This window comes from Pseudomonas sp. R9.37, from assembly GCF_963878885.1.
Taxonomy (GTDB): Bacteria; Pseudomonadota; Gammaproteobacteria; order Pseudomonadales; family Pseudomonadaceae; genus Aquipseudomonas.
Window position 1 is genome coordinate 112,844 of the sequence record NZ_CAWNZA010000048.1, and the last position, 188,756, is coordinate 301,599.

The 188,756-nt window shown below is 60.4% G+C and carries 172 protein-coding genes, 5 tRNA genes and 2 riboswitches (1 of these 179 cut by a window edge); of the genes, 98 read left to right on the forward strand and 79 right to left on the reverse strand.

The window, feature by feature from the left end:
- On the reverse strand, nt 1-758 hold the 5' portion of the coding sequence (locus AACU78_RS26565) for an outer membrane protein assembly factor BamD (RefSeq protein ID WP_106578596.1). It extends 268 nt beyond the left edge of the window; the window shows 758 of its 1,026 coding nt (coding positions 1-758); its start codon is at nt 756-758; its stop codon lies beyond the left edge, outside the window.
- 149 nt (nt 759-907) lie between these two features.
- Between AACU78_RS26565 and rluD the strand changes: the two genes are divergently transcribed.
- From rluD to AACU78_RS26610, 9 genes are all read left to right on the forward strand, one after another.
- Nucleotides 908-1,870 carry a 23S rRNA pseudouridine(1911/1915/1917) synthase RluD gene (rluD, locus tag AACU78_RS26570; protein WP_005784662.1) on the forward strand — a complete coding sequence of 321 codons (963 nt, stop codon included), beginning with the start codon at nt 908-910 and terminating at the stop codon, nt 1,868-1,870.
- Nucleotides 1,867-2,592 (forward strand): peptidoglycan editing factor PgeF, encoded by a 726-nt coding sequence (pgeF, locus tag AACU78_RS26575; protein ID WP_106578597.1) that lies wholly within the window; start codon nt 1,867-1,869, stop codon nt 2,590-2,592. The genes rluD and pgeF overlap by 4 nt, the downstream gene beginning before the upstream one ends.
- Nucleotides 2,593-2,762: 170 nt before the next feature.
- The gene (gene clpB, locus AACU78_RS26580) at nt 2,763-5,327 is read left to right on the forward strand and encodes an ATP-dependent chaperone ClpB (RefSeq protein WP_106578598.1); all 2,565 of its coding nucleotides are present in this window, start codon (nt 2,763-2,765) and stop codon (nt 5,325-5,327) included.
- A 302-nt stretch (nt 5,328-5,629) separates the two neighbouring features.
- A tRNA-Asn gene (locus AACU78_RS26585) sits at nt 5,630-5,705 on the forward strand.
- A gap of 10 nt (nt 5,706-5,715) precedes the next feature.
- Nucleotides 5,716-5,792 (forward strand) — tRNA-Pro (locus tag AACU78_RS26590).
- 5 nt (nt 5,793-5,797) lie between these two features.
- Nucleotides 5,798-5,873, forward strand: a tRNA-Lys gene (locus AACU78_RS26595).
- 94 nt (nt 5,874-5,967) lie between these two features.
- A tRNA-Pro gene (locus tag AACU78_RS26600) sits at nt 5,968-6,044 on the forward strand.
- 166 nt (nt 6,045-6,210) lie between these two features.
- Nucleotides 6,211-6,945: a cysteine hydrolase family protein gene (locus tag AACU78_RS26605; RefSeq protein ID WP_106578739.1), complete on the forward strand. Its 735-nt coding sequence runs from the start codon at nt 6,211-6,213 to the stop codon at nt 6,943-6,945.
- Nucleotides 6,946-6,976: 31 nt separating this feature from the next.
- A complete protein-coding gene (locus AACU78_RS26610) occupies nt 6,977-7,864 on the forward strand; it encodes a LysR family transcriptional regulator (protein ID WP_177410107.1) in 888 nt (295 codons plus the stop codon).
- Between the two features lie 58 nt (nt 7,865-7,922).
- On the opposite strand, the gene AACU78_RS26615 is transcribed toward AACU78_RS26610, so the two are convergent.
- The 3 genes from AACU78_RS26615 to AACU78_RS26625 all read right to left on the reverse strand — a co-directional run bounded on the left by AACU78_RS26615 (nt 7,923) and on the right by AACU78_RS26625 (nt 10,174).
- Nucleotides 7,923-9,221, reverse strand: a complete 1,299-nt coding sequence (locus tag AACU78_RS26615) for an NAD(P)/FAD-dependent oxidoreductase (RefSeq protein WP_106578600.1) — start codon at nt 9,219-9,221, stop codon at nt 7,923-7,925.
- A gap of 60 nt (nt 9,222-9,281) precedes the next feature.
- Nucleotides 9,282-9,455, reverse strand: a complete 174-nt coding sequence (locus AACU78_RS26620; protein WP_064450648.1) for a DUF3094 family protein — start codon at nt 9,453-9,455, stop codon at nt 9,282-9,284.
- 89 nt (nt 9,456-9,544) lie between these two features.
- The gene (locus tag AACU78_RS26625) at nt 9,545-10,174 is read right to left on the reverse strand and encodes a DUF1780 domain-containing protein (protein WP_106578601.1); all 630 of its coding nucleotides are present in this window, start codon (nt 10,172-10,174) and stop codon (nt 9,545-9,547) included.
- Between the two features lie 100 nt (nt 10,175-10,274).
- On the opposite strand from AACU78_RS26625, the gene AACU78_RS26630 reads away from it, so the two are divergent.
- The 3 genes from AACU78_RS26630 (at nt 10,275) to AACU78_RS26640 (ending at nt 11,710) form a co-directional block, all read left to right on the forward strand.
- On the forward strand, nt 10,275-10,742 hold the full coding sequence (locus tag AACU78_RS26630) for an FAD/FMN-containing dehydrogenase (protein ID WP_106578602.1): 468 nt from the start codon (nt 10,275-10,277) through the stop codon (nt 10,740-10,742).
- Nucleotides 10,739-11,428: an energy-coupling factor ABC transporter permease gene (locus AACU78_RS26635; protein WP_106578603.1), complete on the forward strand. Its 690-nt coding sequence runs from the start codon at nt 10,739-10,741 to the stop codon at nt 11,426-11,428. The genes AACU78_RS26630 and AACU78_RS26635 overlap by 4 nt, the downstream gene beginning before the upstream one ends.
- 66 nt (nt 11,429-11,494) lie before the next feature.
- The gene (locus AACU78_RS26640; protein ID WP_003171680.1) at nt 11,495-11,710 is read left to right on the forward strand and encodes a hypothetical protein; all 216 of its coding nucleotides are present in this window, start codon (nt 11,495-11,497) and stop codon (nt 11,708-11,710) included.
- On the opposite strand, the gene yacG is transcribed toward AACU78_RS26640, so the two are convergent.
- Genes yacG through AACU78_RS26660 form a run of 4 tightly spaced genes read right to left on the reverse strand, consistent with a single transcriptional unit; the run spans nt 11,707 to nt 14,595 of the window.
- Nucleotides 11,707-11,907 (reverse strand): DNA gyrase inhibitor YacG, encoded by a 201-nt coding sequence (gene yacG, locus AACU78_RS26645; RefSeq protein WP_106578604.1) that lies wholly within the window; start codon nt 11,905-11,907, stop codon nt 11,707-11,709. The genes AACU78_RS26640 and yacG overlap by 4 nt on opposite strands.
- Nucleotides 11,904-12,527 (reverse strand): dephospho-CoA kinase, encoded by a 624-nt coding sequence (coaE, locus tag AACU78_RS26650; RefSeq protein ID WP_106578605.1) that lies wholly within the window; start codon nt 12,525-12,527, stop codon nt 11,904-11,906. The genes yacG and coaE overlap by 4 nt, the downstream gene beginning before the upstream one ends.
- Nucleotides 12,524-13,390: a prepilin peptidase gene (locus tag AACU78_RS26655; protein ID WP_106578606.1), complete on the reverse strand. Its 867-nt coding sequence runs from the start codon at nt 13,388-13,390 to the stop codon at nt 12,524-12,526. Before AACU78_RS26655 ends, coaE begins: the two co-directional genes overlap by 4 nt.
- Nucleotides 13,387-14,595: a type II secretion system F family protein gene (locus AACU78_RS26660; protein WP_106578607.1), complete on the reverse strand. Its 1,209-nt coding sequence runs from the start codon at nt 14,593-14,595 to the stop codon at nt 13,387-13,389. The genes AACU78_RS26655 and AACU78_RS26660 overlap by 4 nt, the downstream gene beginning before the upstream one ends.
- A gap of 203 nt (nt 14,596-14,798) precedes the next feature.
- Between AACU78_RS26660 and AACU78_RS26665 the strand changes: the two genes are divergently transcribed.
- The 3 genes from AACU78_RS26665 (at nt 14,799) to AACU78_RS26675 (ending at nt 15,808) form a co-directional block, all read left to right on the forward strand.
- Nucleotides 14,799-15,212, forward strand: a complete 414-nt coding sequence (locus AACU78_RS26665) for a pilin (protein WP_106578608.1) — start codon at nt 14,799-14,801, stop codon at nt 15,210-15,212.
- A gap of 64 nt (nt 15,213-15,276) precedes the next feature.
- A tRNA-Thr gene (locus AACU78_RS26670) sits at nt 15,277-15,349 on the forward strand.
- Between the two features lie 153 nt (nt 15,350-15,502).
- Entirely contained in the window at nt 15,503-15,808 is a 306-nt protein-coding gene (locus AACU78_RS26675) for a DUF6388 family protein (protein WP_106578609.1), read from the forward strand.
- A 43-nt stretch (nt 15,809-15,851) separates the two neighbouring features.
- Here AACU78_RS26675 and nadC read toward each other — a convergent pair whose 3' ends face one another.
- Nucleotides 15,852-16,700 (reverse strand): carboxylating nicotinate-nucleotide diphosphorylase, encoded by an 849-nt coding sequence (gene nadC / locus AACU78_RS26680; RefSeq protein ID WP_106578610.1) that lies wholly within the window; start codon nt 16,698-16,700, stop codon nt 15,852-15,854.
- 246 nt (nt 16,701-16,946) lie between these two features.
- On the opposite strand from nadC, the gene AACU78_RS26685 reads away from it, so the two are divergent.
- The 5 genes from AACU78_RS26685 (at nt 16,947) to AACU78_RS26705 (ending at nt 23,340) form a co-directional block, all read left to right on the forward strand.
- Nucleotides 16,947-19,103 carry a DUF1631 domain-containing protein gene (locus tag AACU78_RS26685; RefSeq protein WP_106578611.1) on the forward strand — a complete coding sequence of 719 codons (2,157 nt, stop codon included), beginning with the start codon at nt 16,947-16,949 and terminating at the stop codon, nt 19,101-19,103.
- Nucleotides 19,104-19,164: 61 nt separating this feature from the next.
- Nucleotides 19,165-19,728, forward strand: a complete 564-nt coding sequence (gene ampD, locus AACU78_RS26690; protein WP_106578612.1) for a 1,6-anhydro-N-acetylmuramyl-L-alanine amidase AmpD — start codon at nt 19,165-19,167, stop codon at nt 19,726-19,728.
- Nucleotides 19,725-20,561 carry a regulatory signaling modulator protein AmpE gene (ampE, locus tag AACU78_RS26695; protein ID WP_106578613.1) on the forward strand — a complete coding sequence of 279 codons (837 nt, stop codon included), beginning with the start codon at nt 19,725-19,727 and terminating at the stop codon, nt 20,559-20,561. Before ampD ends, ampE begins: the two co-directional genes overlap by 4 nt.
- Before the next feature lie 1,518 nt (nt 20,562-22,079).
- Nucleotides 22,080-22,784, forward strand: coding sequence for a methyl-accepting chemotaxis protein (locus tag AACU78_RS30195; RefSeq protein ID WP_371924154.1), 705 nt, complete (start codon nt 22,080-22,082; stop codon nt 22,782-22,784).
- Between the two features lie 127 nt (nt 22,785-22,911).
- Nucleotides 22,912-23,340: a hypothetical protein gene (locus tag AACU78_RS26705; protein ID WP_106578615.1), complete on the forward strand. Its 429-nt coding sequence runs from the start codon at nt 22,912-22,914 to the stop codon at nt 23,338-23,340.
- On the opposite strand, the gene AACU78_RS26710 is transcribed toward AACU78_RS26705, so the two are convergent.
- Both AACU78_RS26710 and cra read right to left on the reverse strand, forming a co-directional pair.
- A complete protein-coding gene (locus AACU78_RS26710) occupies nt 23,287-24,063 on the reverse strand; it encodes a TatD family hydrolase (RefSeq protein ID WP_106578616.1) in 777 nt (258 codons plus the stop codon). The genes AACU78_RS26705 and AACU78_RS26710 overlap by 54 nt on opposite strands.
- 2 nt (nt 24,064-24,065) lie before the next feature.
- The gene (gene cra, locus AACU78_RS26715) at nt 24,066-25,061 is read right to left on the reverse strand and encodes a catabolite repressor/activator (RefSeq protein ID WP_106578617.1); all 996 of its coding nucleotides are present in this window, start codon (nt 25,059-25,061) and stop codon (nt 24,066-24,068) included.
- A 294-nt stretch (nt 25,062-25,355) separates the two neighbouring features.
- On the opposite strand from cra, the gene ptsP reads away from it, so the two are divergent.
- The 4 genes from ptsP to AACU78_RS26735 all read left to right on the forward strand — a co-directional run bounded on the left by ptsP (nt 25,356) and on the right by AACU78_RS26735 (nt 32,618).
- On the forward strand, nt 25,356-28,214 hold the full coding sequence (gene ptsP / locus AACU78_RS26720) for a phosphoenolpyruvate--protein phosphotransferase (RefSeq protein WP_106578618.1): 2,859 nt from the start codon (nt 25,356-25,358) through the stop codon (nt 28,212-28,214).
- Nucleotides 28,215-29,156 carry a 1-phosphofructokinase gene (gene pfkB / locus AACU78_RS26725; RefSeq protein ID WP_106578619.1) on the forward strand — a complete coding sequence of 314 codons (942 nt, stop codon included), beginning with the start codon at nt 28,215-28,217 and terminating at the stop codon, nt 29,154-29,156.
- 11 nt (nt 29,157-29,167) lie between these two features.
- Nucleotides 29,168-30,883 carry a PTS fructose-like transporter subunit IIB gene (locus AACU78_RS26730; RefSeq protein ID WP_106578620.1) on the forward strand — a complete coding sequence of 572 codons (1,716 nt, stop codon included), beginning with the start codon at nt 29,168-29,170 and terminating at the stop codon, nt 30,881-30,883.
- 193 nt (nt 30,884-31,076) lie between these two features.
- Complete coding sequence (locus tag AACU78_RS26735; RefSeq protein WP_106578621.1) at nt 31,077-32,618, forward strand: alkaline phosphatase D family protein; 1,542 nt, start codon at nt 31,077-31,079, stop codon at nt 32,616-32,618.
- A gap of 133 nt (nt 32,619-32,751) precedes the next feature.
- On the opposite strand, the gene AACU78_RS26740 is transcribed toward AACU78_RS26735, so the two are convergent.
- Nucleotides 32,752-35,277: a PepSY domain-containing protein gene (locus AACU78_RS26740; RefSeq protein WP_106578622.1), complete on the reverse strand. Its 2,526-nt coding sequence runs from the start codon at nt 35,275-35,277 to the stop codon at nt 32,752-32,754.
- A gap of 136 nt (nt 35,278-35,413) precedes the next feature.
- A complete protein-coding gene (locus AACU78_RS26745) occupies nt 35,414-37,699 on the reverse strand; it encodes a TonB-dependent receptor (protein ID WP_106578623.1) in 2,286 nt (761 codons plus the stop codon).
- Nucleotides 37,700-37,906: 207 nt separating this feature from the next.
- Here AACU78_RS26745 and AACU78_RS26750 point away from each other — a divergent pair, with 207 nt between their 5' ends.
- Both AACU78_RS26750 and AACU78_RS26755 read left to right on the forward strand, forming a co-directional pair.
- Nucleotides 37,907-38,587, forward strand: a complete 681-nt coding sequence (locus AACU78_RS26750) for a Fe2+-dependent dioxygenase (protein WP_106578624.1) — start codon at nt 37,907-37,909, stop codon at nt 38,585-38,587.
- A 1-nt stretch (nt 38,588) separates the two neighbouring features.
- A complete protein-coding gene (locus tag AACU78_RS26755; protein ID WP_106578625.1) occupies nt 38,589-39,338 on the forward strand; it encodes a tetratricopeptide repeat protein in 750 nt (249 codons plus the stop codon).
- Nucleotides 39,339-39,387: 49 nt separating this feature from the next.
- Here the strand turns inward: AACU78_RS26755 and AACU78_RS26760 are convergent, their stop codons facing one another.
- The 5 genes from AACU78_RS26760 to AACU78_RS26780 all read right to left on the reverse strand — a co-directional run bounded on the left by AACU78_RS26760 (nt 39,388) and on the right by AACU78_RS26780 (nt 44,747).
- Nucleotides 39,388-40,551 carry a type III PLP-dependent enzyme gene (locus AACU78_RS26760; RefSeq protein ID WP_053254366.1) on the reverse strand — a complete coding sequence of 388 codons (1,164 nt, stop codon included), beginning with the start codon at nt 40,549-40,551 and terminating at the stop codon, nt 39,388-39,390.
- Between the two features lie 743 nt (nt 40,552-41,294).
- Nucleotides 41,295-42,452, reverse strand: a complete 1,158-nt coding sequence (locus tag AACU78_RS26765; RefSeq protein ID WP_053131666.1) for an osmoprotectant ABC transporter ATP-binding protein OsmV — start codon at nt 42,450-42,452, stop codon at nt 41,295-41,297.
- Entirely contained in the window at nt 42,449-43,102 is a 654-nt protein-coding gene (locus AACU78_RS26770) for an ABC transporter permease (RefSeq protein WP_027604864.1), read from the reverse strand. The genes AACU78_RS26765 and AACU78_RS26770 overlap by 4 nt, the downstream gene beginning before the upstream one ends.
- 11 nt (nt 43,103-43,113) lie before the next feature.
- On the reverse strand, nt 43,114-44,010 hold the full coding sequence (locus AACU78_RS26775) for a glycine betaine ABC transporter substrate-binding protein (RefSeq protein ID WP_106578626.1): 897 nt from the start codon (nt 44,008-44,010) through the stop codon (nt 43,114-43,116).
- 20 nt (nt 44,011-44,030) lie between these two features.
- The gene (locus tag AACU78_RS26780; RefSeq protein ID WP_025856261.1) at nt 44,031-44,747 is read right to left on the reverse strand and encodes an ABC transporter permease; all 717 of its coding nucleotides are present in this window, start codon (nt 44,745-44,747) and stop codon (nt 44,031-44,033) included.
- Between the two features lie 332 nt (nt 44,748-45,079).
- Between AACU78_RS26780 and AACU78_RS26785 the strand changes: the two genes are divergently transcribed.
- The 3 genes from AACU78_RS26785 (at nt 45,080) to AACU78_RS26795 (ending at nt 47,535) form a co-directional block, all read left to right on the forward strand.
- Nucleotides 45,080-46,663 (forward strand): peptide chain release factor 3, encoded by a 1,584-nt coding sequence (locus tag AACU78_RS26785; RefSeq protein ID WP_106578627.1) that lies wholly within the window; start codon nt 45,080-45,082, stop codon nt 46,661-46,663.
- 256 nt (nt 46,664-46,919) lie between these two features.
- Nucleotides 46,920-47,177, forward strand: coding sequence for a hypothetical protein (locus tag AACU78_RS26790; protein WP_106578628.1), 258 nt, complete (start codon nt 46,920-46,922; stop codon nt 47,175-47,177).
- Nucleotides 47,178-47,274: 97 nt separating this feature from the next.
- Complete coding sequence (locus tag AACU78_RS26795) at nt 47,275-47,535, forward strand: hypothetical protein (RefSeq protein ID WP_106578629.1); 261 nt, start codon at nt 47,275-47,277, stop codon at nt 47,533-47,535.
- Between the two features lie 82 nt (nt 47,536-47,617).
- On the opposite strand, the gene AACU78_RS26800 is transcribed toward AACU78_RS26795, so the two are convergent.
- From AACU78_RS26800 to AACU78_RS26850, 11 genes are all read right to left on the reverse strand, one after another.
- Complete coding sequence (locus AACU78_RS26800) at nt 47,618-48,754, reverse strand: hypothetical protein (protein WP_106578630.1); 1,137 nt, start codon at nt 48,752-48,754, stop codon at nt 47,618-47,620.
- Between the two features lie 253 nt (nt 48,755-49,007).
- Nucleotides 49,008-49,979 carry a peptide ABC transporter ATP-binding protein gene (locus AACU78_RS26805; protein WP_106578631.1) on the reverse strand — a complete coding sequence of 324 codons (972 nt, stop codon included), beginning with the start codon at nt 49,977-49,979 and terminating at the stop codon, nt 49,008-49,010.
- Nucleotides 49,979-50,947 (reverse strand): ABC transporter ATP-binding protein, encoded by a 969-nt coding sequence (locus AACU78_RS26810; RefSeq protein ID WP_106578632.1) that lies wholly within the window; start codon nt 50,945-50,947, stop codon nt 49,979-49,981. The genes AACU78_RS26805 and AACU78_RS26810 overlap by 1 nt, the downstream gene beginning before the upstream one ends.
- 10 nt (nt 50,948-50,957) lie before the next feature.
- Nucleotides 50,958-51,869 carry an ABC transporter permease subunit gene (locus tag AACU78_RS26815; RefSeq protein WP_106578633.1) on the reverse strand — a complete coding sequence of 304 codons (912 nt, stop codon included), beginning with the start codon at nt 51,867-51,869 and terminating at the stop codon, nt 50,958-50,960.
- Nucleotides 51,870-51,879: 10 nt separating this feature from the next.
- Nucleotides 51,880-52,890 carry an ABC transporter permease subunit gene (locus AACU78_RS26820; protein ID WP_106578740.1) on the reverse strand — a complete coding sequence of 337 codons (1,011 nt, stop codon included), beginning with the start codon at nt 52,888-52,890 and terminating at the stop codon, nt 51,880-51,882.
- 76 nt (nt 52,891-52,966) lie between these two features.
- Nucleotides 52,967-54,565 carry an ABC transporter substrate-binding protein gene (locus AACU78_RS26825; protein ID WP_106578634.1) on the reverse strand — a complete coding sequence of 533 codons (1,599 nt, stop codon included), beginning with the start codon at nt 54,563-54,565 and terminating at the stop codon, nt 52,967-52,969.
- An 80-nt stretch (nt 54,566-54,645) separates the two neighbouring features.
- Nucleotides 54,646-56,040 carry an OprD family porin gene (locus AACU78_RS26830; RefSeq protein ID WP_106578635.1) on the reverse strand — a complete coding sequence of 465 codons (1,395 nt, stop codon included), beginning with the start codon at nt 56,038-56,040 and terminating at the stop codon, nt 54,646-54,648.
- Nucleotides 56,041-56,210: 170 nt separating this feature from the next.
- Nucleotides 56,211-57,755, reverse strand: coding sequence for an ABC transporter substrate-binding protein (locus tag AACU78_RS26835; protein ID WP_371924155.1), 1,545 nt, complete (start codon nt 57,753-57,755; stop codon nt 56,211-56,213).
- Between the two features lie 365 nt (nt 57,756-58,120).
- Nucleotides 58,121-59,749, reverse strand: a complete 1,629-nt coding sequence (locus tag AACU78_RS26840; RefSeq protein ID WP_106578637.1) for an ABC transporter substrate-binding protein — start codon at nt 59,747-59,749, stop codon at nt 58,121-58,123.
- Nucleotides 59,750-60,007: 258 nt separating this feature from the next.
- The gene (locus AACU78_RS26845) at nt 60,008-61,609 is read right to left on the reverse strand and encodes an ABC transporter substrate-binding protein (protein ID WP_106578638.1); all 1,602 of its coding nucleotides are present in this window, start codon (nt 61,607-61,609) and stop codon (nt 60,008-60,010) included.
- 90 nt (nt 61,610-61,699) lie between these two features.
- Complete coding sequence (locus AACU78_RS26850; protein ID WP_106578639.1) at nt 61,700-62,416, reverse strand: SIMPL domain-containing protein; 717 nt, start codon at nt 62,414-62,416, stop codon at nt 61,700-61,702.
- 218 nt (nt 62,417-62,634) lie between these two features.
- On the opposite strand from AACU78_RS26850, the gene AACU78_RS26855 reads away from it, so the two are divergent.
- From AACU78_RS26855 to AACU78_RS26865, 3 genes are all read left to right on the forward strand, one after another.
- Nucleotides 62,635-63,897 (forward strand): ATP-binding protein, encoded by a 1,263-nt coding sequence (locus tag AACU78_RS26855; RefSeq protein ID WP_106578640.1) that lies wholly within the window; start codon nt 62,635-62,637, stop codon nt 63,895-63,897.
- Nucleotides 63,890-64,450, forward strand: coding sequence for a response regulator transcription factor (locus AACU78_RS26860; RefSeq protein ID WP_003171731.1), 561 nt, complete (start codon nt 63,890-63,892; stop codon nt 64,448-64,450). Before AACU78_RS26855 ends, AACU78_RS26860 begins: the two co-directional genes overlap by 8 nt.
- A gap of 99 nt (nt 64,451-64,549) precedes the next feature.
- Nucleotides 64,550-66,274 carry an ABC transporter ATP-binding protein/permease gene (locus AACU78_RS26865; RefSeq protein ID WP_106578641.1) on the forward strand — a complete coding sequence of 575 codons (1,725 nt, stop codon included), beginning with the start codon at nt 64,550-64,552 and terminating at the stop codon, nt 66,272-66,274.
- Between the two features lie 191 nt (nt 66,275-66,465).
- On the opposite strand, the gene AACU78_RS26870 is transcribed toward AACU78_RS26865, so the two are convergent.
- Nucleotides 66,466-66,903: a YhcB family protein gene (locus tag AACU78_RS26870; protein WP_106578642.1), complete on the reverse strand. Its 438-nt coding sequence runs from the start codon at nt 66,901-66,903 to the stop codon at nt 66,466-66,468.
- 147 nt (nt 66,904-67,050) lie between these two features.
- Here AACU78_RS26870 and AACU78_RS26875 point away from each other — a divergent pair, with 147 nt between their 5' ends.
- The 3 genes from AACU78_RS26875 (at nt 67,051) to zapE (ending at nt 70,234) form a co-directional block, all read left to right on the forward strand.
- On the forward strand, nt 67,051-67,680 hold the full coding sequence (locus tag AACU78_RS26875) for an alpha/beta hydrolase (RefSeq protein ID WP_106578643.1): 630 nt from the start codon (nt 67,051-67,053) through the stop codon (nt 67,678-67,680).
- Between the two features lie 24 nt (nt 67,681-67,704).
- Nucleotides 67,705-69,060, forward strand: a complete 1,356-nt coding sequence (locus AACU78_RS26880) for a tryptophan--tRNA ligase (protein WP_106578644.1) — start codon at nt 67,705-67,707, stop codon at nt 69,058-69,060.
- A gap of 79 nt (nt 69,061-69,139) precedes the next feature.
- On the forward strand, nt 69,140-70,234 hold the full coding sequence (zapE, locus tag AACU78_RS26885) for a cell division protein ZapE (RefSeq protein WP_106578645.1): 1,095 nt from the start codon (nt 69,140-69,142) through the stop codon (nt 70,232-70,234).
- Between the two features lie 128 nt (nt 70,235-70,362).
- Here the strand turns inward: zapE and AACU78_RS26890 are convergent, their stop codons facing one another.
- Complete coding sequence (locus AACU78_RS26890) at nt 70,363-71,259, reverse strand: GlxA family transcriptional regulator (RefSeq protein ID WP_177410109.1); 897 nt, start codon at nt 71,257-71,259, stop codon at nt 70,363-70,365.
- A gap of 244 nt (nt 71,260-71,503) precedes the next feature.
- Here AACU78_RS26890 and AACU78_RS26895 point away from each other — a divergent pair, with 244 nt between their 5' ends.
- Complete coding sequence (locus AACU78_RS26895) at nt 71,504-72,640, forward strand: acyl-CoA dehydrogenase family protein (RefSeq protein WP_106578647.1); 1,137 nt, start codon at nt 71,504-71,506, stop codon at nt 72,638-72,640.
- Between the two features lie 161 nt (nt 72,641-72,801).
- Here AACU78_RS26895 and AACU78_RS26900 read toward each other — a convergent pair whose 3' ends face one another.
- Complete coding sequence (locus AACU78_RS26900) at nt 72,802-73,842, reverse strand: NADP(H)-dependent aldo-keto reductase (protein WP_106578648.1); 1,041 nt, start codon at nt 73,840-73,842, stop codon at nt 72,802-72,804.
- 248 nt (nt 73,843-74,090) lie between these two features.
- Here AACU78_RS26900 and rplM point away from each other — a divergent pair, with 248 nt between their 5' ends.
- The 8 genes from rplM to AACU78_RS26940 all read left to right on the forward strand — a co-directional run bounded on the left by rplM (nt 74,091) and on the right by AACU78_RS26940 (nt 79,890).
- Nucleotides 74,091-74,519 carry a 50S ribosomal protein L13 gene (rplM, locus tag AACU78_RS26905; protein ID WP_003171742.1) on the forward strand — a complete coding sequence of 143 codons (429 nt, stop codon included), beginning with the start codon at nt 74,091-74,093 and terminating at the stop codon, nt 74,517-74,519.
- Nucleotides 74,520-74,533: 14 nt separating this feature from the next.
- A complete protein-coding gene (gene rpsI / locus AACU78_RS26910) occupies nt 74,534-74,926 on the forward strand; it encodes a 30S ribosomal protein S9 (RefSeq protein ID WP_003171743.1) in 393 nt (130 codons plus the stop codon).
- A gap of 265 nt (nt 74,927-75,191) precedes the next feature.
- Nucleotides 75,192-75,788, forward strand: coding sequence for a ubiquinol-cytochrome c reductase iron-sulfur subunit (gene petA / locus AACU78_RS26915; RefSeq protein ID WP_003216040.1), 597 nt, complete (start codon nt 75,192-75,194; stop codon nt 75,786-75,788).
- A complete protein-coding gene (locus AACU78_RS26920) occupies nt 75,788-76,999 on the forward strand; it encodes a cytochrome b (protein ID WP_106578649.1) in 1,212 nt (403 codons plus the stop codon). The genes petA and AACU78_RS26920 overlap by 1 nt, the downstream gene beginning before the upstream one ends.
- Nucleotides 76,999-77,778 (forward strand): cytochrome c1, encoded by a 780-nt coding sequence (locus tag AACU78_RS26925; RefSeq protein WP_106578650.1) that lies wholly within the window; start codon nt 76,999-77,001, stop codon nt 77,776-77,778. The genes AACU78_RS26920 and AACU78_RS26925 overlap by 1 nt, the downstream gene beginning before the upstream one ends.
- 149 nt (nt 77,779-77,927) lie before the next feature.
- Nucleotides 77,928-78,545: a glutathione S-transferase N-terminal domain-containing protein gene (locus AACU78_RS26930; RefSeq protein ID WP_106578651.1), complete on the forward strand. Its 618-nt coding sequence runs from the start codon at nt 77,928-77,930 to the stop codon at nt 78,543-78,545.
- Nucleotides 78,546-78,562: 17 nt separating this feature from the next.
- Complete coding sequence (locus AACU78_RS26935) at nt 78,563-78,982, forward strand: ClpXP protease specificity-enhancing factor (RefSeq protein WP_106578652.1); 420 nt, start codon at nt 78,563-78,565, stop codon at nt 78,980-78,982.
- 158 nt (nt 78,983-79,140) lie between these two features.
- Nucleotides 79,141-79,890: a FadR/GntR family transcriptional regulator gene (locus AACU78_RS26940; protein ID WP_106578653.1), complete on the forward strand. Its 750-nt coding sequence runs from the start codon at nt 79,141-79,143 to the stop codon at nt 79,888-79,890.
- Between the two features lie 163 nt (nt 79,891-80,053).
- On the opposite strand, the gene AACU78_RS26945 is transcribed toward AACU78_RS26940, so the two are convergent.
- The gene (locus AACU78_RS26945) at nt 80,054-81,211 is read right to left on the reverse strand and encodes a phospholipase (RefSeq protein WP_106578654.1); all 1,158 of its coding nucleotides are present in this window, start codon (nt 81,209-81,211) and stop codon (nt 80,054-80,056) included.
- Between the two features lie 235 nt (nt 81,212-81,446).
- Between AACU78_RS26945 and kdgD the strand changes: the two genes are divergently transcribed.
- The 5 genes from kdgD to AACU78_RS26970 all read left to right on the forward strand — a co-directional run bounded on the left by kdgD (nt 81,447) and on the right by AACU78_RS26970 (nt 88,146).
- On the forward strand, nt 81,447-82,358 hold the full coding sequence (gene kdgD / locus AACU78_RS26950; RefSeq protein ID WP_106578655.1) for a 5-dehydro-4-deoxyglucarate dehydratase: 912 nt from the start codon (nt 81,447-81,449) through the stop codon (nt 82,356-82,358).
- A 54-nt stretch (nt 82,359-82,412) separates the two neighbouring features.
- Nucleotides 82,413-83,858, forward strand: a complete 1,446-nt coding sequence (locus AACU78_RS26955; RefSeq protein ID WP_106578656.1) for an aldehyde dehydrogenase family protein — start codon at nt 82,413-82,415, stop codon at nt 83,856-83,858.
- Between the two features lie 185 nt (nt 83,859-84,043).
- Nucleotides 84,044-85,411, forward strand: coding sequence for an MFS transporter (locus AACU78_RS26960; RefSeq protein ID WP_106578657.1), 1,368 nt, complete (start codon nt 84,044-84,046; stop codon nt 85,409-85,411).
- An 11-nt stretch (nt 85,412-85,422) separates the two neighbouring features.
- The gene (garD, locus tag AACU78_RS26965) at nt 85,423-86,976 is read left to right on the forward strand and encodes a galactarate dehydratase (RefSeq protein WP_106578658.1); all 1,554 of its coding nucleotides are present in this window, start codon (nt 85,423-85,425) and stop codon (nt 86,974-86,976) included.
- 228 nt (nt 86,977-87,204) lie between these two features.
- Complete coding sequence (locus AACU78_RS26970) at nt 87,205-88,146, forward strand: AEC family transporter (RefSeq protein WP_106578659.1); 942 nt, start codon at nt 87,205-87,207, stop codon at nt 88,144-88,146.
- 110 nt (nt 88,147-88,256) lie between these two features.
- Here the strand turns inward: AACU78_RS26970 and AACU78_RS26975 are convergent, their stop codons facing one another.
- From AACU78_RS26975 to gatC, 6 genes are all read right to left on the reverse strand, one after another.
- Entirely contained in the window at nt 88,257-88,640 is a 384-nt protein-coding gene (locus AACU78_RS26975; RefSeq protein WP_106578660.1) for a carboxymuconolactone decarboxylase family protein, read from the reverse strand.
- The gene (locus tag AACU78_RS26980; RefSeq protein WP_106578661.1) at nt 88,637-89,683 is read right to left on the reverse strand and encodes a calcium/sodium antiporter; all 1,047 of its coding nucleotides are present in this window, start codon (nt 89,681-89,683) and stop codon (nt 88,637-88,639) included. Before AACU78_RS26980 ends, AACU78_RS26975 begins: the two co-directional genes overlap by 4 nt.
- Nucleotides 89,684-89,741: 58 nt before the next feature.
- Nucleotides 89,742-90,113, reverse strand: coding sequence for a septal ring lytic transglycosylase RlpA family protein (locus AACU78_RS26985; RefSeq protein WP_106578662.1), 372 nt, complete (start codon nt 90,111-90,113; stop codon nt 89,742-89,744).
- Nucleotides 90,114-90,272: 159 nt separating this feature from the next.
- Entirely contained in the window at nt 90,273-91,718 is a 1,446-nt protein-coding gene (gene gatB / locus AACU78_RS26990; RefSeq protein ID WP_106578663.1) for an Asp-tRNA(Asn)/Glu-tRNA(Gln) amidotransferase subunit GatB, read from the reverse strand.
- 10 nt (nt 91,719-91,728) lie between these two features.
- Nucleotides 91,729-93,180, reverse strand: a complete 1,452-nt coding sequence (gene gatA / locus AACU78_RS26995; RefSeq protein WP_106578664.1) for an Asp-tRNA(Asn)/Glu-tRNA(Gln) amidotransferase subunit GatA — start codon at nt 93,178-93,180, stop codon at nt 91,729-91,731.
- Between the two features lie 16 nt (nt 93,181-93,196).
- Nucleotides 93,197-93,484 carry an Asp-tRNA(Asn)/Glu-tRNA(Gln) amidotransferase subunit GatC gene (gatC, locus tag AACU78_RS27000; RefSeq protein ID WP_003171764.1) on the reverse strand — a complete coding sequence of 96 codons (288 nt, stop codon included), beginning with the start codon at nt 93,482-93,484 and terminating at the stop codon, nt 93,197-93,199.
- 210 nt (nt 93,485-93,694) lie between these two features.
- Here gatC and mreB point away from each other — a divergent pair, with 210 nt between their 5' ends.
- From mreB to tldD, 8 genes are all read left to right on the forward strand, one after another.
- Entirely contained in the window at nt 93,695-94,732 is a 1,038-nt protein-coding gene (gene mreB / locus AACU78_RS27005; protein WP_002555108.1) for a rod shape-determining protein MreB, read from the forward strand.
- Between the two features lie 139 nt (nt 94,733-94,871).
- Nucleotides 94,872-96,011 carry a rod shape-determining protein MreC gene (mreC, locus tag AACU78_RS27010; protein WP_106578665.1) on the forward strand — a complete coding sequence of 380 codons (1,140 nt, stop codon included), beginning with the start codon at nt 94,872-94,874 and terminating at the stop codon, nt 96,009-96,011.
- A complete protein-coding gene (gene mreD, locus AACU78_RS27015) occupies nt 96,011-96,499 on the forward strand; it encodes a rod shape-determining protein MreD (RefSeq protein WP_017138250.1) in 489 nt (162 codons plus the stop codon). The genes mreC and mreD overlap by 1 nt, the downstream gene beginning before the upstream one ends.
- Nucleotides 96,500-96,550: 51 nt before the next feature.
- On the forward strand, nt 96,551-97,147 hold the full coding sequence (locus tag AACU78_RS27020) for a Maf family protein (RefSeq protein ID WP_106578666.1): 597 nt from the start codon (nt 96,551-96,553) through the stop codon (nt 97,145-97,147).
- Nucleotides 97,148-97,217: 70 nt separating this feature from the next.
- On the forward strand, nt 97,218-98,675 hold the full coding sequence (gene rng, locus AACU78_RS27025) for a ribonuclease G (protein WP_010213134.1): 1,458 nt from the start codon (nt 97,218-97,220) through the stop codon (nt 98,673-98,675).
- 76 nt (nt 98,676-98,751) lie between these two features.
- Nucleotides 98,752-102,567: a YhdP family protein gene (locus AACU78_RS27030; RefSeq protein ID WP_106578667.1), complete on the forward strand. Its 3,816-nt coding sequence runs from the start codon at nt 98,752-98,754 to the stop codon at nt 102,565-102,567.
- Between the two features lie 48 nt (nt 102,568-102,615).
- Nucleotides 102,616-103,464 carry a carbon-nitrogen hydrolase family protein gene (locus AACU78_RS27035; protein WP_106578668.1) on the forward strand — a complete coding sequence of 283 codons (849 nt, stop codon included), beginning with the start codon at nt 102,616-102,618 and terminating at the stop codon, nt 103,462-103,464.
- Nucleotides 103,465-103,480: 16 nt separating this feature from the next.
- Nucleotides 103,481-104,923, forward strand: a complete 1,443-nt coding sequence (gene tldD, locus AACU78_RS27040) for a metalloprotease TldD (protein WP_106578669.1) — start codon at nt 103,481-103,483, stop codon at nt 104,921-104,923.
- A gap of 45 nt (nt 104,924-104,968) precedes the next feature.
- Here the strand turns inward: tldD and yjgA are convergent, their stop codons facing one another.
- Nucleotides 104,969-105,490 carry a ribosome biogenesis factor YjgA gene (yjgA, locus tag AACU78_RS27045; RefSeq protein ID WP_083360139.1) on the reverse strand — a complete coding sequence of 174 codons (522 nt, stop codon included), beginning with the start codon at nt 105,488-105,490 and terminating at the stop codon, nt 104,969-104,971.
- A gap of 108 nt (nt 105,491-105,598) precedes the next feature.
- Here yjgA and pmbA point away from each other — a divergent pair, with 108 nt between their 5' ends.
- The 6 genes from pmbA (at nt 105,599) to AACU78_RS27075 (ending at nt 110,865) form a co-directional block, all read left to right on the forward strand.
- Nucleotides 105,599-106,945: a metalloprotease PmbA gene (gene pmbA / locus AACU78_RS27050; RefSeq protein WP_106578670.1), complete on the forward strand. Its 1,347-nt coding sequence runs from the start codon at nt 105,599-105,601 to the stop codon at nt 106,943-106,945.
- 145 nt (nt 106,946-107,090) lie between these two features.
- Nucleotides 107,091-107,486 carry a FagA protein gene (locus AACU78_RS27055; RefSeq protein ID WP_106578671.1) on the forward strand — a complete coding sequence of 132 codons (396 nt, stop codon included), beginning with the start codon at nt 107,091-107,093 and terminating at the stop codon, nt 107,484-107,486.
- Nucleotides 107,479-108,855: a class II fumarate hydratase gene (locus AACU78_RS27060; RefSeq protein WP_106578672.1), complete on the forward strand. Its 1,377-nt coding sequence runs from the start codon at nt 107,479-107,481 to the stop codon at nt 108,853-108,855. Before AACU78_RS27055 ends, AACU78_RS27060 begins: the two co-directional genes overlap by 8 nt.
- Nucleotides 108,856-108,882: 27 nt before the next feature.
- The gene (locus AACU78_RS27065; RefSeq protein WP_106578673.1) at nt 108,883-109,326 is read left to right on the forward strand and encodes a hypothetical protein; all 444 of its coding nucleotides are present in this window, start codon (nt 108,883-108,885) and stop codon (nt 109,324-109,326) included.
- A gap of 1 nt (nt 109,327) precedes the next feature.
- Nucleotides 109,328-109,939: a superoxide dismutase gene (locus AACU78_RS27070; RefSeq protein WP_106578674.1), complete on the forward strand. Its 612-nt coding sequence runs from the start codon at nt 109,328-109,330 to the stop codon at nt 109,937-109,939.
- A gap of 32 nt (nt 109,940-109,971) precedes the next feature.
- On the forward strand, nt 109,972-110,865 hold the full coding sequence (locus AACU78_RS27075; protein WP_106578675.1) for a ZIP family metal transporter: 894 nt from the start codon (nt 109,972-109,974) through the stop codon (nt 110,863-110,865).
- A 97-nt stretch (nt 110,866-110,962) separates the two neighbouring features.
- Here the strand turns inward: AACU78_RS27075 and AACU78_RS27080 are convergent, their stop codons facing one another.
- The 10 genes from AACU78_RS27080 to AACU78_RS27125 form a co-directional block, all read right to left on the reverse strand.
- Nucleotides 110,963-111,235 carry an HPr family phosphocarrier protein gene (locus tag AACU78_RS27080; RefSeq protein ID WP_106578676.1) on the reverse strand — a complete coding sequence of 91 codons (273 nt, stop codon included), beginning with the start codon at nt 111,233-111,235 and terminating at the stop codon, nt 110,963-110,965.
- A gap of 16 nt (nt 111,236-111,251) precedes the next feature.
- A complete protein-coding gene (gene rapZ, locus AACU78_RS27085) occupies nt 111,252-112,109 on the reverse strand; it encodes an RNase adapter RapZ (RefSeq protein WP_106578677.1) in 858 nt (285 codons plus the stop codon).
- Nucleotides 112,110-112,111: 2 nt separating this feature from the next.
- Nucleotides 112,112-112,576 (reverse strand): PTS IIA-like nitrogen regulatory protein PtsN, encoded by a 465-nt coding sequence (gene ptsN, locus AACU78_RS27090; protein ID WP_058419319.1) that lies wholly within the window; start codon nt 112,574-112,576, stop codon nt 112,112-112,114.
- A gap of 9 nt (nt 112,577-112,585) precedes the next feature.
- Nucleotides 112,586-112,891, reverse strand: coding sequence for a ribosome hibernation-promoting factor, HPF/YfiA family (gene hpf, locus AACU78_RS27095; protein ID WP_106578678.1), 306 nt, complete (start codon nt 112,889-112,891; stop codon nt 112,586-112,588).
- A 75-nt stretch (nt 112,892-112,966) separates the two neighbouring features.
- Nucleotides 112,967-114,460 (reverse strand): RNA polymerase factor sigma-54, encoded by a 1,494-nt coding sequence (locus tag AACU78_RS27100; protein ID WP_106578679.1) that lies wholly within the window; start codon nt 114,458-114,460, stop codon nt 112,967-112,969.
- Between the two features lie 184 nt (nt 114,461-114,644).
- On the reverse strand, nt 114,645-115,370 hold the full coding sequence (gene lptB, locus AACU78_RS27105) for an LPS export ABC transporter ATP-binding protein (RefSeq protein WP_016974288.1): 726 nt from the start codon (nt 115,368-115,370) through the stop codon (nt 114,645-114,647).
- Entirely contained in the window at nt 115,370-115,945 is a 576-nt protein-coding gene (gene lptA / locus AACU78_RS27110) for a lipopolysaccharide transport periplasmic protein LptA (RefSeq protein ID WP_106578680.1), read from the reverse strand. Before lptA ends, lptB begins: the two co-directional genes overlap by 1 nt.
- The gene (gene lptC, locus AACU78_RS27115; protein ID WP_106578681.1) at nt 115,932-116,504 is read right to left on the reverse strand and encodes an LPS export ABC transporter periplasmic protein LptC; all 573 of its coding nucleotides are present in this window, start codon (nt 116,502-116,504) and stop codon (nt 115,932-115,934) included. The genes lptA and lptC overlap by 14 nt, the downstream gene beginning before the upstream one ends.
- An 8-nt stretch (nt 116,505-116,512) precedes the next feature.
- Entirely contained in the window at nt 116,513-117,037 is a 525-nt protein-coding gene (locus tag AACU78_RS27120; protein ID WP_106578682.1) for a KdsC family phosphatase, read from the reverse strand.
- Nucleotides 117,038-118,012 (reverse strand): KpsF/GutQ family sugar-phosphate isomerase, encoded by a 975-nt coding sequence (locus AACU78_RS27125; protein ID WP_106578683.1) that lies wholly within the window; start codon nt 118,010-118,012, stop codon nt 117,038-117,040.
- A gap of 320 nt (nt 118,013-118,332) precedes the next feature.
- Between AACU78_RS27125 and AACU78_RS27130 the strand changes: the two genes are divergently transcribed.
- The 10 genes from AACU78_RS27130 to hisC all read left to right on the forward strand — a co-directional run bounded on the left by AACU78_RS27130 (nt 118,333) and on the right by hisC (nt 126,409).
- Complete coding sequence (locus tag AACU78_RS27130; RefSeq protein ID WP_003171811.1) at nt 118,333-119,142, forward strand: ATP-binding cassette domain-containing protein; 810 nt, start codon at nt 118,333-118,335, stop codon at nt 119,140-119,142.
- A complete protein-coding gene (gene mlaE, locus AACU78_RS27135) occupies nt 119,142-119,939 on the forward strand; it encodes a lipid asymmetry maintenance ABC transporter permease subunit MlaE (RefSeq protein WP_106578684.1) in 798 nt (265 codons plus the stop codon). Before AACU78_RS27130 ends, mlaE begins: the two co-directional genes overlap by 1 nt.
- The gene (mlaD, locus tag AACU78_RS27140) at nt 119,939-120,406 is read left to right on the forward strand and encodes an outer membrane lipid asymmetry maintenance protein MlaD (RefSeq protein ID WP_005784855.1); all 468 of its coding nucleotides are present in this window, start codon (nt 119,939-119,941) and stop codon (nt 120,404-120,406) included. Before mlaE ends, mlaD begins: the two co-directional genes overlap by 1 nt.
- 11 nt (nt 120,407-120,417) lie before the next feature.
- Nucleotides 120,418-121,068, forward strand: coding sequence for an MlaC/ttg2D family ABC transporter substrate-binding protein (locus AACU78_RS27145; RefSeq protein ID WP_106578685.1), 651 nt, complete (start codon nt 120,418-120,420; stop codon nt 121,066-121,068).
- On the forward strand, nt 121,065-121,370 hold the full coding sequence (locus AACU78_RS27150; RefSeq protein WP_106578686.1) for an STAS domain-containing protein: 306 nt from the start codon (nt 121,065-121,067) through the stop codon (nt 121,368-121,370). The genes AACU78_RS27145 and AACU78_RS27150 overlap by 4 nt, the downstream gene beginning before the upstream one ends.
- Nucleotides 121,371-121,484: 114 nt before the next feature.
- Nucleotides 121,485-121,724: a BolA family protein gene (locus AACU78_RS27155; RefSeq protein ID WP_008434291.1), complete on the forward strand. Its 240-nt coding sequence runs from the start codon at nt 121,485-121,487 to the stop codon at nt 121,722-121,724.
- 23 nt (nt 121,725-121,747) lie between these two features.
- A complete protein-coding gene (gene murA / locus AACU78_RS27160) occupies nt 121,748-123,013 on the forward strand; it encodes a UDP-N-acetylglucosamine 1-carboxyvinyltransferase (protein ID WP_106578687.1) in 1,266 nt (421 codons plus the stop codon).
- Nucleotides 123,014-123,270: 257 nt separating this feature from the next.
- Nucleotides 123,271-123,906, forward strand: coding sequence for an ATP phosphoribosyltransferase (gene hisG / locus AACU78_RS27165; protein WP_106578688.1), 636 nt, complete (start codon nt 123,271-123,273; stop codon nt 123,904-123,906).
- A gap of 127 nt (nt 123,907-124,033) precedes the next feature.
- A complete protein-coding gene (gene hisD, locus AACU78_RS27170; protein ID WP_106578689.1) occupies nt 124,034-125,353 on the forward strand; it encodes a histidinol dehydrogenase in 1,320 nt (439 codons plus the stop codon).
- Nucleotides 125,354-125,356: 3 nt separating this feature from the next.
- Entirely contained in the window at nt 125,357-126,409 is a 1,053-nt protein-coding gene (hisC, locus tag AACU78_RS27175) for a histidinol-phosphate transaminase (RefSeq protein ID WP_106578690.1), read from the forward strand.
- Between the two features lie 128 nt (nt 126,410-126,537).
- Here hisC and AACU78_RS27180 read toward each other — a convergent pair whose 3' ends face one another.
- Together AACU78_RS27180 and upp are read right to left on the reverse strand one after the other, a co-directional pair.
- Nucleotides 126,538-127,812 (reverse strand): uracil-xanthine permease family protein, encoded by a 1,275-nt coding sequence (locus AACU78_RS27180; protein ID WP_106578691.1) that lies wholly within the window; start codon nt 127,810-127,812, stop codon nt 126,538-126,540.
- A 2-nt stretch (nt 127,813-127,814) separates the two neighbouring features.
- The gene (gene upp / locus AACU78_RS27185) at nt 127,815-128,453 is read right to left on the reverse strand and encodes a uracil phosphoribosyltransferase (protein ID WP_017138223.1); all 639 of its coding nucleotides are present in this window, start codon (nt 128,451-128,453) and stop codon (nt 127,815-127,817) included.
- A gap of 164 nt (nt 128,454-128,617) precedes the next feature.
- Between upp and AACU78_RS27190 the strand changes: the two genes are divergently transcribed.
- The 4 genes from AACU78_RS27190 (at nt 128,618) to AACU78_RS27205 (ending at nt 130,685) form a co-directional block, all read left to right on the forward strand.
- Entirely contained in the window at nt 128,618-129,175 is a 558-nt protein-coding gene (locus AACU78_RS27190) for a hypoxanthine-guanine phosphoribosyltransferase (protein ID WP_025856323.1), read from the forward strand.
- 3 nt (nt 129,176-129,178) lie between these two features.
- The gene (locus AACU78_RS27195; protein WP_106578692.1) at nt 129,179-129,646 is read left to right on the forward strand and encodes a WbuC family cupin fold metalloprotein; all 468 of its coding nucleotides are present in this window, start codon (nt 129,179-129,181) and stop codon (nt 129,644-129,646) included.
- A gap of 35 nt (nt 129,647-129,681) precedes the next feature.
- Complete coding sequence (locus AACU78_RS27200) at nt 129,682-130,167, forward strand: hypothetical protein (RefSeq protein ID WP_106578693.1); 486 nt, start codon at nt 129,682-129,684, stop codon at nt 130,165-130,167.
- 230 nt (nt 130,168-130,397) lie between these two features.
- Nucleotides 130,398-130,685, forward strand: coding sequence for a PA4642 family protein (locus tag AACU78_RS27205; RefSeq protein WP_106578694.1), 288 nt, complete (start codon nt 130,398-130,400; stop codon nt 130,683-130,685).
- Between the two features lie 69 nt (nt 130,686-130,754).
- On the opposite strand, the gene mqo is transcribed toward AACU78_RS27205, so the two are convergent.
- Both mqo and AACU78_RS27215 read right to left on the reverse strand, forming a co-directional pair.
- Complete coding sequence (gene mqo, locus AACU78_RS27210; protein WP_106578695.1) at nt 130,755-132,263, reverse strand: malate dehydrogenase (quinone); 1,509 nt, start codon at nt 132,261-132,263, stop codon at nt 130,755-130,757.
- Nucleotides 132,264-132,987: 724 nt separating this feature from the next.
- The gene (locus tag AACU78_RS27215) at nt 132,988-133,221 is read right to left on the reverse strand and encodes a hypothetical protein (protein WP_106578696.1); all 234 of its coding nucleotides are present in this window, start codon (nt 133,219-133,221) and stop codon (nt 132,988-132,990) included.
- A gap of 182 nt (nt 133,222-133,403) precedes the next feature.
- On the opposite strand from AACU78_RS27215, the gene AACU78_RS27220 reads away from it, so the two are divergent.
- Nucleotides 133,404-133,988 carry a YajG family lipoprotein gene (locus tag AACU78_RS27220; RefSeq protein WP_064450736.1) on the forward strand — a complete coding sequence of 195 codons (585 nt, stop codon included), beginning with the start codon at nt 133,404-133,406 and terminating at the stop codon, nt 133,986-133,988.
- Between the two features lie 56 nt (nt 133,989-134,044).
- Here AACU78_RS27220 and AACU78_RS27225 read toward each other — a convergent pair whose 3' ends face one another.
- The gene (locus tag AACU78_RS27225; protein ID WP_106578697.1) at nt 134,045-134,254 is read right to left on the reverse strand and encodes a hypothetical protein; all 210 of its coding nucleotides are present in this window, start codon (nt 134,252-134,254) and stop codon (nt 134,045-134,047) included.
- Between the two features lie 183 nt (nt 134,255-134,437).
- On the opposite strand from AACU78_RS27225, the gene AACU78_RS27230 reads away from it, so the two are divergent.
- On the forward strand, nt 134,438-134,695 hold the full coding sequence (locus AACU78_RS27230) for a hypothetical protein (protein ID WP_106578698.1): 258 nt from the start codon (nt 134,438-134,440) through the stop codon (nt 134,693-134,695).
- Nucleotides 134,696-134,816: 121 nt separating this feature from the next.
- Here AACU78_RS27230 and AACU78_RS27235 read toward each other — a convergent pair whose 3' ends face one another.
- Entirely contained in the window at nt 134,817-135,980 is a 1,164-nt protein-coding gene (locus AACU78_RS27235; protein WP_177410108.1) for a 1-acyl-sn-glycerol-3-phosphate acyltransferase, read from the reverse strand.
- Nucleotides 135,981-136,111: 131 nt separating this feature from the next.
- Between AACU78_RS27235 and AACU78_RS27240 the strand changes: the two genes are divergently transcribed.
- Genes AACU78_RS27240 through AACU78_RS27250 form a run of 3 tightly spaced genes read left to right on the forward strand, consistent with a single transcriptional unit; the run spans nt 136,112 to nt 137,223 of the window.
- A complete protein-coding gene (locus AACU78_RS27240) occupies nt 136,112-136,294 on the forward strand; it encodes a CPXCG motif-containing cysteine-rich protein (RefSeq protein ID WP_106578700.1) in 183 nt (60 codons plus the stop codon).
- A gap of 11 nt (nt 136,295-136,305) precedes the next feature.
- Nucleotides 136,306-136,566, forward strand: a complete 261-nt coding sequence (locus AACU78_RS27245; protein ID WP_106578701.1) for a putative signal transducing protein — start codon at nt 136,306-136,308, stop codon at nt 136,564-136,566.
- A 36-nt stretch (nt 136,567-136,602) separates the two neighbouring features.
- Entirely contained in the window at nt 136,603-137,223 is a 621-nt protein-coding gene (locus AACU78_RS27250) for an SOS response-associated peptidase (RefSeq protein WP_106578702.1), read from the forward strand.
- A gap of 115 nt (nt 137,224-137,338) precedes the next feature.
- Here AACU78_RS27250 and AACU78_RS27255 read toward each other — a convergent pair whose 3' ends face one another.
- Complete coding sequence (locus tag AACU78_RS27255) at nt 137,339-139,477, reverse strand: methyl-accepting chemotaxis protein (protein ID WP_106578703.1); 2,139 nt, start codon at nt 139,475-139,477, stop codon at nt 137,339-137,341.
- A 228-nt stretch (nt 139,478-139,705) separates the two neighbouring features.
- Between AACU78_RS27255 and AACU78_RS27260 the strand changes: the two genes are divergently transcribed.
- Nucleotides 139,706-140,524, forward strand: a complete 819-nt coding sequence (locus AACU78_RS27260) for a M48 family metallopeptidase (protein WP_106578741.1) — start codon at nt 139,706-139,708, stop codon at nt 140,522-140,524.
- Between the two features lie 121 nt (nt 140,525-140,645).
- On the opposite strand, the gene AACU78_RS27265 is transcribed toward AACU78_RS27260, so the two are convergent.
- The 3 genes from AACU78_RS27265 to AACU78_RS27275 form a co-directional block, all read right to left on the reverse strand.
- On the reverse strand, nt 140,646-141,230 hold the full coding sequence (locus AACU78_RS27265) for a TMEM165/GDT1 family protein (protein WP_016974259.1): 585 nt from the start codon (nt 141,228-141,230) through the stop codon (nt 140,646-140,648).
- A gap of 88 nt (nt 141,231-141,318) precedes the next feature.
- Nucleotides 141,319-141,440: riboswitch (yybP-ykoY riboswitch) on the reverse strand.
- A gap of 50 nt (nt 141,441-141,490) precedes the next feature.
- Nucleotides 141,491-142,489, reverse strand: a complete 999-nt coding sequence (locus AACU78_RS27270) for a class I SAM-dependent methyltransferase (protein WP_106578704.1) — start codon at nt 142,487-142,489, stop codon at nt 141,491-141,493.
- Nucleotides 142,490-142,519: 30 nt separating this feature from the next.
- Nucleotides 142,520-143,485: a 2-hydroxyacid dehydrogenase gene (locus AACU78_RS27275; RefSeq protein WP_106578705.1), complete on the reverse strand. Its 966-nt coding sequence runs from the start codon at nt 143,483-143,485 to the stop codon at nt 142,520-142,522.
- Nucleotides 143,486-143,569: 84 nt separating this feature from the next.
- Between AACU78_RS27275 and AACU78_RS27280 the strand changes: the two genes are divergently transcribed.
- Nucleotides 143,570-144,202 carry a LysE family translocator gene (locus tag AACU78_RS27280; RefSeq protein WP_106578706.1) on the forward strand — a complete coding sequence of 211 codons (633 nt, stop codon included), beginning with the start codon at nt 143,570-143,572 and terminating at the stop codon, nt 144,200-144,202.
- A 1,054-nt stretch (nt 144,203-145,256) separates the two neighbouring features.
- Here AACU78_RS27280 and AACU78_RS27285 read toward each other — a convergent pair.
- The 7 genes from AACU78_RS27285 to gloB form a co-directional block, all read right to left on the reverse strand.
- The gene (locus AACU78_RS27285) at nt 145,257-146,870 is read right to left on the reverse strand and encodes an ABC transporter ATP-binding protein (protein ID WP_106578707.1); all 1,614 of its coding nucleotides are present in this window, start codon (nt 146,868-146,870) and stop codon (nt 145,257-145,259) included.
- Nucleotide 146,871: 1 nt separating this feature from the next.
- Nucleotides 146,872-147,891: an ABC transporter permease gene (locus AACU78_RS27290; RefSeq protein WP_106578708.1), complete on the reverse strand. Its 1,020-nt coding sequence runs from the start codon at nt 147,889-147,891 to the stop codon at nt 146,872-146,874.
- A gap of 1 nt (nt 147,892) precedes the next feature.
- Entirely contained in the window at nt 147,893-148,966 is a 1,074-nt protein-coding gene (locus tag AACU78_RS27295) for a microcin C ABC transporter permease YejB (protein WP_106578709.1), read from the reverse strand.
- The gene (locus tag AACU78_RS27300; RefSeq protein ID WP_106578710.1) at nt 148,967-150,799 is read right to left on the reverse strand and encodes an extracellular solute-binding protein; all 1,833 of its coding nucleotides are present in this window, start codon (nt 150,797-150,799) and stop codon (nt 148,967-148,969) included.
- Complete coding sequence (locus AACU78_RS27305) at nt 150,796-152,625, reverse strand: extracellular solute-binding protein (RefSeq protein WP_106578711.1); 1,830 nt, start codon at nt 152,623-152,625, stop codon at nt 150,796-150,798. Before AACU78_RS27305 ends, AACU78_RS27300 begins: the two co-directional genes overlap by 4 nt.
- A 237-nt stretch (nt 152,626-152,862) precedes the next feature.
- Nucleotides 152,863-154,275 carry a transglycosylase SLT domain-containing protein gene (locus AACU78_RS27310; protein ID WP_106578712.1) on the reverse strand — a complete coding sequence of 471 codons (1,413 nt, stop codon included), beginning with the start codon at nt 154,273-154,275 and terminating at the stop codon, nt 152,863-152,865.
- A gap of 98 nt (nt 154,276-154,373) precedes the next feature.
- The gene (gene gloB / locus AACU78_RS27315) at nt 154,374-155,141 is read right to left on the reverse strand and encodes a hydroxyacylglutathione hydrolase (protein WP_106578713.1); all 768 of its coding nucleotides are present in this window, start codon (nt 155,139-155,141) and stop codon (nt 154,374-154,376) included.
- A 65-nt stretch (nt 155,142-155,206) separates the two neighbouring features.
- On the opposite strand from gloB, the gene AACU78_RS27320 reads away from it, so the two are divergent.
- The 5 genes from AACU78_RS27320 to AACU78_RS27340 all read left to right on the forward strand — a co-directional run bounded on the left by AACU78_RS27320 (nt 155,207) and on the right by AACU78_RS27340 (nt 160,373).
- Nucleotides 155,207-155,965, forward strand: coding sequence for a class I SAM-dependent methyltransferase (locus AACU78_RS27320; RefSeq protein WP_106578714.1), 759 nt, complete (start codon nt 155,207-155,209; stop codon nt 155,963-155,965).
- A gap of 85 nt (nt 155,966-156,050) precedes the next feature.
- Nucleotides 156,051-156,503, forward strand: a complete 453-nt coding sequence (gene rnhA / locus AACU78_RS27325; RefSeq protein WP_029291380.1) for a ribonuclease HI — start codon at nt 156,051-156,053, stop codon at nt 156,501-156,503.
- 79 nt (nt 156,504-156,582) lie between these two features.
- The gene (gene dnaQ, locus AACU78_RS27330) at nt 156,583-157,323 is read left to right on the forward strand and encodes a DNA polymerase III subunit epsilon (protein WP_164487980.1); all 741 of its coding nucleotides are present in this window, start codon (nt 156,583-156,585) and stop codon (nt 157,321-157,323) included.
- 203 nt (nt 157,324-157,526) lie between these two features.
- Nucleotides 157,527-159,782, forward strand: a complete 2,256-nt coding sequence (locus AACU78_RS27335) for an Orn/Lys/Arg decarboxylase N-terminal domain-containing protein (RefSeq protein WP_106578716.1) — start codon at nt 157,527-157,529, stop codon at nt 159,780-159,782.
- 9 nt (nt 159,783-159,791) lie between these two features.
- Nucleotides 159,792-160,373 (forward strand): GNAT family N-acetyltransferase, encoded by a 582-nt coding sequence (locus AACU78_RS27340; RefSeq protein ID WP_106578717.1) that lies wholly within the window; start codon nt 159,792-159,794, stop codon nt 160,371-160,373.
- On the opposite strand, the gene AACU78_RS27345 is transcribed toward AACU78_RS27340, so the two are convergent.
- Nucleotides 160,370-161,263, reverse strand: coding sequence for a LysR substrate-binding domain-containing protein (locus AACU78_RS27345; protein WP_106578718.1), 894 nt, complete (start codon nt 161,261-161,263; stop codon nt 160,370-160,372). The genes AACU78_RS27340 and AACU78_RS27345 overlap by 4 nt on opposite strands.
- Nucleotides 161,264-161,419: 156 nt before the next feature.
- On the opposite strand from AACU78_RS27345, the gene gspG reads away from it, so the two are divergent.
- Together gspG and AACU78_RS27355 are read left to right on the forward strand one after the other, a co-directional pair.
- A complete protein-coding gene (gene gspG, locus AACU78_RS27350) occupies nt 161,420-161,869 on the forward strand; it encodes a type II secretion system major pseudopilin GspG (RefSeq protein WP_106578719.1) in 450 nt (149 codons plus the stop codon).
- 85 nt (nt 161,870-161,954) lie between these two features.
- Nucleotides 161,955-162,299, forward strand: coding sequence for a hypothetical protein (locus AACU78_RS27355; protein ID WP_106578720.1), 345 nt, complete (start codon nt 161,955-161,957; stop codon nt 162,297-162,299).
- A 60-nt stretch (nt 162,300-162,359) separates the two neighbouring features.
- Here AACU78_RS27355 and AACU78_RS27360 read toward each other — a convergent pair whose 3' ends face one another.
- Complete coding sequence (locus AACU78_RS27360) at nt 162,360-162,596, reverse strand: hypothetical protein (RefSeq protein ID WP_106578721.1); 237 nt, start codon at nt 162,594-162,596, stop codon at nt 162,360-162,362.
- A gap of 227 nt (nt 162,597-162,823) precedes the next feature.
- Here AACU78_RS27360 and AACU78_RS27365 point away from each other — a divergent pair, with 227 nt between their 5' ends.
- A complete protein-coding gene (locus tag AACU78_RS27365) occupies nt 162,824-163,381 on the forward strand; it encodes an NADPH-dependent FMN reductase (protein WP_106578722.1) in 558 nt (185 codons plus the stop codon).
- A 106-nt stretch (nt 163,382-163,487) separates the two neighbouring features.
- Here AACU78_RS27365 and AACU78_RS27370 read toward each other — a convergent pair whose 3' ends face one another.
- Complete coding sequence (locus AACU78_RS27370) at nt 163,488-164,117, reverse strand: FMN-dependent NADH-azoreductase (protein ID WP_106578723.1); 630 nt, start codon at nt 164,115-164,117, stop codon at nt 163,488-163,490.
- A gap of 94 nt (nt 164,118-164,211) precedes the next feature.
- On the opposite strand from AACU78_RS27370, the gene AACU78_RS27375 reads away from it, so the two are divergent.
- A complete protein-coding gene (locus AACU78_RS27375; RefSeq protein WP_106578742.1) occupies nt 164,212-165,066 on the forward strand; it encodes a LysR substrate-binding domain-containing protein in 855 nt (284 codons plus the stop codon).
- A 19-nt stretch (nt 165,067-165,085) separates the two neighbouring features.
- Here the strand turns inward: AACU78_RS27375 and poxB are convergent, their stop codons facing one another.
- The 3 genes from poxB to AACU78_RS27390 form a co-directional block, all read right to left on the reverse strand.
- On the reverse strand, nt 165,086-166,810 hold the full coding sequence (poxB, locus tag AACU78_RS27380) for a ubiquinone-dependent pyruvate dehydrogenase (protein ID WP_106578724.1): 1,725 nt from the start codon (nt 166,808-166,810) through the stop codon (nt 165,086-165,088).
- Nucleotides 166,811-167,025: 215 nt separating this feature from the next.
- A complete protein-coding gene (locus tag AACU78_RS27385; protein ID WP_106578725.1) occupies nt 167,026-167,520 on the reverse strand; it encodes a DUF934 domain-containing protein in 495 nt (164 codons plus the stop codon).
- Nucleotides 167,504-169,162, reverse strand: a complete 1,659-nt coding sequence (locus AACU78_RS27390) for a nitrite/sulfite reductase (RefSeq protein WP_017136919.1) — start codon at nt 169,160-169,162, stop codon at nt 167,504-167,506. The genes AACU78_RS27385 and AACU78_RS27390 overlap by 17 nt, the downstream gene beginning before the upstream one ends.
- A gap of 423 nt (nt 169,163-169,585) precedes the next feature.
- Between AACU78_RS27390 and AACU78_RS27395 the strand changes: the two genes are divergently transcribed.
- Nucleotides 169,586-170,665: an ABC transporter substrate-binding protein gene (locus tag AACU78_RS27395; protein WP_106578726.1), complete on the forward strand. Its 1,080-nt coding sequence runs from the start codon at nt 169,586-169,588 to the stop codon at nt 170,663-170,665.
- A 6-nt stretch (nt 170,666-170,671) separates the two neighbouring features.
- Here AACU78_RS27395 and AACU78_RS27400 read toward each other — a convergent pair whose 3' ends face one another.
- On the reverse strand, nt 170,672-170,887 hold the full coding sequence (locus AACU78_RS27400; protein ID WP_106578727.1) for a DUF2970 domain-containing protein: 216 nt from the start codon (nt 170,885-170,887) through the stop codon (nt 170,672-170,674).
- Between the two features lie 141 nt (nt 170,888-171,028).
- Between AACU78_RS27400 and AACU78_RS27405 the strand changes: the two genes are divergently transcribed.
- Nucleotides 171,029-178,015, forward strand: a complete 6,987-nt coding sequence (locus AACU78_RS27405; protein ID WP_106578728.1) for an NEL-type E3 ubiquitin ligase domain-containing protein — start codon at nt 171,029-171,031, stop codon at nt 178,013-178,015.
- 4 nt (nt 178,016-178,019) lie between these two features.
- On the opposite strand, the gene metH is transcribed toward AACU78_RS27405, so the two are convergent.
- Nucleotides 178,020-181,730 carry a methionine synthase gene (metH, locus tag AACU78_RS27410; RefSeq protein WP_106578729.1) on the reverse strand — a complete coding sequence of 1,237 codons (3,711 nt, stop codon included), beginning with the start codon at nt 181,728-181,730 and terminating at the stop codon, nt 178,020-178,022.
- A 165-nt stretch (nt 181,731-181,895) separates the two neighbouring features.
- Here metH and AACU78_RS27415 point away from each other — a divergent pair, with 165 nt between their 5' ends.
- The 3 genes from AACU78_RS27415 (at nt 181,896) to nfuA (ending at nt 185,933) form a co-directional block, all read left to right on the forward strand.
- Nucleotides 181,896-184,202: a fatty acid cis/trans isomerase gene (locus tag AACU78_RS27415; protein WP_106578731.1), complete on the forward strand. Its 2,307-nt coding sequence runs from the start codon at nt 181,896-181,898 to the stop codon at nt 184,200-184,202.
- 64 nt (nt 184,203-184,266) lie between these two features.
- Nucleotides 184,267-185,289, forward strand: a complete 1,023-nt coding sequence (locus AACU78_RS27420; RefSeq protein WP_106578732.1) for an acyltransferase family protein — start codon at nt 184,267-184,269, stop codon at nt 185,287-185,289.
- Between the two features lie 59 nt (nt 185,290-185,348).
- On the forward strand, nt 185,349-185,933 hold the full coding sequence (gene nfuA / locus AACU78_RS27425) for a Fe-S biogenesis protein NfuA (protein ID WP_017136914.1): 585 nt from the start codon (nt 185,349-185,351) through the stop codon (nt 185,931-185,933).
- Between the two features lie 209 nt (nt 185,934-186,142).
- Here the strand turns inward: nfuA and cobM are convergent, their stop codons facing one another.
- The 4 genes from cobM to AACU78_RS27445 all read right to left on the reverse strand — a co-directional run bounded on the left by cobM (nt 186,143) and on the right by AACU78_RS27445 (nt 188,255).
- Nucleotides 186,143-186,889: a precorrin-4 C(11)-methyltransferase gene (cobM, locus tag AACU78_RS27430; protein WP_106578733.1), complete on the reverse strand. Its 747-nt coding sequence runs from the start codon at nt 186,887-186,889 to the stop codon at nt 186,143-186,145.
- Between the two features lie 69 nt (nt 186,890-186,958).
- Nucleotides 186,959-187,351 carry a cobalamin biosynthesis protein gene (locus tag AACU78_RS27435; protein WP_106578734.1) on the reverse strand — a complete coding sequence of 131 codons (393 nt, stop codon included), beginning with the start codon at nt 187,349-187,351 and terminating at the stop codon, nt 186,959-186,961.
- On the reverse strand, nt 187,348-188,055 hold the full coding sequence (locus tag AACU78_RS27440) for a CbtA family protein (protein ID WP_106578735.1): 708 nt from the start codon (nt 188,053-188,055) through the stop codon (nt 187,348-187,350). Before AACU78_RS27440 ends, AACU78_RS27435 begins: the two co-directional genes overlap by 4 nt.
- Before the next feature lie 11 nt (nt 188,056-188,066).
- On the reverse strand, nt 188,067-188,255 hold the full coding sequence (locus AACU78_RS27445; RefSeq protein ID WP_106578736.1) for a CbtB domain-containing protein: 189 nt from the start codon (nt 188,253-188,255) through the stop codon (nt 188,067-188,069).
- Between the two features lie 97 nt (nt 188,256-188,352).
- Nucleotides 188,353-188,559: riboswitch (cobalamin riboswitch) on the reverse strand.
- Nucleotides 188,560-188,756 lie beyond the last annotated feature (197 nt).

Below are 188,756 nucleotides of genomic sequence, written 5' to 3' on the forward strand. Positions count from 1 at the left end.
ACAAACTGGCCGTCTTTCAAGCTTGGCGAGTCTGGGTAGTTGAGCTTCAGGGTTTCCAGGCTGGTGGCTGCCAATGCATCCAGGTGCAATGCCTGGTAAGCCTCGGTCATCACCGCCAGGCCGTCACCCACGGAAGGGGTTTCCTGGAAGTTTTCTACTACATAGCGACCGCGGTTGGCGGCAGCCACGTATGCCTGACGGGTCAGGTAGTAGTCAGCCACGTGAATCTCGTAGGACGCCAGCAGGTTGCGCAGGTAGATCATGCGCTGCTTGGCATCCGGCGCGTAGCGGCTGTTTGGGTAGCGGCTGGTCAGCTGGGCGAACTCGTTGTACGAGTCGCGGGCAGCGCCGGGGTCACGCTTGGTCATGTCCAGCGGCAGGAAGCGCGCCAGCAGGCCCACGTCCTGGTCGAACGAGGTCAGGCCCTTCATGTAGTAGGCGTAGTCCACGTTCGGGTGCTGCGGGTGCAGGCGGATAAAACGCTCGGCGGCGGACTTGGCAGCTTCCGGCTCGGCGTTTTTGTAGTTGGCGTAGATCAGCTCGAGCTGTGCCTGGTCGGCGTAGCGCCCGAACGGATAGCGCGACTCCAGGGCCTTCAGCTTGGCTGTGGCGCTGGTGTAGCTATTATTGTCCAAGTCTTTTTGAGCTAATTGATACAGCTCGACTTCGCTCAGGTTTTCGTCGACGACTTCCTTTGTTGACGAGCAAGCAGCAGTCATGGCGAGGATGGCGATCAGCAGCAGGTGTTTCACTTGCATGGCGGCTTGCGTCCCTATGACGGCCGCTGTCTTGGGCGGGGCCGTCCTGTTATGATGAGCGCCCCGTTGAAAGCCTCGGGGCAAAAGACGCCGTATTTAACCACAAGCGCGCAGCCGAAACCAAAGGCTGTGCCACGCCTAGTCTGAGCATGTCCGATAAAATTGAACTTCGCGCAGAGGTGCCGTCCGAATTGGGCGGCCAACGCCTCGATCAAGTCGCCGCACAATTATTCGCTGAGCACTCGCGCTCGCGCCTTTCCGCCTGGATCAAAGACGGCCGCCTGACTGTGGATGGAGCGGTTATCCGCCCGCGAGACATAGTCCATGGCGGTGCGATTCTTGAGCTGACTGCCGAGCAGGAAGCCCAGGGAGAATGGGTCGCCCAAGACATCGAGCTGGACATCGTCTATGAAGACGACGACATCCTGGTCATCAATAAACCCGCAGGCCTGGTGGTTCACCCGGCCGCCGGGCACGCTGATGGCACCTTGCTCAATGCCTTGCTGCACCACGTGCCGGACATCATCAATGTCCCGCGCTGCGGCATCGTGCACCGCCTGGACAAGGACACCACCGGCTTGATGGTGGTGGCCAAGACCATCCAGGCCCAGACGCAGCTGGTCACACAGTTGCAGAGCCGTAGCGTCAGCCGCATCTACGAGTGCATCGTGATTGGCGTGGTGGTGGCGGGTGGCAAGATCAACGCCCCTATCGGTCGCCACGGCCAGCAGCGCCAGCGTATGGCGGTGATGGAAGGCGGCAAGCAGGCCGTCAGCCACTACCGTGTGCTGGAGCGTTTCCGGTCCCACACTCACGTGCGGGTCAAGCTGGAAACCGGTCGTACGCACCAGATTCGCGTACACATGGCGCACATTAACTTCCCGTTGGTCGGAGATCCGGCCTACGGCGGTCGCTTCCGTATTCCGCCGGCGGCGAGTCAGACCATGGTTGAATCGCTGAAATCCTTCCCGCGTCAGGCGCTGCATGCTCGTTTCCTGGAGCTTGATCATCCGACGAGCGGTAAGCGGATGAGCTGGGAATCGCCTCTTCCAGACGATCTGGTCTGGTTGTTGTCGTTGCTCAAGCAGGATCGCGAGGCGTTTATCGGATGAATGACTGGCTGATTCCTGACTGGCCAGCGCCGGCTCAGGTTAAAGCCTGCGTCACCACCCGTGCGGGCGGCGTCAGTCTGGCGCCGTTCGACAGCCTCAACCTGGGCGATCATGTCGAGGACAACCTTGAAGCCGTCCTTGAGAATCGCCGTCGTCTGACCGACGCCTTTGATATTCAGCCTGCGTGGCTGCGCCAAGTCCACGGCGTGACCGTGGTCGAGGCTGACCCCTCGCGCATCGCCGAAGCCGATGGCAGTTGGACCAGCACGCCTGGTATCGCCTGCACATCCATGACTGCCGATTGTTTGCCCGCGTTGTTCTGCAACCGCGCCGGTACTCGCGTGGCGGCCGCCCATGCCGGTTGGCGTGGGCTGGCAGCGGGTGTGCTTGAAGCAGCTTTCGAAAGCCTGGGCTGCGAGCCAGCCGATGTGTTGATCTGGCTGGGCCCTGCCATTGGCCCACGAGCCTTTGAAGTCGGCCCGGAAGTGCGCGAAACCTTCACGCAGCAACTGCCGATCACCGCTGAAGCCTTCGTGCCAAGCCTCAACCCCGGCAAGTACATGGCTGACATTTACCAGTTGGCGCGTCTGCGGCTCGCCGCGCGTGGAATCACCGCTGTTTATGGTGGCGGTTATTGCACCGTGACTGACCCGCGCTTCTTTTCTTACCGTCGCAGCCCCCGCACGGGTCGATTTGCCTCCCTTATCTGGCTTGAGCGCTAGACTCTCTTGACTTGGGTCAATGCTGATCCACATCAACGATAACCCGCTTGAATCTTGCAGAATCCACCCCATCTATAGGGGTATCTGGCAGGTTTCTTCATTCAGGATGCGTTACTCGCGAGCAAGCTCGCTCGCACATAGCTCCGGCCTGCTCAAAAGGAAGGTGACTAATGCGTATTGATCGTTTAACCAGCAAATTGCAGTTAGCTCTATCAGACTCCCAATCCCTGGCGGTCGGCCTCGACCATCCGGCGATTGAGCCTGCGCACTTGATGCAGGCGCTTCTGGAACAGCAAGGTGGTTCTATCAAGCCCTTGCTGATGCAGGTGGGCTTTGACGTCAACAGCCTGCGCAAAGAGTTGAGCAAAGAGCTCGACCAACTGCCAAAAATCCAAAACCCAACCGGCGACGTGAACATGTCGCAGGACTTGGCGCGCCTGCTTAACCAGGCAGATCGCCTGGCTCAGCAAAAAGGTGATCAGTTCATCTCCAGCGAACTGGTACTGCTCGCGGCGATGGACGACAACAGCAAGCTTGGCAAATTGTTGCTGGGCCAGGGCGTGAGCAAAAAGGCCTTGGAAAACGCCATCAACAACCTGCGTGGCGGCGAGGCGGTGAATGACCCCAACCACGAGGAGTCGCGCCAGGCCCTGGACAAATACACTGTCGACCTGACCAAGCGCGCCGAAGAAGGCAAGCTTGACCCGGTGATCGGCCGTGATGACGAAATTCGTCGCACCATCCAGGTGCTGCAGCGCCGCACCAAGAACAACCCGGTGCTGATTGGTGAGCCTGGCGTGGGTAAAACCGCGATTGCCGAAGGCCTGGCCCAGCGCATCATTAATGGTGAAGTGCCGGACGGTCTTAAAGGCAAACGTCTGCTGTCCCTGGACATGGGCTCGCTGATCGCCGGCGCCAAGTTCCGTGGCGAGTTCGAAGAGCGCCTGAAATCCCTGCTTAATGAACTGTCGAAGCAGGAAGGGCAGATCATTCTGTTCATCGACGAGCTGCACACCATGGTCGGCGCCGGTAAGGGCGAGGGCTCGATGGATGCCGGCAACATGCTCAAGCCAGCCTTGGCGCGCGGTGAGCTGCATTGCGTGGGCGCCACCACGCTGAACGAGTACCGCCAGTACATCGAGAAAGACGCGGCCCTTGAGCGTCGTTTCCAGAAAGTGCTGGTGGAAGAACCCAGCGAAGAAGACACCATCGCGATCCTGCGTGGCCTGAAAGAACGCTATGAGGTCCACCACAAGGTGGCGATCACTGACGGGGCGATTATTGCGGCGGCCAAATTGAGCCATCGCTACATCACTGACCGCCAGTTGCCGGACAAGGCCATCGACCTGATCGACGAAGCGGCCAGCCGTATTCGCATGGAGATCGACTCCAAGCCTGAAGTGCTCGACCGTCTGGATCGGCGCCTGATTCAACTGAAGGTTGAATCCCAGGCGCTGAAGAAAGAAGAAGACGAGGCTGCGAAGAAACGCCTGGAAAAACTCCAGGAAGAAATCGTGCGTCTGGAGCGTGAATATTCAGACCTCGAGGAAATCTGGACCTCGGAAAAAGCCGAGGTGCAGGGTTCTGCGCAGATTCAGCAAAAGATCGAGCAGTCCCGGCAGGAACTGGAAGCCGCGCGCCGTAAAGGTGACCTGAATCGCATGGCCGAGTTGCAGTACGGGGTGATCCCGGACCTGGAGCGCAGCCTGCAAATGGTCGACCAGCACGGTAAGCCCGAGAACCAATTGTTGCGCAGCAAGGTGACCGAGGAAGAAATCGCCGAAGTCGTTTCGAAGTGGACCGGTATCCCGGTGTCGAAAATGCTTGAAGGCGAGCGCGACAAGCTGCTGAAGATGGAAAGCCTGTTGCACCAGCGCGTCATCGGCCAGGAAGAGGCCGTGGTGGCTGTGTCCAACGCGGTACGGCGTTCCCGGGCCGGCTTGTCCGACCCGAACCGTCCGAGTGGCTCGTTCATGTTCCTCGGCCCGACCGGCGTGGGTAAGACCGAGCTGTGCAAGGCTTTGGCCGAGTTCCTCTTTGATACCGAAGAGGCCATGGTGCGGATCGATATGTCCGAATTCATGGAGAAGCACTCGGTGGCTCGCTTGATCGGCGCCCCACCAGGCTATGTGGGCTACGAAGAGGGCGGTTACCTGACCGAAGCCGTGCGTCGCAAGCCTTACTCGGTGATCCTGCTGGACGAGGTCGAAAAGGCCCACCCGGATGTGTTCAACATCTTGCTGCAGGTGCTGGAAGACGGCCGTCTGACGGACAGCCACGGGCGTACCGTGGACTTCCGTAATACGGTGATCGTGATGACCTCCAACCTGGGCTCGGCGCAGATTCAGGAGTTGGTGGGTGATCGCGAAGGCCAGCGCGCCGCGGTGATAGACGCACTGACCTCTCATTTCCGTCCGGAATTTATCAACCGGGTCGATGAAGTGGTGATCTTCGAGCCTCTGGCGCGGGATCAGATTGCGGGCATCACCGAGATCCAGTTGGGGCGCCTGCGTGGCCGCCTGGCCGAGCGCGAGCTCGACCTGGAGCTGAGCAGCGAGGCGTTGGACAAGCTGATCGCGGTGGGTTACGACCCGGTATATGGCGCACGGCCACTGAAACGTGCGATCCAGCGCTGGATCGAGAACCCATTGGCGCAGTTGATCCTGTCGGGCAGCTTCATGCCGGGCACCAGTGTCACGGCGACTGTGGAAAACGACGAAATCGTCTTCCACTGAGCCCAGCCTGTATGGCTATAAGAGGAGGCCCCGCATTGCGGGGCCTTTTTTTTCGATAGGGCGTTGAACTGTAAGGCAAAGGCTTGTAAAGTGCGCCCCGCAGCAACGTCAGCCCACGGGTTTCTTCTCCCCAAGAAGAAATCAGAAAGAAGCGCAAATCATTGTCTTAAAAGCAATTTAAAGGGTTGACAGGGGTTTTTAAGATTGTAGAATAGCGCGCCTCAGAGACATGAACGTAGCGATACGGACAAGCCGAAGAGAACGTTTCAACGCAGTAAAGTTACACATTTGAAATATGCAGTTCCGTGATAGCTCAGTCGGTAGAGCAAATGACTGTTAATCATTGGGTCCCAGGTTCGAGTCCTGGTCACGGAGCCAATTTCAAAACCGGGGTATAGCGCAGTCCGGTAGCGCGCCTGCTTTGGGAGCAGGATGTCAGGAGTTCGAATCCCCTTACCCCGACCATTTTTGGGTCGTTAGCTCAGTTGGTAGAGCAGTTGGCTTTTAACCAATTGGTCGTAGGTTCGAATCCCACACGACCCACCATTTTTGAGACCAGTTAACGCTGGGATCAGATCTTAAGATCAGAGGTCAAAAGCCCTGGTCGCAGAAGGCGACTGAAAGGTCGCCTTTTTTTTACCGGGGTATAGCGCAGTCCGGTAGCGCGCCTGCTTTGGGAGCAGGATGTCAGGAGTTCGAATCCCCTTACCCCGACCATATTAAAAATCCTCGTATCGAAAGATACGGGGATTTTTTTTGCCTGTTGTTTGGCCTCACTTGTGCGAATTCCAAACAGATATTGTGCTGATGGGTGCGTTGGTGCACTGACCGCGGCCTCCTAGACTGGGCCTCGTCAATTCACTCGCCTTAAGGAATCTGCATGATGATCCTCACTCCAACCGCTCTCCCTGTCCGTTCGCTATCTGCCGTACTCAAGTCCACGCTCGTTGGCCTCGGTATGATGGTGGGCCTCGGCCCTTACGCTGTCGCCGCTGAAACAACCACGCACCCGCAGCCGACCATTCGCGCGATGCTGGGGGCAAAGCCGACCGACCGTCTTGACCCGAAAACCACCGCTTTGCTGATCATCGACTTCCAGAATGAATACTTCACCGGCCGCATGCCGATCCCTGACGGCATGAAAGCCCTGGAAAACACCCAGCGTCTGATCAAGTTTGCCGACAAGGAAAGCATCCCGGTCATTCACGTGCAGCACATTGCCCCGGACGACGCGGCGGTCTTCGCCAAGAATGGCAAGACCGTCGATTTTCACCCGCTGATGAAGCCTCGTGCACAAGACAAGCTCGTGCAGAAGACCACGGTCAGCGTGTTTGCCAGCACCGACCTGGATGCGCAATTGAAGAAAGCCGGCGTCAAAACCCTGATTATCAGTGGCCTGATGACTCACGCCTGTGTCGCCGGCGCCGCCCGTGACGCCGCGCCGTTGGGCTATGACGTTGTGGTAGCATCCGATGCCAGTGCCACACGGGCTATTACCCGCGCCGATGGCCGTTCGGTAACCAAGGATGAGTTGCACAACTCGGCACTGGCTGAAATCGAAGACACCTTCGGTTCGGTGCTGACCACCTCGCAAATTATCGCTTTGCCGGTTAACTGATTCCCCTGACCACCTTGGGATCGCCTGCTTCATGAACCAGTTATCTGCCATGCGCGCCTTTCGGTGCATCGTCGAAGCCAAGGGTTTTTCTGCAGCCGCAGAACGCCTGGAGACCACGCATTCGACGATTTCCCGGCAATTGCAGCAATTGGAGATTGAGCTGGGCGCCCAACTGATCAACCGCAACACGCGACGCTTCAGTCTGACGGCGGCCGGGGAGCAGTACTACGCCGCGTGCGTGGATATCCTTGATCGTCTCGACGCTGCATCCCAGGCCATCGCCCACGGGCACCAACGCCCCGAAGGCCTGCTGAGGGTCAGTGTGCCGCTGGTGGTGGGCACACTGGATCTGCCGCACTGGCTACCGGGTTTTCAACGACGGTATCCGGATATTGAGCTGCAGCTGTGCTGTGATGATCAGTTCGTCGACCTGGTGGCCGACGGGTTTGATGTCGCGATACGCATTGCCAGCGCCCTGGCGGACACGTCATTGATTGCCCGCACGTTGACCCTGTCCAGCCAGGTTCTGGTCGCGTCGCCGAGCTACATCGGCCGCCATGGGTTGCCGCGTTCGGCGCAGGAGCTCGACAACCATCACTTGCTGACTTTCATTGGGGCTTCGTCGGATTGGCAACTGAGCGCGGCGCGTGGCGCGGTGGTTACGGTCACCCCATCGGGGCGGTTCAGCACCAACACCATCAGTGCGTTGCACGCGGCCACGTTGGCGGGGGCGGGTATTGCGTGTTTCACCCAGGCCACTGTGCACAGCGACTTGGCGCACGGTCAGCTTGTGCGAATCCTGCCCAATTATTCATTGGGCGAGCGGCACTATTACGCCCTTTATCCACAGTCCCGGCACTTGGCGCCGAAGGTGCGGGCGTTTGTCGACTACATGGCTGAGTTCTACCAGCAGATTTAGCCCAATAAAAAATCCCCCTATCGTGAGACAGGGGGATTTTTTTCTGCCGTTCAGTCAATCAGTGCAGCTTGAGCCTTGGCTCGGTTCCGCGCCCGATCTTGCTGCCGAGCATCAGCATGGCCGTGCGGAAGAAGCCGTACAACGCCATCTGGTGCATGCGGTACAGCGATACATAGAACATGCGCGCCAGCCAGCCTTCCAGCATCACGCTGCCGGTCAGGTTGCCCATCAAGTTACCCACCGCCGAGAAACGTGACAGCGAGATCAGCGAGCCGTAGTCGGTGTACTTGTAGGACGGCAGGTCCTTGCCTTCAATCCGCAGTTTCAGTGACTTGGCCAGCAACGAAGCCTGCTGGTGAGCGGCTTGTGCGCGGGGCGGTACGTTGCGGTCGGTGCCTGGTTGCGGGCAGGCGGCGCAGTCGCCAAAGGCGAAGATATTTTCGTCGCGGGTGGTCTGCAGCGTCGGCAACACCTGCAATTGGTTGATGCGGTTGGTTTCCAGACCGTCGATGTCCTTGAGAAAGCCTGGCGCGCGAATCCCGGCGGCCCACACCTTCAAGCTGGCCGGAATGACCTGGCCGCTGCTGGTGATCAGGGCGTCGGCCGTCACTTCGCTGACCGCGGAATTGGTCAGCACGGTGACCCCGAGTTTCTCCAGGGTTTTATGCACCGGCCCGCCAATTCGTTCCGGCAACGCGGGCAATACCCGCGGGCCGGCTTCGATCAGGGTGATGTGCATGTTTTCCGGTTTGATCTTGTCCAGGCCGTACGCTGCCAGCTCGTGGGCGGCGTTATGCAGCTCGGCGGCCAGCTCAACGCCGGTGGCGCCGGCGCCGACGATGGCAACGCTGATCTGTTCAATGGTATCGGTCTGCCCGGCATGGGCGCGCAGGTAGTGGTTGAGCAACTGCTGGTGGAAACGCTCGGCCTGTTTGCGTGTGTCGAGGAACAGGCAGTGTTGCGCTGCGCCCTCGGTGCCGAAATCATTGGTGGTACTGCCGACTGCGATCACCAGGCTGTCATAGCCCAGCACGCGCGCCGGCACCAGTTCGCGTCCTTCTTCGTCAAGGGTGGCGGCCAGCTGAATCTTTTTCTGTTCACGGTCAAGTCCGCTCATGCGCCCCAGCTGGAACTCGAAGTGGTTCCATTTGGCCTGGGCGACATAATTGAGTTCGTCTTCAGAAGAGTTCAGCGAGCCCGCAGCCACTTCGTGCAGCAGTGGCTTCCAGATGTGGGTCAGGTTGGCGTCCACCAGCGTAACGCTGGCCGTGCCGCGCTTGCCCAGAGTCTTACCCAGGCGGGTAGCCAACTCCAGGCCGCCGGCGCCGCCGCCGACGATAATAATACGATGGGTCATGGGGATATCTCGCAAGGCTAAAAGAAATCGGAGCAGTTACCCCCGCGAGCGCCAGGCAGCTCATAGCGTCAGGTAACTCAATAGGCGGCTCAGCAGACCGAGCCCGATCACCGCCACCAGCACCACACCGAGGAGCAGCCACGGCCGGAAAGGCTTGCGCTCGACTCGGTTCTGGGAGAGTTGCAGGTACTCTTCGACATGCTGTTGGTCATCGGGGTTCAGGCGGCTGGTCATAAAGGCCTCGTCAGGTAGACGTTGCAAAAGGGCGCCACGTTACAGTCAGCAGGTTGGCGGTGTCGCCACAAGCGTAGCCTGTGCCCGCGTCACAGGCTGATGCCCACGTCGAATACTATGCTGCGGCCCAAGTTGTTGCGCAAGAAATCCGGGGCATCAGGATGAGCGAACAGCACCCGGGCAAAGGTCGGCCCGACCAGCGACAGCGAGCGCCAGCCCTGGCGCAAGTATTCGGTAGGGGGCGGAAAATGGCTGTTGAGGTCCAGCACTTCGCGCTTGAGACTGGTGAAGGCGATGAGGTCCAGCTCGCCCAGGTCAATGCCGCGCTCTTTATAGTTGTGCGCTTTTTTGCGCAGCGTCGGCGCCAGGCGCAACAGGAATTCATGGGCGGGGATACGCCGCGGCTTGGCTTCGCGCCGGACCAACTGGCTCAGGGAAAACGCGCTGCGTCGGCGCAGCAACTCATCGCGCCATTCGTCGTTCAGGCGCCGGCCTTCATCCAATACAAAAAACACCTCGAAACAGGCGTCGCGAAACAACACATCCGGCGGTTCTTGACCGGCGGCATGAAACTCCTCGGCCCGGTAGGGCACATTCAAGCCTTGCAGCAGGCGCTGGCAGACCCAACGCTCACGCTCCCATTTGCGGGCATTGGACAGGAACGCATTGGCTTGTTCGGCCGCTACGGTGAGCAGGCGCAAGTAATCTGAGTCATCCATATTTGCAGCTTAGCGTCCAAATGATGACCGCAGGAAGTCTTGCTTTAAACGGCCGGTGTAGACTGGCTACTCGACCCTCATTCGAATCAAGGAGTCTGCGGTGAAGTTTTTCGTGGTGCTGTTGCTGAGCTTTTTACCGTTGTGGGCCCAAGCCGTTGAGATAGGTGAGCGCGTGGCACCATGGACCCTGCTCGACCAGTTCGACCAGGCCTACACCCTGGATGACCAGGCGCAGATTTTGCTGGTAGCCCGCAGCATGGACGCCGCCAAGCAGGTAGATGCCGCGCTGCAAGGCCAGCCCAAGGGCTACCTCGAGGCGCGCCACGCGGTGTTCATCGCCGATATCCAGCGCATGCCCCGGCTCATCGCCAAGCTGTTCGCCGTGCCGGCGATGCAGGCCTACAACTACCGGGTCATGCTGGACCGTGATGCGCGTATTGCCCCGCGTTACCCAGGGGCTGTGGATAAAGTGCTGTGGCTGCAACTCGATAGCGGCAAGTTGATTGCGCAGCACGAATACAGCTCCGCCGACGAGCTGCGCCAGGCACTGGAGCAGGTGAAGCCGTGATCAGTGCCGCCGTGCTGGCGCCGCAAACCCTCAGCATCGGCTGGCTGTTGTATGCGCCCGTGGTGATGTGGGCAATCCTGCGTTCGCCATGGGTCGAGCTGTTCGCCGACCGGCGGCGTCAGCATCTGCTGTTTGGTACGGTGTTCGCGCTGTTCATGTTGTGGCTGGTGCGGCGGGATTTCGATACGGGCGTTTCCTACCACTTTATCGGCATGACCGCCGTGACCCTGCTGCTCGACTGGCCTCTGGCAATCGTCGGCGGGTTGGCGGCGCAGTTCGGGCTGGTGCTGCTGGGGCGTCAGGACTTGGCCGCCGTCGGGGTCAATGGCCTGCTGCTGATCGTGTTGCCGGTGCTGGTCACGGAAGGCTGTGCAGTGCTGGTAGAGCGTGCCCAACCCCGCAATCCCTTTGTGTATATCTCCTGCTCGGGCTTTTTCGCCGCCGCACTGTCGGCGCTGCTCTGCTTGCTGGCTGCGCTGGGGTTGCTGTGGTTTGACGGGCGTTTTGCGATGCCGGAGTGGCTGGAAGACTTTATCGGCTACCTGTGGCTGATCATCTTCCCCGAAGCCTTTATCAACGGCATGGTCATCAGCGCCCTGGTGGTGTTTTGCCCGGAGTGGCTTGAGACCTTCAACCGTACGCGCTACCTCTCTGCGCCATGGAAGGACGACGATTCGCGGCGTTGACCCAGATCAAATCCCGGGCGGCCACACAGGCCCATGCTCTGCGAAATTCTTGAAGGAGCGCAGGGCATGAGTGTGTATGAATGGGCACGGCAGGAGTTGCGCAGAAGTCAGGACGCCGCACAGGAAATCGGTTTCGACCCAGGCTTGACCTTGCGCGCCATGCTCAGCGCCGTGGTGCAGCAGAGTAAAGGTGTGCGCAGTTTCGAAGACCTGGCCGACGAGCTGCAATACCTTGCAGAGAACCTCGACGACCAGCAGGAATACGCCTTTATGCGGCCTTAGTGCTTAGGCTGAAAGTCTTCGGAGAACAGGTCGTCTTCGGCATCCGGGCTGACCGGAATCTTGTGCTCCTCTGATGCCCAGGCGCCCAGGTCGATGAGTTTGCAACGGTCCGAGCAAAACGGCCGATTGAGGTTGTCTGTTTTCCATTCCACGGGTGCACCGCAGGTTGGGCAGTCGACGGTCATAGGTTGGCTCATGATCGGCCTCCACACAAAGTAAGGTAAAAGTGGTGCAGTCGCTCGACCTCGCTGTGCAGCCAGGCGAGGTCCTGGTCATTGACCAGCACGTCATCGGCATGGTTCAGGCGGTCTTCACGGCTGGACTGGGCCTTCAGAATCGCCTGCACCTGCTGTTCGCTGATGCCGTCGCGCTGCAGGGTACGCTGAATTTGCAGTGATTGCGGCACGTCAATCACCAGGATGCGCTGGGTCATGCTGTACTGGCCGGACTCGATCAGCAGCGGTGACACCAGGATCGCGTAAGGCGACCGCGCGCGCGCCAGGTGGCTGCGAATCTCCTCGCCAATCAGCGGGTGCAGCAAGGCTTCCAGCCAGCGGCGCTCTTGCGGCACCTCAAAGATCAGTTTGCGCAACGCGGCGCGGTCCAGCTGGCCGTCGGGTAACAGCACACCTGCACCGAAGTGCTCGGCGATTTGCTTCAATGCCGGGCGGCCGGGCTCAACCACCCAGCGCGCGGCATGGTCGGCGTCGACCAGGTCGATGCCCAAATCCATGAAGTGCTGAGCGGCCGCGCTTTTGCCGCTGCCGATGCCGCCGGTGAGGCCAAGAATCCAGGGTGTTGCGACAGAAGTGGTCATTTGAAACCGACGGACTGCAAATAGAAGTCGGTTATTTGACCACCCCAGAGCAATGCAATCCAGCCGGCAATCGCCAGACACGGACCAAACGGCATCGGTGCCGACGCCTGGGGCTTGCGCAAGCGCAGCAGGATCAGCCCGGCAAGCACGCCGAGCAACGAAGACATCAGCAGTGTCATCGGCAGAATCTGCCAGCCACCCCAGGCGCCGAGCAAGGCCAATAACTTGAAGTCGCCATAGCCCATGCCGTCCTTGCCGGTGATCATCTTGAACAGCCAGAACACCGTCCACAGGCTTATGTACCCGATGACCGCACCCCAAAGCGCATCCGGCAGCGTTGCCAGCAAGCCCACGCTGTTGAGAATCAGCCCCAGCCATAACAGCGGCAGCACCAGCGCGTCGGGCAGCAGTTGATGATCCACATCGATCAGGCTCATCGCCAGCAACCCCCAGCTCAGCAGCATCACTGCACCGGCTTGCCAGCCGAAGCCGAAATGCCAAGCTACCGCCGCCGAGACCAGCGCGCCGGCAAGTTCGGTGATCGGGTAGCGGGCACTGATAGGTTCACGACAGTGGGCACAACGCCCCTTGAGCAGCAGGTAACTGAGCAGCGGAATATTTTCCCACGCGCGAATCGGATGATTGCACCGGGGGCAGCAGGAATGAGGGCGCACCAGGTTGTAAGCCGGGCCCGCAGGGTCAGCAGGCAAGCCGAGCACCTCCTGAGCCTGGGCGCGCCATTCGCGCTCGAGCATTTTCGGCAGGCGCCACACCAGCACATTGAGGAAACTGCCGACAATCAGGCCCAGCACCAGTGCCAGCCCGACAAAGAGCCACGGTTGTTCATTCAGCAACGGGTTCAAAATGCCGACCCCAGCTGGAACACTGGCAGGTACATGGCTATCACCAGTGCGCCAACGATACCGCCCAATACCACCATGATCAGGGGCTCCATCAGGCTGGTGAGGTTATCGACCAGGTTTTGCACATCGGCCTCGTAGTGATTGGCGACTTTTTCCAGCATGCGGTCCAGGGTTCCCGATTCTTCCCCGATGGCCGTCATCTGGATTGCCATACTGGGAAACAGGCGGCTGTTGGCCATGGATTGGTGCAACTGCATGCCAGTGGATACATCGTGACGCATATGCTCGATCGCCTGTTTGAACAACCCATTTCCCACCGCTCCCGCCACGCAATCCAGCGCCTGCACCAACGGCACGCCCGCGGCGAAGGTCGTTGAGAGTGTGCGGGCGTAGCGGGCAACCGCGGTTTTTTTCACCAGTGTGCCTGCCAGGGGCGCGTTCAACAAACCAAGGTCCAGCCAGTGACGAAGACCGGCAGATTCGCGGTAGGCGTGGCGCAGCCCGATAAGTGTCGCGGCCAGGCCCAGTGCCACCATCCACCAGGCATGCTGCAGGAACTCGGACAAGGCTATGACACTCAGGGTGAAGCCCGGCAGTGTGCCATCGACGCCGGCAAACAGGTTCTGGAACTGCGGCACCACGTGGATCAGCAAGACCGTGCTGACCAGGCCTGCAATCACAATGACGGCGATGGGGTAGGTCATGGCCTTCTTGATGCGCGCCTTGAGCTGCTGGCTTTTCTCCAGATGGATGGCAACGCGCTCCAGCAGCGTTTCCAGGGCGCCGGCGTGCTCGCCGGCGGCAATCAGGTGGCAATACAGGTCATCGAAATAGCGCGGTTGTTTTTTCAGCGCGGCCGCCAGGTTGTTGCCGGCAGCGATTTCCTGTTTCAAGCCCTTGATGAGCTGGCGCATCAGGCGGTTGTCGAAGCCTTCGCCAATGATGTCGAACGCCTGCAACAGCGGTATGCCTGCCTTCAGTAATGTCGCCAGCTGGCGGGTGAACAGGGCAATATCGGCGGGTTTTATCGGCGGGGCGAAGCTTGGCACGCGTGGGGTTTTCTTGCGGATGCGGCCGGGGCAAATCCCTTGCTCGCGCAGTTGTGCCTTGATCAGCGCCAGGTTCTGGCCTGCGGTTTGCCCGCAGACTCTGCGTCCTTTGCGGTTGATGCCTTCCCAGGCGTAGATCGTTGCAGCGTCATTCATGTCACGTTTCCGCACACAGGTCGTTGAAGATTTATAGCTTAGTCAGGTGAGGGATTCGGACAGGCTGGCGGCGAAGGATAAAATGTCAGATTGTGCGTCTTGCAGGCGATTGGTCGTGCGTGGATGAGTACACTGGCGCCGTTGCACAATGCGGGGCGCAGGACGCGCCTTGTGAGCGATTTTTATTCTGGAGAGTGAATGTGATGCGTCAGAAAGGCTTTACCTTGATCGAGCTGTTGATCGTCGTGGCAATCATCGGCATTTTGGCCACTATCGGTTTGCCCATGTATACCAAGTACCAGGCCAAGGCCAAGTTCACCGCGGGGTTGGCTGAAGTCTCCGCGCTGAAGGCAGGTTTCGAGGACACCCTCAACCAGGGCACCGTACCGACCCTGGCCTTGATCGGCGGCACCAGTCCCACTGCCAATTGCAAGATCGACGTGGCAGGCGATGTGGCCACCGGCGCAGGCTCCATTCGCTGTGAAATTCTTGATGCGCCTGCGCCCGTGCTGGGCAAGACCATCACGTTGACGCGCAGCGCCACCACGGGCTGGACGTGCGCGACCACGGCTGAAGCGCAATACGTTGCCAAAGGCTGCGGCGCCGACGGGGCCTGACGGCCGTCGGGCGGTAGGCGAGTTAGTTGCCGCCTGCCCAATGCGGTGCTAGCTTTAGCCCACCGCCCGTGTAGCTCAGCCGGTAGAGCAGCGCACTCGTAACGCGAAGGTCGCAGGTTCGATTCCTGTCTCGGGCACAAGGCAACACTGTTTTAAAAGGCAACACTGTTTTCAGATGATCCCAGAATGGTTCTGAAGGCCAGACGAGCCGGCATTCATGCTTGCTCTTTCGTATCTGCGCAACCTTGATGACCCAGATGCATCCCCATTCCTCGATCTAAGAGAACAACATGACCACACCAGAAATGACCCAGGAAGCGCGGCACGAAGCAGCCCTCAAAAAGTACGTTGCGGAGTCGCCGGAACTGCTGGATGAGATCAAGGACCTGAGCGCCGATGATCAAAGGGACCAGATCCAATGGTCATTTGAGGATGAGGCCGAGGCCCAGGGCCTGCAGCCATGGGAATTGACCCTCAAGTACACCTCGACGCCGGAAGAGTTCGAGGCCGCACGTCTGGCCTTGCACAAGGAGGCCGCCGAGGTGCTGGGTGTCGACTGGAACGAGTATTGCGGGATGAACAATCTCGCGATCTGAAACACTGTGCAGGCGCCGGCTTGCCGGCGCTTGCATTAAAGCGTCAGATGCTCAGCCGCATCGACAAGTCCACCGCCTTCACATCCTTGGTCATTGCGCCGATGGAGATGTAGTCCACTCCGGTTTGGGCGATGGGCAGCAGCGTGGTTTCATTGATCCCGCCGCTGGCCTCCAGCTTGGCCTTGCCTGCATTCAGGCGCACGGCCTCACGCATGTCATCCAGGCTCAATTCGTCGAGCATGATGATGTCGGCGCCCGCCGCCAGCGCTTCGCGCAGTTCCTGCAGACTTTCCACTTCGATTTCCACCGGCTTGCCCGGCGCGATCTTGTGCGCGGCGGTAATCGCCTGCGCAATCCCGCCGCACGCCGCGATATGGTTTTCCTTGATCAGGAATGCGTCATACAACCCGATGCGGTGGTTATGACAACCGCCGCAGGTCACCGCGTATTTCTGCGCCAGGCGCAGGCCTGGCAGGGTTTTGCGGGTGTCCAGCAGCTTGACCTGAGTCGTGGCGACGAAATCCGCCAGGTACTGAGCGCGCGTGGCAACGCCTGACAGCATCTGCAGAAAATTCAGCGCGCAGCGTTCGCCGCTGAGCAGTGAGCGGGCAGGGCCCTCAAGGTGGAACAGCGCCTGGTTGGGGCTGACACGCTCACCGTCGGCAACCTGCCAATGCACCGCGACCCGCGGATCGAGCTGGCGGAACACTGCATCGACCCAGGCCGTACCGGCGATGACGGCCGCGTCGCGGGTGATGATCGTAGCCTTCGCCAGCCGTTCGGCCGGAATCAGTTGCGCAGTGATGTCGCCGCTGCCGATATCTTCCAGCAGTGCACGGCGCACGTTGGCTTCGATTTCGGCGGTGAGGTCGGCAAGACGGAGATTCGGCATAACAGGCTCCACAAACAAAGTGCCTCGGATTATAGGGGCAGCGCGGCTGTGAACCCAGACTCAACACTCATTTACACAGCAATGGCAGAGTTTGCTGGCGCAACTACCCTCATTTGCAAGATAATCCTGCGCCTTGCAATTGGCGTCATAGCTTTGACGTCCTGGTGATAACCGGTTTTCGCAGCCCCCATCGGGGCCTGTAGCTGATCGTTCCCCACCCCAACACCGCCGTTTCAGGAGGCCAGGATGCACATTGACGGAAAGGTGGTGCCAATCAACAAGGCGCACGCCACGCCATCGCCGCTTGCGCGCCTGCCGGTGGTGTTGCTGCAGGTTCGCGACAAGGCTGCCCAACAGTTGCAGCAAGGTCTGCAGGAACTGTTCGATAACGCCGATGACACGCTGTTCGAAATGGCCGACAAGGCTCGCAGTAACGTTGACCATCACATCTTCTTTGAAGCGATGCGTGACTTGCGCCTCAAGCGCAAAAATTTTGAACGCGTGTTCATGGAGCAGCTGTTTGCCGCTTTCGCCAGTCTGGGCCATGCAGAGCCAGGCGAGCCGCATTTGGTGCCGGTGGTGTCGTATGAGGCGGCGCGCGGCACGTCTAGCGACGAACTGGAAAAGGCCGTTGCGCTGGAGGCCATGCTCGGCCGGGTGCGACATCGCGATGGTCTGGCGCTGGGCCAACTGACCGCGCGCTTGAGTGCATTGCTTGGCAAGCCTCTGAGCGAGCGCGACAACCCGTTGGGTCCGGCGCTGCTGTGTGAGTTCTTTTTGCGCGCGGGGCGCAGCCTGGGCGTAGAGATTCGCGTCAAGCTGATCATGCTCAAACTGTTTGAAAAGTACGTGCTCAGTGACGCCGACCAATTGTTCGGCGAAGCCAATCAGTTGCTGGTCGCCACCGGGGTTTTGCCCGAACTCAAGGCGGTGCCCTCGCGTCGGCCTGGCGGGCGTGCCGCCCGTGACCAACAGCGTGAAGGCAACCTGCCAACCATCGACCCGCCCCAGGATGAGAACGGCCAGCAAGCCTTCGCCGCCCTGCAGGTTTTGTTGGCGGCGGTGCGTGGCAGCGTGGCGCCTACCCTGGAAGCCTGCGCCGAACCGCAACCCATTGCCTCGCGCGACCTGCTGCGCCTGCTCTCGCACTTGCAACAATATGTGCCAGAACCTGAAGCCGAAGACGATTTCGACCTGCGTAACCAGCTTGAACAACTGTTGACCCGCGTCAGCGTCAAGAGTGGCAAGTCGCGTATGGTGGAAGGCGCCGATGAAGATGTGATCAATCTGGTCGCCTTGCTGTTCGAGTTCATCCTCAACGATCGCACCGTGCCTGATGCGTTCAAGGGCTTGATCGCGCGCTTGCAGATTCCGATGTTGAAAGTGGCGGTGCTGGACAAGAGCCTCTTCAGCCGCGCCAGCCACCCGGCACGTCGACTGCTTAATGAAATCGCCTCGGCTGCCATGGGCTGGAGCCCGCACGATGGCTATCAGCGCGACAGCCTGTACCTGCATATTGAGCAAGTGGTGCAGTGTTTGTTGAATGACTTCGTCGAAGACCTGACGATTTTTTCCCAACTGCTGGCGCAGTTCACTGCGTTCACCTCGGATGAACAACGCCGTAGCGCGTTGCTTGAACAACACACCCGTGAGGCCGAAGAAGGGCGCATACGCACGCAAGCCGCACGTGAACGTGTGGCCGATCTGCTCAATCGGCGCTTGCTCGGCAAGGTCTTGCCGCAATCGGTGGTGCGCTTTCTGCAACAGGCGTGGAGCCAGGTGCTGTTGTTGGCCAGCCTCAAGCACGGCGAACAATCGGTGCAGTGGCAGGCGGGCGTGCGGACCATGGACGAGTTGATCTGGAGTGTGGGCCTGCAGACAGACACCGAGGCCGGCCGGCACCTGCTGGAGCAACTGCCCGGGCTGCTCACGGCGTTGCGCAACGGCTTGACCAGCGCGGCGTTCGACCCTTTCAGCACCCGTGAGTTTTTTGTTCAGTTGCAAGCCATGCATGTTCAGTCTGCCGAAGGCGAATGCATCGACGCGCTGATCAAAGTGCGTGAGCCGTTTTCGTTCAGTGTCGGGTTGCCTGATTCACTACAACCCTTGCCGAGCGATGACCCGGACCTGCTCAAGGCTCACCAGCTGCGCGTTGGTGGCTGGTTTGAGTTCCAGCAGGACGAAACCACAGCGTTGCGCTGCAAGTTGACGGCGATCATGGCGCCGGCCAACAGCTACATTTTTGTCAGCCGTACCGGGCTCAAAGTCCTGGAGAAAAGTGCCGACCAGTTGGCCATGGCGTTCAAGCGCGGAGCCCTGCGTACCCTGGACGACGGGCTGCTGTTCGACCGCGCGCTGGCGTGCGTGGTGGGCAACCTGCGTCAACTCAATCGCGGCAAGTGATCGCAACCGCAGGCCTGAACGCGGCATACTGGTAACACCTCGTCTCAATCAAGGAACCCGTATGCAGTTGGACCCCACCAGCGGTTGGTGCCAGGGCATTCGCCATTGCCCTTCGCCCAACTTCAACGAGCGCCCCGCCGGCGAGATCTCACTGTTGGTGGTGCATAACATCAGCCTGCCACCGGCACAGTTTGCCACTGGCAAGGTGCATGAGTTTTTCCAGAATCGCCTGGATGTCACGCAACATCCTTACTTTGAAGGCATTGCCGACCTACGGGTGTCTGCGCATTTTCTGATTGAGCGCGACGGCAGCGTGACGCAATTTGTGTCGTGCCTGGACCGCGCCTGGCATGCCGGGATATCGAGCTTCGAGGGGCGCGAGGTGTGTAATGACTTTTCCCTGGGAATCGAGCTGGAAGGGACGGACGAGCTACCGTTTACCGAGGCTCAGTATGTTTCGCTGATTGACCTCACACGACAGCTGCTGGCGGCTTATCCAGACATCACCCGACAGCGTATTTGTGGTCACAGTGATATCGCACCGGGTCGCAAGACCGACCCGGGCCCGGCTTTTGATTGGACGCGCTTTCGCAGCGCCCTGCAGGATGGAGGACACGCACGATGAGTTTCCTGGTGTTGGTGTTGGCGGTCTGGATCGAGAAGTTCTCGGCCTTGCGTCAGCGGTTACAACGCGACGGTGGATGGTTGCGTGAGCTGGCCAAGCTGGAATCCAGCCCGCGTATGGGGAAGCGGCCCTGGCTGATTCTTGTCCTGCTGGTGTTACTGCCGGTGGCCTTGCTGGCGTTGTTGCTGTTGGTGCTGGAACCAGTGGCTTATGGCCTGCTGGCGCTGCCGGTGCATCTGCTGGTGGTGATTTACAGCCTCGGGCGCGGCGATCTGCTGGCTGGGCTTGGGCCATTTCGCGATGCATGGCGACGCGGTGACCTGCAGGCCGCCGAGCATGTGGCCGAACGAGACCTGAAGGTGGTGGCTGACAATGGCGAGCAACTGCTGGAGCGCGTTCAAGGCCATTTGCTATGGCAGGCCTACCAGAGCTTTTTTGCAGTGATCTTCTGGTACTTCCTGTTGGGGCCGGTGGCGGCGTTGGCGTATCGCCTATTGGCATTGGCCAGCGAATACAGCCAGAACCCGCAGGTCGCCGAGCGTGCCGGGCAATTGCGTCACGCGTTTGACTGGGTGCCGGTGCGCCTTCTGGCGGCAAGTTTTGCCCTGGTGGGTAACTTTGTCGCGGTTGGGCGCGTGATGTTGCATGAGTTGTTGAGCTGGGACATCAGCGCAGCACAACTGGTAGAAAAAGTCGGCCTGGCGGCGGCTGAAATCCCACCGCCCGTGGTGGGGCCTGAGGGTATCAACAGCCTGGATCGGCTGTGGGAACTGCTGCTGCGCGCGGCGGTGCTGTGGTATGCCGGATTTGCGATCTGGACCGTACTGCCGTAGCTGGCCAGACGACCGGGTTTTTGTGGCGAGGGACTTTACTCCCACGCCACAAAAAACCGCTCACCACAGCTCGTTAACCTTACGTTACAAAACTCCCTTTCAAATTGAGCTATACAGACAGAGCGCCAAATAGTGGCTATCTGCCGCTGCGCCCCTGCGCCTCAATAAAAATAATAGAAAGGGAGTTCACCTGTGAAGAGCTTGCTCTATCCCGCCGTCGCGCTGATGAATCGCCTGAGTTTCGGCATGAAATTCAGCCTGATCAGCGTGCTGTTCCTGCTGCCGATGCTGGCCACCAACTATTTCCTGGTGCGTGATTCCTGGTCGCAATGGCAGGGCACTCGCATCGAACTGCAAAGCCTCGATCTGCTCGGCCGCAGCCTGGCGCTGCGCCGTGACCTGGAAACCCTCAATAACCAGGTGCAGATCAACGCGGTGCTGGGGCAGTCCGGCAAGGCCGGTGATCTGGAGGGCAGGATCAGTGCGTTGGAACAGAGCGTGTTGAGCCGCCTGCAAGGCCTCAACGCGATGACCGGCGACCCTGAACACACGCGTGTTTTTGATGGCAAGCGCGACGAGATGATCGCCGCATTCAAGGCTCAGCAACAGGAAACCTCGCTGCTGAGCAAAAGCGCGCTGATTGGCAAATTGCTCACCAAGGCCCAGATGCTCAGCCAGATCATTGCCAGCCAGTCCGGCTTGAGCCGTGATCCTCAGGGCGATTTGCGCCAACTCAGCGAGCTGGTCACCAGCGTTACCCCGCAAGTCACCCAAACCCTGGGTGAAGGGCGGGCCATGGGCGCGTACTCCTTGGGCCAGGGGTTTCTGAATTCATCATCCAGTACGCGCTTTGATGAACTGCTGCAGCAACTGGAAAAACTCCAGGCCGAGTACGCCCTGAAGTTGCAGGACGCACTGGGCGCCAGCGCCGCCGCGCATACGGCGCTCGACCCGCTGGCGACGGCCAGCAGCGCGAGTCTCAAGCACGGCAGCGAGTTGTTTGAAGAGCAGGTGGTGATGGCCGAAACCCTCGATGCGCCGTGGCAGGGTTTTTATGAAAGCGTCAGCCAGTTGATGGCTCAAACCTACCAACTCAATGAAGCGACCCTGACGTTTCTCGAACGGCAACTTGAGCAGCGTCTGGCTCAAAAACGCACGCACATGGTGGTGCTGATCTCGGCGCTGGTGGCGGTGTTTGTGCTGATCTTTTATTTGTATGCCGGTTTCTATGCGTCGACCCGCACCACGTTGCGTCGCCTGGGGGCGATGATGGACAAGGTCGCGGGCGGCGACATGACCGTCAGCTTTGTTGCCCACAGCCGCGACGAACTCGGGGAGTTGGGCCAGGTATTCAACGGCACGGTGGCCAGGATTCATGACTTGATCGAGCGCGTCGGTCACACCGTCTGCCAGGTCGAGTTGCAAGCCGGTCAAGTGCAAGCCGTGTCGGCCCACAGCAACCAGGCGGTTTCCGGGCAACGCAGCCAGATCGAGCAGGTGGCGACGGCCATGAACCAGATGTCGTCCACCGCCCAGGAAGTGGCGCGCAGTGCGGCGGCGGCGGTCAGCAGTGCCCACAGCGTCAACGACGAAACCGTCAGCGGCCGGGGCCTGGTGCAATCCCAGCAGGGCAGCATCGCGAGCCTGGCGTCAGAGATAGAGGCGTCAGTGCAGGTCATCAACCAATTGGCCACCGATAGCCAGTCGATCAGTGGCGTGCTCGAGGTGATCAAGAGCATCGCTGAACAAACCAACCTGCTGGCGCTGAATGCCGCGATTGAGGCGGCGCGCGCCGGCGAGCAGGGCCGCGGTTTTGCCGTGGTGGCCGACGAGGTGCGCACCCTGGCCCGACGCACCCAGCAGTCCACTGAAGAAATCGAACAGATGATCAGCCGACTGCACAGCGGTGTCGGCGCGGCCGTCAAGGCCATGGGCACCAGCCATGCCATGGCCAATGGCACCGTGGGGCAGTCGGAAAAGGTCCAGCAAGCCCTGGAAAATATCCTGGGCGCCGTCGGTATGATCGTCGATCAGAACCAGCAGATTGCCGCGGCCGTGGAGCAGCAAACCGCCGTTGCCCACGATATCGACCAGAACATCGTTGCCATCAATCGTGCGGGCGAGCATGCCGCCGAGGGCGCGCATCAGACCGAAACGGCCAGTCGGCTGCTCTCGATGCAAGTCGTCGAGTTGAAGCAATTGATCGGCGCGTTTCGTGTGTAGGGCAGGCGCGTAGGACTTGGCCTTTGTGGGCCGTGGTGCCTGTCCTGATTTCTCTGTGTGCCTTTTTTGAATGCCTGAATGGGTGAGAATTTGTTTCAACCCGTCACGGTTCAAGGGAGGCACAGCGATGGCCACTGCCATGGGGATCAAAGGGCATTGCGCCCATTGCGACATCACGTTTGAACTCAAGCCCTGGCAAGTGAATGCGATTGCCATCCACGAGCCCTTCGAATGCCCCTATTGCCAACGCACCCTGCAGTTGATATGCCCCAGGCAGTTGCGCCAGTTCAAGGCGCTGGACCACTGGGCCATGGTGGCCCCGAGCATGGTGGTATTGACCTGCTCGGTGCTGATTGTGGCGCTGGTGGCTGAGTGGGTCGGGTTGCTCAGCGTTGTCGGGCAACTCAACGTTTCGCTGGTGGCGGTGCTATTGCACTTTCTCGTGTTGCGTTACGCCCGCCATCGGCAACGGCTGACATTGAACTTGCAGGCGGTCAAACCGCTACCAGTTGAACAGCTCGCGCGCATTGCGTGTGCTCGTCTCGGCCAGCAGTAATGGGCTGATCGCCATGCGTTCGGCCAAGTCGGCGCAGATGTCTGGCAGGTGTTGCGGGCTGTTGCGCTGGCCCGGGTACATGGCGGGTGCCATGTCAGGCGAGTCGGTTTCCAGCACCACCGCGTCTAGGGGCAATCGCGCGAGTACTTTGTGCATGCGCAGCGCCTGTGGCCACGTGGCGGCACCGCCCAGGCCGAGTTTGAAACCCAGCTTGATGTACTCGCGGGCTTCCTCAAAACTGCCGGCAAACGCATGGATGATGCCGCCGCGTGGCAGGCGAATGCGCTTGAGGGTAGCGATCACCGCTGCATGGCTGCGGCGTACGTGCAGCAAGGCCGGGAGCTGGAAGTCCACTGCCAGTTTCAGCTGCGCTTCAAACAGGCGCTGCTGGCGCTCGCGGTCCAGCTGTTCGAGAAAGTAATCCAGGCCGATTTCACCGACGGCGCACAGTTGCCGGTGGCCCTTCAAGCGCGTCAGCCAGTCGCCCAGCTCTGTCAGGTCGGCGGGGCGATGCTCATCGAGGTACACCGGGTGCAGGCCGAAGGCGGCGAACAAGCCTTCGTCTTCCTGCACCAGGTCCCACAGCCGTTGCCAGTTTTGCTGATACACGCCCAACACCACCATGCGCTGCACGCCGAGTTGGCGACTGTGGGCAAGGACTTGCCGGCGATCATGGTCGAAGTCCGGGAAGTCCAGGTGAGTATGGGTGTCGATCAGTTCCACGCTCAAGCCTCGTGAATACGCTGCTTGAAGGTCCGGCCGATGGCGTGCACGCCCGGTTGGTACTGTTCTTCCTCGATGGCGGCCAACGCCAGGCGCAGGGCGGTGTCGGCAATCAGCTGATGTTGCTGGGCCATGGCGTTGACCGGCAGCGGCAGGAAGTCCAGCAACTGGGTGTCACCAAAAGTGCCCAGGCGCAGCGGCCGGGATTTGAGCGGGAAGTCGTGCAGCGCGTCGAACACACCTTGCAGCAGCACGTACGAAGTGGTCACCAGCGCGTCAGGCAAATGCCCCAGTTGTTGCAGAAGTTGCTCCATCAGCTGTCGGCCGCAATCTCGGCTGAACGCCTCGCCCTGTTCGACGATGACCTCACCCGTGAAGCCTTTCAGCGCTTCATGAAAACCGGCGGCGCGCTCCTGGCTGATGCCCAGCTCGGGACGCGCACCGATCAGTACGATCTGTTTAGGCAACGGTTGCAGCAGGCTGCTGGTCAACTGCTGGCAGGCCTGGCGGTCATCACTGACCACCGAGCAAAACTGCTCCGTTTCCATCACCCGGTCGATCGCAATCACTGGCAGACCTTTGGCTTGCAGCTCGCGGTAGCTGTCATCGCTGGCCGGCAGGCAACTGGCCACAAACAGCGCATCGCAGCGCCGCGCGCGGAACAGCTGCAGCAATTGGCGCTCGCTCTCGGCCTCATCGTCGGAGCTGGCGATCAGCAACTGATAGCCGCGCGCCCGTGCGCCTTGTTCCAACAATTTGGCGATCCGTGCGTAACTGGGGTTTTCCAGGTCCGGCAGGATAAAGCCCAAGGTGCGCGTGTGCCGACTGCGCAGCCCGGCCGCCTGAGGGTTTGGGGTAAAGCCATGGGCTTCAACCACCGCGCGCACCCGTTCGACGGTTGCGCTGCTGATGCGTTGTTGCGCGGCCTTGTCATTGATGACGTAGCTTGCGGTGGTCACGGACACACCGGCCAGACGTGCGATATCACTGAGTTTCAAACCGGGATTTCCTTGTTTTTTAGAGCTTGCCCCGACATTTTGTCCAATCGTAACCGATTACTGCACACGACTATTGGCTGAGCTCAAGCGCCGACTGGCGCTTCAAGCTTGCATAATTAGCGCGTAATCTGCCATAAATTCTAGATTAAACGTTTCAGCCAGCGTATTTTTACGACGTTCGCGACTGAGTGGCTACTGCCAATTGACCACTCAGTCAGCTATTTTTGAACGCAGCCACGCTGATTTATTCAAAACAATACCTAGTGCGCCCACCGCACTAACTAGGAGAACGGCATGCTTGAGCTCACTGTAGAGCAGATATCCATGGGCCAGGTGGCTGTGGATAAATCTGCTGCCTTGCACCTGCTCGCTGACAAACTGGTGGCCGATGGCCTGGTCGCCGAGGGTTACCTCAGTGGCTTGCAAGCGCGTGAAGCCCAAGGCTCGACCTTTCTCGGCCAAGGCATTGCCATCCCTCACGGCACCCCCGAAACCCGCGACCAGGTTTTTTCCACCGGCGTGCGCCTGCTGCAGTTCCCCGAAGGGGTGGACTGGGGTGATGGCCAGATCGTCTACCTGGCCATCGGCATTGCCGCCAAATCCGATGAACACCTGCGTTTGCTGCAATTGCTGACTCGCGCCCTCGGTGAAACCGATCTGGGCCAGGCGCTGCGCCGTGCCGGTTCGGCTGACGCCTTGCTGAAGCTGCTGCAAGGTGCGCCGCAGGAACTGGCGCTGGACGCGCAAATGATCAGCCTTGGCGTGTCCGCCGATGACTTCGAGGAGCTTGTCTGGCGAGGCGCACGCCTGCTGCGCCAGGCTGATTGCGTGAGCAATGGTTTTGCTGCCGTGTTGCAGCAGGTCGACGCGTTGCCGCTGGGCGATGGCCTGTGGTGGTTGCACAGCGAGCAGACGGTCAAGCGTCCGGGCCTTGCGTTCGTCACGCCGGACAAACCCATGCGTTACCTCGGCCAGCCGCTCAACGGTGTGTTTTGCCTGGCCAGCCTCGGCGAAGCGCACCAGAGTTTGCTCGAACGCCTGTGTGCGTTGCTCATTGAAGGGCGCGGCCAGGAACTCGGCCGTGCCACCAGCAGCCGCGCGGTGCTCGAAGTGCTCGGCGGTGAACTGCCGCCTGACTGGCCCAGCGTGCGCGTCACCCTGGCCAACGCCCATGGCTTGCATGCGCGGCCGGCGAAGATCCTCGCGCAATTGGCGAAAGGTTTTGACGGCGATATTCGCGTGCGCCTGGTGGATGGCCCGGTGGGCGCCGTGTCGGTGAAAAGTTTGAGCAAGTTGCTGAGCCTTGGCGCCCGTCGCGGCCAGGTGCTGGAGTTTGTCGCTGAACCGACAATTGCCGGCGATGCATTGCCTGCGTTGCTCGCGGCGGTAGAAGAGGGTCTGGGCGAAGAGGTCGAGCCACTGCCGACCGTAAGTGCCCAGCCCGCCACCGTCGACAGCGAACCGGCCATCAGCGCGCCCGCAGCCGGCAGCCAGATCCAGGCCATCGCTGCCGCGCCGGGCATTGCCATCGGGCCTGCACATATCCAGATTCAGCACGTCTTCGATTACCCCCTTCGCGGCGAGTCCTCGGCCGTTGAGCGCCAGCGCCTGCAGAGCGCCCTGGCCGATGTGCGCCGCGATATCCAGGGCCTGATCGAACGCAGCCAGGCCAAAGCCATCCGCGAGATCTTCATCACCCACCAGGAAATGCTCGACGACCCGGAACTGACCGACGAAGTCGACACCCGCCTCAAGCAGGGCGAGAGCGCCGAAGCGGCGTGGATGAGCGTGATCGAGGCCGCCGCCAAACAGCAGGAGTCGCTGCAGGATGCCTTGCTCGCCGAGCGTGCCGCCGACCTGCGCGACATCGGCCGTCGGGTATTGGCGCAATTGTGCGGCGTCGAAACCGCCCAGGAGCCGAGCGAACCCTACATTTTAGTGATGGACGAAGTCGGCCCCTCCGACGTCGCGCGTCTGGACCCGGCCCGTGTCGCCGGCATTCTCACCGCGCGTGGCGGCGCCACGGCGCACAGCGCCATCGTCGCGCGGGCCCTGGGCATTCCCGCTTTGGTAGGCGCGGGCGCGGCGGTGTTGCTGCTCGCGTCCGGCACGCCATTGTTGCTCGATGGCCAGCGCGGTCGCCTGCATGTCGACCCCGATGCCACCACCTTGCAACGCGCCGGCGTTGAGCGCGACACCCGCGAACAGCGCCTGCAAGCGGCTTCGGCGCAGCGCCACGAACCGGCGTTGACCCGTGACGGTCATGCCGTGGAAGTGTTCGCCAATATCGGCGAGAGCGCCGGTGTTGCCGGCGCGGTGGAGCAGGGCGCCGAAGGCATCGGCCTGCTGCGCACCGAGCTGATTTTCATGGCTCACCCACAAGCGCCGGATGAAGCCACTCAGGAGGCCGAATACCGCCGCGTACTCGACGGCCTTGGCGGTCGCCCGCTGGTGGTGCGCACCCTCGATGTTGGGGGGGATAAACCGCTGCCGTATTGGCCGATCGCCCAGGAAGAAAACCCCTTCCTCGGTGTGCGCGGTATTCGCCTGACCTTGCAACGCCCACAGATCATGGAAGCGCAATTGCGTGCGCTGCTGCGCTCGGCGGACAACCGACCGCTGCGCATCATGTTCCCCATGGTCGGCAGCGTCGATGAATGGCGCGCGGCCCGGGACATGACCGAGCGCCTGCGCCTGGAAATCCCGGTCGCCGACTTGCAGCTGGGCATCATGATCGAAGTGCCGTCCGCCGCCTTGCTCGCGCCGGTACTCGCCAAGGAAGTCGACTTTTTCAGCGTCGGCACCAACGACCTGACCCAGTACACGCTGGCTATCGATCGCGGCCATCCGACGCTGTCGGCCCAGGCCGACGGCCTGCACCCGGCGGTGTTGCAACTGATCGACATCACCGTGCGTGCTGCCCACGCCCATGGCAAGTGGGTCGGCGTGTGCGGCGAATTGGCGGCGGACCCGCTGGCAGTGCCGGTGCTGATCGGGCTGGGAGTGGATGAGTTGAGCGTGTCGGCCCGCAGCATTCCTGAAGTGAAGGCGCGGGTACGCGAATTCAGTCTGAGCGAGGCCCAGAGCCTGGCGCAAAAAGCCCTTGCGGTGGGTTCGCCCGCGCAAGTGCGAGCCCTAGTGGAGGCCGTGTAAATGGCAAAGATTCTGACCCTGACGCTGAACCCGGCGTTGGACCTTACCGTACGCCTGGCACGCCTGGAGCCGGGGGCGGTCAACCGCAGCGAAACCCTGCTGACCCATGCCGCCGGCAAAGGTGTGAATGTCGCCCAAGTGTTGGCGGACCTTGGTCATCACGTCACCGTCGGCGGTTTTCTCGGTGAGGACAATCCGCAAGCCTTCGAGGCGTTGATTGCCCGGCGTGGTTTTGCCGACGCGTTTATTCGCGTACCGGGCGAAACCCGCAGCAACATCAAGATCGCCGAGCAGGACGGCCGGGTTACCGACGTCAATGCACCGGGACCGCAGGTCAGTGAGCAGGCCCAGCAGGCGTTGCTCAATCAACTGACGCTGATTGCGCCGGGGCACGACGCGGTGGTGGTTGCCGGCAGTTTGCCGCGCGGCATCAGCGCGCAGTGGTTTCAGGGCCTGCTGGTACACCTGAAAAGCCTCGGTTTGAAAGTCGCCCTCGACACCAGCGGCGAAGCCTTGCGCGCCGGTTTGCAGGCGGGCCCGTGGCTGATCAAGCCCAACACGCAAGAGTTGGCCGAGGCCTTGGATTGCGCCACGGACTCCATCGCGCAACAGGCCCAGGCCGCCGAGCGTCTGCACGCTCAAGGCGTGGAACATGTGGTGGTGTCCCACGGTGCCGACGGCGTGAACTGGTTCAGCCCGGGCACCGCGCTGCACGCCACGCCACCCAAGGTCAGCGTCGCCAGTACGGTGGGCGCCGGCGATTCGCTGCTGGCCGGGATGCTGCACGGTTTGCTCAGGGTTGATCTGCCGCAAACCACCTTGCGGCGCGCCACGGCAATTGCCGCGATGGCCGTCACACAGATCGGGTTTGGCATCAGCGATGACGCGCAGTTGGCGCGTCTCGAAAGCGGCGTCCATGTGCGCGCGCTGACAGAACAATAAGAGGGTTTGTGATGAAGTTAGCCATTGTTACCGCCTGCCCGAACGGCATGGTCACCAGTGTGCTGTGCGCCCGCTTGTTGGACGCCGCCGCGCAGCGCCAGGGCTTGCACACCAGCGTCGAAGTGGTGGACGTGCAGCACCCGGAGCGCCAGTTGTCCCAGGCCACGCTTGATGACGCCGACTGGGTGTTGCTGGTCAGCAGCACGCCGGTGGAGATGCAGCGGTTTGTCGGCAAGCGCGTGTTCCAGAGCACGCCGGCCCAGGCGTTGGCGGATGTAGACGCAGTATTGCGTCGCGGCGCCGCAGAGGCTGAGGTCTATGTGGCGACGCAGCAGGCAGCCAACACCGCGCCGCGTATCGTCGCGGTCACGGCCTGCCCCACCGGCGTAGCGCACACCTTTATGGCTGCCGAAGCCTTGCAGCAAACCGCCAAGCGCCTGGGCTACGACTTGCAGGTCGAGACCCAAGGCTCGGTGGGCGCGCGCACGCCGTTGAGCCCGGAGGCCATCGCCAATGCCGACGTGGTGTTGCTGGCGGCCGACATTGAAGTGGCCACCGAGCGCTTCGCCGGCAAGAAGATTTACCGCTGTGGCACTGGCATTGCCCTCAAGCAATCCGAAGCCACGCTCAACAAAGCCTTGGCCGAAGGCGCAGTGGAAAGTGCGGCCGGCAGCGCGGTGGCGAAAAAATCGGAAAAGACCGGCGTGTACAAACACCTGCTCACCGGTGTGTCGTTCATGTTGCCGATGGTGGTGGCCGGCGGGTTGCTGATCGCCTTGTCGTTTGTGTTCGGCATTCATGCCTTTGAAGAAAAAGGCACCTTGGCGGCGGCACTCAAAACCGTCGGCGACCAGGCCTTTATGTTGATGGTGCCGCTGCTGGCGGGCTATATCGCCTACTCGATTGCCGACCGCCCCGGCCTCGCGCCGGGCATGATTGGCGGCCTGCTCGCGGGCACGCTGGGCGCGGGGTTTATCGGCGGGATTTTCGCCGGTTTCCTCGCGGGTTATTGCGTCAAGTTGATCACCCGCGCGGTGAAATTGCCGCAGAGCCTGGAGGCGCTCAAGCCGATTCTGATCATTCCATTGCTGGCGAGTTTGTTCACCGGCCTTGCAATGATTTATCTGGTTGGCCCGCCGGTCGCACGGCTGCTCACCAGCCTGACCGACTTTCTCAGCACCATGGGCACCACCAATGCGGTGCTGCTGGGCATCCTCCTGGGCGGCATGATGTGCGTCGATTTGGGTGGGCCGATCAACAAGGCGGCGTATGCGTTTTCCGTCGGCTTGCTGGCCGCTTCCAGCGGCGCGCCGATGGCTGCGACCATGGCCGCAGGCATGGTGCCGCCGATTGGCATGGGCGTCGCCACGTTCCTGGCGCGGCGCAAGTTCGCCCAGACCGAACGCGAAGCCGGCAAGGCCGCGATGATTCTGGGCCTGTGCTTTATTTCCGAAGGCGCGATTCCTTTTGCGGCCAAAGACCCGCTGCGCGTGATCCCGGCCAGCATCGCCGGTGGCGCCTTGACCGGCGCGCTGTCGATGTACTTCGGCTGCAAACTGGCGGCGCCTCATGGTGGCCTGTTTGTGCTGGTCATTCCGAATGCGATGAACCATGCCCTGCTGTACTTGCTGGCGATTGTTGCCGGCAGCCTGTTGACTGGGTTGGTGTATGCGCTGATCAAGCGCCCTGAGGCGGTGGAACTCACCGTAGCTTCAGCACAGGCTTGATCGGTTAAAAAATGTGGGAGCGGGCTTGCTCGCGAAGGCGGAGTGTCAGTCACCCAGTCTATTGACTGACACACTGCTTTCGCGAGCAAGCCCGCTCCCACATTTGGATCTCCAGGGTTGCCGAGTCAGGTGTCACATCCGCTTCATCCCCGCGTGCTTTAGTTGACCTTTTGATACTCAAGAGGGCACCTGCATGAGCCACTTCGATCTCGGCCGTCGCCGCGTGATGCAAGCCGTCGGCGCCGGCCTGCTGCTGCCGGGCCTGGCGCCGGCGGTGATCGCGTCGGTCAAGGACCGGCCGCAACTCACCGATGGCGTGCAGTCCGGCGACCTGCTGGGCGACCGCGCGATGATCTGGAGCCGCAGCGACCGCCCGGCCAAGATGGTGGTGGAATGGGACACCCGCAGCGTGTTCAGCAACCCGCGAAAATTCATCTCGCCACTGGCCGACAGCCGCACCGACTTTACCGCCCGCGTCGAACTCACCGGGTTACCGGTCGACCAGGCGATCTTCTACCGCGTGCATTTTGAAGACGCCCAGACCGGCGTCGCCAGTGAGCCGTGGTTCGGCCACCTGCGCAGCGTGCCGCAACAACGCCGTGACATCCGTTTTGTGTGGAGCGGCGACACCGTCGGCCAGGGCTTTGGTATCAACCCGGACATTGGCGGCATGCGCATCTACGAAGCGATGCGCCTGCGCCTGCCGGACTTCTTTATTCACAGCGGCGACACCATCTACGCCGACGGCCCGGTGCCGGCGCAGTTGAGCGTTGAAGACGGGCGCATCTGGCGCAACATCACCACCGAAGCCAAGAGCAAAGTCGCCGAAACCCTGGATGAGTACCGCGGCAATTACCGCTACAACCTGCTCGACGAAAACGTGCGCCGCTTCAACGCCGAGGTGCCGCAGATCTGGCAGTGGGACGATCACGAGGTGGTGAATAACTGGTCGCCGAGCAAGCAACTCGATGAGCGCTATCAGACCAGGGACATCAACACGTTGGTGGGCCGCGCACGTCAGGCCTGGCTGGAGTATTCACCGATGCGTCGGCAAAGCGCCGACGGCGGTGGGCGGATCTATCGCAAGCTCAGTTACGGCCCGTTGCTGGATGTGTTCGTACTGGACATGCGCAGTTACCGTGGCCCCAACGACGACAATCTGGGAGGCGAAAAACCGTTCATGGGCCGTGAGCAACTGGACTGGCTCAAGCGCGAACTCAAGGCCTCAACGGCGCAATGGAAGGTCATCGCCGCCGACATGCCCATCGGCCTTGGCGTGCCCGACGGCGAGGTCAGCCCTGGCGTACCGCGTTGGGAAGCGATCGCCAACGGCGACCCTGGCCCGGCCCAGGGGCGTGAGCTGGAGATTGCCGAACTGTTGGGGTTTCTGCGTGCCCAGCAGGTGCGTAACCATGTATGGCTGACGGCGGATGTGCACTACTGCGCGGCGCACCATTACCACCCCGACCGGGCGGCGTTTCAGGATTTCGAGCCGTTCTGGGAGTTTGTGGCCGGGCCTTTGAATGCAGGGAGTTTTGGGCCCAACCCGCTGGATAAAACCTTTGGCCCACAGGTGGTGTTCGAGAAGGCGCCGCCCGCGCAGAACACTTCGCCGCTGGCCGGGTTTCAGTTTTTTGGTGAGGTGCAGATTGATGGGCAGACGGCGGAGTTGACGGTGATGTTGCGCGACTTGGATGGGGTCTCTGTGTTTGAGCAAAAACTGCAGCCGGCCTGACCTGCAATGCACTTAAAAACGGTGGGAGCTGGCTTGCCTGCGATTGCATCACCCTGGTGTCACTGATACACCGAGGTGCCTGCATCGCAGGCAAGCCAGCTCCCACATTTTGATCCTCGGTGTTTATGAGGGCTTAGTACACATCCCGGCGATAGCGCCCTTGCTCGATCAGGCGCTCGACTGCTTCGCTGCCCAGCACCTCATGCAGCACCTGGTCCACGCCCGTCGCCATGCCCTGCAAACTGCCACAGACATAAATGGCCGCGCCGTCTGCCAGCCATCGACGCAGCACGTCCGCCGACTCGCGCAGGCGATCCTGTACGTAGATTTTTTCTGGCTGGTCGCGTGAAAACGCGAGGTCCAGCAGGGCCAGATCGCCGCTGGCCAGCCAGCCTTGCAGCTCGTCCTGGCACAGGTAGTCGTGGGCAATATTGCGCTCGCCAAACAGCAGCCAGTTGCGCTGCTGACCAGCGGCAATGCGCGCCTTGAGCAAGCTGCGCAGGCCGGCAAGGCCGGTGCCGTTGCCCAAAAGGATCAGCGGCACTGGCGCCTCTGGCAGGTGGAAACCACTGTTGCGACGCAGGCGCAGGCTGATGCTTGAGCCGAGGGCGGCGTGTTCGGTCAGCCAGCCGGAACCCAGGCCCAGGCTGCCGTCGGGGTGACGTTCCTGGCGCACGATCAACTCCAGCACGCCGTCGCTGGCAATCGAGGCGATGGAGTATTCGCGCAGGCCCAGGGGCACCAGGGCGTTCACCAGTGCCTGGGCGTGCAGGCCGACCAAGTGCGCGCGGTTGTCCGGCAGTTGGCGGGTGGCCAGGGCTTGGTTGAGGGTTTGCGCAAGGCCGTCGATCAACACGCCGTCGCTGCCGGCCAGGCCCAGGCCGGCGAGGAAGTGTTCGATGGCCCACGGGCAATTGCGCGGCAGTATTTCCACCAGGTCGCCGGCCAGCCAAGTGTGTGGCGAAGGCGGTGTGAGGCCGAGCAAGTAAATGTCCGAGCCGACGCTGTCGCGGTTGAGCAGGGTGCGTCGGGTCAGGGTCCAGTTTTCGTACTGGGCGGTCTGCCAGGCGGATGCCGGCGCATGCCCGGTGAGCTGGCCCAGTTGCTGTTGCCAGGTCAGCAGCGCTTCGGTGTCGCCGCTGTCGACTTCCACAGGCGCGAACAACGGGTTGCCGCCTTGGTGGGTCAGCCAGAAATGCAGGCGCCGGGCAAAGCCGCAGAAGTGTTCGTACTGGCGGTCACCCAGGGCCAGCACCGAGTAGTTAAGGCCTTTGAGCGACAGGTCCTGGCCGAGCACGCTGCGCTCGAAACCACGGGCGCTGTCGGGCGCTTCGCCGTCGCCGAAGGTGCTGACCACAAACAGTGCATGTTCTGACTCACACAGGTCTTGCTGGCTGACACTGCCCAACGGCTGCACCTTCACCGGCAGGCCGGCGGCCTGTAATTGCCCGGCTGTCTGCCATGCAAGCTGTTCGGCAAAGCCGCTTTGGCTGGCAAAGCCGATCAGCCACGCCGGGGCGTCGCTGTGGTTGGCGCCGAGGCCTTTGCGGGCATCGCGGACCTGGCGTTTTTTGCGGCGGCGGTCGAGGTAGAGCAGCCAGCCGGTAATAAAGAACAGCGGCATGCACAGCGCACTGACGGTCAGGATGATGCGGCCTACCAGCCCGAAGTAGCTGCCGGTGTGCAGCGCGTAGACACTGGTGAGCAATTGCGACTTGAAGGTCTTGCTCGCGTAGCGGTCATGGGACTTGACCTCGCCGGTGGCCGGGTCGAGGTTGATCTGGTTCAGCGCGCGGTCGTGCGGGGATGTTTTGAGCAGGTAATACACAATGGCCGGCTGCCCGGCGACGGCCGGCATACGGATGTTGTAGGCGCTCAAGCCGGGGCCGGCGTTGGCGTAGATGCTGCTCCAGATCGCGTCGTAGTTGGCCACGGGCGCCGGGCCTTCGGGCGGCGGGCCGCGCTTGCGCATGCGTTCATTTTGCGGGGCGTCGGAGAGCAGTTTGGTTACGCCCTGGTTGTACCAGTCATACGACCAATACAGGCCGGTGAGCGCGGCCAATAGGTAAAACAGCAGGCACCAGGTGCCGAACACCGAGTGCAGGTCCCAGTTGAAACTGCGGCCCTTTTTGCGCCAGTCCAGCGTCAGCCAGGCGCGCCAGCTTGCCACCTGGCGCGGCCAGCGCAGGTACAGGCCCGACAGGCAGAAGAACACCAGGATCAGTGTGCAGGCACCGGTGATTTGCCGGCCGGTATCGCCAGCCGCCAGGAAGCGGTGCAGCTGCAAGATGAAACCGAACACGTCCTGGCCGACGGCGTCGCCCATGTAGTTGCCGGTGTACGGGTCGAAGTAGCGCATCTGGCCACGCCGCTCGCCCGGTGGCGCGGTGAAGAACACGCGCGCGGCGTTGCCGCTGTCGCTTTCTACCCACAGCATCGACACGGTCTTGCCTTCGGTGGCCTCCAGCTTGCGCACCAGTTCGGCAGGCGGCAGCACGCCGGCTTCGCGTTTTTCGACGCTCAATACGGTCGGATTGAGCGCGCGCAGAATTTCATCCTGAAACGAGACCGCAGCCCCGGTGATCCCCATCAATGCCAGCACCAGCCCGGCGGTAATGCCGAAGAACCAGTGCAACTGGAACAGGGTTTTCTTCAACACGTCGGACCGCCTCGCTCATCTGGATATATAAGTCACGGCGCGCATTATGCCGTGGGCTAACGAGAAATATTCTGTTTTACACGCAAAAGCCCCACGCATCCGATGCGTGGGGCTTTGGGCCAGAAGTGGGCCGCGTTTAGAAGTGGAAACTGGTGGTCAACAACGCCGTACGACCGGCCGCCTGGTTGGCGAAGTGCGCCGCGTAAGCTTTGTCGTAGTAGGTCTTGTCGGTCAGGTTTTGCACGTTCAGTTGCAGGTCGACGTTCTTGGTCAGCTTGTAGCTGGCCATGGCGTCGTAGCGCGTGTACGACGGCACGTAAACGGTGTTGGCCGCGTCGCCGTAAACCTGGTCGACGTAGAACGCGCCGCCGCCGATGGTCAGCTTTGGCGTGATGTCATAGGTGGTCCACAGGCTGAAGGTGTTTTTCGGCGTGTTGGGCATTTGGTTGCCCTTGTTGGAACCGGCAGTGACGACACCCTGGCGGTTGCCGTTTTTGCCGGGGTCAACCAGCTCGCTTTTCAGGTAGCTGTAGCCGGCGAACACTTGCCATTGTTCGGTGAGCTTGCCGCTGGCGGACAGTTCGATGCCGTCCACTCGCGATTCGCCCGCGGTTTCGTAGGTGTTGGAGTCCACCAGAATGCGCGTGTTTTTCTTCTCGGTACGGAAGATCGCGCCGGTCAGGGACAGGCGGTTATGGAACAGGTCCCACTTGGTGCCCAGTTCGTAGTTGACGGTTTCTTCGGGTTTCAGGTCGCTGGTGTTGATGCCGGTGACGAAGCCGTTGGTTTCCTGGCCTTCACCGACCATGCCGCCGGCAGGCGATGCCGAGGTGGCGTAGGAGGTGTAGATGCTGCCGTTCTCCAGCGGCTTCCAGACCAGGCCCGCCTGCCAGTTGAAGAACTGGCTGTCGTCCTTGATTTTGCTGCGCCCCGCGGCGGCGTTGGTGTTGGCTTCGGTGTCGAAGGTGTCGTAGCGCAGGCCGAGGTTCAACAGCCATTTCGGGTCCAGCTCAAGGGTATCGAACACGTAGGCGGCGCGGCTGGTGGCCTTGGTGTTGGTGCCGTAGTAGTTACGCGCGACGCTGCCGGTCCAGGCGTCATCCGGCGTCGGGTTGCTCAGCGAGGTGCACTGCCCGCCCAGGCTGCCTTTGGCCACGGTGCAGGTCGGGTTGGCGTTCGGGCTGACTGTGTAGCCGCTGACGCGGGTTTCTTCGCCGGTGAATTCCAGGCCGGTGGAGTACGAGTGCTTCATGCCCGCCAGCTGGAAACTGCCGAACAGGTCGGTTTGGTTGGTGGTGGTGTCGGTGGTCGACACTCGCGTGTTGGCACGGCGCCACACGGTGCCGAAACGGCTGACGTTGCGCTGGCTGTCGTCCGGCTGAGTGAGCACGTAGTCCTGGCCGGTGCTGCCATGGCGAAGGGTGTTTTTCAGCGTCATGTCGTCGTTCAGGTCGTGCTCGATGGAGAACGTGCTGATATCGGCGCGGGTCTTGCGGAAGTCGCGGTCTTTCAAGCCGTAGAAGTTGTTGCTGTCGCCGCCATCGGTGGGTTTGTCGTGCCCGTGGGCAGTGGCGGTCGGCGAGCTGTAGCCGTAGGGAATGCCCGAGTCCGGCAGGTCGTTGCTTTCCATGTGGTAGTAGCTGAAGTTGACGCGCGTCGGCGTGCCTAGGCCGAAGGTCAGCGACGGCGCTACACCCCAACGGTCATAGTCGATGACATCGCGGCCAGCCACGTTCTGTTCGTGGCTCATCAGGTTCAAGCGGAACGCGGCGTTGTCGAGGAACTGGCGGTTCACGTCGAGCACGTAGCGGCGGGTCTGGTCGGAGCCGTAGGTGAAACCACCATTGGTGAAGTCGCGCGCCTGTGGCGTTTTACTCACCAGGTTGATGCTGCCGCCAGCCGAACCCCGACCGCCAAACGAGGAGTTCGGGCCTTTGCTGACTTCAATCGATTCGATGTCGAAGATCTCGCGGCTCTGGCCGCCGGTGTCGCGCACGCCGTCCAGGTAAGTGTCGCCCTGGGCATCAAAACCGCGAATGAACGGACGGTCGCCCTGAGGGTTACCGCCTTCACCGGCACCGAAAGTAATGCCCGGTACAGTGCGCAAGGCGTCCTGCAACGAGGTGGCGGCGGTGTCCTTGAGCACTTGTTGCGGCACCACGGTCACCGAGCGCGGGGTGTCTACCAGTGGCGCGGTGTACTTTTGCGAAGCGGCTTTTTCCACCTGGTAGGACGTGTTGTCCTGCTCCTGGCCGGTAATGCTGGTGGCGCCCAGGGAGATGCTGTTGCGCTCGCCTTTGTGTTCGGTGCTTTCGGCCGCTTGTGCCAATTGGGCGGCAGAGCTGGCGCTGAGTGCGACGCCGATGGCCGAAGCCAGCATGCGTGGTGAACTGGCTGGTGTTTTTAGCAGTGTGCGCGACATTGACGTGTCCCTTCCCCAAGGTTGTAAGGCCGCGGAATATAGGATCAACAAGAGTTTCTATCAATTGCGATACATTACTATTCGCACTGAATTTACATTCTTTACACTTTTTGCTTACGGTTTTTACGAACTCGTTCGTCTCCCGCGTTTTACAGGGCGGATAAGAATCAATACCATTGGCGCCTCTCTGCCTTCAGGTACCGCCCCATGCTGCTGCACATTCCCGGCCTGTTCTCTCGCGAGGAGGTGCTGCGCATTCGCCAAGCCTTGGAAAACACCGAGTGGGCCGACGGTAAAATCACCGCCGGGCATCAGTCCGCCAAAGCCAAACACAACCTGCAATTGCCCGAGGGCCACCCGCTGGCCAAGGAAATTGGCGCGGCGATGCTCGAGCGTTTGTGGAAAAACCCGCTGTTTATGTCAGCGGCGTTACCGCACAAGGTCTTCCCGCCTTTGCTCAATTGCTACACGGCCGGTGGCAGTTTCGACTTCCACATCGACAACGCCGTGCGCCAGGCGCGGGGCAGCCATGAACGGGTTCGGACCGATCTGTCGTCCACGCTGTTTTTCAGTGATCCGGATGAATACGACGGTGGCGAGCTGGAGATCCAGGACACCTTTGGTCTGCAGCGGGTCAAATTGCCGGCCGGCGACATGGTGCTGTACCCAGGTTCGAGCCTGCACAAAGTCAACGCCGTAACCCGTGGCGCGCGTTACGCTTCGTTCTTCTGGACCCAAAGCCTGGTGCGTGAAGACAGCCAGCGCACCTTGCTGTTCGAGATGGACGGCGCCATTCAGCAACTGACCCGCGATGTTCCTGACCATCCAGCGCTGATCCAGCTCACCGGTACCTACCACAACCTGTTGCGCCGCTGGGTCGAGGTCTGACGTGGGCTTTTTATTGCGCCGTGAAGAAGTGCTCAACGTCGAACAACTGCAGAGCATGCTCGACGATTCCCCGGTGCGCGCCGCCCAGGCGATTTTGATGGCAGCCAAGGCGGGCGTGATTGATGCCCAGGCCTTGCTGGGACAAATCCTGCTGGAAGGGCGCGGCATTGCGCGCGATCAAGCGCTGGCGCTGCGCTGGTTCCGGATCGCCGCCAACGGCGGGCAGTTGATGGCACGCAATATGGCCGGGCGTTGCCTGGAACATGGCTGGGGCTGCGCCGTAGATGAGGTGGCAGCTGCGCGGGAGTATCGCCTGGCGGCAGAGGCCGGGTTGGATTGGGGCCAATACAACTATGCCAACCTGCTGGCCACCGGTCGTGGTGTCGACGAAAACCGACCGCAAGCGCTGGGCTTTTATCGGCTGGCTGCAGAGCAGGGCCACGCCAAGTCGATGAACCTTGTGGGGCGTTATTTGGAAGACGGCCACTATTGCCCGAGGGATTTTGAGGCGGCTGTCGAGTGGTATCGGCGCTCAGCCGAAGGCGGGGATTTTCGCGGGCAGTTCAGTTATGCCGCGATATTGGCTGACCGAGGCCGAATCGACGAGGCATTGGCGTGGCTGCGCAAGGCGCTGGCGGGCGGCAATCTGAAGTTTTTGCGAACGGCCCACGCTGCGTTGGCCGCAGCCACTCACCCACAGGTTCGTGCAATGGCCGAGGCCTACCAACAGCGCGCCGCGAGCCTTTGCTGACCGATAAAAAAACCCATGACATGTCATGGGTTTTTTGTGTGCGAATTGCTTACACGTAGTAAGACTTCAACGGTGGGAAGCCATTGAATTCCACGGCGCTGTAGCTGGTGGTGTACGCACCGGTCGACAGCCAGTACAAACGGTCACCAATCGCCAGGTTCAGTGGCAGGCCGTACTTGTAGTTCTCGTACATGATGTCGGCGCTGTCGCAGGTAGGGCCGGCGATGACCACTTCTTCCATCTCGCCTTTCTTCTCGGTCCAGATCGGAAACTTGATGGCTTCGTCCATGGTTTCGATCAGGCCGGAGAATTTGCCCACGTCGGTGTATACCCAACGCTCGACGGCGGTGCGGGATTTACGCGCAACCAACACCACTTCGCTGACCAGGATGCCGGCGTTGGCGATCAACGAACGGCCCGGTTCCAGGATGATTTCCGGCAGGTCGTCGCCGAAATCTTCCTTGAGGAAGCGGATGATTTCTTCGGCGTAGGTTTCCAGGCTGTTGGTGCGGGTGATGTAGTTGGCCGGGAAGCCACCGCCCATGTTGATCAGCTTGAGGTGGATGCCGTCTTCTTCCTTGAGGCGTTCGAAGATCACTTTGACCTTGGCAATCGCCGCGTCCCACACGCTGATGTCGCGCTGCTGCGAGCCAACGTGGAAAGAGATGCCGTATGGCACCAGGCCCAGGTCGCGGGCGAGGATCAGCAGGTCCATGGCCATGTCGGTCTGGCAGCCGAATTTGCGCGACAAAGGCCAGTCAGCCGTGGTCGAGCCTTCGGTGAGGATACGCACATAGACTTTCGAGCCCGGCGCGGCCTTGGCGATGTTGCGCAGGTCGGCTTCGGAGTCGGTGGAGAACAGACGCACGCCTTTCTCGTAGAAGTAGCGAATGTCCTTGGATTTTTTGATGGTGTTGCCGTAGCTGATACGGTCGGGGCTGACGCCACGGTCCATGACCTTGTCCAGCTCGTAGATCGAGGCGATGTCGAAGCTCGAACCCTTGTCTTTCAACAGGTCGATGATCTCGACGGCAGGGTTGGCCTTGACCGCGTAATAGACTTTGGCGAACTCGAAACCGGCGCGCAGGTCATCGTAGGCCTGGCTGATCATCGCGGTGTCGATCACCACGAACGGGGTTTCTTGCTTGTCGGCGAACGCCTTCATTTTGTCAAAAGTGGCGCGCGCGAAATAATCTTCGACGTTGATCGACATGCTGGGAACTCCTAAGGGCAAACTAATTTGATCAATGGGTGCGAGGGTGTGTCATCAATGAATTCGCGAGTGCGTTGCGCCTGAGCGCGTGCCAGGCAAGGCGCAGGCCGCAGCTAATGGCCATTCCCTTCGCAAGGCCTGCAACGCAGCATGGCGCGCGCTCAGGCACAACCCGAAGGGCCGGGCCTGCTTTTGCGCAGGGCTGCGTTACTCGGACCTCATTTGGAACAACCAAACTTCGGTCCTCGCGCCTTGCCCTGCGCAAAAGCAGGCGCCGGCGCACTCGTGAATTCATTGATGACACACCCTCCTGAACGTCCTCCGTATCCCCACTTTGGTTCGCCTACTTCCCAAGGCATGTCGCCGAAAGCAAAAAGGCCATGGGAATAAACGCTTCCCTTGGCCTTGCTGTCTCGTCGTCAGTACTTGAGCCGGATGGATCGTTTCCAGCATGGACGTTCGGCGCGAACTTTAGGACGTGAGGGGCCATAGATCAACTAAAAATGTCGCGTTTTTGCACGCGTTCGTCGCAGGACCGCGTGCAGCTACTTATGTAACCGACCGGTGTGACGGATTGATGTTCCCCGGGAGGGCCAAGTCGGTGGGATTTCCCTGACTCACCAACGAGCAAATGTGGGAGGGGGCTTGCCCCCGATAGGGGTGGATCAGTGACTGATGAAGTGACTGACACACCGTCATCGGGGGCAAGCCCCCTCCCACATGTTGACCTGAGTTGTTTCAGATCAGGCCAAGGCTGTCTCAGCCGGCGAAACAATACTGGTTTTGCCCCCACGCGACTTACCGGAACTCAAGTACTCGGCAATCGACTCCTGAGTCACTTCACCGAGGAACACGCGCTCCGCGTCCATCACCGGCAACCACGAGCGGTTGAACTCGTACATGCGCGACAACAGGATGCGCAGGTGCTCGTCGTACGCCGCCGTGGCGTTGAACTCGCGCAGGTACTGGCCGCACGTACCGGTCTGACGGTGCAGGTCGCGACGTCGTACATAACCCAGCGCCTTGTTCTCGGCACAGGTGACCACCACGTAGCGACGGTCCGTTTCGTCCATCAGCTCCAGCGCCTCGGCCACCGGGGTTTCCGGGCTCACCGACGGGGCGTTGTCCGCCGCGTCTTCGGCTTTCACCAGCAGCAGGCGCTTGAGGGTGCTGTCCTGGCCGACGAAGTTGCTCACGAACTCGTCAGCCGGATGCGCCAGCAGCGTGTCCGGGTGGTCGATCTGCAGCAGCTTGCCAGCACGGAAGATCGCGATCTTGTCGCCCAGCTTGATCGCTTCGTCGATGTCGTGGCTGACCATGATCACGGTCTTGTTCAGCGCGCGCTGCATCTCGAAGAATTCGTTCTGGATCATCTCGCGGTTGATCGGGTCGACCGCGCCGAACGGCTCGTCCATCAGCAGCAGCGGTGCATCGGCCGCCAGGGCACGGATCACGCCGATGCGCTGTTGCTGGCCGCCCGACAGTTCACGCGGGTAGCGATGCAGGTATTGCTTGGGTTCCAGCTTGATCATGCTCATCAACTCGCGGGCGCGGTCGTGGCATTTCTGCTTGTCCCAGCCGAGCAGCTTGGGCACCACCACGATGTTTTCCTCGATGGTCATGTTCGGGAACAGGCCGATCTGCTGGATCACGTAACCGATGTTGCGACGCAAGGTCACCTCATCCAGGTCGGTGGTGTCTTCGCCGTTGATCAGGATCTTGCCCGAGGTGGGCTTGATCAGGCGGTTGATCATTTTCAGCGTGGTGCTTTTGCCGCAACCCGAGGGGCCGAGGAACACGCAAATCTCGCCTTCATTGACGGTCAGGCTTACGTCGTTCACGGCAGATACGGTTTTGCCGTTGCTTTGAAAAGTCTTGGTCAGGTTTTGAAGTTCGATCATTTGAGCAGTCCTTTTGGAGTCAGCGAGCGTTGCAGCCATTGCAGAAGCAGGTCGGCGAAGATGGCCAGAAGACTGACCAGCACGGCGCCAACGATCAGCATCGACATGTCGCTGCGGCTGATGGAAGCCAGAATAAGTACACCCAGACCACCAGCGCCGATGGTGGCGGCAATGGTCATCACGCCAATGTTCATCACCACGGCGGTGCGCACACCGGCGAGGATCACGGGCACGGCGATGGGCAGTTCAACCATGCGCAGGCGCTGGCCGAAGGTCATGCCGATGCCTTTGGCGGCTTCGCGAATGCCCGGTTCCACGCCCGTCAGGGCCAGGTAGGTGTTACGCATGATCGGCAGCAGCGAGTAGAGGAACACCGCGGTGATCGCCGGCATTGGCCCCAGGCCCTGGCCGAACTTGGAGTAGAAGGGCAGCAGCAGGCCGAACAGCGCGATCGACGGCACGGTCAGCAGCACGGTGGCGCTGGCTTGCAGCGGGCCGGCCAGGGTCGGGAAGCGCGTCATCAGCACGCCCAGCGGCACGCCCACGACGATTGCCAGAATGACGGCAATGCCGACCAGGGTGATGTGCTGCCAGGTCAGGTGCAGGACCTGGGCCCAATCAAGATGGGAAAAGGCGTTCAGAAATTCCATGTCTTCTCCTCTTATTGGCTGATGGGATGTTGGCGCAGGAAGTCTGCGGCCACGGCGGACGGGCTTTCATGGTCCACGTCGACCCGCGCGTTCAGCTGGCGCATGGTTGCGTCGTCGAACAGCGCGGCCAGTGGTTTCAGGTCGGCGGCCAGTTCAGGGTGAGCGTCGAGATAATCCTGACGCACCACCGGCGCGGCGGTGTAGTCCGGGAAGTAGTGTTTGTCGTCTTCCAGCAGCTTCAATTTGAAGGCGTTCAGGCGACCGTCGGTGGTGTAGACCAACCCGGCAAACACCTGGCCATTACGCAGCGCGGTGTAGACCAGGCCGGCGTCCATCTGCCGGGTGTTTTTGCGCGTGAGGTTCATGTCATACAGCTTGACCATGCCGGCCATGCCGTCGGAACGGTTGGCGAACTCGGTGTCCAGGGCCACCAGGCGCGTGCCTTTGGTTTTCTCGGCCAGGGCTTGGGTCAAGTCGCTGATGCTGTTGATCTGCGGGAATTCCTTGGCCACGTTTTCCGGCAACGCCAATGCGTAGGTGTTGCTGAATTTCGACGGGGAGAGCCAGACCAGGCCTTTTTTCGCATCGAGTTCTTTAACTCGGGCGTAGGACTGTTCGCTGTCGAGCTTCTCGTCCACATGGTTGTAGGCCACCAGCGACACGCCGGTGTATTCCCAGATCAGGTCCAGTTGCCCGCTTTCCTGGGCACTGCGCGCCAGGTTGCTGCCCAGGCCGCCGGTCACGCGGGTGTCGTAACCCTTGGTGCGCAGGTACTGGGAGGTGATTTCGGCGAGCAGCGTCTGTTCAGTGAACACGCGGGCGCCGATGCGGATGACGGGTTTTTCGGCGGCTTGCGCAACACCTGCCAACAGCAGGACGCAGCCTAATATCAAGCTTAACTTTTTCATGTCGATTCCTTTGCCAAGCCTTAAGACGGACGCAACCCGCGTTCCAGCCAGAGGCGGCTGGCCATGGTCACCAGACCGTCAAGCAGCAACGCCAGCAGCGCGGTGCACGCGGCGCCGAGCAGCAATTGCGGCTGATTGTTCAGGGCGATGCCGGGGAAGATCAGGCTGCCAAGGCTGTTGGCACCAATCAGGAACGCCAGCGGTGCGGTGCCGACGTTGATCGCCAGGGCCACGCGCACACCGCCGATGATGATCGGCACGGCGTTGGGCAATTCCACGCGAAACAGCACCTGGCGCGGCGTCATGCCGATGCCGGTGGCGGCCTCTTTCAACGAGCCTTGAACGTTTTTGAGGCCTTCGTAGGTGTTGCGCACAATGGGCAGCAACGAGGCGAGGAACAACGCGAAGATGGCCGGGCCACTGCCGATGCCGAGGACGCCGAGGGCGATGGCCAGTACGGCCAGGGGCGGGACGGTGTTGCCGATGTTGAAGATCTGCATGAAGCGTTCTGCGCGCCCGACCATGTTCGGTCGGCTGAGCAGGATACCGGCGGGGATGCCTACAACGAGGGCGGCCAGCATGGAGACAAGAACGAGGATCAGGTGTGCTTGCAGGTAAAACAACAAATCGTCGCGGTACAGTTCGATCGTGTTGATGCCGATCCAGTGGACCAGCAGGGCCAGGAGAGCGACGACAACCGCTCCTCCTATCAGCCCTTTGCCATAGCGAATAGCCACAGGCGGACTCCTTTTTTTCTTCTGTCGGCGTCCACATTTCCGAGCGGCAATGCCATTCCTGGCTGTCGGCGAATGTGGTCGCGAAATGCAGCTTGCCAATGCCGGTTAGACGACATGAGGTCAAGCCATGAGCGCAGCCTCGTCAGGCTAACTTGCTGATTTTTCAGCCCCTGGTACGAGTGCGATAGCAGGGGAGTGGACGTCTCGACCTTTTAAAAGGTTCCACACTTGGCAGCATTTAGCCACCCCCAATCGGGTGAACGGTGGTCTGGCTCCCTGGGTTTGCGCTATACTCGCCGCCCTTTTTTGACTCACCTGCCAGGCGATTTCCCATGACCCACCAGGCCGCCGAAGTCGCGAAACGCCGCACTTTCGCCATTATTTCCCACCCCGATGCCGGTAAAACCACCATCACCGAGAAGCTCCTGCTGATGGGCAAGGCAATCGCAGTGGCCGGCACGGTGAAATCCCGCAAATCGGACCGCCATGCCACCTCCGACTGGATGGAAATGGAAAAACAACGGGGTATTTCCATTACCACGTCGGTCATGCAGTTCCCGTATCGCGACCACATGGTCAACCTGCTCGACACCCCGGGCCACGAAGACTTCTCCGAAGATACCTACCGCACCCTGACGGCGGTGGACTCGGCCTTGATGGTCCTCGACGGCGGTAAGGGCGTTGAGCCACGTACCATCGCGCTGATGGACGTTTGCCGCCTGCGAGACACGCCGATCGTCAGCTTCATCAACAAACTCGACCGCGATATTCGTGACCCGATCGAATTGCTCGATGAAATCGAAGCCGTCCTGAAGATCAAGGCTGCGCCGATCACCTGGCCAATCGGTTGCTACCGCGACTTCAAGGGTGTGTACCACCTGGCCGACGACTACATCATTGTCTACACCGCCGGCCACGGCCACGAGCGCACCGACGTCAAGATCATCGAGAAGCTCGACTCCGACGAAGCCCGCGCCCACCTGGGTGACGAGTACGACCGCTTCGTCGATCAACTGGAACTGGTGCAGGGCGCCTGCCATGCGTTCAACCAGCAGGAATTCCTCGACGGCCAACTGACGCCGGTGTTCTTCGGTACGGCGTTGGGCAACTTCGGTGTCGACCACGTACTCGACGCCGTCGTGAACTGGGCGCCGAAACCTCTGGCCCGGGTTGCCAATGAGCGCACGGTGGAACCGGTTGAAGAAAAATTCACCGGCTTTGTGTTCAAGATCCAGGCGAACATGGACCCCAAGCACCGCGACCGTATCGCCTTCATGCGTATCTGCTCCGGCAAATACGAAAAAGGCATGAAGATGCGCCACGTGCGCACCGGCAAGGACCTGCGCATCGGCGATGCCCTGACGTTCTTCTCCTCCGAGCGTGAACAGCTCGAAGAAGCCTACGCCGGCGACATCATTGGCTTGCATAACCACGGCACCATCCAGATCGGTGACACCTTCACCGAGGGCGAAGTGCTGGGCTTCACCGGTATCCCGCACTTCGCCCCGGAACTGTTCCGCCGCGTACGCCTGCGCGACCCGCTCAAATCCAAGCAGCTGCGCCAGGGCCTGCAGCAACTGGCGGAAGAGGGCGCCACCCAGGTGTTCTTCCCCGAGCGCAGCAACGACATCATCCTCGGCGCCGTCGGCGTGCTGCAGTTCGATGTGGTCGCCAGCCGCCTGAAAGAGGAATACAAGGTCGAATGCTCCTACGAGCCAATCACCGTGTACTCCGCGCGCTGGATCGATTGCAGCGATAAGAAGAAGCTGGAAGAGTTCTCCAACAAGGCTGTGGAAAACCTGGCAGTGGACGGCGGTGGTCACCTGACCTACCTGGCCCCGACCCGGGTGAACCTGGCGTTGATGGAAGAGCGCTGGCCGGATGTGAAATTCCGCGCGACCCGTGAGCACCATTAAGGTCTGAGCGGTACAAAAAGGGCGAAGCTGTCATGGCTTCGCCCTTTTTTGTGGGCGCCGATATTCTAAGTGTGGGAGCGGGCTTGCTCGCGAATGCGGTGTATCAGTCAACATATTCAGTGACTGACACTCCGCATTCGCGAGCAAGCCCGCTCCCACATTTTGATCTCCACAAGGCGATGAATTGGCGAGATATCCGCATCCGGTCTAGCGTTTCAAATAATTCACCCATTCACCGACGGATCTGGAGGCTACCTTGCGTATAACTCAACGGGCTATCTGGTTGGTGCTTTTTGGCACCCTGGGTGTGTCCACCGCCTTGGCATGCACCTCGGCGCTGGCCGACACCGGCACGCCCCAATGGAAAGACACCGGCCCGGTGACCAAGAAAAAGCAGAACGAGGTCAACTCCGGCAGTTGGCAACCCCAAGCCCAGCCCGCGCCCAAGGAGGATGCGGAAAACCCCTATAACGAAGGCGAGGACAGCGACACCTACGACGATGGCGATACCTGAAGCCTGGCGCAAACCCGGCATTGGGACTAGCTTCTAACCTGGCGACGGTAAAACGCTGTCGTGCAGGATTCATCTACTGACTGGACGGAAATCGACCATGAGTATTTTTCAACGTGTAGTGCTGTTGATAAAAGTGCTGGTGCTGTTGTCGTTGGGGATGTCGACGGCCTGGGCGCATAACCCGGTGCAGGGCAGTCAGACGGGCTTTTCGGCGGTGCAGACAGCGCAGGGCAAGGGACTGCAACTGGCCAAGTCGGAAGCCGAGCCAGGCGATGAGGACCAAGGCGGTTCCAAGGATGATGACGACCAGCAAGCCCCGGATGACGATGATAGCGATCAAGGTGACAGCGATACCTGATCGGCCTGAAGCACAGTCCCACCCGTCAGGTATGCACCGCCTGACGGGAGGGCTGTATACCGTTAAACCCGCTCCCTTTGAATCATGCGATGTCGTTGAAGTAGTCGCTGTTCACTATCTTGTCTATTGAAAGTCCCTGTCCTGGCAGGTAATCGGTACTGCTCGCTGCGGTGAATTTCATATCACTGCTGCCCTTGGTAATGCTGCGTTCACCGGCGGTGGACGTACGGGTGGTGTAAACCGTATTTCGCATCGCCACGTACCCGCTCAAATCATTATTCATTTTGGTAAGACGGTCATTAATCTGACCGGGCGTGAGGTTGAGTTTCTTTTCCAGGCGCACCCCCCATCGCGTCAGGCAAGTTTCTGCAAAGTGACGAACAATCTCGCCGGGTTCGGCATATACCTTTGCACCCTGGTTTCCGTCGGGGGCTGCATTACCCACCAAGGTCGCGTGGCGCCCGGGCATTGGATAGATATGAACATGGGTGTTTGTATCAAAGGCGGGTACGACACACGCGAATCCGGAGGATCGCTCGTCCCTGGCGTAAAAACCGACGTACTCTTTAACATTGCTGCCGAGCGTTACTCGACTGCTCTGGAAGTTCAAGAGTCCGGGAACCGGGTCAACAGCGAAGATATTGACCGGCACATTCTTCAAGACGCTGTCATTGAGCATGGCATTGGCCAGCATGTGGCAGCTGATCCCGCCGCGGCTCCAACCGATCAGGTTGACGCGCGTGGGAATGATCCCGTCTTTTCGAAACGTCTTGATGATCTGCTCTTGCAACTGCTGCTGCGTTACTTTGCGCGTACCGTAATCGTAAGTGCGCCAATACCAACTGCCGGTGACTTTGACGTCTTCAATTGGAATGCCGGCTTTTTGCAGTTGGGTGTAGTTTTCCTCAGTGAGTTTTTCGCGCTGCCAGGTAAACGTGCCCTTCATGATGTTAACCGCGTGAGCCACATTTTCTTCCCAGCCAGAGCCCAGGGCGGTGCCCTTTAACTGAAGATAATTGCCAGACTCGGAGAACATTTCATCGGCTTGCAAGTTGCCGCTGCCGGGGCCGTCGATAACGATCCATTCGGCAAACTCCTTACTGACGCTTTGAGTGTTTTGCGCCAGCGTGGAAATCAACTCACCGTTCCAATAACTGGCATGAGTATCGTCAAACTTGGTTGAGCCAGTGCCGCAGAAAAAAACAGTGAATGTTGTCATGAGCGATTACCCGTCCATTGGATAAAGGGGGTGAGCTCATAACAATGCAAAAGGCCGTGGCCGGCTACTGTGAGAACTGACAGGCAGTTAGATTGGTTTCGAATACTGAAGGGGATTTGGTGATCAAAAGCGGGTGGTGATCAGCCAAAAAAAGCCCCTCCCAACAGGCTGATGCGCAACCTGATGGGAAGGGCTTGTAGAACACCTGTCATGCCCTGGCGTTATCGCCAGGGCATTTTTGTTGCACGCAGGCTCAGGCCACGAACTGCTCCGCGTAGTGGCAAGCCACTTGGCGGTTATCCAGCGGCCGCAACAGCGGCTCCTCGCTGCTGCAACGCGCTGTCGCGTACGGGCAGCGCTTGTGGAACGCGCAGCCAGATGGCGGGTTCAGCGGGTTGGGCAGTTCGCCGACGATCTTGATCTTCGGCTTGTTCGGGTCCGGGTGGATGGTCGGGGTGGCCGACAGCAGCGCCTGGGTGTACGGGTGCAGCGGACGAGCGTAGATGTCTTCCTTGGGGCCCACTTCCACCGGGCGGCCGAGGTACATCACCATCACGTCGTCGGCAACGTGTTGCACCACTGCCAAGTTGTGGGAAATGAACACGTAGGCGGTGTTGAATTCCTGCTGCAGGTCCATGAACAGGTTAAGTACCTGGGCCTGGATCGACACGTCGAGTGCCGAGGTCGGTTCATCCGCTACCAGCACTTTGGGTTGCAGCATCATGGCGCGTGCCAGGGCAATACGCTGGCGCTGGCCACCGGAGAACATGTGCGGGTAGCGCTGATAATGCTCAGGGCGCAGGCCCACTTGCTTCATCATCGCCTGCACTTTCTCGCGGCGTTCGGCGGCGGACAGGTTGGTATTGATCAGCAGCGGCTCGCCGAGCTGGTCACCGACCTTCTGGCGCGGGTTCAACGAGGCGTACGGGCTTTGGAACACCATCTGCACGTCTTTGCGCAATTGCTTGCGCTGGGCCTTGTCGGCGCCGGCCACTTCCTGGCCAGCGATTTTCAACGAGCCGGACGACGGCTCTTCGATCAGCGTCAGCGCGCGGGCCAGGGTGGATTTGCCGCAACCCGACTCGCCTACCACGGCGAGGGTCTTGCCGGCTTCCAGTTCAAACGACACACCATTAAGCGCGCGTACCAGTGCATGGCCCTTGAACAGGCCACGGGACACTTCGTAGTGACGGGTGAGGTCGCGGGCGGTAAGAACGACGGCCATTACGCCACCTCCTGGTTCAAGGGGTAGAAGCAGCGCGCGAGGCTGTTGCTTTTCGGGTCAAGGCCGGGGCGCTGGGCACGGCAGGATTCCTGCACGTATGGGCAGCGTGGCGACAGCAGGCAACCCTGCGGGCGGTCATAACGACCGGGCACGATACCCGGCAGCGTGGCCAGGCGCGTGGCGCCCAGGCTGTGCTCGGGGATCGCCTTGAGCAGCGCTTCGCTGTACGGGTGCGCCGGGATGTCGAACAGTTGCGGCACCTGGCCGACTTCCACGGCCTGGCCGGCGTACATCACGCACACGCGCTGTGCGGTTTCAGCCACCACGGCCAGGTCGTGGGTGATCAGCACCAGGCCCATGTTCTGCTCTTTCTGCAGGGCCAGCAGCAGCTCCATGATCTGCGCCTGAATGGTCACGTCCAGCGCAGTGGTCGGTTCGTCAGCGATCAGCAGTTTCGGCTCGCCGGCAATTGCCATGGCGATTGCGACACGCTGGCTCATACCACCGGACAGTTGGTGCGGGTAGGCATCCATACGGCTGGCCGCGCCCGGAATTTCCACTTTTTCGAGCAGTTCGATCGCACGTTTGCGCGCTTGCTTGCCGGACATTTTCAGGTGCAGGCGCAGCACTTCTTCGATCTGGAAACCCACGGTGTAGCTGGGGTTCAGCGCGGTCATCGGGTCCTGGAACACCATCGCCAGGTCTTTGCCGACGATTTGGCGGCGCTGACGGTTGCTCAGCTTGAGCATGTCTTTGCCATCAAAGTTCAGGGCGTCGGCGGTGACGATGCCGGGGTGCTCGATCAGGCCCATCAGCGCCATCATGGTCACGGATTTACCCGAGCCCGACTCGCCAACGATCGCCAGTACTTCGCCTTTGTCGACCGAAATGTCGAGGCCATCGACCACCGGCACGGCGGTCGCGTCGCCGAAGCGTACGTTGAGATTCTTGATTTCTAACAGTGACATGGGAATCTCCTCAGGCGGCGTTCTTGAGTTTCGGGTCCAGCGCATCGCGCAGGCCGTCACCCATCAAGTTGATTGCCAGCACGCTGAGCAAAATGGTCAAACCCGGCAGGCTCACGACCCACCAGGCGCGTTCGATGTAGTCACGGGCCGAAGCCAGCATGGTGCCCCACTCAGGGGTTGGCGGTTGTACGCCAAGGCCAAGGAAGCCCAGGGCCGCGGCATCGAGAATCGCCGAGGAGAAGCTCAAGGTCGCCTGTACGATCAGCGGCGCCATGCAGTTGGGCAGCACGGTGATGAACATCAGGCGTGGCAGGCCGGCGCCAGCGAGGCGGGCGGCCGTCACGTAGTCGCGGTTCAGTTCGCCCATCACCGCAGCACGGGTCAGACGCACATATGAGGGCAGCGACACGATCGCAATGGCGATCACGGTGTTGATCAGGCCAGGGCCGAGGATTGCGACAATGGCGACAGCCAGCAGCAGCGACGGCAGGGCCAGCATGATGTCCATCAAGCGCATGATGGTTGGGCCGAGCATGCGCGGGAAGAACCCGGCGAACAGGCCCAGCAGGATGCCCGGGATCAGCGACATCACGACCGACGACAAGCCGATCAGCAAGGACAGGCGCGAACCCTGGATCAGGCGCGAGAGCAGGTCACGGCCCAGTTCGTCGGTGCCGAGCAGGAACTGCATCTGCCCGCCTTCCAGCCAGGCTGGAGGGGTGAGCAGGAAGTCGCGGTATTGCTCGCTAGGGTTATGCGGCGCAACCCAAGGGGCGAAGATCGCGCAAAACACCACCAGCAACATGAACAGCAGGCCGGCAACGGCGCCTTTGTTCTTGGAAAAGGCTTGCCAGAATTCTTTGTACGGGGACGGGTACAGCAGGCTTTGATCGACTGCTACCGCGGAAGTAGGTGTGGTCATGGTCATGATCTCAGCGCTGGTGACGGATGCGTGGGTTGGCGAAGCCGTAGAGGATATCCACCACGAAGTTCACCAGAATCACCAGGCAGGCGATTAACAGGATGCCGTTTTGCACCACGGGATAGTCCCGAGCGCCAATGGCTTCGATCAGCCATTTGCCGATGCCGGGCCACGAGAAGATGGTTTCGGTCAGGACCGCGCCGGCCAGCAGCGTGCCCACTTGCAGGCCGACCACGGTGAGTACCGGGATCAGCGCGTTACGCAGGCCGTGGACGAATACCACGCGCGCCGGCGACAGGCCTTTGGCCTTGGCGGTACGGATGTAGTCTTCGCGCAGGACTTCGAGCATCGACGAACGGGTCATCCGCGCGATCACCGCCAGCGGGATGGTGCCGAGCACGATGGCCGGCAGGATCAAGTGGTGCAGGGCGTCGAAGAACGCATCGGGCTCGTCAGCCAGCAGCGTGTCGATCAGCATGAAACCGGTGCGCGGCTCGATGTCGTAGAGCAGGTCGATACGCCCGGAAACCGGGGTCCAGCCCAGGCTGACCGAGAAGAACATGATCAGGATCAGGCCCCACCAGAAGATCGGCATCGAATATCCCGCGAGGGAGATGCCCATCACCCCATGGTCGAACAGGGATCCTCGTTTCAAGGCCGCGATCACCCCGGCCAACAGGCCCAGGACACCGGCGAACAACAGGGCGGCCATGGACAGTTCCAGGGTCGCAGGGAAGAGGGCGGTGAATTCGGTCCACACGCTGGTGCGCGTGCGCAGTGACTCACCGAGGTCGCCGTGGGCGAGTTTGCCTACGTAGTCCAGGTATTGCGCGTACAGCGGCTTGTTAAGGCCGAGGCGTTCCATTGCCTGTGCGTGCATCTCGGGGTCGACTCGTCGTTCGCCCATCATGACTTCGACAGGGTCGCCGGGGATCATGCGAATCAACGCAAACGTCAGCAACGTGATGCCGAAAAACGTGGGGATCAATAACCCCAATCGGCGGGCAATAAAACTAAACATCTTGTTGTGTACCTCAATCAGCCGGTTAGGCAGGTTCGGCACCGTCAATGGCGACGGTGCCGAGCGTCTTCTCTTATTACTTCACCTGGGTGGTGGCGAAGTTATTGGTCGTCAGAGGGCTTTGGGTATAACCCTCGACGTTTTTGCGCATGGCGGTGAACATTTTCGGGTAAGCCATGGGAATCCACGGTTGGTCCTTCTCGAAAACGTCCAGGGCTTGTTCATAGAGTGCAGCGCGCTGGGCCGGTTCAGCGATAGCGCGTGCCTTGTCGATCAAGTCTTGAAACTCTTTGTTACACCAGCGGGCGTAGTTTTCGCCGTTTTTGGCTGCATCGCAACTCAGGTTTGGTGTGAGGAAGTTATCCGGGTCCCCGTTATCCCCCGCCCAACCGGCGGACACCATGTCGTGCTCACCGTTTTTGGCGCGCTTGAGCATTTCGCCCCATTCCATGACCTTGATGTTCACTTTCAGGCCGATCTGCGCCAGATCCGCCTGCATGCGCTGGGCGCCGAGCATCGGGTTGGGGTTGGTCGGGCCGCCGCCGTTACGGGTGAACAGGGTGAACTCAGTGCCTTCCGGCACGCCGGCTTCCTTGAGCAGAGCGCGGGCCTTGTCCAGGTCACGCGGTGGGTTTTTCAGCTTGTCGCTAAAGCCCAGCAGCGTTGGCGGGTACGGGCCGGTGGCGTCGACAGCGTTGCCTTTGCCGTACAGGGACTCGTTGTAGCCTTTTTTGTCGAACGCGATGTTGATCGCGTGGCGCACGCGCGCGTCGCTCATGTACTTGTGGGTGGTGTTCAAGGCGGTGTAGCTGGTGGTCATCGCCGCCAGTTCCGCGACTTTCAGGTTGGGATCAGCCTTGGCGCTCGGCACATCATCGGGCTTGGGGTACAGCGCGATCTGGCATTCGTTGGCCTTGAGCTTTTGCAGGCGCACGTTGCTGTCGGTAGTGATGGCCAGGATCAACGGGTCAGCCGGCGGCTTGCCACGGAAGTAGTCCGGGTTGGCCTTGAAGCGCACCTGGGCGTCTTTGGCGTAACGGTTGAAGATGAACGGGCCGGTGCCGATGGGCTTGGCGTTCAGGTCATCGGTCTTGCCGGACTTGAGTAACTGGTCGGCGTATTCGGCGGAGTGAATCGAGGAAAACGCCATGGCCAGGTCGGACAGGAACGGTGCTTCAGGACGGGTCAGGGTGAAGACCACGGTGTGGTCATCGGTCTTCTCTACGCTCTTGAGCAGTTCCTTGAAGCCCATGCTTTCAAAGTACGGGTAGCCCACGTTGGACTTGTTGTGCCACGGGTGATTCGGGTCCAGCTGGCGCTGGAAGCTCCAAAGCACGTCGTCGGCATTCATGTTGCGCGTGGGTTTGAAGTAATCGGTGGTGTGGAACTTGATGTCGTCACGCAGGTGGAACGTGTAGGTCAGGCCATCGGCGCTGATTTCCGGCAGGTCTTTGGCCAGGGCAGGCACGACTTCGGTGGTGCCGGGCTTGAAGTCCACCAGGCGGTTGAACATGGTTTCTGCCGCGGCGTCAGCGGTGACGGCGGTGGTGTACAGGACCGGGTCAAAACCTTCCGGGCTGGCTTCGGTGCAGACCACCAACGGTTTGGCCGAAACGCCGATCGCAACGCTCAATAGCGCAGCGGCAATGGCAGCTTGTAACGGGAGCATTTTCATTCAGAGCCCTCTGCAATCGAGTGAACCAGACAAGCGTAGACAGCGGGCTCGTCCTGAGCCCGCCGTTTACCTGGCGCTAATTAAAGAATGTTGAACGGGATGGTGGTGACCAGGCGGAACTCACGCAGGTTGCCGTCAGCCTGGTTGGCGCTGGCGCGGTGAGTCACGTAGGTACCACGAATGGTGGTGGCCTTGAGTGCGCCGCTCTGGATGGCGTACGAAGTACCTACGCCGTATTCCTGGTGTTTCTCGCCGTCTTGGGTCTGGATACCGTTGTAAGCAAAGCCTTTCACGCCGCCGTCGCCGGTGTAGTGAGTGCCGTCGATGCCCCAGCCGCGAGCCGAGTAGATGTTGAACTTCAGGCCTGGCACGCCGTATTCGGCCATGTTGATGCCGTAGGCGATCTGGAAGGATTTCTCGTTCGGGCCGTTGAAGTCGGACGTCAGGGAGTTGGCCAGGTAGATGCCGTTGGTTTCGTGCAGGTAGTCGAAGTACTCGTTACCGTTCACTTCCTGGTACGAGAAGGTCAGGCTGTGAGCCTGGTGAGTCAGGCCGAGCGACAGCGAGTAAGTGTCGTTGTCGATCTTGCCCATCAACTTTTTGCCTTCGTCGACGGTTTTGTAGTAGTTCAGGCCGGTGGTCAGGCTCAGTTGCTGGCTGTCACCCAGTTCATGGGTTGCGCCGAAGTAGTACTGGTTCCAGAAGTCTTTGACTTGAGCGCCGAAGAAGCTGGTTTTCAGGCTCTTGAACGGCTGGTAGTTCACACCGGCGGTGTAGACGTGATCCGCTTCCTGGCCATTGCCGTATTCGCTGCGGAATTTCGACAGGCTCTGTTCGGTACGTGGCGACACGCGGTCGAAATAAGCACCCTGGAACGACAGGTTGCTGAACTCTTCGCTGTTGAGGGCAAAACCTTCAAAGCTCGACGGCAGTGCACGGTTGCCGATGGTGTCGATAATGCCGCTGCTGAAGTTCTGGCGACCGGCGGTCAAGGTGGTGTTGGACACACGGAACTTGACGTTGGCCAGGCCCAGTTTGCTCCACTGGCCTACGGCATCGCCGTCGGAGTCGGCCAGGGTACGGTTGGAACCGCCCTTGATGTCACGCTTGCTCTGGTCGAGCGCGATGACGTTGTAACCCGCTACTTCGGTTGCTACCCCAACAGTGCCTTGGGTGAAGCCCGAGGAGTAGTTAAGGATGGTGCCTTGCAGCCAGTTGGTACGGTAGGCGTCGGTGCGAGCCTCGCCGTGCTTCTGGTAAGTGAACTTGCTACCACGGAAACGCTGCTCGTTGGAAAACCAGTTACGGGTAGTACCGCCCAGGCTTTGACCGTCGATAAAGCCTTTGGCCTCGCTTTGGGCGCTGGTGCCGGCCAATGTGGTCGGAACGAAGTCCTGGCTCTGGGTTTCAGCGAAGGCGGTCGCCGTGATGCTGCTGATGGCCAGGGCCAGAAGCGCTTTGCTGCTCAGTTTCATGGGTGGAGCTCCTTTGGTTCTCTTTTTAATGCCGGTCTTTTTAGGTGAACCGGCTATTGGGTGTGTAACTCGTTCAAGCCTTTGCAAACGTTTGCCGTAGGAAATTTCCCAACAAAAGGCTGCACGTTTGCCAGGGAGCCAACGTCGCTCCCTGCAATCCGGTTATTTTTTTATGGGTTGATACTGACGCCCGAGAACACGTTGCGGCCGAAGGGGCTCACTTTAAAACCTTCGACTTTGGCGCTTAACGGCTGGTTGACCGTCGAGTGGGCGACGGGCGTGATCGGCACCTGCTGCTTGAGCAGTTGCTGCGCCTGTTTGTATAGAACAGTCCTTTGTTCGCGGTCGGTCACGACCTTGGCTTGCTTGATCAGCTTGTCGTACGCCGGGTCACACCACATGGAGTAGTTGTTCCCGCCGATGGCGTCGCAGCTGTAAAGAGTGCCCAGCCAGTTGTCCGGGTCACCGTTGTCGCCGGTCCAGCCGATCAGGCTGATGTCGTGCTCACCGTTCTTGGTGCGCTTGATGTACTCGCCCCATTCGTAGCTGACGATCTTGACCTTGAGGCCGATCTTGGCCCAATCGCTTTGCAGCATTTCGGCCATCAGCTTGGCATTGGGGTTGTAAGGCCGTTGCACCGGCATCGCCCACAGGGTGATCTCGGTACCTTCCTTGACGCCGGCGGCCTTGAGCAATTCCTTGGCTTTTTCCGGGTTGTAGGCAGCGTCCTTGATGGTGTCGTCGTAGGACCACTGGGTCGGCGGCATGGCGTTGACTGCCAGTTGGCCGGCGCCCTGGTACACGGCGTTGAGGATGCTTTGCTTGTTCACCGCCATGTCCAGCGCCTGACGCACTTCGAGCTGGTCGAAGGGTTTGTGGCGCACGTTGTAGGCGATGTAACCCAGGTTGAAGCCGGGTTTGGTCAGCAGTTGCAGGTTCGGGTCGGCCTTGAGGGCGTCGACGTCGGCCGGGCGCGGGTGCAGCGTGATCTGGCATTCACCGGCCTTGAGCTTCTGTACCCGCACCGACGCATCGGTGTTGATGGCGAAGATCAGCTGGTCCAGCTTGACCCGGCTTGGGTCCCAGTACTGTTTGTTACCCACGTAACGGATCTGCGAGTCTTTCTGATAACGCTGGAACACAAACGGACCAGTGCCGATCGGCTTCTGGTTGATGTCGCTGGGCTTGCCTTCCTTGAGCAACTGCTCGGCGTACTCGGCCGACAGAATCGAGGCAAAGCTCATGGCGATGTTTTGAACGAACGCAGCGTCGACCGTATTCAAGGTCATCACCACGGTGTGCGGGTCGGTTTTCTCGACCTTGGCAATGTTCTTGTTCAGGCTCATCCCGTTGAAGTACGGAAACTCGGTGGGGTAGGCCTTGCGAAACGGGTGGTCGGGGTCAAGCATGCGGTTGAAGGTGAACAGCACGTCGTCGGCGTTGAAGTCGCGCGTCGGCTTGAATTCCTTGTTGCTGTGGAATTTCACCCCTTCACGCAAGTGAAAGGTGTAGGTCAGGCCGTCTTCGGAAATATCCCACTTGGTTGCCAACCCAGGTACCACATTGGTCGCGCCTTTTTCGAACTCAACCAAGCGGTTGTACAGCGGCTCGGCCGCATCGTTGTCGGTGGCGGTGGTGTACTGCGCGGTGTCAAACCCGGCCGGGCTGCCTTCAGAGCAGAACACCAGGCTCTTCTTGTCGGCGGCTTGGCCCATCGTGGCCACAGCCAGCAGGCTGGTGCCAAAAATTGCGGATAGAACAGTGGTATGGCGCATGACGATCCCGATCCTTGTTTGTAGTTGTCATCAGCGAGCAATCACCCAGGCTCGAAGCCTGGGAGACATCACTGATCCCACATACGGCAGGTGCCTTTCCGATATTGGTGCCTCTGCTGTCGTACGACGGTATGGGCCGTGGACTTCGCAGTAAATGCGCCAAAACGGATTGACCTTGTAGGCAACAGACGCACCTATCGCAGTTCGTTGCCGTAGGACGGTAACGGTTGCAAAGGTGGTCTGATTCCTACGGTCCAGGCGGATGCAATAACGGCGACGTTATGAAACGTCGCCGTTATTAATCCTTACTTGCCGCTTACGCTCACGCCGTAGAAGGAGTTCAAGCCAAACGGGCTGATCTTGAAGTCCTGCACGGTGTTGCGCATGGGTTGATACACCGTCGAGTGCGCGATAGGTGTGTAAGGCAATTCATGTTTCAGGAGTTGTTGCGCCTGCTTGTACAGTTCGGTGCGCTTGGCCACATCAGTGGTCGACTTGGCCTGACTGATCAGGTCGTCATACTGCTTGTTGGTGAACTTGGAGAAGTTGTTACCGTTCAAGGCCGAGGAGGCAAAGAGGGTACCCAACCAGTTGTCCGGGTCACCATTGTCACCGCTCCAGCCGATGATCATCGCCTGGTTCTCGCCGCCTTTGGAGCGCTTGATGTACTCGCCCCACTCGTAGCTGACGATGTTGACCTTCAGGCCGATCTGTTTCCAGTCGCTCTGCAGCATCTCAGCCATCAGTTTGGCGTTCGGGTTGTACGGACGCTGAACCGGCATGGCCCACAAGGTGATCTCGGTGCCTTCCTTGATACCGGCTTCCTTGAGCAGTTCCTTGGCTTTGGCCGGGTCGTACTTGGCGTCTTTGATGGTGGTGTCATACGACCATTGGGTCGGCGGCATGGCGTTGACGGCCAGTTGGCCTGCGCCCTGATACACGGAGTCGATGATCTGCTGCTTGTTGACCGACATGTCCAGCGCCTGGCGAACCCGCAGGTCTGCCAATGGGTTCGGCGTGGTCTGGCCCTTAAGCACAGGCATGACGTTGTAAGCGATATAACCCAGGTTGAAACCCGCCTGGTGCGGCATCTTCATGTCCTTGTCCGCTTCCAGTGGCTTGATGTCCGCTGGGCGAGGATAGGCCGTGATCTGGCACTCATTCTTCTTGAGTTTTTGAATGCGTACCGAGGCGTCAGTGGAGATCGAGAAGATCAGGTTATCAACCTTGACGTCTTCAGGCTTCCAGTAGTCCTTGTTGCCGGTAAAGCGGATGTTGGAGTCTTTCTGGTAGCTCTTGAAAACGAACGGACCGGTGCCGATTGGCTTCTGGTTGATGTCGCTGGCTTTGCCTTCCTTCAACAGCTGGGCAGCGTATTCGGCCGACTGGATCGACGCGAAACTCATTGCCAGGTTCTGGATGAAAGCCGCGTCCACGGTGCCAAGGGTGAACTTGACGGTGTGGTCATCAACTTTTTCGATGTTCTTGATGTTCTTGTCCATTTCCATGTCCGAGAAGTACGGGAACTCGGTTGGATAGGCTTTACGGAACGGATCGTCCTTGTTGATCATGCGATTGAACGTGAACAGCACGTCATCGGCATTGAATTCACGAGTCGGCTTGAAGTACGGAGTGGTGTGGAACTTGACGCCTTCACGAAGGTGGAAGGTATACGTCAGGCCATCCGGGGAAACGTCCCAACTGGTGGCCAGGCCAGGAACAACGGCGGTGCCGCCACGTTCAAATTGGCTCAGGCGGTTGAACACGGTTTCGGCCGAGGCATCGAAGTCTGTTCCGGTGGTGTACTGGCCTGGGTCAAAACCGGCCGGGCTCCCTTCGGAGCAGAACACCAGGTTAGTCGCCGCTTGGGCGAAAGGGGCTGCGGCCATAAGGCCAGCGCTAACTAAAAGCGGAAGGACTGCGTGTTTAAGCATGTTGGCCTCATGATTTGTTGTCATTTTTGGTGTTGAGGGCGACCTCGTGAGTCGGCCTGCGGATACTTATGCAGGGGCCATACCCATTGCAAGATGCTGAACCGTCGTGAGGGCCAAACAGTGGTACGAACGTACAGGAATGTCGCATTTATGAAAGTTTGTACATAAATGCATATATATAGAGGGTTTTTTCGGTGCATTTGACGCACCAAAAAAGCCCAACCGAGGCGTCTGGCGCACTCGGTTGGGGCGCAGCTGTTACTTATCTAGACTGACACCATAAAACGGCGTCAGGCCAAAAGGACTGATCTTGAAGTCCTGCACTTCTTTTCGAATTGGCTGGAAAACCGTCGAGTTTGCGATAGGCGTTATAGGTACTTGTTCCTTAAGGATTTTTTGTGCCTGTTGATACCACTTGATGCGCTGGTCGCGGTCACTGCTGACTTTGGCTTGCTGCACAAGTTTGTCGTAGGCCGGGTTACACCATTTGGCGTAGTTGCTGCCTTTGACCGCGGCACAACTGTAGAGCACGCCGAGCCAGTTATCCGGGTCGCCATTGTCCCCGGTCCAGCCGTAAATCATCGCGTCATGTTCGCCATTTTTCGCGCGTTTGATGTATTCGCCCCATTCGTAGCTGACTATGTTGGCTTTGATACCCACCTTTTCCCAATCCTGCTGAATCATCTGCGCCGACATTCGCGCGTTTGGATTGGAGGCGCGCTGCACGGTCATCGCCCAAAGATTGATGGTGGTACCTGGTGCAACCCCTGCTTCTTTTAGTAGCGCCCGCGCCTTGTTCGGGTCGTAGGGAGCGTCCTTGATGGTGGGGTCATAAGACCACTGTGCGGGTGGCAATGCGTTCTGCGCCAATTGCCCGGCGCTTTGGTAAACGGCCTTGATAATCGCCGGTTTGTCGATGGCCATATCCAGGGCCTGGCGCACTTTGAGTTGGTCAAGCGGCGGGTGAGTGACGTTGTAAGCAAGAAAGCCCAGGTTGAAACCGGCTTGCTGCAGCACGCGCAGGTTGGGGTCCTGTTTCATCACCTCGATATCGGCCGGGCGTGGGTAACCGCTGACCTGGCACTCGCCGGCCTTGAGCTTCTGCAAGCGCGAAGCAGCGTCCGGAGTGATGGCAAACACCAGGTTGTCGAGCTTCACATCCTCGGGTTTCCAATACTGTTTATTGGCGACGTAACGGATCTGCGAGTCTTTCTGGTAGCGCTTGAACACAAACGGCCCGGTGCCGACGGGTTTCTGGTTGATGTCTTCAGCCTTGCCCTCTTTCAACAGCTGGGCGGCGTATTCGGCTGACTGCACCGAGGCAAAACTCATGGCCAGGTTCTGCACGAACGAAGCATCGACATTATTCAGGTTGAAACGCACGGTGTGATCGTCGAGTTTTTCGACGTTTTTGATCGTGGTGTTCAACCCCATGTCGGTGAAGTACGGCGACTCGGACGGGTAAGCCTTGCGAAATGGGCTGTCGGCATCCAGCAGGCGGTTGAAGGTAAACAGCACGTCATCCGCGTTGAAGTCGCGGGTAGGGGTGAAGTAGTCGGTGGTGTGGAACTTGACGCCATCGCGCAGATGGAAGGTGTAGCTCAGGCCGTCATTGGATACCTCCCAGCGCGTTGCCAGGCCGGGTTCGACTTCGGTGCCGCCACGCTTGAACTGGGTCAAGCGGTTGAACACGGTTTCGGCGGAGGCATCAAAATCGGTGCCGCTGGTGTACTGACTGGGGTCGAAGCCGGCAGGGCTGGCTTCAGAGCAGTAGACCAGGGTGCTGGCCGCCTGGGCCATCGGCATGAACGCCAGCAGGCTTGCGGCCAGGAGTAGCGGTTTGAAAGCGGTTCTTTCCATGGAAACTCCTGAAGTGGCAGGCCTATACAGCCGCCCAAACGAAAACGGCGGCAACCGAGGTTACCGCCGTTCAGGTTTGTCAGGTAGAGGTCACTGCATCTGTACTTCGATCACGCCGTCTGCGCTCATGTTGACCTGGCTGGTGCCGGCTTCCACTTGCGGGGTAGGTGCCGAATCCGCCATGGCCGCTTTCATCATCATCCCGCCGTTGCGGGCGTAAGGCATTGGGTAGCCATTGGTGTTGAAGTTCAGGTTGACGATCTTGTAGCCCTTGCCGCCCAGTGCATCGGTGGCCAGTTGCGCACGCGCCTTGAAGGCGGCGACCGCGTCTTTAAGCAGTGCATCTTCGCTGGACTTGCGCGTGGTGTCGGCAATGGCGAAGTCCATGTTTTCCATTTTCAGGGTGTTCAGCAAATCGCCGGTGAGCTTGGACAGCGCCGGGAAATCCGCGCTTTCCAGGCGCAGTTCGGCACGCTCGCGCCAGCCGGTGATCTTCTGGTTCTTGTTGTCGTAGATCGGGTAGCTGTTGCGGCTGCCCTGGCGCAGGGTCACGCCTTTGACTTCGCGAGCTTCGCCCAGGGCCTTGTTCAGGGTGGTGGTGATTTCGGCGGCAAGCTTGGCCGGGTCGGTGTTTTGTGACTCGGTATAAAGGGTGACGATCATCTTGTCGCGAGCCACTTCCTGGCTGACTTCGGCACGCAGGGAGATCTGGTTGTAATGCAGTTCATCGGCGGCCATGGCCGGCAGGCTGGCCAGGGCGCTGGCGCTGAGAGTGAGGACAGCTGCACTGCGAGTGAAACGAGACATGGAAGCTCCTTGAGATGGTCGTGTTGGGATAGCCGTGTTCGGTAAGACTGTAGACGGTGCTATCGGGTTCTTCGGGTTTACACATTCGCTACAAGTGGCCGAGTGCCGACGAACGGTCATCTGCCCGGCCTGCGTCAAAGAGCCACACGCGCCGTGCCAGCGGGTCTGCTTCGTTTATACTCCTGCCGATCCGCCTGCAGCGCTCACCGGGAGAGCTCATGCTCGCCGCCGTAAAACTGACTTCCGCCACCCGCCAGAACCTCTGGCGCCTGACGTTCATTCGTACCTTGGTACTGGCCGCACAGGCCGGCTCCGTCGGGCTCGCGTATTGGTTCGACCTGCTGCCGCTGCCGTGGCTGCAGTTGGCCGTGACCCTGGGCTTTTCCATCGTGCTGTGTGTGTTCACCGCCATTCGGCTGCGCACCACGTGGCCAGTGACAGAGCTGGAATACGCGCTGCAATTGGCCTGCGACCTGTTTATCCACAGTGTGTTGCTTTATTTCTCCGGTGGTTCCACCAACCCGTTCGTTTCTTACTACCTGGTGCCGCTGACCATTGCCGCCGTGACGTTGCCATGGCGCTATTCGGTGGTGCTGTCGGGCATCGCGCTGACGCTGTACACCTTGCTGTTGGCGCAGTTTTACCCCCTCAAGACCTTCCCTATCGCCCGGGAAAATCTGCAGATCTACGGGATGTGGCTGAGCTTTGCGCTGTCTGCTGCGGTTATCACGTTTTTCGCCGCGCGCATGGCCGAAGAGCTGCGCCGTCAGGAAGAACTGCGCGCCATTCGCCGTGAAGAAGGCTTGCGTGACCAGCAGTTGCTGGCCGTCGCCACCCAGGCCGCCGGCGCCGCCCATGAGTTGGGCACACCGCTGGCGACCATGAGCGTACTGCTCAAGGAAATGACCCAGGACCATCACGACCCGGCGCTGCAAGATGACTTGAGCGTGTTGCAGGAACAGGTCAAGCAGTGCAAGCAGACCTTGCAGCAACTGGTACGCGCCGCCGAGGCCAATCGCCGCCTGGCGGTGGAGATGCAGGACGTGACCCAGTGGCTCGACGAAGCCCTGAACCGCTGGCACCTGATGCGCCCCGAAGCCAGTTACCGTTTCAACCTGCTGGGCCAGGGCAGCGTGCCGCGCATGGCGCCGCCGCCAGACTTGACGCAGGCGTTGCTCAACCTGCTGAACAACGCCGCCGATGCCTGCCCTGAAGGGTTGGGCGTGCAGCTGGACTGGGACGCGGAAAACGTGACCATCAGCATTCGTGACCACGGCGCGGGCGTGCCGTTGGCCATTGCCGAGCAGATCGGCAAACCCTTCTTTACCACCAAGGGCAAAGGCTTCGGCCTCGGCCTGTTTTTGAGCAAGGCCAGCGTGACCCGCGCGGGCGGCTCAGTGAAGCTCTATAGTCATGAGGAAGGTGGCACGCTCACCGAGCTGCGCCTGCCCCGTGTCGCACGAGGAGATATCGATGAGTGACGAGATCCAAGTCGAAGGCGAAGAACTGCCGCACCTGCTGCTGGTAGATGACGACGCCACCTTTACCCGCGTGATGGCGCGCGCCATGAGCCGCCGTGGTTTTCGCGTGAGCACCGCAGGCTCGGCCGAAGAAGGCCTGACCATCGCCCAGGCCGATTTGCCGGACTACGCCGCGCTCGACCTGAAAATGGACGGCGACTCCGGCCTGGTGCTGCTGCCCAAGTTGCTGGAACTCGACCCCGAAATGCGTGTGGTGATCCTCACCGGTTACTCGAGCATCGCCACCGCCGTCGAGGCCATCAAGCGCGGTGCCTGCAATTATTTGTGCAAGCCGGCGGACGCCGACGACGTGCTGGCCGCGTTGCTCTCCGAGCATGCCGACCTCGACACCCTGGTGCCGGAAAACCCGATGTCAGTGGACCGTCTGCAGTGGGAGCACATCCAGCGTGTGCTGACCGAGCACGAAGGCAATATCTCCGCCACTGCCCGCGCCCTGGGCATGCACCGGCGTACCCTGCAACGTAAGCTGCAGAAGCGCCCGGTACGGCGCTGAACAAAGTCTGAACAATCTGCTTCAGGCTGCACGGAGCCCTGAACCGATCGACTATGATCGGTTCAAACGCCTGTCACTTTTTCCTACCGAGCCTGAACGATGAATCAGAACGCTGAGTACTCCGCGGTCAACGACGCGGTGCGTGGGCACTTCTTTCGCCGAACCTGGGCGATGATCACGCCCTATTGGCGCAGCGAAGAGAAGGGCAAGGCCTGGTTGTTGCTGGCTGCAGTGATTGGCCTGTCGCTGTTCAGCGTGGCGATCTCCGTGTGGATCAACCACTGGTATAAAGACTTCTACAACGCGCTGGAAAAGAAGGACACCGCCGCCTTCTGGCAGTTGATCGGCTATTTCGGCGGGATCGCCGCCGTAGCGATTCTGGGCGCGGTCTACCGCCTCTACCTGACCCAGATGCTGACGATCCGCTGGCGTGCCTGGCTCACCGAAAAGCATTTCGCTCGTTGGCTTGCCAACAAGAATTACTACCAGCTGGAGCAGGGCGGTTACACCGATAACCCGGACCAGCGGATTTCCGAAGACCTCAACAACTTCACCTCCAGCACTTTGAGCCTTGGTCTGGGCCTGCTGCGTAATGTGGTCAGCCTGGTGTCGTTCTCGATCATCCTGTGGGGCGTGTCGGGCAGCATTGAAGTATTTGGCTTCACCATTCCCGGCTATATGTTCTGGTGCGCATTGGTCTACGCGGGCGTCGGTAGCTGGCTGACCCACTTGATCGGCCGTCGTTTGATCGGCCTGAGCAACCAACAACAACGCTTCGAAGCAGACCTGCGTTTCTCCATGGTGCGTGTGCGCGAGAACGCCGAAAGCATCGCCTTGTACAACGGCGAGCCGAATGAGAACCAGCGCCTGAGCGCACGCTTTGGCAAGGTCTGGCACAACTTCTGGGACATCATGAAAGTGTCCAAGCGCCTGACCTTTTTCACCGCTGGCTACAGCCAGATTGCGATCATCTTTCCCTTCATTGTCGCCGCGCCACGCTACTTCACCGGCAAGATCGAGCTGGGCGAGCTGATGCAAATCAACTCGGCGTTCGGCAACGTGCAAGAGAACTTCAGCTGGTTTATCAACGCGTATTCGGAGCTGGCTTCGTGGCGCGCGACCAGTGATCGTCTACTCAGCTTCCATCAGGCCATGAGTGACAACGAGCAGCGTGTGCCTGCCATCGACGTGCACCCCGAGGGCGAGCGGCTGGTGGTGAAAAACCTGGGCATGGATTTGGCTGACGGTCGTCACTTGCTGACCGACGCCGACATGACTGTAGAGCCGGGCCAGCGCGTGATGCTCAGTGGGCGCTCAGGTAGCGGCAAGAGTACGCTGCTGCGCGCAATGGGCCACCTTTGGCCCGCAGGCCACGGCAGCATTCGCCTGCCGGCTGCGCGTTACCTGTTCCTGCCGCAAAAGCCTTACTTGCCCATTGGCACGCTGAAGGCTGTGTTGAGTTATCCACAAGACGACAGCGCGTACCCGGCCGAACGTTATGCACAGGTCCTGGAAACGTGCCGCCTGCCGCATCTGGTTACGCGCCTGGACGAAGCCAATCACTGGCAACGCATGCTCTCGCCGGGTGAGCAGCAGCGCCTGGCGTTTGCTCGTGCGTTGTTGTTCGCGCCGCAATGGCTGTACATGGATGAAGCCACCTCGGCGATGGATGAAGAAGACGAGGCCACGTTGTATCAAGCATTGATTGACGAGTTGCCGGGACTGAGCATCGTCAGCGTCGGCCATCGCAGCAGCCTCAAGCGCTTCCATGGGCGGCATGTACGCATTGACGGTGGGTTGTTGCAGGAGCAGCAACCGGCTTGAGGTCGTGCGGTCAGTGTGGGAGCGGGCTTGCTCGCGAATACGGTCTGTCGGTTAGCGATGTGCTGACTCACCCACCGCCTTCGCGAGCAAGCCCGCTCCCACGGTGAATCTCCAGTGTCTTGGAAAGTGAAGCCCAACAAAAAGCCCGGCTGATCATCGATCAGCCGGGCTTTTTGTTGCTTGGAGAAGACTTACTTCTTCAAGCCGTAATGCTCATCCAGCATGCCCGGGGCGTCCGGCGTTTTTGGCGCGTAGTCCCGTGGTGGCTCCTGGTTTTCCCGCGGAGGCGTCAGGCGCTCCCGTGGCGCTTGCGGTGCATCGGAATGCAGCGCGGCCAGCAGACGCTGACGGGTGATGTCGTCGAGGGCCAGGCGGTTAGCGCCATCGGCGAGATGATCCTGTACGTCCTGGTAGCTCTGGGTGAGCTTCTTGACCAGGGTCGCGGTGCTGTTGAAGTGGGTAACAACCTCGTTCTGATAACTGTCAAAACGTTCCTGAATGTCATCCAGCTGACGCTGCGTGCGGTTAGGCGCGGCATTTGGCAGCAGGCGGGCAACCAGGAATCCAATGGCGACACCGGCAACCAAGGCGAGAGTCGGCAACAACCAAACTAAGAGCGAGTGTTCCACGAGTCCTTCCTCTATAAACGGCTTTGCTTTACGTTAACGGCTCGGACCTGCGCTGTATACCGCGATTAAGCTCGCAATGATGCCATGCACAGACTTTTAGCTAGACGAGTCGACCCTTTGTGAGGTCACGGAGTTCATTCCTTGCTCATGCGTGAAACCCCCGTTTTGATCGATGGCCCGGTTGGCCAATTGGAAGCCCTGTACCTGGATCACCCCGAGCCACGTGGCCTGGCGCTGATCTGCCACCCTAACCCGGTGCAGGGTGGGACCATGCTCAATAAAGTTGTCTCGACCCTGCAACGCACCGCTCGCGATGCCGGTTTGATTACTTTACGTTTCAATTACCGTGGCGTCGGTGCCAGCGCCGGTACCCACGACATGGCCACCGGTGAGGTGGACGACGCCGAAGCGGCCGCGACCTGGCTGCGAGAAAAGCACCCCGACCTGCCGATCACGTTGCTCGGGTTTTCCTTCGGTGGCTACGTGGCTGCCAGCCTCGGCGGCCGTCTGGAAGCCAAGGGTGAAAAGCTGGCGCACCTGTTCATGGTGGCCGCCGCCGTGATGCGCTTGCGCGACACCGACGTGCTGCCCCAAGGCTGCCCATTGACGTTGATCCAGCCGCAAACCGATGAAGTGGTCGACCCACAACTGGTCTACGACTGGTCCGCCGCCCTGAAACGCCCCCATGAGCTGCTGAAAGTGGCAGAATGCGGACACTTTTTTCATGGCAAGCTGACCGATCTCAAGGATCTGGTGCTGCCGCGTCTCTCGAATTGATAGCAGTCTGATAAGCGATTACCCATGACGACTCGTACCCGTATCCTCACCGGCATTACCACCACCGGCACGCCGCACCTGGGCAACTACGCCGGTGCGATCCGCCCGGCGATCCTCGCCAGCCAGGATGCCAATGCCGATTCCTTCTACTTCCTGGCCGACTACCACGCCCTGATCAAATGCGATGACCCGCAGCGCATCCAGCGCTCGCGCATGGAAATTGCCGCGACCTGGCTGGCCGGTGGCCTGGATGTGAACCGGGTGACGTTCTATCGCCAGTCCGACATCCCGGAAATCCCTGAACTGACCTGGCTGCTGACCTGCGTCGCCGCCAAGGGCCTGCTCAACCGCGCCCACGCCTACAAGGCCTCGGTGGATAAAAACGTGGAAACCGGCGAAGACCCGGACGCGGGCATCACCATGGGCTTGTACAGCTACCCGGTGCTGATGGCGGCGGACATCCTGATGTTCAACGCGCACAAGGTGCCGGTCGGCCGCGACCAGATCCAGCACGTGGAAATGGCCCGCGACATCGGCCAGCGCTTCAATCACCTGTTTGGCAACGGTAAAGAATTCTTCACCATGCCCGAGGCGTTGATCGAAGAAAGCGTCGCCACCTTGCCGGGCCTGGATGGCCGCAAGATGTCCAAAAGCTACGACAACACCATCCCGTTGTTCACCAGCGCCAAGGACATGAAGGATGCGATCTCGCGGATCGTCACCGACTCGCGCGCGCCTCGCGAAGCCAAGGACCCGAACAACTCGCACCTGTTCACCCTGTTCCAGGCGTTTGCAACCAAGGCCCAGGAAGAAGAGTTCCGTGCCGAACTGCTGCAAGGCCTGGGCTGGGGCGAGGCGAAGAACCGTCTGTTCCAACTGCTCGACGGCCAACTGGGTGAGGCGCGCGAGCGTTATCACCACCTGATGTCGCGCCCCTCGGACATGGAAGACCTGTTGCTGATCGGCGCCAAGAAAGCCCGCGCCGTGGCGGCGCCGTTCCTGGCCGAGCTGCGTGAGGCGGTTGGCTTGCGCTCGTTCGTCAATCAGGCCGCTGCGCCGGTGGCTGCCAAGAAGAAAGCCGCCAAAGCCGCGCGCTTTGTGAGCTTTCGCGAAGACGACGGCAGCTTCCGCTTCCGCTTGCTATCGGCCGACGGCGAGCAACTGCTGCTGTCGCGCAATTTTGCCGATGGCAAAGCGGCTGGTGCTGTGACCAAGCAACTGCAAAACGGTGACGCGCTGGATGTACGCACTGAGGCCCTGAGTTTCAGCGTATGGCTGGAGGGCGCGGTGGTGGCTGACAGTGCCGCGTTCGCCGACGAAGCGTCGCGCGATGCAGCCATCGCCGCGTTGCGCGTTGCGTTGACCCCTACCGAGGATTAACCCGACCAAGGGTTGATTGCCATTATCCAGGGCCGTCGTTACAGTGACGGCCCGTTTTTGTTGCCTTGCTAACGAAATTATGACGCCCCTAGAACGATATCAAGCTGATCTGAAACGCCCTGAGTTCTTCCATGACGCCGCGCAGGAAAATGCGGTGCGTCATTTGCAGCGCCTGTACGACGACCTGGTCGCGGCCTCGCAAAACAAGCCAGGGATGTTCAGCAAGCTGTTTGGCAAGAAAGACCATACGCCGGTCAAAGGCTTGTACTTCTGGGGTGGCGTGGGCCGCGGCAAGACTTACCTGGTCGACACCTTCTTCGAAGCGCTGCCGTTCAAGGAAAAGGTGCGTACGCACTTCCACCGCTTCATGAAGCGCGTGCACGAAGAAATGAAGACGCTGCCGGGCGAGAAAAACCCGCTGACCATCATCGCCAAGCGTTTCTCCGATGAGGCGCGGGTGATTTGTTTCGACGAATTCTTCGTCTCCGACATCACCGATGCCATGATCCTCGGCACCCTGATGGAAGAGCTGTTCAAGAACGGCGTGACCCTGGTTGCGACCTCGAACATCGTGCCCGACGGCTTGTACAAGGACGGCCTGCAACGCGCGCGCTTCCTGCCGGCCATCGCGCTGATCAAGCAGAACACCGAGATCGTCAACGTTGACAGCGGCGTCGACTATCGCCTGCGTCACCTTGAGCAAGCGGAGCTTTACCACTACCCGCTGAACGATGCCGCGCTCGACAGCCTGAAAAAAAGCTTCCGCGCGCTCACGCCGGAATGCACCAAGGCGGTCGAAAACGACAAGCTGATGATCGAGAACCGCGAAATCATCGCGCTGCGCACCTGCGATGACGTGGCCTGGTTCGAGTTCCGCCAGCTGTGCGACGGCCCACGCAGTCAGAACGACTACATCGAACTGGGCAAGATTTTCCACGCGGTGATCCTGAGCGGCGTGGAACAGATGAGCGTCACCACCGACGACATCGCGCGCCGGTTTATCAACATGGTCGACGAGTTCTACGACCGCAACGTCAAGCTGATCATCTCGGCCGAAGTCGAGCTCAAGGACCTCTATACGGGCGGTCGCTTGAACTTCGAGTTCCAGCGCACGCTGAGCCGCTTGCTGGAAATGCAGTCCCACGAGTTCCTGTCGCGCGGGCACAAACCCTAAAAGCGACACGCATAAATGGTGGGAGGGGGCTTGCCCCCGATAGCGGTGTTTCAGGCCAGGTGTACTGACTGAGCTACCGCTATCGGGGGCAAGCCCCCTCCCACTTTTTTTACGGTGTTTGACCCTGCTTAAGCGGCCTGCTGGAACTGCTGCCGGTATTGGTTCGGCGACAGCTCGGTGTGCTGGCGGAACAGCCGCGCAAAGAAACTCGCATCGTCGTAACCCACCTCATAGCTGATGGTCTTGATGCTTTTGCGGCTGCCCGAGAGCAAGCCTTTGGCGGTCTCGATGCGCAGGCGTTGCAGGTAATGCAGCGGCTTGTCGCCGGTAGCGGTCTGGAAACGGCGCATGAAGTTGCGGATGCTCATGCCGTGTTCCCGAGCGACGTCTTCGAAGCGGAACTTGTCGGCAAAGTGCTCTTCGAGCCAGTGCTGGATCTGCAGGATGATCACGTCCTGGTGCAGCTTCTGCCCACCAAAACCAATGCGGCCCGGTGCGTAGCTGCGTTGCACTTCGTAGAGGATGTCGCGGGCCACGGCCTGGGCGATGTTGGCGCCGCAGAAGCGTTCGATCAGGTAGATATAAAGGTCGCACGCCGAGGTGGTGCCGCCAGCGCAATACACGTTGTCGGCGTCGGTCAGGTGCTTGTCCTGGTTGAGCTGCACCTTGGGGAAGCGTTCGCTGAAGGCATTGAAGAAACGCCAGTAAGTGGTCGCTTCCTTGCCATCCAGCAATCCGGCCTCGGCCAGCCAGAACACACCAGTGGCCTCACCGCAGAGTACAGCGCCGCGGGCGTGTTGCTGGCGCAGCCAGGGCAGCACTTGCGGGTAGCGGGTGCACAGCGCGTCGAAGTCGTCCCAGAAGGCCGGTAGCACGATGATGTCGGCGTCTTCCAGGCCGCCGTCCACCGGCATGATCACATCACTGAAGCTGCGCACCGATTGCCCGTCGGGGCTGACAAGACGCGTTTCAAACGCCGGGGTCAGGCCCAGGCCTTGTTGTTTGCCATAACGCAGGCTGGCCAGATGGAAGAAATCCTTGGCTTGCATGAGGGTGGAAGCGAATACCCGATCAATGGCCAAAATGCTGACGCGCCGCAGGGGCGTGGAGATTTGGTTAGACATAATTTCATTTATTCTTATAGGGGAAAGTGGTCACCAGACGGCTGGATCGTCTTATTTTTTGTCGCATGTGTCCAGTGTCCCGTGACGGCTTCGCGGCATAGGCTCTGTGGTCTGGTCTTTGTCCGACAATCCACGCAGGTGACCCATGATCCCCAGAACCTTGTTCAGCTCGGAGCACGAGCTCTTTCGCGAGAGCGTGCGCACCTTCCTTGAAAAACACGCCGCGCCGTTCCATGGGCAATGGGAGAAACAGGGCTATATCGACCGTGCGTTGTGGAGCAAGGCGGGGGAGGCGGGGATGCTCTGCTCCCATTTGCCGGAAGCGTATGGCGGCCTGGGCGCCGACTTTCTCTACAGCGCGGTGGTGATCGAAGAGGTCAGCCGCCTCGGTTTGACGGGCATCGGTTTCTCGCTGCATTCAGACATCGTCGCGCCGTACATCCTGCATTACGGCAGTGAGGCGCTTAAGCAGAAGTACCTGCCCAAATTGATTTGCGGTGAAATGGTGACGGCCATCGCCATGACCGAGCCAGGGGCGGGTTCCGACTTGCAGGGCGTGAAGACCACTGCGGTGCTGGACGGCGATGAGTACGTGATCAATGGCTCAAAGACCTTCATCACCAATGGCTTTCTCGCCGAGCTGGTGATCGTCGTGGCCAAGACCGATCCCAAGGCCGGCGCCAAGGGCACCAGCCTGTTTGTGGTGGAAGCCGACACGCCGGGCTTCGACAAGGGCAAGCGCCTGGAGAAGGTAGGCATGAAGGCCCAGGACACCTCGGAGCTGTTTTTCCAGGACGTGCGCGTGCCCAAGGGCAACCTGCTGGGGCAGGCGGGCATGGGCTTCGCCTATTTGATGCAGGAGTTGCCGCAGGAGCGTTTGACCGTGGCGATTGGTGCGCTCTCATCGGCGGAGGCGGCGCTGCAATGGACCTTGGAATACACGCGCGAGCGCAAGGCGTTCGGCAAGGCGATTGCCGATTTCCAGAACACTCGGTTCAAGTTGGCGGAGATGGCGACGGAGATTCAGATCGGTCGCGTGTTTGTCGACCAGTGCATGGCGTTGCACCTGGAAGGCAAGCTCGACGTGCCTACCGCAGCGATGGCCAAGTACTGGGCCACGGACCTGCAGTGCAAGGTGCTCGACGAGTGCGTGCAGTTGCACGGCGGTTACGGCTTCATGTGGGAATACCCGATCGCGCGGGCCTGGGCGGATGCGCGGGTGCAGCGGATTTATGCGGGGACTAACGAAATCATGAAGGAGATTATTGCGCGAGCGCTTTGATCCTAGGGTGTAAGGGCTGTTGTGGCGAGCGGGCTTGCCCCCGTTGGGCTGCGCAGCAGCCCCAAACCTCACACCTCAATCTTACTGAAAGAATCAGGCGGTCTTGCTTGGGGGCGCTGCGCAGCCCAACGGGGGCAAGCCCCCTCGCCACAAGGGATCAATCAAGGCGCAGGGTTCGGATGATCCTTCTGAATCGCTTCGATCCCTTCCAATACCTCTTTGGACAGCGTCAGGTCAGCGCTGGCAATGTTGCTATCCAGTTGCTCCAAAGACGTCGCGCCAATGATGTTGCTGGTCACAAACGGCTGTTGCGTCACGAACGCCAAGGCCATTTGCGCTGGGTCCAGGCCGTGTTCACGCGCCAGCGCCACATAACGGCTGCACGCGGCTTCGGACTGCGGGTTGAAGTAGCGGCTGAAACGGCTGTATTCGGTCAGGCGTGCCTTGGCCGGGCGTGCGCCGTTCTCGTACTTGCCGCTGAGCATGCCGAACGCCAGGGGCGAATACGCGAGCAGCCCGCACTGTTCACGAATCGCCACTTCCGCCAGGCCCACTTCAAAGCTGCGGTTGAGCAGGTTGTAAGGGTTCTGGATCGACACCGCGCGGGTCCAGCCACGGGCTTCGGCCAGGGCGAGGAACTTCATGGTGCCCCACGGGGTTTCGTTGGACAGGCCGATGTGGCGGATCTTGCCGGCTTTTACCTGCTCGTCCAGTGCTTCGAGGGTTTCTTCCAGCGGGGTGAGGTCGTCTTCGTCCTTGTGCTTGTAGCTCAACTGGCCGAAGAAGTTGGTGCTGCGTTCCGGCCAGTGCAGCTGGTAGAGGTCGATCCAGTCGGTTTGCAGGCGCTTGAGGCTGGCGTCCAGCGCTTCGACAATGTGCTTGCGGTTGTGGCGCAGGTGGCCATCGCGGATGTAGTCGATGGTGTTGCCGGGGCCGGCGATCTTGCTGGCGAGGATCCAGTCGGCACGGTCGCCGCGGCTTTTGAAGTAATTACCGATGTAACGCTCGGTGGTGGCATAGGTGTCGGCCTTGGGCGGCACCGGGTACATTTCCGCCGTGTCGAGGAAGTTGATCCCCGCGGCCTTGGCCCGTTCGATCTGCGCGAAGGCCTCTGCCTCGCTGTTCTGCTCACCCCAGGTCATGGTGCCCAAGGCTATCGCGCTTACGTTCAGATCGGTTCGGCCCAGCTGTCGATAATCCATCGGGTACTCCTTCGGGGAAAACAATCATAAAAGCAGGTTGAATTTTTTTTCGCAATCTGCATAATTGCCCACCTCTTTCTGCAGTGGAAGTGATGCGCCGCCTGCCGAAGAATCTTGCCGTTGAACGGACGCGCCGACCCGAGCCCCCGATAGCGTCTGTATCCGGCTGCCTTTGACTTGTCAAAGTACGCACTATTCAGTAAGATCCGCCGTCTAATTTACAGGGCGGCCCCTGAGGCTATTAAAGAATGACAACTTTTACTGCAAAACCGGAAACAGTTCAGCGCGACTGGTTTGTCGTCGACGCCGCTGGTCAGACCCTGGGTCGTCTGGCCACTGAAGTCGCCAGCCGTCTGCGTGGCAAGCACAAGCCTGAGTACACCCCTCACGTTGACACCGGTGACTACATCGTGATCATCAACGCTGAGCAGGTACGTGTTACCGGCAACAAAGCGCAAGACAAAATGTACTACCGTCACTCCGGTTTCCCAGGCGGTATCAAGTCTTCGAACTTTGAAGGCCTGATTTCCAAGAAGCCTGAAGCCCCGATCGAAATCGCGGTCAAAGGCATGCTGCCGAAGGGCCCACTGGGTCGCGATATGTTTCGCAAGCTGAAAGTCTATGCGGGCGCTGTACACCCTCATGCTGCTCAGCAGCCCCAAGAACTGAAGTTTTAACGGAATAGTTCATTATGTCGGCGACTCAAAATTACGGCACTGGCCGTCGCAAAACCGCAACCGCACGCGTTTTCCTGCGTCCGGGCACTGGTAACATCTCGATCAACAACCGCACTCTGGACAACTTCTTCGGTCGCGAAACTGCCCGCATGGTAGTTCGTCAGCCGCTGGAACTGACCGAGACTGTTGAAAAGTTCGACATCTACGTCACCGTTATCGGTGGCGGTGTAAGTGGTCAAGCTGGCGCAATCCGCCACGGTATCACTCGCGCTCTGATGCAGTACGACGAAACCCTGCGTGGCGCACTGCGCAAAGCTGGCTTCGTAACTCGCGATGCTCGTGAAGTTGAACGTAAGAAAGTCGGTCTGCGTAAAGCGCGTAAGCGTCCGCAGTACTCGAAGCGTTAATTCGCTTTACGTTCCACAAAAACGCCCAACTCCTCACGGAGCTGGGCGTTTTTTATTGCCTGCGATTTATGCACAAATTTCGCCGTGACAACTTGCCACATCCGTAGACCCCCTATACTACAAGGCCTGGAGAGGGAGCCCCGGGCAATTCCCTTGTCATACGTGGGGCTTTTCATTACCATTCGGCAAAATTTTTATAAGTAAAGATTCAACACTTAGTAGACGCCTGATTTAACAGGCCAAAAAGCTGATGGGAGAGGACTGAATGAGCAATGACGGCGTGAATGCAGGCCGGCGTCGCTTCTTGGTAGCAGCCACATCCGTGGTGGGTGCTGCAGGAGCGGTGGGGGCTGCGGTCCCGTTCGTGGGGTCATGGTTTCCCAGTGCCAAGGCGAAAGCCGCAGGTGCACCGGTGAAGGTGAATGTCAGCAAGATCGACCCAGGCCAGCAGATGATTGCTGAGTGGCGCGGTCAGCCGGTCTTCATCGTTCGTCGTACTGAGGAAATCCTGGGGAATCTGAAAAAAATCGAAGGTCAGCTGTCTGATCCCGACTCGAAGAATTCCGACCAACCCGCCTACGTCGATAAGGAAATCCGTTCGATCAAGCCAGAGATTCTGCTGCTGATCGGTATCTGCACCCACCTCGGCTGCTCGCCTACCTTCCGCCCTGAAGTTGCTCCTGCCGACCTGGGCAAAGACTGGGTGGGTGGTTACTTCTGCCCTTGCCATGGCTCTCACTACGACCTGGCCGGCCGCGTCTACAAGTCACAACCCGCACCACTGAACCTGCCAGTTCCGCCACATCACTACGAGACTGACAGTGTCATTGTCATTGGCGTCGACGAGGGGGAGAAAGCCTGATGAGCAAGTTCATGGATTGGGTGGATGCGCGCTTCCCCGCTACCAAAATGTGGGAAGACCATCTCAGCAAATATTACGCACCAAAAAACTTCAACTTCTTCTACTTCTTCGGCTCCCTGGCACTGTTGGTGCTGGTCAACCAACTCGTCACCGGCGTCTGGCTGACGATGAGCTACACACCTTCGGCTGAAGAGGCCTTTGCGTCAGTTGAAGGGATCATGCGCGACGTCGAGTACGGCTCGATCCTGCGTTTGCTTCACTCCACCGGCGCCTCGGCGTTCTTCATCGTGGTCTACATGCACATGTTCCGTGGCTTGCTCTACGGCTCATACCAAAAACCCCGCGAGCTGGTGTGGGTGTTTGGCATGCTGATCTATCTGGCGCTGATGGCCGAGGCCTTCATGGGTTACCTGCTGCCATGGGGTCAGATGTCGTACTGGGGCGCTCAGGTGATCATCTCGCTGTTCGGCGCGATCCCGGTCATCGGCAACGACCTGACCCAGTGGATTCGGGGTGACTACCTGATCTCCGGCATCACCTTGAACCGCTTCTTCGCCTTGCACGTTGTGGCCCTGCCGATCGTGATTCTGGGCCTGGTGGTGCTGCACATCCTGGCGCTGCACGAAGTGGGGTCGAACAACCCCGATGGCGTCGACATCAAGAAGCATAAAGACGAAAACGGCATCCCGCTGGACGGCATTCCGTTCCACCCGTACTACACCGTCAAAGACATTGTCGGCGTGGTGGTGTTCTTGTTCATCTTCTGCTCGATCGTGTTCTTTTTCCCGGAGATGGGCGGGTATTTCCTCGAGAAGCCTAACTTCGAACAGGCCAACGCCTTCAAGACGCCTGAGCACATTGCACCGGTCTGGTACTTCACGCCGTTCTACGCGATCTTGCGGGCCATTCCAGACAAGCTCATGGGCGTTGTTGCCATGGGTGCGTCGATTGCGCTGTTGTTCGTCCTGCCGTGGCTTGACCGCAGCCCGGTCAAGTCGATGCGCTACAAAGGCTGGTTGAGCCGAATCTGGCTGGTGGTGTTCTGCATCGCGTTCATGCTACTGGGCTGGACCGGCGTCCAGGCACCGACGCCTTCGCTGACGTTGCTGTCGCAGGTCTGCACCTTCCTGTATTTCGCCTACTTCATTCTGATGCCGTTCTACACCCGGCTCGAGAAGACCAAACCGGTTCCGGAAAGGGTGACTGGCTGATGAAAAAGTTATTCGTTGCTTTGATGCTTGCGGCACTGCCGCTACTGTCCTTCGCGGCCGAGCATGGCCCGGAACTGGAAAAAGTCGATATCGACGTCTCTGACAAAGCTGCAATGCAAGATGGTGCGCGTACCTTCGCCAACTACTGCATGGGCTGCCACAGCGCCAAGTTCCAGCGCTATGAGCGGGTTGCCGATGACCTCGGTATCCCGCATGAGCTGATGCTGGAGAAACTGGTGTTCACCGGCGCCAAGATCGGCGACCACATGAACATCGGCATGCAGCCTGCCGACGCCAAGGCCTGGTTCGGTGCCGCACCGCCTGACCTGACCCTGGTGGCGCGCGTGCGGGGTACCGATTGGCTGTACGGCTACCTTAAATCCTTCTACGAAGACCCGACGCGCCCTTGGGGGGTGAACAACAAAGTCTTCCCGAACGTCGGTATGCCTAACGTTCTGGTCGGCCTGCAGGGTCGCCAAGTGGTAGGATGCAAGCAGGTTCAGGTCGTTGAAGACGGCAAGAAGCAATATGATCCGTTGACCGGCACGCCTCTGACGCATGAAGCGTGTGATCAACTGACCATAGTGCCCAAGACCGGTACGCTGAACGAAGAGCAGTTTGACGAGAAGGTCAAGAATCTGGTGACCTTCCTGGCCTACTCGGCCAACCCGGTCAAACTGCAACATCAGCGCATCGGTACCTATGTATTGCTGTACCTGGCCTTCTTTTTCGTATTCGCCTATCTGCTTAAACGCGAATACTGGAAGGATGTGCATTGATCCAACCGTAAGCAATTGCTGTTAATCTTGCGCGCCCAGCGGCATCTCTGAACACGTAGCGGTCTGGTTGAACCAGGCTCTACAGAGATGCTCTCTGGGCGCGCTCGTTTTTGAGCTTTCGATAATTTCAACAAGCGAGGAGGACCGCCATGGGCGTGACCAACCGGTTGGCCTGTTACTCCGACCCCGCCGACCACTATTCCCACCGAGTACGCATCGTGCTCGCAGAGAAGGGTGTCAGCGCCGAGATCATCAGTGTGGAGGTGGGACGTCATCCGCCGAAACTGATCGAAGTGAACCCTTACGGCAGCTTGCCCACCCTGGTCGATCGTGACCTGGCGTTGTGGGAGTCAACCGTGGTGATGGAATACCTGGATGAGCGTTACCCGCATCCCCCTTTGCTGCCGGTGTACCCGGTGGCGCGTGCCAACAGCCGCCTGCTGATCCATCGGATCCAGCGTGACTGGTGCGGGCTGGTGGATGTGATTCTGGATTCACGCAGTAAAGAAGCCGTTCGGGTGCAGGCGCGCAAGGAATTGCGTGAGAGCCTGACCGGCGTTTCGCCGCTGTTCGCCGACAAACCTTTTTTCCTCAGCGAGGAACAAAGCTTGGTGGATTGCTGCCTATTACCCATACTCTGGCGCTTGCCGATCCTGGGCATTGAACTGCCGCGGCCGGCCAAGCCGTTGCTTGATTACATGGAGCGCCAGTTTGCGCGTGAGGCTTTCCAGGCGAGTCTGTCTGGTGTCGAACGCGATATGCGCTAAGGCTTAAGGAGCCGCTGATGAACTCCAGTCGACCCTATTTGGTCCGCGCGCTCTATGAGTGGATTGTGGACAACGATTGCACCCCGCACATGCTGGTCAACTCCGAATTTCCCAAGGTTGACGTGCCTCAAGGCTTTGCCAGTGACGGCCAGATTGTGCTGAACGTATCACCCAGTGCCGTGCGCCACCTGCACATGGACAACGAGGCTGTCAGCTTCGAAGGACGTTTTGGCGGCGTGCCCCATACGCTGTTCGTGCCGATTGGCGCGATTCTCGGGATCTATGCCCGTGAGAATGGCCAAGGCATGGTGTTCGATCTGGAGTCGCCTTTCGAGGACGACGAATCGATCGAAGGCGAAGGCGGTGATGATGTACCACCGCCAGACTCCGAGCCACCGCGTCCAAGCGGCCGGCCGAGCCTGAAAGTGGTGAAGTAAGCGGCTTTCACCCTCGGGTGAGCCTGAAAAATGCCTCGACACGCGTCGGGGCATTTTTTTGCGCGAAGGATGTGGATGAAAGTCGCGACACAACGGTGATCGTACAACCGCCATGGGCTATGATGCGGGCTCAAGTTCGCCGAGAAAGATGGATCATCATGGAAAACGCCAACACCGCCCCTCGTCTTCCCCGCAAGCGCCGCAGCCTTGCCCAGGAATTGGTCACGGTGTTGTCTGAGCAGATCCGCGACGGTCAACTCAAACGTGGCGATAAGTTGCCCACCGAGTCGGCAATCATGGAAGCCCATGGCGTCAGTCGTACGGTCGTGCGTGAAGCCATCTCACGTTTACAGGCGGCGGGGCAGGTGGAAACCCGTCACGGTATCGGCACCTTTGTGTTGGACACGCCAAGCCCGAGCGGTTTCCGGATTGACCCGGCCACGGTGGTCACGCTGCGCGATGTGTTGGCGATTCTGGAGCTGCGGATCAGCCTGGAAGTGGAGTCCGCCGGCCTTGCCGCGTTACGTCGCAGCGATGAGCAACTGGCCGCCATGCGTGCGGCGCTCGATGCCCTGAATGAAAGCGCGGCCCACGCCGGCGATGCGGTGGCGTCAGACTTTGCGTTTCACCTGGAAATTGCGCTGTCCACCGGCAACCGCTACTTCACCGACATCATGACCCACCTGGGCACCAGCATCATTCCGCGTACCCGCCTGAATTCGGCGCGCCTGGCCCATGATGATCAGCAGCACTACATGGGCCGCCTGAGCCGCGAACACGAAGAGATTTATGAGGCGATTGCCCGCCAGGATTCGGACGCGGCCCGCGCGGCCATGCGCCTGCATTTGACCAACAGCCGTGAACGGCTGCGCCATGCCCATGAAGAGGCAGAAGCGCAGCGCGGTTAACCGGGCAACCGAGTGGTGTCAGGAGTAAATCAATCCAAGTGTGGGAGCGGGCTTGCTCGCGAATGCGGTGTGTCAGTCTGCACATGCATCAACTGAAACAACGCCTTCGCGAGCAAGCCCGCTCCCACATTTTGACCTCCTTGGCCTGGAGTTTTGTGTTTACTTAATTGGCCGGTTGGTTGGGCTTGTAGTCCTTGAGCAGCAGGTAAGTGCTCCAACCCCACCAATCATTGGTCCAGTGTTTGTCGTTCAGGTCATTCACGTCCTTGCGGCGCAGCACCTTGTCGCCTTCCATCTTGAACAGCGGCGAAAAGTTGTTCGCCGGGTTCTGCGCGGCGTTCAAATCCGGCACATACAGCGGCGCCTTGAAGTTGGCCGGGGAGGGCGCCACACCGCTGATAAAGGTCTCGAAGACCTCATCGGCCGAGGCCTGAACCGCCCGTTTGACCATCGCCCGATTGTCCGCGTCGATGGCATCGAAATAGCGTTTATCCCCATAGGCGTGCCATTGATCACCCTTGGCGTTGCGCACCTTGAGCCCGAACTTGCTGTCCTCATCGTGCATGAAGCGGCTGATCAGCGAGCCCAGTTCGCCAGGCGTCACCACCGCCGCCAATTGCTTGCGCGGCACGCGCAGGTGGCCAGCGGAAAACAGGTCGGTCAAAAAGTGATCAGCAAAGCCGTTCATGGCGTAGGCCAGTTCCAGTGCCTGATCGGTGCCGGTTTGATGGGCCACGACCGCCTGTTGCAGTGCCGCCGTATGGCCAGCCAAATACGCTGACAGCGCCCATTCGCCAAAGTGGTCAGCGTTATCTGCGGCCAATTTCAGGTAGCGCCCCAGTGGAATCAGCGCCGAAACCGCACTGCCGCCGCCAGTGATGCGGTTCCATTCCTCGGACAACGTATCACCCAGCGCGTCATAGGCTTCATGCGGTTGTTTGCCGTCCTTGATCGCCTGGTTCACTGCGTTGATCTCCTTTTGCATGACCGCGAGGATTTTCCCGGCTTCTTCACGCGAGGCCGGTAGCACTGCCAGCGTGTTGAAGGCGGCGGTAAAGCGTTGCACGCGCTCGGCCGGTGAGGCGCCGTCGCTGATGGCCTGGCCGGGAATGCCATAGAAGTCGCCGCCCAGGGCGATCACTTGGCCGTAGGTCAGCGCCAGGCCGTTGGGCAGGTGCAGTTCGACTTGCCGCGCAGGAATCGCCGGAGCGTCCTTGACGAAACGCAGCAGGGTGTCATCGCCGATGGCCGTGTGTTCACCGCCTTCAAAACGTAGGGTGGGTGGGGTTTTTTCGGGTGCTGCGAGTTCAAGACCTGACATGTTAGCTCCTTGCTATGTCGTAGGAATCTTCCGTAATAACTGTATGCATATACAGTTATTCGGAGCATAGAGGAATAATTTCCTACGTCAAGAAGCTGCTTTTAAACGCCGGCCTACGGATGAAGCCCGATGAATTGCAGTTGACGAATCCTTTTATAGTTGTACGATGACGTACGACATCAACAAACCAACAATAACCTTTCGACAGAAAGTCTTCGCCCAGGGTGTTCGAATAATGAATCCACAAGAACTGAAGTCCATCCTCTCCCACGGTCTGCTGTCTTTCCCCGTGACCGATTTCAATGCGCAGGGTGACTTCCACCAGGCCGGCTACATCAAGCGTCTGGAATGGCTCGCCCCGTACGGCGCCACCGCCTTGTTCGCCGCCGGCGGCACCGGTGAGTTTTTTTCCCTGGCTGCCAGCGAATATTCCCAAGTGGTGAAGACCGCTGTTGATACCTGCGCCACCAGCGTGCCGATTCTTGCTGGTGTGGGTGGTTCGACCCGCCAGGCCATCGAGTACGCCCAAGAGGCTGAACGCCTCGGTGCCAAAGGCTTGCTGTTGCTGCCGCACTACCTGACTGAAGCCAGCCAGGACGGCGTCGCCGCCCACGTGGAAGCGGTGTGCAAGTCGGTCAAGATCGGCGTGGTGGTCTACAACCGCAACGTTTGCCGCCTGACTGCGCCTCTGCTGGAACGCCTGGCTGAACGCTGCCCGAACCTGATCGGCTACAAAGACGGCCTGGGTGACATTGAGTTGATGGTATCGATCCGCCGTCGCCTGGGTGACCGTTTCAGCTACCTCGGCGGCCTGCCGACTGCAGAGGTTTACGCCGCTGCCTACAAGGCCCTGGGCGTGCCGGTGTACTCCTCGGCGGTGTTCAACTTCATCCCGAAAACCGCGATGGACTTCTACCACGCGATTGCCAAGGACGATCACGCCACCGTCGCCAAGATCATCGACAACTTCTTCCTGCCTTACCTCGACATCCGTAACCGCAAAGCCGGTTATGCCGTGAGCATCGTCAAGGCCGGTGCAAAAATCGCTGGCTACGACGCAGGCCCGGTGCGCACGCCGCTGACCGACCTGCTGCCGGAAGAATACGAAGCCCTGGCCGCGCTGATCGACAAGCAAGGTCCGCAGTAACTCATCAACAAGGCCGCTGAGAGATCAGCGGCCTTTTGCGTCAGGAGAAGATTTGTGTCCCAAGCCAAACGTTTTGAGAACTACATCAACGGCGAGTGGGTGGCCGGTGCCGACTACTGCAACAACATCAACCCGTCGGAGTTGTCCGATGTCATTGGCGAATACGCCAAGGCCGACGTAGCCCAAGTCAACGCCGCCATCGATGCCGCCCGCGCCGCCTTCCCGGCCTGGTCGACCTCCGGCATCCAGGCTCGCCACGATGCGCTGGATAAAGTCGGCAGTGAAATCCTCGCCCGCCGTGAAGAACTCGGCACCTTGCTGGCCCGTGAAGAGGGCAAGACCCTGCCCGAAGCCATCGGCGAAGTGACCCGCGCTGGTAACATTTTCAAGTTCTTCGCCGGTGAATGCCTGCGCCTGTCCGGTGACTACGTGCCATCGGTGCGCCCAGGCGTCAATGTGGAAGTCACCCGCGAAGCCCTGGGTGTGGTCGGCTTGATCACCCCGTGGAACTTCCCGATTGCGATCCCTGCCTGGAAAATTGCCCCGGCGCTGGCCTACGGCAACTGCGTAGTGATCAAACCAGCCGAATTGGTGCCGGGTTGCGCCTGGGCTTTGGCCGAAATTATCTCCCGCGCCGGCTTCCCTGCCGGTGTGTTCAACCTGGTGATGGGCAGCGGCCGTGTGGTTGGCGACGTGTTGGTCAACAGCCCGAAAGTCGACGGTATCAGCTTTACCGGTTCGGTCGGCGTGGGCCGTCAGATCGCCGTCAGCTGCGTGTCGCGCCAGGCCAAAGTGCAGTTGGAAATGGGCGGCAAGAACCCGCAGATCATCCTCGACGACGCCGACCTCAAGCAGGCCGTCGAGCTGTCGGTACAGAGCGCGTTCTACTCCACCGGCCAGCGTTGCACTGCCTCCAGCCGCTTGATCGTCACCGCCGGTATTCACGACCAATTCGTCGCGGCCATGGCCGAGCGCATGAAGTTGATCAAAGTCGGCCACGCGTTGAAAAGCGGCACCGACATCGGCCCGGTGGTTTCCCAGGCCCAGTTGGACCAGGACATGAAGTACATCGACATCGGCCAAAGCGAAGGTGCGCGGCTGGTCAGCGGTGGCGGCCTGGTGACCTGCGACACCGAAGGCTACTACCTGGCGCCGACGCTGTTTGCCGACAGCGAAGCCGCCATGCGCATCAGCCGTGAAGAGATCTTCGGCCCAGTAGCCAACGTGGTGCGCGTAGCGGATTACGAGGCGGCGCTGGCCATGGCCAACGACACCGAATTCGGCCTGTCGGCGGGCATTGCCACCACCTCGCTCAAGTACGCCAACCACTTCAAGCGCCACTCCCAGGCCGGGATGGTGATGGTCAACCTGCCGACTGCCGGTGTGGATTACCACGTGCCGTTCGGTGGCCGTAAGGGCTCCTCGTATGGTTCGCGCGAGCAAGGTCGCTATGCGCAAGAGTTCTACACCGTGGTGAAGACCAGCTACATCGGTTCGTAACACGTAACACCTGTGGGAACCGGCTTGTGTGGGAGCTGGCTCGCCTGCGATAGCGGTACATCAGTCACAGAGAGTTTGACCGATACACCGCCATCGCAGGCAAGCCAGCTCTCACAGAAAGCGGTTCCTGCACTTAAAACAGAATGCTTACCCGCAAAAAAAATAATTAGTGGGAGTACATCTTCATGCAAGCGACCAAGCCGACCCACGTCCGCTATTTGATCCTGCTCATGCTGTTTCTGGTGACCACGATCAACTACGCCGACCGGGCCACTATCGCCATCGCCGGCTCCAGCCTGCAAAAAGACCTCGGTATCAGCGCGGTCACCCTCGGTTATATCTTCTCCGCATTCGGTTGGGCCTACGTGGCCGGGCAAATCCCCGGTGGCTGGTTGCTGGATCGGTTCGGCTCGAAAAAAGTCTATGCCCTGAGCATCTTCACCTGGTCGCTGTTCACCATCCTGCAAGGCTATGTCGGTGAGTTTGGCGTCTCCACCGCGATCGTCGCGCTGTTTATGCTGCGCTTTCTGGTGGGCCTGGCGGAAGCGCCGTCATTCCCCGGCAATGCGCGCATTGTGGCCGGCTGGTTCCCCACCGCCGAACGCGGTACGGCCTCGGCGATTTTCAACTCGGCGCAGTACTTCGCCACGGTGCTGTTCGCGCCGCTGATGGGCTGGATCGTCTACACCTTTGGCTGGCAGCACGTGTTTATCGTGATGGGCGGGATTGGCGTGCTGTTCTCGCTGATCTGGCTGAAAATTATCCACAGCCCGCGCCAGCACCCGATGATCAACGACGCTGAACTCAAGTACATCTGCGAGAACGGTGCGATGGTCGACATGGACCAGGAAAAGACCAAGGGCCAGAAAACCGACGGTCCGAAGTGGGACTACATCCGCCAGCTGCTGACCAACCGCATGATGCTCGGTGTGTACCTGGGCCAGTACTGCATCAATGGCATCACCTATTTCTTCCTGACCTGGTTCCCGGTGTACCTGGTGCAGGAGCGTGGCATGACCATCCTCAAGGCGGGCTTCATTGCCTCGTTGCCGGCCATCTGCGGGTTTATCGGCGGGGTGTTGGGTGGTTTGATTTCCGATTACCTGCTGCGCAAAGGCCATTCCCTGACGTTTGCGCGCAAGGCGCCGATCATTGGCGGGTTGCTGGTGTCGTGCAGCATCGTGGCGTGCAACTACGTGGATATCGAATGGATGGTGGTGGGCTTCATGGCGTTGGCCTTCTTCGGTAAGGGCGTTGGCGCACTGGGTTGGGCGGTAGTGTCTGACACCTCACCGAAACAAATCGCCGGTCTCAGTGGCGGTCTGTTCAATATGTTTGGCAACCTGGCCTCCATCAGCACACCGATTGTGATCGGCTACATCATTGCCACCACTGGCTCGTTCAAGTGGGCCCTGGTGTTCGTCGGTGCCAACGCCTTGCTGGCGGTGTTCAGCTACCTGGTGATCGTCGGCCCGATCAAGCGTGTGGTACTCAAAGAGCCGCCCAGCAGCAAAGGGCCTGAGCTGACCCAACTTACCCAAGCGCATTCCTGAGGGGCGATGTAATGCAGTTGATTGAACATGCCGACTCGCCGCGCTCGATCCGTTTGCACGAGCGCGACAACGTAGTGATCGTGGTCAACGATCAAGGCGTACCGGCCGGGACCGAGTTCCCGGACGGCCTGGTGACCGTGGATTTCATTCCGCAGAGCCACAAGGTGACGCTGGAAGATATCCCCGAAGGCGGTCAGATTATTCGCTACGGGCAGACCATTGGTTACGCCCTGGCGCCGATTCCACGTGGCAGCTGGGTGCAGGAAGATCAACTGCGCATGCCCACCGCGCCGCCGCTGGACAGCTTGCCGCTGTCCACCGAGGTGCCTGAAACCCAGGCGCCGCTGGAAGGCTTTACGTTTGAGGGTTACCGCAACGCCGACGGCACCGTGGGCACGCGCAATATTCTGGGCATCACCACCACGGTGCAGTGCGTCACCGGTGTGCTGGACCATGCGGTCAAGCGCATCAAGGATGAATTGCTGCCCAAATACCCGAATGTCGATGACGTGGTGGCGCTGACCCACAGCTACGGCTGCGGCGTGGCGATCACTGCGACGGATGCGTACATCCCGATCCGCACCGTGCGCAACCTGGCGCGCAACCCGAACCTGGGCGGCGAAGCGCTGGTGATTAGCCTGGGCTGCGAGAAGCTGCAGGCCGGGCAGGTGATGCACGACAACGACAGCTCCGTCGACTTGAGCGAGCCGTGGCTGTATCGGCTGCAGGATTCCAGCCATGGCTTAACCGAGATGATCGAGCAGATCATGGCGCTGGCCGAAGTGCGCTTGAAGAAACTCGACCTGCGCCGCCGCGAAACCGTGCCGGCGTCGGAGCTGATTCTGGGCATGCAGTGCGGCGGCAGCGATGCGTTTTCCGGCATCACCGCCAACCCGGCGCTCGGCTATGCCTCGGACCTGCTGCTGCGGGCCGGGGCGACGGTGATGTTTTCCGAAGTGACTGAAGTGCGTGACGCCATTTACCTGCTGACCGCTCGTGCCCAGAGCAAAGAAGTGGCCCAAGCGCTGGTCAGGGAAATGGACTGGTACGACCGCTACCTGGCCAAAGGCGAGGCGGATCGCAGTGCCAATACCACGCCGGGCAACAAGAAAGGCGGGTTGTCGAATATCGTCGAGAAGTCCTTGGGCTCGATCGTCAAATCCGGCAGCAGCGCGATCAACGGCGTGCTCGGCCCGGGCGAGCGCTTCAAAGGCAAAGGCCTGATCTTTTGCGCCACGCCAGCCAGTGATTTTGTTTGCGGCACCTTGCAACTGGCGGCCGGGATGAACCTGCATGTGTTCACCACCGGGCGCGGCACGCCGTATGGGCTGGCGATGGCGCCGGTGGTGAAGGTCTCGACGCGTACGGAATTGGCGCAGCGCTGGCCGGACCTGATCGATATCGACGCCGGACGCATCGCCACCGGGCGTGCGAGCATTGAGGAATTGGGCTGGGAGTTGTTTCACTTCTACCTGGATGTGGCCAGCGGCAAGAAGCAGACGTGGGCGGAGCGGCATAAGCTGCATAACGACATTACGTTGTTCAACCCGGCGCCTATCACCTGAGACCGACGCGGCCCCTGTAGGAGCAGGCTTGCCTGCGACTGCAGTGTGTCAGTCAGCCCATCGGTTGCTGACACTCCGCTGTCGCAGGCAAGCCAGCTCCCACAGTTGATGGGTGAATACCTTCAACTGTGGGAGGGGGCTTGCCCCCGAAGGCGGCCTACCAGACGCCGCACGGCCGCATGGCTTATCATTAGCCACCTGACGACACCCACCAAGGTTCTTCCCGGCATGCTGGCTATCTTCCTCACCACCCTCACCATCACCGCGCCGGTGTTTGCCATGCTGTTTCTGGGTGTGCTGCTCAAGCGCATCAACTGGATCAACGACAACTTTATCCACACCGCTTCCTCCCTTGTCTTCAACGTCACCATGCCGGCGCTGCTGTTCCTGGGCATTCTGCACGCCGACCTGCACTCGGCGCTCAAGCCGGGTCTGCTGATCTACTTTGCGCTGGCCACGTTGCTGAGCTTTGCGCTGGCGTGGGGTTGGGCGATTTATCGTTGCCCGCGCGTCGACCGCGGTATCTACACCCAGGGTGCGTTTCGCGGTAACAACGGCGTGATCGGCCTGGCGCTGGCGGCCAGCATGTATGGCGACTACGGCATTTCCCTTGGCGCGATCCTCGCGGCGCTGGTGATCCTGTTCTACAACACCCTGTCGACCATCGTGCTGGCGGTGTACAGCCCGGTGATCAAGTCCGACCCGTGGAGCATCTTCAAAAGCGTGGTGGCCAACCCGCTGATCATCAGCGTGATTGCGGCCGCACCGTTCGCGATTTTCAAGATCGGCCTGCCGGGGTGGCTGGAGTCGTCCGGGCAATACCTGGCGGACATGACCTTGCCGCTGGCATTGATCTGCATCGGCGGCACCTTGTCGCTGGCGGCCTTGCGCAAAAGCGGAAGCATGGCCTTCAGTGCCAGCCTGGTGAAGATGATCGGCCTGCCGCTATTTGCGACGCTGGGCGCATGGCTGCTGGGCTTTAGGGGCCCGGAGCTGGGGATTCTGTTTTTGTACTTTGGCGCACCGACCGCGGCGGCGAGTTTTGTCATGGCCAGGGCGGCCGAGGGCAATCATGAGCTGGCGGCGGCGATTATTGTGATTACGACCTTGATGGCGGCGGTGACCACCAATATCGGGATTTTTGTGTTGCAGGCGGGTGGTTGGATCTGAACGTTGTGGTGGGGGTTGAGGGCCAGTCGCAGGCAAGCCAGCTCCCACAGTTTGATCGGTGAATGCAATCAAAGGTGGGCGCAGGCTTGCCTGCGCTGACTATCCAGCCGTCACGGCTTATCCGCCTGATACGCCTCAATCACTTCCTGCGCCGCCCGAAACGCATCAATCGCTGCCGGCACGCCGGCATACACCGCGCAATGCAGCAGTGCTTCGCGAATCTCTTCCACTGTGCAGCCATTGTTCAGCGCGCCGCGCACGTGGCCCTTGAGTTCCTGCGGGCATTTGAGAGCAGTGAGGGCGGCCAGTGTGATCAGGCTGCGCGTCTTCAGCGGCAGGCCTTCGCGGTTCCACACGCTGCCCCACGCATGTTCGTTGACGAAATCCTGCAGCGGCTGGGTGAACTCGGTGGCATTGCCCAGGGCGCGGTCGACGAACACATCGCCCATGACCTGGCGACGCATTTCAACCCCGGACTTTTTCTGTTCGGTCATTGCGATTCCCTCTTGTGTTGGCGGCGCCAGGCTTGCAGCGAGGTGAACAACACAAACGCGACCAGCGCTGGCAGGACGTAATGCAGCATCAATTGTTCAAGCCGGGTGGCCAGCGGCATGCCGAAGGTAAACGACACCACATGCAGCCCATACGCCAGATACAACCCCAGAAACACCAGGCCTTCAGCGCGGGTGACGCGGTAGCCGCTGTAGAACACCGGCAGGCACAACACCACCACGCCGAGCATCACCGGCAAGTCGAAATCCAGTGCGTTGGGCGACACCGACAACGGCGAGGGCGCCACCAGCGCGGTGAACCCTAGTACGCCAAGCAGGTTGAACAGGTTGCTGCCAATCACGTTGCCCACGGCAATCTCGCGCTCGCCGCGCAACGCGGCAATCAGCGAGGTGGCCAGGCACGGCAGTGAGGTGCCAACACCGATCAGCGTCAGGCCGATGATGCGTTCGGACAGGCCCAGGTCGCTTGCTACATCCACCGCTGCGCCCAGCAGCAAATGCCCGGCCAGCACCAGAATCAACAACCCGCCCAGTATCAACGATGCGCTGCTGAGCCAGGGCGCGCGGGCCACCGTGTCCAACGTGCGTGGACGGCGGGAATGGCGGGTCTGGTAGTGCAAAACACCGAGGTAGGCTATCAGCGCAACCAGTAAGAAAAGGCCGTCGAGCGGTGTCAGTTCTTCATTGCCGGCCAGGGTAAACACCAAGAGGCCGGCGAAAATCATCACCGGGATGTCCAGCCGCACCAACTGCCGCGAGACGCGCAGCGGAATGATCAACGCAGCCAGGCCCAGGGTGACGAGGGTGTTGAAGATACTGCTGCCGATGACGCTGCCCACGGCGATATCGGTATTGCCGGCCAGGGTGGCCTGCAGGCTTACGGTCATCTGCGGCGCACTGCTGCCGAAAGCGACGATGCTCAAGCCGATAATCAGTGGCCGCACCTTGAGGCTGGCCGCCAGGCGCACGGCGGCGCGCACCAGAATCTCGGCGCCGACGATCAGCAACACCAGGCCACTGATCAGTTCGATCAGGCTCCAGGGCGAGAGGGCGGTTAATCCGAAAATGGCCAGGGCTCCTTTATCAGTTGTTCAGCGCCTGCACGCGAACCCGTGCAGTGCCGCTGCCCAGCATACCGAGTTGTTCGGCAGCCTTGCGTGAAACGTCGATCAGGCGCCCACGGGTATGCGGTCCGCGATCGTTGACGCGTACGACCACGAATCTGTTGTTGTTAAGGTTGGTCACCTTGACCTGGGTGCCGAAGGGCAGGCGCCGATGGGCGGCGGTCAGGGTGTTCTGGTTGAAGGGTTCACCGCTGGCAGTCTTGTTGCCATGGTGCTTGGCGCCGTAATAGGAGGCGGTGCCGGTTTCGTCGTAGCCGTTGGGGTCGATGAGGCCGCTGGCGCAACCGGCCAACATAGAGAACAGGGCCAGCAGGCCGAGTAGACGCTTCACGTTAAGTAAGTCCCCATTGTAAATGTGGGAGCTGGCTTGCCTGCGATACAGGCACCTCGGTGTTGCAGTTGCACCGAGGCGCTGCTATCGCAGGCAAGCCAGCTCCCACATGGGGTCCGAGTTGGGCATGAAATCCCGCCCGGACCATTTCACCGCGAATCAGCCTTCGAGCTTGCTTTTCAGCAGTTCGTTCACCTGTTGCGGGTTGGCTTTGCCTTTGGAGGCTTTCATCGCCTGGCCGACAAAGAAGCCGAACATTTTGCCGCGCTTGGCTTCGTCTGCGGCGCGGTATTGCTCGACCTGTTCGGCGTTGGCAGCCAGCATTTCATCGAGAACGGCCGAAATCGCGCCGCTGTCGGTGACTTGCTTGAGGCCGCGCTTCTCGATGATCTCATCGGCGCTGCCTTCGCCTGCGGCCATCGCTTCAAACACGGTCTTGGCGATTTTGCCGGAGATGGTGTTGTCCTTGATGCGCAGCAGCATGCCGCCCAGTTGCTCGGCGGTGACAGGGGCTTCGTCGATTTCCAGGCCCTGTTTGTTCAACAGGCTGCCCAGCTCAACCATCACCCAGTTGGCCGCCAACTTGGCGTCGCCGGCGATGCTCACGACTTTTTCGAAGTAGTTGGCTTGCTCACGGCTGGAAGCCAGCACGCTGGCATCGTAGACCGACAGGCCGAACTGCGCCTGGAAGCGCTCGCGTTTGTGCTGCGGCAATTCCGGCAGGGTGGCGCGGATGTCATTGAGGAACGAGTCTTCAAGCACCACCGGCAACAGGTCCGGGTCGGGGAAGTAACGGTAGTCGTTGGCTTCCTCTTTGCTGCGCATGGCGCGGGTTTCGTCTTTGTTCGGGTCGTACAGGCGAGTCTGCTGGATGACCTTGCCGCCGTCTTCGATCAGTTCGATCTGGCGACGCACTTCGCTGTTGATCGCTTTTTCGATGAAGCGGAACGAGTTGACGTTCTTGATCTCGCAGCGGGTGCCGAACTCGACCTGGCCCTTGGGACGGATCGACACGTTGCAGTCGCAACGCAGCGAACCTTCGGCCATGTTGCCGTCGCAGATGCCCAGGTAACGCACCAGCGCGTGGATCGTCTTGACGTAGGCCACGGCTTCCTTGGCGCTGCGCATGTCCGGCTCGGAGACGATTTCCAGCAATGGCGTGCCGGCACGGTTCAAGTCGATACCGGTAGCGCCGGGGAATTCTTCGTGCAGGCTCTTGCCGGCGTCTTCTTCCAGGTGCGCGCGGGTCACGCCGACCCGTTTGATGGTGCCGTCTTCCAGCGGAATGTCCAGGTAGCCCTTGCCGACAATCGGCAATTCCATCTGGCTGATCTGGTAGCCCTTGGGCAGGTCCGGGTAGAAGTAGTTCTTGCGCGCGAACACGTTGTGCTGGCCGATCTCGGCGTCAATCGCCAGGCCGAACATCACCGCCATGCGCACCGCTTCCTCGTTCAGCACTGGCAGCACGCCAGGCATGCCCAGGTCGACCAGGCTGGCCTGGGTGTTGGGTTCTGCGCCGAACGTGGTGGCGCTACCGGAGAAAATCTTCGATTGGGTGGCGAGCTGGGTATGAATCTCCAGCCCGATCACAACTTCCCATTGCATAGTGTTCTCCTCAGAAGCCGGTTGGGGTGCGAGTGTGCCAGTCGGTGTTCAACTGGTACTGGTGCGCCACATTGAGCAGGCGGCCTTCCTGGAAGTACGGGGCGAGCAACTGCACGCCGACCGGCAGGCCATCGACGAAACCAGCCGGCATGGACAAGCCCGGCAAGCCCGCGAGGTTGGCGGTGATGGTGTACAGGTCTTCCAGGTACTCGGCGATCGGGTCGCCGGTCTTGGCGCCGAGCTTCCAGGCCGGGTTCGGCGTGGTTGGGCCGAGGATCACGTCGACTTCTTCGAAGGCAGCCATGAAATCGTTCTTGATCAGGCGACGGATTTTTTGCGCCTTGAGGTAGTACGCGTCGTAGTAGCCGGCGGACAGGGCGTAGGCACCCACCATGATCCGACGTTGGACTTCGGCGCCAAAGCCTTCGCCGCGCGAGCGTTTGTACAGGTCTTCGAGGCCTTTCGGGTTTTCACAGCGATAGCCGAAGCGCACGCCGTCGAAACGCGACAGGTTGGAAGAGGCTTCTGCCGGCGCGATCACGTAGTAGGCAGGAATCGCGTGCTGGTTGTTCGGCAGGCTGATTTCCTTGATCACGGCGCCGAGCTGTTCCAGCGTCTTGACGCTGTTGTGCACCAGTTCGGCGATACGCGGGTCGAGGCCGGCGCTGAAATACTCTTTCGGCACGCCAATACGCAGGCCTTTGAGCGAGGTATTGAGGCTGGCGCTGTAGTCCGGCACCGGTTCGTCGATGCTGGTGGAGTCCTGCTTATCAAATCCGGCCATACCTTGTAACAAAATCGCGCAGTCTTCAGCCGTGCGTGCCAGCGGGCCGCCCTGATCCAGGCTGGAGGCGTAGGCGATCATGCCCCAACGGGAAACACGACCGTAGGTCGGCTTCAAACCGGTGAGGTTGGTGAACGCGGCGGGCTGACGGATCGAGCCGCCGGTGTCGGTAGCGGTAGCCGCCGGCAGAAAGCGCGCGGCAACCGCGGCAGCCGAACCACCGGACGAACCGCCTGGCACGTGCTCCAGATTCCACGGGTTTTTCACTGCGCCGTAGTAGCTGGACTCGTTGGCAGAACCCATGGCGAATTCGTCCATGTTGGTCTTGCCCAGGGTCACGGCGCCCGCGGCGGCCAGCTTGGACACGACCGTTGCATCGTAGGGCGCCTTGAAGTTGTCGAGCATCTTCGAGCCGCAACTGGTGCGAATGCCCTGGGTGCAGAACAGGTCTTTGTGGGCGATTGGTGCGCCCAGCAGGGCGCCATTCTCACCGTTGGCGCGACGTACGTCGGCGGCCTTGGCCTGGCTCAGGGCCAGCTCTTCGGTGAGGCTGATGAAGCTGTTGACCTTCGGATCAAGCTCGGCGATACGCGCAAGCAGGGTCGTGGTCAGCTCTTCGGAAGAAAACTTTTTGTCGGCGAGACCGCGGGCGATCTCGGCCAGAGTCATGTGATGCATGAAAGGCTCTTTCCCTTTAGTCGATGACTTTCGGAACCAGGTACAGGCCGTTTTCGACCGCTGGCGCGATGGACTGGTAGGCCTCGCGATTATTTCGCTCGGTCACAACGTCTGCGCGCAGGCGCTGGCTGGCTTCCAGCGGGTGAGCCAGGGGCTCGATGCCGTCGGTATTGACGGCCTGCATTTGGTCAACCAGCCCGAGAATGCTGTTCAGGGCTGCGGTGGTCTGTGGAAGATCGGCTTCATTCAGGCCAAGCGAGGCTAGATGAGCGATTTTTTCCACGTCGGAGCGTTCAAGCGCCATGGGATTCTCCAGTGGAAAACAGAACGGAGGGCGTCCGTGTGTTAGATTGTCGGAACACTACCGCATTTCTACGGTCATATGGCCGCGATTGTGGGGGTTGGTGCACAGAAAGTCGGCCAATTTAGCACATTGGCGCCTTGCCCAAAATCCCTGTCGTTGTTAGAGTTTGCCGCACTTTTTTACCCACGCGTTGCCTAGGGTCCTTTCCCCATGTTCAAGAAACTGCGTGGCATGTTTTCCAGCGATCTTTCCATTGACCTGGGCACTGCCAACACCCTTATTTACGTGCGCGAGCGCGGTATCGTTCTGAATGAGCCATCGGTTGTGGCCATTCGGACCCACGGTAATCAGAAAAGTGTCGTTGCCGTTGGCACCGAGGCCAAGCGCATGCTCGGCCGAACACCAGGCAACATCGCTGCCATTCGTCCGATGAAAGACGGCGTGATCGCCGACTTCAGCGTCTGCGAGAAGATGCTGCAGTACTTCATCAACAAGGTTCACGAAAACAGTTTCCTGCAGCCCAGCCCTCGTGTGCTGATCTGCGTTCCATGCAAGTCCACCCAGGTTGAGCGTCGCGCCATCCGTGAATCGGCCCTTGGCGCCGGTGCCCGCGAAGTATTCCTGATCGAAGAGCCTATGGCTGCCGCTATCGGCGCCGGCCTGCCGGTCGAAGAAGCGCGCGGTTCGATGGTGGTGGATATCGGTGGTGGTACCACTGAAATCGCCCTGATTTCCCTGAACGGTGTGGTGTATGCCGAATCCGTGCGCGTAGGCGGCGACCGTTTCGATGAAGCGATCATTACCTATGTGCGTCGTAACTACGGCAGCTTGATCGGCGAATCCACCGCCGAGCGCATCAAGCAGGAAATCGGCACCGCTTACCCGGGCGGCGAAGTGCGCGAAGTTGATGTTCGCGGTCGCAACCTGGCCGAAGGCGTTCCACGTGCTTTCACCCTGAACTCCAATGAAGTGCTGGAAGCTCTGCAAGAGTCCCTGGCCACCATCGTTCAGGCAGTGAAGAGCGCCCTGGAGCAATCGCCTCCGGAGCTGGCTTCCGACATCGCCGAGCGTGGCCTGGTGCTGACCGGTGGTGGCGCCTTGCTGCGCGACCTCGACAAGCTGCTGGCCCAGGAAACAGGCCTGCCGGTGATCGTCGCCGAAGACCCGCTGACCTGCGTCGCCCGTGGTGGTGGCCGTGCACTGGAAATGATGGATAAACACACCATGGACCTGCTTTCCAGCGAATAAGATTGCCGGAATGGTTCATGCTTCGCCCGCAGGCAGCACTTTGCAGTGCTGCCTGTTGGCGTTTATCTTCTTCAATCTGCATCCAGGCCGGTTTGATGCCGTATGAATAAAGAGAACATTTGCCCGGGAGGAGCGGCTTATTAAACCGCTTTTCGCCAAAGGCCCCTCATTGGGCGTGCGCTTATTGGTGCTGGTCGTGCTTTCGGTCGCGCTGATGGTGGTCGATGCCCGCTTTGCACTGCTCAAGCCCGTGCGTAGCCAGATGTCGCTGGTGTTGATGCAGACTTACTGGATCACCGACCTGCCGCAACGGCTTTATCAGGGCGTGGCCAGCCAGTTCGGCAGCCGCACTGAGCTTGTCGCCGAGAACGAAAAACTCAAGACCGAAAACCTGCTCTTGCAGGGGCGCATGCAAAAGCTGGCGGCCCTCACCGAGCAGAACGTTCGGCTGCGCGAGTTGCTTAACTCTTCGGCATTGGTCAACGAGAAGGTCGAAGTGGCCGAGTTGATCGGCATGGACCCCAATCCCTTCACCCATCGCATCATCATCAACAAGGGTGAGCGCGACGGCGTGGTCCTGGGCCAACCGGTGCTCGACGCCCGTGGCCTGATGGGCCAGGTGGTCGAGCTGATGCCCTACACTTCGCGCGTGTTACTGCTGACGGACACCACCCACAGCATTCCGGTGCAGGTCAACCGCAACGGCTTGCGTGCGATTGCCAGCGGTACCGGTAACCCGGAGCGTCTTGAGTTGCGTCATGTGGCCGACACTGCCGACATCAAGGAAGGCGATCTGTTGGTCAGTTCCGGCCTGGGTCAGCGGTTCCCCGCGGGTTACCCGGTAGCGACGGTCAAGGAAGTCATCCACGATTCCGGCCAGCCGTTCGCCATTGTGCGTGCGGTCCCGACGGCTGCCTTGAACCGCAGCCGTTACCTGCTGCTGGTGTTCAGCGACAACCGTACGCCCGAAGAGCGTGCCAACGACGCTGCCCAGGCGCAGGAAGCAGAAGACAAGCAGAACGGCACCGCGCCGGTCATTCCTGCCACGGTGCCAAAACCAGCCTTTGTGGGGCCACCTGCACCTGCCGCGACCCCGGTCGCGCCAGTGGCGACGCCTGTCAAACCTGCGGCCCACAGCGCCCGCCCAGCCAAACCGGCTGCGACCAAGCCACCGGCCGCGACGCCAGCCGCTACAGCGCCAGCGGCTAAACCGCCTGCCACGCCGGCAACCCGACCAGCGGCCGCAGCGCCGGCAACCACGCGGCAGAGGGAGGAATAATGGCCGGTACGCATTCGCGCAATGGCTGGATCGTCTGGCTGACATTCGCCATCGGCTTGCTGCTCAGCGTTTCGCCGTTGCCGCAATTCATGGAAATCCTGCGACCGCTCTGGCTCGCCTTGCTCCTGGCGTTCTGGTCGCTGACCTTGCCGCATAAGGTAGGCATGGTCACAGCGATGTGCCTGGGCTTGGCGGAAGACGTGCTCTATGGCACCTTGCTTGGCCAGAACGCGCTGATCCTGACCCTGATTACTTTCCTGGTGCTGTCATTGCAGCAGCGGTTGCGCATGTTCCCGATGTGGCAGCAGTGCCTGGTGATCCTGGTGATCTTCGGCCTGGCGCAGTTGGTGCAACTGTGGCTCAGCGCATTGACCGGTAACCGCCAGCCGACCCTGGCCCTGGTATTGCCGGCCCTGGTCAGTGCGTTGCTGTGGCCTTGGGTCAGCTTCGGTCTACGTGGTTTACGTCGCCGCTATAAAATCAATTGAATGGATTGCGAGGCTCTGCCTGGTTATCGAACCCTACAGGGAGAGTCTGCAATGAATTCGCTTTATCTGGCCTCGGGCTCCCCAAGGCGGCGTGAACTGTTGACGCAGATCGGTGTGCCTTTCACCGTGGTCAGCGCCGCCATTGATGAAACTCCTCTTACAAACGAATCCGCTGTTGCCTACGTCGAGCGCCTTGCGCACGGCAAGGCCACGGCGGGTTTTGCTGCGCTTGAAAAGACTGCCGGCGCCTGCGTGCTGGGCGCCGACACGGCCGTGATCGTTGATGGTCAGATCCTTGGCAAACCGGTGGACCAGGCCGACGCCCTGGCGATGTTGATGGCCCTGTCGGGACGCGAGCATGACGTCCTCACCGCCATTGCTGTCACCGACGGCGAGCGCAGCGAAACTCGATGTGTAAGCAGCCGGGTACGTTTTCGCGCTATTTCTGTCGAGGAGGCTACAACCTACTGGCACAGCGGCGAACCTCAGGACAAGGCAGGCGGCTATGCTATCCAGGGGCTTGGATCGGTGTTTGTCGCCGGGCTCAATGGCAGCTATTCCGCCGTGGTAGGCCTACCCGTGTGCGAAACCGCGCAACTGCTTGGTCAATTCGGCATACCCTGTTGGCAAAACCTTACCGTGCGCTGAACGCCGTATCCCAGCGCCAAGCCTTAAGCGATCGGTCACTATTGTGAAAACGCCTGAACGAGACCCAGCCATGAGTGAAGAGATTCTGATCAATATCACGCCGATGGAATCGCGCGTGGCGGTGGTAGAGAACGGTGTTCTGCAAGAAGTGCACGTCGAGCGCACCCAGAAGCGCGGCATTGTCGGCAATATCTATAAAGGTAAAGTGGTGCGCGTGTTGCCAGGCATGCAGGCGGCATTTGTCGACATTGGCCTGGACCGCGCCGCGTTTATCCATGCATCGGAAATTTCGCTGCGCGAAGGCCCTGCGGTTGAAAGCATCAGCGCGCTGGTACACGAAGGGCAGAGCCTGGTGGTGCAGGTCACCAAGGACCCGATCGGTTCCAAGGGCGCGCGGCTGACTACTCAACTGTCGATTCCTTCGCGTTACCTCGTGTACATGCCGCGCACTGCGCATGTCGGTATTTCTTTGAAAATCGAGGACGAAGCCGAGCGTGAGCGCCTTAAAAAGGTGGTCAGCGATTGTGTGGCTGCCGAGGGCATCAAGGAAGCAGGTGGTTTCATCCTGCGCACGGCCGCAGAAGGCGCCGGCGCCGATGAAATTCTCATGGATATCCGATACCTGCGGCGCCTGTGGGACCAGATCGGCGCTCAGATCAAAACCATTGGCGCGCCGAGCGTGATCTATGAAGACCTTGGCCTCGCGCTGCGTACATTGCGCGATTTGGTCAGCCCGAAAATCGAGAAAATTCGCATCGACTCGCGGGAAACCTTCCAGCGCACCACACAATTTGTCGCCGAATTGATGCCGGAAATTGCCGACCGCCTGGAGCACTACCCCGGCGAGCGGCCGATCTTCGATCTTTATGGTGTCGAAGACGAAATCCAGAAAGCCCTGGAGCGCAAAGTACCGCTCAAATCCGGCGGCTACCTGGTCGTGGACCCGGCAGAAGCCATGACCACCATCGACGTCAATACCGGCGCGTTTGTCGGCCACCGCAATCTCGAAGAGACCATCTTCAAGACCAACCTTGAAGCCGCCACCGCGATTGCCCGCCAACTGCGCCTGCGCAACCTGGGCGGCATCATCATCATTGACTTCATCGACATGGAAGACGAAGAGCACCAGCGCCAGGTGCTGCGTACCCTCGAGAAGCAACTGGAGCGCGATCACGCCAAGACCAACATCATCGGCATCACCGAGCTGGGCCTGGTGCAGATGACCCGCAAGCGCACCCGCGAAAGCCTTGAGCAAGTGCTCTGCGAACCCTGCAGCAGCTGCCAGGGGCGCGGCAAGCTGAAGACCCCGGAAACGGTTTGCTACGAGATTTTCCGCGAAATCCTACGGGAGGCACGCGCCTATCAGGCCGAAGGTTATAGAGTGCTCGCCAACCAGAAAGTCGTCGATCGGTTACTCGATGAAGAGTCTGGTAACGTCGCCGAGCTGGAGGGTTTTATCGGGCGCACGATTCGCTTCCAGGTCGAAACCATGTATTCCCAGGAACAATATGACGTGGTGCTGCTCTGATCCCCAATCGCTTAATTTCTTCGAGAACGGCAGACCTTGATCTGCCGTCCGTCAACTGCTTTGAGGGTCGCCTGACATGGAGCGTCTGATACGCTTTTTTGCCGCTTTGACCCGTTGGGGCCTGGGCTTGTGTGCCTTGGTGCTGGTGTTGGCTGCGGTGTACGTGAGCCTGGGTCGTGAATTGACCCCGCTGGTGGCTGAATACCGCGCCGAAATCGAAGCCAAGGCTCAGGCTGCGGTGGACATGCCCGTGCAAATCGGCAGCCTTGAAGGCCGCTGGAGCGGTTTCGCTCCCGTGTTGCTGGCTCACGACGTGATGGTCGGCGAGGGCAGCAGTGCCTTGCGCCTGGACCAGGTTGAAGTGGTGCCGGATATCTGGGCCAGCCTGATGGCCCGCGAAGTGCGCATAGCCCACCTGGAAGTCAGCGGGCTGCAGTTGAGCGTCAAGGAAGACAAGGACGGCCACTGGGCGCTCCAGGGCCTGCCGGTACAGGACGATCAGCCATTGGACCCTGAGCAGTTGCTGACGCGCATGCAGATGGTCAAGCGCGTGTCGTTGCTCGATAGCCAGGTCACGCTGCAACCGTTCGGCCAGGCGCCGCTGACCCTGACTTACGTGGGCCTCAGCCTGCACACCGGCGCCACTCGCCAGCGCCTCGATGCCCGCCTGACCCTGCCGGATGGCCAGCCACTGGCTGTCAACCTGCGTACACGTATTCGCGCCAGCGCTTGGAAAGACGGTGAGGTCCAGGCTTACCTGAGCCTTCCGCAAAGCGACTGGGCCAAATGGATACCCGGCAGGCTGACCCAGCAATGGAAAGTCACGCAGTTCAAGGCCGGCGGCGAATTCTGGCTGACCTGGGCCAAAGGCACCGTGCAAAGCGCGGTGGCGCGTCTCAACTCACCCCAGCTGAAAGGCAGCTACGCCGACCGCAAGCCGGTCCATATCGAAAACCTTGCCCTCACGGCTTACCTGCAACGCAGTGAGAGCGGCCTCAATGTGCTGTTTGACTCGTTGGCAATGAACATCGGTGACACGCGCTGGGAGTCGCGCCTGCAATTGCAGCAGAGCCTGGCTACCGACAAGGATCTGGAGGTCTGGAAACTTCAGGCCGACCGCCTTGACCTCACGCCTATTACGCCGCTGCTGAATGCCTTGGCGCCCCTGCCGGAAGGCTTTGCAAAAGCCGTCGAGCACCTCAAGGCCACTGGCATGCTGCGCAACGTGCTGGTGGATTTCCGTCCCCAGGACACGAGCGATCAGAAGGTCAGTTTTGCCGCCAACCTCGAGCGCATCGGGTTTGATGCCTACTTCGGCGCGCCGGCTGCGCGCAACGTGTCCGGCAGTATCAGCGGCGACCTGGGGCACGGTGAGTTGCGCATGGACAGCAAGGACTTCTCCTTGCACCTGTACCCGATTTTTGCCAAGCCGTGGCAATACATCCAGGCCAATGCACGCCTGACGTGGAAGCTGGATAAAGAAGGTTTCACCCTGATCGCCCCCTACATCAAGGTGCTCGGCGAAGAAGGCAAGGTTGCGGCAGACTTCCTGATTCGCCTGCATTTCGATCACAGCCAGGAAGACTATATGGACCTGCGGGTCGGCATGGTCGATGGCGATGGCCGTTTTACACCCAAGTATTTGCCGGCGGTATTGAGCCCGTCGCTGGATGAGTGGTTGCGCACAGCGATCCTCAAAGGCGCGGTTGACCAAGGTTTCTTCCAGTACCAAGGTTCGCTGAACCATGACGCGCTGCCGGCTGCACGCAATATCAGCCTGTTTTTCAAGGTGCACGATGCCGAACTGGCGTTCCAGCCAGGCTGGCCGCATGTGAGCAAGGTCAATGGTGAAGTGTTTGTCGAGGAGAGCGGCGTGCGCATCCTGGCGAGCAAGGGCCAATTGCTCGACACCAAGGTCAAGGACGTCTACGTCAATATTCCTCACGCGCCAGCCGGTAAAGACAGTCATCTGCTGATCACCGGTGGATTCGCGGGTGGCCTGGGGGATGGCTTGAAGATCCTTCAGGAAGCGCCGATCGGCACCGGCTCGACGTTTGCCGGCTGGAAAGGCGAGGGCGACCTGCAAGGCAAGCTGGACCTGGATATTCCGCTGGTCAAAGGCACCGAACCCAAGATTGTGGTGGATTTTCAGACCGACAAGTCTCGCCTGCAATTGGCCGAGCCGACTCTGGACTTGAGCCAGCTCAAGGGCGATTTCCGCTTTGACAGCACCAAGGGGCTGAGTGGCCAGAACATCTCCGCCCAGGCGTTTGATCGTCCGATCACCGCGCAGATCATTGCCGATGGCAAACCAGGCAATATCAGCACGCGTATCACCGCCAAAGGGCAGGTCACGGTTAAGCGCTTGACGGATTGGTTGAAAATTAGCCAACCGCTGCCGGTGTCCGGCGATATCCCCTACCAATTGCAAGTGACACTGGACGGTGCCGACAGCCAACTGATGGTCAGTTCCAACATGAAAGGCGTAGCAGTCGACCTGCCCGCACCGTTCGGCATGCCCGCCAGCCAGGGGCGCGACAGCGTGTTCCGCATGACCTTGCAGGGGGCTGAGCGCCGCTACTGGTTCGATTATGGCGAGCTGGCGAGCTTCACCTTTGCGTCGCCTCCAGACAAATTCAATGAGGGTCGCGGGGAGTTGTTTCTGGGGGACGGCGATGCCGTGCTGCCGGCTGCCAAAGGCTTGCGCATTCGTGGCGTGCTGTCGGAGCTGGATATAGACCCTTGGAAGAAACTGGTCGACCGTTACGCCGGCAATGACCCAGGCGGCAATGCCAAGCAACTGCTCAGCGGTGCTGATTTCAAGGTGGGCAAGTTGAGCGGTTTTGGTACCCAATTTGACCAGGTCAACCTGCAACTCGATCGCAAACCGTCCGCATGGGGGTTGCAGTTCGACAGTCAGCAAGCCAAAGGTGCTGTGAACCTTCCGGATGCCAAGGGCGCGCCTATTGCGATCAACCTGCAGTACGTGAAATTGCCGGCGGTGGATCCGAAAGCACAGGCCGACGAAAACGCGCCCGACCCGTTGGCGGATATCGACCCCAAGGATATCCCAGCGCTGGATATCTCCATCAATCAACTGTTCCAGGGGCCGGACTTGGTGGGCGCCTGGTCACTGAAAGTACGGCCGACGGCCAAAGGCCTGGCCTTTAACAATCTGGACCTTGGCCTCAAAGGCATGCAGCTCAACGGCGCTGGTGGTTGGGAAGGCGCGCCGGGTAACAGCAGCAGTTGGTACAAAGGTCGCCTGGACGGCAAGAACATCGCCGATGTGCTCAAAGGCTGGGGGTTTGCGCCGACGGTAACCAGTGAGGACTTCCATCTGGATGTGGACGGTCGTTGGCCGGGCTCGCCGGCTTGGGTCGGTCCCAAGCGCTTCTCCGGTAGCCTGGATGCAGCGTTCCGCAAAGGCCAGTTCGTTGAGGTCGAAGGTGGCGCGCAGGCTCTGCGGGTATTTGGCTTGCTGAACTTCAACTCCATCGGGCGCCGCTTGCGTCTGGACTTCTCGGACTTGCTTGGCAAAGGCTTGAGCTATGACCGGGTCAAAGGCTTGCTCGCGGCCAGCAATGGCGTGTTTGTGACGCGTGAACCCATCACCATGACCGGGCCTTCCACCAACCTGGAGCTCAATGGCACGCTGGACCTGGTAGCCGACCGCGTCGACGCCAAGCTGCTGGTCACGTTGCCGGTGACCAATAACCTGCCGATTGCCGCTTTGATTGTCGGGGCACCGGCCATTGGTGGCGCGTTATTCCTGATCGACAAGTTGATTGGCGATCGTGTTTCGCGCTTCGCCAGCGTGCAGTACAAGGTGCAAGGGCCTTGGAAGGATCCAAAAATCACCTTCGACAAGCCATTTGAAAAACCAAACTGAGAGGCTGTGGAGTAGCATGGCCGCATGCCCTTTACGGAGTGTCGGCCTATGTCCTTTGCGGTAATTCAAATGGTCAGCCAGAGCGATGTTCTGGCCAACCTGGCCCAGGCCAGGCGCTTGCTGGAGCAAGCGGCGGCGGGCGGCGCGAAGCTGGCGGTACTGCCGGAAAACTTCGCCGCCATGGGCCGCCGTGACGTAGCCGATCTCGGCCGCGCCGAAGCTTTGGGCGAAGGCCCGATCCTGCCGTGGTTGAAACAGACCGCTCGCGACCTCACCTTATGGATAGTGGCCGGTACTTTGCCGTTGCCGCCCAAGGACCAACCCAACGCCAAGTCCAACGCTTGCTCGCTGCTGATCGATGATCAGGGCGAAATCGTTGCCCGTTACGACAAGCTGCACTTGTTCGATGTGGATGTAGCAGATGCGCGGGGTCGTTATCGCGAATCTGACGACTATGCTTTCGGGAGCAATGTAGTGATAGCGGACACGCCGGTGGGGCGATTGGGCCTGACGGTGTGCTACGACCTGAGGTTCCCCGAGCTGTACAGCGAATTGCGTGCGGCGGGGGCTGAATTGATTACCGCGCCCTCGGCCTTTACCGCGGTGACGGGCGCTGCACATTGGGATGTGCTGATTCGGGCGCGAGCCATTGAAACCCAGTGCTACTTGCTGGCAGCTGCTCAGGGCGGCGTACACCCAGGCCCACGGGAAACCTTTGGCCACGCAGCGATTGTCGACCCTTGGGGGCGCGTGCTGACACAACAGGATCAAGGCGAAGCGGTGTTGTTGGCCGAACGCGATAGCAGTGAACAAGCGTCGATACGGACGCGCATGCCGGTGGTCAACCATCGGCGCTTTTTCTCGCAGGGCGCGCAGCGACCTGCTTCGGAACGATGAATTTAAGGCCAAACCTATGAGCGAGTTGTTGTCCTCAGTCAGTGAACACCTCCTGGCACCCGGTGGCGTGACCATCGAAAGCTTGCAAACCGTGCTCGGCGACCTGGCCGGGCCAGGCATCGACGCGGCGGACCTGTATTTCCAGGGGCAGATTTCCGAGTCATGGGCCCTCGAAGACGGCATCGTCAAGGAAGGCAGTTTCAACCTTGACCAGGGCGTGGGCGTGCGTGCGCAATCCGGTGAAAAGACCGGGTTTGCCTACAGTAATGCCATCACTCTTGAAGCACTGGGTCTGGCGGCACGCGCAGCGCGCTCGATTTCCCGCGCGGGCCAGAACGGCACGGTGCAGGCGTTCAGTACTCAGGACGTGGCGCAGTTGTACGCGCCGGATAACCCTCTGGAAGTGATCAGTCGTGCGGAAAAGGTCGATTTGCTCAAGCGTATCGACGCCGCCACCCGTGCCCTCGACCCGCGCATACAGCAAGTGACCGTGAGCATGGCCGGTGTGTGGGAACGCATTCTGGTGGCGTCCACCGATGGTGGGCTGGCGGCGGATGTACGGCCGCTGGTACGGTTCAATGTCAGTGTGATCGTCGAGCAGAATGGTCGTCGCGAGCGCGGTGGCCATGGCGGCGGCGGGCGTACCGACTACCGGTATTTCCTTTCCGATGACCGCGCCATGGGCTACGCCCGCGAGGCGCTGCGCCAGGCGCTGGTTAACCTGGAAGCCATTCCTGCACCGGCCGGTACCTTGCCGGTGGTATTGGGCTCGGGTTGGTCCGGGGTTTTGCTGCACGAAGCGGTGGGCCACGGCCTGGAGGGTGACTTCAACCGCAAGGGCAGTTCGGCCTACAGTGGGCGCATGGGCGAGATGGTCGCGTCCAAGCTGTGCACTATCGTCGACGACGGCACCTTGGCGGGTCGCCGTGGTTCGTTGAGCGTTGACGACGAAGGCACGCCGACCGAGTGCACCACGCTGATTGAAAACGGTGTGCTCAAGGGCTACATGCAGGACAAACTCAATGCGCGCCTGATGGGCGTGGCGCGCACCGGTAACGGTCGCCGCGAGTCCTACGCGCACTTGCCGATGCCACGTATGACCAACACCTACATGCTCGGTGGCGAAAGCGATCCGGCGGAAATCATCGCCTCGGTCAAACGCGGGATCTACTGCGCGAACCTCGGCGGCGGCCAGGTGGATATCACCAGCGGCAAGTTTGTGTTCTCCACCAGCGAGGCGTACCTGATCGAAGACGGCAAGATTACCGCGCCGGTCAAAGGGGCGACGTTGATTGGTAACGGGCCGGAAGCCATGAGCAAGGTGTCGATGGTCGGTAACGACCTGTCGCTGGACAGCGGCGTGGGCACGTGCGGCAAGGATGGGCAGTCGGTGCCGGTCGGCGTTGGCCAGCCAACGTTGAAGATTGATGCGATCACCGTGGGTGGCACGGGGTCGTAAGCGGTGGAGCTTCGGGTGGCGCAGAACGCCACCCGGGGAAGAGGATCAGCGCAGGCCGCGTTGAGTCTCGTCCAGCTCACGGATGTACTTGAAAATTTTACGGCTGGTGGCCGGAGCCTTGTTTTGCGCCAGTTCGTGCTGGGCCTGACGGATCAGGGAGCGCAGTTGCTGGCGGTCCGCGTCCGGGTAGTCCACCACAAATTTCTCCAGTACAGCGTCATCGCCCGAAATCAGGCGGTCACGCCAACGTTCCAGGTTATGGAAGCGTTCGTTGTACTGGCGAGTGGAGGCATCGAGTTGATCGAGCAAAGTCAGAATGGCGTCAGTGTCCTGATCGCGCATCAATTTGCCGATAAACATGATGTGCCGTTTACGCGCGATATTCGCGGTGTGCTTAGGCGCATCCGCCAGGGCCCGGCGCATTTCGTCGGTCAGTGGCAGTTTTGCAACCAAATCCGGCTTGAGCGTTGTAAGGCGCTCGCCAAGGTCGACCAGAGCATGCAGCTCGCGTTTGACCTGGGTTTTGCTTTTCTCCCCATCGAGGGAGTCGTCGTAAGAATCAACCATGGTGGCAGTCCGCAAAGAAACGCCGCCATGATAACCAGTCGGGGGCCGCTTGTCCGGCCCGGTCGCTCGATGGCCTTAACCGAAAGCAGAATTTGAGTGGAGAAAACCATGAGTGCAGCCCAAAGCGTCGGTCCGCAAGCGTTACCGGCACTGCAGGAACAAGTCGAGCAGATCCTTGCCGAAGCCAAGCGCCAGGGTGCCAGTGCCTGTGAAGTGGCCGTATCGCTGGAGCAGGGGCTGTCGACGTCGGTGCGCCAGCGGGAAGTGGAAACTGTCGAATTCAATCGCGATCAGGGTTTTGGTATCACCTTGTATTCGGGGCAGCGCAAAGGCTCGGCGAGTACGTCAGCCAGCGGGCCGGAAGCGATACGCGAAACTGTCGCTGCTGCATTGGCGATTGCCAAGCACACGTCCGAAGATGAAAGCTCGGGTTTGGCCGACAAAGCGCTTATGGCCAAGGACTTGAAGGATTTCGACCTCTTTCACGCCTGGGACATCACGCCTGAGCAGGCTATCGAGCAAGCGCTGATCTGCGAAGCCGCGGCATTTGATGCCGATCCCCGTATCAAGAATGCTGATGGCACCACCCTGAGCACCCATCAGGGTTGCCGTGTTTACGGTAACAGCCACGGTTTTATCGGCGGTTACGCCTCCACTCGCCATAGCTTGAGCTGCGTGATGATCGCCGAAGCCGATGGCCAGATGCAGCGTGATTATTGGTACGACGTGAGCCGCCAGGGTGAATTGCTGGCGAACCCGGTCAGTATTGGTCAGCGCGCTGCACAGCGCGCGGCGAGCCGTTTGGGTGCGCGTCCGGTGCCGACATGTGAAGTGCCGGTGCTGTTCTCGGCCGAACTTGCCGGCGGCCTGTTTGGCAGCTTCCTGGGGGCGATTTCCGGTGGGAACCTGTACCGCAAGTCCTCGTTCCTTGAGGGTGCAATCGGCCAGAAGTTGTTCCCTGAGTGGCTGACCATCGATGAGCGTCCTCATCTGATGCGTGCCATGGGCAGTTCCGCCTTTGACGGTGACGGCCTGGCGACCTATGCCAAGCCGTTCGTCGAGAAGGGCGAGCTGGTCTCGTACGTGTTGGGCACTTACGCCGGTCGCAAGCTGGGTCTGCCGAGCACGGCCAACTCCGGAGGCGTGCACAACCTGTTCGTGACCCATGGCGATGAAGACCAGGCTGCGCTGCTGCGTCGCATGGGCCGCGGCCTGCTGGTGACTGAATTGATGGGCAGTGGCCTGAATATGGTGACAGGTGACTATTCCCGCGGCGCCGCCGGTTTCTGGGTGGAAAACGGCGAGATTCAGTTCGCTGTCCAGGAAGTGACTATCGCCGGCAACATGCGCGACATGTTCAAGCAGATCGTTGCCATCGGTAACGATTTGGAGCTGCGCAGCAATATTCGCACGGGGTCGGTGTTGATCGAGCGGATGACCGTCGCCGGCAGCTAAACACTCAACGTCTCAAAAAAGGCGCGCCATCCTACAGATGGCGCGCCTTTTTTATGCTCGCGTCACGGCTGGATTCACGTGCCACCCTTGTTTTGATTCTCAATATCATTTAATAATAAATATCATTACCGAATGAGTGTGGATCATGAGTTCTGTCCTGCATGAGGATCCGTACCTGGAAAGCTGGCGCTGGATGAGTCGTCAGATTCGCTGCGGCCTCGATCCCAATGAACCTCGCCTGATCGAACATTACCTCAGTGAGGGTCGATACCTGGCGTGCTGCACCGCGACCCATCCGTGGACGATCGCTGAAACCTCATTCCGTTTGTTGATCGACACCGCCAGCGATGTCGCCTTGCCCTGGCATTGGCGATCCATATGCCTGGACCAGGCGTGGCGCCCGCTGCGTGACCTGGAAAAACTCTCTCACTGTGCCTGCCGCCTCAAGCGCTGGCAGACCTTTGCCTGGCAATTGGCGACCTGCGAATTGCTGCCCTCCCTTTCCGTTTCTGACCTGGTGCAAGGATCTTCCGATGAGTAACACCCGTATCGAACGCGACAGCATGGGCGAACTGCAAGTGCCTGCCGGGGCCTTGTATGGCGCGCAAACCCAGCGCGCGGTGAACAACTTCCCGATCAGCAACCTGCGTATGCCAGCGCAATTCATTCGCGCCCTGATTCTGGCCAAGGCCGCCGCGGCTAAGGTCAACGTCGACCTCAAACAGATCAGTGAAGGGCAAGGCAAAGCCATCGTCGATGCCGCCCAGGGTTTGCTGGAAGGTGATTACATGCCGCACTTTCCGGTGGATATCTTCCAGACCGGTTCCGGCACCAGCTCCAACATGAACGCCAACGAAGTGATCGCGACCCTCGCCAGCCGTTTGCTGGGCGAGGCGGTCAACCCCAATGACCACGTGAACTGCGGCCAAAGCAGCAACGACATCATCCCGACCACCATTCACGTCAGCGCCGCATTGGTGCTGCACGAGCAAACGCTGCCGGCCTTGCTGCACTTGGTGCAGGTGATCGAACGCAAGGCCGAGGAGGTCCACCCGTTCATCAAAACCGGACGCACCCACTTGATGGACGCCATGCCGGTGCGTATGAGCCAAGTGCTCAACGGCTGGGCACAACAACTCAAAGCCAATATCGGTCACCTGCAGGACTTGCTGCCGAGCTTGCAAGCCCTGGCTCAGGGCGGCACGGCGGTCGGCACCGGGATCAACGCACACCCGGAATTCGCTGCGCGTTTCAGCCTGCAACTGAGCACCCTGACCGGCGTGAAATTCACACCGGGCAAGAACCTGTTCGCGTTGATTGGCTCTCAGGACACCGCCGTGGCCGTCTCCGGCCAGTTGAAAGCCACCGCCGTTTCGCTGATGAAAATTGCCAACGACTTGCGCTGGATGAACTCCGGACCGCTCGCAGGCCTGGGTGAAATTGAACTGGAGGGCTTGCAGCCGGGCTCTTCGATCATGCCTGGCAAGGTCAATCCGGTGATCCCCGAAGCGACTGCCATGGTTGCTGCGCAAGTCATCGGCAATGACACCGTGATCACTGTTGCGGGCCAGTCCGGCAACTTTGAACTCAACGTGATGCTGCCGATCATTGCCCAAAACCTGCTCAGCAGCCTCGAACTGCTGGCTAATTCCAGCCGATTGCTGGCGGACAAGGCCATCGCCAGCTTCAAAGTCAACGAGGCCAAGCTCAAGGAAGCGCTGTCGCGCAACCCGATCCTGGTCACGGCCCTCAACCCGATCATTGGTTACCAAAAAGCCGCTGAAATTGCCAAGAAGGCCTACCAGCAAGGCCGCCCGGTAATGGATGTCGCCCTTGAGTACACCGACTTGTCACGTAGCCAACTCGAGATCCTGCTGGATCCTGAAAAGCTCACGGCCGGCGGCGTGTAATCACCGACTCTGCTTTGGAGGCTCACCATGGATCACTGGAAACGCACGATCGAACGAGCTAATCGCTGCTTTATGCAGGGCGAATTGGTTGACGCTCGCGAGGCTTATTTGCAAGCCCTGGCCCTGGCTCAAGTGTTATTCGAGCGCTGGGCGGATGCCGACGAAGCAGTGGCGGCTTGCGTCATCTCCCACCACAACCTGGCGGACTTGCACCTGCGCCTGAACCAGCCCGAGGAAAGCGCGGAATACCTGTGCGCTATCCACCAACGCCTGTTGCAGACCATGCAGGACCCGCGCCTGAGCCCGCAATTGCGCGAGGCGGCGCTGCGCCAGAGCAGCAAGACCTACGTCGAACTGTTGAACTTCATCAGTGATCACGGCGAATACCCGCGGACCCATCGCTTGCTGGGTGGCACTGCGGCGCAACCGCAAGCGTCGACCCGCAACAGTCCCTACTACGGAGCACATTGATATGTCCTACACCTTGCCTGCTTTGCCCTACGCCTATGATGCCCTGGAGCCGCATATCGATGCGCAGACCATGGAAATCCACTACACCAAGCATCACCAGACCTACATCAACAACCTGAATGCAGCGGTCGAGGGCACCGAGTTTGCGGGCTGGCCGGTTGAAAAGCTGGTCTCCAGCGTCCAGCAACTGCCGGAAAAACTTCGCGCCGCGGTGATCAACCAAGGTGGCGGTCACGCTAACCATTCGTTGTTCTGGGCGGTGATGTCGCCCAAAGGCGGCGGCAAACCCGAGGGTGCACTAGGCACAGCGATCGAGACCCAACTGGGCGGCTTCGACAGTTTCAAGGAAGCCTTCACCAAGGCGGCCTTGACCCGATTCGGCAGCGGCTGGGCCTGGTTGAGCGTCACGCCACAAAAGACTCTGGTGGTCGAGAGCAGCGGCAACCAGGACAGCCCACTGATGAACGGCAACACGCCGATCCTCGGCCTGGACGTCTGGGAGCACGCCTACTACTTGCTCTACCAGAACCGCCGCCCGGAATACATCAACGCCTTCTACAGCGTCATCAACTGGCCGGAAGTCGCCGCACGCTACCAGGCCGCCTTGGCCTGATATTCATCCAATAACAAGATCTAAGGCCGACTATGGGCACTGAAACACTGGCGATCAGCAGCGGACGAATGTTTCGCTATGCGTTTGGTTCGCTGCTGCTATTGGCAGGTACTGCATTGCTGGTGGCCCACGGGCTGGCCTGGCTGGATCTGGAACCGCGCATCCTGCGTGCCTTGCAGGGCGGGGCGATCTGCGCGCTTGGCACGGCACTGGGCGCAGTCCCGGTGCTGGTGATTCGTCGGATGCCAGTGGCGCTCAGCGATACCTTGCTGGGATTTGGCGCCGGTGTGATGTTGGCGGCGACGGCCTTTTCGCTGATCGTGCCGGGTATTGCGGCCGCTGAAGGTCTTGGGCTATCGCCTTGGGGAGCCAGTGGTTTGATCAGCTTCGGCATCATGCTCGGTGCGTTCGGGTTGTACCTGGTTGACTGCAAGGTCTCCGGCGCCAGCCCGGAAATGCTGGTGGGCACGCCGGACAAGCCGGTGATTCCACCGCGTATTTGGTTGTTCGTGTTTGCCATCATTGCCCACAACATTCCGGAGGGCATGGCCGTAGGTGTTTCCGCGGGTGGCGGCATGCCGGATGCCGACAGCCTGGCCATGGGCATCGCCCTGCAGGATGTTCCGGAAGGTCTAGTGATTGCACTGGTCTTGGCCGGGGCAGGGATGTCGCGGACCAAAGCGTTCCTGATCGGCGCTGCGTCAGGGTTGGTCGAACCGGTATTTGCGGTGCTCTGCGCCTGGCTGGTGAGCCTGGCGGAAATTTTGTTGCCGCTGGGGCTCGCGCTGGCAGCTGGGGCGATGTTGCTCGTGGTGACGCACGAAGTGATTCCCGAATCGCGCCGCAATGGTCACGAAAAGCTTGCCAGCCTGGGGCTGTGCATCGGGTTCTGTTTGATGATGGTGATGGATACTGCTCTGGGATAAACCTCAGCCCACTATCACAGGCCAGGCTTGGTGACGGTCGCCCGGTGAAGGTAAGGCTTGAGGGCGTCCTGCCAACAAGCCGAGTGCCTAGACGCGGTTATTCGCCTTCGTCAAAGAAGTTATTGATCAGCTTTACCAGAGCGTCCATCGCTTCCTGTTCTTGCTCACCCTCAGTCTTTAAGTGAATCCTGGTGCCCTTGCCGGCAGCCAGCATCATCATGGCCATGATGCTCTTGCCGTCGACCATGGATTCGGGCGTGCGCCCAGCCCGGATCTGACAGGGGAACTGCCCGGCCACACCGACGAATTTGGCGGAAGCGCGAGCGTGCAGGCCCAGCTTGTTGATGATTTCGATTTCCAAAGCGGGCATCGCGCAGGTGTTCCTTTCAGCTAAGGTCGCGGTGGCGAACCTGGACGTTCTTGAGGGTTTGTTGCAGCACCTGGCCCAGGCGTTCAGTCAGGTAGACAGAACGATGATGGCCGCCGGTGCAGCCGATGGCGATAGTGACATAGGCACGATTACTCGCGGCAAAACGTGGCAACCATTTAAGCAGGTAGCTGGAAATGTCCTGGAACATCTCTTCGACGTCCGGTTGCGCAGCCAGGTACTCGGCCACCGGCTGATCCAGCCCGGACTGATCACGCAGCTCCGGCTTCCAGTAAGGGTTGGGCAGGCAGCGAACGTCGAACACCAGGTCGGCATCGACCGGCATGCCTCGTTTGAAGCCAAACGACTCGACGAGAAATGCCGTGCCGGGCTCTGGTTGATTCAGCAGGCGTAGCTTGATGGCGTCGCGCAGCTGATACAAGTTCAGGCCGGTGGTGTTGATCTTGAGATCGGCGAGGTCGATGATCGGCCCCAGCAGCGTGGTCTCGTCCTCAATGGCCTCGGCCAGCGAGCGGTGAGGGCTGCTCAGAGGATGGCGTCGACGGGTTTCGGAGAAGCGCTTGAGCAGCGTCTCTTCGTCGGCATCCAGGTACAGCACGTCGCAATTGATGTGCTTGGCCCGCACTTCTTCGAGCAATTCAGGAAATCGCGAGAGGTGGCTGGGCAGATTACGGGCATCAATTGAAACGGCAACCAACGGCTGCGCCAACTCAGTATGAATCAGCGCACGCTCGGCCAATTCCGGCAGCAGGCCGGCGGGCAGGTTGTCGATGCAATAGAAGCCGTTGTCTTCAAGGACATTGAGTGCGGTGCTTTTACCCGAGCCGGAACGGCCGCTGACGATGATCAAACGCATGTTTACTGCCTGTTTTGTTCATCCAGGACAACCTGATAGAGCGCCTCGTTGCTGCTGGCACTGCGCAGTTTGTCGCGTACTTCCTTGCGGTCGAGCATGCTGGCGATCTGCCGGAGCAGCTCCAGGTGTGCATCGGTGGCGGCCTGCGGGACCAGCAGAACGAACAGCAGGTCAACCGGGGCGCCGTCGATGGCATCAAAATCGATTTTTTCTTGCAGGTGTAAAAGTGCACTTACGGGCGAAGTGCAGCCTTCAAGGCGGCAGTGAGGAATGGCGATGCCGTTACCAAAACCGGTCGAACCCAGCTTTTCACGGTCAATCAGGGCCTTGAACACAACTTGCTCATCCAGCTCAGGCACTTCACGGCTGATCAGGTTAGCGATGTGTTCGAGGGCTTTCTTCTTGCTGCCGCCCGGCGCGTTCACGAGTGAACGGCCGGGGGTCAGGATGGTTTCAAGTTGGATCATGGGGGAGAGTTAACGACCTGTACCTTGCATCAGGTGCAGATACTTTTCCTTATGCTTTATGAGTTGGCGGTCCAGCTTGTCGTAGAGCGAGTCAATCGCTGCGTACATGTCTTCATGCTCCGCATTGGCGACTAGCTTCGCATTCGGTACGTGCAGGGTGGCCTCGATTTTTTGCTTGAGCTTGTCGACCTCCATGATGACCTGCACGTTGGTGATCTTGTCAAAATGCCCCGCAAGCTTGTTCAGCTTGCTCTCGGTGTACTCACGCAGGGGCTTGGTAACTTCTAGTTGGTGTCCACTGATGTTGACTTGCATACAGCTTCTCCTTCGTTGCCAGTGCATAAAGCGGCGGGTAGGAATACCCGCCACTGGAACGCTATGGCCCGCCCGTCACATCAAACGCTTACGCTCGCTGGAAGGCGCGATCCCGAGGGACTCGCGGTACTTGGCGACGGTTCGACGGGCGACCTGAATGCCTTGTGCCTCCAGTAAACCAGCGATCTTGCTGTCACTCAACGGCTTTTTCTGATTTTCCGCAGCAACCAGTTTTTTGATGATCGCGCGGATCGCCGTGGACGAGCATTCGCCGCCTTCGGAGGTGCTGACATGGCTGGAGAAAAAGTATTTCAACTCATAAATACCCCGTGGGGTATGCATGAACTTCTGCGTGGTCACCCGGGAAATCGTTGATTCGTGCATGCCTACCGCCTCGGCGATGTCATGCAGCACCAACGGTTTCATTGCCTCGTCGCCATATTCCAGGAAGCCGCGCTGGTGCTCGACGATCTGGGTGGCCACTTTCATCAGGGTTTCGTTGCGGCTTTGCAGGCTCTTGATGAACCAGCGCGCTTCCTGCAACTGGTTGCGCATGAAGGTGTTGTCGGCACTGGTGTCGGCGCGGCGCACAAAGCCTGCGTATTGTGGGTTGACGCGCAGACGTGGCACCGATTCCTGGTTAAGCTCCACCAGCCAGCGTTCGTTGTCCTTGCGAACGATCACGTCGGGAACGACGTATTCGGCTTCGCTGGACTCGATTTGCGAGCCTGGGCGCGGATTGAGGCTCTGTACCAGCTCGATGACCTGGCGCAGGTCGTCCTCCTTGAGCTTCATGCGGCGCATCAACTGGCTGTAGTCGCGGCTGCCCAGCAGGTCGATGTAGTCGGTGACCAGGCGCTGGGCCTCGGCGAGCCAAGGTGTCTTGGCGGGCAGTTGACGCAATTGCAGCAGCAGGCACTCGCTGAGGGTGCGGGCGCCAATGCCGGCGGGCTCAAACTGTTGAATGCGGTGAAGGACGGCTTCGATTTCGTCCAGCTCGATGTCCAATTCCGGGTCGAAGGCCTCGAGAATTTCATCAAGGGTTTCGTCCAGGTAGCCCTGGTTATTAATGCAGTCGATCAGGGTGACAGCGATCAGGCGATCGGTGTCGGACATCGGCGCGAGGTTAAGTTGCCACAGCAAATGGCTTTGCAGGCTTTCGCCAGCGGACGTGCGGGTGGTGAAATCCCATTCGTCATCGTCATTGCTGGGCAGGCTGCTGGCGCTGGTCTGGTAAACGTCTTCCCACGCGGTATCCACGGGGAGGTCGTTGGGAATGCGTTCGTTCCATTCGCCTTCCTCAAGGTTATCCACCGTTGGGGCGGTTTCCTGGTAGGAGGGTTCCTGCACGTCGGAGTTGGGTTTTTGCTCGATGTTGTCGGCCAGCGGGTCTGCATTATCGAAGTCGTCGCCTTCTTCCTGGCGTTCGAGCATCGGATTGGACTCCAGGGCCTCCTGGATTTCCTGTTGCAGGTCCAGGGTCGACAATTGGAGCAGGCGGATGGCCTGTTGCAGCTGCGGTGTCATCGTCAGCTGCTGGCCCATTCTCAGGACTAGCGATGGTTTCATGGCAGGGGCTTAACACCTTATTCGCCGGCGCAATGCGCCATCCACGACAGGGCGCGTGAGCGCCAAACATAAGCAAATTATATGCCTGATGTCGGGGGCTTTGCCTAGAGCGCGGTAACAATAAAAAAACGAGGTTTTTATTGACTCCCGCGCGCCTTGGCGAACAGCCGTGACACCACGATGCTTACAGGCGGAACTCGTGGCCCAGGTACACTTCCTTGACCAGTTCGTTAGCCAGGATGGTGGCGGAATCGCCTTCGGCGATCAACTGGCCATCGTTGACGATATAAGCCGTCTCACAGATATCGAGGGTTTCACGGACGTTGTGGTCAGTGATCAACACGCCGATGCCCTTGGCTTTGAGGTGATGGATGATCTGTTTGATATCGCCGACCGAGATCGGGTCAACGCCGGCAAACGGTTCGTCCAGCAGGATGAACTTCGGTGCGGTTGCCAGTGCACGTGCGATTTCCACGCGACGGCGCTCACCACCGGACAGGCTCATGCCGAGGTTGTCGCGAATGTGGTTGATGTGGAATTCCTGAAGCAGGCTTTCCAGCTCCTTGCGGCGGCCGTCACGGTCGAGTTCCTTGCGGGTCTCGAGGATCGCCATGATGTTGTCCGACACCGACAGTTTGCGAAAGATCGACGCCTCCTGGGGGAGATAGCCGATACCTGCGCGTGCGCGACCGTGCATTGGCTGGTGGCTCACGTCGAGGTCGTCGATCAATACACGGCCCTGATCCGCCTGGACCAGCCCGACGATCATATAGAAGCATGTGGTTTTGCCGGCACCGTTAGGGCCGAGCAGGCCGACGATCTGGCCACTGTCGATCGACAGGCTGACGTCGCGCACGACCTGACGGCTTTTGTAAGCCTTGGCCAGATGCTGGGCTTTGAGGGTTGCCATTAGTTCGCCTTCTTCGCAGCGGGTTTAGCCGCAGGCTGAGCGGCAGCGTCTTTCTGCTTGGGCTGGATAACCATGTCGATACGCGGCTTCGGCGTGCCGATCTTCGCGCCGGTGGCACGACCAGCCTGAGCGATCTGCTTCACGGTGTCATAGGTGATTTTCTCACCGTCCGTGGTATTGCCGTCGCTGCTCACAACCCTGGCCTGATCGATCAGGATGATACGGTTCTGCTGGGCGTGATACTGGATGGTCTTGCCGTAGCCCTTCATCGGAGCAGGATCTGCAGCAGCCTGCCTCTGTTCGAAATAGGCCAGGTTACCCACCGAAGTCACCACGTCGATGTCACCCGCAGGCGTACGCGTGAGCGTCACCGTGTTGCCGGTAATCTTCATCGAACCTTGGGTGATGATCACGGCGCCGGTATAGGTTGCAACGCCTTGCTTGTCATCCAGCTGCGCATCGTCAGCCTGAATGTGGATCGGTTGCTGGCTATCGTTCGGCAGAGCCCAGGCGCTCACGCTTCCCAGTGCTGCGCCCAGACCGAGCAAAATAGGGAGGGTTTTAACGAGCCTCATACTGTCCTCTTACGTTCGATAGCAGGTGTATCCTGCTTTCTTTCAAATACGCTTTCATTCCCTTGCCAGTCGATACACCGCCAGCGCCGTCGATTCTAACGTCTTGCTCGGTCTGCGCATATTGCTGTTGTGGGAAAACGGTCATGCGACTGCTGGTAATAATAGTGTCGCGGTTCTTATCGTCAGTACGTGCAACACGTACCGAGTCGATCAGTTCTACCTGAGTGCCGTCCGGGTTGACTTCGCCATGCTTGCTGGTGACATGCCAAGGGAACTCAGTGCCGCGGTACAAGTTCATGTCCGGGTTGGTCAGCAACGTGACATCGGACGACTTCAAGTGCTCGACTTTGTCCGAGTTCATCTCGTATTGAAGCTTGCCATCCGGCAGGAACTGCACGCTGTAGGCATTGATGGCGTAATAGTCGATAGCGCCTTCGTCAACCTGCGCGCCAGACCTGTCGAGAAAGCGTTCGGGGCTGATATTCCAGTAGCCTACCGCCAGAAACAGCGCGGCGATGACCCCGAACAGCAGGAAATTGCGAATCTTTTTGCTCAGCATAAAACGCTCTATAAGTAGGCGGCGTGTGCCGCTTCAAGGCTGCCCTGGGCACGCAGGATCAATTCACAGAACTCGCGGGCGGCACCTTCGCCGCCACGGGCCGTGGTGATGCCATGGGCGTGCTCGCGAACAAAGGTCGCCGCATTGGCAACGGCCATGCCCAGACCTACGCGGCGGATAACCGGGAGGTCGGGCAGGTCATCGCCCAAGTAGGCGACCTGCTCATAGCTTAGGTTGAGTTGGCCAAGAAGCTCGTCCAGAACCACCAGTTTATCCTCACGGCCCTGATACAGGTGAGGAATACCCAGGTTTTGTGCACGGCGTTCCACAACCGGTGTTTTTCGACCGCTGATAATCGCAGTTTGCACGCCCGCGGCCATCAACATTTTGATGCCTTGGCCGTCGAGGGTGTTGAACGTCTTGAATTCACTGCCATCTTCGAGGAAGTACAGGCGGCCGTCGGTCAGCACGCCATCGACGTCGAAAATCGCCAGTTTGATGTGTTTACCGCGTTGCAGCAGGTCGCTGGTCATTTACATCACTCCCGCACGCAGCAAGTCGTGCATGTTCAGGGCGCCAACCGGGTGATCGTCGCCGTCGACGACTACCAGCGCAAGAATCTTGTGGTCTTCCATGATCTTCAACGCTTCGGCCGCGAGCATTTCCGGGCGTGCGGTCTTGCCGTGAGGGGTCATGACTTCATCGATCGTCGCCGTTTGAATGTCGAGATTGCGGTCCAGCGTACGGCGCAGGTCACCGTCAGTGAAAACGCCGGCCAGACGCCCGTCGGACTCCAGAATGACAGTCATGCCCAGGCGTTTGAGGGTCATTTCCATCAGCGCGTCCTTTAGCAGGGTGCCGCGCTGGACGTGGGGCAGTTCATCGCCCGAATGCATGACGTTTTCCACTTTCAGCAGCAAGCGACGGCCGAGAGCGCCGCCTGGATGCGAAAACGCGAAATCTTCAGCGGTAAAACCGCGGGCCTCCAAGAGCGCCACGGCCAAGGCATCGCCCATCACCAGGGCAGCGGTGGTCGAGGACGTCGGCGCCAGGTTCAGCGGGCAGGCCTCGTGGGCGACGTGAACATTCAAGTTCACTTCCGCGGCCTTGGCCAGTGTCGAATCCGGGTTGCCGGTAATACTGACCATCTTGATGCCCAGGCGCTTGATCAGCGGCAGCAGGGTCACGATTTCGTTGGTGGTGCCGGAGTTAGACAATGCCAGGATGATGTCATCCTTGGTGATCATGCCCATGTCACCGTGGCTGGCTTCGGCCGGGTGTACGAAAAAAGCCGTGGTTCCGGTGCTGGCCAACGTAGCGGCAATCTTGTTGCCGACGTGGCCTGACTTGCCCATGCCAACCACGACAACGCGGCCTTTGCTGGCCAGAATCATCTCGCAGGCACGTACGAAATCCGCGTCGATATGGGCCAGCAAGCCTTCTACGGCTTCTAGCTCGAGACGGATGGTGCGTTGTGCGGATTGAATAAGGTCGCTGGATTGGCTCATGTCTGAAATCGTATAGCCTGACGAAAAGTCGGCGATTATAGCGGTAATGATCAATTCCCTCACGCAAGTTCGTCAGGGTTTATTCTGCTTGAGCAAGAGAATCATGCCCGGCAGGGTTTTTTTCCCTGTCCCGAATCTGAACGAGCGCTGTTCCGGCCTTGGGGGCTCTGTACCAGCAGTGATATAGTTCGCCGCCAGTTCGGTCCGCCCAACCCATGTGACTAAATAATGCGCACCCGTTGCAAACTATTGCGCGACCATTGCAAACGAATGTCGCAAACATGGTGTCTGAGTGAAAGGCTGCATCCCAAGGAGATTAGATGAGTGCCGATAACGCCTACGCGGTCGAGCTGAAGGGCCTTACCTTCAAGCGCGGGACGCGCAGCATCTTCAATAACGTCGATATTCGCATTCCCCGCGGTAAAGTCACGGGCATCATGGGGCCTTCCGGTTGCGGCAAGACCACCCTGTTGCGCCTGATGGGCATGCAATTGCGCCCTAGCGCCGGCGAAGTGTGGGTCAACGGCCAGAACCTGCCGACGCTGTCGCGCAGCGATCTGTTCGATGCCCGCAAGCACATGGGCGTGCTGTTCCAGAGCGGCGCCTTGTTCACCGACCTCGATGTTTTCGAAAACGTGGCGTTTCCGCTGCGGGTGCATACCCAGCTGTCCGATGAAATGATTCGTGACATCGTGTTGCTGAAACTGCAGGCCGTTGGCCTTCGCGGCGCCATCGACCTGATGCCTGATGAATTGTCCGGCGGCATGAAGCGCCGTGTCGCTTTGGCGCGTGCCATTGCTCTCGATCCGCAGATTCTCATGTATGACGAGCCTTTCGTCGGTCAGGACCCCATCGCCATGGGCGTGTTGGTGCGGTTGATCCGCCTGCTCAACGATGCGCTCGGCATCACCAGTATCGTGGTGTCCCACGACCTGGCTGAAACCGCGAGCATCGCCGACTACCTTTATGTAGTAGGCGATGGTCAGGTGCTGGGGCAGGGCACGCCTGAAGAGCTGATGAACGCTGACAACCCGCGTATTCGCCAATTCATGACCGGCGATCCCGATGGCCCGGTGCCTTTTCATTTTCCGGCAGCGGACTACCGCTCAGATCTTCTGGGGAAGCGCTGATGCGCAAGACATCTCTCATCGAAAAGGTTCGCCTTTTCGGTCGCTCGGGCATCGACATGGTCGAAGTGCTTGGGCGTTCGACGATTTTCCTGTTTCACGCGTTGCTCGGTCGCGGCGGCATTGGTGGCGGCTTTGGCCTGCTGCTCAAACAACTGCACTCCGTGGGCGTGATGTCCCTGGTCATCATCGTGGTTTCCGGGATTTTCATCGGCATGGTGCTGGCGTTGCAGGGGTTCAACATCCTCTCCAGCTACGGCTCGGAGCAGGCAGTGGGGCAGATGGTCGCCCTGACGCTGTTGCGTGAACTGGGCCCGGTGGTCACCGCCTTGCTGTTTGCCGGGCGCGCAGGTTCTGCGCTGACTGCCGAGATCGGCAATATGAAGTCTACCGAGCAGTTGTCCAGCCTGGAAATGATTGGCGTGGACCCGCTCAAGTACATCGTTGCCCCGCGCCTGTGGGCCGGCTTCATTTCCCTGCCACTGCTGGCGATGATTTTCAGCGTGGTAGGCATCTGGGGCGGTTCGTGGGTGGCGGTTGACTGGTTGGGCGTCTATGACGGCTCGTACTGGGGCAACATGCAAAACAGCGTGACCTTCAGCGGCGACGTGCTCAATGGCATCATCAAAAGCATCGTTTTCGCCTTTGTAGTGACCTGGATCGCCGTATTCCAAGGCTATGACTGTGAGCCCACTTCAGAGGGGATCAGTCGCGCCACCACCAAGACCGTTGTGTACGCCTCGCTGGCGGTACTGGGCCTTGACTTCATTTTGACCGCCTTGATGTTTGGAGATTTCTGATGCAAAACCGCACTGTGGAAATCGGTGTCGGCCTTTTCTTGCTGGCTGGCATCCTGGCTTTACTGTTGCTGGCCCTGCGAGTCAGTGGCCTTTCGGCCAGCCCGACCGCCGATACTTATAAACTTTACGCTTACTTCGACAATATCGCCGGTTTGACTGTCAGAGCTAAAGTGACCATGGCCGGTGTGACCATCGGCAAGGTCACGGCAATCGATCTGGATCGCGACAGCTTCACCGGGCGAGTAACCATGCAGGTAGACAAGAAGGTAGATAATCTGCCGACTGACTCCACTGCATCTATTCTCACTGCGGGTCTGCTGGGCGAGAAGTACATCGGCGTCAGCGTGGGCGGGGAAACAGCCCTGCTCAAGGATGGTTCGACAATCCACGACACACAGTCGTCGCTGGTGCTTGAAGACTTGATCGGTAAATTCCTGCTCAATACGGTCAATAAAGACGCCAAATGAGGAATCTGTTCATGATCTCTACCTTGCGACGTGGCCTGCTGGTGCTGCTTGCAGCGCTGCCCTTGATGGCCAACGCGGCGGGTTCTGCGCACGATCTGGTGCAGGACACGACCAACAAAATGTTGGCTGACCTGACTGCCAATAAAGAGCAGTACAAGCAAGACCCAAGCAAGTTCTACGATGCGCTCAACACCATTGTCGGGCCAGTGGTTGATGCCGAAGGCATTTCCCGCAGCATCATGACGGTCAAGTATTCGCGCAAGGCAACGCCTGCGCAGATGCAGACCTTCCAGGAAAACTTCAAAAAGGGCCTGTTCCAGTTCTACGGTAATGCCCTGCTGGAATACAACAACCAGGGGATTACCGTTGCTCCGGCCGGGGATGAGTCAGGTGACCGCACCAGCGTCAACATGACCGTCAAAGGCACCAACGGCGCCGTCTACCCTGTGCAGTACACGCTGGAGAAGGTCAAAGGCGAGTGGAAACTGCGCAACGTGATCATCAACGGCATCAACATTGGCAAGCTGTTCCGCGATCAGTTCGCTGACGCCATGCAGCGCAATGGCAACGACCTGAACAAAACCATCAATGGTTGGGCCGGTGAAGTCGCCAAGGCCAAGGAAGAAACCGACAAACAAGCTGCCGGGAAGCCTGCGCAATGACCGAGTCGGCTGTTCGGCTTGGCGACGCTGGCGAGTTATTTCTGAGCGGCGTGCTCGATTACCGCTCCGGGCCTGACCTGCGCAAGCAGGGCCAGGCGCTGATCAACAGCAGCAACGCGCCTGCGCTGGTGCTGGACTGCTCGGCAGTGACCAAGTCCAGCAGCGTCGGTTTGTCATTGTTGCTGTGCTTCATGCGTGATGCCGAGGCGGTCAAAAAGCCGGTCAGCATCCGTGCGTTGCCTGAGGACATGCGCGAAATTGCCGAAGTTTCCGGTCTGACCGAGCTTCTGGCGCATCCTTAATAGCCAATATCAAGGAAGCCCCCCGTCAGAGTCCTGCTATGCGGGGTTCGCAGGCGCGGGGCTTTTTTGTATGATGTGCGACCCGTGCGCACTGGGCGCCGATAGAGGTTGAGCATGCAGGCCCTAGAAGTTAAAAGCTTCCTTGAAGGAAAGCTGCCCGAAACGAACGTAGAAGTTGAAGGCGAAGGCTGCAATTTCCAGCTGAACGTGATTAGCGATGAACTGGCGGCATTGAGCCCGGTCAAGCGTCAACAGCAGATCTATGCCCATTTAAACCCGTGGATCACCGATGGCAGCATCCACGCGGTCACTATGAAATTTTTCAGCCGCGCGGCCTGGGCCGAGCGCACCTGAGCCCCCAAGGCGTCGAGATTCTTATGGATAAATTGATTATTACCGGCGGTGCCCGCCTTGATGGCGAGATCCGCATTTCCGGTGCGAAAAACTCTGCCTTGCCGATTCTGGCAGCGACCCTGCTGTGCGATGGCCCGGTGACTGTGGCCAACCTGCCGCACTTGCACGACATCACCACCATGATCGAGCTGTTCGGTCGCATGGGCATTGAGCCTGTGATCGACGAGAAACTGTCCGTCGAAATCGACCCGCGCACCATCAAGACTCTGATCGCTCCGTACGAGCTGGTGAAAACCATGCGCGCATCGATCCTGGTGCTGGGCCCTATGGTTGCCCGTTTCGGTGAGGCCGAAGTGGCACTGCCTGGCGGTTGCGCCATCGGTTCGCGTCCGGTCGACCTGCACATCCGTGGCCTTGAGGCCATGGGCGCAACCATCGACGTCGAAGGCGGCTACATCAAGGCCAAGGCGCCGGAAGGCGGCCTGCGTGGTGCCAACTTCTTCTTTGATACCGTCAGCGTGACCGGTACCGAGAACATCATGATGGCCGCAGCCCTGGCCAACGGCCGCAGCGTCCTGCAAAACGCCGCGCGCGAGCCGGAAGTAGTCGACCTGGCCAACTTCCTGATCGCCATGGGTGCCAATATCACCGGCGCCGGCACTGACACCATCACCATCGACGGTGTTAAGCGTCTGCACTCGGCCACTTATAAAGTGATGCCGGACCGTATCGAGACCGGCACCTACCTGGTGGCTGCTGCCGTTACAGGTGGCCGCGTCAAGGTCAAGGACACCGATCCGACCATCCTTGAAGCCGTCCTGGAAAAACTCAAGGAAGCCGGTGCTGAAATCACCACCGGTGCCGACTGGATCGAGCTGAACATGCACGGCAAGCGGCCAAAAGCCGTCAACGTGCGGACCGCTCCTTACCCGGCGTTCCCGACCGACATGCAAGCGCAGTTCATTTCCTTGAACGCGATTGCCGAAGGCACCGGTGCCGTGATCGAAACCATTTTCGAAAACCGCTTCATGCACGTGTATGAACTGCACCGCATGGGCGCCAAGATCCAGGTCGAAGGCAACACCGCCATCGTCACCGGTATCGACAAGCTCAAGGGCGCGCCAGTGATGGCTACCGACCTGCGCGCGTCGGCCAGCCTGGTCATCTCGGCACTGTGCGCTGACGGCGACACGCTGATCGACCGCATCTACCACATAGACCGTGGTTACGAGTGCATCGAAGAGAAACTGCAGATGCTCGGCGCCAAGATCCGCCGCGTACCGGGCTAGTCGCAGTAGCGGTAAACACCGTCACTGTGGCGAACGGGCTTGTCGAGTCGTCGTGCCGGACGCGTAGCGCCCTCCAAGACGGGACTGCCATGCAGTCCAGCGTTGGACAAGCCCGCTCGCCACGGGATGGTGTTTTGCTGTTAACTGAGTGTGTCCCTGCTGAATTTGTTTCAAATCGAGGCTGTAATGGCCTCGATCTGTGTCTGGCGCCGTCTGCGACCGGACAGCAATAGCCTGATGAAGGACTGACGTTTCCCATGTTGACCATCGCACTGTCCAAGGGCCGCATCCTTGACGACACTTTGCCGCTTCTGGCTGAAGCGGGCATCGTGCCGACCGAGAATCCGGACAAGAGCCGCAAGCTGATCATCCCCACGACCCAGGACGACGTTCGCCTGCTGATCGTGCGTGCCACTGACGTGCCGACTTACGTTGAACATGGCGCGGCCGACCTCGGTGTCGCGGGTAAAGACGTGTTGATGGAATACGGCGGCCAGGGCCTGTACGAGCCATTGGACCTGCGTATTGCCCTGTGCAAGCTGATGACCGCCGGCCGTGTCGGTGACGTCGAACCCAAAGGCCGCCTGCGCGTGGCGACCAAGTTCGTCAACGTTGCCAAGCGTTACTATGCCGAGCAGGGTCGCCAGGTCGACATCATCAAGCTCTACGGCTCGATGGAACTGGCACCGCTGATCGGCCTGGCCGACAAGATCATCGACGTAGTCGACACCGGCAACACGCTGCGTGCCAACGGTCTTGAGCCTCAGGATTTCATTGCCGACATCAGCTCGCGACTGATCGTCAACAAAGCTTCGATGAAAATGCAACACGCCCGTATCCAGGCGTTGATCGAAACCCTGCGCAAGGCAGTGGAGTCTCGACACCGCGGTTGACTCACCTGCGCGACCCTAGGTCGCGCCCGTCTATCCGCCTCATAGCCAGAATTCTCAGGTGCCCAAGCGGATCGACTGCTAACGTTCGGCGCCTGAGCATTTTTGCCAATCCTATGAGGCCCTCGCTATGACCACGTCCACTGCAATTGCCCGACTCAACGCTGCCGACCCGGATTTCGCCCATCATCTGGATCATCTGCTGAGCTGGGAAAGCGTGTCCGACGACTCGGTCAACCAGCGGGTGCTCGACATCATCAAGGCCGTGCGCGAGCGCGGTGATGCGGCGCTGGTGGATTTCACCCGCCAGTTCGACGGCCTCGACGTCGCGTCGATGTCCGACCTGATCCTGCCGCGCGAGCGCCTGGAGCTGGCCCTCACACGCATTACCGCGCCGCAGCGTGAAGCCCTGGAAGTGGCAGCGGCACGCGTACGCAGCTACCACGAAAAACAGAAACAGGATTCCTGGAGCTACACCGAGGCCGACGGCACCGTGCTGGGCCAGAAGGTCACGCCGCTGGACCGCGCGGGGCTGTACGTGCCGGGCGGTAAAGCTTCGTACCCGTCGTCGGTGTTGATGAACGCTATCCCGGCCAAAGTGGCGGGCGTGACCGAAGTGGTCATGGTCGTGCCAACGCCGCGTGGCGAAATCAACGAGCTGGTGCTGGCTGCCGCGTGCATCGCCGGGGTTGACCGCGTGTTCACCATCGGCGGCGCTCAAGCTGTCGCGGCCCTGGCCTACGGCACCGAAAGTGTGCCGAAGGTCGACAAAGTGGTCGGCCCGGGCAACATTTACGTAGCCACGGCCAAGCGCCATGTATTTGGCCAGGTCGGCATCGACATGATCGCCGGCCCTTCGGAAATCCTCGTGGTATGTGACGGCCAGACCGACCCGGACTGGATCGCCATGGACCTGTTCTCCCAGGCCGAGCATGACGAGGATGCCCAGGCGATCCTGGTCAGCCCCGACGCCGAGTTCCTCGACAAGGTCGCCGCCAGCATCGACAAGCTGCTGCCAACCATGGATCGCGCCGAGATCATCGAGAAGTCGATCAATGGCCGGGGCGCGCTGATCCTGGTACGCGACATGGAGCAGGCCATCGAGGTGGCCAACCGCATCGCGCCGGAGCACCTGGAGTTGTCCGTGGCCGACCCACAAGCCTGGCTGCCGTCGATTCGCCACGCTGGCGCGATCTTCATGGGCCGCCACACCAGTGAAGCCCTGGGCGACTACTGCGCCGGCCCGAACCACGTGCTGCCGACCTCCGGCACCGCGCGTTTCTCGTCGCCGCTCGGCGTTTATGACTTCCAGAAGCGCTCCTCGATCATCTTCTGCTCGCCACAAGGCGCTTCCGAGCTGGGCAAGACCGCCTCGGTGCTGGCCCGTGGTGAGTCCCTGAGCGCTCACGCCCGCAGCGCCGAATACCGCATCCTTGAAGAGGGGAACTGAGACATGAGCAAATTCTGGAGCCCCTTCGTCAAGGATCTCGTGCCGTACGTGCCCGGCGAGCAGCCGAAGCTGACCAAGCTGGTCAAGCTCAACACCAACGAGAACCCCTACGGCCCATCGCCCAAGGCGCTCGCGGCAATGCAGGTCGAGTTGAACGACAACTTGCGCCTGTACCCGGACCCCAACAGCGACCTGCTCAAGCAGGCGGTAGCCAAGTATTACGGAATCGACGCCGGCAAGGTCTTTCTCGGTAACGGTTCCGATGAAGTCCTGGCGCACATCTTCCACGGCCTGTTCCAGCACGACTTGCCGTTGTTGTTCCCGGACATCAGCTACAGCTTCTATCCGGTCTACTGCGGGCTCTACGGCATCACGTCTGAACCGGTGCCGCTGGACGAGCAGTTCCAGATTCGTGTGGCCGACTACGCGAAGCCCAATGGCGGGATCATCTTCCCCAACCCGAACGCGCCTACCGGCTGCGTACTGGCGCTGGACGCGGTGGAGCAAATCCTCAAGGCCAGCCCGGACTCGGTGGTGGTGGTCGATGAAGCCTATATCGACTTCGGCGGCGAAACCGCTATCAGCCTGGTAGACCGTTACCCGAACCTGCTGGTGACCCAGACCCTGTCCAAATCGCGCTCACTGGCCGGTCTGCGTGTAGGCCTGGCGGTGGGGCATCCGGACCTGATCGAGGCGCTGGAGCGGGTCAAGAACAGCTTCAACTCCTACCCGCTGGATCGCTTGGCGATTGTCGGCGCGGCGGCGGCGTTTGAAGACCGTGAGTACTTCCAGAAGACCTGCCAATTGGTGATCGACAGCCGTGAAAAGCTGGTGGCGCAACTGGAAGCCAAGGGGTTTGACGTACTGCCGTCTGCGGCCAACTTCATCTTTGCTCGGCATCCAGGGCACGACGCTGCCGGGCTGGCGGCCAAAGTGCGGGAGCAGGGGGTGATTGTGCGGCACTTCAAGCAGGAGCGGATTGCCCAGTTCCTGCGGATCAGTATTGGCACGCCTGAGCAGAACCAGGCGCTGATTGATGCGTTGGGCGAGCTCTAAGCCACACTGAAGCTTAAAAAATGTGGGAGCGGGCTTGCTCGCGAATGCAGGGGTTCAGTCACTGATGTGCTCAATGACACACTGCATTCCCGAGCAAGCCCGCTCCCACATTCGTGTTGCGTTGGCAGTTAGATCAGCGGCTCATCCGGCTTCTTGTTCTTCCAGCCATCATTGCCCGGCAGCAGCAGGTTCAAACCAATCGCTACCACCGCGCACAGGGCAATGCCCTTGAGGCCGAAATCATCCGGGCCGGTGCCGGTGCCGACCAGCACACCGCCAATCCCGAACACCAGGGTCACCGACACAATCACCAGATTGCGCGCCTCGCCGAGGTCGATCTTGTGGCGGATCAGCGTGTTCATGCCCACCGCCGCAATCGAGCCGAACAGCAGGCACAGAATGCCGCCCATCACCGGCACCGGGATGCTTTGCAGCAGTGCGCCGAACTTACCGATAAACGCCAGGCTGATGGCAAATACCGCCGCCCAGGTCATGATTTTCGGGTTGTAGTTCTTGGTCAGCATCACCGCGCCGGTCACTTCGGCGTAGGTGGTATTCGGCGGGCCGCCAAACAGGCCGGCGGCCGTGGTGGCAATGCCGTCACCCAATAGCGTGCGATGCAGGCCAGGTTTCTTCAGGTAGTCGCGCCCGGTCACGCTGCCCACCGCAATTACACCGCCGATATGCTCGATCGCCGGGGCCAGGGCCACCGGGACGATGAACAGAATCGCCTGCCAGTTGAACTCCGGCGCGGTGAAGTGGGGCAGGGCGAACCAGGGCGCAGCGGCGATCTTCGCCGTGTCGACTACACCAAAGTAGAACGACATGGCAAAGCCCACCAGCACACCGGAAATGATCGGCACCAGGCGGAATATGCCTTTGCCGAACACCGCCACGATCAACGTGGTCAGCAGCGCCGGCATCGAGATCAGCATCGCCGTCTGGTAATGGATCAGCTCGCTGCCATCCCCGGCTTTGCCCATTGCCATGTTGGCGGCAATCGGCGCCATGGCCAGGCCGATGGAAATGATCACCGGGCCGATGACCACCGGCGGCAGCAGCCGGTCGATGAAACCGGTGCCTTTGACCTTCACTGCCAGGCCGAGGAAGGTATAAACGAAACCGGCCGCCATCACCCCGCCCATGGTCGCCGCGAGGCCGAACTGGCCCTTGGCGAGAATGATCGGAGTGATAAACGCAAAGCTCGATGCCAGGAATACCGGCACCTGCCGCCCTGTTACCACCTGGAACAGCAACGTGCCCAGGCCAGCGGTAAACAGTGCGACGTTTGGATCAAGACCTGTGATCAGCGGCATCAACACCAACGCGCCAAATGCTACGAAGAGCATCTGTGCGCCAGACAGGATCTGGCGCCAAAGCGGGTCGTTGAAATCATCCTGCATGCTCACGCGTCCTTCTGCTTGGTGCCGAAGATCTTGTCACCGGCATCGCCCAGGCCTGGGATGATGTAGCCGTGTTCGTTCAGGCGCTCATCGATGGACGCGGTGTAGATCTGCACGTCCGGGTGGGCCTTCTCGACGGCAGCGATGCCTTCGGGCGCAGCCACCAGCACCATGGCGCGGATGTCTTTGCAGCCGGCTTTTTTCAGCAGGTCGATGGTGGCGACCATGGAACTGCCGGTGGCGAGCATCGGGTCGATGATCATCGCCAGGCGCTCGTTGATTTCCGGAACGAGTTTTTCCAGGTAGGTGTGAGCCTGCAAGGTTTCCTCATTACGGGCCACGCCGACGGCGCTGACTTTGGCGCCCGGGATCAGGCTGAGCACGCCCTCGAGCATGCCGATACCGGCGCGCAGGATCGGTACCACGGTGATTTTCTTACCGGCGATTTTCTCGACCTGGACGGGGCCGGCCCAACCAGGAATCTCGTAGGTTTCCAGGGGCAAATCTTTGGTTGCTTCGTAAGTGAGCAGCGCTCCGACTTCCTGAGCAAGCTCACGGAAGTTCTTCGTGCTAATGTCGGCACGGCGCATAAGGCCGAGTTTGTGTCTGATCAGCGGGTGGCGGATCTCGCGAGTGGGCATGGGAAAAGCTCCGGCGGCGGGCAAAAAAACCGGCCTAGATTAATCTATCCGAGGGTGTTGTCCTATAGACATCTAGTACGTTAGTCCATTAAGGCTTGATCGTTGCGCCTCACATGCGTACCTTTGCCCGCTTTTCTTGCCACAGCACCCCCTTGGAGAGCGCCATGTCCGCTGATCTCGAGCATATCCGTCAAATCATGCGCGAGGCTGACTGCCTGTACACCGAAGCGCAAGTCGAAGAGGCGATCGCCAAGGTCGGCGCGCACATCACCCGCGAAATGGCCGACACCAACCCGGTGGTCTTTTGCGTGATGAACGGTGGCCTGATCTTCGCCGGCAAACTGCTGACTCACCTGCAGTTCCCGCTGGAAGCCTCCTATCTGCACGCCACCCGTTATCGCAACGAAACCAGCGGCGGCGACCTGTTCTGGAAAGCCAAGCCGGAAGTCTCGTTCATCGACCGCGACGTGCTGATCATCGACGACATCCTCGATGAAGGGCACACCCTGGGCGCGATCATCGACTTCTGCAAACACGCCGGCGCGCGCAAAGTGCACACCGCCGTGCTGATCGACAAAGACCATGACCGCAAAGCACGTCCGGACCTGAAAGCCGATTACGTCGGTCTGCCATGCATCGACCGCTACATTTTCGGTTACGGCATGGACTACAAAGGCTACTGGCGTAATGCCAATGGGATCTTCGCCGTCAAAGGGATGTAAGCCATGGTCCGCTTTCTTGATCAAACACTGTTCACCGAACTGGCCGAGAAAGCGGCCGCCAGCCCCCGTGGCCGGCACCATCATAACTTTCATCAGATGGAAGAGCCTTGCCATCGCCTGGCCGTTGGCATGCAACCCGACACCTATGTGCCGCCGCATCGGCACCTGAGTGCAGACAAGGCAGAGACCCTGATGGTGCTCAAGGGCACCCTGGGCCTGCTGGTTTTCAGCGAAACCGGTGAGGTGATCGCCAAGCGCGTCCTGCGGGCGGGCGGCGAGTGTGCAGGTGTCGACCTGCCGCCCGGCGTATTTCACGGCCTGGTGGTGCTGGAGCCCGACAGCGTGATGTTTGAATGCAAGGCCGGGCCGTATCGACCCGTAGGCGAGGGCGAGTTGGCTGACTGGGCGCCACACGAAGGCGATGCCGGCGTTGCCGAGTATCGACGCTGGATGCTCGCCCAGTTCGATTGAGCTACAGTGCTCGGCCATCTCTCTCGGAGCGGCCCATGAGCCTGTTGAAACGCACCTGCGCCGCCCTGGCGTTGACCCTCAGCTTGCCGCTGGCTGCGGCGCCTGCGCCGATGCACAGCCAGTTCCTGCCGCCCGACGACCTCACCTTGCGTGCCGCCACGCCCGATCAGCAGCAACTGCTGCAAATCACCGAATATGCGGTGGTGGTTGGCAATCAGCGTCAATCGACTCAGCAGCCGATCCCGGTGACGTCGCCGCTGATGATTCGCCTCAAGGGCAAACCCTTGAACAAAGGCGCGACCATCGCCCAGGTGGTGCTCAATTTTGACGCCGAAAGCAAAAGCCTGAAAAAGCCGGTGTTCGATGAGAGCAGTAAGACCCTGACCTTGTCTTACCCGATGGCCCAGTACCGCGTGATCGTCGACCTGCTACGCAACGACACGGTGTATGTGCAGTTCCTCAGCTATGCCAATGGGCACATTTGGGCCGACCTGCACACCGGCGCCGTTCGCGCTAAATAGTGGGACCGCAGGTATCTACACAACTGTTGGCGAACACAAAATCTGTAGCAGGCGAGCTTTTGTGGCGGCCTTTTATGCTGCGATGGTGGCGGGTCAGTGCGCCCAACTGTCACTGATGCACCGCCATCGCAGGCAAGCCAGCTCCCCCATAGGTTCTTGGTCGCTTCCGAAGCGTGTGTGCCGCAGGTAAACTGCGTTTCCCGTGTAATGTCTGCAGGCTGGAGTCGGTAATGCGTAAAGATAAGAAACAGGTGATTGGTGACGAGATTGGCGACGACCAGATCAAGTTGTTCCTGGACTTCGAGCCGGTTGACGCAACTTCACCGTCCCTGCACAAACTGATCAAAGCCTACCGTGGCTTGCGTATCGACGACTTCGCGCGGTTCCTGGGCTTTTTCAAGGAAGCCGGCCTGGATCTGGACGGCAAGGACGAGCATGGCCAGACCTTCGTTGACCTGATCAAGGATCAGCGTAACGCCGCCGAGTACATTGAGCTGATCGACAACGCTCGCGGCTGATTATCCAAGCCACACAAAAACGCCCCGTTCTCATGCCGAGAGCGGGGCGTTTTTTATTGCGTCGAAGCCTTATGCGTAGCTTTCGGCTTCGTTGCTTTGCTCAACCAGTTCCAGGCTGATGTTGTTCTGCGTATTGATCTTGCGATACAGCTCGGCATCGGTCTCCAGGACTTTTTCGCGCGCCGGGAAGATCTCGTGCAGTTTGGCCGCCCACTCGCCCGCAGCCTTTTGCGGGAAGCAGCGCTCGATCAGTTCCAGCATGATCGACACGGTCACCGAAGCCCCTGGAGACGCGCCCAGCAGAGCGGCCAGCGAGCCGTCTTTGGCTGCAACCAGCTCGGTGCCAAATTGCAGCACGCCGCCTTTTTTCGGGTCTTTCTTGATGATCTGCACCCGCTGACCGGCCACTTCCAGGCGCCAGTCTTCGGCTTTCGCCTCAGGGTAGAAGCGGCGCAGGGATTCCAGGCGCTGCTCCATGGATTGGCGCACTTCGCTGACCAGGTACTTGGTCAGGTCCATGTTGTCGCGAGCCACGGCCAGCATCGGGCCGATGTTGCCGGCGCGAATCGACATTGGCAGGTCCAGGAACGAGCCGTGCTTGAGGAACTTGGTGGTAAAGCCGGCATAGGGCCCGAACAGCAGGGACTTCTTGCCATCCACCACGCGGGTGTCCAGGTGCGGCACGGACATCGGCGGCGAACCTACCGCGGCCTGGCTGTAGACCTTGGCCTGGTGGTGCTTGACCACCTCCGGGTTGTCGCAACGCAGCCACTGGCCGCTGACCGGGAAGCCGCCGAAGCCTTTGCTTTCTTCGATGCCCGAGGCTTGCAGCAGCGGCAGGGCCGCGCCACCGGCGCCGAGGAACACGAACTTGGCGTCGACTTCACGGCTGTTGCCGCTGTTGACGTCCTTGATGCTCACGGTCCAGCCCGCACCGTTGCGCTTGAGGCCAGTGACGCGCTTGCAGTACTTGACCTGGGCATCCGGTGCGCTGGTCAGGTGCGACAGCAATTGATTGGTCAGGGCGCCGAAGTTGACGTCGGTGCCATTCATCACGCGGGTGGCAGCGATTTTTTCGTCGAGCGGGCGGCCCGGCATCATCAGCGGCATCCACTCGGCCATCTCGCTGCGGTCTTCGGTGTAGTGCATGTCCGAGAACGCGTGGTGCTGGCTGAGGGTTTCAAAGCGCTTCTTGAGGAAGGACACGCCCTTGTCGCCCTGCACGAAGCTCAGGTGCGGCACCGGGCTGATAAAGGATTTGGACGAGCCAAAGGTGCCTTTTTTGGTCAGGTACGCCCAGAACTGCTTCGACACCTCGAACTGGGTGTTGATGTGCACGGCTTTCTTGATATCGATGGAGCCGTCAGCGGCCTGCGGTGTGTAGTTCAGCTCACACAGCCCGGCGTGACCGGTACCGGCGTTGTTCCACGGGTTGGAACTTTCCGCGGCACCCGAATCCATCAGCTCAACGACTTCCAGCTTGAGGCCGGGGTCGAGCTCTTTGAGCAGTACGGCCAGGGTGGCACTCATGATGCCGGCCCCTACCAGTACTACGTCGACTGCTTCGTTATGCGCCATTTAACGCGTCTCCAAAATCTGCAGCACCAAATTGACGGCATGGCTGCCAGGAGTGACGGGGCGGTTCACGTGTTGCCCCAGATTACCCATGGCCAGGATCGCCATGTCCGATTCGCAATTCTTTGCAACTTCAGCACACGCTTCCTGCCGGGCTAATCTGCCTATGAACGCATTCATAGGCGCCTGTGGCAATTCGACTTATGGTCAAAGCGTGCGATTTGTGCAACCAATCCGTAGCGGACAGGCTCAAGCTCCGGTGTTTGAGGAGTGCTCGGTCCTGTGTGGTTGGGCTGTTCCAGACGCTGATGGTGCTTGTACAAACGCCAAACTATTCATTTGCTCGCCACACTCTTGTGAAGTTGTGAAAACCCGTTTTTTCACGCTCTTTTGAAGACGTGAACCTCAAAAAAGGGCTGCCCCAGCCTGGCACCTGGCCCGCAAACCTCTGCCGACACGCGGCAAAACGGGCAAACAACTCAAGTGGCCGAGCGCAATGGCAGCTCTGGCAGATTCGGTAAGGCGGGTGGGTTGCAAAGAAAACAGCAAGCGCGCCAGCTTCACTCGATCTGTGTGGGCGGCTCTCTGTGGGCGATTCATGGGTTAATACCGAGGCATTAACGATGCTGCGAGGCCCGATCAGGAGACGTCCTTATAATCGGGGGGAGATTGTAGCGAAGAACGCCGGGGAAATGGGCGTGTTTTATGACTTTTATTCGTGTCTCGGTCAGGAGGCCAACGCATGCCGGGGTTGTGCGTGCATAACCTTCGGGGTGACCCGCGCGCTTGCCGGCAGCGGGCGGTGCATCCAGCCCAGATGAGTCTCCGAGACTTCCACCCAACCTTCGCCGACAGGCGGCAGGCTGCACTGCTTGAACGCCAGGCAATGGCCGTGCGCATCAAGCAGCGCATAGTGGCGATGACGGGTGTGTTGCATGAACAATGACTTGAGAAGGCGCATGGCTTTGTACCTGTTGCGTTACATGCTTGAAGGTTGCCAGTGTGGCATGACATTGGAATGACGGATTTATGCGAAATTGTAATTTGAACATGCCTTCAGCTGCCGTTCAGGATGGCTGGTGAGTGGCGCGCATGCACCGTTATACTGGCGCCCTGTTTGCATCTAGTCCTGGAGAAATGAGTATGTTGCAACGCCTGTTGTTCGGTTTGATCACTGTGACCAGTTTGACCCTGGTTGGCTGCGCCAACAGCCCGCAACAACTCAGCCCGCAACCTAAAGTCACCGCGCAGCTGGCGCCTGTCGGTCACGGCCAGCCGGTATCGGTGCGTGTGGTGGACGGTCGTCCGTCGCCGACGCTGGGTTCGCGTGGTGGGCTGTACCCTGAGACCGCGCTTATTTCGGTCACCGGTCAAGACGTGCTGCCCAAGCTGCAGGCCCAGGCCGAAGCCGCCGTGCGCCTGTTGGGCTTCACACCGGCCAACTCGCCGGGCGCGCCTCAGCTGACCATCACCCTGGCCGAACTGAAATACCAGTCGCCCAAAGAAGGCTTGTACGTGACTGAAGCCTCCATTGGCGCGACGTTCAAGTCCGACGTCAGTGCCGGCACCCGTCGCTACAGCGGCCGCTACGGCGCATCGCTGAATCAGCGTTTCGGCATGTCGCCCAATCAAGAGACCAACACCAAGCTGGTCAGCGACGTCCTCAGTGACGCCCTGACTCGCCTGTTCAAAGACCCAAGCATCGGCCAACTGCTCAGCGCGCAGTAACCCTGCATAAAAAAACCGGGCTCAGCGATGAGCCCGGTTTTTTTACGCCTGTCGCTTCAAGCCGCGGTTTCGACATAAAAGTCCAGCACACTCACACCGGTGAGCAGGTCCAGCTCCGGCAGGTCGGCGTGCTGGTGCCCGCCCAGCGCGCAATACACCAGCCAGTGGCGATCCTGGACGTTGAAGGCGAGTGCGCCAACCAGCGCCTCTTGCTCATCGTTTGGGGCGATCAAATACAGCCGATCCTGGTTTTGCGCATGCAGCATGACAAGCTCCCGGATGTTCGAAGGGCAACAGCGTGGCTTGTTAAGGTGACGTTCAGGTGACGCTGTAAATTAATGGATACATTGATCGTACTTGGGGGACGGAACGTTTCAGCGGCAGGAGGCCAATATCACTCAGGTTTGTATCTGAATTGATACCAGCACACTGTACGACTGAGGTTTGCGATGGCGCTGCCTGCACTGCTGATCAATGTTGTGGCTCTACTGGTGGCCTGCCCAGGCGCAGCGCTGCTGTTCATCACCCGTTTGCGCGAGCAGCGCGCACTGGCCGATCTGACCGCGCAAAGCGAAGATCGCGCGATTGACCAGCCGATGTTGTTTCTGGATGTGCGCACCGAACGGGCGCATCGTCTGGCTTATCGCTTAGGGTTTGCCTGCCTCGGGCTGGCGCTGGCCACGTCCTGGCTCAGTACTCACCTCTAAAAAACACCACAAAACAAATGTGGGAGCGGGCTTGCCCGCGAAGGCAGGGTCTCAGTCGATACATCCTTGACTGAACCCGCGCTTTCGCGTGCAAGCCCGCTCCCACATTTTGCTTCGGTGTTTACAGTGCAATCCCGGCTTTAACCCGATATTGATTCCTCACCGGCGTCGCGTACTGCACCACCAGATACGGCCGGTGCTCGGCCGGGCACTCACTCAAGCGCCGTTCCCACTCCGCTTGCGCCTTGGCCAGCTCGTCGGCCGGGAACACCTCGGCCGCCGTCGGCACCTGCAATTGCGGGTCGGCGTCGCTCCACTGCGCGTACGCCAGGTAATGCACCGGGAACAGGCGATAGCCGCCGAGAATCTGCCGGTCCATTTCCACCGCCAGCAACTTGGTGTCCTCGAAACGCTCGGTGATCGGCGGCGCAAAGTTCACATGCACACGGCCCTTGTAGCCGGTGATGCCCAGGGCGATGCTCACATCATCCTCGCCCGGCGCCTTGCTGTAGGTGCCGGTGGTGGCGCGGATATACAGTTCGCGGGCCTTGGCCGTGTCGCAGGGGTCGTATTCGTAGCTGATCGACACCGGCGTCAGGTTCAGCGACTGGATCACCTCGGCAAACGGCTCATCCTTGCGGCTGACGTGAAACATCTTGAGGATCGCCGACTCGGTGCGATCGTCGCCATCCTTGGCCCGGCCTTCGGCCTGGGCGATCCAGATCGACTGACAGTCGTTGCGGATCGAATGGTTGATGTAGGCCGACAGCAGGTTATACGCCGCCATCTTTTCCTTTCGCCCGGTGATCGAGCGGTGCACGATGAAGCTCTTGTTCAGGCGCATCAGGTCGCTGACAAACGGCTTTTGCAGCAGGTTGTCGCCAATGGCAATGCGCGGCGTCGGCAGGCCGGCGTGGTACACGGCGTAGTTGACGAAGGCGGGGTCCATCACGATGTCGCGATGGTTGGCCAGAAACAGGTAGGCGGTGCCCGACTTCAGCTGTTCGACGCCGGTGTACGTCACCCCGTCGGTTGCGCGGTCAATGGTGTGGTCGACGTAATATTCGACTTTGTCCTGCAGCGTGGCCACGGTGGTGACACCGGCGAACTCGCGGCGCAGCTTGCGGGCGATCATCGGCTTGAGCAGCCAGCCCAGGGCGCCGGCAAAGCGCGGGAAGCGGAAGTGGGTCAGGATGTCCAGAAAGGCCTTGTCACTGAACAGACGCGCCAGCACTGCCGGGACTTCGCTGTCGTTGTAAGGTCGGATGGTATCGAATTCGCCCATCATGCTCTCTTGTTAGAAACGGCTAGTGTAAGTAAAGGAAATATCAGGGTGCGGCCGCAATATTGGCTCTGCCGTGAATAGCCCTGTAAATAGACCGGCGATTATACGCACAAGTCACCTGGGAGACCGCGATGCTGGAAACCGAGTCGTACGATTGTCCTTATTGTGGTGAGCCGGCTGAGGCCGTGCTGGACCTTTCCGGCGGCGATCAGTCATACATTGAAGACTGCCCGGTGTGTTGCCGGCCAATAATCTTTGATCTGCAGGTACACGATGACGAATGGATGCTCACGGTCCGCAGCGAAAACGAGTAACAGGTACGCGCATGCAGCGAATCTATGAACCGGAAAACCTGATGGAAGGCGAGTTGCTGCAACAAATGCTCGCCAGCGAGGGCATCGAGGCGCACCTGGTGGGGCGCCATTTGCTCGGCGGTACCGGCGAATTGCCGATTTTCGGCCTGCTGGGCCTGGAGGTGGACAACGACCAGGCCGTTTACGCCCGTGAGCTGATTACGGCCTACATCGGTGCGCAACCGTTGCCCGGCGACGAACCCGACAGCTTTCCCGACGTATTGGTCTGTTAGGCTGTCGGTCGGTTTACCCAAGAGTCGTGTTACCCCATGTGTGGACGTTATGCCCTGTTTCGCTGGAACCCTACGTTTGCTGCCTTGCCGGGCTTCCCGGCCGACCAGCAGGCGCAGTGGAACATCTCCCCGAATGATTCGGTGCTGATTCAGCGCTTGAGCGAAGGCCAGCGCACCTTGGCGCGGGCGCGCTGGGGCCTGACGCCGCCCTGGCTGACTGACCTTTCCCGTACCCCGGCCCACGCCCGCGCCGAAACCCTGGCCGAGCAACCGATGTTCCGCGAAGCCTTCCGCCAGCGCCGCTGCCTGCTGCCCGCCAACGGGTTTTACGAATGGCGCGGCACCCAGCGCAAGCGTCCGTACTGGCTGACGCCGGGCGAGGGCTCGACGCTGTTTTTTGCGGCGATCTGGGAAGCGTATCCGGTGCAGGAACAGGTGTGGCTGAGCACCGCGGTGGTGACCCAGGCGGCGCAGAGTCAGCGGCGGCCGTTGATCCTGGATGCGGCGGGGCAGGAGGCGTGGCTGAATCCGCAGACGCCGTTGCCGGTGTTGCAGGGTTTGCTGGCCAGTGAGCCGGCTGCGTTGCGCGAGCGGGTGTTGGCCAATATGGTCAATGATCCGAAACTGAATGGGCCGGAGTGCCTGACACCGGGTTGAGTTGGATTCACGGCCCCATCGCAGGCAAGCCAGCTCCTACATTTGAAGGTGATCGCACATCAAAATGTGGGAGCTGGCTTGCCTGCGACAGCGGCCTGAAGACCACCGCCAATTCCTAAACCTTAAACTGATTGATCAAGCGCCGCTGCTGCTCCGCCAGCTTGGTCAACTCCGCACTGGCTGCGCTCGATTCATCCGCGCCGCCCGCCACTTCATTGGCCACCTGGCCGATATTGATCACATTGCGATTGATGTCCTCGGCCACCGCGCTCTGCTCCTCGGCGGCGCTGGCGATCTGGGTATTCATGTCGTTGATCACCGACACCGCCTGAGTGATCGTCTCCAGCGCCTCGGCCGCCTTCGCCGCATGCTGCACGCTTTCATCGGTGCGGTTCTGGCTGTCTTCCATCACCTTAACCACATCGCGCGTGCCTTGTTGCAACTGCTGGATCATGGTCTGGATTTCTTCGGTGGCCTTCTGCGTCTTCTGCGCCAGGTTGCGCACTTCATCTGCCACCACCGCAAAACCACGGCCTTGCTCGCCGGCCCGCGCTGCCTCGATGGCGGCGTTAAGCGCCAGCAGGTTGGTCTGCTCGGCGATCCCGCGAATCGCTGTGAGGATCGCGTTGATGTTCTCGCTGTCCTTGGCCAGCGTTTGCACCACGCCCACCGCTTTACCGATTTCCTGCGCCAATACCCCGATAGACGTCGAGGTATCACGCACGATGCGCATGCCCTGGCTTGCGGCCTGGTCAGCGTGGCTGGCGGCTTGCGCGGCCTGGGTGGCGTTGCGCGCCACGTCCTGGGCGGTGGCCGTCATCTCATGCACGGCAGTGGCCACCTGGTCGATCTCGACCATCTGTTTGTGCACGCCCTGGTTGGTGCGAATCGCGATGTCGGCGGTGTGCTCCGACGAATCGCTGACCTTCTGCACCGAACTCACCACCTGGGTGATCATGCCCTGCAGCTTGATCAGGAAAGTATTGAAGCCGGTGGCAATCGCGCCCAGTTCATCGGCCCGGTCACTGGTCAGGCGGCGCGTCAGGTCGCCTTCGCCCTGAGCGATGTCATTGAGCATGGCCACCATTTGCTTGAGGGGGCGGGCGATGCCGTGGCCCACCAGCCAGATCACCAGCAAGCCGAGGCCGGCAATCAACAGGCCCACCATGGCCATGCCGAAGGTGTCGGTCTTGCGCTGGGCTTGCAGGTCGCTTTGCAGTTTTTGCGAATCGGCCATCACCGCGCTCAGTGGCAGTTGCAGCATCAAGGTCCAGCGCGCTTCGGCCTGGCCGATGTTGAAGGGCAGGAACAGCTCGATATGCCCGTGTTCCTTATCGATGTCGTAGCGCACTTCGCCGACTTTCAACTGGCCGAGATTGGCCAGCGCGTTGCTGTCGAGCAAGTCAGCGGCTTTTTCGCCCAGCTTGCTCGCGTCCTTGGTGTAGGCCACCAGGCGACCGTTACTGGAAATCAGCGCCAGTTCGCCGGCGCCGTTGTAGAGGTTCTGGTCGGCGCGGGTGAGCATGTCTTGGATGAAGTTCACCGACAGGTCGGCGCCGACGATACCCTGGAAGGCGCCGTCGATCATGATCGGTTCGATAAACGAGGCCAGCATCACCATCGCATTGCCGACCTTGTAAGGCGCAGGGTCGATGGCGCAGGGCTTCTTGCTCTCTTTGGAGCACAGGTAGTACTCACTGGCCCGCACGCCGGTGGCGAGGATGTTCTGGTCGTTGACGTCGGCGAGTTTGTCCAGGCCCAGGCTGCCATCGGCGTTGCGGTACCACCACGGCAGGAAGCGCCCGTCGGCGGCCATGCCGACGATCGGCGTGTTCACGTAGGCGGCGTCGTTATGGTCGATCGCATTGGGTTCCCAGCCGATATAGGCGCCGAGGATTTTCGGGTTGCGCACCACGGTTTCGTGCAACAGGTTGATCAGTTGTTCGCGGCCCACTTGCAAGGCCGGTTCGCCCTTGGCGTCTTTCATGCCGAGCAGGGCGTTGGCCGTGGCCAGGCCTTTGGCGGTCACCAAGGGTGCTTCCAATTCACGCTGGATCAACGTGGCCTGGGTTTGCGCCAGGGCGGTGAGCCGTTGCTCGATGATCTGCTCGAACTGCGCCTGGGTGCGTTCCTGCACCAGTTCCTGGGTGCGCGCGCCGGCGAACACCGCGTAGAGCACCAAAACGGCGACCACACTCAGCACGATGGCCCCGGTCAGTGCTGCGACAGAAAACTGAATCGACTTGAATTTCATGAAAGCTCCGGGCGCAGGGGCAGGTGGGCTGCCTTTGTGTATCGGCCACGGGCTCGGGAGGCTTAAGGCTCGGCGGGTGAAATAGTGCCGGATGTCGCAAATGGACTGTTGGCCGCCGCTGTGGGCATGTGGGATGTATCTGAAAGTTAGCGGTTACACGTCTGTTGTATCTGGCGCCGATACACATGAGCGCCTAGGATACGCGCCATGTTTTCAGGGAGCGTGTTCATGAAGAAGTCATTGGCGGTAAGTGGGTTGGTTGCGGCGATGCTGCTGGCGGGTTGCCAGTCGGTGAACACCACCAGCGGCGGCGCCGTCGGGGTAGAGCGCAAGCAGTACATGTTCAGCATGTTGTCGAGCCAGGAAGTCGACCAGATGTATGCCCAGTCCTACCAGCAGACGCTGGGTGAGGCGAGCGGCAAAGGCATGCTCGATAAAACCAGTGCCAACGCCAAGCGCGTGCAGGCCATCGCCAATCGACTGATCGCCCAGGCGCCGACCTTTCGCCCGGATGCGGCGCAATGGAAGTGGGAGGTGAACCTGATCAAAAGTGATGAGATGAACGCCAACTGCGGGCCTGGCGGCAAGATCTTCGTGTACAGCGCGTTGATCGACAACCTCAAGCTCACCGATGACGAACTGGCCGCGGTGATGGGCCATGAAATCGCGCACGCCTTGCGCGAACACGGCCGTGAAGCCATGTCCAAGGCCTACGGCATCGAGATGGCCAAGCAGGGCGCCGGTGCCTTGTTCGGTCTGGGCCAGGACAGCCTGGCGCTGGCCGATACGGTGGCCAACTACGGCATGACGCTGCCCAACAGCCGCGCCAATGAAAACGAAGCCGACCTGATCGGCCTGGAGCTCTCGGCTCGGGCCGGTTACAACCCGAACGCGGCCATCACGTTGTGGAACAAGATGGCCAAGGCGTCGGAAGGTTCTCCACCGGAGTTCATGAGCACGCACCCGGCCTCCGACAGCCGGATCGCCTCATTGCAGGCGGCGATTCCGAAAGTAATGCCGCTTTACCAGCAGGCCAAAAAATCCTGAGTTAACGCGGACCCCTGTGGGAGCTGGCTTGCCTGCGATGCAGGCGGCTCGGTCCTTCAGAAATACCGAGTTGATGCTATCGCAGGCAAGCCAGCTCCCACATTGGATGGGGTTTACAGGTCTAGATCCAGCCGCTGCTTTGCATGGCCTTGTACACCGCCACCACTGCCAGAACGAAAAACGCCGTAGCCGCCAGTCGACGAATCAGGGTCAGCGGCAGTTTCTCCGCGGCGAAATTCCCCGCCAGAACCACCGGCACGTTGGCAATCAGCATGCCCAGGGTGGTGCCGATAATCACCAGCCACAGCTCAGGGTATTGCGCCGCCAGCATCACCGTGGCGATCTGCGTCTTGTCACCGATCTCGGCGAGGAAGAACGCAATCAGCGTGGTCAGAAACGGGCCGAACTTGCGCGTGGTACTGGCTTCGTCGTCGTCAAGTTTGTCCGGCACCAGGGTCCACAGCGCCGTAGCGCAGAAGCTCGCCGCGAGGATCCAGTGCAACACCGCATCCGAGAAGAAACTGCCGAACCAGGCGCCCACGGCACCGGCAGCCGCATGGTTGGCCAGGGTCGCGGCGACGATGCCGGCGATGATGGGCCAGGGTTTGCGGAAGCGAGCAGCAAGGATGAGCGCGAGCAGTTGCGTCTTGTCGCCGATTTCGGCCAAGGCAACGATTGCGGTAGGAACGAGTAATGAATCCAGCATCAGGTAAGTTTCCAGGGGCGGGTCGACACGGCTATGACACGTACAGCCTTCCCGCCCCGGGTAAGGTGTGCGTGTCATAGGTCTTGTCAAACCCCGGTCCGTCTGTGCGGACTCCTGGGTCGCATACGCCATGGTCTGCTGACCAAGTATGTTGACGTATGCCGGACGAGCGTGGCGCTCGTGGGAGACTACTCCCCTAGGACGGAGCGGATTCTGCCTAGGCAAAATCCATTCGGCAAGCCTTCTTTTTCAAAAAGCCATCAGCCGCGTTTGGCACCATAAATGCGAAAACCGTTGCCTTCGGCCTTGATTGCACACACGCCCAAGTGCTCTTCGATCAGCGGTTGGTACTTGAGGAAGCTGTTGGCCACCAAGCGAAGTTCGCCGCCTTTTGCCAGGTGTTTCGCCGCTTTTCGCAGCAAGTTTTCCGTAGCGAAGTAATCGGTGTGCACGCCGACATGGAACGGCGGGTTGCTCAAAATCGCGTTCAAACCCATCGGCGCAGCGTCGATGCCGTCACCGGTCAACACCTCGGCTTCCAGGCCATTGGCCGCCAAGGTCAGGCGGCTGCTGGCGGCGGCGAACGCATCCACGTCAAGCATCGTCACCGTGTTGTGCGGGTAGCGACGCTTGACCGCAGCGCCCAGCACGCCGGCGCCGCAGCCAAAGTCGAGCAAGTGCCCGCTGGGCAACTTGTCCAGGTGTGCAAGCAACAGCTCGGTGCCGCGATCCAGGCGACCGTGGCTGAACACGCCCGGCAGGCTCACCACCTTGAGCGGCCCTTCGGCCAGCGGTACTTCAAACACCTGCGCCAGGCTTTGCAGTTCGACCGCTTGCGGGGCATTGGCCACGGTGACCTGCCACAGCTGGCAGTGCCGCGCGTTGTCGAGCTTGCGGGGCTTGCCGAACGGAATCATCTGCTTGGCGGCGCTTTCGATACCGCCTTTTTTCTCGCCGACCAGAAACAGCTCGGCGCCGGGCAGGCGTGCGGCTACGGCGTTGAGCAGGTAATCGGTGAGGTCCTTGGATTTGGGCAGGAAAATCACCGCCGCATCAAACCCGCGTTCGGGCACGTTCACGCCGAAATGGCTGCGTTCGGGGAAGCGTGCGTCGAGCGCCGCCTGGTCGCCGGCATGCCAGCTCCAGCCGTGGGCATTGGGCAGGCGGCCGAGCAAGTCGTCGGCGGGCAAACCTACCAGCAGCAGGTTGCCTTGAAAAAGTTCGGCCTGACGAAGCAGTACTTCACTGCGCGGATCCATGGTCTGCTCCTTGAAAAGGGGCGCAGTTTATCAACTGACGACGCGCAGCGGGGTGCCGTTGAAAAAGCCGCGGGCGTTTTCCGCCAGTTGGCCAACGATGCGCTGCCGCGCTTCGCGACTGCCCCAGGCGTTGTGGGGCGTCACGATCAGGCGAGGAATGTCGCCGGCCAGCAGCGGGTTGCCGTTTACCGGTGGCTCCACGCTCAGCACATCGGTGGCCGCACCGCCCAGATGGCCGCTGCGCAACGCGTCCGCCAGGGCTTGTTCGTTGATCAAGCCACCGCGCGCGGTGTTGACGATAAACGCGCCGGGCTTGAGCAGCGCCAATTCGCGGGCGCCGATAAAGTCGCGGGTGTGTTCATTGAGCGGGCAGTGCAGGGTCAGCGCGTCGACTTGCGCGAGCAGTTCATCCAGTGGCACGCGGTCAGCGCGGGCAGGGCGGCCCGGAATCGCGCCGAGCACCACGCGCATGCCGAAGGCTTCGGCCAGGCGCGCGACGGCGCTGCCCAGTTCGCCGTGGCCGAGCAGGCCGAGGGTTTTGCCCTCCAGCTCGACAATCGGGTAATCCAGCAGGCAAAACTGTTTGGCTTGTTGCCATTTGCCGGCGCTGACGTCGCGTTGATAGTCCTTCAGACGCGTCGCCAGGTTCAGCAGCAACATGATCGTATGCTGCGCCACCGACGGCGTGCCGTAGCCCTGGCAGTTGCTCACGGTGATGCCGTGGGCGCGGGCGGCGGCGAGGTCGACGTTGTTGGTGCCGGTGGCCGATACCAGGATCAGCTTGAGTTCGGGGCAGGCTTGCAGCGTTTCGGTATTCAGCGCGATCTTGTTGCTGATGACCACTTGAGCGCCTTGCAGGCGTTCGACCACATTCTGCGGCGTGGTGTGCGCGTAAAGCTGCAGGTCGCTGAAGCTGTTGCGCAATTCGCTGAGGTCCAGGTCCCCCAGGTCCAGGGACGGGTGATCAAGGAAGACGGCGCGGCGATTGTTCGTCATCAACTGTACCTTTTGCGACAGGGTTCGAAGGCGTAATCTGCCGAGCCTATCAGATGAAATAATCAGTTACTTAATGGAGTGAGCATGTACGCCGCCGAGTTTTTGACCGTAGCCTTGATTCACTTGTTGGCGGTGGCCAGCCCCGGCCCGGATTTCGCCGTGGTGGTGCGCGAGAGTGTGACCCATGGCCGTCGCGCCGGCACCTGGACCGCTTTGGGTGTGGGCTCGGCGATTTTCCTGCACGTGGGCTATTCGCTGCTGGGGATTGGTTTGATCGTGTCGCAGTCCATTGTGCTGTTTAACGCACTGAAGTGGGCGGCGGCGGCGTACTTGTTGTACATCGGTTTCAAAGCGTTGCGTGCGCAGCCGGCCAAGCCGGTTGCCGAGGGCGAGTTGCGGCCTGAAGTGGGTGAGCGCACTCCGCGTGCGGCGTTTACAGCGGGGTTTGTGACCAATGGTTTGAACCCCAAGGCCACGCTGTTTTTCCTGTCGCTGTTTACTGTGGTGATCAACCCGCACACGCCGCTGGCGATCCAGGCTGGGTACGGTGTGTACCTGGCGGTGGCGACGGCGTTGTGGTTTTGCCTGGTGGCTATGTTGTTCAGTCAGCAGCGGGTACGCGCGGGATTTGCGCGGATGGGGCATTGGTTTGATCGGACCATGGGGGCGGTTTTGATTGCGATTGGTGTGAAGCTTGCGTTTACGAGTATGAAGTGAGGGGTGGGCTTTGGTTTGTGCTGTGGGAGTGAGTGCATATCCGTTGCTGCGGTAACGGCGGCTTAGGGTTCCGCTCTTACAGCGGGTCACTTTTGGCAAACGCCCGGAATGCCGGCCCAGCCAAAAGTAACCAAAAGGTCTTTGCCCCACCACTCGGCCCCTCGCTTGGGCTCGGTGTGCCCTCACTCCGGCTTGAATCCGTGGGCCGCCGCGACGGCCCATCCATGGCCCAACGCGGCTAACCCGGCGTCCTGCCGGGTTACCCACGGATTCAAGCCTGCGTTCGGCCAGCGTGGTTGACGGGGCCTGTCAGATCAAAAGCAAGATCAAAAGCAAAAGCAAAAGCACGGCGGCCTAGTAGCCGACCTGAGTGGTAGAAGCAAAAGCAGGGCAACAGCACAGCAACACCTCTTTGTCTGATGCACAGAGATCTAAATGTGGGAGCGGGCTTGCTCGCGAAGGCGGTGGTTCAGTCAGCTCATGTGTCACTGACCCACCGCCTTCGCGAGCAAGCCCGCTCCCACAAGTTGACCGAGTTGAGCTGCTAGCACCGCAGTGCTTGGCTTTTCTGTGGGAGCTGGCTTGCCTGCGATGCAGGCACCTCGGTCTATCAGACACAACCAGCCGATGCCATCGCAGGCAAGCCAGCTCCCACCTTTGATTGAGTTCAGCTTCCAAGATCAGGTCGGCTGTCAGGCCGCCTCGCGTCCGCTTTTGATCTAACCACTCAGGTCGGCTACCAGGCCGCCGTGCTCTGCTTTTGATCTTGATCTGCTTTTGATCTTGATCTTAGGCGCCCCGTTAAACCACGCTGGCCGAACGCAGGCTTGAATCCGTGGGTAACCCGGCAGGACGCCGGGTTAGCCGTGTTGGGCCATGGATGGCCCGTCACGGCGGCCAACGGATTCAAGCCGGAGTGAGGGCACACCGAGCCCAGGCGAGGTGCCGAGTGGTGGGGCAAGAGCCCTTTGGTTACTTTGGGGCTTTTCCAAAGTGACCCGCCGTAAGGGCGGAACCCATCTCAGCCATCACCCAATAACGGATATACACCCCGTCACGCCCGTACCCCAGCCGGCACCAAAAACGCCGCCTCCAACAACTGCCGCGTATAAACATGCTGCGGCTCAGCAAAAATCGCCGAAGCCTCCCCCTGTTCCACCACCTGCCCATGCTTGACCACCATCAACTGGTGACTCAACGCCTTCACCACCGCCAAATCATGGCTGATAAACAGGTAAGTGAGGTTGTACTTGGCCTGCAAACTGCGCAACAACTCCACCACCTGCCGCTGCACCGTACGGTCCAGCGCCGACGTCGGCTCATCCAGCAAAATCAGGCGTGGCTTGAGCACCAACGCCCGGGCGATAGCAATCCGCTGCCGCTGCCCCCCGGAAAACTCATGCGGATAACGATGCCGCGACTCCGGATCCAGCCCAACCTCACGCAGCGCCGCAATAATCGCGGCCTCCTGCTCAACAGCCGTGCCCATCTTGTGAATCCGCAATCCCTCGCCAACAATCTCGCTGACACTCATCCTCGGGCTCAAGCTGCCAAACGGGTCCTGAAACACCACCTGCATTTCCCGCCGCAACGGGCGCACCTGCTGCTGAGTCAGCCGGTCCAACTGCTGGCCCTCAAAACGAATCCCACCTTTGCTGGCAATCAAACGCAGAATTGCCAGGCCCAAGGTGGATTTGCCCGAACCGCTCTCGCCGACAATGCCCAGGGTTTGCCCTTGGGGCAGGCTGAAATTGATACCGTCCACCGCCTTGACGTAATCCACGGTGTTACGCAAAAAGCCCTTCTTGATTGGAAACCACACCTTCAGGTCATCAACCTCCAGCAAGGGCGGCCCGACGTCATTGGTCGCCGGCCCGCCACTGGGTTCCGCCGCCAGCAACTCCTGGGTGTAAGGGTGCTGGGGCGCCTGGAACAGCGTCTCGCAGTCAGCCTGCTCGACGATGCAACCCTTCTGCATCACGCACACGCGGTGGGCGATGCGCCGCACCAGGTTCAAGTCATGGCTGATCAGCAACAACGCCATGCCAAGGCGCGCCTGCAATTCCTTGAGCAGCTCAAGAATCTTCAACTGCACCGTCACGTCGAGGGCCGTGGTCGGTTCATCCGCGATCAACAACTCCGGTTCGTTGGCCAGGGCCATCGCGATCATCACCCGCTGCCGCTGGCCGCCGGACAGCTCGTGGGGCAAGGCCTTGAGGCGCTTGTGCGGCTCGGGAATGCCCACCAGCTCGAGCAGTTCCAGGGTGCGCCGGGTGGCGACCTTGCCAGTGAGCCCCTTGTGCAGGCCGAGCACTTCGTTGATCTGCTTTTCAATCGAATGCAGCGGGTTCAACGAGGTCATCGGCTCCTGGAAGATCATCGCAATACGGTTGCCGCGAATATGCCGGATGGTTTTTTCTTTGAGCGTCAGCAAGTCCTGCCCGGAATAGGTGATGGTGCCGGCCGGGTGGCGGGCCAGCGGGTAGGGCAGCAGGCGCAGGATCGAGTGGGCAGTGACCGATTTGCCCGAGCCGCTTTCGCCGACCAGGGCGAGGGTTTCGCCGCGTTTGATATCGAAATTGACGTTATTGACCACCCGGTGGTGATGGTCGCCGGTGACGAACTCGACACACAGGTCGCGAACTTCGATCAGATTGTCCTGATTCATCTCATTTCCTCGGGTCGAAGGCATCGCGAGCGGACTCGCCGATAAACACCAGCAAACTCAACATGATCGCCAGTACGGCAAAGGCACTGATGCCCAGCCACGGCGCTTGCAGGTTGGATTTGCCCTGGGCCACCAGTTCGCCCAGCGACGGCGAGCCGGCTGGCAGGCCGAAACCGAGAAAATCCAGCGCGGTGAGGGTGCCGATGGCGCCGGTGAGGATGAACGGCATGAAGGTCATGGTCGACACCATGGCATTGGGCAGGATGTGCCGGAACATGATCGCGCCGTTCTGCATGCCCAGCGCGCGAGCCGCGCGCACGTATTCAAGGTTGCGCCCGCGCAGGAATTCGGCACGCACCACATCGACCAGGCTCATCCACGAAAACAGCAGCATGATCCCCAGCAGCCACCAGAAGTTGGGCTGCACAAAGCTGGCGAGGATGATCAACAGGTACAGCACCGGCAAGCCGGACCAGATCTCCAGAAAGCGCTGCCCGGCGAGGTCGACCCAGCCACCGTAGAACCCCTGTAAGGCGCCTGCGATCACGCCGATGATTGAGCTGAGCACGGTGAGGGTCAGGGCGAACAGCACCGACACGCGGAACCCGTAGATCACTCGCGCCAAAACATCGCGGCCCTGGTCATCGGTGCCCAGCAGGTTGACCGAAGAGGGCGGGGCGGGGGCCGGCACTTTCAGGTCGTAGTTGATGCTCTGGTAGCTGAACGGGATCGGCGCCCACAGCGTCCAGGCGTCCTTGGCCTTGAGCAGTTCCTGGATGTACGGGCTCTTGTAGTTGGCCTCCAGCGGGAATTCGCCGCCAAAGGCGGTTTCCGGGTAGCGCTTGAGTGCCGGGAAGTACCAGTCACCGTCGAAGTGCACGGCCAATGGCTTGTCGTTGGCGATCAACTCCGCGCCCAGGCTCAGTACGAATAGGATCAGGAACAGCCACAGCGACCACCAGCCACGCTTGTTGGCCTTGAAACGCTCGAACCGACGGCGATTGAGGGGGGACAGGTTCATCTCAATGCTCCCGGCTGGCAAAGTCGATACGCGGATCGACCAGGGTGTAAGTGAGGTCGCCGATCAGTTTCACCACCAGCCCCAGCAAGGTGAAGATAAACAGCGTGCCGAACACCACCGGGTAGTCGCGGTTGATCGCTGCTTCAAAGCTCATCAGGCCCAGGCCGTCGAGGGAGAAGATCACTTCCACCAGCAACGAGCCGGTGAAGAAGATACCGATAAAGGCAGACGGGAAGCCGGCAATCACCAACAGCATCGCGTTGCGAAACACGTGGCCGTAGAGCACGCGGTGGTGGGTCAGACCCTTGGCCTTGGCGGTGACCACGTACTGTTTGTTGATCTCGTCAAGGAAGCTGTTTTTGGTCAGCAGCGTCATGGTCGCAAAGTTGCCGATCACCAGCGCTGTGACGGGCAGGGCCAAATGCCAGAAGTAATCGAGGATCTTGCCGCTCCAGCTCAGTTCGTCGAAATTGTTCGAGGTGAGCCCGCGCAGGGGGAACCAGTCCAGGTAGCTGCCGCCGGCAAACACCACGATCAGCAGGATCGCAAACAGGAACGCCGGGATCGCATAACCGACGATGATCGCCGAACTGGTCCACACGTCGAAGTGACTGCCGTGGCGCGTGGCCTTGGCGATCCCCAGCGGAATCGACACCAGGTACATGATCAGCGTGCTCCATAACCCGAGGGAAATGGACACCGGCATCTTTTCCTTGATCAGGTCGATGACTTTGGCGTCACGAAAGAAGCTGTCGCCGAAATCCAGTCGGGCGTAGTTCTTGACCATGATCCACAACCGTTCCGGCGCCGATTTGTCGAAGCCGTACATCTGCTCGATTTCCTTGATCAGCGCCGGGTCCAGGCCCTGGGCGCCGCGGTAGCTGGAACCGGCCACCGACACTTCGGCACCGCCGCCGGCGATGCGGCTGGTGGCGCCTTCAAACCCTTCGAGTTTGGCGATCATCTGTTCCACCGGCCCCCCGGGAGCGGCCTGGATGATGATGAAGTTGATCAGCAAAATCCCGAACAGCGTGGGGATAATCAGCAACAGACGGCGAACAATATAAGCCAGCATTTAATCGCCTCCGCTCGCCGGATCGGCGCTTGTGTCCAGGGTTACGGCTGGTTTTACGTCAGGTTTGGCCCACCAGGTCGCGGTGCCGACGTCGTAGCGTGGCGAGACTTTGGGGTGGCCCAAGTGATCCCAATAGGCCACACGGAAGGTTTTGATGTGCCAGTTGGGGATCACGTAGTAGCCGAACTGCAATACCCGGTCGAGGGCTTTGGCGTGGGCCACCAGGCTTTTACGCGAGTCTGCATCGATCAGCTCTTCGACCAGTTGGTCGATGACCGGGTCCTTGAGGCCCATGTAATTGCGGCTGCCGGGTTTGTCGGCACTGGAAGACGCCCAGAATTCCCGTTGTTCGTTACCCGGTGAGGTCGACTGCGGGAAACTGCCCACCAGCATGTCGAAGTCGCGTGAGCGCAAGCGGTTGATGTACTGCGAGACGTCAACGCGGCGGATCACCAGATTGATGCCCAGGTCCGCCAGGTTGCGTTTGAACGGCAGCAATACGCGTTCGAAGTCGGTCTGGGTCAGCAGAAACTCGATGGTCACCGGTGTGCCGGTGGTGTCGACCATCTTGTCGTCGACGATCTTCCAGCCGGCTTCTTGCAGCAACTGGTAGGCCTCGCGCTGCTGGGTTCGGATCATGCCGCTGCCGTCGGTCTTGGCAGGCGCGAACGCCTGGGTGAAGACTTCGGCGGGGAGCTTGTCGCGAAACGGTTCCAGGATTGCCGTTTCATCCGGCCCGGGCAGGCCGGTGGCGGCCATTTCCGAGTTTTCAAAGTAACTGCGGGTACGCGTGTAGGCGCCGTTGAACAGCTGTTTGTTGCTCCACTCGAAATCCAGCAGCAGGCTGATCGCCTTGCGCACCCGCACATCCTGAAACATCGGCTTGCGTGTGTTGAACACAAAACCCTGCATGCCGGTGGGGTTGCCGTTGGGGATTTCTTCCTTGATCAGCCTTCCTTCGGTGACGGCCGGGATGTTGTAGGCGTTGGCCCAGTTCTTCGCGCTGAATTCCAGCCAGTAGTCGAATTGCCCGGCTTTCAAGGCTTCGAGCGCCACGGTGCTGTCGCGGTAATAGTCAGTGATGCGGTTATCGAAATTGTAGAAACCCTGGGTGACCGGCAGGTCCTTGGCCCAGTAATCCTTGACGCGTTCATAGCGAACCATGCGCCCGGCCTTGACCTGCGCCACCTTGTACGGCCCGCTGCCCAGCGGTATTTCCAGGTTGCCCTTGGCAAAGTCACGGGTGGCCCAAAAATGCTTGGGCAATACCGGCAACTGGCCGAGGATCAGTGGCAACTCACGGTTATTGGTGCGCTTGAACTTGAACAGCACGCGCAGCGGGTCTTCGGCCACCACTTCATCAACGTCGGCGTAGTAGGTGCGGTAGAGCGGCGAGCCGTCCTTGAGCAAGGTCTGGAAAGTGAAGACGACGTCTTCGGCGCGGATCGGGTGCCCATCGTGAAAGCGCGCTTCGGGGCGCAGGTAGAACCGCACCCAACTGTTGTCCGGGGCCTTTTCGATCTTGCCGGCCACCAGCCCGTATTCAGTCACAGGCTCGTCCAGGCTTTGCATGGCCAGGGTGTCGTAGATCAACGGCAGGTTGTCTGCGGGCACGCCCTTGCTGATGTAGGGGTTGAGGCTGTCGAAGCCGCCCATGCTCGATTCGCGAAAGGTGCCGCCCTTGGGCGCCTCGGGGTTTACGTAGTCGAAGTGCTTGAAGTCGGCGGGGTACTTGGGAGGCTCGTTGTAGAGGGTCAACGCGTGTTGCGGCGCGGCGTTGGCCGCGCTGCACAGCAACAGGCTGCTCAGGAATGCGGTGCGCAATTTCATCATTGGGCTTTCTCCGAAGCTTTCAGCCACCACGCGCTCAGGCCCAGGCTGTAAGGCGGCGTGGTGACAAAGGCGAACCGGTTGCGGTACGCCAAGCGATGATAGTTGAGGTACCAATTGGGAATGCTGTAGTGCTGCCACAGCAGCACCCGGTCAAGGGCGCGGCCGGCGGCCAGTTGTTCTTCGCGGGTCTGCGCCGCCAGCAGTTGTTCCAGCAGGCGGTCGACCACCGGGTTGGCGATGCCGGCGTAGTTCTTGCTGCCCTTGATACTGGCCTGGCTGGAGTGGAAGTACTGCCACTGCTCAAGGCCTGGGCTCAAGGTTTGGTTGAGGGTGATCAGGATCATGTCGAAGTCGAACTGATCCAGGCGCTGTTTGTATTGCGCCCGGTCAACGGTACGCAGGCGTGCGTCGATGCCGATGCTGATGAGGTTCTCGACATACGGCTGCAGGATGCGCTCCAGATTCGGGTTGACCAGCAGAATTTCGAAGCGCAGCGGTTGCCCGTCACTGTTGAGCAGGCGCTGTCCCGACAGCTTGCAGCCGGCTTCACCCAGCAAGGCCAGGGCGCGGCGCATGGTTTGGCGCGGAATGCCGCGACCGTCGGTCTGCGGCAGGCTGAAGGCTTGCGTAAACAGGTTGGGCGGCAACTGGTCGCGGTACGGCGAGAGCATCAGCCACTCATGGCCCACCGGTACGCCAGTCGCGGAAAACTCGCTGTTGGGGTAGTAACTCAGGGTGCGTTTATAGGCGCTGCTGAACAGGGTGCGGTTGGTCCATTCAAAGTCGAACATCAACCCCAGGGCCTCGCGCACCTTGGTCTGGGCGAAGGTCGGCCGCCGTGTGTTCATGAACAGGCCCTGGCTCTGGGTCGGGATCTGGTGGGCGATCTGCGCCTTGATCACGTCGCCGCGGTTGACCGCCGGGAAGTTATAGCCGGTGGCCCAGTTCTTGGCCTGGTGCTCGATATAGATATCGAATTCGCCGGCCTTGAAGGCTTCAAAGGCCACGTCGCTGTCGCGGTAGAACTCCACCTCGACGTTATCGTAGTTGTAGAAACCCTGGTTCACCGGCAGGTCTTTGCCCCAGTAATCCTTGACCCGTTCGAACACCAGCTGCCGGCCAGGCGTGACCTTGGTGATGCGGTAGGGCCCGCTGCCCAATGGTGGCTCGAAGGTCGTGGCCTTGAAGTCGCGGTTTTTCCAGTAGTGCTGGGGCAATACCGGCAGTTCGCCCAGGCGCAGGATCAGCAGCGGGTTGCCGGCGCGCTTGAACACAAAACGAATGCGATGACGGTTGAGGATATCGACCCGCGCCACTTCCTGCAGGTTGGTGCGGTATTGCGGGTGGCCTTCGGTCAGCAGGGTGCGATAGGAAAACGCCACGTCATAGGCGGTGATCGGCTTGCCATCGTGGAAACGTGCTTCGGGGCGCAGGTTGAACACCACCCAACTGCGGTCCTCGCTGTACTCCACCGACTGGGCGATCAGCCCGTAGCTGGAGGTGGGCTCATCGCCGGACGGCGCGTACTGGCCGGTGCCGACCATCAACGGCTCGTTCAGCTCATTGACGCCGTATTGCAGGAAATTGGGCGTGGAAACCGGGCTTGAGCCCTTGAAGGTGTAGGGGTTGAGCGTATCGAAGGTGCCAAATGCCATGACCCGCAGTGTCCCGCCTTTTGGCGCTGCAGGGTTTACCCAATCGAAGTGGGTGAATTTGGCCGGGTACTTGAGCGTGCCGAACTGCGTATAACCGTGGCTCTCGGTAATTGTCGCGTTCGCCGCAAAGCTCAAGGCCAGACTTATTAGTAGAAGGAGGGGACGCTTCAAGTCAGAGATCCGATCCAGGCGGCTTGGGCTTTATGATCGGTACAGTAACAGCTTGTTCCGGCTGGAAAAAGGCTGTTGGAAAGCCCCCGGTCAGGGGCCGATAAGGGTTTGAACGGTGTGCAGAGCAAATGTGGGAGCGGGCTTGCCCGCGATGCAAACACCTCGGTGCAACGGATGCACCGAGGTGTTTGCATCGCAGGCAAGCCAGCTCCCACACAGGCCAGCGCTTACGCAGGTTTACCTTGGCCCGGAAACCACCAGCATCTGGCCTGGCTTGAGTGCCTGGCCCGTGCGCGGGTTCCAACGCTTGAGATGTTGCATCTCAACGTTGAAGCGCTTGGCGACGATGTACAGCGAGTCGCCTTTTTTGACCTTGTACTGCACCGGCTTCTTGCTGTCAGCCTTGGCCACCAGCTTGCGCGTGTCCTGCATCACCAGGGTCTGGCCGACCTTGAGGGCCTGGCCGTTGAGCTTGTTCCAGCGCTGCAGGTCATGCACATCGACCCTGTTCGCCTTGGCGATCAGCGTGAGGTTGTCGCCATTGCGCACTTTGTAGCTGCGGCTGCGCCCGGCCACGCGCGCGGTCTCGACTTCGTCGAACACCTGCTTTTTCGGGCGCATGGCCAGCAGTTCTTCGGGCTTCATCGTCGAAAGCGTGCTGGTAAGCAGATGCGCCTTGGAACTCGGCACCAGCAAGTGCTGGGGGCCGTCGAGGGTGGTGCGTTGTTTCAGGGCCGGGTTGAGCTGGAACAGTTCGTCTTCATCGATTTCAGCCAGCGCGGCAACCCGTGACAGGTCCATGCTTTGCTTGACTTCAACCACTTCAAAGTACGGGGTGTTGGCGATCGGGTTCAGGTTGACGCCATAGGCCTCGGGGGCCAGCACCACCTGGGACAATGCCAGGAACTTGGGCACGTAGTCTTTGGTTTCCTGGGGCAGGGGCAGGTTCCAGTAGTCGGTCGGCAGGCCGAGCTTTTCGTTACGCTCGATGGCCCGGCTGACCGTGCCTTCACCGGCGTTGTACGCCGCCAGGGCCAGCAACCAGTCGCCGTTGAACATGTCATGCAGGCGTGTCAGGTAGTCCAGGGCGGCGGTGGTGGAGGCGGTGATGTCGCGGCGCCCGTCGTAGGCGCGGGTCTGACGCAGGTTGAAGTAACGCCCGGTGGAGGGAATGAACTGCCACAAGCCGACTGCATCGCTGCGCGAGTAGGCCATTGGGTTGTAGGCACTTTCAATCACTGGCAGCAGCGCCAGCTCCAGGGGCATGTTGCGTTCTTCAAGGCGTTCGACGATGTAATGAATGTAGAGGCTGCCGCGTTCTCCGGCGTTCTCCAAAAAGGACGGGTTGCTGGCGAACCACAAACGCTGTTGCTCGATGCGCGGGTTGACGCCCAGGCCGTCCTGCAATTGAAAGCCCCGTCGCATGCGTTCCCAGACATCCTGGGGGACTTCGGGGCTGGGCTTCTCTGAGAGCCAAATAGGTTTTTGCTTGATCTTGGCGGCAAGATTGGGTTTGGGTTGCACGGTGGATTGTGCAGCGAAATGAGTCGATTGGCAGCCCGCCAGAGTAGCGGACACAGCCACCGCCACGGCTTGAGCCAGGCGGGTCAATGCGTCTGAAGAAATGGATTTACGAATAGATGACGACATTGGCTGGAAGTAAGTTCCGGGCAAAAATGTCGGGCGATTCTAGAAAGCGCTTTGGTTCCGGTCAACCATTCAGAAAATCCGTATCAGATTGCATCCGCTTAGAACTTATCTTTCCACGCCCTCAAGCTAGCAAACACCTCGGCCCCAGCGCGGTTATCGCGCCCATTCCGTTCGTCCGCTTTTTGTTTAACGGATGTTTCGGCGGTACGAAGAAAAGGGTTAGTACGTTTTTCCAGGGCGAGATTGGACGGCAGCGTCATCTCGCCGCGGGCCCGCAATTGCTTGACCTGTTCGACCCGTTCGGCGATATCGCCGTTGTCAGGCTCCACCGCCTGGGCAAATTTGAGGTTACTTTGTGTGTATTCGTGGGTGCAGTACACCAGGGTCTCGGCTGGCAGGGCGGCGAGGCGTTCCAGCGAGGTGTACATCTGTTGCGGCGTGCCTTCGAACAGACGGCCGCAACCGGCGGAAAACAGCGTGTCGCCACAAAACAGCAGGCCTTGATGGTAAAAGGCGATATGGCCGAGGGTATGGCCCGGCACGCTATAAACGTCGAAGTCCAGGCCCAGTACGCTGATGCGGTCGTTGTCCTGCAATGCGACGTCCCGCGCCGGGATGTTCTCGTTTGCCGGGCCGTAGACCTTGGCGTTTGTCACACGTTTGAGTTGCTCGACGCCGCCGACATGATCATGGTGATGGTGGGTGATCAGGATGTCGCTGAGGGCCCACTGCGGATTTTGCCTGAGCCAGGCCAGTACCGGCGCGGCATCGCCGGGGTCGACCACGGCGCAGCGCTGGGTGTGCGGGTCTTGTAACAACCAGATGTAGTTGTCGGTGAAGGCGGGTAGGGCACTGATCTGTATCATTCTTCGATTCGCCAAGCTGAACACATTGGTGCATCTTAGAACGTCTAGGCGAGTTGGAGAATGCAATGACTGATAAAGCGTTCGCCCAGGCCGATCCTGAGTGGCTGGCCCTGATCGGCGCAGCCCGTGAATGGCTGTCCGGGCCGATCGGGCAATTTTTGCTGGATGAAGAACGGCGCATGCTCGAAGACGAGCTGGGCCGCTTCTTTGGTGGCTATCTGGTGCATTACGGCCCGTCTGCGCAGACGCCGCCTTCTGCGCCGCAGGTGCAGCGCAATGTGCGCCTCGGTGCGCCGTTGCCGGGTGTGGAGATCGTCTGCGAGGAGCAGGCCTGGCCTTTGAGCGAGCATGCCGCCGACGTGGTGGTGTTGCAGCATGGCCTGGATTTTTGCCTGTCGCCCCATGGTTTGTTGCGCGAAGCCGCGAGCAGTGTGCGCCCTGGGGGCCATTTGCTGATTGTCGGCATCAACCCCTGGAGCAGCTGGGGCCTTCGCCATGTGTTTGCCCATGATGGCCTGCGCCAGGCACGCTGCATCTCGCCGTCGCGGGTGGGCGACTGGCTGAACCTGCTGGGCTTTGCGCTGGAGAAACGCCGCTTCGGGTGCTATCGTCCGCCGCTTGCGTCGGCCAAGTGGCAAGGCCGTCTGGCGGGCTGGGAGCGCCGGGCGGGCGCCTGGCAATTGTCGGGTGGCGGCTTCTATTTATTGGTCGCGCGCAAGATCGTGGTCGGGCTGCGGCCGGTGCGTCAGGTGCTGCGCCAGCCCATGGGCAAGCTGGTGCCGATGCCGATGGCCAAGGTCAATCGCAAGCAAAGCGAACCGTAAACCTCTTTTTGATGACCCGCCGAATTTTTCGGCCTCGGGATACTGTCGGTCGATGATCGCCAGCCCGTTTTGATGGATGCAACCGATGACCGATAGCGTAGAACTCTTCACCGATGGCGCCTGCAAAGGCAACCCCGGCCCCGGCGGCTGGGGCGCCTTGCTGGTGTGCAAGGGCGTGGAGAAGGAATTGTGGGGCGGCGAAGCCAACACCACCAACAACCGCATGGAGCTGATGGGTGCCATTCGTGGCCTGGAAGAGCTCAAGCGCCGTTGCGACGTGCTGTTGGTGACCGACTCGCAGTACGTGATGAAGGGCATCAACGAGTGGATGGTCAACTGGAAAAAGCGCGGCTGGAAAACCGCGGCCAAGGAACCGGTGAAGAATGCCGACCTCTGGCAGTTGCTCGATGAGCAATGCAATCGCCATAACATCACCTGGAAATGGGTGCGTGGGCACATCGGTCACCCCGGCAACGAGCGCGCCGACCAACTGGCCAACCGGGGTGTGGATGAAGTGCGCGGCTACAAACAGAGCTGAGCCGACTGACGTGTTAACATCGCGCCCTTTGACGCACACCACACTGCATACCACCGTTGAGAGCTGAACCCTGATGGCCATCCGATCTGTTGTACTCGATACCGAAACCACCGGCATGCCGGTGACCGATGGTCACCGGATCATCGAAATCGGCTGTGTCGAATTGATAGGTCGCCGTCTTACCGGGCGTCACTTCCACGTCTACCTGCAACCGGACCGTGACAGTGACGAGGGCGCGATCGGCGTCCACGGCATCACCGATGAGTTCCTCAAGGGCAAGCCGCGCTTCGCCGAAGTGGCCGACGAGTTTTTCGAATTCATCAACGGCGCCCAACTGATCATCCACAACGCGGCGTTCGACGTCGGCTTCATCAATAACGAATTTGCCCTGATGGGGCAGACCGAGCGTGCGGATATTTCCCAGCATTGCTCGATCCTCGACACCTTGATGATGGCGCGCGAGCGTCACCCAGGCCAGCGCAACAGCCTGGATGCCTTGTGCAAACGCTACGGCGTCGACAACTCCGGCCGTGAACTCCACGGCGCCTTGCTCGACTCCGAGATTCTGGCCGACGTTTACCTGACCATGACCGGCGGGCAAACCAGCCTGTCCCTGGCCGGTAATGCCTCCGACGGCACCGGCTCGGCAGAAGGTTCGGGTAATCGCCCTTCAGAAATCCGCCGCCTGCCGGCTGATCGCAAGCCGACCACCATCATCCGTGCCAGTGAGCAGGATCTGGCTGAGCACGCGGCGCGTCTGGAAGCGATTGCCAAGTCGGCGGGTGCGCCGGCGTTGTGGTCGCAGCTGACCCAGCAATAGCCTCGGTCGAACACGGTTAAAAAATGTGGGAGCTGGCTTGCCTGCGATAGCGGCAGGCCAGCCAACCTATCTGTGACTGATCCATCGCCATCGCAGGCAAGCCAGCTCCCACGATTGATTTGCAGCGCCTTGGAAATCTTCATTCGCCACATCCGCTCCCAGCTTCTACCCTGAGTACATAGCCCTGGGGACTGCCCGCACTCATGTACAAAGACCTGAAGTTTCCTGTTCTGATTGTGCACCGTGATATCAAGGCCGACACCGTTGCCGGTGACCGGGTTCGAGGTATCGCCCAAGAACTGGAACAAGAAGGCTTCAGCATTTTTTCTGCAGTGGATTACGCCGAAGGCCGCCTGGTCGCTTCTACCCATCACGGGCTGGCGTGTATGTTGATCGCCGCTGAAGGTGCCGGGGAAAATACTCACCTGTTGCAAAACATGGTCGAACTGATCCGCCTGGCGCGGGTGCGGGCGCCCAACCTGCCGATCTTTGCCCTGGGCGAGCAAGTCACGCTGGAAAACGCGCCCGCCGATGCCATGAGTGAGCTCAACCAGTTGCGCGGCATTCTTTATCTGTTTGAAGACACCGTGCCGTTTCTGGCCCGACAAGTGGCTCGCGCGGCGCGCGCTTACCTGGATGGCTTGTTGCCGCCTTTCTTCAAAGCCCTGGTGCAACACACCGCCGACTCCAATTACTCCTGGCACACGCCCGGCCATGGTGGCGGCGTGGCGTATCGTAAAAGCCCGGTGGGGCAGGCGTTTCATCAGTTCTTCGGCGAAAACACGCTGCGCTCGGACTTGTCCGTGTCGGTGCCGGAACTCGGCTCGCTGCTCGATCACACCGGGCCGTTGGCCGAAGCCGAGGCCCGTGCCGCGCGTAACTTTGGCGCCGATCATACGTTCTTTGTGATCAACGGCACCTCCACGGCCAACAAGATCGTCTGGCACTCCATGGTCGGCCGGGACGACCTGGTGCTGGTGGACCGCAACTGCCACAAGTCGGTGCTGCACTCGATCATCATGACCGGTGCGATCCCGCTGTACCTGTGCCCGGAACGTAACGAACTGGGGATCATCGGCCCGATCCCCTTGAGCGAGTTCAGCCCCGAGTCGATCCGCGCCAAAATCGCAGCCAGCCCTTTGACGCGTGGCCGGCCACCGAAAGTGAAGATGGCGGTGGTCACTAACTCCACCTATGACGGCCTGTGCTACAACGCCGAGCTGATCAAGCAACAATTGGGCAACAGTGTCGAGGTGTTGCATTTTGACGAGGCCTGGTACGCCTACGCGGCGTTTCACGAGTTCTTTGCCGGGCGTTACGGCATGGGCACTTCACGCACGCCCGACAGCCCTCTGGTGTTTACCACGCACTCAACCCATAAGCTGCTGGCGGCCTTCAGCCAGGCCTCGATGATTCATGTGCAGGACGGCGGCGCGCGGCAGCTGGACCGTGATCGTTTCAACGAAGCGTTCATGATGCATATCTCCACCTCGCCGCAGTACAGCATCATCGCATCGCTGGACGTGGCCTCGGCGATGATGGAGGGCCCCGCCGGGCGTTCACTGCTGCAGGAAATGTTTGATGAGGCGTTGAGTTTTCGGCGCGCCCTGGCCAACCTGCGCCAGCACATCGCTGCCGAGGACTGGTGGTTCTCCATCTGGCAGCCACCTTCGGTAGCGGGTATCGACCGGGTTGTCACCGCGGACTGGCTGTTGCATCCGCAGGACGACTGGCACGGTTTTGGCGATGTGGCCGAAGATTATGTGCTGCTTGACCCGATCAAAGTGACCCTGGTGATGCCCGGCCTGAACGCCGGCGGCGCCTTGAGCGACTGCGGGATTCCCGCTGCAGTGGTCAGCAAGTTCCTCTGGGAGCGTGGGCTGGTGGTGGAAAAAACCGGCCTGTATTCCTTCCTTGTGCTGTTTTCCATGGGCATCACCAAAGGCAAATGGAGTACCTTGCTCACCGAACTGCTGGAGTTCAAGCGCAATTACGACGCCAATGTCAGCCTGGCCAGTTGCTTGCCCTCGGTGTTTAAACAAGGGCCGGCGCGCTATCAGAACCTCGGTTTGCGCGACCTGTGTGATCAGCTTCACGGCTGTTATCGCAGCAATGCCACGGCCAAACACCTCAAGCGCATGTACACGGTGTTGCCGGAAATCGCGATGAAACCGGCTGACGCCTACGACCAGTTGGTCAGGGGTGAAGTGGAGGCGGTGTCGATTGACGCCTTGCCAGGTCGCATCGCAGCCGTGATGCTGGTGCCCTATCCGCCGGGCATTCCGTTGATCATGCCGGGTGAGCGCTTTACCGAGTCGACCCGATCGATCATTGACTACCTGGCGTTCGCGAGGACGTTCGATAGCAGTTTTCCCGGTTTTGTCGCCGATGTTCATGGATTGCAACACGAAGACGACGGCAGTGGTCGTTGTTACACCGTCGATTGCATCAAAGGGTAAAGGATGTTTATGCAAGCTGTAATGAACCCGAAGTACCCGGGGCTCAGCGTACGGGTCGCCGACGAAGGTTTTGATGCCTACGTGTGGGGCAATGATTTCAGTTTTGAAGTCAGTGCCTACGGCGTACCGGAGATGGGCACACGCGTCGACCAGTGGGCCGTTGAGCGCATCCTGCCGTACCGCAAATGTTATGGCATCGACCCGGAGGAATTCGCCAGTTTTCGCGATGCGCCCGACAGCGCGATCTTCATGGCGTATCTGGATGACCGTGCGGTGGGTCATATCGTGGTCAGCACCAACTGGAACGGCTTTGCCCACGTCGATGAGCTGGCGGTGGCCTTGCCTGCGCGCCGTCATGGGGTGGCCAAGGCCTTGCTGGACGTGGCGCAGTTCTGGAGTCGCAAGAAAAACCTGCCGGGCATGATGCTGGAAACCCAGAACAACAACCTCGGCGCCTGCCGACTGTATGAGCGTTGCGGTTATGTGATGGGCGGGATTGATCAGCTGCGTTATCGCGGCATCGATCCGCAGACGCGTGAAGTGGCGATTTTCTGGTACCGGTTGTTCAAGACTGAACTCGAACAGGTTTAACTCGCCAGCAGGCTATCGGCCTTCTGCGTGACAATGTCCAGCAACGCATTGAGTGCCGGTGACGTCTGGGCGTCCCTGAGAGTCAGTGCGTACAGGCTGACCATGATCGGCGGCGACACCGGGCATGCATCCAGCCCAGCTTCGCGTGCACCGGACGCGGTGAACGGGTCGACAATCGCCAGGCCTTCGCCGGCTTCCACCATGCTGCGCATCATCTGGTAGGTCTGCACCCGCGTCTGCACCACCGGCAGCGGGCGCAGGGCCTGCAGCTTGGCATCCAGCACGCGGCTCAAGGGGTCATGCCCTTCAAGCCCGATCAGCGATTGCCCGGCCAGGTCCTGCAGGGCGATGTACTTTTGTTTGGGTTTCAGCCAGCCATGGGGCGCGAGCAATTGCAACTTGCCCTCGGCCAACACGCTGCTCTGGATTTGCGGGTGCTGCGGGTCATGCAGGCTCAGGCCCACATCGGCTTCGTGCAGCAGCAGGCTTCTGACAATCTCGCGGGTCGGCTGGCTCGACAGGTTGCACGGCGTGTCCTGGAAGCGCCGGCGCAGTACGGCGATGCTTTGCGGCAGCAACTGATTGGCCAGCGGCGGGGTGCACAGCGCGCGCAAGGCCGGAGCATGGTGGAGTTTCAAGCGGCTGGCCAGGCGTTGCACCGGCTCCAGCGCCTCATAGAGGTGACTGATGTGTACCTGCAGTTCGAGTGTTTCGCGCGTCGCTTGCAAACGCCCGCGCACACTGGCAAACAGCATGAAGCCCAGTTGCTGCTCGGCATCCCTGAGCGTTGCGTCTACATCGCCCACGGGAAGTTGCAACCACTCGGCGGCCGTGCCGAGGTGTCCGGTCTGCAAGATGGCCTGAATCACTTCGATATGACGTAAACGCATCGCCGGAGTCTAGGGTCAGCGGGGCGTGGATTCAATGGCTGGGAAAAAAACAGCGCGGGCCTTGATGCGCGTCGTCTAACGTTCACCTTGCGTGCGCTGCAACGAGCGGGTCATATAAAGAGCGTATCAACCGAGGTTCAACAGGGAGCCCTTCCAATGCCCGGATACACCGCAGTCACAGGCAAACCGCAACCCCAGCAAGGTTTTACACGCTGGGCGGTGCTGGTGGTACTGGTCATCATTGGCTTGCTGGCCCTGGCGGTGGGGCCGCGCTTGTTTGGTGATGTAACGCTGGCAGAGATCGCGACGGCCAAGGCCCAGGTGGCCGAGCTGGGCAAGGCGGTTGAGCAGTTTCACCAAGACACGGGTCGCTACCCCACCGATGAGGAAGGTCTGGAGGCGCTGACCACGCCCCCTGCGCAGGACGCCCAGTGGAAAGGGCCCTATGTCAGTGACGAATTGTTGACCGACCCGTGGGGCGTTGCCTATCAGTACCACTACCCGGCAACCCAGCCCAACACGGCGTTCGACCTGTTTTCGTTCGGCAAGGACCGTACGCTGGGCGGGGTCGGCGATAACAAGGACATTACCTACGGCGACAACTGATTCATCTGGCATTAGCCATCGAGCTGATTAGAATGGCTGCGCTGATCAATAACGACCAATACAACAAAAACAGGTCTGGTCTGGAATGCCTATTCCCTCACGTTTCTTCGGGGTAACGGCCAAGCAACTCCTGGTGCTGGTGACCGTGGGGTGCGTGGCTGCTTATCTCTTCGATAATCACGATGAACACACACCGGAAAGCCGCGCACTCGAGGCGTTTATCCGTTCCCAGGAACAGGTGGATGCGCAGGTGGGGGCAGTGCTGGAGGTGGTGTTGGTCAGGCAAGTGGTGGCCTATCCCGCTAACGGCGCGCCAGGTTACAAACGTTCGTTGTATGCGGTTGAAGGCGAGCGGGGGCGTTTGATGGTGACGCTCAAGCAGATGGAGGGCGAGCAGGGCGTGGAAGTGACGCAGATACGCCGGCCGTGATCACCCAGCCCAGTCAATGCCATCAATGGCCAGGACTGAGCAGGTCGATAAGCCGAGATCTTATGACGCGAGGGTCGTTTGCGATTCGCGGACGATAATGGTCCCCGACTGGATCAATTTGAATTCATCGCCTTCCAGTTTCTCTACACGATCGCCAATGGCCAGCTTGTAGGTAGTGGTAGGCGCCGAGCCAGCCAGGTCGCCTTGCACCGGGTTGGATTCCTGGAACTCATGCACCGAATACACGCGTCCTTCCGCGTCTCTGGCATGGAACTGTCCGACAAGTACTGCAGCCATCTGTTTAGAACCTCTGGAGATAAACACTCGATTTGCGGTTCTGTAGACCGTCATGGAGCGGGGTAGTTTACCTATGGAAAAAAAATACTATTCGTTGATATTTTCAGAGTCTTCCTACGCAAGTCACTGCTCGGCAAACGTCTGCGGATTTATCAAAACCTTCTGGTGAACCTGCCGCGAAGACTTTATAACTGCAAGCTCCTTAGTCAAACGTCGGGAAAACCTCAATGAGCAAGGTCTACACGATTGCCGTCCTGGTTGGCAGCTTGAGAAAAGAGTCGATCAACCGCAAGGTCGCCCTGGCACTGGCCGAACTGGCCCCTGCCACTCTCAAATTGAACATTGTGGAAATTGGCGATTTGCCGCTCTACAACGAAGACCTCGAGGGAGCATCGCCGCCCGCAGCCTACAGTAGTTTCCGTCAGCAAGTACGTTCATCCGACGCGGTGTTGTTTGTGACGCCCGAATACAACCGTTCCGTGCCCGCACCGTTGAAGAATGCCATTGACGTAGGGTCTCGTCCTTACGGGCAAAGTGTCTGGGGCGGCAAGCCGGGTGCGGTCATCAGCGTGTCGCCCGGAGCGATTGGCGGCTTTGGTGCCAACCACCACCTGCGCCAGTCGCTGGTGTTCCTTGATGTGCCGTGCATGCAGCAACCAGAAGCGTACCTGGGGGGCGCGGGCAGCGTGTTTGATGACGCAGGAAAACTTTCGGAAAAGACCAGGCCGTTCCTGCAGGCGTTTATCGACGCCTACGGCAAGTGGGTAGAAAAGCAGTCCGCCTGATGCGTCTGCCTGCGTAGGAACCTGCCTGTCGGCGAGTGGCCCTCACGCCTGGCGCTGCTCATCACATCGCCTTCGCCGGCAAGCTGGCGCCTGCCGCGGTCCGCAGTCAAGCGAGGCGGTCCGCCAGCGCCAGGGCCTGCGCGGTGGCTGCCTGGCGAGACGCCTGATCCACCTCTGGCCCCAGGATAGTTTTTTCCACAGACAGCGAGTGCACATCGGTCACGCCGATAAAGCCCAGCCAGGCTTCCATGTACGGCTTCTGAAAGTCCATCGGCTGAGCGTCGGGCGCTGAAAAATCCATGCCCCGCGCATACACATTCACCGCCGTCTTGTCATGCAGCAACCCGCGCAAACCATGCTCCGGGCTGAACTCGAACAGCACGCCCTTCTGCGAGACTACGTCGATAAAGTGCTTGAGCTTGTAGGGCAGCGCGAAATTCCACAGCGGCACCGAGAACACCAGCAGATCGGCCTCGTGCAGATGGGTCGCCAGCGACATCAGTGAGTCCCAGGCCGCCGCCTGTTCCTCGGTCAATGCCGTGCCGCTGAGGCCGGCGTATTTGGCCTCCATGATCGGGCCATCAAACTCCGGCAGGTCCAGAGCCCAAAGGTCCAGCGTCACCACGCGGGTGTCCGGGACGTTGTGCTGATAACGCGCGATAAATTGTCGGGCGATTTCCAGCGACGCAGAGCGCTGTTTGCGCGGCGAGCATTCAATATGCAGAAGAGTGGTCATGACAGGCCTCAGGAATGATGACCTGAACATTGCAACATAGCGCTCGATGAAATATAAATCGTATTTCCATCGCCTATTGATCACCTATCAGAATATGTTTGATGCCTTGCTACTCAAGACCTTCGTCGCGGTCGTGGACGAAGGCGGCTTCAGTCGCGCCGGTGAGCGCCTGCACCTGACGCAATCGGCCGTCAGCGGGCATTTGCGGCGCCTCGAAGAACAGGTCGGCAAGCCACTGCTGACGCGCACCACGCGTTCCCAACAGTTGACGCCCGATGGTCAGCGATTAATCGCCTACGCGCGCGGCATCCTGGCGCTGCATCGTGATGCCTGGGCAGAACTGACGCGTTCCGCGTTTGAAGGAAGCCTACGTGTAGGCGTGTCGGAGGAGTTCGCAGAGGCGCGTTTGTTGCGGGAGCTACAGGATGTTGCCGCGCAGTACCCTGGCCTGCATATCAGCGTGCAAGTGGGCATTCCCGGTTCGTTGCTGAGTTTGATGAAACAAGGCGAACTGGATGTGGTGGTTGGTTCGTTGTGCGAGTCCAGCGAGCCGGGCCTGGCGTTATGGCGCGAGCCGTTGGTGTGGGCCTGGTCGGCGCAACCGCTGGCGGCATTGCCGACGCCGTTGCCACTGGCCTTGTTCCCCGAGCCCTGTCCGTACCGCGAGGCGGCGCTGTCGCGGCTTGCCCAAGCTGGAATTGCTCAGCGTACCGCCATGCAGTGCGCCAGCTATGCGGCGTTGCACGCCGCGGCATCGGCCGGTTTTGCCGTGGCCCCGATGGCGCAAAGCCAAGTGGGCCCAGGCTTGGCGGTCCTCGGCGCCGAGCACGGGTTGCCCGCGTTGCCCGATGCCGAGTTTCGCCTGTTCAGCGCGCCGGATGCCGACCCGCGCATGGTCGAGGTCGTCACCCAGGTGGTGGTCCGCTATGGCGCGGCCCGGCGCCACTGAAACACCCTGCGACGGAAGCTCAGCGCAACCAGTTGGTACGCGCCAGCTCGATCACCTCGTCGCCACGCCCGCTCATCACTGCCTTGAGCATGTACAGGCTGAAACCCTTGGCCTGTTCCAGCTTGATGCTCGGCGGCATGACCAGCTCCTGCGTGGCCGTGACCACGTCCACCAGCACCGGGCCGTCATGGGCCAGGGCGCGACGCAAGGCCGGCTCGAGGTCTTCGGATTGCTCCACGCGGATGCCCAGGATGCCCATCGCGTTGGACATGGCCGCAAAGTCCGGGTTTTTCAGCTCGGTGCCGGTATCGAGGTAGCCTGCGGCTTTCATTTCCATGGCGACGAAACCCAGTGATGAGTTATCGAACACAATGACTTTGACCGGCAGTTTCAGTTGCGCCAACGAGATGAAATCGCCCATCAGCATGGCGAAGCCGCCGTCGCCGGACATCGAAATCACCTGGCGTCCGGGAAAGGCCGCCTGAGCGCCGATGGCCTGAGGCATCGCATTCGCCATCGAGCCGTGATTGAACGAGCCGATCAAGCGGCGTTTGCCGTTCATCTTCAGGTAGCGCGCGGCCCACACGGTGGGCGAGCCGACATCGGCCGTGAAGATGGCATCGTCGTCCGCCAACTCACTGAGCAAGCGTGCGACGTACTGTGGGTGGATCGGCCGGTCGGCCTTCGAAGGTTCTGCCAGGTCGTCCAGGCCTTGGCGGGCTTTTTCGTAATGCTTCAGCGAAGTCTCGAGGAAGCTGCGATCGGTTTTGCGCGTCAGGCGTGGCAGCAGCGCGTTGATGGTTTCGCTGACGTCGGCGGCAATGCCCAGGTCCAGCGTGGCCCGACGCCCGAGCGCCTGCGGATTGCGGTCGACCTGGATGATTTTTGCGTCGGTGGGGTAGAACTGGCGGTAGGGGAAGTCGGTGCCGAGCATGATCAGCGTGTCGCAGTTGAGCATGGCGTGGTAACCCGAACTGAACCCGATCAGGCCAGTCATGCCCACGTCAAACGGGTTGTCCCATTCCACGTGCTCTTTGCCGCGCAAGGCGTGCACCACCGGCGCGCCAAGGGCATCGGCCAGGGCCACGACCTGGTCATGGGCACCGGCGCAGCCGCTGCCGCACAGCAGGGTGACTTTCTCGCTGCTTTGCAGGATTTCGCTGAGGCGTTGCAGGTCCTGTTCGGCCGGCAAGGTGCGCGGCGCATGCAGGGCCGGCCACGGCTTGAGGGTGTTTTCCACTTCCAGCAACGACACGTCGCCTGGAATGACGACCACCGCCACGCCACGGTTAAGAATCGCCGAGCGCATGGCGCGGTGCAGCACTTGAGGCATTTGCGCAGGGTTGGTCACCAACTCGATAAAGTGGCTGCACTCCTTGAACAGCTCCTGGGGATGGGTTTCCTGAAAGTAGTTCAAGCCGATTTCGGAGGAGGGGATTTGCGCAGCAATGGCCAGCACCGGCACGTGGTTGCGATGGCAGTCGAACAGGCCATTGATCAAGTGCAGGTTGCCCGGCCCGCAGCTGCCGGCGCACACCGTCAATTCGCCGGTGGCGGCGGCTTCGGCACCGGCGGCAAACGCAGCCACCTCTTCGTGGCGCACGTGCATCCACTCGATGCTGTCCATGGTGCGCAAGGCGTCGGTCAAGCCATTGAGGCTGTCGCCGGTCAGGCCCCAGATGCGCTTGATGCCCGCCTGTTCAAGGGTGGTCGCCAATTGCTGGGCCAGGTTGATTTTCGCCATGAAGAACTCCAATCGTCAGTGAGTTAAAAGCTGCTGATCAGTAGAGGACAGCTCGATCACGGCGGATGTTCACCTGCGAGTGTGAAGATTACGTCATCGGTACTGGCAATATCCGCCCTGGCGTGGCTCGGCGTCATTGAGGCGGTGCGGGCACCAATCAAACTCAAGCCATAAAAAAAGCCCTGGCAGGCCAGGGCTTTTTCAGTCGCGAAAACTTAACGGCGACGAAACAGCGGCAACGGCTCATCCGTGGCAGCCTGGTACGTCACCGAGAAATCCTTGAGGCTTTCCAGCGCTTCGTACGGGTCTTTGTCGGCACGCAAGGCAAAGGCGTCGAACCCGCAACGGTGCAGATAAAACAGCTGGTCGCGCAGCACGTCGCCAATCGCGCGCAGCTCGCCTTTGAAACCGTAGCGGTCACGCAGCAGGCGTGCGTTGGAGTAGTTGCGCCCGTCGGTGAAGGCCGGGAAGTTCAGGGCGATGACCTGGAAGTGCTCCACGTCGTCGCCGATCTCTTCGGCTTCTTCATCGGCGTCCAGCCACACACCCAGGCCGCCGTCGCGGGCCTTGAGGGCATGGCCGTGCTCGCGCCACAGGGCCAGCGGCACGATCAGGTCGTCGCAGTTGGAAATGCCGTCGAAGCTCGCGTCCTTGGGCAGCAGGTGCCAGGTTTCGTCGAGGACTTCGTTGTTCTTAATGATTCGCTGCATAGACGCGCTCCTTGAACAGGTCGATGCCGATGCGCTGGTAGGTGTCGATGAAACGCTCATCTTCGGTGCGCTGTTCGATGTACACATCGATCAGTTTGCCGATCACCTCGGGCATGGCTTCCTGGGCGAAGGACGGGCCGAGGATCTTGCCCAGGCTCGCATCGCGGCTGGCGCTGCCACCCAGGGACACTTGGTAGAATTCTTCGCCTTTCTTGTCCACGCCCAGGATGCCGATGTGGCCGACGTGGTGGTGACCACAGGCGTTCATGCAACCGGAGATGTTCAGGTCCAGCTCGCCGATGTCGAACAGGTAGTCCAGGTCGTCGAAACGGCGCTGGATCGATTCGGCAATCGGGATCGATTTGGCGTTGGCCAGGGAGCAGAAATCGCCGCCGGGGCAGCAGATGATGTCGGTCAGCAAGCCGATGTTCGGCGTGGCGAAACCGCCTTCGCGCAGCTCGCCCCACAGGGTGAACAGTTGGCTTTGCTCGACGTCCGCGAGAATGATGTTTTGCTCGTGGGAGGTGCGCAGTTGGCCAAAGCTGTAACGCTCGGCCAGGTCGGCGACGGCGTCCAGCTGCTTGTCGGTGATGTCACCCGGCGCCACGCCGGTGGGTTTGAGCGACAGGGTCACGGCGACATAGCCCGGCTTTTTATGCGCCAGGGTGTTGCGGGTGCGCCAGCGGGCGAAACCTGGGTGCTGCTGATCGAGTGCAGCCAACTCGGCATCCTGATTGCTCAGGGCCTTGTACTCAGGATCGACGAAGTGCTTGGCCACGCGGTGTACTTCGGCTTCGGTCAGCGTGGTCTGGCCACCGCGCAGGTGTTCCATTTCGGCGTCGACTTTCTGCGCGAATACCTCAGGGGTCAGCGCCTTGACCAGGATCTTGATCCGGGCCTTGTATTTGTTGTCACGACGGCCGTAGCGGTTGTAGACCCGCAGGATGGCGTCGAGGTAGCTCAACAGGTCTTGCCAGGGCAGGAACTCATTGATGAACGCGCCAACGACCGGCGTACGGCCCAGGCCACCACCGACCAGCACGCGGAAACCCAGCTCGCCGGCTGCGTTGTGCACCGGCTCAAGGCCGATATCGTGCACTTCGATGGCTGCGCGGTCCGAGGTCGAGCCATTGATGGCGATCTTGAACTTGCGCGGCAGGTAGGCGAACTCCGGGTGGAAGGTGGTCCATTGACGGACGATTTCGCACCACGGACGAGGGTCGATCAGCTCATCGGCGGCCACGCCGGCGAATTGGTCAGTGGTCACGTTGCGCAGGCAGTTACCGCTGGTCTGAATGGCGTGCATCTGTACCGTGGCCAGCTCGGCCAGGATGTCCGGCACGTCTTCCAGCGCCGGCCAGTTGAACTGGACGTTCTGGCGGGTACTGATGTGGGCGTAGCCCTTGTCGAAGTCGCGGGCTATCTTGGCCATCATGCGCGTCTGACGGGAAGTCAGTTGGCCATAAGGCACGGCAACCCGCAGCATCGGCGCAAAGCGCTGAACATAAAGGCCATTTTGCAGGCGCAGAGGGCGGAACTCTTCTTCGCTCAGTTCACCTGCTAGGTAGCGTCGGGTCTGATCACGGAACTGCTTGACGCGGTCCTCGATGATGCGCTGATCGTATTCGTCGTATACGTACATATAGGTCCTGTTCTCGGCAAATCTGCGCGCACGGCCGCGCACTCCCAACGGAGCCGGCGCACGATACCAGTTTGCGTTTATGCGCAAAAGTGATGTTTGAGTATATGTAAATAACCAAATTGACTAATGAGAACGGTTATCGCGATACCCACATTTGTCATGCGGGCAATCATCAACTTTACTGTGATCGTGTTTGAGTGCAATCACCTATAAAACCGATAAGAGGCGATGCAATGAGCAATCCGACCAAAGCCCGTAAACCCGACAGTACCGTTGATGCCTGGGCGATTTTGTTTCTGATAATCCTGGTGGTAGGAACCGCCGTATTCTGGGTCAGCCACCAATAAACTCGCGTTGATTGGACCTCGATTGACTGTCGTATTGCCACTATCATGGCCGTCAACGTTCAAGGTTCAGACAACTATGTTGAAGGTTCTTATTACGTGTGCGTGGTTGCTGGGATCGACGTACGGGGCCATGGCCCACGCCGCGTCGGTGGTGTTTCTCAACCCTGGCACGTCCACGGAAACCTTCTGGGTCAACTACGCGCAATTCATGCAGGCCGCCGCCAAGGACCTCGGCCTGGATTTGCGCGTGCGTTATTCCGAGCGCGATCCTCGTAACACCCTGGCCCAGGCCCGGGAAGCGCTGCAAGGCAGCGAGCGGCCTGATTACCTGGTGCTGGTGAATGAGCAATACGTCGCCCCGCAGATTCTGCGCATGGCTCAGGGCAGCCGGGTCAAGTTGCTGATCGTGAATAACGCCCTGACCAGCGACCAGGTGCAACTGCTGGATGCCCACAGCTATCCCAACTGGCTCGGCAGTCTTATCGCCAATGATGATGAGGCCGGTTACCTGATGCTCACAGAGCTGCTGCGTCAGCATGGCCCCGTCGCACCCGGCCAAACCCTCGATCTGCTGGCGTTTTCCGGGGTCAAGACCACGCCGGCGGCGCAGCTGCGCGAGCAGGGTTTACGGCGGGCCCTGGTCGATTTCCCCTACGTGCGTATGCGCCAGCTGGTGTATGGCGAGTGGAGCCGCCAGCGCGCGTTCGAACAGGCCACGCAACTGTTCAAACGTTATCCGCAAACCGCCTTGGTGTGGTCGGCCAATGATGAAATGGCGCTGGGCGCGATGGCGGCGCTGCAAGCCACTGGGCGTACGCCGGGCAAGGACGTGCTGTTCAGCGCCGTCAACAGTTCGCCCGAGGTAGTGCGGGCTCGCCTTGATGGGCGCTTGAGCGTTTTGGTGGCAGGGCACTTCACCCTCGGCGGCTGGGCGATGGTATTGCTGCATGACGATGCGCTGGGGCTGGATATCCGCCAGAACGGCGTGAATGAACGCAAGCTCGATCTGTTTGAGTTGATCGGCCCGGACCTTGCCCAGCGTCTGCTGGACATCAACGCGGCGCAGGTCTACGGCGTGAATTTTCGGGCACTGTCGGCCCAGGGCAAACCCGCCGGTTACGTTTACCCGTTCGGCTTGCAGCTGTTAACGCCTTGAGCGCACTCAAACGCCTGCCAGGTGCAGCACCAGCTTGACGATGGCGAACAGGGTCAGCGCAAACACCGCCGTGAACACAATTCCCAGGATCACGAAGTGGCTGGGCTTGCCATGCGTGAAATCGCGCGCGCGGTTCTTCCCGCTTTGCACTCCGAAGGCCGCGGCCATCACGCTGTGCAGCATTTGCCAGAAAGTAGGGGGCTTATTGGGTGAGTCGTTCATAAAACCCTCGTCATGCGGATCCGGTCGATCCTGAGCAAGCATAGTCAATTCCCCGCAGCAGGCCATAAAAGTGCACCGCTTCGGGGGGGCGCCAGCGTGATTTTCTGATGCTTCCTCAAGACGCATCAGGAATCTGCAAACATGCCCATCCCTTCACTTCATGCTCCCTTCATCAAGGCCCGTTTGCCCGGGTGGATCAAACACCTGGCCGCGCCGGATATCGAGGCCCTCAAGCGCGCCCGCGACCCGGTGCAGCGCTTCAAGAGCGCCTGCCCCGAGGCATTTGCCGCCGCCAGCCCAGCATTGCGCCAAGCCCTGGAAGACAGCGGCAGCCGGCGCCAGGCCTCCAGCCAGGCCCTGGCAGCAACATTGAAAGACTTCAAAGGCATCACCGAGTTTGCCGAGCCGTTGCTGGTCGAGGCATTGCACAAGGCATTCGCCCAAACACCCGACGTCAACACCACCGCGCTGTTCCACCTGCGCGCGCCCAATCAGGTTGAACAGCAGTCGCTGTTGCAAGCCGCGCTGCGCAACTTCGAAGACGGTGAACGGTTTGATGAAACCGCGCTGCAGGAAACCAGCGCGTTGGCGCCAGCGGGGTCGCTGGACACCCTGGCGCACGATGAAATCGACCGTTATCCGTTTGCGAAATGGCGTTACCGCCTGCGCGACAAGCTGTCGATCAAGCCTGCGGATTTTGCCAGCCTGTGCCGCGAGCTGGACCTGGGTCAGCAGTACCAGCAACATCTGAGCTGCGTATTTGAGACGCCAGCCACTGCGGCGCAGGTGCGCCGGCAGATGATCGAGGCAAACAAAGACACGCTGCGCGTGCAAGCCCACATCGCACGCCTGCGCTGCACCCTCAGCGCCACGGCCCACGCCACGTTGCAGGCGATACTCGATGCCCATCCCGCACCGAGCCTGGATGGCAAGCCGGTGGCTTACAGCCAGTTGAACCTGTTGGGCACGCAGGTGAGCGAGGTGCTGATCATCGGCGCCAGCGCGCGCAAGCCGTTGCCGGGCGCGATGACGCTCATCGACGTTGTCCTGCCGGCGGCCGGGCTGCTCAAACCCCAGGTTGGCGACAGTCGAATCATCGTGTGGATACCCGGTGATCCGCGTAACCCCGTCAGGGAGTACGCATCGCTCAAGGCGTTCACCGCGCAGTTGGCGCTCAATTTGCGCTCGGTGGGCTACCAGCGTTTTTTTACCGGCTTCTTGGCCCAGGATGAAGCGCAGACGTTTCTTCGGCGGCTTAAAAGCCAATTGAAGACCATGCGCTGGAACCCCAACCCGCTGCCCACAGGGCCCAATTACAACCCTGCGGCCTATGCCCACGGGATGTACGAAGAAGTCTGGAACGACAGCGTCAACCTGCGGCCCGAAGAAACCTTCATCAACGCCGAGGTGTTCGGCCATCTGTACGAACGGCACCTTGCGCGCCTCAAGTCCAACGCGAAGTTGCTGGCGGTGCCCACCGCGCAAGTCGATCACGATGCTTGGGTCAATCGCCTCAAGCACTGGGCCGAGCGGGGCTTGAACCTACTCAATGTTGCGGCGTTTTTGGTGCCGGGTCTGGGCGAAGTGATGATGGCCGTCACCGCCGTACAGCTCGGCTATGAAGTTTATCAAGGCGTGGAGGCGTGGAACGCTGGCGACAGCGAAGAGGCCTGGGCGCATCTTGCCTCGGTGATGCAGAACGTCGCGTTCATGGCCGCGCTGGGTGCCGTGGCGGGCAGGGCGCCACCGGTTGTGCCGTCGCGCTTCGTCAACGGCATGAGCCGGGTGGTCACGCCGTTCGGCAAGCTGCGCTTGTGGCATCCCGACCTTACGGCCTACAAAAGCAGCGTCTCGCTCAAGGGGCTTGAACCCAACGCATTGGGGCAATACCCGGTAGCAGGCAAAACCTACATTGCGCTGGAGGGCAATGTTTACGAAAAGACTTTCGACCCGGTGCGCAAGCAATGGCGGATCAAGCACCCGACTGAAATCGACGCCTATCAGCCGGTTGTGCAACACAACGGGCACGGTGCCTGGCGGCACACGCTCGAGCGGCCGTTGGCATGGCGTCGCAGCACGTTGCTGCGCCGCTGCGGACTGCACATGGAGCCATTTTCCGATGCACAACTGGAACAGATCGCCGACGTCTGCGGGATCAGTGATGATCAATTGCGCAAGCTGCACATGGATCAACAGGCGCCGCCGCCAGAGTTGTTGGAGATAGCCCGGTTATTCGAGGCAGACCGTCAGGCGGACGAGGTAATTAAACAAATCCGCGAAGGCGCCTGCCTGGAGGACCTCTGCCGGTTCATGGTGCCGCTGGCCGTGGACATGCCGGGCTGGCCGGCCGAGGAGGTGGTGGAGGTGTTCAGCGGCCCTGAACCCTGGGGCACTTCCCAGCGGTTCGGCGCAGAGTCGCCGGGCAGCGCAAGGCCCACGATCAAGATGACCCAGGCGCAAGTCGATGCCGGGCAATTGCCGGTGCACGTGCTGGCAGCCCTCAATGAGGCGCAAATCAGCCGTTTGCTCGGCCGCGAAAGCATGCCGGCCGGCGCCGATCCGGTGCAGGTGTTCAGAGAGCGTCTGGCCGATCAGGCGCAGGCTCGCAAGAAGGCCCTGTTCGACAGCCTCCTGAGCCGACGAGCGCCGCCAGAGGCGGATATTCGCGCGCTGCAGCGCAGTTTTACGTCGCTGTCGCCAGAAGCCGCGCAGCGGGTGCTGGCCAGTGCCGGCGCTGCTGAGTTGAGCCAACTGCGCAGCAGCGGCCGGGTGTCCCTGCGCCTGGCCAAAGCCATTCGCCAGCACCTGCATCGGGGCAGTGTGAGCCGCGCCTTGGCAGGCGTGTACCGCGACAACCTGGCCTCTGCGGCCAGTGACCGCTTGGCGCTGCACAGCCTCGAGCAACTGCCCGGTTGGTCGCCGGCTATACGCATAGAAGAACGGTCCCTCGGCATCAACGGGCCGCTGGTGGACAGCATCGGCACTGAGCAGGCCGCAACGCGGTATTACCTGATCAAGGCGGGGGAGAGTTTTCGCCTGCTGGATGCCGAGGGCAGGGCACTCAATAGCCTTCCCCGGTACGGTCGCAATCTGTTTGAGTCGCTGCTGCACGCGCTGCCCGAGACGCTACGCGCGTCCTTACAGGGCGAGCCGGCTGAGGCGTTGCGCAAACACGTGGCGGACTACGCGTGCAGCCACCGCGAGGCCATGTCGCGCATCCTCAAGCGCGAGCCGCTCACACCCGGCGCCGGTCGCCGGGTCCGAAGCCCTACCAGTCAACTGGGTTACGCGGCCAGCGGTGATGCGGTGGGGTTTGCCGACGAGCCGTTGGTTGCCAGGGTGCGGGACATTTATCCCAATCTGGATGATCAGCAGGCGTTGCAGTTCGTCAGGAGTCGACTGCTTGCCGGTGACTCCGACCAGCAGGTGTTTCACCTGTTGGAGAACCGGCGCAGGGAGTTCGAGGGCTTGCGCGCAGCGCTGGACACCTGGGTCGAAAGCGACGTGCCTGCGTATCCTCGCGGAACCAACTGGCCAACCCGACGCGATATCGCCGAGCGGCTCATTGACGGCTGGAGAAACGGTGTGTACCGCGGGCAAGCGCCGTTGTTCGAGCTCAATCTGTTGGGCACCGAGCCGTTGCCGACCTGGGCTGCCGATTTTTCCCATGTGCGCAAGCTGCGAATCAACAGTTCACAGCTCGCCGCAGGTGCGCTTTTCGAACAGTTTGGCGCGCTTGAAGCCCTCGATGTTTTCATTGACTCAGCCAACATGGCTGCATTTGCCGACGCGCTGCCGGGCCTCACCCGCATCACTGAGCTCAAGCTCGAACTGCCGACGTTTTTCGGTGAGTATTCGCCGGCATTGACCCAGGCCCTTCAAGGCATGAACCAGCTGGAGCAGTTGCACCTGACCGGCAGTCTTCCGGCCCTGGATTACCGTGCGCTGCCACGTTTGCGTACGCTGCGGCTGGCCGGCAACCTGCGTGAATGGCCGGCAGGGCTGCTGGCGCTTGAGGCGCTTGAATCGGCGGACCTGACCGGTGTGCAGATCGCCTCACTGCCCGATGAACTGTTCACGGGGCATGAGCGTTTGTGGCGCCGCTTGAGGTTGAACTGGAAGGCGCTGGAACCGCAGGCGTTCCGGAAGGCGTTTGACTACGTGCAGGGCAATCCGGCGCACCTGGTGGACGAGCCCTACATCGTCGCGCAGCACTGTGAGCGGCGCCTGGAGGCGCTGGTGCCGCACGTACCGGCCTTCGCCGCCAATGCACTCGCCGCGTTCAGCGAGGACGGCCTGGCCGGCCGTGCGTTGCTGGATAAAGTCGAGGCGCTGCACGCGGAGTATCGCGCCTGGGATGCGCCACTGGTTGAATGGCAGAGCCGCGATGGGGTGCGCGTCGAGGGCGAGCAGATGCCCTCCCATCATCGCCAGACGCTGGCGGACAGGCTGCGCGTGTGCTGGCGTGACGCTTTGGCTGCCCGGTACGCGGCCCGCGAGCCGCTGGCGGGTCCGTCGCGAGGCCGTGGCGAGCCGATGAGAGAAACGTTGGACTTGCGCGAATACGGTGCGCCGGGCGATTTACCGGCGCTGGGCGATACGGTGTTCCCGCAGATCCGGCGTTTGATCCTGGCCGGCGCAAAGCTCACGGCGGCGCAGGTGAATGCGTTCGTGGGCCGGTTTGTGCAGCTGCGCGAACTGGACCTGAGTCACAACCGCCTGACCGAGTTGCCTCAGGCCCTTGAGACGCTGGAGCACCTGAGCGACCTGAATCTTTGTGGCAACGAACTGACGATCACCACGCCTACCCAGACGCGGCTCAACCGCCTCCAGGCACTGCGACGGCTGGACTTGTCGATGAACCGCGTCGGCCGGCTGAGCGTCACGTCGCTGACGGAACTGGTGTCGCTGAACCTGGGGCAGACCGCGATCCTCGACTGGCCCGAGGGCGTGCTGAACCTGCCGCGCCTGGGCTTCCTCGACCTCAGCCACAGTGCGGTCACCGGCATTCCCGAGGCGGCGCTGGCGGGGCACGATGCGCTGCTGGCCGGTACCACCTTGCGCGGTTGCCGCTTGAGCCCGGCGGCGCTGGCCGTTGCGCAGGCTTTTGCCCGCCGCACCAGCGCCGGAAAACCCATGGCGAGCATGTTTGTCAGGCCGTTCGGAATTGATCGAAACGTACTGGCGGCCGGCATGACCGGCGGCGATCCCCTGTTCTTCCCGGTCGAGGTGTCGCAGCAACCGGACCTGATAGTGCCACTGGCATTGGCGCCAAAAGCCACCGAGGCGTCGCTGACCTCGGCCGAGCGCTTGCAGCGCCTGGATCCACAGCTGGATGCCACCCAGGCCGGCAAGCGAATCGACACATGGCTGGCGCAGGACGTCAGTGCCACGCAGATCGAAACGGCGCTGCGCCAATGGCAGGCGCAGCACACCCAGATGATCGAGCGGTTGAATGGCTGGATTGACAGGCCAGCCGTGCGCAACCGTAACGAGTGGGTGAACGCGACCGACCGCCGGCGCGCTGCTGATCGGCTGCTGGCCTGCTGGCGAGAGACGCTGAGCGACGTGCGGGGCATCGAGACACCCGCCAGTGACGCTGCGCTGGACTTGAGCGGCCTGATCCTCGGTGACCTGCCGGCGCTGCCGGTTACCTTCAACCATGTGCGGGCGCTGGACCTGAGCGGTGTACGCCTTACGGCCGCCTCGAACGATTTTTTACGCGCCTTTGCGCGCGTGAACCGCCTGATGCTCAACGGCAACCGCATGGGCACGCTGCCCGAGGCCGTAACGCAGATGGCAGACCTGACCGAGCTGGGCATTAACGACAACGCGCTGGCGGCCAACGTGCCGTTGCAGCGCCAACTGCGTGACTTGCCGCGCCTGCAAGTGTTGGACTTGGGGCGCAACGCCCTGAGTACCTTCGACCTCACCGGTCTCGACCGCCTGCAAAGCCTGGATCTGAGTCGCAACCGGCTGTCTGAATGGCCCACCGGCGCATTGGAAGCTCCCGCGCTGACCCGTCTGGATCTCAGGAGCAACTACCCGATAGCCGTCATCCCTGCCGAGGCATTTGAGCCACAACATGCTGCCTTGATGGCCGGTACCGATCTGTCCGACAACCTGCTGCTGGAGGAAGCGTTCATCCGCCTGCGTGAGTATCAACGCGAAACCGGGCGTGGGCTGGGTTTCAGTGCCGAGGAAATTGACGATCAACTGGCGGGGTATGGGGCCGAGTCCGATGACGAACATCCTGACGTTCACCCTGAGCTTGAGCCGGCAGACGTGCAAAAGGCCCGCTGGTTTGCCGGCGTGGCCCTCGACTCGGAAAAACACAGGATATGGGACACGGTGATCGCCCGTGACGACAGCGGTGATTTCTCCAACATACTGGCGCAACTGCGTAATACCCGAGACTTTGAACTCGACCGCGCCGACCTGGCCGGGCGGGTTTGGCAAGTGCTGGAGGCGGCCTATGGCGATGCAGCCTTGTGCGAGCGGCTGATGGGCATCGCGCGTGCTTCCAGGCTTGCGGTGACCTGTGGAGATGGGCGGATGCTGTTGTTCAACGCGCTGGAAGTCGAAGTCTATGAGTTCAATGCCCTGCGTGCCATCGACCCCACCAATAAGGGGCGCGCCCTGTTGAACCTGTCCAGAGGCTTATTCCGCCTGGACCAGCTGGAGGAAGTGGCGAGCGTGCGGATTCGCGAAAACCCGGGCACCGACCCGGCCGAAATACGCTTGGCCTATCGTATCGGCCTGGCCCGGCGCCTGGCTTTGCCCAGGCAACCTGCAAGCATGCTCTACGAAGGTCTTTCCGGAGTACGGCCAGTCGATCTGGAGGCGGCCTATACGACGATCATGGCCCGCGAACAGACATCGCTGTTCATCGAGCAACTGACGGCGCGCACGTACTGGGTCGATTATCTGCAGCAACAATACCCGGACGCGTTCGCCCGGGTGCAGCAGACGCTGGCGGACAGCGCCTCGGCGCTGGAGGATCGCTACCCCGACATGAATTCGGCGTACCTCCAGCAGATGGAGGCGTTGCAGAAGGCCAACAAGGTGCAGCGCCAGGCCTTGATAAACGTGCTGTCAGCGCGGGAGATCGCCGCGCTGGGCCAGTAGCCGATCAGTTGTCGTAACCCAGGTTCGGCGCCAGCCAGCGCTCGGTCACGGCCAGGTCCTGGCCTTTGCGCGCGGTGTAGCTTGCGACCTGGTCCTTGTCGACCTTGCCCACGGCAAAGTACTGCGCCTGTGGATGGGCGAAGTACCAGCCACTGACCGCCGCCGCCGGGAACATCGCGTAGTGCTCGGTGAGGAACACGCCGCTGCGCCCGGCGTGCATTTCGCGCGCCTCGGGGTCCAGCAGTTGGAACAGCTGGGCCTTCTCGGTGTGATCAGGGCACGCCGGGTAGCCGGGAGCAGGGCGGATGCCGCTGTATTGCTCCTTGATCAGCGCTTCGTTGTCCAGTTGCTCGTCCTTGGCGTAACCCCAGTGCTCTTTACGCACTTGCTGGTGCAGCCACTCGGCGCAGGCTTCGGCCAGGCGGTCGGCCAGGGCCTTGACCATGATCGAGTTGTAGTCGTCGCCCGCGTCCTGATAGGCCTTGGCGACTTCTTCTGCGCCGATGCCGGCGGTGGTGATGAAACCACCGATGTAGTCGGTCACGCCGCTGTCTTTTGGCGCCACGAAGTCGGCCAGGGAGAAGTTCGGCTTGCCGTCGGTCTTGATGATCTGCTGGCGCAGGTGATGCAGCCTGGCAATCGGCTGGCCATCGTCGCCGTAGACTTCCAGGTCATCGTCCTGCACCTGGTTGGTCGGCCAGAAACCGAATACCGCGCGGGCGCTGATGAGTTTTTCGTCGATCAGCTTCTTGAGCATTTCCTGGGCATCGGCGTAGAGCGCGGTGGCCGCTTCACCGACCACTTCGTCTTCGAGGATGCGCGGAAACTTGCCGGCCAGGTCCCAGGAGATAAAGAACGGCGTCCAGTCGATGTACTCGGCCAGCACCTTGAGGTCGATATTGTCCAGCACCTTGGCGCCGGTAAAAGTCGGCTTCACCGGGGTATAGGTACTCCAGTCGAACTGCGGCTTCTTGGCGATGGCCGCCGGGTAGCTCAGGCGCTCTGTGCGGGCGCTGCGGTTAGACGTACGCTCGCGCACGTCGATGTATTCCATGCGGGTTTTCTCGACGAAGCCGGCCTTCAGCTCCTTGGACAGCAATTGCGTGGCCACGCCCACTGCGCGCGAAGCGTCGGTGACGTAGATCACTGCGTCGTTGCTGTACTTGGGCTCGATCTTGACCGCCGTGTGGGCCTTGGAGGTGGTGGCGCCACCGATCATCAGCGGCAGGTGGAAGTCCTGGCGCTGCATCTCGCGGGCCACGTGAACCATCTCATCCAGCGACGGCGTGATCAGCCCGGACAGGCCGATGATGTCGCACTTCTGTTCCCTGGCCACCTGCAGGATCTTCTCCGCCGGCACCATCACGCCCAGGTCGACAATGTCATAGCCGTTGCAACCGAGCACCACGCCGACAATGTTCTTGCCGATGTCGTGCACGTCGCCCTTCACCGTGGCCATCAGGATCTTGCCCTTGGCTTCCGGTTTGTCGCCTTTTTCCAGCTCGATAAACGGAATCAAGTGGGCCACGGCCTGCTTCATCACCCGGGCCGATTTCACCACCTGGGGCAGGAACATCTTGCCGGCGCCGAACAGGTCGCCGACGATGTTCATGCCGGACATCAGCGGGCCTTCGATCACTTCGATCGGGCGCGCGAACGACTGGCGCGATTCTTCGGTGTCTTCAACGATGTGCGTGGTGATGCCTTTGACCAGCGCGTGTTCCAGGCGCTTGTTGACGTCCCAGCCACGCCATTCTTCGGTCTCGGCCTCTTTGACGCTGCCGTCGCCCTTGTACTTGTCGGCAATGGCCAGCAGGGCGTCAGTGCCTTCCAGCGTGCGGTTGAGCACCACGTCTTCTACCGCATCGCGCAGCTCGGCCGGGATCTGGTCGTAGATCTCCAGTTGGCCGGCGTTGACGATACCCATGCTCAGGCCGTTGCGGATCGCATACAGCAAAAACACCGAGTGAATCGCCTCACGCACCGGGTTGTTGCCGCGGAACGAGAACGACACGTTGGACACGCCACCCGAGGTCAGCGCATACGGCAGCTCGTCGCGGATGTAGGCGCAGGCGTTGATGAAGTCGACGGCGTAGTTGTTGTGCTCCTCGATACCGGTGGCGACCGCGAAGATGTTCGGGTCGAAGATGATGTCTTCCGGCGGGAAGCCGACGTCATTGACCAGGATGTCGTAGGAGCGTTTGCAGATTTCTTTCTTGCGCGCTTCGGTGTCGGCCTGGCCGGCTTCGTCGAAGGCCATTACCACCACCGCCGCGCCATAACGCTTGCACAGTTTGGCGTGGTGAATGAACTGCTCGACGCCTTCCTTCATGCTGATGGAGTTGACGATGCCCTTGCCCTGGATGCACTTGAGGCCGGCTTCAATCACTTCCCACTTGGAGGAGTCGATCATGATCGGTACGCGAGAGATGTCCGGCTCGCCGGCAATCAGATTGAGGAAGGTCACCATGGCCTTCTTCGAATCGAGCATGCCCTCGTCCATGTTGATGTCGATCACCTGGGCGCCGGCTTCCACCTGCTGCAGGGCGACTTCCAGGGCTTCGGTGTAGTTGTCTTCACGAATCAACCGGGCGAAGCGGGCGGAACCGGTGATGTTGGTGCGCTCGCCGACGTTGACGAACAACGAGCTGCGATCAATCGTGAACGGTTCCAGGCCCGACAGGCGGCAGGCCTTGGGAATGTCCGGGATCGGGCGCGGCGCGTAGCCGGCCACGGCCTTGGCGATGGCTTCAATGTGGCCTGGCGTGGTACCGCAGCAGCCGCCGACGATGTTCAGGAAGCCGCTCTGGGCGAACTCTTCGATGACCTTGGCGGTTTGCGACGGCAACTCGTCATATTCGCCGAATTCGTTGGGCAGGCCGGCGTTCGGGTGCGCCGAGACGTGGGTATTGGCCTTGTTCGACAGATCTTCCAGGTACGGACGCAGTTCGCTGGCGCCCAGGGCGCAGTTGAGGCCCACGGACAGTGGCTTGGCGTGGCTGACGGAGTTCCAGAACGCTTCGGTGGTCTGGCCCGACAGGGTACGGCCGGAGGCGTCGGTGATGGTGCCGGAAATCATGATCGGCAGTTCGACGTTCAGTTCCTCGAACACGCCCTGTACGGCGAAGATCGCGGCCTTGGCGTTGAGGGTGTCGAAAATGGTCTCGATCAGGATCAGGTCGGCGCCGCCCTCGATCAGGCCCTTGGTGGCTTCGGTGTAGTTTTCCACCAGCTCATCGAAGGTCACGTTGCGGTAGCCGGGGTTGTTCACATCGGGCGACAGCGAGCAGGTACGGCTGGTCGGGCCAAGCACGCCGGCGACAAAACGCGGCTTGGCCGGGTTTTCCAGGGTCTTGGCGTCGGCGATCTTGCGTGCCAGTCGCGCGCCTTCTACGTTTAATTCATAGGCCAGTTCTTCCATGCCGTAATCGGCCATGGAAATACGCGTGGCGTTGAAGGTGTTGGTTTCCAGAATGTCGGCACCGGCATCCAGGTAGGCCTTTTCGATGCCGCCGATCACGTCGGGGCGGGTGAGCACCAGCAGGTCGTTGTTGCCCTTGACGTCACTCGGCCAATCGGCAAAGCGTTTGCCGCGGTAGTCGTTTTCCTCAAGCTTGTAGCTCTGGATCATCGTGCCCATGCCGCCGTCGAGGATCAGGATGCGTTCCTTGAGGGCTTGGTGAAGGGCTTGCAGACGAGCGCTACGATCGGACATGGGACTACTCTGGTCAGGCATTTCGGAGGGCGTGAATCATAACAAACCTGTGCCGATTTAGAGCATGTCCAGGTTTTGCATGAATATCGTTCATGTTGGCGGGTAGCATGGCCCGGTAGACTGCTGGCACTTTTATATCGCACGCATTGAATCGGGACCGGATACATGTCACTTCGCCTCATCATCAGCGCCGTTCTGGCCTTGATAGCCAGCTGCGCTCAGGCACAGGCTTTACCGGTCAACAGTCCCGTCCCGGCGATCTCCTATACTCGCGACGTCCAACCGATCTTCACCGAGAAGTGCGTGGCCTGCCACGCCTGTTACGACTCAGCCTGCCAGCTCAACCTGGGCAGTGCCGAGGGCGCGGCGCGCGGCGCGACCAAAATGCCGGTCTACGACGGCGAACGCAGCCAGGCCGCACCGACCACCCGTTTGTTCTCAGACGCCTTCGGCAAGCAGGCCTGGCAGCAGAAGGGCTTCTACTCGGTGCTGGACGCCCAGGGCAGCCAGGCCGCGTTGATGGCGCGCATGCTGGAGCTGGGTCATAACGCGCCACTTAAACCCAATGCCAAATTGCCCGACGAGATCATGCTGGGCCTGAACCGCCAGAACCTGTGCGCCATGCCCGGCGAGTTCAATGCCTACGCCGGCGCGCATCCCAAGGAAGGCATGCCGCTGGCCGTCACCGGCCTGACCGACCAGCAATACCGGACGCTGCAGCGCTGGCTGGCCTCCGGCGCCCCGATTGATGAGCAAGGCCTGGCGCCCAGCGCCAGGGAAGCCTTGCAGGTGCAGCAGTGGGAAAACCTGTTCAACCAGCCCGGCGCCCGCGAAAGCCTGGTGGCGCGCTGGTTGTATGAGCATTTGTTCCTGGCGCACATTTACTTCGAGAACGGCGAGCCGGGGCATTTCTTCCAGTGGGTGCGCTCACGCACGCCGAGCGGCCAGCCGATTGATCTGATCGCCACCCGTCGCCCCAACGATGATCCAGGCACCAATGTTTATTACCGTCTCTGGCCGGTGCAGGGCGTGATCGTGCACAAAACGCACATCACTTACCCGTTCAGCGCGGCGAAAATGGCGCGCATCAAAGCGCTGTTCTACGCCGGTGACTGGCAGGTCAACGCCTTGCCGGGCTATGGTCCGGGGCGCCGGGCCAACCCGTTCGAGACCTTTGAGGCGATTCCGGCCAAGGCGCGTTACCAGTTCATGCTCGATAACGCCGAATACTTCGTGCGCACCTTTATTCGCGGGCCGGTGTGCCGTGGGCAGATCGCCACGGACGTGATTCGCGATAATTTCTGGACCCTGTTCCAGGACCCGGACCACGACCTGTACATCACCGATGCGCGTTATCGCGGCCAGGCCACGCCATTGCTGGCGATGCCGGGGCAGAACGACGACGTGGGCAGCGTGCTCGGCCTGTGGCTGGCCTATCGCGACAAGCGTAACCAGTACGAGGCCTTGCGCCGTGACAGCTACGCAGACTTGCCGCCGCCGAGTTGGTCGACCCTGTGGGCGGGTAACGACAATGCCTTGTTGAGCATTTTCCGCCATTTCGACAGTGCCTCGGTGACCAAGGGCCTGATCGGCGAGGTGCCGCAAACGATGTGGTTGTTCGATTACCCGTTGCTGGAACGCACTTATTACCAGTTGGCGGTGAACTTCGATGTGTTCGGCAACGTGTCGCATCAGGCCCAGACCCGGCTGTATTTCGACCTGATCCGCAATGGCGCCGAGCAGAACTTCCTGCGTCTGATGCCGGCGGATACCCGCGATGATTTTATGGACGATTGGTACCAGAACAGCGGCAAGCTCAAGCTGTGGCTGGACTATGAAGCGATTGATGATGACAAGCCGAGCGGCTTGCACCTGGATGAAAAGGACCCGAAGCGCGATTTTGCCAAGCAGTTGCTGACGCGTTATGGCTACTTGAATGCCAGCCCGGATCCGATCAACCGCTGCACCAGTGCCTATTGCTCGCGCGACGGCATTGAGCCGGCGTTGCAGGATGCGGAGCAGGCGCTCAGTCGCCTGACGTCGAGGCCGGCAGCGGGGCTCAAGGTGATTGATCAATTGCCCGAGGCGAGCCTGCTGCGGATCGAAACGGCCAATGGCAAACGCGAGTTCTACAGCATGCTGCGCAACCGGGCGTACAGTAATGTGGCGTTCCTGTTGGGTGAGGCTTATCGCTATCAACCGGGCCTGGACACTGTGACCATCTACCCCGGTGTGCTCAGCAGCTACCCGAACTTCATCTTCAATATCCCCGCGCAGGAAGTGCCGGAGTTTGTGGCGGCAATGGAAAATGCCAGGGACGCCAAGCGCTTCGAGAAGATCGTCGATCGCTGGGGCGTGCGCCGCAGCCATCCGCTGTTCTGGCAGTATTTCCATGACGCGTCGCGGTACATCCGCGAAACCACGCCGGTGGAAGAAGGCGTGCTGGACATGAACCGCTACGAGAATCTTTGATCGACCTTTGACCGTCCGCCATGGTCCCAACTTCATCTAGATGAGTTGGGAAGGGCGGCAAACAATGTTGATCTCGGTACAGGCGTTGCGCGCGCTGGCGGCCTGGACGGTGGTAGGGCACCACTTCATGCAGATTTTCTTCGGTTTCAAGGCGGACACGGCCTTGGGAAGGTTATTTGTCGAAAAAGGCGCCGCGGGCGTGGACGTGTTTTTTGTCATCAGCGGCCTGGTGATTTTCCTGTCTACCCAGGACAAGGACCTGCCGCCCTGGCGTTTTCTGTTGTACCGTCTGCTGCGCATCGTGCCGGCCTACTGGTTCTACACGCTGCTGATGGCATTACTGGTGGTGGTCGCCCGGCCAATGCTGCCGGACCAGAGCGTCGATGCCGCCCATGTGTTGATGTCGCTGTTGTTTATTCCTTCGCAAAACCCCGGCGGTTATGGCGTGTACCCGACCCTTAACGTCGGTTGGACGCTGAACTACGAGATGCTTTTTTACCTGCTGTTTGCCTGGGCCTTGCTGTTCCGTCGGCAATGGCGACTGCTGGTGGTGGCGGCGTTGCTGTTTGCGGTCTGCGAGGCCTGGACCTCGTTTGGCTGGATCAGTGAGTTCTATCGCTCGGACATTGTCGTCGAATTTCTGATGGGCATCGGCATCGGCATGCTCTACCGCAAGGGCTGGATTCGCCCGGGGTTATGGCTGCCGCTGCTGGGAATCGTCGCAGCGCTGCTGGCGATCTATCATTGGCCGGCCTCGCCCCGCGCCTTGACCTGGGGCCTGCCCAGCGCGGTGTTGGTGGTGGCGTGCGTGGCGCTTGAGCGATTCTTCGTCAACTATCGTCTGTTTAAAGTACTCGGGGACTGCTCCTATTCGGTGTATTTGCTGCATGTGCTGGTGCTTTCGGCCGGCGGTTATCTGGCCCAGCGTTACGCCCTGAACCCTTATGCCGTGCTGGCCGTGTGCGTGGTGATCATCGGCCTGAGCGCCATGGGCAGCTACCGATGGCTGGAGCAGGGCAGTTATCGCGTCCTCAAAGGTTGGTTTGATGGCGACGAGCGGTCGAATTTATCCCGACAAAAACACTAGGACTTTGTACCTCTGTAATGATTTGGCGTAAACTGCCCGCAAGCCTGTGAGGAGTTTCCATGACTGCCATAACCATTACCGACGCCGCCCATGATTACCTGGCCGACCTGCTGTCCAAGCAGAACACCCCAGGTATCGGCATCCGCGTCTTTATCACCCAGCCCGGCACCCAATACGCCGAGACTTGCATTGCCTACTGCAAGCCCGGAGAAGAGAAGCCTGAAGACACCGCCCTGGGGCTGAAAAGCTTCACCGCGTACATCGACAACTTCAGCGAAGCCTTCCTCGATGACGCCGTGGTCGACTATGCCACCGACCGCATGGGCGGCCAGTTGACCATCAAGGCGCCCAACGCCAAGGTGCCGAATGTCAACGCTGACAGCCCGGTCAACGAGCGCATCAACTACTACCTGCAAACCGAGATCAACCCGGGGCTGGCCAGCCACGGCGGTCAGGTCAGCCTGATTGATGTCGTCGAAGACGGTATTGCCGTACTCAAGTTCGGCGGCGGTTGCCAGGGCTGCGGCCAGGCAGACGTGACCTTGCGTGAAGGCATCGAGCGCACCTTGCTCGAGCGCATCCCCGAGCTCAAGGGCGTACGCGACGTCACCGACCACACGCAGAAAGAAAACGCCTACTACTGAGTAAGGTGTTCGCTGCGAACAAAAAAACGGCGCCCCGTGAGCGCCGTTTTTTTATGCTTAAAATTCAGAGTCTTGCGCGGTATTCCTGCCAAATAAGATTAACTGTGGGAGCGCATTGCTCGCAAATGCGGTGTATCAGTCAGTACATCTGCAACTGACCCACCGTCTTCGCGAGCAAGCCCGCTCCCACATTGTTTGAGCGCATTGCTTCAGGGGCGATAAAGGTGCGCGTGGCCTGCACGGTACAGCGAGGACTCACTGAAGCTGTCATTCGCCAGCACCCGCCCGACCACAATCAGTGCCGTACGCCGAAAGCCTTTAGCCGCCACTTTCTCGGCAATATCACTCAGCGTACCCACCACCCAATCCTGATCTGGCCACGTCGCCCGGTGCACCACGGCAATCGGGCAGTCTGCGCCGTAATGCGGCAGCAGCTCGGCGACGATCTTGGCCAGATGATTCACCCCCAAGTGAATCGCCATGGTCGTGCCGTGGCGCGCCAGGCTGTCGAAGTCTTCACCCGCCGGCATGCTGGTTTTATCCGCATAGCGCGTCAGGATCACGCTTTGCGCGATATCCGGCAGGGTCAGCTCGGTCTCCAGCAACGCCGCACACGCCGCCACCGCCGTGACGCCCGGGATGATCTGGAACGGTATGCCCAACTCGCGCAAGCAGCGAATCTGCTCGCCAATCGCCCCGTACAGGCTGGGGTCGCCGGAGTGCACGCGTGCCACATCCTGGCCCTTGGCATGGGCAGCCTTGATCAGGTCGATGATCTGTTCCAGGTGCAATTCGGCGCTATTGACCACCTGTTCCGCCTGGTGACCTTCCAACACCGCCGCTGGCACCAATGAGCCGGCATAGATGATCACCGGGCAACTGCGGATCAACCGTTGGCCTTTGACGGTAATCAATTCCGGGTCGCCGGGGCCTGCGCCGATGAAGTAGACGGTCATGGGAATTCCTGTTGAAAAACGGGCGAGCATGAAGATTGCTCATGATCGAGAAGGGCAATTATCGGGTTTTTAGTCGGCGCAGGCCAATGCAAAGGTGGCCTGGGCGACTTTTTTGCGCGTGATCAGCAGGCGGGCGGGGCGGTGAGACAGCTGTTCAGCCAAGGCCAGGGCGGCACTTTCGGCGATGCCGTAACAGCCGGTATGGGCAAACGCGACCGCCGATCTGTGACTGAGGCGCGGTTCAAACAGCGCCAATTGCGTTGCGCTGAAACACCGCAACGGCAGGTTCAACATGTTCGACAGGGCAAGCAGCCCCGGTTCATCCCGCTTGCGGTCGATACTGGCCAGCGCGGTGATGCGCTGGCGCTCGATACCGCCCTCGGCCAGGGCGGCGTCAAACAGGCCGAGCAGGGTGTGAACATCGCACCCGCGCTGGCAACCCAGCCCGACCACCAGCGTCATGCCGAGTATTGATCGTCGCGGTTGCGGCGAAACAGCCAGGCGCTGATCAGACCCAGTGCCAGCCAGAACGCGACGTTGGTCAGTTGCGAGGCGATCTTGAACTGGGCTTCCAACGCTTCTGGAGCCAGCATCGAATGCACTTCAGGTTGCGGCGCGCCGATCACATGCGGCACGGCCAGGATCGCCACACCCAGCCCTTTGAGCAGCCAATTGCGACCAAACACCAGCAGCGCGATACCCGCAGCCGTGGACGCCGCCGTGCCGATCCACCAGATCTGCCGCTGCGCCAGATCGGCGGCAGCGGTGCCCGGCAACTCCGGTGGCAGGCCCAGGGTGGGCGCCAGTACAAACGTCACGTAACCGGCCAAGCCCCACAGCAGCCCTTGAGCGGTGCGGGTTGGCGCGCGCAAGGTGTAAAGGCCGGCCAGCATCAATGCGAAACCGACCGCAACCACCAAGTTACCGCCAGTGGTGGACAGCACGCGTTGCCAGCCGTTTTCCGGCTCCCAGGCTTCGGCGTCGTGGGTGTGAGCGGCGGCGCCTTCAGCGTGCACATGGGGCACGACTTCGGCAGCGGCCGGGGCGTTTTCAAAGGTTTCCGCCTGCAGAATCAGCGGGGCGACCCAGAAGCTTTGCAGCAGGGTCAGCAGCAGGGCGGCGAGCAAGCCGGTGAAGCCTGCGGTTTGGGCGATGCGCTTGATCATGTCGGCAGTTCTCAGTGGCAGGGGAACGCCGCGCTGTGGCGGGTATCGTGGGCAGCGTTGTGCACCGCCTCGATATGCGAGAAACCGGCGAAATACACCAGGCACGCGCCGAGGATCGACGCACCGATGGCGGCGATCAGGCGTTGGCTCAGGGTGGCGGTGCTACTGGCGGAGTGCGAGGTGCTGCTGATGATCGACATGGGCGCGTCCCTTCGGGTTTCGGGGTGAAACGAGCGCATGAAAACCCTGCGAGCCGGGCACGCAGGGTCTGAACAGCGCCCGCCCACCGCGGGTTTGTTATCTGAATTTTTTCGGGCCGGTCTCCGGGCTTGCGAGGGACGCTGGGTCTAAAAAGCATCGCCTTCCCATGCCTTACAGGCACAGTGGTTATGATGCTTCGCTCGCTTACCGTTGCGGGGGCAGCACCGGACTTCTCATGCGCAGGCATAAGTCACCGGTTTCCCGTTTCACCCTGTGAAGGGCACCCGAAACAAGGTGTGTAGGAGAGCATGGGGGTGGGAGGGGAGTCAAATGGGATGTTTGGTGTACATATCCGTTGCTGCGGTCACGGCGTCTTAGGGTTCCGCTCTTACAGCGGGTCACTTTTGGCAAACGCCCGGAATGCCGGCCCAGCCAAAAGTAACCAAAAGGTCTTTGCCCCACCACTCGGCACCTCGCCTGGGCTCGGTGTGCCCTCACTC

Bases quoted from the DNA above. Each gene is read 5' to 3' on its own strand.
- rluD (WP_005784662.1), top strand. From the start codon at position 908: ATGTCCGATAAAATTGAACTTCGCGCAGAGGTGCCGTCCGAATTGGGC.
- pgeF (WP_106578597.1), top strand. From the start codon at position 1,867: ATGAATGACTGGCTGATTCCTGACTGGCCAGCGCCGGCTCAGGTTAAA.
- clpB (WP_106578598.1), top strand. From the start codon at position 2,763: ATGCGTATTGATCGTTTAACCAGCAAATTGCAGTTAGCTCTATCAGAC.
- AACU78_RS26605 (WP_106578739.1), top strand. From the start codon at position 6,211: ATGATCCTCACTCCAACCGCTCTCCCTGTCCGTTCGCTATCTGCCGTA.
- AACU78_RS26610 (WP_177410107.1), top strand. From the start codon at position 6,977: ATGAACCAGTTATCTGCCATGCGCGCCTTTCGGTGCATCGTCGAAGCC.
- AACU78_RS26615 (WP_106578600.1), bottom strand. From the start codon at position 9,221: ATGACCCATCGTATTATTATCGTCGGCGGCGGCGCCGGCGGCCTGGAG.
- AACU78_RS26620 (WP_064450648.1), bottom strand. From the start codon at position 9,455: ATGACCAGCCGCCTGAACCCCGATGACCAACAGCATGTCGAAGAGTAC.
- AACU78_RS26625 (WP_106578601.1), bottom strand. From the start codon at position 10,174: ATGGATGACTCAGATTACTTGCGCCTGCTCACCGTAGCGGCCGAACAA.
- AACU78_RS26640 (WP_003171680.1), top strand. From the start codon at position 11,495: ATGAGTGTGTATGAATGGGCACGGCAGGAGTTGCGCAGAAGTCAGGAC.
- yacG (WP_106578604.1), bottom strand. From the start codon at position 11,907: ATGAGCCAACCTATGACCGTCGACTGCCCAACCTGCGGTGCACCCGTG.
- coaE (WP_106578605.1), bottom strand. From the start codon at position 12,527: ATGACCACTTCTGTCGCAACACCCTGGATTCTTGGCCTCACCGGCGGC.
- AACU78_RS26660 (WP_106578607.1), bottom strand. From the start codon at position 14,595: ATGAATGACGCTGCAACGATCTACGCCTGGGAAGGCATCAACCGCAAA.
- AACU78_RS26665 (WP_106578608.1), top strand. From the start codon at position 14,799: ATGCGTCAGAAAGGCTTTACCTTGATCGAGCTGTTGATCGTCGTGGCA.
- AACU78_RS26675 (WP_106578609.1), top strand. From the start codon at position 15,503: ATGACCACACCAGAAATGACCCAGGAAGCGCGGCACGAAGCAGCCCTC.
- nadC (WP_106578610.1), bottom strand. From the start codon at position 16,700: ATGCCGAATCTCCGTCTTGCCGACCTCACCGCCGAAATCGAAGCCAAC.
- AACU78_RS26685 (WP_106578611.1), top strand. From the start codon at position 16,947: ATGCACATTGACGGAAAGGTGGTGCCAATCAACAAGGCGCACGCCACG.
- ampD (WP_106578612.1), top strand. From the start codon at position 19,165: ATGCAGTTGGACCCCACCAGCGGTTGGTGCCAGGGCATTCGCCATTGC.
- ampE (WP_106578613.1), top strand. From the start codon at position 19,725: ATGAGTTTCCTGGTGTTGGTGTTGGCGGTCTGGATCGAGAAGTTCTCG.
- AACU78_RS30195 (WP_371924154.1), top strand. From the start codon at position 22,080: ATGTCGTCCACCGCCCAGGAAGTGGCGCGCAGTGCGGCGGCGGCGGTC.
- AACU78_RS26705 (WP_106578615.1), top strand. From the start codon at position 22,912: ATGGCCACTGCCATGGGGATCAAAGGGCATTGCGCCCATTGCGACATC.
- ptsP (WP_106578618.1), top strand. From the start codon at position 25,356: ATGCTTGAGCTCACTGTAGAGCAGATATCCATGGGCCAGGTGGCTGTG.
- pfkB (WP_106578619.1), top strand. From the start codon at position 28,215: ATGGCAAAGATTCTGACCCTGACGCTGAACCCGGCGTTGGACCTTACC.
- AACU78_RS26730 (WP_106578620.1), top strand. From the start codon at position 29,168: ATGAAGTTAGCCATTGTTACCGCCTGCCCGAACGGCATGGTCACCAGT.
- AACU78_RS26735 (WP_106578621.1), top strand. From the start codon at position 31,077: ATGAGCCACTTCGATCTCGGCCGTCGCCGCGTGATGCAAGCCGTCGGC.
- AACU78_RS26745 (WP_106578623.1), bottom strand. From the start codon at position 37,699: ATGTCGCGCACACTGCTAAAAACACCAGCCAGTTCACCACGCATGCTG.
- AACU78_RS26750 (WP_106578624.1), top strand. From the start codon at position 37,907: ATGCTGCTGCACATTCCCGGCCTGTTCTCTCGCGAGGAGGTGCTGCGC.
- AACU78_RS26760 (WP_053254366.1), bottom strand. From the start codon at position 40,551: ATGTCGATCAACGTCGAAGATTATTTCGCGCGCGCCACTTTTGACAAA.
- AACU78_RS26765 (WP_053131666.1), bottom strand. From the start codon at position 42,452: ATGATCGAACTTCAAAACCTGACCAAGACTTTTCAAAGCAACGGCAAA.
- AACU78_RS26770 (WP_027604864.1), bottom strand. From the start codon at position 43,102: ATGGAATTTCTGAACGCCTTTTCCCATCTTGATTGGGCCCAGGTCCTG.
- AACU78_RS26775 (WP_106578626.1), bottom strand. From the start codon at position 44,010: ATGAAAAAGTTAAGCTTGATATTAGGCTGCGTCCTGCTGTTGGCAGGT.
- AACU78_RS26785 (WP_106578627.1), top strand. From the start codon at position 45,080: ATGACCCACCAGGCCGCCGAAGTCGCGAAACGCCGCACTTTCGCCATT.
- AACU78_RS26795 (WP_106578629.1), top strand. From the start codon at position 47,275: ATGAGTATTTTTCAACGTGTAGTGCTGTTGATAAAAGTGCTGGTGCTG.
- AACU78_RS26800 (WP_106578630.1), bottom strand. From the start codon at position 48,754: ATGACAACATTCACTGTTTTTTTCTGCGGCACTGGCTCAACCAAGTTT.
- AACU78_RS26805 (WP_106578631.1), bottom strand. From the start codon at position 49,979: ATGGCCGTCGTTCTTACCGCCCGCGACCTCACCCGTCACTACGAAGTG.
- AACU78_RS26810 (WP_106578632.1), bottom strand. From the start codon at position 50,947: ATGTCACTGTTAGAAATCAAGAATCTCAACGTACGCTTCGGCGACGCG.
- AACU78_RS26815 (WP_106578633.1), bottom strand. From the start codon at position 51,869: ATGACCACACCTACTTCCGCGGTAGCAGTCGATCAAAGCCTGCTGTAC.
- AACU78_RS26820 (WP_106578740.1), bottom strand. From the start codon at position 52,890: ATGTTTAGTTTTATTGCCCGCCGATTGGGGTTATTGATCCCCACGTTT.
- AACU78_RS26825 (WP_106578634.1), bottom strand. From the start codon at position 54,565: ATGAAAATGCTCCCGTTACAAGCTGCCATTGCCGCTGCGCTATTGAGC.
- AACU78_RS26830 (WP_106578635.1), bottom strand. From the start codon at position 56,040: ATGAAACTGAGCAGCAAAGCGCTTCTGGCCCTGGCCATCAGCAGCATC.
- AACU78_RS26835 (WP_371924155.1), bottom strand. From the start codon at position 57,755: ATGGGCCAAGCCGCCGACAAGAAGAGCCTGGTGTTCTGCTCTGAAGGC.
- AACU78_RS26840 (WP_106578637.1), bottom strand. From the start codon at position 59,749: ATGCTTAAACACGCAGTCCTTCCGCTTTTAGTTAGCGCTGGCCTTATG.
- AACU78_RS26845 (WP_106578638.1), bottom strand. From the start codon at position 61,609: ATGGAAAGAACCGCTTTCAAACCGCTACTCCTGGCCGCAAGCCTGCTG.
- AACU78_RS26850 (WP_106578639.1), bottom strand. From the start codon at position 62,416: ATGTCTCGTTTCACTCGCAGTGCAGCTGTCCTCACTCTCAGCGCCAGC.
- AACU78_RS26855 (WP_106578640.1), top strand. From the start codon at position 62,635: ATGCTCGCCGCCGTAAAACTGACTTCCGCCACCCGCCAGAACCTCTGG.
- AACU78_RS26860 (WP_003171731.1), top strand. From the start codon at position 63,890: ATGAGTGACGAGATCCAAGTCGAAGGCGAAGAACTGCCGCACCTGCTG.
- AACU78_RS26865 (WP_106578641.1), top strand. From the start codon at position 64,550: ATGAATCAGAACGCTGAGTACTCCGCGGTCAACGACGCGGTGCGTGGG.
- AACU78_RS26875 (WP_106578643.1), top strand. From the start codon at position 67,051: ATGCGTGAAACCCCCGTTTTGATCGATGGCCCGGTTGGCCAATTGGAA.
- AACU78_RS26880 (WP_106578644.1), top strand. From the start codon at position 67,705: ATGACGACTCGTACCCGTATCCTCACCGGCATTACCACCACCGGCACG.
- zapE (WP_106578645.1), top strand. From the start codon at position 69,140: ATGACGCCCCTAGAACGATATCAAGCTGATCTGAAACGCCCTGAGTTC.
- AACU78_RS26895 (WP_106578647.1), top strand. From the start codon at position 71,504: ATGATCCCCAGAACCTTGTTCAGCTCGGAGCACGAGCTCTTTCGCGAG.
- AACU78_RS26900 (WP_106578648.1), bottom strand. From the start codon at position 73,842: ATGGATTATCGACAGCTGGGCCGAACCGATCTGAACGTAAGCGCGATA.
- rplM (WP_003171742.1), top strand. From the start codon at position 74,091: ATGACAACTTTTACTGCAAAACCGGAAACAGTTCAGCGCGACTGGTTT.
- rpsI (WP_003171743.1), top strand. From the start codon at position 74,534: ATGTCGGCGACTCAAAATTACGGCACTGGCCGTCGCAAAACCGCAACC.
- petA (WP_003216040.1), top strand. From the start codon at position 75,192: ATGAGCAATGACGGCGTGAATGCAGGCCGGCGTCGCTTCTTGGTAGCA.
- AACU78_RS26920 (WP_106578649.1), top strand. From the start codon at position 75,788: ATGAGCAAGTTCATGGATTGGGTGGATGCGCGCTTCCCCGCTACCAAA.
- AACU78_RS26925 (WP_106578650.1), top strand. From the start codon at position 76,999: ATGAAAAAGTTATTCGTTGCTTTGATGCTTGCGGCACTGCCGCTACTG.
- AACU78_RS26930 (WP_106578651.1), top strand. From the start codon at position 77,928: ATGGGCGTGACCAACCGGTTGGCCTGTTACTCCGACCCCGCCGACCAC.
- AACU78_RS26935 (WP_106578652.1), top strand. From the start codon at position 78,563: ATGAACTCCAGTCGACCCTATTTGGTCCGCGCGCTCTATGAGTGGATT.
- AACU78_RS26940 (WP_106578653.1), top strand. From the start codon at position 79,141: ATGGAAAACGCCAACACCGCCCCTCGTCTTCCCCGCAAGCGCCGCAGC.
- AACU78_RS26945 (WP_106578654.1), bottom strand. From the start codon at position 81,211: ATGTCAGGTCTTGAACTCGCAGCACCCGAAAAAACCCCACCCACCCTA.
- kdgD (WP_106578655.1), top strand. From the start codon at position 81,447: ATGAATCCACAAGAACTGAAGTCCATCCTCTCCCACGGTCTGCTGTCT.
- AACU78_RS26960 (WP_106578657.1), top strand. From the start codon at position 84,044: ATGCAAGCGACCAAGCCGACCCACGTCCGCTATTTGATCCTGCTCATG.
- garD (WP_106578658.1), top strand. From the start codon at position 85,423: ATGCAGTTGATTGAACATGCCGACTCGCCGCGCTCGATCCGTTTGCAC.
- AACU78_RS26970 (WP_106578659.1), top strand. From the start codon at position 87,205: ATGCTGGCTATCTTCCTCACCACCCTCACCATCACCGCGCCGGTGTTT.
- AACU78_RS26975 (WP_106578660.1), bottom strand. From the start codon at position 88,640: ATGACCGAACAGAAAAAGTCCGGGGTTGAAATGCGTCGCCAGGTCATG.
- gatB (WP_106578663.1), bottom strand. From the start codon at position 91,718: ATGCAATGGGAAGTTGTGATCGGGCTGGAGATTCATACCCAGCTCGCC.
- gatA (WP_106578664.1), bottom strand. From the start codon at position 93,180: ATGCATCACATGACTCTGGCCGAGATCGCCCGCGGTCTCGCCGACAAA.
- gatC (WP_003171764.1), bottom strand. From the start codon at position 93,484: ATGGCGCTTGAACGCTCCGACGTGGAAAAAATCGCTCATCTAGCCTCG.
- mreB (WP_002555108.1), top strand. From the start codon at position 93,695: ATGTTCAAGAAACTGCGTGGCATGTTTTCCAGCGATCTTTCCATTGAC.
- mreD (WP_017138250.1), top strand. From the start codon at position 96,011: ATGGCCGGTACGCATTCGCGCAATGGCTGGATCGTCTGGCTGACATTC.
- AACU78_RS27020 (WP_106578666.1), top strand. From the start codon at position 96,551: ATGAATTCGCTTTATCTGGCCTCGGGCTCCCCAAGGCGGCGTGAACTG.
- rng (WP_010213134.1), top strand. From the start codon at position 97,218: ATGAGTGAAGAGATTCTGATCAATATCACGCCGATGGAATCGCGCGTG.
- AACU78_RS27030 (WP_106578667.1), top strand. From the start codon at position 98,752: ATGGAGCGTCTGATACGCTTTTTTGCCGCTTTGACCCGTTGGGGCCTG.
- AACU78_RS27035 (WP_106578668.1), top strand. From the start codon at position 102,616: ATGTCCTTTGCGGTAATTCAAATGGTCAGCCAGAGCGATGTTCTGGCC.
- tldD (WP_106578669.1), top strand. From the start codon at position 103,481: ATGAGCGAGTTGTTGTCCTCAGTCAGTGAACACCTCCTGGCACCCGGT.
- yjgA (WP_083360139.1), bottom strand. From the start codon at position 105,490: ATGGTTGATTCTTACGACGACTCCCTCGATGGGGAGAAAAGCAAAACC.
- pmbA (WP_106578670.1), top strand. From the start codon at position 105,599: ATGAGTGCAGCCCAAAGCGTCGGTCCGCAAGCGTTACCGGCACTGCAG.
- AACU78_RS27055 (WP_106578671.1), top strand. From the start codon at position 107,091: ATGAGTTCTGTCCTGCATGAGGATCCGTACCTGGAAAGCTGGCGCTGG.
- AACU78_RS27060 (WP_106578672.1), top strand. From the start codon at position 107,479: ATGAGTAACACCCGTATCGAACGCGACAGCATGGGCGAACTGCAAGTG.
- AACU78_RS27065 (WP_106578673.1), top strand. From the start codon at position 108,883: ATGGATCACTGGAAACGCACGATCGAACGAGCTAATCGCTGCTTTATG.
- AACU78_RS27070 (WP_106578674.1), top strand. From the start codon at position 109,328: ATGTCCTACACCTTGCCTGCTTTGCCCTACGCCTATGATGCCCTGGAG.
- AACU78_RS27075 (WP_106578675.1), top strand. From the start codon at position 109,972: ATGGGCACTGAAACACTGGCGATCAGCAGCGGACGAATGTTTCGCTAT.
- AACU78_RS27080 (WP_106578676.1), bottom strand. From the start codon at position 111,235: ATGCCCGCTTTGGAAATCGAAATCATCAACAAGCTGGGCCTGCACGCT.
- rapZ (WP_106578677.1), bottom strand. From the start codon at position 112,109: ATGCGTTTGATCATCGTCAGCGGCCGTTCCGGCTCGGGTAAAAGCACC.
- ptsN (WP_058419319.1), bottom strand. From the start codon at position 112,576: ATGATCCAACTTGAAACCATCCTGACCCCCGGCCGTTCACTCGTGAAC.
- hpf (WP_106578678.1), bottom strand. From the start codon at position 112,891: ATGCAAGTCAACATCAGTGGACACCAACTAGAAGTTACCAAGCCCCTG.
- AACU78_RS27100 (WP_106578679.1), bottom strand. From the start codon at position 114,460: ATGAAACCATCGCTAGTCCTGAGAATGGGCCAGCAGCTGACGATGACA.
- lptB (WP_016974288.1), bottom strand. From the start codon at position 115,370: ATGGCAACCCTCAAAGCCCAGCATCTGGCCAAGGCTTACAAAAGCCGT.
- lptA (WP_106578680.1), bottom strand. From the start codon at position 115,945: ATGAGGCTCGTTAAAACCCTCCCTATTTTGCTCGGTCTGGGCGCAGCA.
- lptC (WP_106578681.1), bottom strand. From the start codon at position 116,504: ATGCTGAGCAAAAAGATTCGCAATTTCCTGCTGTTCGGGGTCATCGCC.
- AACU78_RS27120 (WP_106578682.1), bottom strand. From the start codon at position 117,037: ATGACCAGCGACCTGCTGCAACGCGGTAAACACATCAAACTGGCGATT.
- AACU78_RS27125 (WP_106578683.1), bottom strand. From the start codon at position 118,012: ATGAGCCAATCCAGCGACCTTATTCAATCCGCACAACGCACCATCCGT.
- AACU78_RS27130 (WP_003171811.1), top strand. From the start codon at position 118,333: ATGAGTGCCGATAACGCCTACGCGGTCGAGCTGAAGGGCCTTACCTTC.
- mlaE (WP_106578684.1), top strand. From the start codon at position 119,142: ATGCGCAAGACATCTCTCATCGAAAAGGTTCGCCTTTTCGGTCGCTCG.
- mlaD (WP_005784855.1), top strand. From the start codon at position 119,939: ATGCAAAACCGCACTGTGGAAATCGGTGTCGGCCTTTTCTTGCTGGCT.
- AACU78_RS27145 (WP_106578685.1), top strand. From the start codon at position 120,418: ATGATCTCTACCTTGCGACGTGGCCTGCTGGTGCTGCTTGCAGCGCTG.
- AACU78_RS27150 (WP_106578686.1), top strand. From the start codon at position 121,065: ATGACCGAGTCGGCTGTTCGGCTTGGCGACGCTGGCGAGTTATTTCTG.
- AACU78_RS27155 (WP_008434291.1), top strand. From the start codon at position 121,485: ATGCAGGCCCTAGAAGTTAAAAGCTTCCTTGAAGGAAAGCTGCCCGAA.
- murA (WP_106578687.1), top strand. From the start codon at position 121,748: ATGGATAAATTGATTATTACCGGCGGTGCCCGCCTTGATGGCGAGATC.
- hisG (WP_106578688.1), top strand. From the start codon at position 123,271: ATGTTGACCATCGCACTGTCCAAGGGCCGCATCCTTGACGACACTTTG.
- hisD (WP_106578689.1), top strand. From the start codon at position 124,034: ATGACCACGTCCACTGCAATTGCCCGACTCAACGCTGCCGACCCGGAT.
- hisC (WP_106578690.1), top strand. From the start codon at position 125,357: ATGAGCAAATTCTGGAGCCCCTTCGTCAAGGATCTCGTGCCGTACGTG.
- AACU78_RS27180 (WP_106578691.1), bottom strand. From the start codon at position 127,812: ATGCAGGATGATTTCAACGACCCGCTTTGGCGCCAGATCCTGTCTGGC.
- upp (WP_017138223.1), bottom strand. From the start codon at position 128,453: ATGCCCACTCGCGAGATCCGCCACCCGCTGATCAGACACAAACTCGGC.
- AACU78_RS27190 (WP_025856323.1), top strand. From the start codon at position 128,618: ATGTCCGCTGATCTCGAGCATATCCGTCAAATCATGCGCGAGGCTGAC.
- AACU78_RS27195 (WP_106578692.1), top strand. From the start codon at position 129,179: ATGGTCCGCTTTCTTGATCAAACACTGTTCACCGAACTGGCCGAGAAA.
- AACU78_RS27200 (WP_106578693.1), top strand. From the start codon at position 129,682: ATGAGCCTGTTGAAACGCACCTGCGCCGCCCTGGCGTTGACCCTCAGC.
- AACU78_RS27205 (WP_106578694.1), top strand. From the start codon at position 130,398: ATGCGTAAAGATAAGAAACAGGTGATTGGTGACGAGATTGGCGACGAC.
- mqo (WP_106578695.1), bottom strand. From the start codon at position 132,263: ATGGCGCATAACGAAGCAGTCGACGTAGTACTGGTAGGGGCCGGCATC.
- AACU78_RS27215 (WP_106578696.1), bottom strand. From the start codon at position 133,221: ATGCGCCTTCTCAAGTCATTGTTCATGCAACACACCCGTCATCGCCAC.
- AACU78_RS27220 (WP_064450736.1), top strand. From the start codon at position 133,404: ATGTTGCAACGCCTGTTGTTCGGTTTGATCACTGTGACCAGTTTGACC.
- AACU78_RS27225 (WP_106578697.1), bottom strand. From the start codon at position 134,254: ATGCTGCATGCGCAAAACCAGGATCGGCTGTATTTGATCGCCCCAAAC.
- AACU78_RS27230 (WP_106578698.1), top strand. From the start codon at position 134,438: ATGGCGCTGCCTGCACTGCTGATCAATGTTGTGGCTCTACTGGTGGCC.
- AACU78_RS27235 (WP_177410108.1), bottom strand. From the start codon at position 135,980: ATGGGCGAATTCGATACCATCCGACCTTACAACGACAGCGAAGTCCCG.
- AACU78_RS27240 (WP_106578700.1), top strand. From the start codon at position 136,112: ATGCTGGAAACCGAGTCGTACGATTGTCCTTATTGTGGTGAGCCGGCT.
- AACU78_RS27245 (WP_106578701.1), top strand. From the start codon at position 136,306: ATGCAGCGAATCTATGAACCGGAAAACCTGATGGAAGGCGAGTTGCTG.
- AACU78_RS27250 (WP_106578702.1), top strand. From the start codon at position 136,603: ATGTGTGGACGTTATGCCCTGTTTCGCTGGAACCCTACGTTTGCTGCC.
- AACU78_RS27255 (WP_106578703.1), bottom strand. From the start codon at position 139,477: ATGAAATTCAAGTCGATTCAGTTTTCTGTCGCAGCACTGACCGGGGCC.
- AACU78_RS27260 (WP_106578741.1), top strand. From the start codon at position 139,706: ATGAAGAAGTCATTGGCGGTAAGTGGGTTGGTTGCGGCGATGCTGCTG.
- AACU78_RS27265 (WP_016974259.1), bottom strand. From the start codon at position 141,230: ATGCTGGATTCATTACTCGTTCCTACCGCAATCGTTGCCTTGGCCGAA.
- AACU78_RS27270 (WP_106578704.1), bottom strand. From the start codon at position 142,489: ATGGATCCGCGCAGTGAAGTACTGCTTCGTCAGGCCGAACTTTTTCAA.
- AACU78_RS27275 (WP_106578705.1), bottom strand. From the start codon at position 143,485: ATGACGAACAATCGCCGCGCCGTCTTCCTTGATCACCCGTCCCTGGAC.
- AACU78_RS27280 (WP_106578706.1), top strand. From the start codon at position 143,570: ATGTACGCCGCCGAGTTTTTGACCGTAGCCTTGATTCACTTGTTGGCG.
- AACU78_RS27285 (WP_106578707.1), bottom strand. From the start codon at position 146,870: ATGAATCAGGACAATCTGATCGAAGTTCGCGACCTGTGTGTCGAGTTC.
- AACU78_RS27290 (WP_106578708.1), bottom strand. From the start codon at position 147,891: ATGAACCTGTCCCCCCTCAATCGCCGTCGGTTCGAGCGTTTCAAGGCC.
- AACU78_RS27295 (WP_106578709.1), bottom strand. From the start codon at position 148,966: ATGCTGGCTTATATTGTTCGCCGTCTGTTGCTGATTATCCCCACGCTG.
- AACU78_RS27300 (WP_106578710.1), bottom strand. From the start codon at position 150,799: ATGATGAAATTGCGCACCGCATTCCTGAGCAGCCTGTTGCTGTGCAGC.
- AACU78_RS27310 (WP_106578712.1), bottom strand. From the start codon at position 154,275: ATGTCGTCATCTATTCGTAAATCCATTTCTTCAGACGCATTGACCCGC.
- gloB (WP_106578713.1), bottom strand. From the start codon at position 155,141: ATGATACAGATCAGTGCCCTACCCGCCTTCACCGACAACTACATCTGG.
- AACU78_RS27320 (WP_106578714.1), top strand. From the start codon at position 155,207: ATGACTGATAAAGCGTTCGCCCAGGCCGATCCTGAGTGGCTGGCCCTG.
- rnhA (WP_029291380.1), top strand. From the start codon at position 156,051: ATGACCGATAGCGTAGAACTCTTCACCGATGGCGCCTGCAAAGGCAAC.
- AACU78_RS27335 (WP_106578716.1), top strand. From the start codon at position 157,527: ATGTACAAAGACCTGAAGTTTCCTGTTCTGATTGTGCACCGTGATATC.
- AACU78_RS27340 (WP_106578717.1), top strand. From the start codon at position 159,792: ATGCAAGCTGTAATGAACCCGAAGTACCCGGGGCTCAGCGTACGGGTC.
- AACU78_RS27345 (WP_106578718.1), bottom strand. From the start codon at position 161,263: ATGCGTTTACGTCATATCGAAGTGATTCAGGCCATCTTGCAGACCGGA.
- gspG (WP_106578719.1), top strand. From the start codon at position 161,420: ATGCCCGGATACACCGCAGTCACAGGCAAACCGCAACCCCAGCAAGGT.
- AACU78_RS27355 (WP_106578720.1), top strand. From the start codon at position 161,955: ATGCCTATTCCCTCACGTTTCTTCGGGGTAACGGCCAAGCAACTCCTG.
- AACU78_RS27360 (WP_106578721.1), bottom strand. From the start codon at position 162,596: ATGGCTGCAGTACTTGTCGGACAGTTCCATGCCAGAGACGCGGAAGGA.
- AACU78_RS27365 (WP_106578722.1), top strand. From the start codon at position 162,824: ATGAGCAAGGTCTACACGATTGCCGTCCTGGTTGGCAGCTTGAGAAAA.
- AACU78_RS27370 (WP_106578723.1), bottom strand. From the start codon at position 164,117: ATGACCACTCTTCTGCATATTGAATGCTCGCCGCGCAAACAGCGCTCT.
- AACU78_RS27375 (WP_106578742.1), top strand. From the start codon at position 164,212: ATGTTTGATGCCTTGCTACTCAAGACCTTCGTCGCGGTCGTGGACGAA.
- poxB (WP_106578724.1), bottom strand. From the start codon at position 166,810: ATGGCGAAAATCAACCTGGCCCAGCAATTGGCGACCACCCTTGAACAG.
- AACU78_RS27385 (WP_106578725.1), bottom strand. From the start codon at position 167,520: ATGCAGCGAATCATTAAGAACAACGAAGTCCTCGACGAAACCTGGCAC.
- AACU78_RS27390 (WP_017136919.1), bottom strand. From the start codon at position 169,162: ATGTACGTATACGACGAATACGATCAGCGCATCATCGAGGACCGCGTC.
- AACU78_RS27395 (WP_106578726.1), top strand. From the start codon at position 169,586: ATGTTGAAGGTTCTTATTACGTGTGCGTGGTTGCTGGGATCGACGTAC.
- AACU78_RS27400 (WP_106578727.1), bottom strand. From the start codon at position 170,887: ATGAACGACTCACCCAATAAGCCCCCTACTTTCTGGCAAATGCTGCAC.
- AACU78_RS27405 (WP_106578728.1), top strand. From the start codon at position 171,029: ATGCCCATCCCTTCACTTCATGCTCCCTTCATCAAGGCCCGTTTGCCC.
- metH (WP_106578729.1), bottom strand. From the start codon at position 181,730: ATGTCCGATCGTAGCGCTCGTCTGCAAGCCCTTCACCAAGCCCTCAAG.
- AACU78_RS27415 (WP_106578731.1), top strand. From the start codon at position 181,896: ATGTCACTTCGCCTCATCATCAGCGCCGTTCTGGCCTTGATAGCCAGC.
- AACU78_RS27420 (WP_106578732.1), top strand. From the start codon at position 184,267: ATGTTGATCTCGGTACAGGCGTTGCGCGCGCTGGCGGCCTGGACGGTG.
- nfuA (WP_017136914.1), top strand. From the start codon at position 185,349: ATGACTGCCATAACCATTACCGACGCCGCCCATGATTACCTGGCCGAC.
- cobM (WP_106578733.1), bottom strand. From the start codon at position 186,889: ATGACCGTCTACTTCATCGGCGCAGGCCCCGGCGACCCGGAATTGATT.
- AACU78_RS27435 (WP_106578734.1), bottom strand. From the start codon at position 187,351: ATGACGCTGGTGGTCGGGCTGGGTTGCCAGCGCGGGTGCGATGTTCAC.
- AACU78_RS27440 (WP_106578735.1), bottom strand. From the start codon at position 188,055: ATGATCAAGCGCATCGCCCAAACCGCAGGCTTCACCGGCTTGCTCGCC.
- AACU78_RS27445 (WP_106578736.1), bottom strand. From the start codon at position 188,255: ATGTCGATCATCAGCAGCACCTCGCACTCCGCCAGTAGCACCGCCACC.